This is a genomic window from Flavobacterium sp. B183, assembly GCF_023539155.1.
GTDB lineage: Bacteria > Bacteroidota > Bacteroidia > Flavobacteriales > Flavobacteriaceae > Flavobacterium > Flavobacterium tructae.
Genome location: NZ_CP097434.1, coordinates 692,058 through 922,743, shown reverse-complemented (window position 1 = coordinate 922,743; position 230,686 = coordinate 692,058). Strand labels below are relative to the sequence as shown.

Here is a 230,686-nt window from a genome sequence, read left to right as displayed (position 1 = left end):
GTCGCAACTGCTTGTTCAACATTCAGCGCATTGGCACCTGTAAAACTCGTATTGATTTTAACAACAGGCGGGTTAATGTCGGGATATTGCGAAATAGGTGTTTTTTGTAATGCCAGTAATCCGAGTATCACAATAATAATACTCATTACAATAGCAACGATTGGTCTTCGAACGAAAAATTCTCCCATGATACGTGGTGTATAAGTTATTTAGTTGCCGCAGCTTGTGTCTGACCCAATTGCCATTGAACTACTTTTGGTGTAATAACACTTCCATTTTTTAATAATGAAGTACCTCCCATAGCTATTTTGTCTCCGGGTTTTAAGCCATCTTCTATTACGTAACCATCTTTTACAGCCGGACCGGGTTTTACGATTTGCATGCTGACTTTATTGTCTTTGCCTAATACGTAAACCTGATAAATACCCTGTACTTCAATAACAGCACGTTGCGGAATCACGATAGCATCTTTACGAATGTCTGTAAGCAATCCGATTTTTACATATTGTCCCGGTCGTAATAATTTATCAGGATTTGAAAATGCCGCTTCAAATGTTATCGCGCCCGTAGAAGGATCAATCTGTCTGTCGGCGAAACTGACTTTACCCGTTTCAGGATAAGTCGAACCGTCGGATAATTTCAGAGAAACCACAGCGCCGGAACCTTTTAAAGAAGAATTAGGTTTGTTGAATTCTCTAAACAAACGAAGAAATTCCTGTTCGCTCATCGTAAATCGAACCCTGACATCACCTAAATCGGAGATTGTGTTTAGAACTGATGCCGCACCAGGTCTCACATAATCGCCTACTCTTACTTTTGATATTCCGATTAAACCTGAAATTGGTGCGATAATACGGCAATAGCCCAGTTCGATTTTTGAATTTTCCAGAGAAGCCTGAGACGCTTTAATTTTAGCCTGAGACGCACTGTAAGCTGACTTAGCCGAAATTAACTCTCTTTGACTAACCGCATTTATCTTCGCTAATGGCGCTATCATGTCTAAATCGGCTTTGGTTTTTGCCAAACCGGCTTGCGATTCTGCCAGTGTCCCCGCGGCTTCGTCCATTTTGGTTTTATAAGGAAGTGGGTCAATAGTGTACAACACTTGTCCTTTGGTAACAAAACCACCTTCTTTAAAATTCTGACTCAAAATAATACCGTCAACACGAGGATTTATCTGAATGTCTGACTGACCATAAGTCTGTCCGGTGTATTCCGATTCTACATTTACATCCTGATTTAAAACAGTAAGAACTGAAATTTCAAGTGGTTTGGGTGGTGGCGGAGTTTCTTTTTTACAGGCTGAAAGAAAGAAAAGGAGTAGGATTGCAGAAGGATAAAATTTGTTCATTTTTAATTTATATTAAGATGTATTAATATTCAACTAACTAGAAACCAAATATGTGCATTGCTAAGTTAACATTTTTTTAGCAAAAAGTAAAAAAAGAATCTCCGTAGCTGTTCTGTTTAGTTACAACGGTATTTGAATTTACCTTTTACAGAAACAGGACAGACTTTTGAATGATAAAATAACAAGCATCTATAAATTTGGGACTTTTTTCTGAGATGAAAAAATGAGATGAAATGTTAATAGAATTTTTAATCTGAAAATAAATGGTACTTTTGCACCAGATTTTAAAAAATCAAACTTATTCTTAACTTAAAACTGTTTATAGCATGCAACTGTATAACACTTTGAGCGCAGAAGAAAGAGCCATCATGATCGATGATGCCGGTAAACAACGACTAACGTTGTCTTTCTATGCGTATGCCAAAATTGAAGATCCCAAAAAATTTCGCGACGATTTATTTATTGCCTGGAACAAGCTTGATGCTTTAGGCCGAATTTATGTGGCTAACGAAGGTATTAATGCTCAAATGAGTATTCCTGCCGAAAATTTGGAGGCTTTTAGAGCAACTCTGGAAGTATACGATTTCATGAAAGGCATTCGTTTGAATGAAGCCGTAGAACATGATGATCATTCCTTTTTAAAACTAACGATCAAAGTTCGACACAAGATTGTTGCTGATGGTTTGAATGACGAAACTTTTGATGTAACCAATATTGGTGTTCACCTGAAAGCCAAAGAGTTTAATGCCATTCTTGACGATCCTGATACAATTGTGGTTGATTTTAGAAATCACTACGAAAGTGAAGTAGGGCACTTTAAAAATGCAATTACTCCCGATGTTGAAACTTTTAGAGAAAGTTTACCAATCATCAACGAACAGCTTCAAAATCATAAAGAAGATAAAAACCTTGTGATGTATTGCACCGGAGGAATTCGTTGCGAAAAAGCAAGTGCCTATTTTAAGCACCAGGGTTTTAAAAATGTCTATCAATTAGAAGGCGGTATCATCAATTACGCCAAACAAATTGAGGAAGAAGGTCTGGAAAGCAAATTCATCGGAAAAAACTTTGTGTTTGATAATCGTTTAGGGGAAAGAATTACAGAAGATATTATTTCGCAATGTCACCAATGTGGAAAACCTTGTGACAATCATACCAATTGTGAAAACGATGGCTGCCATTTATTATTTATTCAGTGTGATGAATGTAAATCGGCAATGGAAAACTGTTGTTCAACAGAATGTTTGGAAATTATCCACATGCCTTTAGTAGATCAGGTTCGATTGAGAACCGGAAAACAAGTTGGAAACAAAGTTTTCAGAAAAGGGAAATCGGAAAATTTGAAATTCAAACATTCAGGTGATTTACCCAATACAGCTTTGGCTGCAGCAGAAAAACCTGTTGATATTCGTCAGAAAGTAAAAGTAAAAAAAGTACTTCTTGGAAAAGCAGAGCATTATTATGTGAAAGCACAGGTGGCACAGTTTACAATTGAAAATCAAGAATTAAACAACGGTGATAAAATCTTAATTTCAGGACCAACAACCGGTAATCAGGAATTGGTTTTAGAAAGACTGATTGTGAACGGAGCCGAAACTTCAACGGCTAAAATTGGCGATAAAGTTACTTTTGAAGTTCCTTTCAGAATCAGATTGTCTGATAAATTATATAAGATTATAAACTAACAGTAAATAAATATCTGTAAAATTAAAGCAGATTTAAATTATCGTTTTTTAAAATAACAAAACCCTATTTTGTGTAATAAACGAAATAGGGTTTTAAATTATAATTTAGTAGGTGTTTGCCATTAAACATCGTTTTCTTCTCCTTGGTATTTATCGGTAAAGAGTAAAATGACCATGAAGTCTTTTATTGTCTTTTGGGGCATTTAGAATTATTTCGTACCAATAATCACCGGAAGGCAGTTCAGCACCATTGTATCTTCCGTCCCATTTCTGATCGTAATTGTTGGTTGTAATGGTGCGCCCGTATCGGTCAAAAATAATATAAGTTAGGTTTTTGTTGTTGCCTAAGCAGCCCGGAGCCCATTCGTCGTTTATGCCGTCACCGTTTGGGGTGAAATAATTGAGGATGCAAATATCATTTTTAATAGTGTATTCAAAATATTTCGAAGTGGAGGCAGTACATCCATTTTCATCGGTAACGGTAACGGTATAGAGGCCGGATTCGGTAATGATAAATCTGTTGGATTGACCACCCGGGCTTCCATCTAGGGAATATTCATATTTTGAAGTTCCTCCACTTGCTATAGCTACAATTTCATTTTGTTCGCCTTCTGTTAAGGTTAAAGTTAGTGGATTTGCCAGATTGTCTATTTTGACAGTAACATTTACAAAATTGCTTTCACAATTAGAAATAGTATCTTTTTCTTTCAGCTTATAATTTGTATCAGTTGTCAGGACAGGAGTCGTAAATACGGACCCTTCAAAAAGCAGATTTGTTCCTGTAGCATCATACCAGTAGAAAATGGCATTAGGAATTCCAGTTGCTGTAAGTGTGGTAGCTGTTCCGTTACATATTGTTTGGTCAGTTGCAGAGGGAGGAGCAATAGAGGCGGTAAAATTTACAGCATCCAGAAAATTACCAATGGTTGGGTCTCCGGTTGAAGTTGATATCGCTTCGAAAATAAAGCGGATTTTGGTGAGACCTTTCGGAATCTGATAAGTGCCGGTATATAATTTCCATGCCGTACCTGTTGAGGCTGTCATAATAGTAGTATAAGGACCTCCGGGAGGTCCTGCTTTTAGTGCCATTTTATCAACACCACGTCTGCCCATGTGAGCAAACGAGTAATTAAAATAAGTTGTGGTTGAGGTATCATAGTCTTGATACAGCCCTGAAAACTGATAGGCGTTAAGTTCTACAAATTGCCTTCCACTGTAGGCGTATTTCCCTTCATTGCCATTAGCCCAAAACTCTATGATGTCATCAGTAGCCGTCGTTCTCCAACCAAGCAAAGAAGTAGGAAGTTGGTTTTGGTTGATAAATTCAAGACCTTGAGCGAAAGAAGGGTATTCAAAATCTGCGTTTATGGTTTGAACCGTACATTGACCATTTGCTAAATAAGACAGCATAATTAGAGCAAAAACTACAATCGTTTCTACAAAATTAACCTTCTTTGTTGAATCCGTTTTTCGTTTTAGTAAATGGAATCCGTTGATAGAGGTATAAAAAGACATTTTTACCATAGAGTGAATTAGAAGGGAGTAAAATGTTCTTTTTTGCTTATTCCTAAAAGCTTTATAATTAGGCAAAAAGATTTACAAATTCCTGAATACAAACGGTTACGTTTTACTATCCTTGCATTTTTATGATTGAACAACTAGTGAAAATCTATTCAAAATTATTAAGATTCAATCGTAGATTTGATGTACAATCAATACTTGGTAAACTTAAAGTAATAGTTGGAAGAGTTCTATTACATTTTGGACAATACGAATATGATAGTAGTCAATTTTAGAAATGACTACGGGAGTGAAGTAGGATATTTTAAAAATGTAAATACTCTCAGGTAGAATATTTTAGGGAAAGTTTTTCAGCAGGAAGGGGAGAGAGAGCTGTGATGATATCAAACAAGCCTCTGAGGTTCTTCTTTGTATTCGTTTGTCTGATGAAATAAATAAAATTGTAAAAAATTAAAGAGGCTTAAAGCCAACATTAAAAAAGTTCTGTTACTTACACTGGTAATAACAGAACTTTTTAATGCGTTAAAGTGACTAATGGTATATATAATCTGAAACTTCATCGACAATTTGCCATTTGCCCTTTATTTTCTCCATGATTATAGTTTTGTTTTCATGAATGAGACCTTCTATATCACCAGTTGATCCACGCGAAAAGTAAAACAAAACATATTTTTTGTTTTTATAAAAAACAGGGTCAGATATTGAGAATACAAGTCCTGGTTTACTTTCATATTTATCCAGAAATTTTGTGTTCCACATTCCCAATCTATTTTCAAAAATAAAATCAAATCCAGGAAAATCTTTTGGTTTCCAGTATTTTTTAATTGTGTCATTGGAATAAGCTTCAAGCATAATGTCATAACTTTTTTGATCAAATAACGAACTTCTGTAGTTTTTCTGGACTTCAGCAGTTTTGTCCCCACCATAAAATATGCGTAAAGCATTGCGAAGATCTGCTTTTTCTTTTATGATAATTATGCTTTCATTATTTGTAATTTTTGTTTTAAGGAAAGTATTAATTGATTCGTACCTGTTATGGTTAATAGAGGAGCATGAAAGTAGTAATGCCTGAAATACTATTAAAATTAAGATCTTTCTTTTCATAATTGTTTTCTAATTACATGGTTTTCCTTGGGGATTTTGGTTTCCTCTGGATTTGTTTCTGGCTTCTACCGTTTTACGTTGCGCAATTCTGTCCTTATCAGCAGCTGATAGTTTAGCGTTATAAATTGGAGTGCCTTGCAAGCTACTCCATGCTAAGTCTTTGTACATTTGTTGAGCTGCGCCTGAGGCAACAGGTGTTCCGGTGTTAAATTCCTGTAAGGCAGAAGCCATTATGTCAACATAGCGATTTGCAATTTCAGCATGATGTGCATCAGCCATGTCATTTGACGGAGATCCGGGATTAGTGCTTCGTACATAAGCTTCAAATAAAGTTGGAAAATCGGATAACGAAGAATTTCCGGTTGATTTTTGTTGATCGATAATACTTAAAAAATAAGCATGTATTATTTCGTGAATTAGTGTTGTTGCTACCGATAAATCCGTTGGAGGTGAGTTTGGTTCTGAATCTATAACTCCATTTAGATAATCCTGATTAATTGTAATTTGATAATTGTTATCAGACAATTTGATGGTTTGCCCAAAAACAGATGGGCCTCCTAATACTGGTCCTTTTTGCATAGTAACATCATAGGGAGAGATTGGACCTCCAAAACGTTGTAACATCTTGGTAATGTCATTTTGTTTTAAATTTTTTAGTTTTTCAAGAGCCGATTTTCCGCAAGGATCCAGATTGTTGTCTTTAATTTGTTCTACCCTGTTCCAATTTGCCGATCCGCCACTAGAACCACCACCAATTGGTACTATTGGAGGATTTACAGGATTTGTAATAGGATTAGGCCAAGGATTACCGCCGGGACCAGTTACAACTACTTCGTTTAGTTTGATCGCGCCTTCATCTCCATGGCAGTTATTGCAAACCCCCGCTCCACTTGATTTCGAAAAAAGATTATTACCATTGGCTATCCCTTGTTTATAATTATCTTTTCTCGTTTCCATGGTCTCTAAGTTAGTAATTCTTACTTCACCGGTAAACGATTCCAGTATTTTGTGTGTGGCTATTTTTTGCAGATCTTCTATTTCTTGAGAGTCTTTAAAATCAAAGCTCCATAATTTTCCCGTAATATTATAATCATTGATTTCCAGAATAATTTTTTGCAAAAGAAAAGAGTTGGAAGATTTTACTGGAATTATAGCAACAAAAGAAGTTTCGGTGCTTTGCTGATAAAGGGTAGCGGAGTTCCAAAGTACATCTTTTTCATTGATAATGTGTTTTGAGCTTAACCATTCTTTTGAGCGGATAAGTAATGCTGATTCCTGTTTTTCAATACTGGTGTAATCATTTTCAGGAGAACAGCTGAAGATTAGTAAGCATAATAGAACAATCGTTAACAGATTGTAAAGGTGTTTTTTCATGAGGTTATTTTTATTAAAACTGAATAAATTTAGAGCAAAAATATCTAGAAGATTTTTTATAAGAAAAAATATATGATTTGATATTTAAAGAATAAAATTGTACGGAAAAGCCTCTAAAAACGACATGGGATGAGTTAGAAAAGAAGGATTTAAGAGACCAAAAAATGCGTTTTTGATTAAAAATGAGACATTTGTTCATTTAACATCCCTTTAGTTTTAATGGATAAAAAGCTAACTAAAAAAAATACTATCTTTACCGATCAAACGTTTATGAACTTAAGTCGCGTTTTTGCGACACTACATATATAATTATGGCATGTACAAGTTGTTCAACCTCAGATGGTGGCGCACCAAAAGGTTGTAAAAATAATGGGACTTGCGGCACCGATAGCTGCAATAAATTGACGGTTTTTGACTGGCTCGCAAACATGAGTCCGTCCAATGGAGAGGCGATTTTTGATTGTGTTGAGGTTCGTTTTAAAAACGGACGCAAAGAATTCTTTAGAAATTCAGAAAAATTAACCTTAAGTATTGGTGATATTGTAGCAACTGTTGCTTCACCAGGACATGATATTGGAATTGTAACTCTGACAGGCGAATTGGTAAAAATTCAAATGAAGAAAAAAGGAGTAAATCCTGAAAGTAATGAAGTTCCTAAAATTTACAGAAAAGCTTCACAGAAAGATATTGATATCTGGTCTGTAGCACGTGATCGTGAAGAACCAATGAAAGTTCGCGCACGTGAGTTAGCGATTCAGCATAAACTGGAAATGAAAATTTCTGATATTGAATTTCAGGGAGACGGGTCAAAAGCTACATTTTATTACACCGCAAATGACAGAGTCGATTTCAGACTTTTAATTAAAGATTTTGCTAAAGAATTCAGTACCAGAGTCGAAATGAAACAAGTTGGTTTCCGTCAGGAGGCAGCCCGTTTGGGAGGAATTGGTTCTTGCGGACGTGAACTCTGCTGTTCAACCTGGTTAACCGATTTTAGAAGTGTGAATACTTCGGCAGCACGTTACCAACAGCTTTCACTGAATCCTCAAAAGTTGGCAGGACAATGCGGAAAACTAAAATGCTGTCTGAACTATGAGTTAGATACTTACATGGATGCGCTAAAAGACTTTCCGGATTACGATACCAAATTGGTAACCGAAAAAGGAGATGCTATTTGCCAGAAACAGGATATTTTTAAAGGCCTGATGTGGTTTGCGTATACCAATAATTTTGCCAACTGGCATGTTTTAAAAATCGATCAGGTAAAAGAAATTATTGCCGAAAACAAACAAAAAAACAAAGTTTCTTCACTGGAAGATTTTGCTATTGAAGTAACTTCTGAACCTGAGAAAGACTTTAACAATGCAATGGGGCAGGAGAGTTTAACCCGTTTCGATCAGCCAAAAAGAAAGAAAAAGCCAAGTCGTAAACGCAAACCAAATGCTGAGAATGCAGTTGTGGCCGCTCCGAACAAACCGCAGCAAACCAATAATAATAATACAAACAAGCCGGCTGGTGGCAATCCGAATAAATCGAATAAACCACAAAACAAACAAAATCAATCGAACAAGCCCAAAAATTCGAACGATAAAAAGCCAGCCGAGCCAAGAAAACCTATAATTATTACTAAAAATGAGAATAAAAAGTAGTGGAATTCTTCTTTTGTCAGCAATACTCCTTTTTTCCTGCGATAAAAAAAGAGTATTTGACGAATACAAATCTGTTGGAAGTGCCTGGAACAAAGACAGTATTGTAACCTTTGATCTGCCGGTTTTAGATTCTACCAAAAGATACAACCTGTTTGTAAATTTGAGAGACAACAACAATTATCCGTTCAATAATTTGTTTTTGATTGTAGCTATCGAAACACCAAGCGGTTTTACAAAAGTGGATACTTTAGAATATCAAATGGCAAATCCCGACGGTAGCCTGATGGGGAATGGCTTTACAGACATTAAAGAAAGTAAACTGTTTTACAAAGAAAACGTAAAGTTTAGAGGAAAATACAAAGTACATATCAAACAAGCAGTCAGAGAATCAGGAAAAATTCCGGGAGTTCAGACTTTAGAAGGTATTACAGATGTTGGTTTTAGAATAGAACAAAAAGATTAGAAAAAGAGTTATGGCTGCTAAGAAAAACAATCAATCCAATAGCGTTAAAGATATTAATTACTACAAAAAGAAGTTCTGGAGAATTTTTGCCTATAGTTTATTAGGAGTTCTTGCCTTCTTTTTATTTGCCTCATGGGGGTTATTCGGTTCAATGCCTTCTTTTGAAGATTTGGAGAATCCGGATTCTAATTTGGCCACTGAAATCATTTCGTCTGATGGAGTGGTAATCGGTAAATATTTCAAAACCAACAGGTCACAGCTTAAATATTCTGACTTGCCAAAAAATCTGGTAGATGCTTTGGTGGCAACTGAAGATGCTCGTTTTTATGAGCATTCCGGAATTGATGGACGTGGGACTTTACGTGCTGCTTTCTCTTTGGGGACAAATGGAGGAGCCAGTACCATAACACAGCAATTGGCCAAACAGTTATTTCATCGTGGTGGATCTAGCTTTTTGCCCTTTAGGATAGTACAAAAAATAAAAGAATGGATTATTGCCATTCGTCTGGAAAGACAATATACCAAAAATGAGATTTTAGCGATGTACTGCAACGTTTATGATTTCGGAAATTATGCTGTTGGGGTAAGTTCGGCGGCTCAGACGTATTTTTCCAAAGATCCTAAAGACTTAACTATTGACGAATCGGCAATTTTAGTTGGAATGTTTAACAATTCATCTCTTTATAATCCTTTGCGTAACCCTGTTGGGGTAAAAAACCGTCGTGATGTTGTACTGGGACAAATGGTAAAAGCCAAGATGATAACCAAATCTGAAAAAGAGAAATATCAGGCATTGCCAATCGCTTTAAAATTCAAATTGGAAAGTCACCGTGAAGGAACCGCTACTTATTTCAGAGAATACCTGCGTGATTATATGAAAAAATGGGTGGCAGAAAATAAAAAACCGGACGGTTCAGATTATGATATCTACAAAGATGGTTTGAAAATTTACACCACTATCGATTCAAGAATGCAATTGCATGCAGAAGAAGCGGTTTCGGAACACATGAAAAACTTGCAACAGCAATTTTTTATTGAAATGAAAACCAATAAAAATGCGCCGTTTGTAAACATTACACAAGCAGAAACAGACCGTATCATCATGCAGGCGATGAAGAATTCGACGCGTTGGGCTCTGATGAAAGAGATGGATAAAAGTGATGAAGACATCATTGCGTCATTTAAAGTGAAGACCAAAATGCGTGTATTTACCTGGAAAGGAGAACGTGATACCGTGATGACACCACTTGATTCTATTCGTTATTTCAAGCACTTCCTGCAATCTGGTTTAATGGCGATGGAACCTCAAACCGGAAATATTAAAGCATGGGTAGGTGGAATTAATTATAAATATTTCCAATACGACCACGTAGGACAGGGAGCAAGACAGGTAGGATCTACGTTCAAACCGTTTGTGTATGCAACCGCTATCGAGCAATTAAACATGTCTCCTTGCGATTCTATCTTGGACGGACCTTTTATGATTCACAAAGGACGTCATAATGTTACCGCTGACTGGGAACCAAGAAACTCTGATAACAGATACCGCGGAATGGTAACTTTAAAACAAGGTCTTGCCAATTCGATTAATACCGTATCGGCTAAGTTAATCGACAGAACAGGTCCTGAAGCTGTAGTAGAGTTAACACACAAATTAGGTGTAAAAACCGAAATCCCTGCCCAGCCTTCTATTGCACTTGGTGCTGTAGATATTACGGTTGAAGATATGGTGGCTGCCTACAGTACATTTGCCAATCAGGGTGTATATGTAAAACCGCAGTTTTTAAGCCGTATAGAGAACAAAAGCGGTGAGGTGATCTATGAGCCAATTCCGGAATCTCATGACGTTTTAAACAAAGATATTGCCTTTGCAGTAATTAAATTATTAGAAGGAGTTACCGAAACAGGTTCAGGTGCACGTTTGCGTACAGAGGGCGGAGGAAGCGGTGACAATCGTTGGACTGGATACCCGTACATGTTCAGAAACCCGATTGCAGGTAAAACCGGAACCACTCAAAATCAATCAGACGGTTGGTTTATGGGAATGGTACCAAATCTCGTAACCGGAGTCTGGGTAGGTTGTGAAGACCGTTCAGCACGTTTTAAAAGTTTGACTTACGGACAAGGAGCTACAGCGGCCTTACCAATTTGGGGGTATTTCATGAAATTATGTTATGCCGACCCGGGATTACAGGTCTCAAAATCCGAGTTCGAGCGTCCGGCAAACCTTTCTATAAAGGTAGATTGCTACAGCAGACCGGCAGTGGTAAAAGATACGACACAGACTGACCAAAATACAGACGAATTCGAACTGTAGGTTTGATTCTCATAGAATAATAAATCCTTTTGTGATCTTCTACAGGAAGAATACAAAAGGATTTCTTTTATAATGATGTAGTCTGTCACTCAACAGGAATGCGAGCAATTCGTTTTCAAAGAATAAAATCAGTCATTTTATTTTTTACGAAATCGTTATAATTTAATCTAAAAATCTTATTTTTATCAAAAATATACAGTAATAAAGACAGTTTGTTATGATTACAAAAAAAGTAAATAACGTTCAGGAAGCTATCGAAGGAATTGAAAGTGGAATGACTATAATGTTCGGAGGTTTCGGTTTATGCGGAATTCCTGAAAATACAATTGCAGCACTGGTAAATACTTCCATTTCAGATTTAACCTGTATTTCGAATAATGCGGGAGTGGATGATTTTGGTTTGGGATTGCTGTTGCAAAAGAAGCAAATTAAAAAAATGATTTCCTCTTATGTGGGGGAGAATGCCGAGTTTGAACGTCAGATGCTTTCAGGAGAACTGGAAGTCGAATTGACTCCGCAAGGTACTTTAGCCGAACGCTGTCGTGCGGCTCAAGCCGGAATCCCCGCGTTCTTTACACCTGCAGGTTACGGAACTGAAGTTGCCGAAGGCAAAGAAGTACGTGAGTTCAATGGAAAGATGCACATCATGGAACAAGCTTTCAAAGCGGAGTTCGCAATTGTTAAAGCCTGGAAAGGTGACGAAGCAGGAAACCTGATTTTTAAAGGAACAGCCAGAAATTTCAACGCCTGTATGGCAGGTGCGGGTAAAATTACCATCGCCGAAGTGGAAGAATTAGTTCCCGTGGGAACATTAGATCCAAATCAAATACATATTCCGGGAATTATGGTGCAACGCATCTTTCAGGGAGAAAAGTTTGAGAAAAGAATCGAGCAGAGAACGGTAAGACAACGAGCATAATTAGAGAATTAGAAAATGTGATAATTAGATAATTATTTGGATTGTGTAAATTTTTTACATTATCTAATTATCTAATTTCCAAATTGACACATTAGAACTATGTTGACAAAAGAAGATATTGCAAGACGTATTGCAAAAGAAGTAAAAGACCGCTATTTTGTGAACCTTGGAATTGGTATTCCAACTTTGGTAGCAAATTATGTGAGAGAAGATATTGCTGTGGAGTTTCAAAGTGAGAACGGTGTTCTCGGCATGGGACCTTTCCCTTTCGCCGGAGAAGAAGATGCAGATATTATCAATGCCGGAAAGCAAACTATCACAACACTTCCGGGAGCCAGTTTCTTTGATTCGGCTTTTAGTTTTGGAATGATCCGAAGCCAGAAGGTAGATTTGACCATTTTAGGAGCTATGGAGGTTTCTGAAAATGGTGATATTGCCAATTGGAAAATTCCGGGTAAGATGGTAAAAGGAATGGGCGGTGCAATGGATTTGGTAGCTTCTGCCGAAAACATTATTGTTGCCATGATGCACGTTAATAAAGCAGGTGAATCGAAAATACTGAAAAAATGCTCTTTACCCTTAACTGGCGTAGGCTGCGTTAAAAAAGTAGTCACCGAGCTTGCGGTTCTGGAAGTGACTGATAAAGGGTTTAAGCTACTAGAAAGAGCACCGGGTGTTTCTGTTGAGCACATCATCGCATCAACCGAAGCCGATTTGATCATTGAAGGTGAAATTCCGGAAATGGATATAAGATAATTCTGTATTTAAGATAAATTCACATGAAGGCTAGCTTTTAAAAGGGCTGGCCTTTTTTGTAGGAAAAAATTAAAGAAAAGTCACCGGGTTTGTTTTTTTCTAAAAGCCTTGTATTTACTGACTTTTTTGGGTTAATGTATTAATTATCAATAGAATAATTAATTTTTGGGCCTGTTTTTTGTGAATTCATCACAGTTTGTTAAATAAAAGTAAATTTAAAGTAAAAAAGATTGTATTTAATCGATTAACGGCAAATTTCATCGATTATATAACATAAATAAAATACTTTTATGTTAAAATAGAGTATTTACTTACGTTTAATATTTTATTTGTAATCCATTTAACCAAACTAAATACCACATTATTATGGACAGAAAATTACCAAAAATCATGGCATCAGCCGTTGTTATTCTTACATTTTCAGTATCAGGATTTGCTCAAAACACAGACAAACGGGTAAGTCAGAAAAATGTATCCGAAAATGGGCAACCAAGCTTAATCACTTTTAGTGATAAATCTACTTACAGAGGAACAGATTACAACACTGTTTTTAAAGAACAATTAGGTTTAAAAGACAATCAGTCTTTTTCTAAAATTAAGATCGAATCTGACAGAGAAGGTTTTACACATGAAAAATTTCAATTGTACGAGCAAGGTATTAAAGTAGAATTTGCCAATTATACACTACATTCCAAAGAAGGAAAATTAGTTTCCATGAACGGAGAGTTTTATGCCCTTCAAAATGTAAAAACAACCCCAAAATTATCCAGTAAAGCGGCTTTCGACAGAGCGGTTGCTTATACAGGAGCAAAACAATACCTGTGGGAAAACCCGCAAGATGCTGCAGCAATGAACTATGAGAAGCCAAAAGGCGAATTGGTTTTATTGCCGGCAATGGAAGAACAGGGTGAAACCAGAAAGTCAGATAAGGTGAGACTGGCTTATAAATTTGACATTTATGCCACCAACCCGGTAAGCCGCGGTGATCTTTATATCGATGCAGAAACCGGAAAAGTCCTGTTTTATAACGCTACCATAAAACACCTTGGTGAATACAGCCACGGAAATAAAGTAAAAACCGCCAAAGCAATAAATCAAAAAGAGGACGCAAATACTAAAAAAGCTTTTGTTGCAGCCAATGCCGCGACACGTTACAGCGGAACGCAGGTAATACAAACTACCTTAAGCGGAGCGTCCTATATACTTGCTGATGCGACAAGAGGTTTGGGAATCAACACCTACAATATGAAAAAGGGAACCAGTTATACAGCAGCCGTAAATTTTACGGATGCCGATAATAACTGGACCGCTGCTGAGTATAACAATGCGAACAAAGACAATGGAGCTTTGGATGCACATTGGGGAGCTGAAAAAACATATGATTACTGGTCAACAGTGCATGGCAGAAACAGCTTTGATAACGCAGGAGCAATTATAAAAAGCTACGTACATTACAGCAATGCCTACGATAACGCTTACTGGAACGGTAGTGTAATGACTTACGGTGACGGAAGCGGAACTTATTTCGATATCCTGACTGCTATTGATGTTGCAGGACACGAAATTGGACATGCTGTTTGTACTTATACAGCGAATCTAGCGTATCAAAAAGAATCCGGAGCGATGAACGAGGCGTTCTCTGATATTTGGGGAGCCTGTATTGAATATGCAGCAGCACCAACAAAATCGATCTGGTTAATTGGTGAAGATATCGAAAGAAGATCAGGGCACCTTTCTTTGCGCTCAATGAGTGATCCAAATTCTGAAGGTCAGCCGGACACTTATGGCGGAACCTATTGGATCAATCCAAATTGTACACCAACAAGCAGTAACGATTATTGCGGTGTACATACCAACTCCGGTGTATTAAACCATTGGTTTTACATTTTGTCTGTGGGTAAATCTGGTACAAATGATATTGGAAATGCCTATAACGTAACAGGGATTACAATTGATAAAGCGGCAAAAATTGCGTACCGTCTGGAAAGCGTGTATTTAACAGCAAATTCTACTTTTGCCAATGCAAGAACTTCAGGAATACAATCGGCTATTGATTTGTATGGTGCCGGTTCACCGGAAGTTATTGCTACCACTAATGCATTTTATGCTGTAGGTGTTGGAGCTGCGTATGTGGATTCAAATGATACAACTGCGCCAACAGCGCCAACAAATCTTGCTGCTTCCGGAACAACGGGGTCAACAACTAATTTAACATGGACTGCTTCAACAGATAATGTAGGGGTTACGGGGTATGATATTTACCAGGGAACAACTCTAAAAGGTTCGTCTACTACAACCAATTATACTGTAACAGGTTTAACAGCATTGACAGCGTATAGCTTTAGTGTAAAAGCCAAAGACGGAGCAGGAAATGTTTCAACAGCAAGTAATGTTGTAAATGTTACCACTACAGCTGCATCTTTAAACTACTGTAACTCTCAGGGGAACAGTACTGTAGATGAGAGAATTGGAAAAGTGGTATTCGGTACCATCAACAACACTTCAACAGGAACAACTGGTTATGAAAACTATACCGCTATCTCTACAAATGCTGCCAGAGGAACAGCCTATACGATAACAATCACTCCGGTTTGGACTTCTACTGTTTACAGCGAAGGATATGCAGTTTTTATCGATTACAACCAAGATGGGGATTTTGCAGATGCAGGTGAAACCGTTTGGACGAAAGCAACCTCTACAGCGGCTACAGCTACAGGAACTATTACAATTCCGGCTACAGCAACACTTGGTACAACAAGACTTAGAGTTTCTATGAAATATAACGGAATACCAACTTCTTGTGAGTCATTTTCTTATGGACAAGTAGAAGATTATTCGATCAATATCACAGCTTCAGGAGCTATTGTAAATCAGGAAATTGCAGCAGGATTAGTTGAAACTAATGAAACGGCAAGATTTGCATTGTATCCAAATCCGGTTGTTGATGAATTAAATGTTTCATTAGCAGATAATACAGGATATACTTTCAGAATTACAAATACATTGGGTCAGCAAGTGAGCTCAGGAGAGCTTTCAGGAAATCCTATTGATGTGAGAACTTTAAAAACAGGACTTTATGTTATCGAGTTGAATAATGGGGCTAAAAGAATCGTTAAGAAATTCGCCAAAAAATAAAATTGTTAGTTTAAAAAACGAAAAGCCTCGCAATTTGCGGGGCTTTTTTATGGAGTTCCCGAATGTAATTTTTGTATGTCATAGTAAGACCGCTTTTTGTAAGTTTGTTTAGTAATCCTAAAAAAGATCATGATGAAATTGTACTTATTGCTTTTTTTGTATGCCCTTAGTTTTAGTAGTTTTTCTCAGAATAACGTGCTGGTTTTTCAATCTGATTTTGGGTTGAAAGATGGGGCGGTATCAGCAATGAAAGGAGTGGCAATGGGAGTTTCAACAGATTTGAAGATATTTGATCTGACGCATGAAATTCCGGCATTTAATATTTGGGAGGCTGCTTATCGCCTGTCACAAACCGCACAGTACTATCCTGCAGGAACTGTATTTGTATCCGTTTGTGATCCGGGAGTGGGAACCGCAAGACATTCTGTAGTTTTACGCACCAAATCAGGACATTATTTTGTGACTCCCGATAATGGAACCTTGACTTTAATTGCAGAACAATTAGGAATTCAGGAAATTCGCGAAATTGATGAAGTAAAAAACCGTCGACAAAACTCAAATGAATCGTATACTTTTCATGGACGCGATGTATATGCTTTTACCGGAGCACGATTAGCCTCAAAAACGATTGCATTTGAAGAAGTAGGGCCTAAGCTGCCTAATGAAGTGGTGAAAATTGATTATCAGAAACCGGTTTTAGAAAATGGAGTTATTAAAGGAGGTATTCCGGTTTTGGATATTCAGTATGGCAATGTCTGGACAAATATCGATAAAAAGACCGCTGAAAAATTAGGCTTGAAAGCGGGAGATGTCGTGAGAGTTCAGGTTTTTGATGGTACTAAAAAAGTATACGAAGGAAAACTAAAGTTAGTAAATACATTTGGTGAAGCAGCAATTGGTACAGCTGTTTGTTACTTCAACAGTCTTTTAAATTTCTCGCTCGCAGTCAATCAGGGGAATTTTTCAGAAAAGTATAAAGTGTTTAGCGGAGCCCATTGGAGTATTTTGCTAAGCAGATAAAATAAAAAACCGCCCAGCTAGGCGGTTTTTTTTGACTTTATAAATTTTGCTGTCGGACAATTTCAGAGGAAATACGGTTTTAAATAAAACTTATATTTTCTTATCCGTTGCGCTTATTGTAAATTGAATGAGGCTCCTAAACTAAAAGTTGCCTGATTGTTTAAATGATCAAATACATCGTTGTTGTTTCCGTATTTTGCAATTGGAAATCCAATCTCTGTGAAAACACCAAATCCATCCGTAAAGAAATAACGTCCGCCAACATGACCTCCAAAGTTACGCAACCCTAAACTTAAACCAGGATAAACATCCAATTGTTTAACCCCAATAACACTGCTTAGATTAGCATTAATTCTGGCTTTAGCATCAAAACGATCACTAAACTTCGGTTTTAAATCAGTGTATGGCGTTGGGTTGTTATGATAGAAACCATTAAAATTGTCTACTCCTAATAAATAATTGGCTACAAAGCCAAAAGAGAAATTTTCTCCAAGACCAAAATCTACCGAACCCTGAATTCCGGAACCACCATTTTGTATGTTAGCACCAACATTCACTCTAATGTCTCCTTTTCCTTTAAAAGCCTCTTGTGCTTGTGTGAATCCAAATGATACTAAAAACAAAAGTGTAATTACCTTTTTCATAAATATAAATTTTAATTATTTTTTTAAGTGCAAAAATAGCCATTTTAGGAGTTAATTCCTGCCTTTTTCAGAAGAATACAGTTCATTTAGCGGTTCGCTCTGCCAGAATTCCTTAGTGTCGACGTTTAAAATAGTCAACGGGCCTTTAAAAGCGGCACCAGTATCAACGTTCCATATATTTGCTTTTTGTACAGGTGTTGTTTCGCCAATTCGGGTGACAGGAGTGTGTCCGATATAGATTTCTTTATACAACGTAAAACGCTTAGGATAAAGTGCATCACCGATTTTTAAATTAGGATCTAGCGAAAGAGCTGTCTCCCAAAGCGTTCTGTCCCAGTAGAATAATTTTGGAAAATATTCATATTTGACGCCATTCAGATTGGTAAAACCTGCATGAACAAATAATCGGTTTTGATCGTCAAGGTAATAATCCTCCAATGATTCGAGGAAAGCGATATGTGCCTGTTTTTCTTCCACACTCAGTTTTTCGTAAGCCAGAACAGTCGCTTCACCGCCATGTTTGAACCATAAAGTTTCGTCAACATCTTCTGTTTTGCTTTTAAACCAGGACAAAAGCAGTTCATCATGATTTCCTCTGATGCAAATGCAATTTTGCTTACTTTTTAAGTCCATTAAATATTCAATTACTTGGGGAGATTGGCTCCATCCGTCAACATAATCGCCTAAAAAAATAAGAGTATCTTGTGTAGTAACTTTGGCTTTTTTCATCACTTGTTCCAGCGCGAGTAATCCGCCGTGTATGTCGCCTATAACAAATGTTCGCATTTTAATTCTTTAATGTAGAAATACAAAAATAACGAAAAGGATTCGTTTGAGACTAGTAACTTGAGAATCTTTACAAATGGTGTGATTTGAATTGTTATATGTAAAATGTGAAATTTGAGATTTGGAATGAATTTTAAGGGGTGATTGGAGAGATTATTTTTATGATTATTTTCGATACTTTTTGTGCCTTTCCTCTTTAAATTTGTAGTATGTCCGAAACCCCAACATATCGAAAAATCATTCATATTGATATGGATGCTTTTTATGCTTCGGTAGAGCAGATGGATAATCCCGCTTTGCGTGGAAAACCTGTTGCTGTTGGCGGATCAGAGAATAGAGGCGTAGTCTCGGCTGCAAGTTACGAAGCGCGAAAATTTGGTGTACGAAGTGCCATAAGTGGTGTTCTGGCCAAAAAATATTGTCCGGAAATTATTTTCGTTCGTCCGCGATTTGATCGTTACAAAGAGATCTCGAATAAAATTCATAAAATATTTCATGACTATACAGATCAGGTTGAGCCTCTTTCGCTGGACGAAGCTTATCTTGATGTGACACAAAATAAAAAAGGCAACCCAAGCGCAAGTTTGCTTGCACAGGAAATCAGACTCCGAATTCTCAATGAGGTTGGGCTCACGGCTTCTGCGGGAATTTCGATTAATAAGTTTGTAGCGAAAATTGCATCGGATGTTAACAAACCAAATGGACAGAAAACGGTTAATCCGGACGAGGTTTTAAACTTTTTGGAAGAATTGCCCATTCGGAAGTTTTACGGTGTTGGAAAAGTGACCACCGAAAAAATGTACCAATTGGGAATTTTCACAGGAGCAGATCTTAAGAGCAAAGACGTAGCGTTTTTGGAGAAACATTTCGGAAAATCGGGGGCCTTTTATTACAATGTGGTTCGCGGAATTCATAATAGTGAAGTAAAAGCGTCTCGTGTAACGAAATCAGTTGCGGCCGAGCACACCTTCGATGTCAACTTATCCTCTGAAATTTTTATGCTCGAACAGCTTGAAAAGATTGCGGTATCTTTAGAAAAAAGATTAAAAAAATATAACATCTCGGGCAAGACCGTGACACTTAAAATCAAATACAGCGATTTTACGCAACAAACACGCAGTAAAACGCTGCCATACTTTATTTCTGATAAAAGTTTGATTCTAGAGACCGTAGAGGAGCTTCTGTATCAGGAACGAATGAAAGATTCTGTTCGATTGCTTGGCATTTCGTTGAACAACCTAAATACAGAAGAAAAAAAGGCAGTAGTAGTCCAACTTAAATTTTCCTTCTAATTGCATTAAGGAATAATTAAATCATGTAATTTGTTCTTTTATGATGAATTTTCTTTCTACCTTTGAGAGTAACAGTACATTAACATTGAATCATTCGCAATGAAAACGAATAAATTTGAAGAAGTTTCTCATCGTAATTCAGTCCCTATTATGGCTTGGGATTTTCATTGTGAACATTTAAAAGAATTAAAAGCGATTCTTACTGATGTAAAGAAAGTGAATAAAATTTCGAGTCAGTTTATCTGGGACGCCAAAAATCTGGAAATTGAAGAAAGAATAAAAAATGAAGTAGTTCTGGTTACCGATTTGGATTTGAAGATCATTTTTGCTTCAAATGGAATCAGAAAAATGACAGGTTATAAAGAAGAAGAGGTTTTGGGTAAAACTCCGAAAATGTTTCAGGGACCGGCTACTTCAAAAGTTGTGCTTAAAGAAATAAAAGAAGCCATTCAGCAGCGAATTCCTTTTGAAAAAACAATTGAAAACTACAGAAAAGACGGCAGAACCTATAAATGTAAAATCAATGCACATCCTGTTTTTAATTTAAAAGGACAGTTGTCTCATTTCATTGCTTTCGAAAGTGAAGAATTAGAGGGATAATAGGTTCATAGGTGCAGAGAGGCAAAGGTTCAAAGGATATACATAGTAAAAAAGAAAACCGCCATAAGGGCGGTTTTCTTTTTTATGTAGAATCAATCTCTGAACCTTTGCAACTTTGTGCCTTTGCACCTAAAAAAAGCTACAGATTTTCAAAAAAATCATTTCCTTTATCATCTGTAATAATAAAAGCTGGGAAATCTTTAACGGTAATTTTACGAACCGCTTCCATTCCTAATTCTTCGAAATCTACGACTTCAACCTTTAGGATATTGTCTTGTGCTAAAATAGCAGCGGGACCTCCAATAGAACCCAGATAGAATCCGCCATATTTTTTACAGGCATCTGTTACCTGTTTGGTACGGTTTCCTTTGGCCAGCATGATCATACTGCCTCCATGTTTTTGAAACTCATCTACATAAACGTCCATACGTCCCGCAGTTGTCGGTCCAAAACTTCCTGAAGCCATTCCTTCCGGTGTTTTTGCAGGCCCGGCGTAATAAACGGGATGATTTTTAAAGTATTCCGGCATCGGTTTACCTGCTTCCAATAATTCCATGATTTTGGCATGTGCAATATCACGGGCTACAATTACAGTTCCGTTAAGTTTTAAACGGGTTTTAATTGGATATTGTGATAATTTGGCCAGAATATCGGCCATCGGCTGATCTAAATCAATTTCAACAGGCGCTTCTAAGTGCGGAGCTGTTTCCGGTAAAAATTGCTTTGGATTTACTTCCAATTGCTCCACGAAGATTCCGTCTTTGGTAATTTTTCCTTTAATATTTCTGTCGGCTGAACAAGAAACTCCTAATCCAACCGGACAAGAAGCCGCGTGACGAGGCAAACGAATTACACGAACGTCATGTGTGAAATATTTTCCACCAAACTGAGCACCAATCTCACTCTCCTGACAGATTTTCTGAACACGCTCTTCCCATTCTAAATCACGAAACGCCTGACCGGCCATATTTCCTGAAGTTGGAAGGTGGTCATAATAACCCGCAGATGCTTTTTTTACAGCACTTAGATTCGCTTCCGCAGAAGTTCCTCCAATTACTAAAGCCAGGTGATACGGAGGACAAGCCGATGTTCCTAAATCTTTAATTTTCGTACGGATGAAAGCATCCATCGATTTATCATTTAATAAAGATTTTGTTTGTTGGTACAAGTAGGTTTTATTAGCAGATCCACCCCCTTTTGCCATGAATAAAAACTCGTAAGAAGTTCCTTTTTTGGCGTAGATATCAATTTGTGCCGGAAGATTTGAGCCTGAATTTTTTTCTTCAAACATCGAAATCGGAACAATTTGAGAATAACGAAGGTTGCGCTTTTGATACGTATTGAAAATTCCTTTGCTTAACCATTCAGCATCATCAACACCTGTAAAAATGCTTTCTCCTTTTTTTGCCATTACAATAGCTGTTCCCGTATCCTGACAGCTAGGTAACTGACCTTCGGCAGCAACAGATGCATTTTGTAATAAGTTGTAAGCAACAAAACGATCGTTATCTGTAGCTTCCGGATCGTCAAGAATGTTTCTTAGTTTTTGTAAATGGGTCGTTCGTAACATGAACGAAACATCGGTAAGGGCTTCTTCCGCCAATAATTCTAATCCTTTTGGGTCAACGGTCAAAACTTCACGTTGTCCAAATTGCTCTACTTTTACAAAATCAGAGGTGATTTTGCGGTATTGCGTATCATCCTTCAAAATAGGATAAGGGTCCTGGTATATAAAATCAATCATTGTTTTGTTTTTTACAAAGTTAGAAATTATTTACCTAAGAAAGAATTTGAATAAGGTGCGTTTTCTATCCTTTATTTTTGACTGTGGAAGTCATCAAAACTCATTTTTTTCTCAAAATAGGTTTGGTCTTCCTTGGTAAGCAGCTGCTTTTTCCACTGATTTCCAATCAAGCGAAAAACCATTGAATCGGAGTATTTAACTGTTCCCATATTTTCGTCATTGTCATCGGGTTCAAAGAAAACAGTTTTGCAGTAAAAGGAATCCGGATTGACTTTTGCAGAAGGATTTACAAATTCAACCCATCCGCCCCAGCCACTATCGGACATGCTTGACCATTCATGAACCAATTGTACGGTTTTATTTTTCAGATAGTATAAATAGTTGTTCTGATTATAACCGCAAGCAGGATATCCAAAACTAATATGAATGAACGGAGAGTTTTTAGTCGTGGATGAAGTCAATCCAAGAGAAGCTCCCCATTCTGAACCTTTTTCGATTCCTTTAATAGAGATTCTTGAAGAAACAGTTTTGGTTTTATTTTGGTAAAAATCAAGGTGGTAATTTCCGGTTACGATACTGTCTTTATCTGCCTTTTGGCTGATAAGATGTGCAAGAATATACTTGTTTGCTGGGGTTTCGCCCTCATCGTTAAGAGTTATTGTATCCGTTTTCAAGAATTTTTCTTTAGCGGGAATTGTGTTTTCAACTTTGTTTTCAGGATTGATACTTATTATCTGCGATTCGGATTTTGGTTTTTGACAGGCGATTACAAACGATAGAAGTAAAAGGTATTGTGGTTTCATGGTTTGTTATTTTTTAGGCTTTGATTAAAATCTTTTTTTGGGATTAAAAAAACCAGCTTGCCACAAAAATCGCAGCGATTACACAAATAAAATCAACCAGTAACATAGTGGTAAGCGCGTATCGGGTGTTTTTGATATTTACCGATCCAAAGTAAACCGCAATTACATAAAAAGTAGTTTCGGCACTACATTGGAAAATACTGCTCAAACGTCCGGTAAGGGAATCTGCTCCGAAAGTACTCATCGAATCCAGTAAGAATCCTCTGGAACCTCCTGAGCTAAAAGGTCTAAGTAATGCAACCGGTAACGCATTTATGATTTCGGAACTTACGCCGATACTGCTAAAGAGAAATCCAATTCCATTGCTTATAATTTCAAACAATCCGCTATTTCTAAAAAGAGAGATGGCAACCAACATTCCTAAAACATAAGGAAATATTTTAACTCCGGTTTTTAAACCATTGTTAGCACCTTCTACAAAAGTATCGAACATTGTAGTGTCTTGTGCTACAAATTTCTTCTCATGAATGAAGGAGAAAATGAGTGTAATTCCAATGATTCCAACCAACATCAATCCTGAAAGATTAGAAGTAAAATAGTTTTTTCCAATTAAATCTAAATGATTGACATAGAACAATAATCCTATGATCGCAGCAATAATAGCCATTAAAGCAAGTACCAATGAAGCACTTTTGAAATTTATTTTTTGCCTGATTCCCACAATCAGGAATGCTGCGACAGTTCCAATTAGCGAAGTAATGATACACGGAAGCATAACATCAGCCGGATTGGCCGCATTTGCTGCGGCGCGATATCCAATAATTGAAGTTGGAATCAGGGTCAGACCTGATGCATGCAGACACATAAACATGATTTGAGCATCACTTGCCTTGTCTTTTTCTACATTCAGTTCCTGTAAGCTCTCCATTGCTTTTAGTCCAAATGGCGTGGCAGCAGAATCTAAACCAAGGAAGTTTGCTGCAAAATTTAAGGTCATATAGGATATCGAAGGATGATTTTTAGGAACCGTAGGGAACACTTTGGTAAACATCGGACTTAGGAATCTTGCCAATTTTTCGGAAGCTCCGGAAACGATTAAAAGTTCCATTAATCCGCAGAAAAAGGCTAAGTAGGCAATTAATGGAATGATAATGTCGATCAAAGTACTTTTACAGGTTGGTAGTAAACCGTCTGATTTTTGTACACCACTGTAAATTTTTACCGTTTTGTTTTTGTAAACATAAGTAGTATCAGGATTTGTTAAATCCCTGTTTACAATCATGGTTTTATCTTCTTTTAAATCGATGCTGTCTCTCACAAAAGCAGGAATTTGCTCCAGATATTTTTCAGAAACCAGAATTGGGTCATCTTTTTGTCCGTTCAAAATAAAATCAAGCGTATAACTGTTGCCAGTAAACAAACTCACTACGACAAATAAAATTGAAGACACAAAAATAGCTAACCAAAATCTGCTCAATACCATAATTATATTTTTTTGTAAATGTAATTATTTAACCCTAAAACGCGCAAGGATTTTAAAGAGGAAACAGGAAGTATTTCATTGAAAGCAATTCGGTTTTGTGAAAATTCAAATTATTCGATTTGAATTTTGGTTCCTAAATAGTTTTCAAAAGGCTTAATGCCTTCAAAAAGAATTGCCTTTTTATGATTTTCTGTCTCGTTAAAAAATTGAGTTTCTATTTTGGCATGATCTTTTTTGATGGTGCGTTTCCAGGTTCCGATGACTTTGCTGTTTTCCAGAATTATAGGTTTGAAAATACCGTTGTTGGTAAAAGCCTTTGGTTGATGTTCTGGTAAAATGGATGCTTCTCGGGATTTATACGAGATTAAGATTTCATCAAAAGCCGGAAGAAAATGAATGCTTTCGTGGAAGTCATCTTCGGTAGAAATATCATTTTTGAACCAATACTTCTGATCCTCAATGGTAATAGAGTTTAATTGCAATTCGATTGCATTAATGATATTTTTACAGCTGGTAGGGGAGAAACCTGACCACCAGGAAAAGTCAAGAAGAGTAGCAGGGCCATGGCTTTCAAAGTAGCGAAGGGCTAGTTTTGCCAAGCCTTCCTCTTGGGTTAGTCTGCCTTGTGTTTTCGGAACTCTTTCTTCAAGTAAAGCATACGTCATTTGTTTTCCCTTCATTTTTCCGTTACAAACCAAACCATCGAGCTCGGCATACATCATAATAGGACCGCTTAAATGATCAGGACCAGGAGTTTTAGTAATGCTAAGTTCCTGCATGATTTCTTCACGGGTGAGATGATTGTTTCCTGCGAGTATTTTTTGGATAGCGGCATTAGTCTGATCTAGTTTCTTTGCATCATAACCGTATTTTTTTACATAAGAAGTTACAATGCGTTTGACTTGTGGGCCTGAAAGATCCAACATCCAGTAAATATCATCGGCAGAAACAAAATGCCAGGTAGGTCGTAAAATATGAGTTCGGATAATTTGTGCCGAATTGATAGCTTCTTCAATCGCTTTTTCTGAAGCATCGCAGCGGGAGCCGACTGCCCATTTTGCCATTGCATAGTCCTGAGCCTGCATTGCACCTAAATGCTGCACAATTTCTTGTGGTGTACTGTCAGTCGTTTTATGAAGTTTTTGAGAGATGAGCCTGAGCTGTGCTATTTTTGAATCCATTGTTTAAAGCAGTATTAGACATGAATGATTTCATCGTCAATTAATAAATCTTCACGGCGCAGGCGAAGAAAAATCTGAGCTACAGCTATGGTGTCTTTCTCACAATAGGTCACAATTCGGTCAATGTCTTTTTCTACATAAAAGACATGTGCAACCTGACTGCCGTCGATATCGCCTTTTGGAGAGGGAACTCCCAGAATTTTGGTCAATAGTTTTAAAGAGGTAAAGTGCTTGTAATCGCCAAACTTCCATAATTCTAAAGTGTCTAAGTGAGCTATTTCCCAGGGTTTTTTGCCAAATAAATTAAGCTTTTCCGGAATAGCGATCTGATTGATGATCATGCGTCGGGCAATAAACGGAATGTCAAATTCTTTGGCATTGTGTCCGCACAGCAGGTGCTGTGGTTTATTGAAATGATTGTTGAGGAGATTGTTGAAGTCGCGCAGGATTTTCTTTTCATCTCCAAAAAAAGAGGTTACCCTAAAATTTCTAACATCACCTTTGATGGTAAAATAGCCAACCGAAATACACACAATCTTACCAAATTCTGCCCAGATTCCGGCACGTTCATAAAATTCTTCGGGAGTAAAATCGTCTTTACGCTGGTATTGTGTCTTCTGATCCCAAAGAGACTGCATTTCTTCGTCAAGCGAATTGAAATTTTCCTCTTCCGGTACCGTTTCAATATCAAGGAAAAGAATGTTGTTAAGGTTAATTTTTTCAATCATTATGGAGACGTCTTATATTTTTAGGCATTTAGATTTATAAAAGTACGCAAATGATTTTAAAAATAAGAAATAGCTTATATTTTTAAGACTTCGATACTTTTTTACCTTCAGCTTTCGTAAAGGTATGTCTTGTTCAGAAACTAAAATAAACGCTGTTGCGTACTGGGATTCTCATGTTCCAGGAGCCATTTTTTGCGGGAAAGACCACCTGCATAACCTGTTAAAGAACCATTTGTACCAATAACACGATGGCAGGGAACCACAATCCACAGTGGATTTTTACCATTTGCTGATGCAACAGCGCGAATAGCCTTTACATCTCCCAGTTTCTTGGTCTGATCCATATAGCTGATGGTTTTTCCGTATGGAATTTCCAATAGTGATTTCCATACTTTTTGCTGGAAGTCCGTTCCTTTTGGGTTTAGTTTTAAATCGAAGTCGGTTCTTTTACCATCAAAATACTCCTGAAGCTGTGAAACGGCCTCTTCCAGAACTTTAGGAATGGTTTGCGAAATGTCATTGTCGCCAACATCAGAAACAGAGACAATAGCAATGCCGTCTTCATCTCCAACGATCTTAGTGATTCCTAATGGTGAATTGACATAAACTGTTTCCATAGTTTTAAACGTAAAGTTTTTACCGCAAAAGAGTAAAGGTTTATCGCAAAGTTCGCAAAGTTTTTTTTAAATGATATAAGTTAGGGAGGTAATTTAAGTTTTTTATGTTCGGGCAAACGATTGTTGTCCTGAGTGAAGTGGCAGGCTTATAAGTAGGTTTCGACTTCGCTCAACCGGATACGAGGCTTTTAGTAATGGTCCCGTCTAAATTGATAATTTAAAACCGATTCCATTTTTTTACTTGAAATGACCTTTTGAATGTTTGACTTTTCAGCTCTGAATTTCGGTGGATTCAGATTGTGTTCTTTTGCTTTTTGAGTATAGTATTCTTCTCTCGTTGGATGAAAAGGTGCTACAGCATTGAAAACTTCGTTCCATTGAGACTGATTTAGGATTGCCTCGATGATGGCAATACAATCGTTTTGATGAATCAGATTTACCGGAGTATCAGGGTTTTCAAGGTTTTCTTTTCCGGCCAGAAATTTTACCGGATGACGATCTTCTCCAATTAGACCGCCAAAACGCAATATGGTGGTTGCAAAGTTTTGATTTTCTTGAAGCAAAGTCTCCGCTAAAAGCAATTGTTTACCACTTTCGGTTTCCGGATTTGGGGGCGTATCTTCTGTGATCGTTGTGTTGTCGTTTCCGTAAACTGCGGTTGAACTTACAAAAAGTACTTTTTTTACTGTTGATTTTTCTATAAACGGAATTAGATTCTCCATTTTTCGAACAAATACCATTTCAGTAGAAGTGGCAACATTGGTTTTACTTTCTCTTAATTTGGGTGGAATATCGATAATTAAGATTTCACTTTCGGTTAAAAAATCAGTTATGGTATTGGAAATACTTTCGCTTTCAAGTGTAACCAGAAAAGGATTTATGCCTAATTCTTTTAAAATAGTAAGTTTACTTTCAGAAGTTGTCGATCCGTTGACCAGATGTCCTTTTGCGGTTAGTTTTTTAGCCAGAGGTAACCCCAGCCAGCCACAGCCTAGAATACTTATTTGTGTCATTTTGTGTTTAAAGCTGTAAAGCTATAAGAATTAAAATTTACCGATTTTTTGTGTCGATAAATGATCGTCTTTACGATTCGATTAAAGCTTTTAAAGCTTGTAAAATTGGGTTTTCTTCACCCTGAGGTTTTTCCTGAACTGCTCCGGGGCGATTGTCTTCCTGAACAATTTCGAGTTTTGTTTTCTGATTTTCTTCTGTTAAGACATAACTCATTACGAAGTAATTCTCGGGTTTGTCCTCTAATTCCGGTCTGGGGAAGAATAAAGAATATTTGATTTTCTGATTGGGGATAATCTCCAAAACAGTTCCCCATTGCTCAAAAACCTGACCCTCCCATTCGTTTCTAAATCTGATTTCATTACCAATTTTCCAGTCCGTGATTAAGTCACTGCCGTATTGCCATTGTTTGACCAACTCAGGTTGAGTGAGTGTATTCCAGACTTTTTCAGATGGAGCATTTAAAAGAACTGTAGAGATATTTGTTGCCATAATAAGTGTTTTTATTGTGGTTTTACAATTGGCTTTGCAATAGGTTTTAAGCTGTCTTTTTTTAGGACTGTACTGTCTTTCACTATTGCTGTAGGTGCAGGAACAGTTGCGGGTGTTGTGTAGCGTTTTATTTTTTGCTGAATGAGTACTGCATCATTGAGTACAAAAGGTGTTGGCATCATCCAATTACTTCTTGGTTTTACTTTAAGTAGCGGATTGGTCATCAAATCGAAAGAACTTTCAATTAAGTCCATATCCAGAGCCGTTAATTTGTTGGTGTAAAATTCCATGACAAGAGGTTCATTACCTACCACATAGTAACATAAGATTTTCATGCCGTCGCGTTCCAGACGATTTCCTTTCTGCCCAGAAGCTAAAACTCCATTAGCTTTGAAATTGAAAAAAGTCATTTTTGGATTGGCATAAATGTCATAACGATTTACCTTTCTGTTTGGGGTGATTTTTATTTTTAAATACCTGTTATTGCCAACCACACTGTCTTTTAAAAATGCAATTGTTGGTTTCGGTATGTCGACTACAGGAGCAATCGCACTGTAGGTAAAGCCTGAATTGTATTTACTGGCTATTGGTAATGTATTTAAGCCAACAGCGCTCTGGTTTTTTTGTCCTAAATAAGTTTTGGTCCAATCGTCAAGGTTAACATCATAAGTGGCCCAAAGAGCAGAGTTGGTATTGGCATTGTAAACGTACAGTAAACTGTTTGATTTTGCTTTTCCTGGTTCGTAATCGGAGTGGTATCCCGCATAGACAAAAAAGCCAATTGAAACAGCAAAGAAAAAGATCGTCCAGATCCCTTTTTTAGCAAACGTGCCAAATATCGGTAATACCAATGTAAAAAGTAATACAGTTAGAATAGCGCTTACAAAGAGTATTTTTAATCCTAAACCAACCGGAAACATCACAATAAAGGGAGCGATGATAACAAATGCCGGAATACTAAACAGTAGATTGAGTCCGAGACTATAATGTTGAGTAAGAACAAAAATTCCGAACAGGAGTATGCCGAAGTATACCGGTATGATCAGAAAACCTGCACCGGTCAGACTATTAGCTACAAATGCATTAATGATGATCCAGAGCAGCAACGGTGCTACAAAATGATTCATGGTAATTTTAGCTTCTGAAAAATGATGGTAGAAGGCAAATGAAATAGCGATACTTAGTGTTACAAATGCACCAATATAAGCATGACCGTTGTAGGTGAATCCATTCAATAAATCAGAATATTGCGGATAAATCTGTAAAACAATTTTCCATCCTAAAAAGGTTACCACACCAGCTATGATAAGAGATCCCAATAAAGGAACAAATCCTTTGAATATTTCTCTGAAAGTGATAACACGTTTTGCTTTTCCTATAAAGATGAAAATAATCAACAATCCCAAAGCAATAATTGTCATTGGCCATACCCATGAAAAAGGATAATTAATGAAGGAGAACGGAGCGGTAAAGTACACATCATCCTCTGTTGAAGTTGTAGTATTTAAATCTACATTGGAAAAATATTTTAATAAAGGCATTAAATAAGTTCCTTGATGAGCCAGAGTCGTTTTGTTCAGGTGCTGAACATCATCTTGTTGTGTATGATAATTGTAGTGACCGTCTATAAAAGCAAAGTTGAATCCCTGTATGTTTCCTTGTTCTCTGAAAACCGTTAAATCGGTATCATTTGGAAGCATTTTGTAGATGCTGTACATAAGTGAATTGGAAACCGGGTAAGTAGTTTTTGCATTAGAAAATTCTTTTACCAATGCTTTGTTTCCTTTATTGGTTTCCATTAACATATAACTTGGACCTGAGGATCCTCTGGCCTCAAAATTAAGAACCAAACCTACATCTTTTGCCCACGGATGGCTGTTTACAAAAAGAGCCGCACCATTTAATCCCAGTTCTTCAGCATCCGAAAAAAGAATGATAATGTCATTTTTATGCGGTTGTTTTGCATATAAAAAAGCACGAATTCCTTCGAGAATAGTGGCAACACCTGAAGCGTCGTCACTTGCCCCTTTTGAAAAAGAATGTGGAGCACTGTCGTAATGGGAAAGAAGTAAAAGCGCCTTGGTATTGTTGGTACCCTTTATGCGGGCAAGAATGTTTTTTGATTTTACAAGAAGTCCTCTATCATTTAAAGTAAAGCCTTCCTGAACACTGGTTTCCAAACCAATTTGGTTCAGTTCAAGTTTAAGATAATTGGCTACCAGTTCATGATTGAGAGAACCCACATAGTGCGGTTTCTGCGCAATAATTTTAACTTGATTTAAAGCTCTGTCCGTAGAAAACTCAGCAAGAGCCTCATCTCCTTTAGAGATTACCTGTGGCATCATTGTGGCGTATATAATGCCAAGAATAGCAAGAATGCAAACTATGGCTAGAATTGAGGTCTGGTTTTTTTTCATGGTAGATAGGTACTATATTTCTTTTTTAACAAGCATAAAATAATCATTATCCAAAGAGCGATATCCTTGGTCATACAGAAAATAGTAGGTGTTTCCTGTTTTGGTCTGCAAGATATTGGTAAAGAAATCGAAATCAAAACCTTTGTTTGTCATTTTATCCCTTGTTGCTTTAGATTTCCCGTTAGGGTTTAGTTCGCTCAAAATTCGGTAATTTTTTCGTAATTTATTGTTTACATTACGCATGAAATTTGTACTGTCTTTATTTATTTTATTATTGTAAGCATTTCGACAGCTGTCTGAGCAGAATTTCTTGTCTTCCCTGCCTACAATTTTTTCAGAGCATTCGAGGCATGTTTTCATGAATCTATCTTTTTAACTTCGTACAAATCGGTTCTTCGATCTTTTAACGTGCGTACACTTCCATGTTCGTGTAGCTGTTTCAGCAGGTTCAGATCAACATCAACTATAAGAGTCATTTCTGTATTTGGCGTTGCTTCGGCTTTTATTCCATTACTCGGAAAAGCAAAATCTGAAGGCGTAAAAACAGAGGCCTGAGCATATTGAATATCCATATTGTTTACTTTCGGGAGATTGCCTACGCAGCCGGCAATAGCGACATAACATTCATTTTCGATGGCACGTGCCTGCGAACAGTGTTTCACTCTGGTGTAGGCGTTTTGAGTATCGGTTAAAAATGGCACGAACAAAATGTTCATTCCCTCGTTGGCCATAATTCTCGAAAGCTCCGGAAATTCAACATCGTAGCAAATCAGAATACCGATTTTTCCACAATCAGTATCAAAGGTTTTAAACTGAGAGCCGCCTTTCATTCCCCAATGCTGTACTTCATTTGGAGTTACATGAATTTTAGTATAGATTTCCGAAGTTCCGTCTCTTTTACAAAGAAAACCAACATTGTAAAGGTTTCCATTGTCCAGATAAGGCATGCTTCCGGTAATGATATTGATATTGTACGAAATGGCAAATTCCTGAAAACGCTTTCGGATAGGATCTGAATATCGGGCCAGTTCACGAATGGCTTCGGCTTCCGATAAATGATTGTAATCGGCCATCAAGGGAGCTATAAAAAGCTCAGGGAATAAGGCAAAATCACTTCCATAACCCGAAACGACATCGATAAAAAATTCGGCCTGCTCAAAAAATTCTTCAATATTGTTAAGCGGACGCATTTGCCATTGAATCAGTCCCAAACGGATGACACTTTTCTCGAGGTTAATTAATTTTGGACTTTCGTCGTAATAGACATTGTTCCATTCTAAAAGTACCGCAAACTCTTTCGACTCTTCATCGCCTTCAAGGTAATTTTTAATGATTCGCAATACATGAAAGTCATTACTTAACTGAAACGAAAGTACCGGATCGTGTAATTCTTTATGTTTTACCTTGTCGATATAATTTTTTGGAGTAAGCTTTTTAGAATGCTGGGCATAGTTTGGAATTCTGCCGGCAAAAACGATTGCTTTTAGATTTAACTGTTCGCAAAGTTCTTTTCGGGCATCGTATAAACGTCGGCCTAAACGTAAACCGCGATAATTAGGGTGAATAAAAACATCGATTCCGTAGAGGATCTCTGCATTTTTATTATGGGTCGAAAAAGTATGGTTTCCTGTTGCTTGTTTGTAATTATGTCTTTTGTCGATTAGCTTTTCATCGACAATTAAGGATAAAGCCGATCCTACGACTTTTCCATCTGCCAGTATAACAAGCTGTCCTTCTGGAAAAATAGAAAGTAGTCTTTTAATATCGTCCTCTTTCCAGTACGAATCTGCCATTTCGGGATACGATTCTACCATAGAATCTTTTAGCTGCTTATAGTCATCGAATTCCAAATTTCGCAATTCGACTTTATTGATTTTGGTCTGCATATCGTAAGGTTTCTCTCAAATATACAAAATAAATTCCATTTACAAACGGTTACAAATAGTTACAACCGAAAGTAAATAGTTGTCTACCGGATAATTGCTTGCGTTCGTCAGATCTTTGTCCTGTTGAATTTGATGAACGAATTCATTTTATACTAACATTTAAATATTATACGCCATGAATGCAATGAAAAACAGAGTACAGTTAATTGGGAACGTAGGAAACGATCCGGAAATTAAAACATTAGAAAACGGTAGAAAATTAGCACATTTGAGTATCGCTACCAATGAAAAGTATACCAATGACAAAGGAGAGAAAGTCGAACAAACCGAGTGGCACCGCGTTACAGCCTGGGGCAAAACAGCCGAAATAATCGAAAAGTTTGTCGTAAAAGGGAAAGAAATTGCTGTTGAAGGCAAACTGACCCACAGAAGCTACGACGACAAAAACGGAGAGAAAAAGTTTATTACTGAGGTAGTCGTAAATGAAATTTTACTATTGAAGTAAATAGTATTGACGGTCGATAATCTAAACCGGACAGGTTTCAAAAACCTGTCCGGTTTGTATTTTATAAAATGGAAGCACCATTAATATCTGTCGTTAATATTTCACTCATATAATCAAAAAAGGGTCTCATGTTTTTAAAAGTCGTGAGAGCCTGTTCCTGAAAAAGAGGACTCAGTACTTCCTCATCAGTAAAACGTCTGATAAGCAGAAACGATTTGTAACGGAGTAAATCTATAGCTTCGTGGTTTATGTCGTAGCCTTTGGGAGCCGTTTTAAGTTGCTCTCCCTGCAAAGTCCCAAAAGTGCTGATAAATGATTCTGACTGTACTATTTTCCGCATGGCTTGAGAATCGTGACCAAATTCGGCTCGGATGCGTTTGAGATCTGCCGCGTTTGGCCCCCAAAAACCACCGGCCAGAAAACTATTTCCTTTCTCGAGATGAAAATAATAACCGCCGCGTCTTTCTTTTGTTGCTCTGGTATAACTGCCTCCCCAAAAGGTTTTAAAAGGAGTTTTGTCTTTAGAAAAGCGAATATCACGATAAATTCTATAAACGCTTTTTTTGCCTGAAGCTGTCTCCAGAACATCTGTTTTAGAGAGTTCCTGAAGCAAAGCACCTGCAAAGATTTCAATATGATTTAGTTCGATTAGATATTCTGGTTTATGTATCTCAAACCAGGGCTTGTTGTTGTTTTCTTTAAGCAGAGATAAAAAATCAAGACTGGATTTGGGTATCGTAATTTGGTTTTCCATAAGTAATGCCACGTCTTTTTGAGGATCTATATTAAAAATAGGGAAATTAGTTTTAACCGTAGTAATAAAAACGGATATCAACAAAGTTACACAAACATTTAAGTATTGCACGAGTCAATTGCAAAAGTTAAGATTTTCTTCCGCATTGTAACACAGATGACGCGGATTCGTTTCACGAAGACGCGGATGGGAACAGATTTTTAAAAAGGATAAAGTAGAGTATGGTCAGATTACGTATTTCATATGATACAAAAGATCGGTTTTCATCCGTGTTTTCGCATAGCGAATCAGTTTAATCCGTGTTCTATTGAACTTTTGTTTGTAAAGAGTCTGTTGTTTTAAATTAAAAAACCCACCGTTTGGTGGGTTTGTATATTTCGTTAAGCAGTTTTTTTGAATAAATCAAACATAGGACAACGTGAGCAACGTTTCTTTTCGCTTTTTTTGTATTTCTCACAACAAGAAGATTTACAGTTTTCCAACTTCTTAATGTTCTCAAGGATAGCAGCTTTATTTTTCTTTTTCTTCTTATCCTTTTTTTTGTCCTTGTCTTTTTCTTTCTTGCTCAATTTTCCTCTGTATTATAAAAACAGAGACAAATATAAAAGAAAAAAGTTATTTTTAAATGTTCTAAATAAATTTTAACTTTTTTTATTTTGGGTTGATAGCGATCGAACTTGTAACCGTTAATTGTTGAATATCACGGTCGAACAAGTATAGTCCACCTTTGTCATCTCCAATTAAGTTAATTTTATCTAAGATTGACTTAGCTGTCGCTTCTTCTTCGATTTGTTCAGAAACATACCATTGTAAGAAATTATGTGTTGCATAATCTTTTTCTTCAAAAGTAATGTGTACCAGTTCATTGATTGATTTTGAAACAAAAAGTTCATGGTTGTAAAGTTCCTCAAACATTTCTTTGAAAGTCGAATAAGATGTTTTAGGCGCTTTTAGATCAGTAATATGAGCGTGACCTCCGCGTTCGTTTACATACTTTATTAACTTTAGCATGTGCGCGCGCTCTTCGTCTGACTGTGTGTACATAAATTGCGCAATTCCTTCCAGTCCGTGTACTTCAGCCCAACAAGCCATAGAAAGGTAGGTTTGCGAAGATTCTGCCTCTATGCGGATTTGCTTGTTTAAAGCTGTTTCGATATTTTTTGATAACATAATATTTCTCTTTTATGTAAAGTTAGAGAAAATAATCCATTCCCTTTTTTTTCAAACCTGAAAACATCAGACATTTGGATTAATTCTCAATAAAATTAAGGCCTTTCAAATGAAAATGGTTTCGAAAAAACAGCCTTATCGATGATCGGGTTTTGTGTTTCATTTTCCGGGAATCCATCGGTAAATTTTCGCATCTGATATTGTTTTAAAGCAGTATCGTAGTATCCTAAAATATAATAATCATCAAATCTAAAAATGTTATCCAGAATCGCTTTTCTATTGTTGTTTAAAAAGTAGTACAAGTTGTCAAGCGCCATTGGTGCCGGATCTTTGGCAACAAATTCTGATTTTTGGTTTAAAGCAGTTTCAAAAAATACGGTTTCGTCATTTACGACTGGCAAATAATCCCAGGTAAAAGTGTCATTCATGACGGTGTAGTAAGCTCCGCCAACACGTGGAGTTCCGCCGAGTGTCATCGAAGTACTAATTCCATTGTTATAAAGAGATAAACCTATTTCTAATGCACCTAGATGTTGTAGAAAACGTTTTGTGTTCCTCAATTCCCGTGGTTTTCTTTCACCGCCTTGCTGAACAAGGAAAGGAGAGGTTTTAAATCGAATCGTATCTTCCTTTGTAACTCTGATATTTTTTATGAGTTCGCCCGAATCATAATTTTTAATGTCAAGAACCAGTTCATCCTCATTGGCATTGATTTGATAAAGCTTCCTTTCATGATAGAACGAGTTGCTTATTTTGCGAGGCGTCTTAATCTCTGATTGGGCAATTTTCTTTTCAATAACATCCTGATTCTCTAGATTGAGATCAAAAAGCTGTGTTTCTTTCGGATTATGATCCAGCGTCAGGATAAGATGATTGTCCTCGAGATAAATTTTACTTTTTTTAGAAGCTTTGTCTAAAGGGGTATAATCTTCCGGATCAATTTTTATAATCGGATTTTCTTTGATGAGCTGTGAAAAGTTTACAGACTGGCCTTTTTTGTTTTGAAAGGTAAAAGCAGAGAAATCAAATATCCGCTCTTCTACAATTCCGTTTTTAAAAACATAGGCTGTTAAAGTATGACTTGTGAGTTCTTTAGATAACAGGTAGAGTAGATTATTGCTTTGGAATTTAGCAACGATGTATTCACTCGAAGAAGGATATTGAAATTTTAAAATCTTATATGTTTTGGTTTCTAAATAATACTTAACAACCAAAATTTCCGAGGAATCTTCGGAAGCCCAATAAAGTGTAGGGTTTCCGTCTTCACTAAAACTATAACCCAATATCGATTTGTTTTCAAGATTGGCACGTGATACTGTAAATTCGTCCTTTAAAAATAAAGCGTTATTGTATTTTAAAATGGTAAGATTCTGAGTATTTGTGGCAAAAACAAATACATCGTGCGTTGCCTTATTTTCGACATTAACGATTGTATTGTTCTGATCGTACCTTTTTAAATCTAAAGGATAAGATGCCAACACTGTCTGACTCAACAGCGTTGACTGATAGGTTACTAACAAGAAAAGGAGTAGTTTTTTCATATGCTTTTATCGACAAAATTATTCCAAATTTAAACCTCTTGTGTGCGAATTACTGATTCATTAATTCCTGAAAATAGTCTACAAATTGTCCCATGTGTAATCCGTCCATTAAGGCGTGATGCACATGAACAGACATTGCGATGGTTCTTTTTCCGGTTGGTGAAACCATCATTTTTCCGAAAGAAACCTTTGGACAGCTGTCCGGAAAGGTAAAACTGCGGGCATGTGAAAGTGACGTAAAATTCAACCACGGAATTGCCGAGAAGTGAATTAAATTATCATTTTCAAAAGACCTTGTAAAAAGTCCCGTGGTATTCTGTATGCGTTCTATTTCCTGTAGAGCCGTTTTTTCGAAGGTTTTAAAATCAGGGTGGTATTCTATAAATGAAAATCCGAAAGTACCGTCTTCACGTCCGATGGTTGCTGAGGCATCGATTTGGTCATTGATGTAAATCTGATCTCCCGAAATTCGGTATCTAAAATTTTCGATTGCATTTACGGCAACCAGTGTTTTGTGCAAATAATAAATAAAAAAGGACGATTCGAGACTTTTGGCCGTTTCGTAGGCCTGCGTACAATCAATCTCGACGGTAGCCCCAAAAAAGGGTTCTTCCATTTGAATGAAGTGTGCAAAATGCTCTTTTCTATTCCAGTTTTCTAAGTCTAAAAGTGTTTTCATTACAATAAGTTCTGAAGGATTTCAGTGATTTTTTCAAACGAACTAAAATGTTCGTGTTCTATTTTGTGACTGATTTTTTCATGCTCCCAAGTGGTGTGAAACGGAATATGTACAGCATAGCCGCCAATGCCTAAAACCGGAAGTACATCTGATTTTAGAGAGTTTCCGATCATTAGGAATTCCTCTGCCTGAATCTCTAAACGTCCTAATAATTTCGTATAATCAATTTCCTGTTTGTCTGACATTACTTCGATATGGTGAAAATAATGACCAAGTCCTGAGCGATGCAATTTGCTGTGCTGGTCTTTCAGATCGCCTTTTGTGGCTACAACCAGTTTGTACTTTCCGTGTAGTGTTTTTAGGGTTTCTTCGACGCCATCAAGCAATTCAATTGGTTTTTCGAGTAATTCTTTTCCGTATTGGATGATTTTTTCGATAACCTCAATCGGAATGGTGTTGTTGGATATTGTCATTGCAGCTTCGAGCATCGACAAAATATAGCCTTTGATTCCGTAACCGTACAGTGACAGGTTCTCAATTTCGATTTTGAATAGTTCCTGCGAAATTCCCTGATGCGAAAGATAATCTTCCATCAAAGCGCAAAATTTATGTTCGGTTTCCTGAAAGTAAGGTTCGTTTACGAATAAAGTATCATCGGCATCAAATGCGATTACTTTTAAATTGGGTATTTTGTTTTTATGTAACATAATGTTTTTGTTTCAGGTTTGAAGTTTTTCTTGTTTCAGGTTTTTTTGCCACGAATTCACGAATTTTAATGCCACAGATTAGAATGTTTTCAAAGATTTAAAAAAAATCCGCTCGATCTGCTAAATCTGCGAGAGTATTTTTTAGCCACGAATTCACGAATTTAATGATTCAGATGAATAAATAATCTGCGAAAATCTGCAAAACCAGCGTTATCCGCGGGCCAATGACTTAGAAAAGCTTTTTTAATGAAATCGTCTTATCATAGAACGTAATTCTAATTCCGAACAGTAAAATGATTCCGCCGAAAACCATTTGTAAAGTTATTTGTTCTTCCAAAAACAACCAAGCTAATATCGAAGTAATTACGGCCTGACTCAATAAACTTAACGAAACTCTTGTGGCGCGCATGTGCTGGGTAGCATAACTGATGGAAAGCCAGGCACACAATTGACAAATTACAGCCTGAAGTGCCAGTACAAACCAACCCGTATTGGAGAAACCTGCAAAAGGCTGATCCAGGGCATAACATAGAATTCCTAAATAAATACTCGATGCCAGTAAGCTGATAGTCATAAAAGATAAAACATCGATTTCAGAGAGTGCTTTTTTGCTTACCAATAGATAAATCGAATAAAGAATACCCGATAAAACCGCAAACAAAAAGGCTTGATCAAAATTCAAATCCATGAAAAACTCAAATCCCACCAACGTGACCATTCCGAATAAGGAAACGACAGTTCCGATCCAGAAATTGGTGGCAGGTCTGATTTTTAGAAAGAAAAAAGAACCAATTCCAACCCAAAGCGGTGATAAATTAGTTAGCAAAGATGCCTGAGTCGCACTTGAATCCTGAATAGCAATATTCCAAACCGCAACGTCCGATGAGAACAGAATTCCGCAAAGTACTGCTAATAGTATGAATTTGGTTTTCGGAAGTTTAAAGCTTTTAGTAACCAGTACATAAGGTAAAAGCAAGAGTACCGCAAAAAACATTCTGTAAAAAGCCGAGATTAATCCCGGAGCCAGTTTTAGTTTGACTAATATTGGAAAAATTGAAATACAAAGTATTCCACCAATTAGGGCCAATCTTGGTTTTGTGAGTTTCATTTAATCTAAATATTGAATCGGAAAGTGGGTTTTTGCTAAGATCTCACTTTTTTCTTGAATAAGAATCAAATTATTGATTTTTGTAAAGTTTTTAAAAGTGAAACGCGTGAATCGATTATCAATTTCACGCGTTTAAGAGAGTCTTTAAGCTGTACCAATTTCACTGCAGGCCTGTGCTATTTGTTGATCCGAGAAAGGATCAAGTGTCTGTGTCAGCATTTTAATGGTTTTCATACAGCTTATCATTTTAGTGCGCAGATCCTGGTTGTCACCAATTTCTGTTTCCAGAATTGCCTCGAAAATCTCTGACAAATATTCCGGTTGTTCTCTAAATTCTCCTTCCATCCAAAGAAAGGAAAGAAATTTTGCCACCGCTGGCAGTACATCTTGTTGTGTTGGTTTTTGATTTTCTCTTTGCATATCGAAAATATTAAACGCACGAAACCCCCGCTTTAGATGTGCAAAAATACCCCAGAAGGATAGATTTCCCGAGTTTCCATAGGGCCATCATGGCGAGGGTTCGCTTATTGTTAACTTTTAATAAAGTTCAGAATTACTTCTGAAGTATTTTTGCAAGACAAACTTACAAATAAAAAGTAATCGAAAACATTAAAACGTGTTAAAATTCGTACAATTAAATATTGGAAGAATTTTAGTTTACCGTTTTTTATAGCAAACCCGACAGGTTTTAAAAACCTGTCGGGTTTATAAATTTCTAAATTTAGAAAATTAGCACATTATCAAATTGCCACATTTTCTAATTAAAATAATTAGTTTACCGTTTCCCCATTTGGAGCATCGGCATCCGGATTGATGAAAACCAGTTTTCCTTCGGCATTGGTTGTCATCAGGATCATTCCCTGACTTTCTACACCACGTAAGGTTCTTGGCGCTAAGTTGGCTAAAACCGAAACACGTTTTCCGATAATTTCTTCCGGTGAAAAGCTTTCGGCAATTCCTGAGACGATTGTACGAACGTCAATTCCGGTATCCACTTTAAGTACTAAAAGTTTATTGGCTTTAGGCATTTTTTCGGCTTCCAGAATAGTTCCAACACGAATGTCCATTTTGGCGAAATCTTCAAACTGAATAAGATCTTTTTGTGGTTCAGGTTGTTTGCTTTCGGCAAGATTTGCGGTTTTTGTCGCTTCCAATTTGTCTATTTGTTTTTGTATTTCTTCGTCTTCTATTTTTGCAAAAAGTAATTCGGCTTCACCAATTTGATGTCCGTCAGGAATTAATTCTGGATTTTCAGTAACATCATTCCATTGCAATTTGCCTTCATTTTTCAGGATTCGGGATAATTTAGCGGCAGTAAAAGGTAAAAACGGTTCCGCCAAAATGCTTAATGCAGCAGCAATTTGAAGTGCTACATACATTTGAGTTTTTACGCGCTCCGGATTGTCTTTCATTACTTTCCAAGGCTCTTCGTCGGCTAAGTATTTATTTCCTAAACGAGCCACGTTCATCAACTCACCCAAAGCTTCACGGAATCTGTATCGCTCTACCGAACTTGAAATTACAGCCGGATATGCTTTTAGTTCAGCCAAAGTAGCTTCGTCAACTTCAGATAATTCGTTTGGTTTCGGAATAAATCCGTTGTAATATTTATTGGTTAAAACCACCACACGGTTGATGAAGTTTCCGAAAATAGCAACTAATTCGTTGTTGTTTCTTGCCTGGAAATCTTTCCATGTAAAATCGTTGTCTTTGGTTTCCGGTGCATTCGAAGTTAAAGCATAACGTAAAACGTCTTGTTTCTCCGGAAATTCTTCTAAATATTCGTGCAGCCAAACCGCCCAGTTTTTAGAAGTCGAAAGTTTGTTTCCTTCCAGATTCAAAAACTCATTTGCAGGAACGTTGTCCGGTAAAATATAGCTTCCTTCGGCTTTAAGCATCGCCGGGAAAATGATACAGTGAAAAACAATATTGTCTTTACCAATAAAATGAACCAGTTTAGTGTCTTCGTCTTTCCAGTAAGGTTGCCAGTCTTTTCCTTCGCGGGCTGCCCATTCTTTAGTAGACGAAATATAACCGATAGGAGCATCAAACCAAACGTATAATTTTTTTCCTTCGGCACCTTCAACCGGAACGTCAATTCCCCAGTCAAGGTCACGCGTTACGGCACGAGGCTCAAGCCCGCCGTCAACCCATGATTTTACTTGTCCGTAAACATTCGGTTTCCAGTCGTTTTTATGTCCAACCAAAATCCATTCGGTTAAAAACTCAGTATATCGATCTAAAGGTAAAAACCAGTGTTTTGTTTCTTTTAAAATTGGCGTTTCTCCGGTAATTGTCGATTTTGGATTAATCAAATCGGTAGCATTCAATGTCGATCCGCATTTTTCACACTGATCTCCATAGGCTTCCGGATTGTCACATTTAGGGCAGGTTCCTACCACAAAACGATCCGCCAGAAACTGATTGGCTTTGGCATCGTACAATTGTTCGGTTACTTCTTCAATAAAATCGCCTTTATCGTACAAGGTTCTAAAGAATTCCGAAGCCGTATCATGATGAACTTTAGCCGAAGTTCTGGAATAATTGTCAAACGAAATTCCAAAATCAGCAAATGATTTTCTAATAATTCCGTCGTATTTATCGATAACTTCTTGTGGTGTAACTCCTTCTTTTTTGGCTTTCATCGAAATTGCAACACCATGTTCATCGCTTCCACAAATAAATGCAACGTCTTTTCCTTGTAAACGTAAATATCTCGAATAAATATCTGCAGGCACGTAAACCCCCGCCAAATGCCCAATATGTATAGGTCCGTTGGTGTAAGGTAAGGCTGCCGTGATAGTATATCTCTTTGGATTCTGTATCATAACTCAATTTTATTGAGTGCAAAAATAAGCAATAGAATTGAGATTTTGTTATTGCGCGGAGTTTCACAGAGAAAAAGCACAGAGATTCACTGAGTTTTTTCTCATTTCGATCGAAGGGAGACCCGAGTGATGAGGTGTTTTATTGTCCGGCTGAGCGAAGTCGAAGCCAGACAATACAATTGAACTTAGCGAATCTCTGCGAAAACTTTCGAGTAACTCTGTGTAACACTCCATAAAATAGAACCAGTTTAAACTAGCATACCTGCTAAAATCTTCACGATTTATTTCGCAACCTTTGTGCTCAAAAAAAGAACAAAAAAGCAATTTTATGAGCAAGACAAAACTTATCATCAATAAAAACGGATCGATTAAAATAGAAGGTGACTTCGAAATCATGGATTCTGAAGGAGCTGTTTACGGACTACAAGGAAGATCGGCATTGGGTCTTTGCCGTTGCGGATTATCGGCAAACAAGCCTTTTTGCGATGGCGGACACCGTAATAATTTCGAACACGAGTCTAAAGCATTCGATTTACCACCAATGAAAACAAACTAAGAACTTCGGTTTTGGTTATTTTTTATAAGGAAGCTGCATCTTGACTGATGTGGCTTTTTTTTGTTTTCATTTTTAGATGATTTACTAAATATGATCAGTTATTTCCTTAAAAAAGTGTGTTATATTTACCTAAATTTTTAAAACTATAAAGAATGAAAAAATTGGTGACCCCATTGTTGCTTTTATGTTTTGTTTTGGCAAGTGCCCAGACGCAAAAGACGGTTTCGAGTGATTGGACCTCTTTCAATCAAACGATAGAAATTCAGTCTCCTGTTAAAAAGAAGTTTAAAGTAATCGCATCGGTAAAAGTAGAAAGTACCGAACCTCAGGCCTGGGCAGGAGTTTGGGCAAGAGTTGATACGAAGAATGAAGAGGAAGGTTTTTTTGATAACATGAGAGACAGACCAATTAAATCAAACGAATGGAAATCTTATACCGTAGAAGGAACTATCGATAAGAACAGTAAATCACTTAGTTTTGGAGGTTTGTGTTTGTATAACGGTAAATTCTATTTTGATAAATTCGAATTGCTGATCGAGAATGACAAAGGTGTTTTTGAACCGTTGGCGGTTTTAAATTCAAGTTTCGAAACCCCTCTGAAAAATGGTGAAATTCCGAAATGGGGTTTAGGCATTTCAAAAGAGGCAAGTGTAAAAGTAAAAGAGTACAAAATTACGCAGGACAAATCCAGTGCTGACGGAAAAAACAGTTTGCTACTGGAAGGAAGCGGGATTAAACCGCGAGCAGAAGCGAAGATTGGAAATGTGGAAGGAGCATCACCAAAAATTGGAGATATGATCTCAATGCTTGAAGATCTAAAGTCCCGTGTAGAAAGAACTGTGAAGAACATGAATCAGTACGAAATTGATTATTTGCATGACGCAGAAGCCAACCGAATTGGAGCACTGGTGATGCATTTGGCCGCTGCCGAAAAATACTATCAGGTTTTTACCTTCGAAAACAGAGATTTTAATGAAGAGGAAAAGAAACAGTGGAATGCCGCTTTAAACCTCGATCAGGGTGGACGAGATGAATTTAAAGGACATGATATTCAATATTATTTAGACATCTACAATGAAGTAAGAGCCAAAACAATTTCGGAGCTAAAAAAGAGAGACGATGCCTGGTTTGCCGAAGTTCAAACAAAGTATGACATGAGTAATCAATATTGCTGGTTTCATGTTATGGAACATCAGTCGAGTCATCTAGGGCAGATTTTGTTTTTGAAGAAACGTATTCCGCCTCAGCAAAAACCAACTTTACCAAAAGAAATCAAAAAGTAATAGTTTCGATTTATAAAAAAAGCTGCATCATGTGCAGCTTTTTTTATAAGTAAAGTTCTCCGCGCATCGTTATGGTAGAAGAACCTCCAACCAGAATATCTTCTTCGCGATTCATTACTTCAATCATTGAGGGCTGTTTTAATCGTACACCCTGAAGAATTTTGTATTCTTTGTCGGATTTAGTGAATTTCTTTTGCGTTAAAAAGCCAATTAAAGGACCTGCTGCCGTTCCTGTAGCAGGATCTTCATTTATTCCGATAATGGGGTTGAAAAATCTCGTTTCGACGATATGCTCCTCATTTTCATCAGCGATGGTGAAACAATAAAAACCTTCGAATTTATATTCTTTCGAAATTTCGATTAAAAGCTGGTTGTCCGGAACAAAACTATTGAGTATGTGGCTGCTTTTTATGGGAACCATGGCATGGGCAACTTCTGTATTGACTATGGTAGGAACAAAAGCATTTACATCTAAGTCTTCAATTTTTAAACCAAGTGCAACTGCAATTTTATAAGTTGGAATTTCTTGCTTGATGACCGCCGATTTTTGGTGCATTTGAACAAGGGGATAAAAAGTAACCGGATCTAAAGTAACGGTTAACGGAATGGCGGAATGTTTCATGATTACAAAAAGCTCACTTTCGTTTTGCTCATCAAAAATAGGCATTCCTTTTAAGAGAGCACCGCAAACAGCACCCAGTAAATTATGTCCCGCTCCGTCTATTTCAATTCCTGTTGGGGTAAACGAACGAACCATCAGTGCTTTTTCTCTTGTGGAATAATAAACAAAAGAGGTTTCGGAGTAACCAAATTCTTTAGAAATATCCTGATACGTTTCCAGTTTTAAATTACCATCGGTAAAAACAACAGAAAGCGGATTTCCTTTATAACTTTCGTTTGAGAATACATCTAAAACGTAATATTCTAGTGTTTTTCTTCCCTCCATTCTTTATTTCTTTTTAGCTGAGACTTTTTTAGACGGATTAAAGTTAATATTTATCGTTTAGCAAAGCAATAGTTGTTACAACATTCGCTTTTGTTCGGCACTTATCTGTATTGCTTTTTCTAATCTCGAAAGTCTGGTTTTTTCCTGTTTGGCACTCATGATCCAATGAATCATTACTTTTCTGTACGAGGGTGCCTGATGGCTAAAATATTCCCAGGCTGTTTTGTTCGCTTTAAATTGTTTTTCAAATTCAGGGTCAAATAGGTAAGCTTCTCTTTCATGCGAGTAGATTTTAGATCTTTCTTCAGATCTTAATTCGAAAGCCTTTATGCCTTCGGGTAGCATGAGTCCGGCCTTAGTGAGTTCTTCTACTTTTTTGATATTGATGGCACTCCAGATACTGGATTTTTTTCTGGGCGTAAACCGTATCGTATAACTTTCTTCATCTACAGCTCTTCGAACGCCATCGATCCAGCCAAAACAAAGCGCCTGATCAACAGATTCTGACCAGGTCATGCATGGCTTCTTGGTATTCACTTTATAAAAACCAACTAAAAGCTCGGTTTCTTTTTGATAATGTTTTTCTAACCATGCTCTGAATTTTTCTGGTGTTGAGAAGAAGGTTGGTGTCATTATTCAGTTTTAGTTTTTAATGGAGGTGGGGGTGGCGGGGGAAGAATTGTACTTAAATCGCCAAAGTCAATGACCTGTTTTGTTGGAATAAATTTTAAATGATCTCTAAACTTGGATAAAGAGTCAATAAAATTAAAAAGCTCTTTAGGAGCAGTATGTCCGTATACAAATATCGATTTGTTTTTATTATTATTTGAAATGTTAAGCAGATAGGCGCTTCCATCACACAAATTATTCTGTGAATATTCACTTTTAAATTTATTGACGTTTAAACTTTGAAGATGCTTGTATAGTTTTTCTTTTATATTACCATTAATTATGGCATAGAAATTTTCTTTTGGTTCGGGATATCTTCTTTGAAGAAAAATAGTATCGCTATTATTGAACTTAATTGAATTATCATGATGTAAACCAGCATATGAAAAAACGAAGCTATCAAACGAGAAATTCTTAACATCTGTTTTTTTAGAACAAGATATTAGTAATAAAATTAATAGAAGAGATGTAGATATTATCTTCATAGTGAACTGTTTGTTTTTTTGATTCAGAAAAGAAAACGGACGGATCAAAAGTAGTAAATAATTGTCTTTGCAATAAGTTCTTTATCTTTGTAAACGCAATTTAATAAAATGAAAACATGGCAAAAGGTCCCGAAAAAAACGGCAAAAACAAGGCTTTGCATACCAAATTGCTAAAACGCAAAAAAGCTAAAGTTCAGGAAGAGAAAAGGGCACATGCCTTGCGACTGAAAGCTCTGGTGGCAAAAATGAATGAAAAGAAGAGTGATGATGGATCTAATGCTATTTAAAGCAAAATGTATTTCTTTTTAGTTTTAATTTCATCGAAATTTGCAGAACAATCTCAAAACAAAAAACAAAATGGAAGAATTTGGCAGAATAATAGTTTCTGAAACAGCAATGAACAGTGAGAATCCGCAGGATGTGATTCACTCGAATATTTCGGTAATCAATTTAATGCGTGAAGAAGGGGTCGATGATGAATTCATCCACGAAGATGCTTTGATGAGTTATTATTTAGACTTCTATTGGTCACAATATACAGAAGGAAATTTTGCTCAGTTTGTCTATAAATCAGGATGGAACAAAGAATTAAACGAACTTATTGAAGAAGGTCTGACTTTAATTGGTGCCGAAAAACACTTGGAATTGTTTCAGCAGCAAAGCAAAAAAGTGAGATTGATGAGCAGTGTAAAACTCAATAAATTTTTAAGCGGAAAATTGGAAGGCGTAAACCCAATACGTGATTTACTGAACAACGATATGTTTTATGAATTAGAAGAAAACCTGGTGACATTAAATGCCGATTTCTTAAAAAATCATCCCGATTTCGAAGTGCTTTCTGTCGATGATATGTTCGCGACTTTGGAGGAATTTGTGGGACATGAAATTAAGAGGGTTTAGATTTTAGAGGTTCAAAGAGGCAAAGATTCAGAGGTTTTAGCTGGATTTTTGTCACAGAGATTCGCGGAGTTTTTACAAAGCTTCACAAAGTTAACCGAAAAGAGCCTTTGGCTCGAGACATATTGTAGGGATGGATTTTAATCCATCCTGAAAGAAAAGAAATAATTTTACCTGAAATTGCATTTTCCGTCTAATCAATAAAATCTTGAGAGAACAAATTTCCATTTGTAAAAAGGCGGTTTTTGCCTTGCTGTTTTTGCCGGTAGTTTTATCCGGTCAGGTGAATAATACAGGCACAACTGATAATGTTACCCGGTATTATTACGACGATCAGATAGTTTCGGTGCAAATTTGGTACGGAACAGATAAAAATCCGGACAGTACCAAAACGTATTATCCGAATGGAAAATTGAACGAAGTTTTTTATTACGACGAAAAAGGGCTAAAAGATTCCGATTGCTTTCAGTACAATCAGGAAGGCGAAAAGTTAGTCACCTGGAATTTTTCGCATGGGAAATTGATTAGCAGAACCGACCATAAACTACCTTTCAGTAAAGACAAGGAAGAATCGGTAAAAAAAGCCCTCAAACTGCTTACTGAAATCAATGTCAAAACAAATTACAATCCGACTAAAGTTAATGATTTGTACAATCGTGGTGTGTTAAGCGTTAGTTTGGGCAATATTACACTGGCACTCGAAGATTTAAAAAAAGTCGAATACTCAATTGATAAAGATCCAAAAAATAAAAGTGTCGTTCTGGCCGATTCGTTAGAACAAAAGAAAGATTTGTTTCGAAGCAAGCTTTACGACAGATTAGCCTTTGTCTATGCATCACTCGAAATGGATAGTTTTGCGATCCAGTATTACCATAAAGCCATAAAAAGTGCTCCGGACGATTTACGCATCCTCTATAATTTTGCTTCATTGCTCCAGCGAAGAAAGATATACGATTTAGCGTGTTTTTATCTGGAGAAAATTGCAGCTGTAAAACCGGATCACGCATATGCAAGATGGAGCCTCGCGAAATTGTACAGCGATACAGGCAATTATGAGAAAGCAATGGAAAATGTTGCGAAAGCTTTTGCAACTGAAAAAACAATTGCAGGCAGAAATTCGGCTTACGGAGGCAGGGATTTAAGAACCATTCGGGGTTTAATCTATCACAAATTAGGAGAATCAAATAAAGGAATCGCCGATTTAAAAGCAGCATTAGAAACGGATAAAAACAATTCGTACGCGATGAAGAATCTGGGGATTATTTATTTAGAGCAGCATAAATACAAAAAAGCCTGTGAGTTGTTTCAAAAAGCAAAAGAACTCAATTATGCTCTGATTTATGATGAAACAGATTTATCAGCATGGTTAGAAAGTGCTTGTAATAATACTCCGCATGAAAATACAAATACGAAAAAACCATATGCTTTCCCGAATCCCGCAACAACTGTGATTTCTATAAAAGATCTTAATGCCGAAAACTTTGATTATGAGTTTTTTAATTTCGAATCGGTTTCTGTTTTAAAAGGAAAAAGTACAGATGGAAAGATAGACGTCTCAACCCTGTCTTCTGGTTTTTATGTGCTTAAAGTAACTACGGCAGATTCAACAGCAAGTTTTAGGGTGATTAAAGAGTAAAGAGTAAAGATTAAAGAGTAAAGATTAAAGAGTAAAGAATAAAGAGTGAAGAATAATCTCTGCGTATCTCTGTGTTTTCTTTGCGTATCTCCGTGGTACAGCCCCGAAATAACTTTAGAACCAACTTTGTCATGATCTTAGGAAACATTTCCTTAAATTTGCTTCCATTATAAAAAAAATACAATAGTTATAAAAAACAAGCTATGTTACAAATCGCATTTATTAGAGAGAATCAGGAGAAAGTAATCAAGGCTTTAGCAAAACGAAATATCGATGCTAAAAGCGTTGTGGAAGAAGTGGTGCAATTAGACGAAAACCGTCGCGCAACACAAGTAGAATTAGACAACACTTTATCCGAATCTAATAAATTGTCCAAAGATATAGGGGAATTGATGAAAGCTGGCGAGAAATCGAAAGCTGCAATCTTGAAAGAAAAAACAGTTTCCTTAAAAGAAAAAAGCAAAGAATTGGGCGAAAAAGCAGAAGCTTTAGCCGCCGAATTAACCAATAAATTATACACTTTACCTAATCTTCCTGCTGATATTGTTCCTGAAGGAAAAACACCGGATGACAATCTGAACGTTTTTCAGGAAGGAGATATCCCGGTTCTGCACGAAGGAGCACAACCACACTGGGAGTTGGTGAAAAAGTATGATATCATCGATTTTGAATTGGGTGTAAAAATTACCGGAGCAGGATTTCCGGTTTATAAAGGAAAAGGAGCCCGTTTACAGCGCGCTTTGATCAATTACTTTTTAGACAAAAATACGGCTGCCGGATACAATGAAGTTCAGGTACCGCATTTGGTAAACGAAGCTTCAGGTTATGGAACAGGACAATTACCGGACAAAGAAGGGCAAATGTATCATTCAACTGTTGATGATTTGTATTTGATTCCAACCGCTGAGGTTCCGGTTACGAATTTGTTCCGTGATGTGATTTTAAACCAGAGCGATCTGCCGGTTTTGCATACCGCTTATACGCCATGTTTCCGTCGTGAGGCAGGTTCTTACGGAGCTCACGTACGTGGATTGAATCGTTTGCACCAGTTCGACAAAGTAGAAATTGTACGTGTGGAGCATCCGGATAAGTCTTATGAAGCATTAGACGGAATGGTTGAACACATAAAAGACATTTTGAAAGAATTAAAATTACCATATCGTGTTTTACGTTTGTGTGGTGGTGATATGGGCTTCACATCTTCTTTGACTTATGATTTTGAAGTGTTTTCAACGGCACAGGATCGTTGGTTAGAGATCAGCTCAGTTTCTAACTTCGAGACTTTTCAGGCCAATCGTTTGAAATTGCGTTTCAAAGACAAAGACGGAAAAAATCAATTGGCACATACTCTAAACGGAAGTTCATTGGCATTGCCAAGAGTTTTGGCCGGAATTTTAGAAAATTACCAAACTCCGGAAGGAATCGTAGTACCGGAAGTATTACGTCCATACTGTGGATTTGATATTATAAATTAAGATTGAGGTAAAGTTTACAGTCGCGGTCTCAGTTTCCAGTGAATTGCACTGAATATTGAGACTGCGACTGAATACTGTAAACCGAGACTGAATACTAAAAAAAGAGGAAGATGGGAGGGATTTTAAATTGGGACGCAGATCCCGTTATTTTTTGGATTACAGATAGTTTTCCATTAAAATATTATGGTGCTTTTTTTGCCTGCGGATTACTGTTGGGCTATGCCATAGTACGTAATATTTACAAAAAAGAAAATCTTTCGCTGGATAATCTTGATAGTTTATTGGTGTATGTAATCGTTGGGACCATTTTGGGAGCGAGATTGGGACATTGTTTTTTTTACGAACCGTCCTATTTTTTGCAGCATCCGATAGAGATTCTTTTACCCATACAAAAAGTAGCAGGAGTTTATAAGTTTGTTGGATACCAAGGGCTTGCAAGCCACGGAGGTTCAATCGGAGTTTTAACCGCTATGGTTTTATATTGCCGAAAGTATAAAGTGAAATTCCTGTGGCTTTTAGATAAAATGGCAATTGGAGTTCCGGTTACGGGAGCTTTTATCAGGTTTGGAAATTTTATGAATTCTGAGATTTACGGGAAACCTACTGATGGAAACTGGGGTGTGGTTTTTCAAAGAGACGATTTAATTCCAAGACACCCGACACAGCTGTATGAAGCTTTTGCCTACCTGTTGATTTTTGTAATTTTACTGACGATGTACAAATCAGAGAAGATACGAAAAGCAGATGGTTTGATCTTTGGCTATTTCCTGATGTTACTGTTTCTGGCGCGATTTATAATTGAGTTTTTCAAAGAAAATCAGGAAGCTTTCGAAAATAGTATGCTCATTAACATGGGACAAATATTGAGTATTCCTTTTATTTTGATAGGTCTGGGACTGATTGTCTGGAAGTCTAAGAAGAATGTTTATATTTAGTTTTCAAATCGCGGTTCTCAGTCTCAGTCTACGTTGAATAATGCAAACTGAAACTGTGATTATAAACTGTCACTGAATACTGAAAAAAAAGCTATAATATGAAAAACAGCATCATCTATATCGTTTTGTTCTGGTCTGCTTTTGCATTTTCACAGAATGAACAGCTTGCGCAGTACTATTACGATAAAGGTGATTTTGAAAAAGCTAAAATCAGTTACGAAGAACTTTTAAACAGTTCGCCGTCCAATACACAATATTTTTTAAGAACAATTGACTGTTATCAGCAGTTGCAGCAGTTTGAGACTGCACAGAAAGTAATTCAGGATCGTTACAACAAATACAAACAAGGTGTTTTTTTAGTAGAGTTAGGGTATAATTTCCAACTGCAAAAAAACGATGCTAAAGCCAAAAGTTACTACGAACAGGCGATCGAAAAGATTAAAACCAATCCCAATGATGTTTACGGAGTTGGTAATTCTTTTGAGAAAAAAGTACTGCTTGAGTATGCATTACGAGCCTATCAGACAGCCATGTCAATTCAGCCGAATTATAACTTCAATTTTCAAATTGGAATGCTGTACGGACAGTTAGGGCAGACGGATCAGATGATTGATCTTTTGCTGACAGAATCGTACAAAAATCCACAGAACGCAAATTTAATACAGACACAGCTGTCTCGTTTCATGAACGGCGAAACGGATAATACCGCTTTTAAAGATGCGATGCGAAAAGCTTTGATTCTGAGAACACAAAAAGATCAGGATGTGTTTTGGAATCATTACCTGAGTTGGTTTTATGTACAGCAGAAAGAATTCGGTAAAGCCTTTATTCAGGAAAAGGCAATTTACAAACGCGACCCGGAATCACTCTCAAGTATTGTTAATCTGGGACAATTTGCGTTAAATGAAGAGGATACTGACACGGCAGAGGAAATTTTCAATTTTATTCTTCAGACGACTAAAGATCGTGATTTACTCATTCAGACAAATTCGTCTTTGATGCAGATAAAAATCGATAAAGCGCAGGAAAAAGAGTATCCATTAATCAATTCCGAACTACAACAATTGCTCATAACCTATGAAATAACTCCTTTTACCTTATCTTTGCAAATAATTCAGGCACATTTCCTGGCTTTTAATCTTAAAAAGACAGAAGAAGGCAAGGATATTATTAAAAAAGCGCTGGAATTAAATCTGAATGCCTATCAGCAGGCAGATGCGAAAATGGAGCTGGCTGACATTCTGCTTTTAGAAGAGAAATTCAATCAGGCACTTATTTATTATTCTCAAATTCAGTTGGATTTGAAGAATGATGTAATGGCGCATGAAGCGAGTTTGAAAGCCGCCAAAACAAGTTATTACAAAGGTGATTTCGAGTGGGCTTTGAAACAGTTTAAAGAATTGAAGGCGGCCAATACGCAATTAATTGCCAATGATGCACTCGAGTATTTTTTACTGATCAACGACAATACAGTTGCCGATTCAACACAAACTGCTTTGAAGCAGTTTGCCAAAGGTGATTTTTTAATGTATCAGAATAAAAAGCAGGAAGCAATTGCTCAGTTTCAGGGGATATTGAAAACGTTTAAAGGGCAGGAAATTGAAGCTGTTACAATGTTGCGTTTAGGTAAAATTTACGAAAGCCTGAAGGATTACACCTCAGCTTTGGCGCAGTATCAGCAGATTATTGACCATCATGGCGATGGAATTTATATCGACGAAGCATTGTTTTTCTCTGCAGAAATTTACAACGATGAATTGCATAATGCAGAAAAGGCGAAGCCTTTATATGAGAAGGTAATTTTTAATCATCAGGACAGTATTTACTTTGTTGATGCCAGAAAAAAATACCGGGAGTTAAGAGGAGACAAGAATTTATAATACAGATTATTGGATTTTTAGATTGCTGGATTATTCGAAAAGTCTAACAATCTAAGGAGTCTAAGAAGTCTAACAATCTAGGAAGAAGAATGATTATTTACAACGTTACTACCAATATACACGAGAGCGTTCAGGAGCAATGGTTAAAGTGGATGCAAGAGAAACACATACCGGAAATTCTGGCCACACAAAAGTTTTCTTCGGCAAGAATTGTCAGGGTGATGATTGAGGAAGAAATGGGTGGAATTACTTATTCCGTTCAATATGTTACAGACAGCAAAGAAACGTTAGAGCGTTATTATGTCGAAGACGAACCGGCATTTCATAGAGAAGCTTTGGAATTATTCGCTGATAAAATGCTTTCTTTCAGGACAGAGCTGGAAGTGATTTCGGAACATTAAAAGGAGGATAGTTAGATTGTTGGATTATTCGAAACATCTAATAATCCAACAATCTAAACAGTCTAACAATCTAATAAAAGATGGAGATTCGGTTTCAAACAAAAGAAGAAAGCAACAAACAGCAACAGGAAGATTTTCTGAAGTTGTCTAAAACCGAAAGAGTTTACGCTTTTTTTCGTTTGATGGAACAGGTAAGCAGGTTTCCGATTAAGAATAAAGAGGATAAGAATAAAGATAATTTTCTCATTGTGATTAAACCAAAATTGGATGTCAAAATTGTGGAATCAAAACATTGATGAATTTATCACTGGAAGACCTGATTACAAGTAAGATTAAAGCGAACAGAGCTAAAGATTTACTCGATATTCAGCAGCTTCGTGAAATAAATAAGAAGTAGATGATTTGATTGTTAGATTATTCGATAATCTAACGATCTAAGTAGTCTGACAATCTAAGAATCTAGAAAAGAGAATGGAAAAAGTAAAAGCTAAAAAACATTTAGGACAACACTTTTTAAAAGATGAAAGTATCGCCAAAGCAATTGCAGATACCTTAAGTCTGAACGGATATGATGAGGTTTTAGAAATAGGGCCGGGGATGGGTGTGTTGACTAAGTATTTGCTTGACAAACCAATTAATACACACGTGATCGAGATCGACACAGAATCGGTGGCGTATTTAGGTGAAAATTATCCAAAATTAAAAGATAACATTATTTCTCAGGATTTCCTGAAGTACAATATTAATGAGGTTTACGAGAACAAGCAATTCGCTATTATCGGAAACTTCCCTTACAATATTTCAACACAGATTGTTTTTAGAACTTTAGAATTTAAACATCAGATTCCGGAATTTTCGGGGATGTTTCAAAAAGAAGTGGCAGAACGAATCTGCGAGAAAAAAGGATCAAAGGCTTACGGAATCTTATCCGTTCTAGCTCAGGCTTTCTATACTACAGAGTACCTGTTTACAGTAGATGAAAATGTCTTTATTCCTCCGCCCAAGGTGAAGTCGGGTGTGATGAGAATGACCCGAAAGGAAGATTATAGTCTTCCATGCGGAGAAAAATTGTTTTTCACAGTGGTGAAAACGGCTTTTCAGCAAAGACGAAAAACATTACGTAACAGTTTGAAAACATTAAATTTAACTGATAAGTTGCGAGAAGACACTATCTTTGATAAACGTCCTGAACAGCTTAGCGTAGAAGAATTTATTGAACTGACTCAAAAAATAGAAGCCGATGGAGTTCAAAGTTAGCAAAGACTTAATCCAACAATTAGAAGAGCACATTGTTAAGAAAAATGACAAGGAACTTGAAATTTTACTTAATGATTTGCACCATGCTGATATAGCCGAAATTCTGGACGAGCTGGATTTCGATGATGCAACCTATATTTTTAAGGTTTTAGATAGTGATAAAACGGCCGAGATTCTTCTGGAATTAGAAGATGATCTTCGTGAAAACATCTTAAGCCGCCTGTCGCCTAAAGAGATTGCAGAAGAGCTTGATGAGCTTGAAACCAATGATGCGGCGGATATTATCGCCGAACTTTCGCAGGACATTAAAGCAGAGGTAATCTCTGAGTTAAATGACGTTGAACACGCAAAAGACATTGTCGAATTATTGCGTTACGACGAGAATACTGCCGGAGGTTTGATGGGGAAAGAGCTGGTGAAAGTTAATGAAAACTGGAATGTTCTTACCTGTGTCAAAGAAATGCGTATTCAGGCCGAGAATGTTTCCAGAGTACATTCAATTTATGTCGTTGACGATGAGAATCGTTTGAAAGGCAGACTGTCTCTTAAAGATTTATTGACCACTTCAACCAAAACACAGATCGGAGATATTTACATCAGAAAGTTAAATTTTGTAAATGTTGATACCGAAGATGTTGAAGTGGCCCGTATCATGCAGAAATACGATTTAGAGGCAATTCCGGTGGTTGACGAGTTAGGCCGTTTGGTAGGAAGAATTACGATTGATGATATCGTAGACGTAATTAAGGATGAAGCCGATAAAGATTATCAGTTGGCAGCGGGTATTACACAAGACGTTGAATCAAACGATAGTGTTTTGGAGCTAACCAAGGCACGTTTGCCATGGCTTTTAATTGGGATGGTAATCGAAATTGTTGCATCATTTGTACTAAAGGGTAACGAAGCCACTTTTCAGAAATATTCAACTCTGATTATTTTTGTACCGTTGCTTTCTGCGACAGCAGGTAACATTGGAGTTCAGGCTTCGGCAATCGTTGTGCAGGGTTTGGCAAACGGAACACTAAAAGAATTCAGCAGAGGATACTTTAGCAAGGAGATAACCGTTTCGATGATTTCGGGAACTATTATTTCGTTGCTTTTACTGGGATATCATTCCATTATGTACCAACAGTACCTGGTAGGAATGGCCATTTCAATTTCGATGATTGTAGTAATTTTGTTTGCAGCGACTCTGGGAACTTTAGTGCCGTTGTTTTTACATAAAAATAAAATCGATCCTGCTATTGCAACGGGGCCCTTTATCACCACAACCAATGACGTATTTGGTATTATGCTCTACTTCGGAGTAGCCAAACTTATTCTTGGATTTTAAGTTTTTGCAACAAATTAGTAGATAAGAGTGATTATTGATCTCTAAAATCGGCGTAATTTGTAACCGAATAATTCGCTATTAACCAGCCAAATAAAAGCAATGAAAGTACACATTATAGGGGGCGGAAACCTCGGGGTTTCTATTGCCTTGGGAATTGCTAAATTCTCTAAAAATAACCAGGTTACCGTTACAAGAAGAAACACGAGCAGTATTCAGTATTTATCAGAGTACGGAATTACAGTTTCATCAGATAATAAACATACTATTCAGGAAGCTGATGTGGTTATTTTAACCATAAAACCCTATCAGGTAGACGTTGTTTTAGCAGAGATTTTACCTGTTATTAAAGGAAAAACAATTGCCTCGGCCGTAAGCGGATTGTCTCTGGACATGCTTCAGTCTAAAACCAATAATGAATTTGCAGTAGTTAGAATTATGCCCAATATTGCTGCACAGTTTGGTGAATCGGCAACCTGTATTTCTTTTCCTGAACAAGACAGAGAAAAAGCATTACCAATTGTTGATTTATTTCAGGATTTGGGGACTGCTCCGGTAATTGACGAAAAATTAATGGATGCAGCAACCGTTCTTGGTGCATGCGGAACAGCTTATGCTTTAAGATATATTCGTGCTTCTATGCAGGCCGGAATCGAAATTGGATTTGATTCTAATACCGCTTTGGCCATCGCTGCTCAAACGGTCAAAGGAGCTGCAAAAATGTTATTGGAGGAACAAGTACATCCGGAACAATTAATCGATCGCGTAACGACGCCTCAGGGCTGTACAATTGTAGGTTTGAATGAAATGGAGCACAATGGTTTCAGTTCGTCTTTAATAAAAGGAATCAAGACCTCTTTGAAGCAAATTAAGGGTTAGGATAAGGAAATTCCAATATTGAAAATTCCAAATTCCAATTTAGTAAAAGTTGGAATTTGGGATTTTTTATTTTGTAACGATTTCCTTGATTGATTTCCTTTTAAAAGACTAAGCCTTTTTTTTCTTTGATAAAGTATATTTCAAATAAACTAATCCAAAAAGTCCCGAAAGCACTGAGGCAATTAGAATAGCGATCTTGGAGAAAACAATAATTTCAGGATCTTTAAAAGCCAGAATAGTGATGAAGATAGACATGGTAAAACCAATTCCGCCTAGCATTCCGGCACCTAGTATATGAGCCCATTTTAAGTTTTTAGGCAAGCTGCACAATCCAAGACTTACACCAATAGCCGAGAAAAGTAAAATTCCCAAAGGTTTGCCTACTACAAGCCCAAGTACAATTCCAAATGTATTAGGGTGATTCAATCCTTCATGCCAATCGGACTGAATAGCGATACAGGTATTAGCAACAGCAAACAAAGGCAGAATGAAAAAGGCAACCGGTTTGTGTAGAAAATGCTGCAATTTATAAGAGACAGAATTTTCATCGCCATTTCCAAACGGAATTACAAAAGCCAGAATTACTCCTGTGATGGTAGCATGAACACCTGAGTTTAACATGAAATACCACATTACAACACCTCCGATAAGATAGGGGATAAGGTTGTGAACTTTCAAACGATTTAAAACAAACAAGAAAACCCAGATTCCCAACGCAATTGCAAGATTTACAAATGCGATTGAGGTTGTATAGAATATGGCAATAACGATTATGGCTCCCAAGTCATCTATAACAGCTAATGCAGTTAAAAAAACTTTTAGCGACGAAGGAACTTTTTTTCCTAAAAGAGATAAGATTCCGATGGCAAAAGCGATGTCGGTTGCCATTGGGATTCCTGCTCCGTTTTGAGTTGCTGTTCCAAAATTTAAAATCAGAAAAATACCGGCAGGAACTAACATTCCGCCCAAGGCTGCCATGATAGGTAAAGAGGCATTTTTAATATTGGACAATTCACCGTGATAAATCTCCCTTTCTAATTCTAAGCCAATTAACAAAAAGAAAATAGCCATTAAACCATCATTAATCCAGTGAGTGATCGAATGCCCGTTGAGATCTTTTTCCCAGAAAGCAATATATTCCGTTTGATAAGATGAATTGGCAAGATAAAGCGATATGATGGTGACAAAAAGCAGGAGTAGTCCCCCTGATTTTTCATTGTTGAAGAAGGCTTTAAAAGTTTTTGTTAATTTCATTTTTATAAAAGTTCAGTGAATTTAGAAGGGATTTTTAGGAGGCATATATTTTCAAAGTTAAAAAAAAATGAACGAATAAAAAATTCAGGTGTATCGCGTTACGGGATGCGGTTGCGGTATTAAATAAAAAAACCGCTAATAATTAGCGGTTCGGAGTGTTTTTTAGAATGTAGCAGCTGCTTCTAAAATTAAGGCTGTCACTTCTTTGGGGTGTGATGCGAGCGAGGCATGTCCTGCGTCGAGGCGAATGATTTTTTTGGGGTTTATTCGCTCTGCCATTTCTTTTTCTGTTTCCGGTGGAATCATATTGTCGAAGTTAGAAATCTGGTACCAGCTTGGTTTGTTTTTCCATGCCGGTTCACCTGCGATGTCTCCAAAACATTGTCCGTGTATCGGTTTTTGAGCCAGTGATAAGACCAGTGTTTCTTTATGGTCTAAATCCTGAGCAAATGCATCATGAAACTCATCGTACTTAATCCATAAAAAACCTTTTGGGTCAGGATAAATACTGGCTCCGCCCGATCCTGGCCTGCGGCCTAAAAGAGCTCCCAGACTATCTCCTGCATCAGGAGCAAATGCTGCAATGTAAACTAAGCCCACCACTTTATCATGATGTCCGGCACCCGAAATTACTGCTCCTCCATAAGAATGTCCTACCAGAAGTACTTTTCCTTCCTGAGCATCAATTAAATCCTGAGTTTTATTTATATCATCTTGTAAAGAAGTCAAAGGGTTTTGAACGCTTCGTACTTTATACCCTTCTTTTACTAGTCCTGGAATTACATGTTGCCAATGTGAACCATCTCCCCAAGCACCGTGAACTAAAATAATGGTTAAATCTTTTGTTGCCATAATTACTGTTGTTTAATTGATTAAAATAGAATCGTTAATTTAAAATTCAATATGTCATGTAGCAAAATGGGGCGAGTTGTCCTCTGAAGTAAAAATCTATGTATAAATGTATGAAATTAAACAACTCGTTAATGTTAAGATATAGAGAACTTTGTTTTGTAACTGTTTTGAATTCAGAGGTTAAGGTCCTTTCCGGGAAACCGGAAATCTACACAGTTAAATTTTTTAAGGCTATTTTTCTTTACACCTCGCTGAACTTCGAAGGCTAATAGTCGAAACAGAAAATTTAAATAAAGAATAAGCTGTATTTTTGTTTTATAAAAATAGCATACAATGAGTATAAAAATTCTTCATATTGATAGCAATCATCCGGTTTTATGGCAACAATTGGAAGATGCAGGTTTTGAAAACCACGCAGATTTTAAATCTTCTAAAGAAGAAATTGAAGCGAAAATTGCCAACTACAACGGAATTGTGATCCGAAGCCGTTTTAAAATTGACAAGACCTTTTTAGATCAGGCGACTAACTTAAAATTTATTGCTCGTGTAGGGGCTGGCCTGGAAAGTATTGACTGTGAGTATGCCGAAACAAAAGGGATTCATTTAATTGCCGCGCCGGAAGGAAATCGCAATGCCGTTGCAGAACATTCGCTGGGAGTGATTTTGTCCTTGTTTAATAATCTCAATCAGGCAGATGCCGAAGTGAAATCAGGACATTGGAATCGGGAAAGCAACCGCGGTCATGAATTGGATGGTAAAACAGTGGGGATCATTGGTTATGGAAATATGGGAAAAGCATTTGCGAAAAAACTTCGCGGCTTCGAGACAGAAGTGTTGTGTTACGATATTCTGGATAATTTAGGAGATCAAAATGCGAGACAGGTGTCATTAGCTGAGCTACAGCAAAAAAGTGATGTTCTGAGTCTTCATCTTCCGTGGACTCCTGAAACGGATAAAATGGTGGATCAAAGTTTTATAAATGCTTTTTCAAAACCCTTTTGGATTATAAATACCTCACGCGGTAAAAACATTGTCACAGCAGATTTAGTAGAGGCGATGAAAACTAAAAAGGTTTTAGGCGCGGGCCTTGATGTTTTGGAGTATGAGAAATTATCTTTCGAAACCTTGTTTCAGGAAGAAAGTACACCGGAAGCCTTGCGATATTTAATGGAGTCTAAAAATGTTTTACTGACACCCCATATTGCCGGTTGGACATTTGAAAGTCATGAACGACTGGCTCAGGTGATAGCTGACAAGATTAAAGCGGTCTTTCATACCTAGTTTTATAGAGTGAGATTCAAATTTAACTTCCTTTTTACAATTAAATAACGAGTTTTTTCTGTAGAGTTTTTGGGTTATAATTAGTTTTTAAAGTTATTTTTTAATAATATTGTTTCTAAATAAGGAGTAACCGAAAATCCCAAGAGTAGGACATAACCAATTAATTTTAACTAGTAAAAAATGGAAAACGATTTTAAAGAAACGTCAAATAATTTTAATGACCAAATTCCGGTATTCAAAGTAGATCCAATAATGGTGTTGCTTTTTAGTTTTTTAACTTGCGGATTGTACTTGATTTATTGGAATATTAAAGTATCTGAGGTTTTTAATGCCGTAGCAGGAAAAGAGGTAATCTCTCAGCCAGTTGCAATCTTCGCAGGATGCTGTATGCCGGTAAATATTTATTTTTATTATTTAGCTGGAAAAGAAGCGTTGCCAAAAGTTTATCAAAGAACTGGAGAGCTTCAAAAAGACCAGTCAACTTTATTAATTGTTTTAGGGTTCTTTTTTCCTATGGCAGCAGCAATGATTGTACAAGGTGATATCAACAGATTATACAAATAATAGTAGAATAAAACGTAAAATTTACGGAATTATCGGTGCAGCAATTACACTGATAATTCCGTTTTTTTTAATGCTCGACAACCATAACGACCATCTGGAGACAGATCAGTCGTTTTGTCCTTTTAAAATGGTAACCGGTTTCCCTTGTCCGGGTTGCGGAATTACTAAATCATTAGTTTATTTTTACGAAGGCGACATCTACAAATCGCTTAGTTACCATATTCTGGGCCCGTTTGTAATTGTATTTTGTTGGCTCACTATAATTATACTGACTACTGAAATTATTACTAAAAAAGAATATTTTTCAGGGCTACTGTACAATAGGAAATTAGCTTACAACATGGCTTATTTTTTAGGCTTTTATCATTTGATACGATTGGTTCTATTTATCAGAGAAAGCTCTTTTGATGATATTTTGCATCAGTCTATCTGGTTTTAAGTCTAAGAATTCCATCTACATAACGTTGAATTTAGAATAACTAAAAATCACTATAAAAATGGAAAACAGTAAAACAGAACATTGGAACAATCCTCCGGTTCATCGGGAGGAGAATAAAAAAGTAGTTGCGGGAATCCTGGCAATTTTATTAGGTGCGCTGGGTATTCATAAGTTTTATTTAGGATACAATAAAGAAGGCGTTATTCAGCTTATTCTCGGATTTATTTTCGGAATAGGTGGTATAATAGGAGTGATCGAAGGAATAATCTATCTCACGAGATCAGACGAAGAATTTTATCAAACCTATCAGGTTGGACAGAAAGGCTGGTTTTAAGTCGTTTTAAAGCATAAAAAAATCCCATTTTAAGATGGGATTTTTTGTTTGTATGATGATGCAATTAATCTTCTTTCTCTGATAATTTGCGTTCTAATTCTATCTGAAATTCTTCAATAACAGGTTTCATGGTACTTTCGGGAATATCTGCTATTCTAATGTACATTAAACCGTCTACAGCATTATTGAACAAGGGATCAACATTAAAGGCGACTACACGGGCATTTTGCTTGATGTATTTTTTGATCAAAACAGGCAAACGTAAATTTCCTGGTTCCAGTTCATCAATAATCTTATCGAACTTGTTCAAGTCAGACTCGGCTTCGTCAAAGATAAAATCTTTATCAGCATCTTTAAGTTTTACTTTATAAGCCTTCTTAGGGTGAATATACTGTGCGATATACGGGTCGTAATAGTTAGACTTCATAAACTCAATCATTAACGATTTAGAGAAGTCAGAAAATTGATTGCTGATACTTACACCACCAAGCAAATATTTATGTTCCGGATAACGTAAGGTGGTATGAATAATTCCTTTCCACAACAAGAACAAAGGCATTGGTTTTTGTTGATATTCTTTGATGATAAAAGCACGTCCCATTTCGATTGATTTATGCATCATATCATGCAATTCCGGTTCAAACCTGAAAAGATCAGTCAGATAAAAACCTTCAATACCATGTTTTGGATAGATTTCAGAACCTAATCCCATGCGATAAGCACCAGCTATTTTTTTGGTGTCATCATCCCACAAAAACATATGGTGATAATACTGGTCGTATTCGTCTAAGTCAATAGATTCGTTGGTTCCTTCGCCCACTTCACGGAAAGTAATTTCACGTAAACGACCAATTTCGTGTAAGATATTCGGAATTGATTTTGCACGCGCAAAAAATACTTCGTAGTTTTTACTCTGCAACAACCTGCAGTCACTGTTTCTTAACGCACAAACCTCGTCAATCATTTTTGACTCATTTGCCGGAGTTGCAATTTTTTTAGGTGCTTTCGGAATCTTTAAGCTTGCGGTGTCTAATAATTTGCTGTCTTTCTCAAAAGGATTAGCCAGCATATAGGTTTTCTTTCTTAAAAATTCTGAATATTCTTCAAATGATTCGATTTCATTTTGTTCGTTCACCGAGATTGGTTTTCCGATACGAACTTTAATCACACGGTCTTTTTGCGTAAGCAGCTCCGAAGGTAATTTTGCTGTACGCAAAGTATCGTCAATCTTAGATAGCCAATAAAACAACTTACTGTTTTTGGCATGGAAATAAATAGGGATTACCGGGACTTTGGCTTTTCGGATTAACTTCAAAGCACCTTCTTCCCAAGGTTTATCCACAACTAATTTTCCATCCTTGTAAGTCGAAACTTCCCCGGCAGGGAAAATTCCCAACGGTTTCCCGTCACTTAAATGGCGTAAGGTTTCTTTAATCCCCACCACACTTGATTTGGCATCCTTATGATTTTCAAAAGGATTAACAGGCATGATGTATTTTTTAAGCGGAACAATTCTATGTAATAAAAAGTTGGCAATGATTTTAAAATTAGGCTCTCTTTCAAGCATTAATTTTAAAAGTAAAATACCATCAATTCCCCCCAGAGGGTGATTTGAAATGGTAATATAAGCACCATCTTTCGGTAAACGTTTTAAATCTTCTTCGGGAATTTCAAATTTGATTTCCATCTCATCCAAAATCCCGTTTAGAAATGCAACATCCTCTAAATGTTTATTGTGATCGTAAATTTTATTTAGAGTAGATATTTTAAGGACTTTCATAAGAAGCCAGCCCGAAAAAGTACCCAAAACTCCGTACTTATCAACATTTATCGCTTTTGCAACTTCTTTCGCGGTAACTAAACCCATGTACTATTTTTAATTTATTAAGAGCAGCGAACAAAGATAACAAAAAACTCTACTTTTCGCTGTTTCAAATGCAAACTTTCCACTTTTTTATTACATTTGAAATCCTAAAAAAAACACTGATGAAAATTATTTCTTATAATGTAAACGGAATACGTGCCGCAATAACCAAAGGTTTTATTGAATGGCTGCAACAAGCTAATCCAGATGTGATTTGTCTTCAGGAAATAAAAGCTACAGAAGAGCAAATTCCGGTTGAGGATATCACCGCTGCCGGTTATCCCTATCAATATTATTATCCAGCAACTAAAAAAGGATATAGTGGCGTTGCTATCCTGTCTAAAACAAAACCTAATAATGTGGTTTATGGAACCGGAATTCAGCATATGGATTTTGAAGGGCGTAACCTTCGTGCCGATTTTGATGATTGTTCTGTAATGAGTTTGTACCTGCCTTCAGGAACTAGTATTGAAAGACTGGATCATAAATTTATGTTTATGGACGATTTTCAAACTTATATTAACGAATTGAAATTAATGATTCCGAATCTGATTATTTGTGGTGATTACAACATTTGTCATGAAGCGATTGATATTCACGATCCGGTTCGAAATAAAACGGTTTCAGGATTTTTACCTGCAGAACGTGCCTGGCTTGACGCATTCATGAAGTCAGGTTTTATTGATAGTTTCCGTCATTTTAATAAAGAACCGCATCATTATTCCTGGTGGAGTTACCGTGCAGGAGCCCGAGGAAACAACAAAGGCTGGCGTATCGATTACAATCTGGTGAGTAATGTTATGGAGCATAGGTTAAAAAGAGCAGTAATTCTTCCGGATGCCGTTCATTCAGACCATTGTCCTGTTTTAGTCGAAATAGAGTAAAAGTGGTATTGTTATTGTTGAATGAATTACCGTTTAAATTTAAACATTGACATTGTCATTGGTATAGAGTTTTTACATTATACGATTATTAATACCCTCCAAATAAAACAAAAAATGATTAAAAAGGCCTCTGTCGGATTACTGGTTGTAGCAATGTCTATGACCTCATGTGTATCCAAGAAAATTTACAACGATCTTGAAACCAAATATTCGGATCTGAAAAAAGAAAATCGATCTATTACGGATGAAAACGAGAGTTTGCAGAAATCAAAAAATCAGTTAGAACTGGATCGTGACGCTTTAACAAAAGATCTAAATGCAACTAAAACGGATCTTGAAAAACAAAAAGCAGATCTGGCTGCTCAACAGAAAAAATACAAAGTACTTCAGGATTCTTATAATGCCTTGGAGAAAAACAGCAACGATGCTTTAGAAAGTAATATGGCTAAAAATCGTGAACTTTTGGCACAACTGGAAGCGAAATCTAAAAAATTGGCCGATGAACAGGCTCGTTTGGATAAAACAGCAAATCGTCTGAACGAACTAGAAGCAATGATCGCAGCAAAAGAAGAAGCAATGCGTAAATTGAAAGAGACGCTGTCGAAAGCATTAAACGGTTTTGAAGGCAAAGGGCTGACGGTAGAACAGAAAAACGGAAAAGTATATGTTTCGATGGAAAACAAACTGCTCTTTAATTCAGGTAGCTGGGCCGTTGGTACCGAAGGTAGAAAAGCTGTAGTGGAACTTGGAAAAGTGTTAGGGGATAATCCCGATCTTTCGGTTTTAATTGAAGGACATACTGATGATGATCCTTACGCAGGTTCAGGACCGATTGCCAACAACTGGGATTTGTCTACCAAAAGAGCCACTGCCATTGTGAACATTCTAAGTGAAAATACTAAAATCAATAAGCAAAAATTAACGGCAGCAGGCCGTAGCGAATTTTCTCCTCTGGCAAGCAATGCTACTCCGGAAGGAAAAGCAAAAAACCGTCGTATCGAGATCATTTTAACACCAAGATTGGACGAGATTGCGGAGATGCTTAATAGTATAAATTAAGACGCTAAGGTTCTAAGGGGCTAAGTCTCTAAGATTAAAAAAAAAGGTTCAAAGTTTTACTTTGAACCTTTTTTAATTGTTTACAATTTAGTTTTAATGTTTACGGTATAATCTTCGACCTGTCCATACTGAAAAGTTCCACAACCGGTTCCAAAAGGCGGGTCGGTAACAGGTGTACCGGGCAGAGATAATATACTTCTCATCTCAATCCTCATTCTGGTAGAACCTAGCGATGCTGTGGAGGGGATGGTAATTGTTCCGTTTACCGGATCGGTACCTTGTTTACTTTTCCAGACTGTTTCTCCCGGATCAGTGAAGTCGCCATCTTGATTGTAATCGATGTAGACAAAAAATTGTACGCCAAAGCCATCTTTTCCATATTGACTGTAAAGACCAGGTGTAAGTGAAATAGTATTGCTTGAACCTAATGCGAAATTGCCAGATATGTTAGTGAAATCTTCATAACCTCCTTTGCCTGTTGAAGCATTGTTGATACTGCCAAAAACGACTTTATCTAATCGCTCTTCACTAGTTATAATCCCTGCCGATTCACAATACTTAGGTGGTACTGATACTACCGGATCTTGTTTTATTTCTTCTTTTATTTCTTCTTTTACTTGTTCTGGAGGTGTTTTAGTGTTTTCTTCAGTTGAACAGGCAAAAACCGAGAAGGTCAGAATTCCCAGAATAATTTTTTTCATTTTGTTTGGGGTTTAGGGGTTAAAAATTTATAGGACAATTGTTGTTCAGAGCAATTGTATGTTGCTGCGAGCAAGTAAATTTATAGAGACTATTCTTATACATTCTTTTAAAAGGAATGTCTGGTTTATGACTTGTAACAATTGGGGTGTTGCAGGTGGCAAAAGGTAAAATCTAACCTTATCTTTTTTTTAACTTTTGAGAGATTTTCATTTGAAGAATCGCTTCGTATCTTTGAGTTTTAATAGTTGGATGCTGAAAGCTTAAAATCTTAGCAACTCAGCTCCTTAGTAACTTAGAGCCTTAAGAAGAAATGAAATACACCATTTTACCCCATACCGACATAAAAGTTAGTAAAATCAATCTCGGAACGATGACTTTCGGGCAACAGAATACAGAAGCCGAAGGGCATCAGCAAATGGATTACGCATTGGAGAGAGGCGTTAATTTTTTTGACACAGCCGAAATGTATTCCGTTCCCGCACGTGAAGAAACTTACGGAAGTACAGAGAAAATTATAGGAACCTGGTTTAAGAAATCGGGAAATCGTGACAAAGTGGTATTGGCTACCAAAATTGCTGGTCCGAATCCTGCGTTCACGTACATGCGTGAAAAAGGTGATTTCTCACCAGCGAGCATCAAATATGCTTTAGAGAACAGTTTAAGACGTCTGCAAACCGATTATATCGATTTGTATCAGATGCATTGGCCGGAGCGAAAAACCAATTGTTTTGGACAACGTGCTTTTAACGGTCACGACGATGTTTGGGAAGACAACTTCAGAGAAGTACTAGAAACATTTGACGGCTTAATTAAAGAAGGTAAAATAAAACATATTGGAGTTTCGAATGAAAATGCCTGGGGAATGATGCGCTTTTTAGAAGAAAGCAAATACCAAAACCTTCCAAGAATTAAAACAGTTCAAAATCCGTACAGTTTGCTGAATCGTCTTTTTGAAGTAGGTTCTGCCGAAGTTTCAAAGTATGAAAATGTGGGATTGTTGGCTTATTCTCCTTTAGCCTTTGGAGTTTTGACGGGTAAATTTTTAACCGGAGAAGCGCATCCAAATGCCAGAATTAATCTTTTTCCGCAATATACACGTTACAACAGTGCACAAAGTACACAGGCCACAAAGTTATATCAGGAAATCGCGATTAAACATGGTTTAACCTTAACTCAATTAGCGATGGGATTTGTGTTACAGCAGCCATTTTTAACAAGCGCTATTATTGGTGCCACAACTATGGAGCAGCTAAAAGAAAATATTGATACGATCGATGTAGTGTTGTCAGAAGAAATTATAGCCGAAATTAATGCTGTTCAGGCCATAATTCCTGATCCGGCTCCTTAATTAGTACTACTAAATTAAACACAAATTCCACAAATTAACACGGATTGAACTCGTGTTAGTTTGTGGAATTTTTATGTAGAGGATAAGCGATTTCAAGCCTAAAATTAGTGCCAATCCGTGAAATCCGTGTTTTACAGGTCAAATTCGTCTTCAATCGCTAAAGAATCATTCTTTACCGCTGTAGAATCTGGAGCTTTAATTCTTATCAGCGAACGCGCATTTCCCGAAATGTAAACGGGTAATTGTCCAAGCGTATCTTCAGGAACCAACAAACCTCTTCGGAACATTAAATTCTTCAGGAATTTTTGATTTTTCAATGCGTAATCCCTTAAATTGCCTTGATCATTAAATTGATACATGAATTTTCGGGGTTTCGGAATAATTGTCGCTAAGTACAGACATTCATCAACATTCAAATTAGCGGGGCTTTTCTGGAAGTAAAAATGACTTGCTTCCCCAATCCCGTACACATTAGGTCCCCATTCGATAATGTTGAAATAAACTTCCAGCATTCTTTCTTTGCTTACAACGCGATTGTTCTCTAAAATGTAAACCAGTAAAATTTCTTCAAGTTTGCGTGAAAGCGTTTTTTCTCTGGTCAGGAAAACATTTTTAATCAGCTGCATGCTAATGGTACTTGCGCCGCGTGAGAATTTTTTGGTTCTGATGTTTTTTAAGATGGATTGTTTAAAAGCTTCATTGATAAAACCACGATGCGAAAAGAACGACGGATCCTCAGTCGTCAGAACACATTTTCGTAAATAAGGTGAAATTTGATCTAAAGGCGTATAGTTAGGGTTTGCATTCCCCACCAAAACCGGGCGTTGCAGCACATTCTGAATAATAGCGCGATAAACAAACTCTCCATTCAGCTTGTTAAGATCTGCTTCGCCGTATTTCGTGATTTTCAAACCTTCTTTATTGAGTTTACTATCAAAAACCAAAGCATTCGGTTTGTTTTTATTGAATTTAAAATCGAGCTTGTAGTCAAAACTTCCGGCAGCTTCCATACCTTCAAAATGGGTAAACAAACCTTCGGGCAGAGAAACAATAAAATCTTGTGCCTGCATTTTCGGAATGTTTACTTTTAAAGTATAAACGGTATCCTTCTCAGTGTCATAAGAAACATAAGGATGCAGTTTGATTTTATTCAACTGCATGGTCGAAGTGCTGTCGATCGAAATAAAACTATCTCCCAGTAAGAAACGATAATCAAAACGGGCATTTTTGATCACAACATCTTTGCTGGCAATTTTCGGATGATTGATTTTTAAATTAGTGATAGACGTATAACCGTCAAGATGTAATTCGCTGCCATCTTTTTCAATATTCTGAACATTCAGGCGAATCGAATCAAAGCTCGCTTTTAAGTTGTAGCGTTCGTCTAAGTACGGAACACGAATGGCTCCGGTATCCAGGTTAAAAAAACGAATGTCAGCTTTTTTATTTCTCGGATCGGCAAAACCTTTGATGTTCCAGCGCTGATCAAAATCTTTGCTTTGAACATGAAGGTTGGTTTCGAGCTGTTTGTTGTCTAAAATCAGTTTGTTAATCGCTACAGACGTTTTTTTGCCATTGTCGTCAATTCTGAAATTCAAATTCTCAAGCTTCATATCGGTCGGAACCAGATTTAATAGTTTCGAAATGATGCGATAAGCAAAGGAAGCGTATTTGCGTTTTTCGTTTTTGTCTGAATCTGATTTGTCTTTTTTTAAGAAAGCATCAAAATTGCGAATACTTCCTTTTTTAACCAGTTGAATGTAGCCGTTGTTGACTTTTAAAGTTCCAATTTGAACATCACCAATCAATAAATTGGCAAGACTGATACTGGTTTCTATTTTTTGAATATGGCAAAGAGTATCGGCATTTTTAGGAACCAGAATCACGTTGGTCAGTTTTATACCGGACAAACCGTCAAATGAGGCTGATTTTACAGAAAATGTACTGTTGTATTCCGTATTCATTTTGTGGGTTACTTTAGCGATAGCTTGCTTCAGAAGTGAATCGCGAAAAAAGTAAAATCCTAAAAAAAGTACTATCAATACTGATGCAAGTATTAGGAGTCCTTTGTATATTTTTTGTTTTGGGAATTTCATAAAGTTAATTTCATAAAAATTGCGCTTATTCGCAAAATGAAAAGTTTTTTTGCCGCTGATTTCTCGAATTAGATTAACACGAACAAATTTGAATTTGCTATAAATTTAAATAAAAGTTCGTGTTTAATTAGTGTAGTTCGTGGCGAAAAAACGAATTATCCAAAAAGAATACTGGCCACATCTTCGATTTTAGCCACCAATTCAATTTTGATTCCTATATTTTTTAACGCAATTTTATTGTATTTGGATACAAAGATAGTGGTGAATCCAAGTTTTTCAGCTTCCTGAATACGCTGGTCAACACGATTTACCGGACGGATTTCACCTGAAAGTCCAACCTCTCCGGCAAAACAGAATCCTTTGGTTACCGGAATGTCTTCATTGGAAGATAAAATTGCAGCAACAACAGCTAAATCAATCGCAGGATCATCAACAGAAATTCCACCTGTAACATTTAAAAAGACATCTTTGGCCCCTAAACGAAATCCGGCTCTTTTTTCGAGAACCGCCAGAATCATGTTCAGTCTTTTGGCATTGTAACCCGTTGTGCTTCGTTGCGGAGTTCCGTAAACTGCGGTACTAACTAAGGATTGTATTTCGATCATCAAAGGACGCATGCCTTCAAGTGTGGTCGCAATTGCTGTTCCTGATAATTCTTCGTCTTTATGGGAGATTAAAATTTCGGAAGGATTGGATACTTCGCGTAAACCACTGCCCAGCATTTCGTAAATTCCAAGTTCGGCAGTGGAGCCAAAACGGTTTTTTAACGAACGTAAAATTCGGTACACATGATTGCGATCGCCTTCAAACTGTAAAACCGTATCGACCATATGTTCGAGGATCTTAGGTCCGGCAATATTTCCGTCTTTGGTGATATGTCCGATCAGGATAACCGGAATATTAGTTTCTTTTGCAAATTTGATGAGTTCCGCAGTGGTTTCTCGGATTTGAGAAATACTTCCTGCAGTAGATTCAATATAATCGGTATGTAAAGTCTGAATCGAATCGATAATTACAATTTCAGGCTGTATGGCTTCAATTTGTTTGAAGATATTCTGTGTTTTAGTTTCCGTTAAAATGTAGCAATTGTCACTGTTAGGAGTGATTCTCTCCGCGCGCATTTTGATTTGCTTCTGACTTTCCTCGCCGGAAACGTATAAGGTTTTGTACGGTAATTTAAGTGAAATTTGGAGCAAAAGCGTACTTTTTCCAATCCCCGGCTCACCTCCTAAAAGCGTTAAGGATCCCGGGACAATTCCGCCTCCCAAAACACGGTTTAATTCACCATCAGTAGTATTCATTCGAATTTCCTGTGCCGAATCAATTTCGTTAATTTTTAAAGGACGCGGCGCTTTACCGTTTGAAGTAGGTTCGCTTTTCCAGGCTACCTTTTCCTGCTTCTGGATAATTTCTTCAGCAATAGTATTCCATTCTTTACAGGCATTACATTGCCCTTGCCATTTGGCATATTGAGTTCCGCAGTTTTGGCAAAAAAAGGAAGTTTTAACTTTTGACATTATTTGGTGGTTTTTGCTAATGCATTCATCTGATCCATTTTCTCGTACATCAAATCTTTATTCAAATCACCTATTGGTTCCATTTGAGAAGCATTTTGGTATTTTTTAGAAGCTCTTTTAGGATCTCCCATTTTTTCATACATCAATCCTAATTCATATTCTCCCAGCATGGCTTTTGGATAGTTTACGTTTCCAATTTCGGCCATTTTGCCTAATTCATCATAAGCGTTCTTTTTTAAAATAAGATTTTCAATTACTTTGAAATCACTTATTCTCACTGGAATCTGAACTCCCAGAACTTTAGACATCGTATTGTATTTGTTTTCTAAATAATCAGCATATCCCGTTTCCAAAACAGCAATTTTATTGTTGTATTCGAAGGAATTAATAGGCTTGTAAACATCAAAAATTTGATATAAGGCACTAGGGATTGCATGTAAAACCTGAGTATAGTGAGTGGTGCCTTTGAATAAATCGTATTTGTAACTTACAAGCGGATTATTGGCAATTTTTATATTGCTGTCTAATTTTTCGATAGGTTCTTTGAGTTTTTTATTGTCACCATCGGCTGCAGAAAGGTAATAAAATACAGGTTCTGTAACTTTGGCAAGTTTCTCAGGTACTCTAATTTCCATTTTATTTGCCAGTTCAGGACTAAAAGCAATGTAAGCATTAAAAAGAGGCTGCTCTTTGTAAAGGTAAAAATTAATGAAACTGGCGGTTACATCATGACCGGCAATAATCCTGAAAGGCGAGGTGCGGTATTTTTTCTCAATATAAGGAACTAATTCAGCTCCCACAAATTCAAAAAAGTTGGCTCCTTTTTCAAATGGCAGTCCGGTATTTTGATCAATAGTAGTATCGTCCTCGCGTTCGTCGTTTTTGTTTTGATGGACACCAATAATGATTATCTCAGGTAAGTCTCCCCAATACGTACCATAACTTATAGCGCCGGAAAAAGGATCGAATAGATAATCGCCATCCAGTAGGTATAAAACAGGATATTTTTTATCGGGATTGGCTTCGTAAGATTCCGGAAGTCCAATGGTTATTCTTCTTTCTTCTCCGAGCTTTTCGGATTTAATGTTGTCGAATTTTTTCTGCGAAAAGACAGAAAATGAAATTAAAGCAATAAGTAGGTAAACTTTTTTCATGAGTTGTGAATTTTGTTGTATTAAAAGTTTGGGGCTTTTAATGGTTAACAAATATATGCATTTTAAGATATTATGTGTTTTAAAAAAATGGAGACTTTCTTAGGTGAAATCTATAAGGATATTATTGCAGTTTGTTTTTTTAGTTGAATTTAATTTAATATGACTTTCAATATATACAAAACAAAATTATAGGAGAAGTGTATGGTATTGTTTTGAAATAGGTTCGCGCCAAAGTGTAAAAATAGGTAACCTTATTTGAGGACTAGATAAAGGAAAACTTTATGAAATTTTTACAGAAGTACACTTATTACGTCAATCGACCATATATAACTAATTATATAGCAGTTATTGACCCTTGTATTTTTGCTAAGAAAAACAGTGTTAAATTTGTGTGAAATAGAAACATTTTACTGCTATCATAAGTAACATAATTTTTTTCTACATGATTTTGCTTTTTATAAGTGTTTTTCGTTGAGTAGATTATGTTGTATTGCATTTTTTGTTTAATCAGTTACAGAAATACAACGTCAAGACCCGGTGATTTAGTTGATATGCTTACTTATTTTTGAATAATTTTTTTTTTTAATTAACTGAATTACAGTCTTTAAGGTGGTTTGGGCCAGATAGCTAACTCAATAAATTTATATTTGACAGATCTACTAAATAATATTAAAAATGAACTTATTTAATTTGACTCAATGACTTATTTATTAATGACAAAAAGCAAGTATTTATGAAAACAACCGTGAAAAATTTAATTGAAAAAGCGAACAAATCGTTATTGGTTTTAGTACTATTATTATTGACTTTTAATTTGAGTCATGCTCAGGGAAATGTAATCTCTTATCAAAATCTTATATACGACACCAATGACAACTATACCAACGATGCCAACTGGATGTTTACGGTTGATGATAATAACAATGAGTCTAATAGATCAAGAACATTTAGTTGGTTTGTAAGAGGTGGAAATAGCAACGATGATTTAATGATGTATCTTACTAATATTCCCAATTCGGGAAATGAACTTCGTCTTTTTGGTAAGTCTGTTTTACAAAGTGCTAGTTGGGCTGCAGATTGGGACAATCTTACTACATGGGTAGACGGATTTTCCTCTTTTATACAAAGCAATGGCGATGAAAATGGTTTGAAAATTTCATCCAATACCGGTAACAAAATATATATCGGTGACAATAATGATAACGTTTTTTTTCCTGGTAATAACGTAGGATTTGGCATTGACTCTCCTCAATTCAAAGTTCATGCAAATGGGGCAATAGTCTCTGAGAATAATGGAGTTCAAGTTAAATTATCCAGCAATACTAATAATACAGATGGATGGATTGGTACTAGTTCAAACCATGGTCTATATGTTGGGACAAATAAAAGGGCAACAAACATGTATTTGGATACTAGTGACAATGTATATATTGGGGGTGTAATGCCTGGCGATATTAAAGCTTCGATGAGAGGTTCCTATGATTTATTTGTTCATAATGGCATATTGACTGAAGATTATGGAATTGGCCCTAAAGCAACATGGGCAGATTATGTTTTTAACGATACTTATAAATTAAAAACACTAAAAGAAATTGATGAATTTATTTCTGTAAATAAACATTTGCCTAACATACCTTCTCAAAAATCAATAGCGGAAAACGGTTACAATTTGCATGAGATGAATGTAAAGCTTTTAGAGAAAATAGAAGAACTTATGCTTTATACCATAAACCAACAAAAGGAATTGGATAAAATTAAAGAGGACTATAAAGGATTGAAAAATTCTATCCGAAATCTGGAAATCAAGCATCAGTAAAAAAGCTAAAACAATGAATAATATAAATCTTTACTTCAAAAAATTCAGCATAAAAATATTGTTTTTTTTGAGTCAATTATTGTTTCTTTTCTCTATTACTACGGTATTAGGACAGGAAAAAGTAGCTTTAAATACGACTGCTGAGATAAGTTTATTAAATATTTTTGAACCGAATGCGGATTTAACCGGAGGAATAATTGGGGAGGTATCTGGTAACGGTAACATTCAACTAGAAATTTGGACGTATGATGAAAGCAGGCCTTTTAAACGAGGTACTTTAATTTATAAACTGTCTACTACTGCTACCACAAATAATTTTGCAGGGACTTCATTTACTCAAGCAAAGAATTCAATGACTTCCAGTGATGCCGCCTGGCTGTCTAATTATCCTGATACTTGGGAGACTGGCGATATCAAAAGGGCTTTATGGGCTATCGATAAATCTCGATATGATAGATCTCAAAAAACATCCGTTTATAAATTTTTATCGACTACTATTAAAGTAAATATTTTTGTATTTACCACAAATGCGACCTTTTCCAGAATCAAAATACCAGGAATAGGCATTATTGGTTCAGCAGGTGGAAATCTACAATTTGATTCAAATCATTTTTGCTATAATTTAGATAATTCCGGTGATCCAATTTGCACTACTTGGAGCAAAATTAAATCTCCCGATTTAGAGCATGGATCTAATTTAGTATTTGCCGCACACAGAGGGTATTGGGGATATGACTTAGGTAATGGTCCTCCTGAAAATACTTCTGAAGCTATAAAAGCCGCCCTTAAATACACAACAGTTATAGAATCAGACGTTATGAGAACTAAAGATAATCTAATAGTTGTTAGTCACGACTATAACTTACACCGGCTTACAAACTACTCCGGGCCGGATACGGATTATATTTTTGACAAAAATCTGAATGAATTAAAAACATTAAAGTTAAAGAAACGAAATGAGTCTGTCAGTGACAAGAATTTTATAACTTTTTCTGATCTGTTAGATGAAATGATTGCGAACAAAACGGTATTAACCGTTGATATTAAAGGTGCCAAAGCCCGATATGACATGTATACCAAAGAATGCGTAGCAAGATGTGATTATGACCCCAAATTGAATCCGACAAGCGCAAACCAAAAACAAAAAGAGGATTATATGTTAATATTGAGGAAATGTATTGAAGTAGCCAACACTAAAAATGCCTTAAAATATGTAGCATTCAAAGTAACCTATACCTATGAAGATATTGTAAATGGTATGCCACCTGATTTCGATATTAATCTGCTTTCTAAAGTCCTCTATTTTCCTGTTCTCCAACCAGGCGGTAATATTCAGTCTAAAGCTCAATTTATTGACACCTGGTATAGTTCTGCCGGTAATAAAATTATGGCTTTTGAAACCAACTTTAAAAGTGAGAGCGAAGGTACCAATACCTCTTTTACAAGGACAGGTAAATTGTATGCAAACTTATTTGAATATACTTATAAAGTAACCGGATTAAGACCTGGGATTTATCCTGAAGAGGCCATGGGGCCTAAAGGTATCGTAGACAGATGGGCGCAATGGTTAATTAAAGATGTTAGTACAGACGTTAGAGGAGATCATTATTATTTAATGAGTGTCCCTTATTTTAATATATCTGTCTTAACAACTGACAGACCTGATGTCTGGTCCCAAATACAATCTAATTTTTGATTACATATAAATTTATGCAGTTATGAAAAAATTATTTTTTACTCCTTTTTCGATTACGCAATTAAAATCTTTGTCAGTACTATTGCTGTTAAATTTTAATATGTCGTTTTCTCAATCAGGGCCATATTCCTACTTTGCGCCTTATGGGGATAATGTATTTACAAGCACATCAGAAGCGGATCATAATTCGCAGATTCTTACAGCAAGTCAATTACATGATTTATCGCAAAATACGGATGGACTAGTGATAATTGGTGATTTTGAAGCCCCTAAGAATGGAGATCGATTATTGAGTTTTGAAAGTAGCAAAGGGCAATTTTTAGAAATCTTCTATCAAGATCAAACTATGATGCTCAGAAGATATCACGAGAATGGTACTCACTTCGATTATCTTTTATTTGATCCATTGTTTACCTTAAAAGAACAGACTCCTGTTGATGCAGTCTGGACAGTCCGATACTTTTTTACAGCCCGTTTTATGTGGATTGAAGTGCAAATAAAGCAAACTACACTTCCAATTAGCACTCAGTTTTTGTCATTAACTTACTTTGGTTTGGATTATAAGTTCAACGATGCTAATTCTCCAATGAAGGAATTTTTAAACAGGGCTACTACCGCTAAAATTCGTATGGGTTCTCTTAATAATAATGGAAAATTTAAAATACCGGGGATACTTAAAATACATGAATTTAAGTATTCTGAATTTACAGATCATGTGCAAACTCATTTTTCTTATCCAAAAAAAGAAAATACTGCACGAGAAAAAAGGGAAGTTGCGTCTGCATCTGAAATTTCTGAAGATAAAAATTCCGACTTTGAGAAAGCAAAAACAGAGGGTTTAGAAACAAATAATGATTTTGAATTTAAAGTTTACCCAAATCCCTCAAGAGACTACTTTACTATCGATATCAATTCAAATAGCAATCGTGAAATTAAAATTCAAATTTTTAATATGGAGGGTAAGAAACTGTATGCTGAAACCAAAAATCTAAATTTAGGCTATAACAAAATTACAATAAACCATAATGATATTAGATCGGGCAGCAGTGTGATGATTTTAAAAATAATTACGAAGGATAATACTTATTCTTATAAACTACTCCACAACTAATTAGTAAAAAAACTTTCATATCGCTTAAAAGTCATTTGCTTTACTCTAATAGAAATTTATGGCAGCACTTTTAAAGAATAATTTAGGTGTTTTAGAATCAATTGTTTAACAACTAATCGTAGAAAAAACTTTTCATTAAGTGAAATCTGGCGGTAGTAGTAAAACAAATTAAGAATGAGATATGAGAAATGATGTAATTTGAATTAACAACACGTAAAATTATATTTAAAAGTAGAAAGTATGGAAAAAAAGTAATAGTATTTTAAAAAGTTCAAAATAAATCGAAAAGTAGCCACATTTTCCGATTAGATAATTTTGAATTATCTAACCAAGAAGTTCTGAAACAGAGTATAAAGATAAAAATTGTCTCTTCTTCAGGAATTAGTTCTCCAAAAAATAATAAAAAACCAATTTTATGAATGATAAAATAAAGGTCACTTTGATGACCATGGCATTGTATTTTCTAAATCTAACGGGATACTCTCAGGTTATGTCTTTGAATTACAACGATGTAAGTGTTGAGAAGGCAATAGAAATCCTGAAGGGGAAAAGTGGATACTCTTTTGTTTTCGAATCAGGTGATTTTGATACAAAGAAAATAATTTCGATCAATGCGAGAGATCAATCTATTGATCAGATTGTAAAACAAATTATTGCAGGACAGGAGGTGCAGTATGAAATTAAGGGTAAAATTATTAGACTAAAAAAGCGAGATAAATCTATCCTTACAGGAGCAAAAACTGAAAGAATCACAGGAACAATTACAGATAGTAAAGGGCTTTTTATTGCCGGAGCAACAATTAAAAATAGGGAAACCAATAAAGCTACTATTTCTGATTCAGAAGGTAAATTTGATATAGAAGCTTCATTAGGAGATAAACTGGAGATTTCCTGTATAAGTTACATTGCTGAATCAATTACGGTATCTGATAAAAGTAGCATTAGTATTATACTGCAGGAAGACTCTAAAGTTCTGGATGAAGTAATAGTTATTGGCTATGGGAAACAGTCAAAGACTAAGGTAATGGGGTCTTCTGTTCAGATTAAAGCAGATGAACTTAATAAGGTTGCCGGAGCCAATTTTGTACAACAATTGAGTGGAAAAATGGCGGGAGTTCAAGTTAATGAAACATCAGGACAACCGGGATCCTCTTCAAAGATAATTATTCGCGGTACAGGTACATTAACCGCAGGTTCTAATCCTCTTATTGTTGTAGATGGTGTTCCTCTTTCTGAGGGAGCAACATTAAATGCTATAAATTCCTATGATATCGAATCTATAAATGTTTTAAAGGATGCTGCTTCTGCCGCTATTTATGGCTCAAGAGGAGCTAATGGAGTGATTCTGGTTTCTACAAAAAAAGGAAAAAAAGGAGCTCCAACGATATCATTTGATTATTATACCGGTATCCAAAGACAGGCTTCCAGAGTAGAAATAGTAAATGCAGATCAAGCGGCTCAGTTTTTTAATGAAGCCAGAGATTGGGGGTATGTGTCTAAAAAACCTGATAGTCGAAGTGAAAATGATGATGAAGCTACTAGAATAGCAAAAGGTGCAGGTAAGCGTGAGCTTAGACTTAATTATTTGAAAAGCCCCGGATTAGAAGGATTAGCCAATACCAGTTGGATGGATGAAGTTTTTAGAGATGCGCCCATAATGAATTATTCACTTGGAGTTTCGGGAGGTAATGAAAAATCAAATTATTACATTTCCGGAAATTACTTCGCACAACAAGGAATTGTTATCGAAACCGATTATAAACGTTATACTTCTTCAATTCGGTTTAATACGGAATTATCAGATAAGTTTAAATTTGGTATTAGCCTGAACCCTTCTTATTCGGTTCAGAAAAAGTACAATCAAGACGATGGATTTAGCACTAATCCTGTTCTCACGCTTTTTATTTCCTATCCATTTTTTAGTCCTTATAGTAAAGATGGTTCTTTAGCTATTGGCAATCAACTTGCCGCAAACGCTCCTCAAGATGGGGCTTTGGCAGAAAATCCGGTGGCAATTATGAAACTAAACTCAAATGTCGACAGGTATTTCAGGCTGTTTGGAAATGCATTTGTTACGTATGATATTAGTGATGGGCTGCAGTTTAAAACATTACTTGGTGGAGATTACAGAAATCCTTTAAGTCAATTTTATAGTCCATCTTCAGTAGGTTATTACAGAATGCCTGCTCCCAAGGCAGCTATAGCTTCTGAAACGGTTTCCATTGCAAAAAATATTATTACTGAGAATACATTAAACTATACTAAAAATTTTGGGAAGCATCAAATTGAGCTGTTGGCAGGATATACGTATCAAAGAGAAGAAGGAAATTCATCAGATATTGTAGGTACAGGAATCGCTGATGATAATCTTCCAAATATTGCGGGAGCCAGCGCCTTTAAGGTAACCAGTACAAAAGATGCATGGGTGTTAATCTCTTATCTTGGCCGTGCTCAGTATTTTTATAAAGAAAAGTATCAACTCACAGGAACTTTGAGGCGTGATGGTTCCTCTCGTTTTGGTTCTAATTCAAAATGGGGGCTTTTCCCTTCTGTAGCTGCTGGCTGGATCGTAAGTAAAGAAGCCTTTTTCCCTGAGACGACGATTTTTACTTTTGCTAAAATACGTGCCAGTTGGGGAAAAACAGGAAATAATCAAATAGGTTCTTATGGCTCTATTGCGCTAGTAAATCCTCAAAATTATGTATACGGGAATGAATTAAATCCCGGATTTGCAACCACCAGCTCCCCTAACCCGAATTTATCATGGGAAACCAGAACGTCAACTAATTTGGGACTGGATTTAACTATTTATAGAAAATTTAATTTCACGGCCGATTTTTATTCGTCCATTACAAGTGATTTACTTCTAAATGTGCCCGTGCCGCAACAATCAGGATTTACAACTTCTACTCAAAATACCGGAGAATTAAAAAATTCGGGTATTGAATTTTCATTTGAAGGAAATGGAATTAATCTGGGACAGGTAAAATGGAATTTCGGAGGAAATATTTCAACCAATAAAAGTGAAGTATTAAAACTGGGTAATAATCAGGATGAAATAATAACGGGTTATCAAGGATCTTACAGAACAAAGGTTGGAGGCCCTATTGCAGAACTTTATGGGTATAATATTTTAGGAATTTATAAAACAAATGAGCAAATTGCGGCAACACCCCATATGCCTGGTACTCTAACGGGAGACTATATTATGGAAGATATCAACAAGGATGGAATTATTAATGAAAAAGATAAAAAAGGCTTTGGAAGTTATGCTCCTAAGATTACCTATGGTTTTAATTCTTCTTTTACTTATAAAGATTTTGAATTAAGCTTCTCCATAAACGGAATTGAAGGCAGAAAAAAATTAGCTAAAGAATTGGCCGTGTTTATGGAAACCGGTGAAGGTTTTTCTATGCCAAACACCTATTATTTTAAGAACAGATATCATCCTGTTAATAATCCGAATGGTTTTTTGGGACAACCCAATACGGGAAATTTTTCATCAAACAGACAAGCCGCCAGAGGATCAAGCATTACTTTTACTAATGCGGACTATATAAGACTTCGTGATATACAAATAGCTTACAATCTACCTAAAACAGCCCTAAAAAAGATTGGTTTAACTAGAGCAAGAATTTACCTTTCGGGTAATAATCTGGTAAATATTACAAAATACAGAGGTTTCAATTCTGAAGCAGAAACGGGTAATATACTTGAAATGGGGTTTAATGATAATCGCATTTATCCTAATACAAAATCTGTAATTTTTGGAACCAACTTAACTTTTTAACGATGGGTATTATGAAAAGAATAAAAGTAATTAGTTTTTTCTGCCTGATGGCGCAGTTTTCCTGTACAGATGATTTATATCAAGATCCTATCACGTCAAAAGTGGCTGCTAAATTTTATAGTACAGAAATCGAAATTGAAGAAGCGGTTAATGGAGCTTATGATGGTTTGCAATCAAATGGTCTTTATGGGCTAAATATGGTGGCTTTGGGCGAAATTCCTTCAGATGCGACTTATGATGAAGTTCCATTAAATGATGACGGTACATTTGGCAAGTTAGATAATTTTAGTGTCACAAGTATTGTAGGTTCGATAAGCGAAACCTGGAGAGATTCTTACAAAACAATTCAGCGCGCTAATGTGGTGTTAAACAGAATTGAAAAGATCCCCTTTAAGGTTGCTGTTGTCAGAGATAATCGCATAGGAGAAATGAAATTTATTCGTGCGCTTTTGTATTTCAATTTGGTAAGATTATATGGAGATGTCCCATTAGTTACTCAGGAAACGATAGATCCTAATAGTTATTTAGGACAGGGAAGAACTTCTGCCAAGATTGTATATGAGCAAATTATAAAAGACCTTACAGAAGCCGAAACCCTTTTGCCTGTAAAAGCCGATAAACCGGGCAAGGTTATTAAAACTGCTGCACAAGCTTTATTAGGGAAGGTTTATTTGACCTTGCAAGATCTGCAAAATGCTAAAATATGGTTACTAAAAGTTAAAGATTCTAATATTCATGATTTAGTGTCTATTGCAGATGTTTTTGATATTAATAAGGAAACAAATAAAGAGATACTATTTTCAGTTCAATTTGCTTCCGGCATAAATGGGAATAGTGAAGGAAGTAGTATGCAGCAAATATTTAGTCCTTCAGGAACAATATCAGGAGCAAAGGGACATAACCTTCCGACCAAAAATCTGTATAGTATGTATACAGCCACAGATAGCCGTAAAGGCAAATATGTTGCTATAACAGCATCGGGAGTTCCTTTTTCTTTAAAACTTACAAAAAGCAATACAGTTCCTGCAGATGGAGGAAGTAATGTAGTTGTTATTCGTTATGCAGATATTATCTTAATGTTGGCAGAAATAGAAAATGAACAAGGTAATATTGCCTTGGCAAAGACTTACTTAAATTTAATAAGAACCCGGGCGGGCCTTGCGAATATTTCTGCTGTTAACCAGGTAGATATGAGAAGTGCTATTGACTTGGAACGAAAACTTGAATTGGTTGGAGAAGGAGATAGGTGGTTTGACTTGCTTCGAAAAGGAACGGCAATAACGGTAATGAATCAGTGGTTTAAAAGTGAAGGAATATTGATAACTATCGATAGTCATAATCTCTTAATGCCAATTCCTCTAACAGAGATAAATACAGATCCGGCTATCAAACAAAATCCAGGTTATTAGGTTTTGTTAAAAATTAGAAAAGAAGTATGACAATTGAAAAAAGTACCCCAATCATGCTTTTCTTCTGATCAATGAAATCTGTTTAAATCCAAATATAAAAAAGTAAAATGAAAAAAATACTCGTAACGATAGTATTGTTAATACTGTTATTTGAAAATATTCAAGCTCAGACTCATACAGATAAGCTCATTAATGTTTTACAAGATCCCAAGAGTAAATATGTTTTTGTAGCTGCGCATCGTGGAGACTGGAGAAATGCTCCTGAAAATTCTATAAGAGCGCTAAAAAAATGTATTGAGATGGGAGTTGACATCATGGAAACAGATGTAAGGCTTACAAAAGACAGTGTTTTAGTGTTAATGCACGATACCAGCATTGATCGTACCACGACGGGAAAAGGAAAATTGTCTGATTATACTTATGCTGAATTGCAGAAATTTTATCTTACCGGTGGTTTAAACAGAAAGACTTATGAAAGAATTCCAACTTTTGAAGAATTTATGCTTATAGCAAAAGGAAAGATATTAATAAACGTTGATAAGAGTTGGAAATATATGGATAAGGTTGTTGAAGTATTAAAGAAAACAGGAACACTTCGTCAGGCATTAATCAAAGGGGAAGATTCTTATGCTGAGGTGTATACTAAATATGGTTTACTAATAAATGATGTTTTTTATATTCCCATTGTCAGAGAAGAACAGACGAGCCTAAATACTTTTGTTGATGGCTATCTCAATAAGACTCATCCTATTGCCTTTGAGGTATTGTATTCTTTTGAAAAATCACCCATGTTTGAACAAATAAAAAAGATGAAACAAAGAGGAACAAGAATTTGGGTAAATACCTTATGGGGCGAAATGTGTGCTGGTCATGAAGATGAACGAGCTATAGACTTGCCTGATGCAAATTGGGGATGGGTTATAGAGCACGGAGCAACAATGATACAAACCGACAGACCAACAGAATTATTAGAATATTTAAAAAGAAAAAGACTCCATACATTAAATTAGCAAAATTCGTCACAAAACAGGCGCATTTAGATGCTAAGTTAATTTTCGAGTAAAACAGTAAAAATGACCGATATTGAAAATCAAAATCGGTCGTTTTTATTTTTTATGGCTTTTTGAAGAACCTTCTTAGGTTAAAGAATAGATTCTTTTAAATTTTGAGAGAAAACCCTACGTTAACGAATTATCATTTTCATTTGGGAAAATGATCCATGGTTTGAACGTTTTAGCTTCTTCAAACTCCAGGGTAGCATAAGAGATGATAATGATAATGTCGTCTTTTTGAACCTTTCTCGCAGCAGGTCCGTTCAGGGTAATTTCTCCTGAGTTTTTCTCTCCCTTGATTGCGTAAGTTTCAAAACGTTCGCCATTATTGATGTTTACAATTGCTACTTTTTCGCCTTCAATGATGTTTGAAGCTTCCAGTAAAGTTTCATCAATAGTAATGCTGCCAATATAATTTAAATCAGCTCCGGTTACTTTAACTCGATGAATTTTAGATTTTATAACTTGAATTTGCATGGTGCAAAGGTAAATTAATTTAATGAAATGGTGTCAATCAACCTGATAGAATTAACAAATACCGCTATAAAGGCACGGTAGTTTTTGTCTTTATCTTTGTGTTCTATAGGTAATAATGTAGATTCATCAGCAATGACAAAATATTCGAGTTCAAATCTTTCGTTGTCTTTGAAAGAATTTTCGACAAACTGAATCGTTTCTTCAGGAGTGTCTTTCTGAAATATTTCTTTTGCTTCAGTAAGTATCTTAAATATTATAGCGGCTTCTTTGCGTTCCTCAGCAGTTAAGCGTTCGTTTCGGGAACTCATGGCAAGTTGATTGTCTTCTCTAAAAATAGGACAGCCCACAACATTTACGGGTAAATGATTTTTTTCGACCATTTTTTTAACAATCTGCAGCTGCTGAAAATCTTTTTCTCCAAAGTAAGCATTGGTAGGAGTCACGATTTCGAATAAACGTTTTACGATCGTTCCGACTCCGTTAAAATGACCAGGTCTGAATTTTCCTTCCATCTGATTTTCTAAACCGTCAAAATCAAAAGCTTCCGAAACGGTGTGTCCTTCATAAATATCTTCTACGCTAGGAGCATATAGAATCATTTTGTCGCTTAAACCTCTCATTTTCTTCACATCTTCTTCTAAAGTACGTGGGTATTTTTCGAGATCTTCGGGGTTGTTGAACTGAGTTGGGTTCACAAAAATACTCACAACGGTATCGTCATTTTCTTTCAGTGATCTTTGCATTAAAGCCAGATGCCCTTGGTGTAAAGCTCCCATTGTGGGTACAAATCCAATAGTGGAATTTGCGGTTTTGATAGTTTTCAAATAGGCTATCAAAGCTACTTTACCGTAGAAAATATGCATGGCAGTATTATTAAAATTTACTGCAAACATAATATATTAGTTAATAACTGCATAAAATTTTGTAATTTTGCAACGTTTTTATTACCAAAAATTAAGTAAAATACTATTATGAAAGATAAGAGGATATTATATGTATCATCTGAAGTCGTGCCTTATCTGGCTGAAAATGAGGTTTCTTTAATGTCTTATGACGTTCCGAAAATGATTAACGATCAAGGAGGCCAGATTAGAATTTTCATGCCAAGATATGGAAATATTAATGAGAGAAGACACCAGTTACACGAAGTAATTAGACTTTCAGGAATGAACTTGGTAGTGAATGACTTAGATATGCCATTGATTATTAAGGTTGCTTCCATTCCGAAAGAAAGAATTCAGGTTTACTTTATTGATAATGATGAATATTTTAAACGTAAAGCAACTTTTGCCGATGAAGACGGAGTTTTGTATCCTGATAATGACGAACGAGCTATCTTTTTTGCAAAAGGAGTTGTTGAAACTGTAAAAAAACTAAACTGGGTTCCGGATATTATCCATGTTCACGGTTGGTTGGCTTCGATGTTGCCTATTTACATGAAGCACTATTATAAAAATGAAGCTTTATTTTCTGAAACTAAGATCGTAACCTCGGTTTACGGACAATCTTTTGATGAAAATCTGGATTTGGAAATGATTAATAAAGTAAAATTTGACGGGGTTCCGCATGAATCAGTTGCTGATTTGGAAACTCCTAACTACGAAAATATCCTAAAAGCCAGTATATTGCATTCTGATGCTGTAATTATAGCTTCTGAGCATGTATCGCCAAGTTTAACAAAATTTATAGAATCTTCAGGAAAACCTTTTTTACCTTTCGCCACGAAAGATGCATTCGCTGAAGCGTATACAAATTTCTATAAAACAATGGGTCTCTAAATTTAAACTTTATTATTACACATGTACAATACTTCTTTTGTTAAGAAAATACTATTAGTTGCAACAGTTGTCCTTTTATATTCTTGCGATAAAGATTTTAATGCGATTGGTGATGGTTTGATCGGAGACGATCATTTTGGTCTGGAATCTGAAAAATATGAAGTTTTAGCTTATAATCAGGAAGTAACCCCAATTCAGTCAAACGGATCGGTAAATTATGGTTTAGGTATTTATGATAATGCAGTTTTTGGTAGTTCCGCTGCCAGTTTTGTGACTCAGGTTAGTTTGGATACGTATGCACCAACTATTGGTGATGCACCGGAGATAGTAAGTGTGGTGCTTAGTGTACCTTACTTTAATCATGTAAAAACGGCAAACAGTGACGGAAGCAGAACTTTTGTACTGGATTCTATTTATGGAGCGTCTAATGGTAAAATTAAATTAGGGGTTTATGAGTCAGGGGTTCAAATGCGTAGTTCTTATTTTGACGGAGGAGCTCAATTTGCACAGTTGTATAATACAGATATGGATACAGATACAGGTGTAGCGGATTATATCAATTTTGATAAATCTAAAAAACCTTATGTTGCTACCGGGAAGCCTTTAAATGATGATCCCAACATAGCGCAAAATGATGAATTTTTCTTCAATGCGAGTGAAATCACCGATGTAAGTACAGATCCTACAACAGGTAAAGAAACGAGTACTAAAGTTGCCCCTGAAATGCGCTTGAATTTGAATAAAGCTTTCTTTTTAGATAAAATTCTTAAAGCTCCGGCTGCAAAATTGGCCTCTGCCGATGTTTTTCAGGAGTATTTTAGAGGATTATATTTTAAAGTAGAGCGTTCAGGTAGTAGCCCGGCTAATATGGCTTTGCTGAATTTTGCAACAAATGGTAAAATTACGATCAAGTACAAGGCTAAGACGGCTATAACAACAGACCCTGATGCTACAACAGAGGATAAGACCTTAATTATTAAACTTACAGGTGCTTCGGCAAGTTTGCTTAAAGAAGCAAAAGATCCTGCTTATGCCAGTGCAATAGCAAATCCAAATAATAAGACCGGAGATGACAGACTTTATTTAAAAGGAGGTCAGGGATCTTTAGCGGTATTAGAATTGAATGGTTTTGGAGCAAAATTAGATGAAATCAGAACCAATAAGTGGTTGGTAAATGAGGCTAATTTAGTTTTTTCTATTGATTCAGATAAAATGACAGGGACTTATGAGCCTAAACGAATTTATTTGTATAATCTGGATGATAATGTGCCTATTGTAGATTACGTTTCTGATGGAACTTCTTCATCGAATCCGTTATTGAATAAGGCAATATATAGTGGGATTATTAATGTGGATCCTACAACCAAAAGAGGGACTACCTATAAAATTAGATTAACCAATCATATTCGTAATATGATTAAGAATGCAACTGTGAAAAACGTAAAGTTAGGTTTGGTGGTGACAGGTGATGCAAGCACAATAGCTTCTAACAAATTAAAACTAAAAAACAACGTTATCTCAGAGGCACCTAGAGCCTCCGTTATTAGTCCATTAGGGACGGTATTATTTGGAGGCACTTCAAGTGCAACTATTCCAACAGGGAAGAAATTACAGCTTGAAGTTTACTACACGAAACCAAATTAATAATTAATATATGTGTGGAATTGTTGGATATATCGGTCATCGAGAGGCTTATCCTATTGTAGTCAAAGGATTAAAGCGACTCGAGTACAGAGGATATGACAGTGCCGGTGTTATGTTGTATGACACTGAATCAGGGATAAAACTTTGTAAAACAAAAGGGAAGGTTTCGGATCTTGAGGCTAAAGCCAAAGAGAACTTAGACGCAACCGGAAGCATAGGAATTGGACATACACGTTGGGCAACTCACGGAGTTCCAAATGATGTAAACTCACACCCGCATCTTTCTAATTCGGGAGAGTTGGTTATAATTCATAATGGAATTATTGAGAATTATGCACCGCTAAAAGAAGAATTAAAAAAGAGAGGTTATACTTTTAAATCAGATACAGATACCGAAGTTTTAGTGAACTTAATTGAAGAAGTTCAGAAAAATGAAGGTTTGAAATTGGGTAAAGCAGTTCAGATTGCTTTAAATCAGGTAGTAGGAGCTTATGCAATTGCTGTTTTTGATAAAAAGAACCCAAATGAAATTGTAGCTGCCAGATTGGGTAGCCCATTGGCAATTGGTGTTGGAGAAGGAGAGTATTTTATTGCTTCTGATGCTTCGCCTTTTATTGAGTACACTTCAAATGCGATCTATCTTGAAGATGGTGAAATGGCAAACATTAGATTGCATAAACCTCTTAAAGTTAGAAAAATTAAAGATGATTCATTAGTAGATCCTTACATTCAGCAGCTTCAAATGAATTTGGAGCAAATTGAAAAAGGGGGTTATGATCATTTCATGCTAAAAGAAATCTACGAGCAGCCAAGTGTTATAAAAGACACGTACAGAGGAAGACTTCATGCCAATGAAGGAATTGTTCAAATGGCGGGTGTTGAAGATAATTTAGAGAAATTCTTAAATGCTAAACGAATTTTAATCGTTGCTTGTGGTACTTCATGGCATGCTGGTTTAGTTGCTGAATACATTTTTGAAGAATTTACCCGTATTCCTGTTGAAGTAGAATATGCATCAGAGTTCAGATACCGTAACCCAATTATAAACAAAGACGATGTAGTAATTGCAATTTCTCAATCAGGAGAAACCGCAGATACTATGGCGGCTATTAAGTTGGCGAAAGAAAACGGAGCGTTTGTTTTTGGAGTTTGTAATGTCGTAGGTTCTTCTATTTCAAGAGAAAGTCATGCAGGTGCTTATACACATGCAGGACCAGAAATTGGAGTAGCATCTACTAAAGCCTTTACAACTCAAATTACAGTTTTAACTATGATCGCATTGCGATTAGGTAAAGCAAAAGGAACGTTATCAAATACTGATTTCCATACCTATTTACAAGAGTTAGAGATCATCCCTGAAAAAGTAGCAGAAGCATTAGAAACGAACGACCGAGCAAAAGAAATTGCAGCAGCATTTAAAGATGCGCCAAATTGTTTGTATTTAGGACGTGGTTATAATTTCCCAGTGGCGCTTGAAGGAGCTTTGAAGCTTAAAGAGATTTCCTATATTCATGCTGAAGGTTACCCAGCTGCCGAAATGAAGCACGGGCCAATCGCTTTGATTGACGAGCACATGCCGGTTATCGTTATTGCGCCTAAGCAAGGGCATTACGATAAAATTGTAAGTAATATTCAGGAAATCAAATCCAGAAGCGGTAAAATCATTGCTGTAGTTACTAAAGGTGATACACAGGTTCGCGAATTAGCGGATTATGTAATCGAAATCCCTGAGACTTCGGATGCATTATCTCCACTGATCACAACCATACCTTTGCAATTACTTTCGTATTATATCGCAGTAATGAGAGGTTGTAATGTTGATCAGCCTCGTAATTTGGCAAAATCGGTTACAGTAGAATAGAAAAATTTATTTAAAACATATAAATATTTAGAAATGCGAGGCTTAGGTTTCGCATTTTTTTTGTTGTTTTTTGTCGGAAATTTTAGATGTTGAGATTTTAATAATAAGTTTGCGTGATATATTTTAAATCATTTTTGAAAGTAATAATAATTGTTGTTTTGCCTTTAATTTTTATGCTTTTCGATGTTTTCTAGGAAGAGAATTTTAGTATCATAAAGAGAATTAATTAAAATAAAAAGAATTTGTATGAATAATTTATTTAAGATTGTTTGCATTTGTTTATTTGTCAGTACGAGGATAAATGCACAGGGGTCTATAAGTATCAATAGCGGTTTGTATAATGTTTTACCAAGACCTGTAATTTCGGCAGGAACTATGGAATATGGGGAAATTAGAGGTTATAGTTTACACGGTAATCTTATGGATGACGGTTTTCTAAGACTGTCTGCAGGTGCTGGAACGACTCCATGGACTAAATCCTACATTGACATGTCAGGATATTCTACTGTTCCTGATATGGATCGTAATATTGTTTTTGGGACTTCTGGTACAGAACGTATGCGGATTAATCAGTATGGAAATGTTGGTATTGGAACTTTAACGCCTGGAACTAAGCTAAGTGTATTAGGGGTAATATCTAAATTGACAGAAACGGGAATTGACGGTACTTTTGATAACCTAATAAAGTATGGGCATAAATCAGATTTGGAAAGTGCTACAAGTTATGCTAATCGTTGGCATGGTATTGATGCTACAATTACTGCAGGTACAGCAGAGCAGAATAAATTAAAGTTTAAGCTATATAGTGGTGGGACTGGGAATTTAACACCGGTTGATGTGATGACTCTAGTTGGTAATGGAAATGTCGGTATTGGAACTTCTACCCCTTCTAACGTGCAAGGCTGGGGCAGAGTATTTGATGTTGCTGGAGTTGATAATTCTAAAATTCTGGCAACTTCGAGAAATGGATTGTCTAGGGTGGGTATTTTTTCGCATAATGATTGGTATGGTGGTGGTGGATTTGTTGGTACAGAAAGTAATCATTCTTTACATTTAATAACAAACTACAATGTAAAAATGTCAATTCTTACAAATGGGAATGTTGGGGTAGGGACAGTCAACCCAGATTCAAAACTTACCGTTGCCGGAAATATTCATGCTCAAGAAGTAAAAGTGACGGCTAGGGCGGGCGAAGTTCCCGATTATGTTTTTGCGAATGATTACAAATTAAAATCATTAGAAGAAGTGGAGAGGTATATCAAACAAAATAGCCATTTACCGGAAATACCATCAGCTAAAGAAATAGAGAAGAATGGTCTGATGCTGGCAGAAATGAATTTGAGTTTGTTGAAGAAGATGGAAGAAATGACGCTTTATATGATAGAGCAAAATAAGAGAATTAAAGATTTAGAGAAACAAATCGAAGAAATAAAAAGAAAGTAGGAATAATTGTAAAATTACATTACTGTTAAAAAGCGAGATTTTAGGTCTCGCTTTTTTGTATTGCCAAATTTTTTTTCTGCATATGGTATTTTTAGTAAATCCTCAAAATTTCCATATAAAATAATATGTATGCATAGTAATTGAATTGTTGAAGGTTTAATATTTGATTTTAATTTAATAAAACAGATTGATGAATAGTTAAAATATTATGTAAAAATATGGTAAATACTGATTTTTTTTAACATTTTTTTATACATATTAAAATTATTTGTATTTTGGTAGTATAAACTAAACAAAAACTAACCAAATGAGAGTCTATTTATTAATTATGTTGTTTTTCGGCGGAATATCTTTTGCGCAGAATTCAATTACCGGTTCTGTTACAGACGGCACTAAACAAGCTATTCCCGGAGCCAATGTTGTCGTAGTTGGAAGTTCAAACGGTACTTCTACGGATTTTGATGGTACATTTAAGTTAAGCACTTCGGCTAAGTTGCCTTTTTCGATTAAGGTTTCAGCTGTAGGTTTCGAGTCTAAGACGATTAATGTTACTGCTTTAAATCAAAAAATTAATGTAATTTTAAAAGATGAGGAAACCAAATTGAATGAAATTGTAGTTTCCGCTTCCAGAACTCCTGAGAGAGTCCTTGAGTCTCCGGTAACTATTGAAAGAATGGGAATCGTTGATATTAAGAAAACCGCCTCTCCTTCTTTTTACGATGGTCTGGAAAATTTAAAAGAGGTACAGATGAATACTAGTAGTATGTCTTTTAAGTCAATCAATACCAGAGGTTTTGCAACGGTAGCCAATACACGTTTTATGCAGTTGGTTGATGGTATGGACAACTCCTCTCCGCTTTTAAACTTTGTATTGGGGAATTTGATTGGTGTTTCAGAAATAGATGTTCAGAGTGTGGAGTTGTTACCAGGTGCATCTTCTGCATTATACGGAGCAAATGCTTTTAACGGAATTATGTTTATGAACAGTAAGAGTCCGTTTACGTATCAGGGAGCATCAGCTTATTTTAAATACGGAATGACTTCGCAGGAAGCTGCCGGTACTAATAATTACTACGATTTTGGAATGCGATTTGCGCATGCTTTTAATAAATATTTTGCAGCGAAAGCAAACTTTACTTATATGGAGGCTACCGATTGGTATGCTACAAATTACAATGACAAAACAATTCCCGGAATTGATAGAAGTAATATCAATTATGATGGAATTAACGTGTATGGTGATGAAGTTTCAACTAATTTAAAAGGTGTTGGACAGTCATTGGCTGCTTTAGGAATTATTCCTGCTTCGACAGTAAATTTATTGCCTAGTAAAAATGTCAGCAGAACAGGTTATAATGAAGTAGATCTTACGAACAACAAAGCTGGAAATACCAAAATTGATTTTTCATTACACGGAAGACCTTTTGGGGATGACAGATTGGAAATTATCTGGCAAAGTAAATTTGGTACCGGTAACGCGGTTTATCAAGGAGCTAATAGATACTACTTGAATGATTTTTTTATGCAACAACATAAAATTGAATTTAAAGGGAGGAATTTTTTCGTAAGAGGGTATACTACATCGGAAGATGGAGGGCATTCTTATGATATGGGCTTTACCGGAATTAACATAAATAGAAAATGGAAAGATGATAAAACCTGGTTTGGTCAGTATGCAGGGGCATACGTTCAGGCTACTTTAGGAGGAGCTACTCCTGAACAGGCCCATGCAGCAGGAAGAACTACAGCAGATACAGGTCGTTTGTTACCGGGTACAGTAGCGTTTAAAAATGCATTCAATCAGGTAATTGATGACGAAAGTGTGCTTACAGGTTCAAAACTGGTAGATAATTCGAAGATTTACCATTCAGATGCAAATTACAACTTTAAAGATTTGATAAAGTTTGCTGAGATTCAGGTGGGTGGATCATTCAGATTGTACGAATTAAATTCTCACGGAAGAATTTATACCGACGGTAACGGTGGGATTAATTATACAGAGTATGGTGCTTACACACAAGTAATGAAAAAGTTTTTGGATGAGAGATTGAAATTTACAGGCTCTATTCGTTACGATAAATCAAAAAATTTCGATGGTAACTTTTCACCTAGAGTCTCTTTCGTATATTCCGGAGGGGAGAAAAAGAATCATAATTTCAGAGCTTCGTTTCAAACGGGTTTTAGAAATCCGTCTACACAGGATCAGTACATTGGGTTTAATATTGGTAATGCAGTGTTGATTGGTTCTGCTCCGGATAACTTATTGCGTTATACAGAGACATTGCCTGTTTCTACAACGGCAGGTCAGGCTTTTGCCGGAGGTCCGACTGTTGTAATGACGGGAGTGAATGCTTATAATAATTCTTATACAGCAAGTTCTGTAGGTGCTTTTAGTGCTTTGGCAGGAACTAATCCTGTAGCTGCAGCTGCTCTTTTAAGAAAAACAAATATAAATTATGTAAGACCGGAAGAAGTTAAGGCATTTGAGTTGGGATATCGTTCTTTTATTAATGATGTTTCGGTAGATCTTAATGCTTATTACAATATTTACAATCATTTTATTGGAAATTTAAATGTTGTGGCTCCTTTTTATGGTACAGCACAAGATGCTCCAAACCCTTTATTAGGACCTACAGATCCTGGATTCCAGACGCTTCATGCGCTTCAGAATGGAAACATCAGAGCGTACCAGTTGTATACCAATACAGATGTTGAAATTAAATCGTTCGGATTTGGAGTTGGTCTTTCTAAAAAGTGATTGCTAATTTTGAATTGGGAGTAAATTATAACTATGCTCAGTTTGATTTTGATCAGGCTAAAGATCCAAGCTTTGAAGCAGGTTTTAATACACCAAAACACAGAGTTAAAGTATCGTTTGGAAATGATAGATTGTTTGAGAACTTCGGATTCAATGTAAGCGGAAGATGGAATAATGAATACAAATGGGAATCGACTTTTGCAGATGGTGTAATTAAGGCGGCAACTGTAATTGATGCACAGATTAATTACGGACTTCCGAAATTAAAATCACTTTTCAAATTAGGAGCTTCCAATATTGGAGGAAAAGAATATGCTCAGGTACTTGGCGCAGGATATATCGGTCAGCAATATTTTGTTTCCTGGACGATCAACCCGTAATTTGGGATAATAGACGAAACAAACCTTTTATTCGCTTTTCTGGATACAACTTTCAGAAAAGGATAATTATAAAATATAGTAGATCATGGTAAAAAATTTAAAATGGCTGTTTTTGGTTTCAGTAACCTTTATGGCTTGTAATAGTGATGATGCGGTAACGGTGACAGATTCGTCTGATGGGCAGCCGTTAACTTCGGGGCAGGCGAATTTTTCAAAATATGTTGCGTTGGGAGATTCTTTTGCGGCAGGTTTTTCAGACAATGCTTTGTTTAAGGCGGGTCAGGCAAATGCATACCCTAATATTTTAGCACAGCAATTTGCATTGGTAGGTGGCGGTACTTTTACGACTCCTTTTATGACCGATAATATTGGAGGGTTTTCCTCCGGTGGTGTTCAGGTACCTAGTTTAGGAGTTAGATTGTATTTAGATGTGTCAACAAGTACTCCAGTTCCTGTTAGTGGTGTTTCGGGTACTGATATTAGTGCACGTTTAACGGGAGCTTTCAGTAATTTAGGGATTCCGGGAGCAAAAGCAACACATTTGGCGCTGGCTGGTTATGCGAGTGCTAATCCTTACTTTGGCAGGATTGCTTCTTCACCTTCGGCAACAGTTTTAGGAGATGCTTTGGCGCAGAATCCCACTTTTTTCTCTTTGTGGATTGGGGGTAACGACGTTTTAGGTTACGCTACATCGGGAGGAGACGGATCAAACCCGATTACAGATCCGGCTACTTTTGATGCTGTTTATAAAAACCTGGCAACAGAATTGTCTAAGAATGGAAGAAAAGGAGTTGTGGCCAATTTGCCGGACATCAGTACCTTGCCACACTTTACAACAGTTCCTTACAATCCGTTAACAGTTTCGCTTTTAGGTAATGGAAGTACAGCTGTTGGAACAGCAACGATTAATGCACTTAATGCACAATTATACGGTCCGTTGAAAAGCGCCTTAAATTATCTTGGAGTTACGGACAGAATTGATTTACTATCGCTAACAGCAGCAAATCCTTTGTTGATAAAAGACGAAACGCTTACCAACTTATCTACTCAGCTTACTGCAGTGCTTACGCCATCGGTAGGAGCACAGACTGCGGCGTTTTATGGTACTGTTTTTGGTCAGGCGCGTCAGGCTAAAGCTGCCGATTTGGTGCTTTTGAGCACAAGAGCAGCTATTGGAACGGCACCTACAGCTGCAAACTCAGGAATCGGAATGGCACCTCCTGCACCGTTGGATAAATTCGGGATTACGTATCCGTTACAAGATAAATATGTATTAATTCCGTCAGAGATAACAGAGATTAAAAATGCTACTGCGGCCTATAATTTAACCATTAAAGCGGCTCAGGAAGCAAACGGTCTGGCATTAGTAGATGCAGACGGATTGATGAAACAGTTGTCTACTGCAAACGGGATCTCTGTCAATGGCTATACCTTGACAAGTGCATTTGTTTTCGGAGGAGTATTTTCTCTGGATGGTGTTCATCCTTCAGCCAGAGGTTATGCATTTATTGCCAATAAATTTATGGAGTCAATTAATGCGAAATACGGTTCAAATCTAAAAGGAGTAGATGTGGGGAATTACCAGACACTTTATCCTAAAGTTATAAATTAAGATTTATTTTTTTTATAAAACAGCCACTTGCTTTCAGAACGCAGTGGCTTTTTTTATGCCCTTAAAAAATGTTATTTTCGGTATTTGAGGGCTGACTTTTAAGAATCAAACAAAATCGTAGTATTTTTTATAAAAAAAATATTGATTTTATATTTTAAAAATTTATCTTTGCGCTCTGAAAAAAGAGGTATTTTCGATAAACCTAAATAGCTATTTAATAAATACATAAGTAATGTCAAAAGTAATAGGAAAAGTTGCTCAAATCATTGGACCAGTAGTTGACGTAGTTTTCAACGGTAAGGATGTTGAACTTCCAAAAATTTATGATTCACTAGAAGTCACAAAAAAAGACGGAACATTATTAGTTCTGGAAGTACAATCTCACATTGGTGAAAATACGGTTCGTACCATTTCTATGGACTCTACAGACGGTTTGAGTAGAGGATATGAAGTAGTTGGAACTGGAAATCCAATCCAAATGCCAATCGGTCCGGATGTATACGGAAGATTATTTAATGTTGTTGGAGATGCGATTGATGGTTTAGGTGAATTGCCTAAAACAGGTGAAAACGGTTTGCCGATTCACAGACAAGCACCAAAATTTGAAGATTTGTCAACTTCATCAGAAGTTTTATTCACAGGTATCAAAGTAATCGATTTGATTGAGCCTTATGCAAAAGGAGGTAAAATTGGATTGTTCGGTGGAGCAGGTGTTGGTAAAACAGTATTGATCCAGGAGTTGATTAACAATATCGCAAAAGGTCACGGTGGACTTTCAGTATTCGCAGGAGTAGGAGAAAGAACACGTGAAGGAAATGACTTACTTCGTGAGATGTTAGAGTCAGGAATTATTAAATACGGTGATGATTTCATGCACTCTATGGAAAATGGAGGATGGGATTTATCTAAAGTAGATATGCCAGGAATGAGAGAGTCTAAAGCTACTTTCGTTTTCGGACAAATGAATGAGCCACCTGGAGCTCGTGCACGTGTAGCACTTTCAGGATTATCTATCGCTGAGTATTTCCGTGATGGAGCTGGAACTGATCAAGGAAAAGACGTATTGTTCTTCGTTGATAACATCTTCCGTTTTACACAAGCAGGTTCTGAGGTATCAGCACTTTTAGGACGTATGCCTTCTGCAGTAGGATACCAACCAACTTTGGCAACAGAGATGGGAGCTATGCAAGAGCGTATTACTTCTACAAACAAAGGATCTATTACATCTGTACAGGCAGTTTACGTTCCTGCGGATGACTTAACTGACCCGGCACCGGCAACAACGTTTGCTCACTTAGATGCTACAACAGTATTGTCTCGTAAAATTGCTGAGTTAGGTATTTATCCTGCGGTTGACCCGTTAGATTCTACTTCAAGAATTTTGACTCCTCAAATCTTAGGAAATGAGCATTATGACTGTGCACAAAGAGTAAAAGAAATTCTTCAAAAATACAAACAATTGCAAGATATCATCGCGATCTTAGGTATGGAAGAATTATCTGAAGAAGATAAATTATCAGTATCTAGAGCACGTCGTGTTCAACGTTTCTTATCTCAGCCATTCCACGTAGCGGAGCAATTTACAGGTATTCCTGGAGTATTGGTTGATATTAAAGATACTATCAAAGGATTCAACATGATTATCGACGGTGAGTTAGATCATCTTCCAGAAGCAGCTTTCAACTTGAAAGGTTCTATTCAGGATGCTATCGAAGCTGGAGAAAAAATGTTAGCTGAAGCATAATCAAGCATAGCTTGATAAACATCAAAAAATAAAAATTCCAAATTCCAAGATTGGGATTTGGAATTTTATAATTTGGAATTTAAAAAAAAGTTATGATTTTAGATATAGTATCACCAGAAGCAAAATTATTTTCAGGAGAAGTAACATCAGTAACATTGCCTGGAGTTGACGGAAGCTTCCAAATATTGAATAATCACGCTCCTATTGTCTCTATTTTAGAAAAAGGAACTGTTAAAATTGCTTCTGCAAAGTTTAATTTTTCTAAAGATGTAGCGAGTAAATTCACGAAAGTAAACGAGCAAACTTATACATTAGAGATTGCATCAGGTACTGTTGAAATGAAAGATAATAAAGTAATTGTTTTAGTTGACTAAAGCAGTTTCGGAATAAATACAAAAAGACTTCAAGTAATTGGAGTCTTTTTTTTATGCTCTAATTTTTGCTTTTTGATTGCTGGAAGATATTGTATTCAAAGAGTATCATTTAAATGATTGTCTTTAATTTGAGGTTAGGAGAGCAAAGCAATAGCTTATTTTACAATCAATTTTATAACTTTGCTTTTATGAAATTACCGGAGAACCTGAATCAGAAATTAGAGATACGAAAGCAGAATAATTCGCTTAGAAAATTACCGGTTTTTAGTAACCGAATAGATTTTTCGTCAAATGATTATATCGGTTTTTCAAAATCAGAATCTATTTTTAAGCTTACTCATGCTTATTTGCTGGAAAATGAAATTTTTCAAAATGGCGCAACCGGATCACGATTGATCTCAGGAAATCACTCTTTATATCAAATTACAGAAACGTTTATTGCGGAATTTCATGATGCTGAATCAGCATTAATCTTTAATTCGGGTTACGATGCCAATGTTGGTTTTTTTAGCGCTGTACCGCAACGAAATGATGTTATATTGTATGATGAATTAAGTCATGCTTCTATTCGGGACGGAATTACAATGTCTAATGCAAAATCGTATAAATTCAATCACAATGATTTTGAAGATCTGGAACGTCTCATTCAGAAGTTTCCGGATACTACGGTTTATATTGTTACCGAAACGGTTTTTTCTATGGATGGGGATAGTCCGAATTTAGAAGAATTAGTAGTCTTGTCCGAGAAGTACAATTGTTATCTGGTAGTTGATGAAGCGCATACTTTAGGCGTATTTGGAGAAAAAGGAGAAGGTTTGATACAATATTTAAAATTACACCATAGGATTTTTGCCCGAATTATGACTTTCGGAAAAGGTTTGGGATGTCATGGTGCTGTAGTTTTAGGAAGTCTGTCTCTTAAAGAATATTTGGTCAATTTTGCCAGAAGCTTCATTTATACGACAGGTTTATCACCTCATTCTGTTGCAACAATTCTTATAGCGTACAAACAATTGGAAGCAGAGAAAGCAACGATCGAAAAACTGCGTCAAAACATCGTATTCTTCAATCAGCACAAAAACTTATTAGGTCTAAAGCCAATGTTTGTTCGGAGTAAGTCGGCAATACAGTCGGCTATTGTTCCGGGAAACGAAAATGTAAAACGCCTCGCAGAACAGCTTCAGGGCAAAGGGTTCGATGTAAAACCGATACTTTCTCCAACCGTTCCGGAAGGGCAGGAACGTTTGCGTTTTTGTATTCATAGTTACAATTCAGAAAAAGAGATTAACGAAGTTTTAGAATTACTGGGGAACTTCGTGTTTTAGGATACTATGTTTCACAGAGATTCATCAAGTTGTCACAGAGCTTCGCAAAGTTATTTTGTGAGGCTCTTTTTTCTTTGTGAATCTCTGCGTGAAAAAAAATATTTCCGTCAGCCCTTTGTTTATGGGCTTCTATAAAAAAGTTTAAAAATTTTTGTAACGTTTTGAATGTTTGATTACTTACGAGTCGTAATCAAATAAACCAAAACAATTATGAAAACAAATTCAACATCAGTAACCGAAAAAGTATTCCATTTCGTATTTGTCTTTGTTGCTTCAGCAGGACTTGGATATGCTTTAGTAAATCAATTTATTTTAGACAAACCCAATATGGGATTGCTCTCAGTTATGATTTGTCTCTTTGTAGCTTCAATGGCTTCCTGGCAAAGAAAAAAATATACTAAATCATAGTACTCATTCAATCATCAATCAAAACAATCAATCAAATCATCATCAATCATTAAATCAATCAACAAAATGAAAAAATTAGTTACATCAGCAATTGCAGTAATTGCATTAGTTTTTTGTGGAACAACACAGGCACAGAAAAAATCTCCAAAACTTGAAAATTCGCTTTTATGGGAAGTTACAGGAAACGGATTATCGAAACCGTCTTATTTGTACGGTACAATTCATGCAATTTGTTCAGGAGATTATTTTCTGTCTGATAAGACAAAAAAAGCATTTGAAGCCTCAAGCGAATTAGTGTTGGAAATTGATTTAGCAGATCCAAAAGAAATGGCAGATATGCAGCAATTGGTATTGGGGAAAGAGCCGTTAAGTAAGAGACTGAGTCCGGAACAATTGTCAAAATTGGATTTGATTCTGCAAAAAACAATCGGAATGACGGTTAAACAGGTAGATGCTTATAGCCTGACCGCAGTAATGAGCATGGTTTCGATTAAAAGTTTTGGCTGTAAAGATCTTAAGTTTTATGAAATGGAATTTATTGAGAACGCAAAGAAAAGAAATATTGAAATTGGTGGTCTGGAAACGGTAAAATCTCAAGAAAAGATGTTGGAAAAGGCTTATAGCAATGATGAAATGCTAATGATGCTGGAGGAGCTAAATGACTCCGTAATGTCTCAATCTGTATCCTTTTATAAAAATGAAAATATCAATGGATTGTATGATGTTATAACAGATGAAAAAATGGGGAGTGAAAAGACAAATAAAGTTATCTTAGACCAGCGAAATAGGAATTGGGTAAAAACGATGCCGGAAATGATGAAAAAGCAGAGCGTGTTTTTTGCTGTAGGATCGGGACATTTGGGTGGAGAGTATGGAGTGATTAGTTTATTAAAGAAAGCAGGTTATAAGGTCAAACCAGTAATGCAATAAAGTATTTTGAAAGAGAAAGAACAGGAATTTTTAAATCGGATCGAAAGTCACAAAGGAATACTGTACAAAGTTTCTAAAATGTACATGGATAATTCTGACGATCAACAGGATTTGTTTCAGGAAATCGTTTGTCAGCTTTGGAAATCGTATGATTCTTTTAGAAATGAAAGTCAGTTTTCGACCTGGATGTATCGTGTAGCCGTGAATACAGCCATTGTTTTTCTGAAAAAGGAAAAACGAAAGGTGGATAAATACGAAATCGCTTCCGAAAATATTAAGGATGATGAAGGAGATTCACACATCAAAGAAAGTCAGATCGATCATTTTTATAAAGCTGTTCAAAAACTCGAAAAAATAGATAAAGCGATCATTTTTTATCAGCTGGAAGGGTTTTCTCATAAGGAAATTGGAGAAAACTTAGGAATTTCAGAAGGAAATGCCAGGGTGAAATTAAACAGAGCAAAAGAAAAATTAAAAGAAATAATTAAAAATCAGGGATATGGATTTTAACGATATACAAAACGCATGGAACAATGATAAATCGGATAACATTGTTCTTCCAGATAATCTGGAAAAAATACAATCGGCCAATACGCCATTAGACAGAATCAGAAAGAATTTAAAAAGTGAGCTGATTGGACAGGTAATCTCAGTGCTTTTAATAGGCCTCACACCTTATATTTTTCATTTTGAACAGAAATATATATTGCCCTTTTTCTTGCTTTTCAGCATGTTCACTGCCGTTTGCATTTATTATTTGGCTAAGCTTTATTTTTTCTACAAACGACTAAACAATACAGCTTTAAAAACAAAGGACAATTTGTATGAAACTTATTTTGATATCCGTCTGAATATGGAATTGTATAAGACTTTCGGATTTGCTCTGACACCTTTTCTGGTAGTATTTCTAATCGTTTTTATCTACGATCAGACTTCTAAAGTGGCTGATTTTACAATGCTTGAATTTAGTAACACAGAAATATTCAGTATTTTTTCGGTAATCCTCTTTTCAATTCTTTTGATGGGATTGGCTTTAGAATGGTGGGTTCAGTTTTTTTACGGAAAATATGCTAAAGAAATAAAGAAAGTGATAGACGAATTAAAAGAAGAGTAAGTTAAATAGAACCCATCATACGTGATGGGTTTGTTTTTATTGGTATTTTTGCATCGATTATTAAGCAGGTATTCACCCATAAAAGATTATTCGATACTAGAAAGCATAATTGTTTTTTTGAGAATGTTTGCGAAACAAAAGAAGCATGAAAATATTTATAACCGGAATTTCAACAGATGTTGGTAAAACCGTTACTTCGGCAATTGTTGTTGAAGCTTTAGAGGCCGATTACTGGAAACCCGTTCAGGCCGGAGATTTGGATTTTAGTGATACGCACAAGGTAAAATCTCAAATTTCAAATTCGAAATCTCAATTTTTCCCGAATTCATACGAGTTAAATACACCGGCAAGTCCACATCTGGCAGCAGAAATTGATGGACTTACGATCGATTTGAAGAAGATTGTGGAACCTCGAACCGATAATCATTTGGTTGTAGAAGGGGCAGGAGGAATTTTTGTTCCGTTGAATGAAACGGATTCTATTATCGATCTAATTCAAGCCGATTATAAAGTAATCGTGGTTTCAAGACATTATTTGGGGAGTATCAATCACACCTTGTTAACTGTAGAAGCGATTCAGAATCGTGGTTTTAAAGTTGCAGGAATTATTTTCAGCGGAAGCGAAAACCCATCGACTGAAAGTTTAATTCTGAATAAAACCGGAATAAAATGTATCGGAAGAATTGATGAAGAACCTTATTTTGATCAAAATGTAATCCGGGAATACGCCGATTTGTTTAGAGAGAACTTACTTAATTTATAGAGAAAAGAAGACAGAATAAAGAAAATAGACTTTCTTATCTTTGTCAAAATTGTAGAGTTTAGTCTATTTTCTATACTCTAATATCCATATTCTAAACAAGATGACATTAACAGAAAAAGACAGCCAATATCTTTGGCATCCTTATACACAGCATAAAACAGCACAGGCCCCAATTGCAATTTCCAAAGGTGAAGGAGCGCTGCTTTGGGACGAGAACGGCAAGGAATATATTGACGCTATTGCCTCATGGTGGGTAAATCCGTTTGGACATAGTAACCGATTTATAGCCGATGCGATTTACAAACAATTAACCACTTTAGAGCATGTATTGTTTGGTGGGTTTACACACGAACCGGCAGTTAAAGTGGCGGAGAAACTAATTGAGATTCTGCCTAAAAATCAACAGAAGATTTTCTTTTCTGATAATGGTTCAACAGCGGTTGAAGTAGCTATAAAAGTGGCTTTGCAGTTTTTTTTCAATAAGGGTGAAAAACGTACTACAATAATTGCTTTTGAAAATGCTTTTCACGGAGACACTTTTGCGGCGATGGCAGCAAGTGGTATCTCTTTTTATACACAGGCTTTTCAGGGAATGTTTATTGATGTAGTCAGAATTCCGGTTCCGGTAAAAGGACAGGAGCAGGAGAGTTTTGATGCTTTGAGAAATGTGATTCAAAATCATAGTTGTGCCGGTTTTATTTTTGAACCTTTGGTACAGGGTGCAGCCGGAATGGTAATGTATGAACCGGAGGCTTTGGCTAAACTGATTCAAATCTGCAAAGAGAACAATGTTCTTACCATTGCCGATGAAGTAATGACAGGTTTCGGTAAGACTGGAAAAACCTTTGCAATGGATTATGTGACAGAAGTTCCGGATATGATGTGTTTGTCTAAAGCATTAACCGGAGGAACAATACCAATGGCAATCACCACTTTTACACAAGAGGTTTTTGATGCTTTTTATGATGACGATATCAACAAGGCTTTGTTTCATGGACATACGTTTACTGCAAATCCGACGGGTTGTGCTGCGGCTTTGGCTAGTATTGATTTGCTGCATACAGATGAAATGCAGGCTAATATTGAAAGAATTCATAAGAGTCATTTGGATTTTCAGAAGAAAATGGAAAAGCATTCAAAAGTAATTACTGCCAGAACATTGGGGGTTATTTTTGCAGTTGAAATCAAATCAGATTCAGAAGAGAGTTATTACGGTTCAATGCGAACTAAACTCTATAATTTCTTTATTGATAAAGGTGTTGTTTTGCGCCCTGTCGGAAATATCGTTTATATTTTACCTCCGTATATCATGAGCGCTGAGCAGCTTCAAAAAGTATATCAAACCATTGAAGAAGCCATTGAAATGGTGTAATTTTGCGATTAAATAAAATATTTTGAATACACAAAAAATCTCTATAACAGCTTTTTCTTCTATTTCACCTTTAGGAAATACTACGGAATCAGTGTGGGAAAAGTACCTTGACCGTCAACATTGTTTTTCGAAACAGTTTTTAGACCAACAGGAAACTTCTGTCGCTGCTCTGGATGCTGAATCTAAACAAATTGTTTCGGAAATAAGAGAGTCCGATCCTAAGTACAAATTTCTGGATGATTCGGTTTTGTTTGCTTTGGCGGCTTCTCGACAAGCGGTTAAGCAGGCAGGATGGAGTTCGGATGATATCTTCGGAATTAATATTGGTTCGTCCCGGGGAGCAACCGATTTATTCGAAAAGCATTATAAAGAATACATCGATACAGGAAAAGCCCAAACTTTAGCTTCTCCAACAACAACTTTAGGAAATATATCTTCCTGGATTGCTCACGATCTGCAGAGTGTTGGACCGGAAATATCGCATTCTATAACGTGTTCAACTGCACTTCATGCCCTGTTGAATGGTGTGGCGTGGTTGAAATCAGGTATGGCCGATAAATTTTTGGTAGGAGGAAGTGAAGCTCCATTGACGGATTTCACGATTGCTCAAATGAGAGCGCTTAAAATATATTCGAGAATCGATCAGGAAACGGAATCATGGCCCAATTTGGCTTTCGATTTTGAGAAAACCCAAAATACTATGATTCTAGGGGAAGGTGCGGCAGTTTGCTGTGTGGAAACCGGCGAGAAAGAGAATGCAATTGCATATATAACAGGTGTTGGTTATGCAACCGAGATTTTAGAACACAATATTTCTATTTCTGCAGAAGCAACCTGTTTTCAGAAATCAATGAAAATGGCTTTAAAGAATATAGCTCCTGAATCGGTCGATGCAATTGTTATGCATGCTCCCGGAACGATCAAAGGCGACTTAACCGAGTTGAGGGCTATTGAAAAAGTTTTTGGATCTCAGCTGCCTTTGCTGACTACCAATAAATGGAAGATCGGACATACTTTTGGAGCGTCCGGGATATTGAGTTTAGAGTTGGCACTTTTGATGTTTCAGCACGATACTTTTATTGGAGTGCCTTTCGGAGAAGAACAAAAACAGACAAAATCGATTAAAAGAATATTGATTAATGCCGTAGGTTTCGGAGGAAATGCGGTTAGCATTTTGATCGAAAAGCCCTAGTTTAATTTTTCGAATACCAAGTTGAGATATAAAAAAATCCATTCTGTTTCTCAGAATGGATTTTTTTATAGAGCGAATTAACGATTACTGAAACAATACTTTTCGGGTAACAGTAAAATCATTTGCTAAAGTTACCTTCACCAGTAAAACCTGATTGGCAGACGGTAAATTTTCAATTTGAAAGGCTGCACTGTTTAATTTGTTTTTACTGTATAATTGTTTACCAGTAATATCAAAAACAACAACTTGTTTAATGTTTTCTTTTGATGAAGACACTTGAATGGTTTTGTTTCTAGTCGAAATAAGAATGCCGTTTTCGATGTTTTCAAAATCGCCTGTACCTAAAGTTTTGCCTGGTTTATAGCGAAGAGTCAAACGTTCGGTAAAGGTACCGGCTTCGGTTTTAAAAGTATAATTGCTTTGTGTTAAATCATGAACAGTTCCTGTAGTTTTGTCTTCAATGTAAATGGCCTGATGGCTCATGTTTCCGTCTACTTCGTCAATTGCAACAGTAAAATCACCTGCAACTGTTGTGCGGTATCCTAATGGAACAAGATCAGCATCTGTAAATGGCAGAGCACGTCCCTGAATTACATATTTGTTTTTTTGATCCGTAGTGTAAAAATCCAAATATTGATTGCCATCAAAAGTTAGCCCATCGTAATTACTTTCAAAGTCATTGGTTGCCCCTTCAATGTAGCTTACTAGCAATTGTTTAAAAGCTCCCGTTGCATTGGTCATGTTTAACCAAACGCGGTGTTTTTCTATAGCTGCTACTTTTGAGGTGTTTCCGGGTCTGAAAAACTGACCGTTATTCGATCCGCCCAATCGCATTGAATTATTAAACTTAACTTTTCCTGCAGCATTCGTTGTTACAAAGAAGGCTTGTCCGGCTGCTATGTTGCCCGTCGGTTTAGTGCCTTTGTCTTTTGCAGGATCATTATTATGCTGTTTATCTGATTTTGCAGAAACTCCTCCACTAAGGTTGTATGAAGCATAATCATCAGCACTGTACTGATTACTTGCTACAGGTTTTGCCGGAGTGTTGTGCGTCCAGAAATAGAGCGTTCCGTTTAACATTGGATTCTCTTTTAAAAGCAGATCGGCACTTAAGGCAGACGGATACGGATTTCCTATCAGGTGAGCTTTCGTAGCGGTTAATGATTCTCCTTCCAGATCTCCATTGTTTGGAATTCCTTTGAAAGTTGCGGTAAATTCTTGTTTATTGGTATTGGTGTAATTCGATGGTCCTCGAATAATGTAGCCTTTTCCAACAATCATATTGCTTTCTCTATTGGTTCGTACCCATTGTGTGCCATCATTGCCATAATAAAAATTGGCAGGCGTAGAAGGCGAAACATCTACTAATTTTTGTGGAGTTACCGGAGTAGACCAATACAAGTAATCTTTTTGGAATATAGGTGGACTTGTACGGATGTAGGAAATACTTCCCGTATTCTTAGCATTGCTTTTTTGTATCAAATTGGAACTGTTTTCAAAAACTAAAGATCCGGAGTTTACGTCTATACTATTGGCAATAGTTAAGGTGACTCCTGATTTTATAGTTACCGTTGCTCCATTATCGATTGTACAGGAACATCCGTTAAGATCGGTTTCTGCAGTATAATTTCCTGTAAATTGAATTGGATCGTTTAGTGATGGTGTGCCGCCTGACCATTTAGTGCCATTCCAGACATTTCCGGGTAGGATTACAATGTCTGACGAATATACTCTTGTGCAATTATCATCGATAGCAAATTTATAAGTTCCGGGAGCTAATCCTGAAATTTCGTATGTGGTTCCGGAAGTTGTATAATTGTATACAGTTCCTCGTGACTCCAGTAATCTTCCTGATGCAGGTACATTTTCTAAAACAACACTTCCGCTTGGTGTAGTACAGGTAGGTTGTTTGATAGTCCCTACTGTTGGGGCAATATTTGCCTGTTTGGTGATCATAGCTTCTGAAATTGCAGTGGTTGCTGTTCCGCAGCTTGATGTTACTACCGCATAGTAATATAAGGTTCCTGATGTTGTGGATTGTGGAGTGTAACTACTGGTTCTGGCTCCATTTGAAGCTCCTAATGCTGTTCCGTTTGTGGTACTTGCAGCAGTATTGCTGAACCATTGATAGGTTACAGTTCCTGATGCTGTAGCGGTCACCGTTAAAGGTGTAAAGGCATCGTTGAGGCATTTGGTTTGAGTAGCGGTCGACTGTGAGGTGATTTTTAATGATGGGTTAACCGTTAGTTTAGCAGTATTTGAGTTTGTGTTAGTATTGGCAGGACATGTGGTGGAGCTTCTTGCGACACAACGAACATAGTAGTCACTATAGGACAAAGGAAGGTTGGTCAAATTTAAGGTTGCCGTGTTATGACCTGATACACCCTGGACCCCATTGGTATTAGTCCAGTTCGTTGACCCATTGGCAGAATATTGCCATTGGTAGGTTGCATTCGAGGCTGATGCGGTTACGCTAAAGGTTCCGGACTGACCTTCGCAGGCAACTAAATCCTGTGGTTGATTGCTGAACGTTAATCCTGCTTGTACATTTACGGCTATACTGTTTGAGGCATTGCTTGGGCAATTATATCCATCTTTTGTTGTTGTTACCGTGTAGGTACCAGAAGTGGTTACGTTTATGCTTTGACCTGTTTCGCCATTAGACCACAGATACTTATCTTGCTTAGTTGAAGTAAGTGTAACACTGCCTCCCTGACAAAAAGTTGTTGTCCCGCTAGCTGTAATAGTGGGTCTGGGTGTTTTTTGATCGGTAATGTTGACATATTTGTATGCTGCATTATTGGTTTTACAATCATTAGATACGACAACTGTTATATTATCAGCACCGCTGCCTACAGTTACAGTAATGGAATTTGTGTTAGCACCTGATGTAATCGTCCATCCGGATGGTACATTCCAAACGTATTTAATTGCATTTGCTACTGGTGGAATGGAATAAACTTGTCCAGTGTTTCCGGTACATTGAGGGTTAGCACCTGAAATCAATCCAGTAGCGCCTAAAGCTTCATAAACAGTAACTTGTTTTTGAGCAGTTTTGATGGTACTGCAATTTGATTGTGTTACAGTATTGATTACGCTGGCAGTTCCGGGAGCTTTCGCAGTGACTATTGCACGGCCGTCACTATCAGTTGAAACTTCTAAGATTGCGGAATTTGATGAGGACCAGGTTCCTTTCCATCCCGTAGACCAGAAAGTAGCTGAAACACCTACGCATAATTTATCTGTATTACTTTCAATAGGTCCAGCAGTTGCGCCGGAGTTACATTGCGCATTTAAATTATTAATGCTGATCAGGAAAATGAAAGTAAAAAATGCTTTAAAGTAAAGTTTTGAAGATCCGAAGACGTTTTTTATTTCTAATAGAAAATTAAAGGGAAAAAATAGGATTTTGGAAAGTAGAGTTCTCTTCATATTGAAATGTTTCTATACAATTTAGTGGTGCTGGTACAGGATGAATTTTGCCCGAGCAAAGATAGATACACATACGTGATTGGAAATATGAAGGTTTTTGGAACGGTCATTTAATCGACAAAATGTCAAAATAGTCGACAAAATGCATCTTTAGAAATGAGATTTTATGTTATTTCTTATAAATAACATTTTCAAAGTATAAGAAAAATCGCAAAATAACGCTCAAAACGATCCGATTTTTAGAACTATAAGTACAAAAAACGTCTTTTAAGTGAAAAATTTGCAAGAAAATTGAATGTGCGAGTGTGGTGATTTTGACGAAAAAAATCAAAAAGTAGTGAGGTTAAACCCGTGTTTTTTTTGGACTAGAATTCTTTTTCAAGTAAAGTAACTTTATCGTAAACAAGAAAACTCTCGTAGCCACGACGAAGCATATAATCGCAGAATTTTTTTCGCTTTTTTAGGGTGTTTTTTTCGTGGATGCTGTTCCAGCATCGTTCAGAAAGCTGCTCAAAAGTGGTCTCATATTCTTCTGCCGTAATTTCTTTTAAAGCCAGCGTAATATTGGCTGAGGAAATTTGTTTTGTCTTCAGTTCATTGCTAATTCGAATTCTGCCCCAGTGTTTCATGCGATGTTTTCCTCTGGCGAAGCTACAGGCAAATCGGGTTTCGTTTAAGAAATTGGTTTCAATCAATTGAACCACAATACTATCGATTTCATCGGCAGTCATTTTTAGGCTGTACAGTTTGGATACCACTTCGGCGTGACAGCGCTCCTGATAAGCACAGTAGTGTTCTAACTTCAGTAAAGCCTCTTTTGGAGTGCAGATTGAATTCATGGCTTTTTTCTTTCTTTTTAACGATTACGGCTAAAAATAGTCATTTAAATGTTAAAAACACAACTATTTTTTTTGTTTTTCTCAGAAAAGTCTTTTGTTAAAATGTTGTATATGTGGGGAATTATAATATTTTTGTACACAAAATTAACAGTTTGTTATAGTTCTGTCAAACAGGATTTTAACTTTAGCTTTTAATTTTATTGCCCAAAACAAATTTAAATAAATACCACATAGCCCCATGAATAGAAAACTACTCTTAAGTTTTGTATTGTTTTTTACGTATCTTATAAATTATGGACAGTGTAATTTTGGAGGGACACAATTCGGAAGTACAACATCTATTTGCTACAACAGAGAAGTATCTACACCAAATGTTGGAGGGGTTACCTTTTCGGCAGTGCCTGTGGGGCGATATGTATCTGTAAATGTTATACAGGGTTTAACTTATACAATTTCTGCTACAACAAATTCAACAGGTTTTATAAAAAGAATAACTTTGTTTAATGGCAGTAATACATCTTCTTATATTGGTTCGGCAGTTGCAGGGGGTAATAATAGTGCAGCAACACTAACCAATTGGCAGGCAACATTCACAGGAATACTTCATGTGCGATATACTAATGATTCCAACTGTTCAACTACTTCAGGTACGGCTTCTGATGTTTCTGTTATATTTACAGGAGGAAGTAATAGTGTAGATTCTCAAACCGCTCAAGGAACAAATTCGTGGATTGGCCACGTTTATGACTTTTCTAATGGGTCGGAAGTACCTGTACCGCCTTCTAATGCTGATGCTTTTGCTAATTATTTGGGTTCTTTTACTCAAGCAAATACTATTACAGGCAGTACAACTGCTTTCTCTCAGGGGTTTGGAGGAAATGATGTATGCTTTGCCTTTACTGCAGGAGGGACTTCGCAGAGTGTAAGAACCGATACATTTGCGATACGTTACCGAATGCGTTCGACATTAGCAGCAGGTTGTTATTTTGTTGGAATTACGGGTGATGACGGAGTAAGGCTTTATATAGATGGAGTACTGGTTTTAAACGAATGGAGCCAACAAAGTTCAGCGGCTTTCCAAAATGTATTGGTACGTTTGACCGGAAACAGTGATTTAGTATTAGAGTATTATGAAAAAAATGGTGGTAACGTATCTAATTTTACCATTACTCCTGCTGATGGTAGTGCAAATACAGTAACTCCTGCCACTTCAGCAGTTTGTGGAGGATCGACTACAACTCTTGATGGTTCGAATTATGCATATAATGGAGGAACAACCAATCCATCTATTAGATTTCAATGGCAATTTTCATCATCTGCTTCAGGACCATGGACAGATGCAACTACAGGAACTGGTTTTAATGCAGAAGATTATACTCCAGCTGCTATAACACCTTCTGTAGCAACAACGGTATACTATAGACGTAAAGTATCCGCAGCTTCAAATGCAGCGTGTAGTTACGACAGTAGTCCTGTTTCTATTACAACAAATCCTAGAGCAACCATTACAAATATGTCAGCTAATGCTTGTTCAGGATCCCCTTTTAGTGTTATTCCGGTTGATGGAACAAACGGGCTTGTACCGGCAGGAACTACATATACGTGGTCAGCCCCAACAGGACCAGCTACTGTAAGTGGTCGTGCAGCCAGTTCAGGTAATCCAACAAGTATAACCGGTACATTGACTACTACAGCAGCAACAACACAAAATGTGATCTACAATATTACGGCAACAACAGGAAGCTGTACAAGCACATTCCAATTAACAGTGACGGTATATCCTACTATAGGAGGTACAGTTACAGGTGATAGTACCGTGTGTGCAGGAACTAACAGTACAATCTTTAACTTAACCGGAAATACCGGAAGCGTTGTGAGATGGGAGTCATCAACGGATAATTTTACTTCTGTTATTACCCCAATAGCAAATACAACAACAAGTTTAACAGCAACAAATGTTAATGTTACAACATCTTATAGAGCTGTAGTACAAAACATGAGCTGTCCGTTGGTAGCTTCTTCAGCAGGAACGGTGACAATTAAAAATCCTGTAGCGACCGGAGTTACCATTTGTCAGGGAGGCACTGGCTCTCTAATGTCTTCAGCGACTTGTGCAGCTGTTGCTCAAACACCTATGACTGCCAGCAATGGAGGAGGAACATCAAATACTACTTCTTACACAGGTAGCGGAAATGTTGGTTTTACTATAAATTTTCCTGCTTTACCGGCCGGAGCAGTAGTCACAGCAACAAACCTTTCAATAAATTTTACCGCAAATAGTCCTTCTTATAGAAATGAGTTGTTGGTTAGAGTAACGCCACCTGTGGCTGTTGGAGCAGCACAAACGGATCTTCAGCCTTCTACTGCTGGTACTGCGGGTTCTGTTACTAATGCTTCATTAGGCACATGGGGAACAGGAAATCCGTCAGGTAACTGGACTTTTGCCTTTAAAGAATCTCTTGATGACAATAGCATTAATCCCGATGCAAATATTACAAACATTACTATTACGGTTAATTATACCTTACCGGCAACAATAGATTGGTATACAGTTGCTTCCGGTGGTACAAAAATTGGCTCTGGAGCTTCGTTCAATCCGGTTGGTATCGATTCTCGTCTCATGAACACCAATACAGTAGGTACAACCCCTTATTATGTGGCTTGTTCAGGTGATCCCGCTTGTAGAACGATGGTTAATTTTGTTATAAATGAGATTCCGGCAGCACCGGTAACAGTTACCGTTACACAGCCAACATGTACTGTTCCTTCTGGTAGTATTGCTTTAAGTGGATTACCTTCAGGTGGAACTTTAACAAGATCACCAGGAGCGGTCGTAGTTCCGTATTCCGGTACAACCGCAACAGATACGAATCTTGCAGAAGGAAATTATACTTATACAGTAGCAAATGCGACCTGTACATCAACGGCAACGACGGGTACTACAATTAATATGCCTCCCGTAGTAGCTACCTACAGCTCAGGAGGCTGGAGCAGCCCGCCAGCCATAGATAAAATACTTGTTTTTGCAAGTGACTATACTTCGGGAGGAGATATAAATGGATGTTCCTGTACAGTAAATTCAGGTGTTAATGTGGTGATATCATCTGGTAATACTTTAAAGGTTACCAATTCTGTAACAACTAATGGTCAGTTGACTTTCAAGAATACAGCGGCTTTAGTACAAACCAATAATGTAACCAATACAGGCGATATTACTTATGAGCGAACCACTCCTCCTATATTGTTAAAAGATTATGTGTATTGGTCAACTCCGGTAAGCCCACAAAGATTGGTCGATCTTTCGTCTTTAACGCCTAGCACTATGTATTATGGTTTCGATGGTACACAATGGGTTCGAACGCCTAGGACTGATAATATGGTGGTAGGTAAAGGGTATATTATTCGTGCTCCGTCCAATTATTCGAATAGCTCTAAGACAGCCTATCCGGCAAGTTTTAAAGGAGTTCCGAACAATGGAAATATAGAAACAGAAATGTTGGCTTCAGGAAAAAGTTATTTGATAGGAAATCCTTATCCATCTGCTTTAAGCGGAGAGAGGTTTGTTTCAGAGGGCATAGAAGGATTTATAAAAACAAATGAAAATGTAATAAATGGTACCCTTTATTTCTGGACGCACAACACACCTGCAAAACCTGTAGCAAGTAATCAGTACAGTGCAGATGATTATGCTTCATTCAATTTGACAGGAGGAACAGCAGCGAGATCGGATGTAGATTATGGCTCTGGAGGCGGTGTTAAACCAACTGGAGAAATTGCGGCTGGACAGTCATTTTTTCTAACAACTAAGGCTGCAGGAAAAATATTGTTCACCAACGCAATGCGTTTAGGGGCGGTTGATAACGGTCAGTTTTTCAGACCTGCAAATACTTCAAGAAAAACTACTATCGAAAAGAATCGTATTTGGTTAAACATGACCAGTACAACCGGGGCGTTCAAACAATTATTGTTAGGGTATATTGAAGGTGCAACCAACAATTATGAAACCCTGTATGACGGGTTAACTCTTGATGGTAACCAGTATTTGGATTTTTACAGTGTAAGTGATGCAAATAAATTTGTAATTCAGGCACGTGCCTTACCTTTTACAGATGCTGATATTGTTCCGTTAGGTTACCGAACTGCTGTTGCAGGCGATTTTACAATTGCAATAGACGAGGTTGATGGTAAAATGACTAATCAGAAGATTTATGTTGAAGATAAAGCAACTGGAGTTATTCACGATTTAACACAAAGCAATTATACTTTTAAAACTGAGATTGGTAACTTTACTGAACGTTTGGTATTGCGTTACACCGATAAAACTTTAGGTGTCGGAGATTTTGAAAACCTTAAAGACGGGATCTTAGTTTCTATAAAAGACAAAGTAATTGCGGTACAATCTTCGCAGGAAAATATTAAGGAAGTTACAGTATATGATGTGTCAGGTAAAATGCTTTACAATAAAAAGAAAGTAGGTAATACAGAATTGCAGATTCAAAACCTACCATCTTCAAATCAGGTTTTATTGGTTAAGGTTACTTTGGCAAATGATTTTACAACGACAAGAAAAGTTATTTTTCAGTAAATCATAAATAAGAGTTCATTTCAAAAAATCCATTCCGTTTTTCGGAGTGGATTTTTTTTGTATTGGAACTAAGGTTTCCCAAATATCACTAAAAGTAGGTATTGCAGATTTCATACAGAGTGCTTATTTTTGAGTTAATTCTTACAAATAAATAAACACCTGGATTTCTTATTTTGATAAAAAATGTAATTCTTTCCCTGTTTTTGGTGGTCTATCTCTATGGTCCGGCACTTTGCGCTCAACAAGGCAAGGTGGATATTTCTTTTAATACAGGTGATGATGGAAAAAAGGGAGATGGTTTTGACAATGTAGTACGAACGGTATCTTTACAGTCCGATCAAAAACTTTTGGTCGGAGGTGATTATTTAAACTTCAATGGAGCTCAGTGTCAATATTTAACCCGTTTAAATCTAGATGGTAGTATCGATGAAACCTGGGACACAGGGACAGGTTTCAATGGGAAAATTTATACAACCTGTATTCAACTAGATGGAAAAATAATTGTAGGCGGTAGTTTCACTTCTTTTAATGGAATCAGTTGTGGAAGACTGATCAGATTGAATATTGACGGTTCTTATGATGCAACATTCGATACTACGACCGCTGTTAATACGGGTATTATTTATAACATTTGTTTGTATAATTACGGAAGAATAATTATAACCGGAAGTTTCACTAAATATAATAATATTGTCGTAAACAGAGTTGCCTGTATCTTACCCGATGGCAGTTTAGATTCTTCTTTTAATACAGGTTTGGGGTCTTCAGCAAATATTACAAATGCAAATATTATGTCCGATGGTAGAGTTTTACTAACGGGTAATTTTTCAGTTTTTAATACGATCGCGGCCAATAGAATTGTTTGTTTAATGACAAATGGTAAAGTTGATACTGGTTTTAATACAGGTTCCGGTTTTAATGAAGATGTGAATGCAGTTGTTGTCCAACCTGATGGGAAAATTATTGTGGGAGGGAAATTTACAAGTTATAACGGTTTGCTTGCAAATAGAATAGTAAGATTGAATCAGGATGGTACTATAGATAATGGCTTTGTAACCGGAACCGGTTTTAGTGGGGATGCAGTCCAAATTATTAAAAACGATTTGTCAGGTAATATTATGGTCGGAGGTTCATTTACGGGCCTTTATAATGGAGCGGCAGTTAACCGAATTTGTTTGTTGAATTCAAGTGGAAGTCTTCAAACAAATTTTGATGTTGATTCAGGTCCGGGATCGGGATCAATTTTGACATTAGCGAATGATAGTGAAAATTTCTGGTATGTTGGTGGCTCATTTTCAGTTTTTGATAATCAAAATCAGGGAAGATTAGTTAAAATTAGCAATAACGGAGAACGCGAAGAAGCATATTTATCAACAGGAGTCGGTTTTGATAATTCCGTTTTAAAAGTACTGCCCTTGTCAGATAAAAGTACGGTCGTAATGGGAAATTTCCAAAAGTTTAATGGAAACTTTAGTTCAAGAATAGCTCGGGTTTTAGCAGATGGATCCTATGATACAACTTTTAATTCCGGACAATTAGGGGCTAATAATATAATAAAATCCGGTGTCTTACAATTGGATGGAAGGATTATTCTTGGTGGAAATTTTACAAAGTATAATGGAACTGCTTTCAATAGAATCATTCGAGTCTTGCCGGATGGAGCAATAGATAATACATTTAATGTAGGCTCGGGATTTAATGGTCAGGTTTACAGTATTGCAATTCAACCCGATGAGAAAATAATTGTTGCAGGAAATTTTACAAGTTATAACGGGACACCCGTTGGAAGAATAATTAGGTTGTTACAAAGCGGTTTACGAGATCTTAGTTTTGATACTTACGTTGGTGCTGATGGAATTATCGAAGTAATAATAGTTCAATCTGATAGAAAAATCTTGGTAGGAGGGCGATTTGATAGTTTTAATGGAAATTCATCCCATAGATTAATTCGTCTTAATTCTACAGGAAGTATTGATTCTGATTTTAGTGCAGGGACAGGTTTTGATAAAAATGTTTATGCAATTGGACTCCAGTCTGATCAGAAGATAATAGTGGGAGGCTCATTTTTAAGTTATGATGGAATTCCGCAAAAAAGGATTGCTCGTTTGAACGCAGATGGGAGTCTGGATTCTTTTTTGATAGTGGAGCAGGCTTTGATAAAGGAGAAGTTCGCAATATTTTAATTCAGCCGGACGATTGTATTTTGGTGGGAGGAACTTTTTCCGGGACTTATAAATCCAATACTGCTTTACGGTTAATACGTTTGCAAAAATCGGGAGAATATGATATTTCATTTAAAAGTGAGCTTAACAACAGTCTTTTTACAATGGGTTTTACTGTAGATCATAAGTTGATTATTGGAGGAAGCTTCAACTCCATATCGGGGATTTCAAAACACAGGATTGCCAGAATCAAACTTTGTTTAGACGGGACAGTTTGGGATGGTAAAAGTTGGTCAAGTGGTTTTCCGTCAGTGGCAAAAGCAGTAGAGTTTAGAGGAAATTATGAGAATCTAACTTCTTTAAATATATGTAGTTGTTTTATTGATGAAGGAAAACAGGTTACACTTTTGAGCGGAAACACTTTGGGAGTAGAATTTTCGTATACGGGTAAAGGGATATTAGTACTGGAAGATTCGGCTAGTTTCTATCAGTCTGATGATGATGTAGTGAATACGGGTATCGTTTATTTAAAAAGAAATTCAACGCCTATACGAAAATCGGATTATACGTATTGGTCTTCGCCGGTAAACCTGCAAAAATTAATAGATGTATCTCCTAAATCACATTTGGAAAAATTCTATTCATACAATTATGATGACAGAAATTGGAGAAAAGAAAACCCTGTAAATTATATGTCTGCCGGAAAAGGATATATCATTCAGGGGCCACAAGATTATTCGGAAACCGAGCCTTTAAAATTCGAAGCAACTTTTAAAGGAATTCCTAACAATGGTAAAATTGAGATTAAGTCTGGTGTAGCTGATACTTTTAATTTAATAGGTAATCCGTATCCCTCTGCTCTTGATGGAGATGCTTTTTTATTGGCAAACAAATCAAAAATCAAAGGCACACTTTATTTTTGGACGCATAATACACCAATTACTAAGTATAAATATACTTCGGATGATTATGCCGTTTATAATTTACTCGGCGGTGTAGGAACAAGAAAATCCGAAACATCCGGAATTAATGAAACAGTTCCTGACGGGACGATCGCCACGGGACAGGCATTCTTTACCAATAGTAAAGGTTCAGAGACAGTAGAGTTTATAAATAGTATGCGGGTTGTAGGTAGAAACGAAAGATTCTTCAAACAACCAGATATAAATACAATGACAGTATTTAAGAACACAATTGAAAGATATCGTATTTGGCTAAATTTTGATAATAGTGAAGGAAGTTTTAAACAAATCCTGATTGGTTATATTGATGGAGCTACAAATCAATACGATACAGATTATGATGCAGAATCACTGAATGGTAACCCGTTTGTTAATTTTTATAGTAGGATTGAAAGTAAAAAATTGGTAATTCAGGGAAGAGCATTGCCTTTTATTAAAAACGATTCGATAACACTTGGTTATGAAACTGCTATTGCAGGAAAATTTAATCTTAGTATCGATCATGAGGATGAGTATTTTAAAAAAGAGAATGTTTTTTAGTAGATAAAAAAATAAAAAAGATACACAATTTGAAGCAGGGTGCTTATTTGTTTTCGAGTGATGCAGGAACTTTTAATGAGCGGTTTGTACTGCTTTTTACAAATGAAACTTTAACGATCAAAGATTTCTCGGAGAATAATCCGGAGATATTCATTTCTGTTCAGGATAGAGTTGTTAAGTTAATTTCGACTCAGGAACTGATTAATGAAATAACCGTTTTTGATATTTTGGGCAAACAATTGTATCGAAAAGAAAATATTGAAAATCTGGAGTTTCAACTGCCAAAATTCAATTCTTATCATCAGGTTTTAATTGTAAAAATTAAATTTGGAGACAAAAAAATAGTGACAAGGAAAATTTTACTTTAAATGTCTGTTTTAAAGGAGTAATCGTTTTGGATCATTTTAATGTAATATTCAGAGCGTAAACCGCCATGTTTACTGGTAAAATGCTGTTTTTGATTGTGTTAAAAAAGTTATAAGTGTTAAATTCTCACAATTAAATCGAAAATATTTAGTTTGAATGTAAATAAAATCGTACCTTGTTGCTGCTTTACGATTCAAATACTTAAAAGCCTGTTAAGTTAATTTTTATCATTTCTTATTGAAGCTTATAAAATAGAGTGTCTATACTCTTTACCTGCCTAAAATACTGATTGCTAATTTAAATGCCCCTATTAAATGAAACAAAAAGTACTCTTCACTTCAACATTTCACTTGTACTATCAGGATTAGTTTATCCTGTTTCGGCGTTTTATTTTTTGAGGTATTTAGAAATTACTTCAATCCGATTTTTGTCTGATTGAGAAGTTATGTTTTTAAATATTAAAAAATACCACGATGAGAAAATATTTACTTACACTTCAGTTATTTGCATTGCCTTTATTTTTTTATGCACAGACTAAAACAGTCTCTTTTTCAAGTGTTGGAACAAGTAGTTTTTATGTTCCTGCAGGTGTATCATCAGTAACTATGAGTGCCTGGGGAGGTGGTGGAGCCGGAGGTGGCTCGACGGTTCCAGGTCTAAGTTTACAAAGAGCTGCCAGCGGAGGTGGAGGTGGTGCTTTTGCAGGCGGTACTTATTCTATGAACATCGCTATTCAAACTACTTTATCGATTACTGTTGGTAAAGGTGGTGCAGGAGCTTTGTCAGGTAATGGAGGTGCTGGTGATAATTCATCGATTACAGGTTATTTAATTGCATTGGCAGGAAATGGAGGGATTGTCAATAATGGTACAGTCACCAATCCGGCAGGAGGTGCCGGAGGATTGGCTTCCGGATCTACAGGAGCCACTAAAGTCGACGGAGTAAGTGGTGGGGCTGGTGAGACACTTTTACCTGCTGTAACCGGAGCTGGTGGAGCCGGAGGTACTAGCGGAGCTGATGTTGGAGGTGCCGGAGGTGCGAGTATTACAGGCTTACTAGCCAATAGTAATGGTAATCCCGGAACTCAGCCCGGAGGTGGCGGGAGTGGTGGAAAATCGGCACTTTTAGGTTCGGCTTCAGCAGGGGGAGCCGGAGGAACCGGAAAAGTTGTGATTGTTTATACCTGTCCAACTTATAGCCTGACAAGTGTATCAGCCTCGACCGTAAATATTTGTACCGGAACATCGTCAACGATAACCCTAAATGGTAGTTTACCAGTAGGAGCATATAGCGTTGCTTATCAGGTAGACGGAGTAACGCAAACACCGGTAAGTATGACTGTAACAACAAGTGGAACCGGTACTTTCACAGCTCCCGGATTTTCAGCTTTAGGAAGTAAAAGTTTAACAGTTACATCTTTAACTTCCGGAACAAGTGGCAATGCTGCCGATAATTGTGCTTCAACGATCAGTGCAAATAATACTACTTCAGTAAATGTAACATCATCCGGGACAGCTCCTGTTGCCTTAGCAGGAACCGGAGCAACCTGTACCCAGATTACAGCAAATTGGCAATCTGTTTCGGGATCAACTTATTACACATTGGATCTTTCGACAGATATTAATTTCGGAAGTTTTGTTGGAACCTATAACGGTTTGAATGTTGGAAATGTTTTAACGGTAAATATTACAGGTTTAAGCAATGCGACTACTTACTATTACAGAGTGAGAGCATTTAGCGGTACCTGTTTGAGTGCTTATTCCAATACCATAACTTACAAACCTGCTGTTTCTCCTGGTAATGTTGTATTGCAGGCAGCCACTAATACTTTGTGTACTTCATTTACGGCAAATTGGAGTGCGGAAGTCAATGCGGTGAGTTATTTACTAGATGTTTCACTTGTTAATAATTTTGCCAGTTTTGTATCAGGGTATAATGCTCTTGATATAGGAAATGTAACGACCTATTCAGTGACCGGACTGACTACAGGCACAACCTATTATTACAGACTCAGATCAAAGAATGGTTGTGGAACCAGTGCTATTGGTACCGCAACAGTACAAAATATAACGACGACGACTCAGCCAGGCACACCACTTAATGATCCGGTGGTTCAGCCCACCTGTGATGTTCTGACCGGAACGGTGGTTTTAAAGAATTTGCCAAACAGAAACGATTATACGATTACTCAAACCGGTACGTTCTCCAATACTTATTCGGGAGGAATAGGTGCCGATTGGACTAAATATACCATTACAGGTCTGGCTCCCGGTACTTATAATTTTACGGTACAATATCCGGGCACCTGTGCTTCTTTGTCATTGTCGGGTATTGTTGTAAATGCTTTAGCAACGAATACCTATACCATTGCAGGAGGATGGTCGCTTGGAACGCCAACAACAAGCCAGAATGTTGTTTTTGCAGATGATTTTTCTTCGTCCGGAGATGTGAATAGCTGTGGCTGTACGATAAATGCCGGAAAAAAAGTAACCATAAATAGTTCAAATACGTTAACAGTTAGGAATGCGCTAATTGTGGATTCGGCAGCGGGAACGGCTTTGACTTTTAAAACCAGTTCAAGTCTGGTTCAGGTGAATAGCGCAGTTAATTCTGGAAATATTTCGTACGAGAGAACAAGTCCGGGAATTCTAAAAAAGGATTATTTATATTGGTCCACTCCGGTAAATCCACAAAGATTAATCGATCTTTCGTCCGGAACAGCAGTGACAAAGTATTTTGGTTTTGATGGGACACAATGGGTCGTTACCGATAGAACAACTAATATGGTAGTGGGCAAAGGTTATATTATTCGTGGCCCGGAGTCCTATTCCAATACGGTAAAAGTAGCTTTTACCGGAATTTTTTCAGGGGTTCCAAACAATGGAAATCTGGAAGGAGAATCGTTGAGTTCAGGAAAAAGTTATTTAGTAGGTAATCCTTATCCATCTGCTTTAAATGCCGATGCCCTTTTAAGTGCTAATAGTCTACTGGGTGGAACAATCTATTTTTGGACGCATAATACGCCTGTACAACTAACCTATACAAATCAGTACACCACTGATGATTATGCTTCTTATAATTTAAGTGGAGGGGTTTCAGCAAAATCCGATCCGTTGCACAGTGGCATTCCGGCAAATGATAATGGAATTAAGCCAACAGGTAAAATAGCAGCCGGACAATCCTTTTTTGTGACTACTGTAGCAGCAGGAAAAGTACAGTTTAACAATTCAATGCGATTAGGTGGTACCAATAACAATCAGTTTTTTAAAGCTGAAAGCACATCAAAGGAAACTACTTTGGTAAAAAAACGTATCTGGTTAAACATGACCAATACGTCAGGAGCTTTTAAACAATTGCTGGTAGGATATATAGAGGGGGCGACTAATGAGTATGATAGTAATTATGACGGAATTAGTTTTAATGCGAATCCTTATCTTGATTTTTACAGTGTAGCAAACGGAAACAATTATGTCATTCAGGGTAGAGCTTTACCTTTTGCAGATACTGACATTGTTCCCTTAGGATATCGTACGACAATCGCAGGTGATTTTACTATTTCAATTGATGAGGTAGATGATAGTATGAGTGAACAGGCTATTTATATCGAAGATAAAACAACTGGAGAAGTTCATAATTTAAAACAGAGCAATTATACTTTTACAACCGCAGTCGGAACCTTCTCAGACCGATTAGTGTTGCGTTATACCGGAAAAACATTAGGGACCGACGATTTTGAAAACACAAATAACGCTGTTGTTGTTTCTGTTAAAAATAGAATAATAAATGTGTCATCAAAAGAACAGCTTAAAGATATTTTTGTTTATGATGTGTCGGGGAAACTGCTTTTCAGCAAAAGTAAAATTGGGAATAAAGAGTTTCAAATACAAAATTTAGTATCAGATAATCAGATGGTACTGGTAAAAGTGATTTTGGAAAATGATGCTACAGGAACTAAAAAAGTAGTGTTTTAGGAATAAAAAGAATGTTATTAAGAGCTTTTTTGCAGATTTTCATTGGTATTCCGGATTGCTTTTTCATTCTTATAATCGATCCATTTTTGGCCTTTGAATTTACGCATCATGATATCAAAATAGCGCATAATAAAAACATTGTAAAAGGCTTTTGACAGGTTTGTAATGTTTTTAGGAAAAGCTCTCAGGCTCATCGAGAACCCTGGGGTTAAATATTTCATGTAATGCCAGTATCCTTCGGGCATGTACAGCATTTCGCCATGTTTTAAATTGGTGATAAATCCCTGTGTATTTTTTAGTGCAGGAAATTTTTCATAGTCAGGGTTGTCAAAATCAATGTCTTCTCTTGAAATTAAGGCATGTGGTACCTTGTACATGTATTTGGATTGATCGGGAGCAAAAAGCATGCACTGTTTTTCTCCATGAAAATGAAAATGTAAAATATTGGAGTAGTCAATGTCGTAATGCATGAACACCCCCGCATTTTCTCCGCCAAAAAATAGCATTGGCATTTGTTTTACCAAATTCAAACCAATATCCGGCCATAAAAAGTCCTCTTTTAATAGCGGAACTTCTTTCATCAGATTATAAAGAAAAATGCGGTAGTTCGTTGGTTTTGATTCCAGAAGATGAATGTAATCGCTCATTTTCATAGTCGTATGAGCTTCGTTAAAACCATCTTCATGATTTACAGGTCTGTCATCGTATAGAGGAACGATAATGTTTCCGGCAATTTCGTTGATATAGGATAATTTCCATTTGTGATAAGCTGGCCAGTCTTCGGTCAATTCTTCAACAACTACAGGAATTTGATTTTTCACATACTGGGAAATAAAATCAGCCTTTGAGATTTTTTTTACCCTTTCGATTTGTTTTAACTTCATCTCTATTAAATAAAAAAATTGCTTATAACACATGTTATAAGCAATTTAAAAATATTTATCGAGATTTATGAACTCTTTTTCTTAAATTTTTGATTTGGCCGTAGCTTCAAGATTTCTTTCAATAGTGTGTCCCGGTCTTGACCATTTTGGTTTTTCTCCCAGAGGAACAAACTGAGAATCAGCTGCCTCAACTGTTTTAGGTTGTGAAACTTTTGTAAATGGTTTTTGCGGATTCAATCCTAACATTTCAAACATCTTCATGTCTTCATGAACATCAGGGTTTGGTGTCGTAAGCAGTTTATCACCTGCAAAAATAGAATTGGCACCTGCAAAAAAGCACATTGCCTGACCTTCGCGGCTCATGTTAGTTCTTCCTGCTGATAAACGAACCTGTGTATCGGGCATTACAATTCTTGTTGTAGCAACCATACGGATCATTTCCCAGATTTCAACCGGCTTTTCTTCTTCCATCGGGGTTCCTTCAACAGCTACCAGCGCATTAATTGGCACAGATTCCGGTTGAGGGTTTAAAGTAGAAAGCGCTACAAGCATTCCGGCTCTGTCTTCGATACTTTCTCCCATTCCAATGATTCCTCCACTGCAAACCGTAACATTCGTTTTACGAACATTTTCGATAGTTTGTAAACGGTCTTCGAAACCACGGGTTGAAATAACATCTTTATAATATTCTTCAGAAGTATCTAAATTGTGGTTGTAAGCATATAAACCTGCTTCAGCCAAACGCTGCGCCTGATTTTCGGTAATCATACCTAGGGTACAGCAAACCTCCATGTCAAGTTTGTTAATGGTACGAACCATCTCTAAAACCTGGTCGAATTCTTCACCATCTTTTACATTTCTCCAGGCAGCTCCCATACATACACGTGATGATCCACTGGATTTTGCGCGTAAAGCCTGTGCTTTAACCTGGCTAACACTCATTAAGTCGTTTCCTTCAACACCCGTGTTATAACGTGCAGCTTGTGGGCAATATCCGCAGTCTTCTGGACAGCCTCCGGTTTTGATCGAAAGTAAAGTAGATACCTGAACCACGTTAGGATCATGTTTTTGCCTGTGAATTGTTGCTGCTTCATACAGCAAGTCCATCATAGGTTTATTATATATGGCAATTATTTCGTCTTTTGTCCAATTGTGTTTTGTAATGCTCATTGATGCAGTTTTTTGATGCTCCAAAAGTAGTTAAATAGTTCCAATCAACCAATGCCCAATCCTGTAAATGAATATTTGACAGCTATTTTCAAAAAAGAAACACTCTAAAATCATATAATTTTAAATTTTTATGATTTTAGAGTGCTATTTAGTTTGATTTATTTTGAAAAATTAATCGGCTGCATATTTGTTATTCCAGTACAGCATCATCATCAAGGTGACGATTACTGACGAGGCAATTCCTTCAAAGAGTAAGCAGATGCAATAAGTTGGTACCGAGGGATTTCCGCCAAACATAAAAGTTTCCGAAAGCGTTTTTACGTAAGCATCTCCGCCTCGCGCATAACTGTAAACTAACAGTCCAAATACACTTAGCGCCACGCCTACCACAGAGGTAGCCATTGCCGAGACTGCATTGGATACAAAATTAGTTTCACCTTCATGAAGATTCATTCGCATGGTTTTATTCACGCCGTAAAATATAAAAAAGACATTTAGGGTTCGCAGATAGAATAAATGAGCCAAACCTAATACGTTCATCAATAAAAAGTAAATTCCAATTCCAAGGAAAATCAGAAAACCGTTGGTAATTTCTTTAGGTAATTTCATAATGGTTATTTTTAAAGAAGTTAATAGCAAATATTTGATAAACAGAGTTCTATATCAAATTTACTAAAAAAATAACTACGATGATTTAAAAAGGGTAAAAAGTATGTCCGATCATACCATCGCAAAATGAAGCGATGAATTTTTATGGCAACACACAGAAAAACAGGTATTAATACTCAGAAATGGAAGGATGAGAAGAAAAGACTTTCTTTTACATTTTTTATTAGGTGTTTTTTAACCAGTGAAACACCTTTTTAAGTTTATAAAAGGCTGTTTTCTATGTCTTAGAATGATTTCAACTCACAGGTTGAGGTAATGCTATCCTAAATTTTGTTTAAAAATGCGAGAGCATTTTTTCTGTCCAGATGCAATTGTTCTTTTAACAAATCGACAGAGCCGAATTTTTGTTCGTCCCTCAGGTATTGTAATAACGAAACCTTAATTTTTTTACCGTAAATATCTGCATTAAAGTCAAAAAGATTCACTTCGATGGTTTGTTTTTGCCCGTTAACAGTCGGATTAAAACCAATGTTCATCATTCCCGAAACTTCCTTTTGGTCGATCAAAACTTTTACGACATATACGCCGGCTTTAGGAATCAGTTTATATTCATCATTAATTTCGATGTTAGCCGTTGGAAAACCAATAGTTCTTCCCAGCTGTTTTCCCTGAACAACTTCACCGGATAAAAAGTAGTTATAACCCAGATAATCATTTGCCAAAGACATATTTCCTTCGCTGAGTGCTTTTCTGATTTTGGTTGAGCTTACAGAAACGTCCTGAATTTCCTGAGCGGAGATTTGCTCAACTTCAAAACCGTATTCATGACCGAAAGCGATTAAATCATCAATATTAGCCGTTCTGTTTCTGCCAAAGCGATGATCATGACCAATAATTATTTTCTGAATATGAAACTGATCTACCAGAATAGAATGTACAAACTCTTCTGCGGTTAGTCTGGAGAAACTTTCGTTAAAAGGATGAATGACCAGATTTTCGATTCCGGTTGCTTCCAGGAGCTTTGACTTTTCAGTGATGGTATTTAAAAGTTTTATTTCTGTTTTTTCCTGCAGTACCATTCTTGGATGAGGAAAAAAGGTAAGCACTAAACTTTCATACTTTCCGTTTTCAGTGTTTTGGGTAATGCGTTCCAGAATTTTTTTATGGCCAATATGTACACCGTCAAAAGTTCCAAGAGTTAAAATTGTTTTCTTGGTTGACTGAAAATCGTTTATAGAATGAAAGAGCTTCAAAACAAATAATTTAAGATGGTGCAAATTTATACTATTCTATTTTAAATTTAATGCTTAGCGTAATTGATTTTTTACCCTCAAACCGTTAGTTTTTGTGAAAATGGAGTAGTCTATAAATTTAAAACTGTATAATTGTCTCTAATAAGTGTAAGATTTTGATTTAATTCGCGTAATTTTGATATACTTTTATATTTAGAATATGAAAAAAAACCTACTTTTTTTATTTTTTATTTTTTGTAGCGCAAGTATGTATGCCCAAAACGATGGCTTGTGGCAAAAAGTCGATGCTGTTTCATTAAGCAAAAGAGGAGTTGCGTCTCAACCTGGACGATTGTATTATAAGCTGAATTCGGATTTTCTGAAAGCAAAACTAACTGCTACTACCGCTAAAACAGCGAAAAATACTTCGACAGAAATTACATTCCCCAATTCGGGAGGTGTACTGGAACGTTTTTCTGTTTGGGAATCTTCCAATTTTGAGCCTGAGTTACAGGCAAAATATCCGGAAATCAGAGCCTATGAAGGACGCGGTTTAGACGACAAGACGGCGAAGATTTATTTTAGTGTAGCACCAATTGGGGTTCAGACTATGGTACTTCGTACAGATAAGCCATCAGAATACATCGAGCAAAATCAGGAAGATAAATCGTCCTATGTTTTGTTTACCAAAAATGATGTAGCTTCAAAATCGCGTTTGACTTGTAAGACAACAGATGTACCAGAAAATAAAAGTACTTCTTCTACGGCAAAATCGGCAGCAAACAATAAAGTTTTCAAAACCTTTAGACTGGCATTGTCTTGTACAGGTGAGTACACCGCTTATTTTGGAGGTACAAAAGCAGGTGCATTGGCAGGGATGAATGCTACTTTAGCACGAGTAAATGCTGTTTTTAATAAAGACCTTGCTGTAAGAGTGGTTTTAATTGCCAATAATGATGCTGTAATTTATACAAATGGATTAACAGATCCTTATTCTAACCCAGACAGAGGAACTTCTAAAGATCCTTCAGATGGTAATGATTATTGGAGTAAAGAAGTTCAAAGCACTTTAACAAGTGTAATTGGAGAAGCTAATTATGATATAGGACATTTGTTTGGGGCGTCCGGAGGAGGGGGAAATGCGGGCTGTATTGGCTGCGTTTGCGATAGTCCGACACCGTCTGATGCAATGGGGAAGGGAAGTGCCTATACATCACCGGCAGACCAGAAACCGGAGGGAGACAACTTTGATATTGATTTTGTTGCTCATGAAATGGGACATCAGTTTGGAGGATATCATACTTTTTCCTTTGATGCATCAGAAAGAACAGGCCTAAATGTTGAACCGGGAAGCGGATCAACTATAATGGGCTATGCAGGAGTGTCTAAGGGGTATGATGTTCAAAATCATTCAGACGATTATTTTGCTTACGCCAGTATTCTTCAAATCCAGAATAGGTTGTCCGGAAAGAATTGTCCTGTTAGTGCATCCATAGCAAATAATCCTCCAGTAGTTGATGCTGGTGCGGATTACACAATTCCTGTTAGTACACCGTTTGTATTAACTGGTATTGGTTCAGCCGTTGCTGGTGTGACCTATACCTGGGAGCAATTTGATAGTGCGTCAGATTCATCAACTGCAAACAGTAATAGTACCGCTTATCCTGAAAAACCCAATGGGCCGCTATTTAGGTCTGTGCGTCCGGGGAGTTCACTTGTTCGTTATATGCCCGAGTTGAATACAGTACTTTTGAACAAGTTAACCACAACTTGGGAGTCGGTTTCTTCTGTTGCAAGAACATTGCATTTTACCCTGACTGCAAGAGACAATGGAGCATCGGCAGTTGCACAGACGAACACTGATACAATGATTGCAACGGTCGTAACTAATGCCGGACCATTTACTGTTACTTCGCAAAATACAGATGACGTTAGCTGGCCAATAGGTTCAAACCAAACTGTAACATGGGCAGTGAATAATACCAATACATTACAGGGATCTTCGGCAGTAAATATCAAGCTATCAACAGATGGAGGTCTGACGTTTCCAGTGATTTTAGCCTCAAACACACCGAATGACGGTTCGCAAACCGTTCAGATTCCGACCAGTGTAACTGCTTCAACAAATTGCAGACTTAAGATTGAGCCAACAGCAAATATTTATTATGCTTTAAATAGTAAGCCGTTTGCAGTGGGGTATACTTCAACGACAACTTGTGACTCTTATAGTTTCGGGAATGCTTTTGCTATTCCTCCGGGAAATTCTTTCACTTCTAAAACGGTAAATGTTCCGGCATCAACCGGAACGATTTCCGATGTAAATGTTTTGGTTAATGTAACACATGATAAACTTTCAGATTTCGAATTGCAAATAGTAAATCCGCAGGGTACAGTGGTTAATTTATATGATCGTAACAGTTGTGGCGGAATAAATTCTACTTTGGCTCTTCAGTTTGACGATGCCGGAGTTGCTTTAGATTGTTCTAAAACTACAAGTCAGATTGTTGTTCCGATTGATTTATTGAGTGTGTTTAACGGTCAGGATCCTAAAGGAACCTGGAGTTTTAGAGTTCGCGATGCAGTTACGGGTAATTTTGGAACTATAAACTCAGCTTCATTGAATATTTGCAATAAAACGTTTGTTTTAGGAGAGATTGATATTGAAAATGTAGCGTTTACTTTATACCCGAATCCGAACAGAGGAAATTTTACCATTCAGTTTAGTAGTGATTCCATCAATAGAGTTCAGGTTTATGTGCATGATATTCTTGGCAGGCAGGTATATTTTAACTCTTTTGATAAAACGCCTTATTTTAATCAAAATATTCAATTAGCAGGAGCTACAGCAGGGATGTATCTGGTGACTGTAATAGAGGGGGAGCGCAGAACGGTTAAGAAAATAATTCTATACTAGAGAAAAGATAAATTTTAAAATAAAATCCAAATTTCAATAACTGCTGTTGTTGGAGTTTGGATTTTTTTTTGATTGGAATTTTATCTTATGAATTTGCCATTGCCATACAGACAATGCTGATTTTGGCACCTGGAATTTTTTGTAAAGCTCTGGAGCAAGCCTCAAGTGTAGCGCCCGTAGTCAATACATCGTCAACGATTAAAAAATGTTTGTTGTGATTTTCATTCGAAAATTTGGCGTCAAAGATGTTTTCGATGTTTTCAGATCTTCCTAAAAGATTTTTTTTAGATTGGGTTTTTGAATATTTTTTTCGGTACAATAAGCCCGGATCAAAAGGAATTGCCAGGTTTTTAGATAAAGTGGTGCCAAAAGTAGTAACCTGATTGTAGCCTCGTTTTTTTAGTTTTTTAGGATGCAATGGTACCGGAATGATTACATCAAAAGGAATTTTTAAACTTAATTTTTTTAAATCTTCAGCATACCAAATACCCAGAAAAGTCCCGATTTCTTCATGACCTTTGTATTTAAGATTATGGATGAGTTCCTGAACAATTCCTTTTTTGTTGAAATGTAAAAATGCCGATGCATGCTGGATGTCGATTCTTCCATAAAATTTCTTCACAGCCTCGTTTTTTGGGTTCAAATGATATTGAGTAAGAGGTAATTCGTGGCGACAACGAGTGCACAAAATAGTTTCACCACTAAGTAAAAGGGTGTGACATCCGACACAAACTTTAGGGAAAAAGAGGTTGATGAGATAATTAAACACAAATAGAAAGAATTTAGTTACAAAAATAACCAAATCATTGTTTCAAACTTTATTATTTTTCTTTTTTTTAAAAGTACTTTTTATATTTTTGCATCACTATGGCAAAACAAGAAGATTTATTTAAGAATGTGGTTTCGCACGCAAAAGAGTACGGATTTATTTTTCCGTCAAGCGAAGTATACGATGGATTAAGTGCAGTGTATGATTATGCACAAAATGGCGTCGAGTTAAAAAAGAATATTCGTGAATATTGGTGGAAATCAATGGTTCAGATGAATGAGAATATTGTCGGCTTAGATGCTGCAATATTAATGCACCCGACAACCTGGAAAGCTTCAGGCCACGTTGATGCATTTAATGACCCATTAATTGACAATAAAGATTCAAAGAAAAGATACAGAGCCGATGTTTTGGTAGAAGATTATGCAGAAAAACTTAATCTGAAAGCTAAAAAAGAAATTGAAAAAGCGAGTGCTCGTTTTGGAGATGCTTTTAATGAGCAGGAATTTGTTACGACAAATGCCCGTGTAATTGAATATCTGGCTAAAGAAAAAGAAATTAGAGAGCGTTTAGGACGTTCTTTAGGAAATGGAGATTTAGAAGACGTAAAAGCACTAATCGAAGAATTAGAAATTGCTGATCCTGAAACAGGTTCCAGAAATTGGACGGATGTGAAACAGTTCAATTTAATGTTCGGAACGAAGTTAGGAGCTTCTGCAGAGTCTGCAATGGATTTATATTTGCGTCCCGAAACGGCTCAGGGTATTTTTGTAAATTTCCTTAACGTACAAAAATCGGGTCGTATGAAAGTTCCTTTTGGAATTGCTCAAACGGGTAAAGCGTTTAGAAATGAAATTGTAGCAAGACAGTTTATTTTCCGTATGCGTGAATTTGAACAAATGGAAATGCAGTTTTTTGTACGTCCGGGTGAAGAAATGAAATGGTACGAACACTGGAAAACTACTCGTTTAAATTGGCATCTGTCTTTAGGCTTAGGAGAGCAAAACTATCGTTTTCATGATCATGAAAAGTTAGCACACTATGCTAATGCTGCTGCAGATATCGAGTTTAACTTCCCATTCGGATTTAAAGAATTAGAGGGAATTCACTCTCGTACAGATTTTGATTTAAAAGCGCACGAAGAATATTCAGGTAGAAAATTGCAATATTTTGATCCTGAGTTGAATGAAAACTACGTGCCATATGTAGTTGAAACTTCTGTAGGTTTAGATCGTATGTTCCTGGCTGTTTTTGCAACTTCATTGCAAGAAGAAGTTTTAGAAGACGGATCAACAAGAACTGTATTGAAATTGCCGGCTGTTTTAGCTCCAACAAAAGCTGCGGTATTGCCTTTGGTTAAAAAAGACGGATTACCTGAAATTTCGAAAAAAATCATCGAAGATTTAAAATGGGATTTCAACGTAGCGTACGATGAAAAAGATGCAGTAGGTCGTCGATACAGAAGACAGGATGCACTTGGAACACCATTTTGTATTACTGTAGATCATCAAACGATCGAAGACGAAACCGTAACTATTCGTCACAGAGATACAATGAAACAAGATCGCGTTAAAATCTCTGAATTAAAAGACATAATCGAGAACGAGGTTTCAATGAAAAACTGGTTGATGAAAATGTAATATTTATGACATTTATATATAAAAGCCCAAATTCCTTTAAGGAGTTTGGGTTTTTTTAATACCAAAAAGTGTATTTTGGCGATTATTTTTGCATTTCATCCTTTTGTGTTAACATTTGTTTGTAATATATCAACAATGAAATAGCAGAATAATTGAAATTTGTATTTTTAATTGCGAATAAATGGCGAAACAGGAGCCTTTCAAAAGGATCGATGAAATAAAAGTTTGTCGGGGGTTCATGAAAAATCAATAAAAATAAGATTGAAAAAGTATTCGTATATTATTATTGACGATGATGTGGAAAGTATTTTGAAAACCAGAACAATTGCAGAAGGTTTTTCAGAACTTACTTTTGCGGGATCGGCTGCGAATTATCAATCGGGATTGAATTTGGTTTTAGAGCATCGACCAAACCTTGTTTTGTTAGAAATAGATCCGAAAGACGGATCGAGTAATTTGTCACTTGCTTTTATAAATGAACTTCATCGGTTCTTGTCGCTTATTCCTAAGATCATAATCACAACAACAAAAAAAGAGCTTGCTTTTGAGGCGATTCAGCACGGTGTTTTTGATTATATTTTAAAGCCCGTTCTACGGATCGACTTGATGAAGACTATTCTGAAACTCGAAAAAGCATTTCCTACAGCTGATTCTGATGCTGTTGAGGAAGACAGTACACCATTGAGTGAATTGTTTGCTGAACCGGCAAAAAGTGCTGAGCAGCCCCTTGTATTATGTGTGAAATCCTATGGAGATTATCGCTACATCAATTCCAATGATATTAGTTACTTTCAGGCAGATAATAATTCGACCGATATTTATTTGAATTCAGGTGAGATGATAACTGCTTTTAAAACCTTAAAGCATTTTGAAGGCGTACTGTCGCATCCTTTCATTAGGATTCATAACAGTTACATCATCAATCAAAATTATATTGCAAGAATCCATAACGGGAACTCGACTTGTTATATCAGGAATTCCTCTAAAAAGATTCCCTTTTCAAAAACATATAAATCAAATGTTGACTTAATTATTGCTGATTTCGCTATAGGAAATTATTTAGAAGTGTAAAAATTATACAACTACATTGATTTGCCCCTCATTGACTATCAATTGGGTACGATCTACCATAAACCTTTTTTTTCCTGTTATTTTTTTTAAATGTGTTCTTAGTTTTACACCATGATTCGCGCATAGCGATGATTTTTAAAACTAAAAAAAACAAACATTTAATACCCCTCAGATCATGAAAAAGACAGCTTTAAAAATCGTATTATTTTCTACAGTAATGATAGCAACTTCGTTTGCAACTCCACAAAGAATTTCTCCATCAGATTCAATCGCTAAATTCTCTACGAATACTATTGATGACCAGTTTACAGGTCGTGGAAAAAGAAAACAGGATAACGTAAATACACTACATAATTTAAACCAATCTGAAGGATTTCGTCAGGACAGACAATCTGTAAGTGTTGTTAAGAAAATAGATTAAGTTAGTGCTTAATAAAATTGAAAGGCTGTCAAATTCTGACAGCCTTTTTTTATGTCTTTAGTTTTAGTATTTTTGGTAAAATTCAAAAAAGACATTGAAAAAAACTTTCTCTATATTACTTTTTTTATCTCTTATTCTATTGGGATGCACCGGCAAAACTCATTTAGATGAAGAAGAATCTACTCGAATTGATAGTCTCCCTACGTTTTTATCTCTGGCGAATGATGTTGATTTAGCGTATGATCTGAAACAAAAGTATAATAAGAAAGCATTTGCAATAATCATAAAGCAAAAAGACGATTCTGTCAATAAAGTCAATTTGTTTAAAATAGCCAATCGTTATTATAATATGAGCGATTGGAAATCCTACCTTCAAACGACCGAACTAATTCTGAAGAGATCAAAAGAGACTAAAGATTCTGCCAATATTGCCAAAGCTTATACTTACTTAGGCGACTATTATGTTTCAAAATCGGTTTCTGACAGTGCCTTTATGAATTTTTATCATGCCGAAAAATTATATTTAGCGATTAATGATCACTATAATCTGGCTAAAACTTATTTAAGTAAAGCTAGTCTGCAATACAACGAAGGAGATTTTTTTGAAAGCGAAATTGCCGTTTTTAAAGCATTACGCAGTTTAAAAGGTCAGAAGAATGCTAACGATCAGTTTTATGAATGTTATAACTTATTAGGGATTTTATACAATGATAAAGAAGAATATGGTAAGGCATTAAGTTTTCATAATAAGGCATTGCTAAATCTTAATGATAAATCTATTCCCCTGGAGCTTCAGTTAAAAGCTGCATCATTAAATAATATTGGTTTTGTTTACATCAATATGCGTAATTATGAGGATGCCAAAAGATTTTTTGAAAAAGGTCTGAAAGAGGAAAATTTATTTAAAGAAAATACCATTTTATACGCAATGCTACTGGATAATCTGGCATACTCTAAATTTAAATTAGAAGAGTTAGACGGTCTTTCGGATGATTTCTTCAGATCACTGAAAATAAGGGATAGTCTAGGATTAAAATCAGCGATTGTGTCCAGCAAGATTCATTTGTCTGAATATTATGCCTTTAAAAAGGATACTTTTAAAGCAATTCAGTTCTCCAGGCAGGCTTTGCTTTTATCCCGATCTACCAATAAACTCAATAATACGCTCCAGGTATTGAAACAAATTGCAATTGTTGACCCGAAAAATGCCTCAGCTTACTCTAAGGAATATATTAAGTTGAATGATAAAATGTTGAGAGCTGAACGTAATATGGGGGAAAAATTCTCCAGAATCGAATATGAAACCAATGAAATAAAAGATCAGAACTCCAGTTTGCAGGAGAAAAACAAAACCTTAATATACATCTTTAGTATTTGTACACTGATAGGCTTGTTTTTCTATGTGTATAAAACACAACAGGCAAGAAACAGAGAGCTGCTTTTTAAACAACAGCAGCAGGTTGCTAATGAAGATATCTATAATTTGATGATATCGCAGCAAAATGATATTGAGCAGACTCGTATTAAAGAAAAGAAAAAAGTTGCGCAGGATTTGCATGACGGGGTGTTGGGCAGAATGTTTGGTGTGAGGATCAGTCTTGATAGTTTAGATAAAGTAGATGAGGCTGAAGCAGCTCCCAAAAGAAAAAAATACCTGACAGAACTTAAGCATATTGAAGAAGATATTCGTGAGATTTCACATGATTTAAACCGCGAGAAATCAGAATTAATTAATAATTTTATTGCGATTTTAAACAAATTGTTTGAGGATCAGAGAAACACCTATGATTCCGCGTTAATCACTTCTTTTGATTCTAATATTAAATGGGAACTGGTTACAAATGCAGTAAAAATTAATTTATACAGAATTGTTCAGGAAGCCCTTCAGAATTGTAATAAGTATGCGAAGGCAAATATAATTTCGATAGATTTTAAAAGTGAAATAAACCATTTGATTTTGTCAATTTCTGATGACGGAATCGGGTTTAATACCAAAACAACAAGAAAAGGTATCGGTTTGCATAATATTCAATACAGAGCGACAGAATGTAAAGGTTTTGTTTTCTTAAAATCGGCCAAAGGAGAAGGAACTCTTCTGATAGTCAAAATCCCAATAGATCAAAAAATAAACCTACAGCATACATGACAATTGACCCCAACCCCCAAGCTTCTCAATTAATTAGAAAAAACATTTTAATTGTTGACGATCATCCCTTTATTATTGAAGGATATAAGAATGCGATAACACGTTATAATCCTAATAAGTATGAGTTTTTTATTTTGCAGGCCCACGACTGTAAATCAGGGTATGATTTAATCGAAGATGCTCAGACTCCTGAATTTGATGTTGCTTTTTTAGATATCAGCATGCCTCCATACGAAGAAAAGAATATTTTTTCGGGTGAAGATCTGGCGAAATTACTTCTGAAGAAAATGCCAAAATGCAAAATAATTCTGTTAACAATGTATACTGAATTACTGAAAATTAAAACAATCATCAGAACCATTAGCCCCAATGGTTTAATTATCAAAAATGATCTCACTTTTGATGAATTGCTTTTTGCATTTGATAAAGTAATGAAAAGTGATAAATATTACAGCCAGTCCGTTCAAAAGATACTCAATCAATCTGCTCATAATTCTATTGAAATTGATGAGTTTGACAAGCAAATTTTATTTCATTTGTCTAAAGGAACTTCTTTAGCCGACATGCCCCAATACATTCCAATTTCTGTTAATGAAATCGAAAAACGCAAAGCGGGTCTTAAAGAACTGCTTAAAGTGAGAAGCGGTTTTGATGAGGACCTGGTTAAAGAAGCGAAATGTAAAGGGCTTTTTTGAGTTTTCAGTCGCAGTTTTCAGTTCTTAGTCAGTATTTTACTGAAAACTGCGACTGAAAAAACTACTCCGTCAGAGCATCCCAGCCACGGGCCTTTAAAGCAATTTTTGTATTGGCACGTGTTACCAGATGAACTCCTTCGCTTTCATCAGCCATGTGGCCAATAATCGAGAAGTTAGGGTTGCCTTTTATCTTATCAAAATCATTAATGTCGATGGTAAACAGCAATTCATAATCTTCACCACCATTTATAGCCACTGTTGTACTATCGATATTGAATTCTTCACAGGTCGAGATAAACTGAGGGTCCAGAGGAAGCTTGTCCTCATATAAATTACAACCCACCTTCGATTGTTTGCAGAGGTGCATGATTTCAGAAGATAATCCGTCTGAAATATCAATCATCGCTGTTGGTTTAATTTCAAGTGCATGCAATAAGGTACGAACATCTTTTCGGGCCTCTGGTTTTAACTGGCGCTCGATCAAATAACTGTACATATCTAGATCCGGCTGGCTGTTAGGATTCACCTGAAAAACCTGTTTTTCACGCTCCAATACCTGCAATCCCATATAAGCAGCTCCAATATCTCCGGTAACAACAAGTAAGTCGGTTTTTTGAGCACCATTTCGATAAACAATTTCTTCTTCGTTAGCTTCACCAATTGCGGTGATGCTAATAATTAGTCCTTTTTGCGATGAGGTAGTATCGCCGCCAATAACATCTACTTTGTACTCTTTTGCAGCATGCGTAATACCTTCAAATAATTCTTCTAGGGCTTCTAGTGGGAAACGGTTAGAAACTGCCACAGAAACCGTTATTTGTGTTGGTTTTGCATTCATCGCACAAATGTCGGACAGGTTAACAACAACCGATTTGTAACCTAAATGTTTTAAAGGCATATACGCCAGATCAAAATGCACTCCCTCAATTAATAAATCGGTAGAGACCACTACTTTTTTGTCCTTAAAATCAAGAACAGCAGCATCATCGCCTATACTTTTCAGGGTAGATTCCTGAGTGACATCAAAATTTTTGGTTAAATGGTCAATTAGGCCAAACTCGCCTAATTGTGCTATACTGGTACGTTGCGGATTTTTATCTTCGATCATTTTCTTTTAAGTTCCAAAGTTTGTAAGGGGCAAAGGTACAAAGGTTTTGTTTAATTTTTTGGATTGTCGTCTGCATTACTTTTTCATTATGAAGAGCTTTACCGGAAAAATCGATTCCGTATATTTTCGATAGGATTCTTTCCTTCTTAAAATTAGATAAATTCAAAAGGGAAGAAACTACTTCATCTGTGTTTTTACTGAGTAAATTGGTTTGTTTATTTTTTAGTATTTGTTTATCAGTGTTTTACGGTGTGAAATTTGGACAAAATGTAATAAATTTGTGTGTTTTGCTATTGGAAAAGAAAATATTTTTAAAATTTTATTTTCCTGCTGACAAACTGTTGTCACCGACCCTCAATACTTTTGAAGTAAGAAATAATTAAAACTTTAAAACTATGAAAACATTAGCAGCCCAAGTAATTACTCCTGAAGATTTATTGATTCACTGGCAAGGACACCGTAAGCTTACACGTAATCTTATTGAAAAATTTCCGGAGAAAGATTTTTTTGAATTTTCAATTGGAGGAATGCGAACTTTCGCTCAGTTGACTGACGAACTTTTGGCTATCGCGGCTCCTGCATTAAAAGGAATCGTTAATAAAGAGATCAAACCTTATACCGAAGCATCTGAAAAATTGATCTTTAAAGCGCAGTATCTGGAAAAATGGGATGAAGCAACAGCCGAAATTAATGAATATTGGAAACAATTGTCGATCGAAGATTTTAGTGAGACCTTTAATCTGTTTGGGCAATACGAATTTCCTATAATTCAGAATGTATTGTATTTTATTGATAACGAAGTGCATCACCGCGGACAAGGTTATGTGTATTTAAGAGCTTTAAATATCGAGCCTCCTTTTTTCTGGGAAAGATAATTGTAACCGGAAGTATTTAATAAATTTTATTCTAATATAAATCTAACAGTATGAGTTTTAAAAAAATTATGACCAATTATGCCGCTTATAATTTATGGGTAAATCAACAATTTGTGAATTGGCTTTCGGCAAAAACCGATGAATTGCTGCATAAAGAAGTTCTTTCAAGCTATCCAAGCATTATTAAAACGCTAAATCATATTTGGGAAACCGAAGAATATTGGTTTTCAATAATAGCCGAAATTCCACAGCCGGAAAGAAGGGAAGCTGTTGATTTAAATAAGGATGAAATATTTGAAGGTTTATTGGATACCTCCACAAAATTAGCGGCATTTATCACATCATTATCAGACGAACAGTTATTGAAAACAATCAAAATTGAAAATCCATGGTTTCAGTGCGAACAGCCTGTAAGCGACTACTTGCTGCAGGTGGTGAATCACGGAACATACCACCGAGGACAGATTGTAACCATTGGAAGAAATGTTGGTATTACTGATGCTTCTAACACCGATTATAATTTTTACAATGTGGTAAAAGAGAAACACTAGATTTGAAAAACTCCTAAGGATGATATTTCACCTTTAGGAGTTTTTTTATAGCAGTCTTTTACGGTTGACTTCCAGTAATTCCAGTGTTTTGGCCTTGAGTATTTCAGGTTCCAGAATCGTAGCGTAATCTCCATACATCAGAAACCATCGCGGAAATGAGTTTTCGATATCGCGTGACATAAAAGTCATTTCTATTTTTCCGTCTACTTCTTTTTCTGAAATGAATCCGTGGTACTTTTTTTCGGTACCCAGATAACGGGCGATTTTCTTGTCAATTAAAATTCGGACTTTTGTTGTTGGACAAGTTTCTGTTTTCTTGATATAAGTTTCTAAAGCATCGTGTTCGATCGTAAAATCAGCATCTGTTTTTCGAATACCCTGAATTCTGTCTGCTCTAAACTGACGATAATCTTGTCGTAAATGGCAGTATCCTAAAAAATACCAATTGTTATTATCGTGAAAAACCCCCACAGGTTCTATATTTCTTTGCGTAGCCGTATCGGTTTCGTAGGTTTTGTACGAAAGTAAAAGCTGTTTTTTCTCTGCAATACCTTCAAACAGAAGTGCCAAAGTATTTGGTGAATTATCATTAAACATCGGTTCGGCAGTGTTCATTATAACCCGCGATTCGATATTGGAGAGCCAGTCTTTATCGGTGCTTTTTAAAACAGATTTTAGTTTATACATGGCCGATGCATAATGTGCTCCGAGAGAGGGATCGGTAAATTTTTGCATGAGTTTTTCGGCAGCTATAAAACTGCTTACTTCTTCACGGGTAAACATAACGGGAGGCAATCTGTAGCCATCCATCAAAGCATAACCAACTCCGGCTTCACTGTAAATAGGGACTCCTGAAGCTTCCAGCGTTCGAATGTCTCGATAGATTGTTCGTAAACTACAATCAAAACGATCAGCCAATTCCTGCGCTTTCACAATTTTTTTGGATTGTAATTGAATGAGGATGGCAATAATTCGGTCAAATCGTTTTGGAGTTTCGTCCATTTTTTCTAGGTTCAAAGGTTCAGAGGTTCAAAGTTACAAAGGTTTGATGTTTAAAGAAATAAAAAGCTGTTCCAAATTGAGACAGATTGCTTTTGTTTTGGCGTCTGCAATATAATGTTCTCATAAGGTTATTGTTGAAATATAAAATAATAGTTTGGTGGTCTTAAAAAGGTATTTCGTTCCGTTGGAGCAAAATATTTTGCCGCTTCTTCTAAAGTATACTATCTATTTTTAAAGAGTAATTCAAAAACTAGTGATTTTTTAAAATATCATATCGATCTGAAAGTCTTTCTGAGTTAGCTTTATTTTTAATGAGTATGTTAGGTTGAGTTAGGGTTAAAATTCTAGTTTAATCAGGTTCCAGCTATGGGGCTGAGCGAAGTCGAAGCCATTCTCGGTTCCATAAGCCTTCGACTCCGCTCAGGGTGACATCACCGTTGTCCGAAGTTTTGTTGACTTTGTTTTGTTTCGAATACGCCGATAAATATATTAAAACAAAAACCCAACAACTTTCGTCATTGGGTTAGTCTATATTCTTTGTTCTTTATTCTATTTTCTAAAATAAAAATCTAGTCGTTCAATTTCAAAACAGCCATAAACGCCTCTTGTGGAATCTCAACGTTTCCTACCTGACGCATACGTTTCTTACCTTTTTTCTGTTTTTCAAGAAGTTTACGCTTACGAGAGATATCTCCACCATAACATTTTGCGGTAACGTCTTTACGAAGTGCTTTAATCGTTTCACGAGCGATAATTTTAGCACCAATCGCTGCCTGAATCGGAATGTCGAATTGTTGTCTTGGGATCAGTTCACGCAATTTCTCGGTCATTTTTTTACCGATGTTGTAAGCGTTGTCTTCGTGAATCAAAGCAGAAAGTGCGTCAACCGTTTGAGCGTTCAAAAGAACATCCAGTTTTACCAGTTTTGAAGTTCTCATTCCAATAGGAGAGTAGTCAAAAGAAGCATACCCTTTCGAAACTGTTTTTAAACGATCGTAAAAATCGAATACAATTTCGGCCAATGGCATGTCAAAATTCAGCTCAACACGTTCTGTTGTCAAATACGTTTGATTGGTAATTTGACCACGTTTTTCGATACACAAACTCATTACGTTTCCAACGAAATCGGCTTTTGTAATGATGGTTGCTTTTATAAAAGGTTCTTCAACTCTGTCTAGTTTTGAAGGTTCAGGTAAATCTGATGGATTGTTTACAACTAATGGTGTTTCAGGATGTTTTTTGGTATACGCCAAATACGAAACGTTAGGTACAGTAGTGATAACCGTCATGTCGAATTCACGCTCTAAACGTTCCTGTATAATTTCCATGTGAAGCATTCCTAAGAATCCGCAACGGAAACCAAAGCCTAAAGCAGCAGAACTTTCGGGAGCAAAAACTAATGAAGCATCGTTCAATTGTAACTTCTCCATAGAAGAACGTAAATCTTCATAATCTTCTGTGTCTACAGGGTAAATTCCGGCGAAAACCATTGGTTTTACATCCTCGAAACCTGTAATCATATTCGTAGTTGGCACTTTTGCGTCGGTAATGGTGTCACCCACTTTTACTTCGCGTGCTTCTTTAATTCCTGAAATCAAATATCCAACATCTCCTGCAGAAACCACAGTTTTAGGAACCTGATTTAATTTTAAAGTTCCAATTTCATCAGCAAAATATTCATTGTCCGTAGCCATGAATTTAATTTTTTGCCCTTTTTTGATTTCTCCGTTTACTACTCTAAAGATAACTTCAATTCCACGGAACGGGTTGTAAACCGAGTCAAAAATCAATGCCTGTAATGGTTCGTCAGGATTTCCTTTTGGAGCTGGAATTTTTTCGATAATGGCTGCTAAAATATTCTCAACACCAAAACCGGTTTTTCCCGAAGCATGAATAATATCTTCTAATTTACATCCTAATAAATCAATAATATCGTCGCTAACCTCTTCAGGATTGGCACTAGGTAAATCTACCTTGTTCAAAACCGGAATAATCTCAAGATCATTCTCTAAAGCCAAATATAAGTTAGAAATAGTTTGTGCCTGGATACTTTGAGCTGCATCAACAATCAAAAGAGCACCTTCGCAGGCTGCAATAGATCGTGAAACTTCGTATGAAAAGTCGACGTGACCGGGAGTGTCAATTAAGTTTAAGATATATTCTTCTCCTTTGTAAGTGTATTCCATTTGAATGGCATGACTCTTAATGGTAATTCCACGCTCACGTTCCAGGTCCATGTTGTCAAGCAATTGTGCTTTTTCTTCACGAGCTGTAACGGTTTGTGTAGCGCCCAATAAGCGGTCTGCCAGTGTACTTTTACCGTGGTCAATGTGTGCAATAATGCAAAAGTTACGTATCTTCTTCATTTTAATATGTCAATTCTCTAAACGAGTTTAAGTAATTTCCGGGTCTAAATCTGCACTGTAGCAATTGCCTTAGAGCATGTTAATAAACCGCAAAGATAGCGCAAAGTTTTGGATTCTGGAATGTTGATCTTCGATAGTTGAATACGGAATTTTAAAATAGTTTTTAAAATGTTAAAATACGCTGTGATTTTCTTTAAAAAGAGAGGAGAAATAAAACCCGACAGGTTTCAAAAAACTGTCGGGTTTGGTGTAGCAAAACAATTAACTAAATCATTCTAACTTTAAATTATAACCCAGTTGAAAGTATAGTGGAATCAGTGGTTCTGTTTTAAAATCTTGCGTAATTACTTTTCCCAGTCGTAAAGTAAGGTCACTTCGGCGAAAGGAATATCCGGCTTGTATGCCATAGTTGAAATTGCCTCCGGTTGACGGTTCATACCAACCATTTTTTACATCGGAGTAGATTTCTTTATAAATTGCCGAATTTTTAAAATGAGTAGCAATCGCTTTGTCAAAACCAAATTCTCCAGCGGCAAACCATTTTGGTTTGTAATAGCCAATAATCGCAGTTGCATCGGCGCCAAAGTTTTGTAAGGTGACTAACGGATTTTCGTATCGGCGATAAATTCCGTGAATGGCGGCATTAAAACGGAAATGATTTATTTGGTGAAGATTAATTTGTCCGCCAATTTTACTTTTAAAATCATCCAATACTGTTTCGCCTGATGGTAAGGAAAAAGATGCTTCGACTACAATTGGCAGTTTCGTTTTGAGATGGTAACCGTAAGCAAGTCCGTAGACAAAACTATGTTCCCAGCCGGCATTTATATTTAGAATGTGTTTTTGATTCTCTTTAAGATTTTCCCAGTTTAAGGTTTGAGAGTAGGTTTTGCCTATGAAAATAGAGAAGATAAAGATGCTGATTAATAATATTGTTTTCATCATGGGATTATTTTAGATCGTTTAAATAGTTCAGTACAAAAGGATGCACATTTTCCCATTTGAAGTAGATCATCTCGTGTCCGGTACCTTTTACTTCGGCTATGGCGGTACTAGGAAAAAAGGCAGCTTCTTTTTGGGCGAAGGATAAACCATAGGACTGATTTAATTCACCATATAAAAACAGGACTTTCGTTTTGTACTGACTTAGATTTGTAGTAAAATCAAAACCTTCATTTTCGGCAATGTCGGCTAAACTTTCTAAAACGGTTGTTCCGATTCGCCAAAATGGGGATGGTCCTGAAATACCTTCCTTGTTGCCTTTCGCATAAGAGAAACCCGAAGAAACTCCCAGTTTATAGTCCAGAATTTCGTGCTGGTTTTCTTTTCCTGTTAAAAATTGATCGATATACAATAAATTGCTGGTGGCCTCAGAGAATAATTTTATTTTACGGCTCATTTCTCCGTAATCGTCTAATAGTTTTTTGTTTAGCCCGCCCGGTTCCGCCAGAATAACCCCATTGATGGCCGTTGGGTATTGGTTGACATAAGCCGCGGCGAGCATAGCGCCCCAGGAATGTCCGAAAAGAAATATCTTTTGTGTGGGTGTTTTACGGTAATATTTTATGATTTCAGAGAGATCGTCGATCATCAATTGAATGGAGTACGTATTTTTGTCATGTCTTTTGGATAATCCGGAGCCTCTTTGGTCGTAAAAAATCACATAATAACCTTCGTCGGCGAGTTGTTTTACATTCAGACCATTTCTGTAATCGGATCCGGGACCACCATGCAGGAAAACGAGCATTGGGTTGTTGGGATTTCCGAAAGCCTCGGAGTGCAGCTGCGTTCCGTTTACAAAAATAGAAGCGATAGAGGCATCCTGATCGACAGTTTTGGGAACTAAATTTCCAAGCCCCTGAATGTCATTTTCATTTTCGCATCCAATAAAAAAGAAAATTGAAACAGCGATTACGGCTGAGTAAAGTACTTTGGTTTTCATTGCATAAATTGGTTTAAATTTCTGCAAAGATGCGCTGTGGTGCTATGCTGGTCGCCCCAACTTGTAAGGTGGTTCCAGTTTATAATTCAAAAACCCGACAGGTTTTTAAAATCTGTCGGGTTTAAGATGAAAGTTATTTTAAATATTCAGAAGGAGAAACGCCGGTTGCTTTTTTGAAGTTTCGGTTGAAAGCTGTTTTCGAATTAAAACCACATTCTAATGCGACAGACAGGAAGGTGAATTTTTGATTTTCGGGCAAACGGATTGTTTTTTTAAATTCCTCAACACGTTGAGAGTTGATGTAATCGTAAAAGTTTTTCTGTTCTGCCGAGTTGATGACCTGCGAAAGTGTATTGGGATGAACGCTTATCCTCTGGGCCAGCTCAGTTAAAGTTAAGTCGGCATTTTTGTAGATTTTTTCATCATTCATGAGTTGCGTCAGTCTTTCATGGATAACCATAAGTTCTGAAGAAGTAAGTCCTGATTTCTCGTATTTAATTTTTTCAGATGTATTTTCGGTGTCAACGCTTTCAAGTGTTGAAGTCTCTGAATGATTGTTTTCGGAAAGCGGCTGGTTGGTGAAAATTCCAACTTGTTTGACGCCAAAATATCCAATAAAGATCAAATAGAAAACCACAACCGAAAAAATATACTGATCATCAAAGAAGAGAACTGCGAGCCAGATGATGCAGGATCCAAGGATTAAATAACGCAGCCAGGTCAGGTTGATTCTTTCGGTATGTGAAAATTGATTGTTGATGTTCTTGCGATGTTTTACAAGTTTTTGCAGTGAAAGTAAAGGATAAATAATTCCCGAAAATACAATTGCAGTATACAAAATAGATATTAGGGTTTCGTAGCCTTTGCCTTTGTTTTTAAAAACGGCTGCTTTTTCTTCGAAAGACAAATTATAAAACGGAATCAGTACCAGAATGGCAGCTAGAAAAGGAATAAAATGTAAAAGATTAAACTTTTTATAGCGATTTTGGTTCGTTAAAGCTGAAGTGTATAAAAATAAAAAGGGTCCCTGAACTAAAGGCATTGGGAGTTCTAAACCCAGTAAAAAGGGGAAGTCGCTATAGTCATTTTTGTAATGAAGATAGAACAGGAATAAATGAAAGCCGGTAAAAAACAGCCAGAGTGCCAGAATCTTGTCGGCCTCGGTTTTGTTCCTTTTGCTTGCCAGTACAACAACCAGAAAGAAGGTGATTATAATGCCGGTTAAATACAACATACAGGTCTGGGGTATAAATTAAATCGGTTGTTAAAATATCGACCAAGATAATTTATTTTACTCAATTGTCTGCCGTTGAGGTGTTTTGCAAAGATTAATTTTTTTATAATCTGTTAGGCTTAGTAGTGAGGTTGTTATTCCTCTTTAGAAGTTTCGGTATGATGGTCTTTAAATTCCCCGTACCATTTTTCGACAGAAGGATAAACAAAAGCGGCTACCTTTTTAATCGGATTGTAAAAAATGGAATGATCTAAGGTTTCTTTTTTAGCAAAAGTATTATTGAAATTGATTTTCTCAAAAAGAGCGATAAAAATACTGATGATCAAAATGGTTTTTAAGATTCTGAAAAAGCCTCCGCCCAGTTTATTGGGTAATCCCAAAAAGGCAAAATCGGCAATTCCGGTAAGGATTTTAGCTAAGAAGTAAATACCAATTACCACTAAAATAAAAGTGAGAATAAAAGCAGTGATTTGTATTGTATTAGGATTCCAGGAAACATGCTTCATGATCAATTCTTTCATAAAAGAAGAGAATTTAATCGCAATATAAATTCCCAACAATAAAGAAATGAAAGAAGCAACTTCTACAAAAAGTCCGTTTTTAATTCCTTTATATAAACTAAAAGCTAAAAGAGCGGCCACAATTATATCAAAAAAACTCATATTTTGGTGTGTTTAAAAAAGCGCAAAGATATACTTTTTTAGGTTCGGAGGTTCAGAGTGGCAAAGCTTCAGCCGTTTTTTGGAGCTCTCTTTTTCTGTGTGTTTAATTTTTTTAGGTGCAATGTATTGAACTGTGTATCTTTGCAACTCAAAATTTAGTGTTAAGATTGTAATTCTGTCCCCTTCAGAATTGAATTTTTCAACAATCTAAGATCTAAAATCAACAATCTAAAATCATACAATGTCCAGAGATACACAACTAAAAGAGCGATGGGAAAAACTCGTCGATATACTGTCTAATCAATTTTCGCAAGGCGAAGACTTAGATTTAGATGCCATAATTTATTTAATCGGAGTTCAGGAACTCGGGAAAGTACATCGTGAATTCAAAAAAGATGAAAAATTAAACCTGATGCATATCGCCATTTGTCGATTATTGGAACCTTACGGGTTTTATGAATTTGACTTTTTTGATGCCGACGGATGGCCACATTATAAAGTAAAAGAAGAATTACCGCCACTGAAAGCGGGCGAACAATCGGTTTTGATGAAAGAAGCCATTGTGAATTATTTTTTAGAAAGAGAACTTATTAAATAGGTTTTAGTTTTCAGTCGCAGTTTTCAGTTTTAATTAAACTGCGATTTAGTCTCTAAACTGCGAAAGAAATGTGTAGATATGCAATGACAACCTATAAACCTCATTATGCCTGCTTTAATTGTCGAAAGACATTTAAAAGAAGATTGATGAGCGATATAAAAGAAGGAGAAAAATCCGATTTTGAAGCCAAATGTCCGCAATGCGGCGAGCTGATGGCAGACATGGGACTGGATTTTGAATCGCCCAAAAAGGATGATTTAAAGAAATGGGAACATATTAAGAGTTTGTATTCTGTTGGCATTACCTTTCATTCCTGTGGTTGCGGCGGGCCTGGTTATATTCCTAATTCAAAAGAAAAATTAATAGAGTATTTTGAAAAGATGAAAAAAACGTATCTGAAAGAGATGGACTTTTGGCGCAGCAAAATTGGACCTGAAGGCCAAAAGGAAATTGCTATCAATCAGGAACGGTTAGATTATTGGCATGAAAGTGTTAAAGAAGTAGATGAAAAACTAAACCAGATAAAATAATTTAAAACTCCTTCGAAACAGACAATTTTACAGATTTAACGAGTTGTGTTATTGCTTTAAGATTCCGTTTTGTAGTTGTAAAGGAAACTTTGGATATTAAACTTTAAACTTAAAACAAAATACTTAAATTTGTATTCTCAAGAACTGAATGAAAATGATAGACAAGATAAAAGAACATATAGAGGAAGCAAAAGCCTTTAATGATAAAAATAAAGAATCTTTAGAGCAATTCCGTATTAAGTATTTAGGAAGCAAAGGTTTGTTGAAAGAGCTTTTTACAGAGTTCAAAAACATTCCAAACGACCAGAAAAAAGATTTTGGACAGGTAATAAATACTTTAAAATCGGTTGCCGAAGAAAAAGTAAGAGTTATTCAGGAAGAGCTGGAAAGCAAACAAGAAGTAAAAGGAGTTTTTGGCGATTTAACTCGTGCGGCCGAACCGGTAATTATTGGTTCACGTCACCCGATTTCAATTGTTAAAAATCAGATTATTGATATTTTTGCGAACATTGGTTTCAATGTTTCTGAAGGTCCGGAAATCGAAGATGACTGGCATAATTTCACCGCTTTGAACTTACCGGAATACCATCCGGCGCGTGATATGCAGGATACTTTTTTCATTCAGACTAATCCTGATGTGTTGTTGCGTACGCATACATCATCTGTTCAGGTGCGTTATATGGAAAATCATAAACCGCCAATTCGTACTATTTCTCCGGGACGAGTGTTTCGTAACGAAGCGATTTCGTCTCGTTCACACTGTATTTTCCATCAGGTAGAAGGTTTGTATATTGACAAAGAGGTATCGTTTGCCGACTTAAAACAGACTTTACTTTATTTCACTAAAGAAATGTTCGGAAAATCGAAGATTCGTTTGCGTCCGTCGTATTTCCCATTTACAGAACCAAGTGCCGAAATTGATATTTATTGGGGTTTAAAAACCGAAACTGATTATCGTATTACCAAAGGTACTGGGTGGCTGGAAATAGGTGGTTGCGGAATGGTAGATCCAAATGTTTTGAAAAATTGTGACATCAATCCTGATGAATACAACGGTTTTGCTTTCGGAATGGGAGTAGAGCGTATTGCTATGTTACTGTATCAAATTGGTGATATTCGTATGTTTTACGAAAATGATGTTCGTTTCTTAGAACAGTTCAAGGCCAATATTTAAAAATAAAGTTATTAGTAAATAGTGATTAGTGAGAAGCCTTCTTTCTAATCACTATTTACATTTTATGAATTACTAAGATTATGAAAAAAGATATAACAATTCCCGAAGTAGAAAACGTATTTGTTGCAGCAGTACAGGAATGGAGCGACGACTTTATGGAAAAAGTATGGTACGCTTACCTGGTAAACGACAGTGATTTTAACCTGGACAGCGTGATGGTAGTTTCAAAAGCATTTGGAACGATCGATGGCGAGATGAAAAAAACGTCTGTTTTACGTCATGCCTTTGTAGAAGTTCCTGCGGTTTCGGTTGTGAAAATCGAAATGGTTGAAAAGAGCTTACTGGTACTGAACAACGAGTTTATGGTAACGTTCTTCATTGGAAATACATTGTACGACAAGAAATTTACTTTTAAAGCAAACCTGATCAACGAAAACGATACGGAGGAAGTGCCTATTTTATTTGTTGAAGGAGTTATGGTGAAGTAGGGTAGAGCGGAGTGCAGATTGGTAGAAGAAAGAAGCTAGAGCAAAGAGGCAAGAAGCTAGAGTCAAGATTATAGAGAATAGAAAATAGAGTAAAGACTATAGAAGCTAGAGTTTAGATTTCTTTGTATTAAAAATAAAAAAAGAGTCAAGATGAATTTTAATTCTGTCCTGACTCTTTTTTATCTGTCAAAAACAAGCTCACAATCTTATAATCTTGCTTCTTTGCTCTTGTCTCTATATTCTATTCTCTATAATCTCACTTCTCTAGAAAAAAAACTAATCCAAAGACTCCGTTAATTTTTTGAAAACCGATTTTGCATCTTTTCCTTCGTATAAAACAGCGTAAACGGCATCGATAATTGGCGTTTTTGCACCATAGCCCTGATTTAGCTTATAAGCGCTTTTAGTGGCATAATAACCTTCGGCCACCATACTCATCTCCATCATCGCACTTTTTACCGTATAGCCTTTACCAATCATGTTTCCGAACATTCTGTTTCTCGAGAACACAGAGTAACCGGTAACCAATAAATCGCCTAAATAAGCGGAGTCATTGATGTTGCGTTTCATCTTATGAACTTTTCGGATGAATTTCTTCATCTCGCGAATTCCGTTACTCATCATAACCGATTGAAAGTTATCTCCATAACCTAATCCGTGAGCAATTCCGGCTGCAATAGCATAGATGTTTTTAAGCATTGCTGCATATTCAGTACCAATAATATCATCTGAGATTTTGGCTTTGATATAATTTCCGGACAAATGTTTTGCTACGATTGAAGCTTTTTCCGGATCTCCGCAGGCAATTGTTAAATAGGAAAGTCTTTCTAATGCTACTTCTTCAGCATGACAAGGACCAGTAATTACACCGATATTGTAGTAGGGAATGTCGTATTGAATGTGAAAATGTTCTCCAACAATCAAACTTGTTTCAGGAACGATTCCTTTAATAGCAGAAAAGATTATTTTATCAGACAATGAAACCGTTAAGTTTTTCAATTCACCATCTAAAAAAGCAGAAGGAATTGCAAAAATCACATAATCTGCATAGGCAACTGCTTCATTAATATTATTAGTCAGTTTAAGTTTTGCCGTATCAAATTCAACCGAACTTAAGTAATTCGGATTGTGTTTGTATTTCTGAATGTGTTCGATAGCAGCGTCATTACGCATGTACCAGGCAATTTCTGAAAGATTTACACATAACATCTTTGCAATTGCCGTTGCCCAGCTTCCTCCTCCAATTACTGCAAATTTTAAATTTTCACTCATTATTTTAATAATTTAAAGCAAAAGTACTTAATAATGTAGTAATAATACAAAATCTCATTTAAGAAATTTGGAAAGCCTCTTTAAATACAATGGTTTCCAGAGGATTTAAATTGAAACAGAAAATATTTTAACGATTATACAATAAAAAGGCAATCCGTACGTTGTAACTATTTATAAATTAGAATTTAATGAGTTTAGCAAGAATTGAGTTAGTTAATTTTGTTTTAGTATTGTAAAAAGGCGTTCCCATAAAATGAGAACGCTTTTTTTGTAAAATTCCAAATGAGCTTAATACTGGAATTTGTTTTTTTATTTGGAATTTAGCTATTAGTAGCTCATTTCAACAATCGATTTTACTTTGTCTAAAGTAATTAGTTGTTTTTCACCTAAACCTTTCCAGCCTCTTTCATTAAATCGGTTTACAATAAAATCAGCCGTTTTGCTATAATCGTCTGTGTATTGCGAAAGTTTAGTATCCATTCCCATAGTATGGAAAAATGCTACAGTTTGATTGATTGCTTCTTTTGCCACTTCATCGTCAGAACCTGTTAAGTTGAAAATTCTTCTGCCGTATTGGGCAAGTTTTTCTTTTTTGGTCTCAAACATTATCTGGTATAAACTAGGTCCTATAATGGCTAAAGTTCTGGCATGATCAATTCCATATAAAGCCGTTAGTTCGTGACCGATCATGTGAGTTGCCCAGTCCGAAGGAACTCCTTTTTGAATCAATCCGTTTAAAGCCATGGTACAGCTCCACATAAAATTAGAAGCCAAAGCATAATCGGTAGGATTTTCAACCACTTTAGGGCCAACTTCAATTAACGTCTGTAAAATTCCTTCGGCAATACGGTCTTGTAAATAACCTTCGTGCGGATAAGTCAGGTATTGTTCCATTACGTGTGTATAAGCATCTACGACTCCATTTTGTAATTGTCTTTTTGGTAAAGATGCAATTACGGTTGGATCGCAAATTGAAAATCTAGGGAAAAGAGCACTTCCGCCGAAAGCCAGTTTTTCTTGTGTTGCCTCGATGGTAACAACAGCTCCCGAATTCATTTCGCTTCCCGTTGCAGGTAAAGTCAAAACAGTTCCAAAAGGCATAGCGTTTTCTTTAATGAGTAATCGTTTTTGTAAAATGTCAATCGGATTTCCGTCGAAATTTACGGCCGCTGAAATGAATTTCACACCATCAATTACAGAACCACCGCCAACAGCTAAGATAAAGTCAATTTTTTCAGTCTTAATAACAGCAACCGCTTTCATCAACGTTTCGTAATGCGGATTGGGCTCGATTCCGCCAAATTCTACAATATCGAAACCTTTTAAGTTTTGAATCACCTGTTCGTGAATTCCGTTTTTAAAAATACTTCCACCACCATAAGCCAGTAAGATTTTGGCATCTTTAGGAATTAAAGTCGAAAGTTTTTCAATTTGTCCTTTTCCGAAAATTAAATTCGTCGGATTGTATAATTCAAAGTTTAGCATTTTTTTAGAGTTTCTAAGTTGCTGAGGTGCTAAGGTTCTAAGTTTTTTTTCAGATTCTTAAAATCTCAATGTCTCAGCATCTTTTATTAGGGTAATTGTTTTATTTTAATGTTTCTAAGTCCTGTTATTTAGAATCTCAGAATCTTAGTGTCTTAGCACCTCAGTACCTTTATTTCTTCAATTGCTGTAATAATTTTCCAGCCACTAATTTAGACGAAGCAGGGTTTTGTCCGGTGATTAAAAAGCCATCTTCTACAGCATACGGTTGCCAGTTGGCTGCTTTTGAAAAGGTAGCGCCATTTTTTGTCAGAGCATCTTCTAATAAGAACGGTACTACTTTGCTTAAGCCCACCGCTTCTTCTTCGGCATTTGTGAAACCGGTTACTTTTTTGCCTTTTACTAAAAATTCGCCTTTAACTTTTACGTTTTTTAAAACTGCCGGAGCATGACAAACAAAAGCTACAGGTTTTTTATGAGTATAGAAGGATTCAATTAAAGCAATGGAACTTTTATCTTCTACCAAATCCCAAAGCGGACCATGACCTCCAGGGTAAAACACAGCATCGTAATCTTTTTGATTGATAGTCGAAAGTTTATGGGTATGTTTTAACTTCTCTTGCAAAGTTTTATCAGCGTCAAAACGTTTCGTGTCTTCAGTGGCTGATGCCGGATCGGCACTTTTAGGATCAATTGGAGGCTGGCCTCCCAGTGGAGAAGCAATTGTAATCTCGACGCCCTGATCTAATAGCTCATAATAAGGTGCAGCAAATTCTTCTGACCAAAATCCGGTTTTCTCTCCGGTATTTCCCAGTTTGTCGTTACTGGTCACAACAAATAGTACTTTTTTGGTACTTTTTTTTGTTGCTTTTTGCGCTATAGCTGAAGTACTAAAAGCACTAAAGGCTATAATCGTAAGTAAGGTTATCTTTTTCATAAGTTTAAATTTTGATCAAATTTACGGCTAAAGTGATATCAGTAAAAATAAAATAAACTATGTTTGTTATAAATATATTTATGTCATGGTGAATCTGGAGTGGTACAGAACCTTTAAGGCTGTATATAAAAACGGGAATTTTTCTATCGCTGCAAAAGAGTTATTTATGAGTCAGCCTGCGGTGAGCCAGCAAATCTCTATGCTGGAAGCACATGTTGGAAATAAATTGTTCAATCGAAAGTCAAAAGGCGTAGAACCAACGGAATACGCTAAGTTACTGAATAATTTAATTATAGATGCGCTGGATCGGCTTGAAAATGTAGAAAGCAGCTTTCGGGCAAAAGCAGAGGATGCTAATCGGCTAATTTCTGTTGGGATCTCCAAAAATCTTTTTAATTGTATTGGAAACCTGTTGATTGCTAAGTTCGATTTAATCGATTTTACTTTTGCAGAAAACGATGTTCTTTTCGAGTTGATAGATGCTAAAAAGCTTGACTTCGCAATTACGACAAAAAGATTTGACACCTTTGATACGGTCTACGAAATTGTGGGGAAAATTAAGCTCATCATGGTGGCACCAGTACGTTTGGATGGTACAGAATTTCGGCAGAAATTAAAATCAGATAATTATACGGAAGTAGAGCAATGGCTCAATGAACAAAAATGGTACAGTCACGATGCCAGAATTCCACATATAAAACTATTTTGGCTACACGCTTTTAATAAAAAAAGGCCATCAATGGTTCCGAACTATATTATTCCGTCTGAATCTGAAATGTTAAGAATGTTAGCGGACAATGAAGGAGTAGCGATAACCTGGAACTGCAATGCACGAAAATATATTAAAGAGAATAAATTGCAATTGTTATGGAATAGTTTTCACGTACCGGAAGAGTATGTGTATCTATTAACAGCTAAAAACAATAATTTGAGTTCGTTTTTTGAAATTATCTCCAAAGAGTTAAAATTGTTTTTTGGTAACCGATTATGACAGAAATCATTGTTTTCTGTATTTTTTAAGAATAATTTTGAGAGATAAATTCTTTATATTTTTAAAAATGAAAAAGATCGTATCAATTTTAATGCTTGCCCTGGTATTTTATACGGCTAATTCTTGTAGCAAACATGACGACGAGGTGATTATAGATTGTCTGGGAGAAGCAATTTTTGTAAAACTACATAATTCTACCGATGCTACTAATCCGAAATTAATGAACTATTCTGTTGGATATAGCGGAACCGGAACTTTGGTGGGTGTAAAGTGGACATTTGGAGACGGTACAACCGGAACCGGGACTAGTACTACGCATATTTACCCGGCAGCAGGAACTTATGAAGTTAGTGCAGAGGTTACTGTTGCAAAAAATGGTGCAGATTGTACTTCTATTCCAAAAAGAACCGTAACGATAAACTAGGCAGGCCGAAAGAAATAGAATATTGATGAGAGTCAATTTTATAATTTATTGCTGATGTGATAGATTATAAAATTGACTCTCATTCGTTATATTTGTGAGATAGGAGTTTTAAAATATGGAAAATTTTCAAAATATTCGAATTGCGGTTGATGCCATTGTGTTTGGATATAAGAACAACAGTTTGTATGTGCTTTTAATAGAGCAAAAGTTTGGGTCTGCCGATAAGTATTGGGCTTTGCCGGGTGGTTTAGTAAAAGAAGACGAATCTTTGAGTGATGCCGTTATCAGAGAACTGCACGAAGAGACCAATGTTCAGCTTACTTTTATGGAGCAGCTGTATACTTTTGGAGATGATATTAATAGGGATTCCAGAAATCGTGTGATTTCCGTTGCCTATTATGCTTTAGTAGACGCTTCAAGTCTGGAAATTAAAGCGGATACTGATGCTGAACGTGTACAATGGTTCAAAATAGATGAGATTCCCGATCTGGCATTCGATCATAATTTAATCCTAAAAACTGCATTGACAAGATTAAAAGCAAAATTGACCTATGAACCAGTAGGTTTCGATTTACTTCCTCAGGAATTTTTGTTTTCTGACCTGGAAAATCTTTACTGTACTATTTTGGAAAAGGAAATAGACCGTCGAAATTTTAGAAAGAAGATACTGAGCTATGGTTTTCTGGATCAAACCGATCATTTTTCACCAGTAAAAAGCGGTCGTCCTGCAAAACTTTTTAGATTTAATGATTTGAAATATAAAGAGTTAATAGAAAAAGGATTTCACTTCGAAATAAAGTTTGCGTAAATTTTACACAAAATAAATTGTTTAATAAATATATTGACTTATATTTGCGTATAATTAACGCAAACTAAAAAAACTATGATACTTAATTTAGACCCAAAATTCACTCCAATTCTTAATAAGGAAGAAATCAAATTTCAAAGTTTCACATTTTCAGGAGGAGAACCTCATATTAAAATCAGTCCTGATTTTGACAATACCCAAAAAGTAACGATCACACACCGTTTAAATTCATTCAACGATTTAGGTCTGTTGTGCATCACGGTTGATGCTTTACGCAGAATGGACGTGAAAGTAATCGACTTGTTTATTCCGTATTTCCCGGCTGCCAGACAGGATCGTGTCATGATTAAAGGCGAATCGTTATCTGTAAAAGTATATGCTGATATCATCAATGCACTTCAGTTGAATAAAGTGTTTGTTTTTGATGCGCATTCTGAAGTGACTCCGGCCTTAGTAAACAATTGTGAAGTGATCCCGAATCATACTTTTATTGCAGCGGTTTTGAAAGTAATTGGCGAAAACGTAAAATTAATTTCTCCGGATGGCGGTGCATTAAAGAAAATCTACAAAGTTTCTGAATTTCTTGGCGGTATTGATGTGGTAGAATGCAGCAAAAGCCGTGATGTAAAAACCGGAAGATTATCTGGTTTTAAAGTTTATGAAGACGATCTAAACGGAATGGACTGTTTAATTGTAGATGATATTTGCGACGGAGGAGGAACTTTCGTCGGATTAGCTGAAGAATTAAAAAAGAAAAATGCCGGAAAATTATACTTAGCAGTAAGCCACGGAATTTTCAATAAAGGTTTCGAAGTTTTAAATTGCTTCGACGCTATTTTTACCACCAATTCAGTAAAAGATTTCGAGGGCGAAAGCGTTCAGGTGATTGGATTGGATCAATTAGTTTAAAAAGTTTCAAGTTTCAGGTTTCAAGTTATATAGGGAACCTGAAACTTGAAACAAAATAACAGAGAACCCCCTTCTTTGTTTCAATAACAAAAAACATGAAATACAATATAGATACCATAGCTCCAGAAAATAAGTTTTTATTTTTCTGGGGACATCAGCCCAGTAAAGACGGAACGATTACTAAAACCTGCTTTAGTCAGTGGTGGTTAAGTTCTTTTAAAGTAAATGGCGTGACTTATAAAACTGCCGAACACTGGATGATGGCAAAAAAAGCCGAATTGTTTAACGATAATGAAGTTTTAGATAAAATCATTAAAGCTAATTCTCCTGCCGAAGCTAAAAAGTTGGGACGTCAAGTTAAAAATTATGACGATGCAATTTGGTTAGAAAACCGATTTGAGATTGTAAAAGAAGGAAACTACCATAAGTTCAGTCAAAACCCCGATTTGAAAGCTTTTTTGCTAAACACAGATGAAAGAGTAATAGTCGAAGCGAGTCCCGTTGATCCAATCTGGGGAATTGGAATGGCAGGTGACCATAAAGATGTTCTGAATCCTGCTAAATGGAAAGGGCTTAACTTATTAGGTTTTGCTTTGATGGAAGTTAGAGATGAATTGAAATAGTTGAGTTATGAATGAAAAAACAGCAAAAAGCGTCAGCAAATTTCTGAGTCTGGTGCTTAGGCATTCACCCGAAACCATCGGTTTAAAGTTAGACGAAAACGGCTGGGCAGATGTTGAAGAATTGATCGCAAAATGCTCTAAAAACGAAAACTCACTTAATGCAGAACTTCTGGATTATGTGGTAGAAAACAACGATAAAAAACGTTTTGCTTTTAATGAAGACAAAACAAAGATCAGAGCAAGTCAGGGACATTCAATTTCAGTTGAGCTCAACCTGAAGGAGGCCGAACCTTCAGAGTTTTTATACCATGGAACCGTTGGAAAGTTTATGGAGAGTATAAAACTTGAAGGCTTACAAAAAATGAGCCGTCAGCACGTACACCTTTCCAAAGACAAAGAAACGGCAATAAAAGTAGGAAGCAGGCGAGGAGCTCCCCAGATTCTGACAGTAAGAAGTGGTGCCATGTACAGAGATGGTTTTAAATTTTATCTGTCTGAGAATAATGTTTGGCTAACCGCTGAGGTTCCGGCAACCTACATAGAGTTTAAATCATAAGGAGTAGTAGGCATCATTTTAAAATTATAAAACACAACAAATTATGATACTAGAAGCGGCAATAGGTGATGCATATGGTGCAGGTTTTGAATTTCGGGATTTAGATTTCATTTCTCAGAACAACCATTTAACCCAGTATCACAAACACGGACTTTATACTGAAATTTACAAACGCTATACAGACGATACGCAAATGGCAATTGCCATCTCAGAATTGTTATTAGAAGAGGATAATTGGAACGAAATCAAAGTAGCAGATAAGTTTGTTGAAGTATTTCACCGAGATAAAAGAAGAGGTTATTCCGACAGAGTTTACAATGCCTTGGATGCAAGTAGAAATGGATCTGATTTCATTAAAATAATCAACAACGGAAGTAACGGAAACGGTTCTGCTATGCGAGCCTATAGTATTGGTTATGTAAAAGATATAGATCAGTTGATGAGTTTCTGCGAAATTCAGGCAAGAACTTCTCATTATACTGTTGAAGGGATCAGTTGTGCGAAGCGTATTGCATTGGCCGTTCACTATTTTAAATACAATTTGGGTGACGGATCGAATTTAGTGTCATTTTTAAATGAAACGCTGAAGGAGAATGAAACCTATAAAATTACTTCGCCAATCGATATGCATGGATACCCAACTACACAAGCGGTTATTAAAATCGTTTCCGAAGCGACTTCCATGAAAGATTGCTTAAAAACAAGTATCGATTATGGTGGAGATACCGATACGGTTGCTGCCTTGTGTATGGCGATTTTAAGTAACAAAGAAAACTGCGATAAAACCCTGCCTGCATTTTTGTATGAAGGTTTGGAGAACGATACATTTGGAAAAGACTTTCTAAGCAAGCTGGACTTAGAGCTAAACAATAAATTTAATAATTAAGATTTTTATGAACCCATTATTATTAACCGACGGTTACAAAGTTGACCACAGAAGACAATACCCAGACGGAACAACATTAGTATATTCCAACTGGACGCCAAGAAAATCAAGAATTGAAGGACTAGAGGAGGTGGTGTTCTTCGGATTGCAATATTTCATCAAAAAATATATCATTCATGATTTTGAGGCCGATTTCTTTAAAAAGCCAAAAGAAGAAGTCGTTAAAAAATACGCTCGCAGAATCAATAATTATTTAGGTGAAAATCAGGTTGGAACCAAACATATTGAAGATTTACATGATTTAGGATATATTCCGATGGTTTTTAAAGCGTTGCCTGAAGGTGTTAGCGTGCCATTAAGAGTACCCATGTTTACGATGTACAATACGCTTCCGGAGTTTTTCTGGCTAACTAATTATTTCGAAACCTTATTGTCTGCAGTAGTCTGGTTGCCTTGTAATTCTGCTACTATTGCAAAAGAATATCGAAAAGTATTGGATAAATTTGCTGACGAAACATCATCAGTTCCTGAATTTGTAGATTGGCAGGCGCATGATTTCTCCATGAGAGGAATGGGTGGAATCGAGGCAGCAATTACTTCTGCGGCTGGACATTTATTGAGTTTTACGGGTTCTGATACCATTCCGGTAATTGACTTTTTTGAAGAATATTACAAGGCTGATTCTGATGCCGAATTAATTGCAGGTTCAGTTGCGGCAACGGAGCACTCCGTAATGTGTATGGGAACAACCGAAGGAGAGTGTGAAACGTTTAAAAGACTGGTTACAGAAGTGTATCCAAAAGGAATCGTGTCTATCGTTTCGGATACCTGGGATTTATGGAAAGTTCTTACCGACTATTTACCACGATTGAAAGAAGAAATAATTGCCAGAGAAGGTAAAGTTGTCATCCGACCTGATAGTGGTGATCCGGTAGATATTATTTGTGGTAATCCAAACGGAAAAACAGAAGAAGAGAAAAAAGGGGTAATTGAGCTGCTTTGGGATGTTTTTGGAGGCACGGTTAATACAAAAGGATATAAGGAGCTTATTCCACAGATTGGTGCCATTTACGGTGATAGTATTACGGTAGCAAGGGCGACCCAAATTTGCGAAAGATTAAAAGAAAAAGGATTTGCTTCTACAAACGTTGTTTTGGGAATCGGTTCGTTTACCTATCAATACAATACCAGAGATACTTTTGGTTTTGCAATGAAAGCAACTTATGGAGAAGTTAAGGGAGAAGGCAGAGCTATCTTTAAAGATCCAATAACAGATGATGGAACTAAAAAATCAGCCAAAGGATTAATGAAAATTGATTTAATTGATGGTGTATATCATCTAACGGATAATGTTTCCTGGGAAGAAGAAAAACAAGGCGAATTGAAAGAAGTTTTCAGAGACGGGAAACTTTTAACAGAACAGTCGCTAAGTGAGATTCGAACAAGAGTGAAAAGCGCGGTAAACGTTGAAGCATAAAAACAAGAAAGCCTGAATTTGATTTCAGGCTTTTTTATTTCTTGTCGTCATGTTTTTTAGCAACAATATTTTGCTCTTAATTCTTTTGCTTCATTATCAGTATCATATCCAATTAATAACAATCCTTCTGTGCATTCCACTCTCTTTTCTTTAATCAATTTCGCAACGAATAACTCAAATTTTGTGTAGGAGCGGTGTTCCTTATTTATAAAATTTAAATATTTTCTTTGATATGGAATCTTTTCATTGGTAATAATGTCCAATAAAGCTAATTGCAGTTCATCAATATGTCTTTCAGAATCTAATTTAAAATTTAGGGAGATTTTTCCCCCTTCATAATTAAAAGAAATCAGGTTGTTTATTCCGTTACTGTATACCGGACCAGATCTTGTGTTTTCGTTTCTTTGACCCGAATAAGAGTTTCCGTATAGAATTAAATTTTCTATTTTATTATAGTGATATTGTTTGGCATCAATAGCCAAAAAATCATCTTCAAAGGAAATTGTTCCTATAAAAGATCCATTTAGGTTCTCATATTCGGTGAGCCTGATGGCTCCAGCAATGAAATAAGTTATAACGGGAATGATAAGCAAATAATAGGCATATTTTGAAATCTTAAATCCAAAAGAAGTTTCTATAAATACAAGCAATAATACATACGAAACACTAGCAATTAAAGTATAATAAGTTAGTTTTTCAGATAAAGTAAAATCAAATTGTTTGGGTTTCTTTGGATAAAAAATCGAAGCAGAGAAAGACATTTACTTTTTATAAAAATTATTGTGATCAATATATTCCCAAACTTTTGGTGGTAAAAGTGGCTGTATGTTTTTGCCTTCTTTGATACTGTTTCGGATAAAAGTAGAAGAGATTTCTACAATTGGAGCATCAATAATATGCACTTTTGGATGTGATTTTAATTCGATGTTTTCCTCTTCTTCAGATATTCGAGGATAAACATAAATATCGTAATCTGCTAAAAGCACTTCGTAGTTTTTCCATTTGTGAAGTGTTTTCAGGTTGTCTTCGCCCATGATTAAAGAGAAGTCATGAGTTGGATACTTTTCATGCAAATGAACCAGTGTATTGACCGTATAACTAGGCTGTGGTAATTTGAATTCGATGTCTGAAGGTCTTATTTTCGGATAATCTTCAGTGGCCAAATACACCATTTGCAAACGTTGGTGATCGTCTAACAAGGTAGATTTCTTTTTAAGCGGATTGTGTGGTGTAACGACCATCCATATCTGATCTAAATCGGCAAACTCAGCCATGTGGTTGGCAATGATTAAATGACCAACATGAATGGGATTATACGTTCCGAAATAAAGGCCTATTTTCATAAATGTTTTGTTTCACAAAGATTCGCAGAGTTCTCGCAGAGATTCACGAAGTAATTTATAAAATTTTAGTGAATCTCTGAGTTCTTCTTTGCGAATCTTAGTGTAATAGCTATTTGTTCACAAAATCTTTTACCAACTGATATGCTTCTTCTTTAGCGGTATCTAAATCGTAATTTTTGATAATCGTATCAAATTGTGGTGCAGTTGCCAGTTCAACCGAAGCCTTTGCAATTCGCATGTTTATTTTGTCATCACTTTCTGTAGAACGTTGTTTTAGTCGACGTTTTAGTTCATCAACACTTGGAGGTTTCACAAACACAGCCAAAGTTTGTTCCGGAAATTTATGCTTGATACGCAGTCCGCCTGCAACATCAATATCAAAAATCACATTTTTTCCTAAAGCCCAGATTCTTTCAATCTCCGATTTTAAAGTGCCGTAAAAGTTGTCACGATACACTTCTTCCCATTCCAGGAATTCCTCAGCCTTGATGTGTTTCTTGAATTGCTCCAGCGAAATAAAATAATAATCCTTTCCGTGTTCTTCCTCTCCGCGTGGGTCGCGGGAAGCTGCTGAGATTGAAAATTCTAAATTTAAATCTTCTTTCCCTAATAAATGCTTTACTATAGTTGTTTTTCCTGATCCTGATGGTGCTGAAAAAACAATTAATTTTCCTTTATTCATTAATTTATGCTTTAGGCTTTAGGCGGTACGCTTTAAGCTCACTTACTCTATGTTTTTTTGCTTATAGCCTAATGCTTAAAGCGTACAGTTTTTAAAGTACATTTAAAACCTGTTCTTTGATCTTTTCCAATTCATCCTTCATCATCACAACCAGTTTCTGCATTTGCGCGTGATTTGATTTTGAACCCATGGTATTGATTTCACGACCCATTTCCTGAGTGATAAATCCAAGTTTTCTACCGTTAGCTTCAGAACCTTTTATAGTTTCAAGGAAATAATCCAAATGATTGGTTAGACGAACTTTTTCCTCCGTAATATCAAGTTTCTCAAGATAGTAAATCAATTCCTGTTCGAAACGATTTTCATCCACATTCACTTTCAGTTCTGAAATCGCAGTTTGTAAACGGTCTTTGATGGCTTTAATACGTTCCGGATCAAGTGCCAGAGCGTCGTTCATGTATTGACGGATATTCGATATTCTGAGATTGAATTCTTTTTCAAGAGATTCTCCTTCGTCTTTTCTGAAAGTCAGAATGTTTTCCAAAGCTTCTTCGATGATCAACTGAATTTGTTCCCAGTCATTTTCATCAATTTCTTCGCGCTCGGTTTTTAGGGTATCCGGCATTCGAACAGCCATTTTCATCAGTTCCGTTTCATCCGCATCCGGGTAAACTTCTTTTAGTTGAGCGATGTAGTTTTTTACAACAGGAACATTTACCTTAGTTGAGGTTTGTTCAGAAGTACTTTCAACGTAAATTCCGAAATCAATTTTTCCTCTTTCCAGTTTAGTAGAGATTTGAGTTCTTAAACCTAGTTCCATTTCGCGGTATACCGATGGCATTCTAACATTTAAATCTAAACCTTTACTGTTTAAGGATTTTACTTCAACGGTAATTTTTTTTGTAGGCAATTGCAAAGAAGCTTTGCCAAACCCTGTCATAGATTGTATCATATAATTGAGTATAAAGGCGCAAAGATACTAAAAAACTTTAGAGTGAGGTTTTCTAGTTTCTATTGCCTTATTTTTAAAAGGTTTTGGGCGTTCCCTTCGGTCGGGCTATCCGTTTCAATCTTTTTTTGAGCAGAAAAAACTCAAAAAAAGGATTTCCACTTCTATCCCTAACGCAAACCGGGAATCTTTACGGCTTTTAGGTAAATTATTGTCCTAAGGCTTTCATTACCTGTAAAACATTCTGCTGACTATTACCGATGTAGATTTTTCCGTCAATAATAAAAACAGGACGGCTTAAAAAAGTGTAGTGTTCTAAGATGTATTTTTTAAAATCGGCTTCCGTTAAAGATTTGTTCTTTAAATCCATCGATTTATACAGTTGTGCTTTTTTGCTGAACAAAGCTTCGTAACTTCCCGAAAGTTGATACATTTCTTCTAATTCCGTTGCTGTAATCGGGTTCTGTTTAATGTCGTGAAAAACCAGGTTGTTGCCTTCCGGTAATGCTTTAATGATTTTTCGGCAAGTATCGCAGGACGCTAAGTAATATATTTTGTTCATAAGTTTAAATTTAAGAGACTACAAAGAAAATCCATTTGAAACTTAAAATTGCCTAATTTTAGAAAAAAATAAAAATATGAACCCAGTTTTTGAAGTACAAAAGACCATTAGAGAGATTCTTTTGAAAGTTTTAGACAGTCATTCATTAGAACAATTAAACAAAATTCCGCAAGGATTCAATAACAATATCATTTGGAATATCGCACATTGTGTTGCTTCACAGCAGGCTTTGGTTTATAAGTTATCGGGTTTACCGGTTACCATTTCTGAAGATTTTATTGCTAAATACCGAAAAGATACTAAGCCGGAAGGAGACGTTTCGCAAGCAGAAGTTGATGAAATACGTGAACTGCTTTCGACTACTTTAAAGCAGGTTGAAAATGATTTTGCGGCAGGTATTTTTGTGAATTATAATGAATATACCACTAGTTTAGGGTATACTCTGAAGAATATAAACGGAGCTTTGGATTTTAATAATTACCATGAAGGCGTTCATACCGGAGTAGTGATGAGTATTCGAAAGTTTGTTTAGATCTTTTTTAGGACAACTCAATTTACGAAAAAACCCGACAGTTTCTAAAAAGCTGTCGGGTTTTGTATTTTAAAAGGATGTTATTCTACTATAGTTTCGATCGTAACTTTCATAGCACCGCTTCCTTTACTTTTCGTGATTTCCATAAAGGCTCTTTTGGATAAATCAAGATCTCTTGTTCGAACAAATGGACCGCGATCGGTAACTTTTACAATTACGAATTTTCCGTTTGCTTCATTGGTGACTTTTATTCTCGTTCCGAAAGGAAGTTTTTTGTGTGCGGCAGTGTAAGCGCTGTTGCTGAATCGGCTTCCGTTGGCTGTTTTTTTACCATTAAAACGGTCAGCATAATAAGAGGCATGTGCATTTTTTTTATAAGGTTTTAATTTCAAGCCCTTATCCGTAAAAACAGAATCAGTTGGTATTGCAATTAAATTAGGTCTGGCAGTTTTGACAGTATCCTGAGTAATTTTAGGTTCAGTTGCAGGCTTTGTTTGGCTTATAACATAGGTAAAACAACTTAAAAAAGTTATAGTAAGTGCAGTGAGTAAAATATGTTTTTTATTTCTCATGTTTTATTTTTTTTCAGACTTGGGGAGTTTGTACAAATAATATGCCGAGATAAAAAAAGCCCTATTTTTAGGGCTTTAATTGGTTTTTTCTTAGAACCACAGGTTCCATGGGATTCTGCTTAAAATAAGCAATAATCCTAATCCGTAAAATATAGCAAAAGTTTTAAACTTCGCTTCGCTATTAACTAATTTTTTATGTTTCGACCATCCGATGGTGATCAAAATGATAGCAATAATGTTGATTAGAGGGTGTTCTAATGAAGTAAGTCTAAGTGCTGCATTAGACATTTGGCCAAAAGCAGCTTTCCCTAAAGGTGATACAAAATAAAGGATTAAACCAACTAATAATTGTGTATGAGTTCCAATCAAGGCAAATAATGCAATCTTGCGGTCTTTGCCTGTAAAGTCTTTTTTAGAAGTAAGACCAATGATGGCATTTACAACTGCAATTAATAAAATTAAAAGTGCTAAGTAAGCCCAGCCCTTATGGAATTCTCTTAAAAAATGGTACATAAATTAGATTTTTTGATAAAACAAATATAGCAAAAAAGGGTATAAAAAAAGCGGCATCAGACTAAAAGTCAATGCCGCTTTAGGTATTTATTTAGATTCTAAATATTAGAAATCGTAACGTAGAGAGAAGTTCCATGTTCTTCCGAAACCGAAGAAAACCTGGTTAACGTTTGCTACTCCATTGTAAAGCATTCCGTTAGATGCGTAAGTTCCTTTTGAACCAGCTGGTTGACCAGTAGCTACAGGAAGGTTGTCATCAGCGAAAGTATTTGTTCTTGATTCAGCGATATAAGTTTTATCAAGTACGTTGTTTACGTTTAATCTGAAGTTAACTGATTTGTCTTTGTTTTTTCCAGTTAACATTTTGTATGAGAAACCAGCATCTAGTAAACCATAAGAAGGCAATTGTAATGCTCCTTTGTTGTTTGGATCTGCAAAGTTGATTGGGCTTAATCCAGCGTACAATTTATCGTTGAAATTGTAGTTAGCATCAAGAGTTACTCTTGTTAAAACTTCATAAGCAGCACCTAAAGAAGCTGTCATTTGAGCAGCATCACCTACTTTTACTTTGTCCATGTAAACTGGTGTAGCAACGTATCCTACAACAGGACTATTGTCTGCTTGATTGTAAGCGTTTACAGTAGCATTTCCTTTGTATTCCCAGATTCCGTAAGATACCATTCCAGTTACTTTTAATCTGTCAGTAATGTTAGAACTTGCTTCTACTTCAACTCCTGAGTGTACCTCGTTTAGACCTAAGTATTCAGTGTAAGTATTTGGGTCAGTTGGTAATGCATTACCTTTTAAGTATCTGTCGTTCCAAGTTGTGTTGTAAACGTTTACTGTAGCGTTGAAAAATCTAGAACGGAAACCATATCCAGCCTCAAATCCAATGATTTTCTCATTAGTAAGGTTAGGGTTTACTGTTGATCTGTTGTTTGGATAAACAGAGTTAAAGAATGGTTGTCTTGAATAGTAACCAGCGTTTACGTAAACATTACTTTTTTCGCTTAAGTTGTAGTTAGCACCACCTTTTACGTTTCCTCCTAGGATGTTTTTGTAAGGAGTAGAAGTTAATGGGTCAGTTGGAAGGTAAACAAAGTCATCTTCTCTTTTGAATCCTTGTTGAGAAACTGCTCCCTGAACGAAAGCTGTTAAATTGTCTTTAGAGTACTCTAATTGTGTAAATACTCCATACCATTTTACTTTTCCAGTACTGTTGAATGAGATCTTGTCATAATTTCTTTTGTCAAAAACATTCCATTGTACATTTGTAGAATATGTCTCTGTAAGACGTCTTCCAGTTGGTTTTAGACTTGCAATATTGTTGTCAAAAAATTCTCCTCCGCCTAATCTGTCGTTAACAACAGTAAAGTGGTAACCAGTGTAAGTTCTTGCGTCAAGACCGAAATCTAAAGTAAGTGTATTTGATAATTTTTTGTTCAAATTAACAACAGCACCAAACCAGTCATGAGAGTTGATAGATGACGTTTGTGAAATACCTGATGTAGTATTGTAAACATATGGAGATGCAGTAGTTCCTGCTCCAGTTCTACCAGTTGAAGAACTGTTTTGGTAAACACCACCAATTTGAGTTCTGGTTCTGTTTGCTCCGTTAAAGAAAACTTGTCCTGTACCATTGTTCCAAGCTTGGATTTTGTTGTAATCAACTAAACCATCAGCTGTTAAGAATACTGCACTGTTGTAAGTGTTTCCACCAACACCACCTGTTGCTCCTGCACCAGCTCCACGTCCCATAGACGCGTAAAGTACAGTTGAAAGTTTTGTAGTTTCGTTGATTTTGTAATCCCAGTTAAAAGATGCTACCGGTTTGTGGTAGTAGTTTTTTCTGATGTTATATTCTTCACCATTCAAATATCCTGTATCAGCATTGTATCTGATGTTTGGATCTCCATTGATACCATATTTTTGGTAAGTAGCAATTGTTGGTACAGTAGATCTTTGGTTGTGCCATTGTGGAGCTCCTGTTACTGTAACTTGAAAGTCATGTTTTCCACTTTTGCTACCGTATCCTAAAGCAACATAGTAGTTAGAACCTTCAAATTGAGTTCCGTTCACATATCCGTCTCCCATTGTTTGAGACAATAAAATAGAAGCAGAAAGACCATTATCTAGTTTTCCAGTGCTGTATGAACCTTGAATTTTAAAGTTTCTTCCATTACCAAATCCAGAAGAAAAAGATCCTCCTTCTTTTCTGTCAGAAGCTTTAGTTACAATGTTGATTGTTCCTCCAACAGAAGGAGTTACCAATTTTGAAGCTCCTAAACCTCTTTGAACCTGAATAGCTGAAGCTACCTCAGATAAACCAGACCAGTTACTCCAGTAAACAGAACCATTTTCCATGTCGTTAACCGGCATACCATTGATCATTACAGCGATGTTGTTTTGGTTAAAACCACGAATGTTGATTCTTGAATCTCCAAAACCACCACCAGCTTTAGTAGCATATACAGAAGGCGTGTTTCTTAAGATCTCTGGAAATTCCTGAGTTCCAAGTTTTTCCTGGATTTCAGCAGCTTTAATTGTTGAAACCGCTACAGGAGTTTTTCTGTCTTTTGCGATGTCAACGATTGTGCTTTTTACAACAATTTCGCTTAATTCATTAGAATTAGAAGTCAAAACGATTGTTCCTAAATTAGTAGTTTCACCATTTCTAACTGAAAATCTAAGAGTTAAATTCTCGTAACCTAAAAAAGAAATAACGATTTCTCCTGTACTTGTTGTTGCATTAAGAGTAAATTTACCGTCAAAATCTGTAGAAGTAGCAACTGTAGATCCTTTGATCACAACGTTTGCTCCCGGAAGTGAACCCACTCCGTCGGTAATCATACCGGAAATTTTTCCTTGAGAAAATGCGGTTGAAACTATCATGAACAATAGTCCAGTAAGTAACCAATTTTTCATTGTCTTCATTTGTTAATTAGTTTATTGTTTTTGGCAAAATTATAACAATAAAATCAGATAATGTTATCAAACTGTTAAGAAAAGAAAGATTTGTATAATGTGTTGCGCATTAAAATGATTTTTCTTTTTTTTGTTAGATAAAATGAGGTTTTTTTGAATTTTTTAGTGTGAATTTTGTTAAAATCGTAATTATTTTAATTGTCTTGTAGCGCTAAACTTGCAGGAGATCGCTTTTTTAGCTGCTTATGTGATGCTTGTGTACGAAAAAACGCCTTAATTTTCATTAAATCAAGGCGTTTCAGTATGTTGTGTATGGATCTTTTTTGAGTTTTACTTATTTTTCAAAAAGTGATTTAATAAGAAAGAAGTCGAGCTATCATGATTTTTTACCGTCTTGGTGTTAATTTCATCCAAAATAGAATTCGCTAATTGCTTTCCTAATTCTACTCCCCATTGATCATAACTGAAAATATTCCAGATAATACCCTGAACAAAAATTTTGTGTTCGTACAATGCAATCAGTGACCCCAGGCTTTTTGGAGTTAGTTTTTGAATTAAGATCGTGTTTGTTGGTTTGTTTCCGGTGAAAACTTTAAAAGGTAACAAGTAGGATGATTTCTCTGCCGATAATCCTTGTTTGTCAAATTCAGTCTGAACTTGTGCAGCGGTTTTTCCGTTCATTAAGGCTTCAGTCTGAGCAAAAAAGTTGGACATTAGTTTGTCGTGATGATCTTCGTTACCGTATAGAGGTTGAATGAATCCAATAAAATCTGTCGGGATCAATTTTGTTCCCTGGTGAATCAATTGGAAAAAGGCATGTTGAGAATTGGTTCCCGGTTCTCCCCAGATGATTGTTCCGGTTTGGTAGTTAACCGGTTTTCCGTCACGACCAACACTTTTTCCGTTACTTTCCATAGTAGCCTGTTGCAGGTAGGGAGCTAATTTCTGAAGATATTGAGTGTATGGAATCAATGCTTCGCTTTCAGCGCCAAAGAAATTATTATACCAAATACTTAACAATGCCAGAATTACGGGAATGTTTTCGTCGAATGTGGTTGTCTTGAAATGTTCGTCCATTTCATTAGCTCCTTTTAACAGTTCGTTGTAATTGTCAAAACCAATCGCTAACGAAATGCTTAAACCAACAGCACTCCAAAGTGAAAATCTTCCTCCAACCCAATCCCACATTGGAAAAACATTGTCAGGATTAATTCCAAATTCAGTCACTTTTTGAATATTGGTTGAAACCGCGACAAAATGTTTGGCAATATCTTCCTGGGAAGCCGATTTCAAAAACCATTCTTTTATAGTTTCAGAATTAGATAAGGTTTCCTGAGTGGTAAAAGTTTTGGATACAATAAGGAATAAAGTTGTTTCCGGATTCAATTTTTTAATGACTTCGTTTACATGGTCGCCATCTACATTAGAAACAAAGTGTAAGTTTAAGTGATTTTTGTAATACTGTAAAGCTTCAACAGCCATAACCGGCCCAAGATCAGAACCTCCAATACCTATATTTACTACGTCAGTGAAAGCTTTTCCGGTGAAACCTTTTCTTTCTCCCGAAATTACTTCGTGACTAAATTGTTTGATTTTGTTTTTTACCTCATAAATTTCCGGAATTACATTTTCGCCTTCTACTTTAATAACTGCAGATTCCGGTGCGCGCAATGCAGTATGCAAAACCGCTCTGTTTTCAGTCTGGTTAATGATTGCTCCTTCAAAATATTGAGAGATGGCTTCTTTTAATCCAATTGAATTGGCTAATTCCAGTAAAAGAGAAACAGTTTCCTGACTAATGTTGTTTTTAGAATAGTCAATTAAAAAGTCATTCCATTGTAAATTGAATTTTTCAACACGGGCATTGTCCTGTTGAAAAAGTTCTTGTATAGTAGTTTTATGAGTTGCGTTATAGTGGTTTTGCAGATTTTTCCACGCTTCAGTCCCGGTTGGGTTTGTAGTGTTTAAAGCCATTTTTTGTTTAATTGAGAATGTGGTTATAAAAAAACAAAAATACTGAAATTAGTTCTAATAGCTTTAAGCTTCACAATTATATAACAAATAGTTACGAAAACGATATATCTGTTTATTTGTTTCGAATTCTTGCTGTAATTATGATAGCACCATCGTTTTCTTTTTCGTTGTAAATGATGCGGCTGCTGTTTTCATTTAAAAAGTCTACACTAATAATGTTAGTTTTTTCAAGGGGCAAAATTATAGTGTCTTGCTTTTTATCATATCGAAACGGAACTCCGTTTATCACAATTAAAGGCGATTTTTTAATGATATCTTTTTCGAATGCCTGTTGGATAGATTCCGATACAAAATATTGGTTTTGTTTCTTATCGTTTAAAAGAAAAGTGTGTGGATTCGAACATCCCGCAACTATGGTACAAGAAAGCAGTAATAAGAATCGTTTCATGCGTCGATGTAGGATTTGATAGATACTTGTTTTTAAGTGGAAGTTTTACCAAATTTTCCACCAGGGCTTTTTGTTGATTTCGATTCGCTTTTTGATTGTATTGATTTCTATTCTTTGAACTTCCTCTTTTTTGATAGTTGAATCGTCAAAGTGTAATTCACCGGAAAGACTGATGCCAATAGGAGCTTTTGTTTTTTCTCTCCAGATTTCGGTTTGTAATTCCGGAATTAGGGGAGAGTTGATTTTAGCGGTGAATTTTTGTCTTGCTTTTTCTATAATTTCTTCTTCGAGGTTTGAAGTCGAATTTTTAAAAAGCGAAAGTGAGTTTCCGGGAATGTTGAGGAGGAAAATCTGGGTTTTATCGTCGATTTTACAAATGTCCAATACTTTAAAGAAGGAGTTATCATCCAGAAGAGCATGTCCGTTTTTTGCCGAATCCGGATTGAATTTGGATAAATCTCTTGCTCCGGCACTTGCAATTAAAAATCTACAGTTTCCGGAAAGACCGCCACCAATAAAGGACATGTCTGTGAAATCTTTTTCTTTTAATATTTGTCCCATTTGATAAGCAGTAAGTAAACTGTCATCTAAGGTGGTGTCTCTGTAGAATAATTTTAAATCTGAAAAAGTTTCATCAAGAAGGTCTTTAATGCGTTTGTTTTTCATGTTTGTTTCTATGTTTAAGGATAAAAACAGATTTTTATAAATTCCCAATGCTGTCCAGTTCTCTCTTCAAAGGTTCTATTTGCTGGAAGAAACGGGTTTTGTAATTTCCGGTTAGAGATTCTCCGGTTGGTAAATTAAGTCTCAAAGCATCTACCTGTACGCCATTTTTCCAAAAACGGTAACAAACATGAGGTCCTGTTGCAAGACCGGTGCTGCCTACTAATCCAATGGTTTGTCCCTGTGTCACACGCTGACCGCGTCGAACTAAAATTCGGGACATGTGTAAATATTGAGTAGAGTAGGTTCCGTTGTGTTTTACTTTTACAAAGTTTCCGTTTCCTGCCGTGTATCCTGTTGCTTCTACAATTCCCGAGGCAGTTGATGAAATTGGTGTTCCGGTTGGAGCGGCATAATCCGTTCCTTTGTGGGCTTTCCAGGTGTGTTGTACCGGATGAAAGCGGTTTGCGGTAAATCGCGAAGTGATACGGCTGAATTTAATCGGAGTTTTTAAGAAAAAGTTTTTCAGCGTTTTTCCCTGATCGTCATAATATTCTATTTTTCCTGAAGTAGTGTCTTTTTCAAATGGGAAAGCATAAATAATTTTGCCTTTATATTCAAAGAAGGCGGCTTCAAGATCTTCAACACCGTCGTAAGTTTTGCCGTTAATAAAACGTTCTGTAAAAATTAATCCATAACGATCTCCTTTTTTTAGTTTAAAGAAGTCAATCGACCATGAAAAAACTTTGGTAATTCTGCTGGCAAGAGCGGCTTCTACGCTTTCATTGCCTAAAGTTTCAGAAAGAGAACTTTTTAAAACTCCTCCGATAATTTTACGTTTTAAAGTGACCGGTTTTATTTTTTTGCTGGCCTTTGCAATGCTGTCTCTTAAATCTATAACATAATACGTCAGCGGATCCGGCTGATAAATAAAAACCTGTAACTTGTTTGTTTTATTTTTTGAACGAAGTATAGTATAAGGTTTGTTGTAGCGAATGGTTCTTACATTAAAAGAATCCTTTATTTGTTCTACAACATCATAGACTTTTTTGTCTCCAATATTCTGACTTTGAAGAATAGATCCAAATGAATCTCCTTTCTTAATAGTATCGTGAATAACATTGAAATCGGCGTAATTAAAACCAAATTCTACTTTTTTAGTTTTTGGTTTAGTGATTTTAGTTTCAACTTTTTCGGCAGTTTTATTGCATGAAAATATTGAGAATAAAACGATTATAATTACGAATGCTTTTTTCAAACTTTTAAATTTTTTTAGGAAATTAATTAGCTGTTTCATTTCCCCAATTGGACAATTCTTCTTCGGTCCACAATTTAGGAAAAAAGATGCGTCTTTGGTATTTTGGGTGCATATATTTTTGCCAATCACTTCCTCCGGTGGCTTCTCCGTTTCCTTTTCCGCTTTCCAGTATATATTTTCTTGCAGTATTTAAATGCTGCATTACCCAGGTGATGTTTACCGTTTTGTCGTAATGACGCATCGCATCAATTAACTCCTGATTTTGTTGGTCCTCTAAAGGTAGCTGAGTAAATTTCTGCCAGATGTTTTTTGATTTAAAAGTTGACATTTGTCTTAGGAACTGATCCTTATACTTGTTTTCAAATTCCTGAAGTAAATATGATTTTTCTCCGGTTTGATAATCTTTTCCGGCAGCCTGCCAGTATAAATGTTCGAAACTGGTTTCTAGCGGAGTATTTTCGTCAAAGTTTGATTTGTATCGGCGATCGGTTAAATTGATCACATCTGTCGATGCAAATTCGATTAATCGGTATTGTGCACTTTGAAAGCCGCTCGCAGGAGTCAGTGTATTTCGGAATTTCATGTATTGATCCACTTCCATTCCGTTTTCCATGATGCTAAACGAATTCGTCAGCATGTCAAAGTATCTCGTTATTCTGGATAATCTTTCACTGAAAAAGACAACCTGAATATCTTGCGTGTTGGCAATTTGGTCAATTTCCCACAATATCATTTTAAAGATCAATTCGTTTACCTGATGGTACATGATGAAAACCATCTCGTCAGGAAGCGTAGTGCGTTGGGTTTGTAAACTTAACAGGGCATCCGTTTGTATGTAGTCCCAGTAGGTGATAGGTTTTGACCAAAGCAATCCTTCTAATTGTACATCGGTTTTTTGATTTATAGCTTGGAATTTAAGGTCAATTTCTTTTAAAATTGATTCTGAATGATCAGTAGGGTTCATTATTTTTTTGCTTTAAATGGATTTTTTAATCCTTTATATTCGTCAAGGTCGGCTTTAAGTGATCCAACAGCCAAATCTGCTTTTATGCGTATCGGAACTTTGTTCTCGTCGTCTGTAATCCAAAGGGTTACGCTTTCTTTTTCTTTGAAAACTCTCCCAGTTTGTACCAGTGGTTTGAAAACCATTGAAGAAACGGTACCAAATTTAGTTGTAATATCCTGTCGGCCTACATATTTTAACTTAAATTTTGTGATTTCATCATCAAAAAACATATCAATGGTGATGGCCTCGCCTGATTTGAGTTTGTCTATGTTTGGATGGTTTCTCAAATAATAAAACGAGGAGATGATATCCTGAACATTGTCGGTAATTACAATTGTTTTTTCGGTTTTGCGCTTGTAATCTTTTACTAAAACTTTTTTCTCAGACTGATCAAAAAAACCTTCCTGATTTTTGGTGTAGCCTCCTTCGTTTATTTTTCTAACGTAGCGATAAGGATCTCCGTTTTGTTTGTCGAAATAACTTTCATAAAGGTCTTCCACCTTAAAGAAAAATTTTGACATTCCGGTTGTGTATCCTTTACCTACGGCATGAAAAACTTTTTTATTGTTGATCGTCGCGTCTTTAATTTCGAGAGTGGCGTAGCCGGCGTTTATGATTCCGTAATGAATTCTGAATTTGAAGTATTCTCCGGTGTCAAAAGCATCTTCTTTTTGAGTGTCGAAACCTAGGGTCGTAAGAACTAATATGAGCAGGACTATTTTTTTCATAGTACATTTTTTACATTTCACTATTAAAGATATATAAATGCAAATTTTATTCCAAATGTATCAAAACAAAAAAACTCCGTCAAGGAATGACGGAGTTTTTATGCTATTAACTAACCAAAAAACTATAAATTATGAAATTTATATCAATTCGGAAGGAAACCACCCCTTCCTGATTTGCGAGTGCAAAGATAGATACAAAGTTCAAAAAATAAATGTTAAAAAGTGAGTTTAACATAACATTTGCATAAAAACCATCATTTTACAGAGAATTTTTTTGCATAATGTAAAAAAAATGCATTTTTACAGCGTTCCTCTCAATTCCTGCTCTCTCTCGATTGACTCGAAAAGGGCTTTAAAGTTTCCTGCGCCGAATCCTTTTGCACCCATTCTTTGTATGATTTCAAAGAATAGTGTTGGTCGGTCCTGAACTGGCTTCGTAAATATTTGTAACAAGTAACCGTCCTCGTCAGCATCGACCATGATGGCCAGCTTTTCAATTTCGTTAATGTCTTCTTTCATCATATCCATATGCACGCCTAATCTTTCAGGAATTGCCTGATAGTATGTGTGAGGAGGAGCAGATAAAAATTCAACACCTCTTGCTCTCAATTGTGATACTGTTTTGATGATGTCATCTGTAGCAATGGCAATGTGCTGAATTCCGGGACCACCATAGAAATCTAAATATTCTTCGATTTGAGATTTTTTCTTTCCTTCTGCTGGTTCGTTAATAGGAAATTTGATTCTTCCGTTTCCGTTAGACATTACTTTACTCATCAATGCGGAGTATTCTGTGGTAATTTGTTTGTCATCAAAGGATAAGAAATTTACAAATCCCATAACATCTTCATAGAATTTTACCCAGGTATTCATTTCGTTCCAGCCTACATTTCCAACCATATGGTCGATGTATTTTAAACCGGTTGGCTCCGGATTGTAATCCGACTTCCATTCCTGATACCCCGGAAGGAAAATACCGTTGTAGTTTTTTCTTTCTACGAAAATGTGAACGGTTTCTCCGTAAGTGTAGATTCCGGAACGGATTACTTCTCCAAATTCGTCCGATTCAACCGTTGGTTCCATAAAAGAACGAGCACCACGTTTCATTGTTTCTTCGTAGGCACTTCTGGCATCTTCAACCCAAAGAGCGGCTACTTTTACACCATCACCATGTTTTTTAAGGTGTTCGTGAATAGGTGAATCCTGAGTTAAAGGTGTTGTTAGAACAATTCTGATTTTGTCCTGTTTTAAAACATAAGAAGCTTTGTCTTTTACTCCGGTTTCCAGTCCGGCATAGGCTAATGACTGATATCCGAAAGCTGTCTTATAATAATGTGCCGATTGTTTTGCATTCCCGACGTAGAATTCTACATAATCGGTTCCTAATAACGGAAGGAAATCCTGTGCTCCTTCAAAGATTTTTTCTAATCCGTATTCTACTGATTTTACTTCTTTTGACATAATGTTTATTTGTTTGATCGGTTAATCGTTTAATTGATTGAACCGTAGTGTTGTTTTTAAGATTTGTTTTTTACCGCAAAGCACGCGAAGTTATTTCGCAAAGTTCGCGAAGTTATTATAGCGATCTTCGCGTAAAATCCTTGCGAACTTTGCGGTTAGATCGAAAGAGGAATTACTCCGTCCAGGATTTGTAGTACTGACCATCGTCAAGACCCATGGCTTCTTCTGTAACCATAAGTGGACGGAAAGTATCAACCATAACGGCTAATTCCTGTGTTTCTGTGTGACCAATGCTACGCTCCATTGCACCTGGCGCAGGACCGTGTGGAATTCCTTTTGGGTGTAAAGTGATATGACCCTGCTCAATGTTGTTACGGCTCATGAAGTCACCATCTACATAATATAGAACTTCATCAGAATCTATATTGCTGTGATTGTAAGGCGCTGGAATTGCTTTCGGATGATAATCGTAAAGTCTTGGGCAGAAAGAACAAACGACAAAAGTAGCCGTTTCGAATGTTTGGTGTACCGGAGGCGGTTGATGAACACGTCCCGTTATAGGCTCAAAATTATGAATCGAGAATCCGTATGGGAAATTGTAACCGTCCCAACCCACAACATCAAATGGATGTGTAGCATAAACCACTTCGTGAATCATGCCTTCTTTTTTGATTTTAATTAAAAAATCGCCTTTTTCGTCATGTGTTTCCAGTTCATTTGGCAAAATAAAGTCGCGTTCGCAAAAAGGGGAATGCTCTAAATGCTGTCCTGATTGGTTTTTATAACGTTTTGGGGTATAAAAAGGAGAGTAGGATTCGACATAAAAAAGTCGGTTTTCTTCCGTCTCGAATTCTATTTGGTAAATAATGCCTCGAGGAATAATCAGATAGTCACCATATTCAAACGGAATGTTACCTAACATGGTTCTTAATTTTCCTTTTCCTTTGTGGATGAAAAGCATTTCATCGGCATCGGCATTTTTGTAGAAATAATTTCTAAGTGATTCTTTAGGAGCTGCCAGCCCAATGATACAGTCTTTATTAACCATCATGGCTTTACGGCTGTCCAAAAAGTCATTTTCAGGTTTTAATTCAAAACCTTTAAAAAGTAACGATTTTATATTTTTTCCGATGGCAATTTTTGGCTCAACGGAATAGGAATTTAAAATTTCTTTTACCTGAGTGGGTCTGTGAACATGATAAGATAATGACGAGTGTCCGTGAAAACCTTCAGTTCCGAATAACTGCTCGTAGTAAAAACCTCCGTTAGGTTTTTCGAATTGTGTGTGTCTCTTTTGAGGGAAGTCTCCAAGTTTGTGATATAATGGCATGGCTTTTCTATTAGATAATTTTAAAATTAGATAATTTGAAAATTTGAATTGTGTGAACAGATAACCAGCTCAATTTCTTAAAATTGACCAATTATCTCAATTCGATAGCTTCACTCAGGATTTCTCTTGATGAGGAATTGAAGATACTCTAATAAACCTGTCCATTTTGTTTTCATTATAACAAATGTCGTAATTTTTGCTGAGTAAAATTATAAATTATATCATTTATAAACATGATTTATTTTAATTTTTTTTGATATAATTTTTAAAGGGCAAAAAAATAGTACAATTTTGTTGAACTATTCTTTGCTTTACTGCTAAAATAAAAACCCGATACTAAACCAGGTGTAGCTTTTAGACATTTCGGGAGACCAGGATTGTTTAATCTCGATTGGGCCAATGATAGTTTCCAGTCCATAACCAACAGCATATCCGGTATATTTTGGCATTGAAATCCAGTCTACCTTCGTAAAAATATCATCTCCCAAGTTGGCAAAGTTCGCAGAAAGATTTACGTGATTCTTTTTGAAAATTTCATAATCGAGTGTAATTCCCGTTTTTATAAAGCTGTTTCCGGCTATACTTAGAAAATCGTATCCATAGAAATAATTGAAGTTGTTGATTTTGCTATAGCCATATCCTCCGAGTATAAAGTCAAAAAACGGAACGCTGTCGCTGCCAATGTTAAACCCTGCGTCGGCATCAATTTTGAAAGTAGCCTTTCTGAAGAACGTTTTTACAAAAGCAATTTCGGCCTTTGCAATCGAGAATGGTTTAAATTGTCGTGTATAGTCAGACGATGCTAAGTAGGTTTGTAAATCGGTAGAGAAGTACCAACCGGAGCGAGGGAAGCTTTTGCTGTCGAATGAATCGTATTTTAAATAACCAAAAAGACTAAGATAGCTGCTCTTTTCAATAGTGTTTACTGTATTGTTAAGTGTTGGAGAATCTATTTTTAAGTATTTGTATTCAAAGCCCCCACCCATTAAAAATTTTTGTACAAAGATGGTTTGAAAATAGGCCTGATTGGTAATGTCTAAGAAGTCAACGTTAATCAGATTCACATTTGGATTCTGTGCCGTTAAGGTATTTATACTTGTGGTGACATTCCGATTAAATTGATTCAAACGTGACTGGAATCCAAAACTGATATTAAAACCGTTTTCTATATAATAGTTGAAGTCGTACCTGAAGTTATCTCCCAGGATAACATCAAGTGAGGTAACATCATTTTTTAAAAAGGTCTTTTTGTGGGTAAGATTTAGCAGAATTCCACTTTTGTATAGCCCGTCATAATGCAGACCAAGTTTTAAAAAAGTCTGAGTGGGATTTTCTTTTAAGACTATATCAAGGTCGTCCTGTTGCTCATCCGGCTGCAGACAGTAGGAAATGGTACTGAAGTTCTGGGTAGCATTCAGGTTATTGATTCCGGTTTTAAGATCGCTGTAGGTTATAGTGCTTCCGGGTTTAAAACGCAGCTTTCCACGAATGTATTCTTTTGTGTAATTCTCAAGGTTTTCACTGTTTATCTCTTTGATTTGCAGTGTGTCACTGGCGATTTTTAGTTTGGGTTTTTTATAAAAATGAGCTTCATCGGTTAAAGATTTGATTCTTTCATAGACCGCAAAAGCTGCTTCTTCTCCTTTTCGGATAATTTCTTCTCCTTTGTCAAATGAAATTACACCATAATCGCGAATGTCCGGTTTGATATAAACATCGGTATCCTTGATTTTATTTTTCATCTTATCGATAGACTGCAAATTGGTAATCTGTACGAGTATCTTGGTCGCGTTTTTCAGATTTTTACGATTCATAAGATCGTCCTGAACATCGACACCAATAATAATATCAGCACCCAGATTACGAACTTCTTTTATGGGATAGTTGTTGACTACGCCTCCATCTACTAATAAATTTCCATCAATTTCAACAGGGGTGAACAGGGAAGGGAATGCTGAACTCGCCATCATAGCCTGAACGAGGTTTCCTTTGTTTAGTAAAACTTCTTCTCCGGTTTCAATATTAGTTCCGATACATAAAAAAGGAGTGGGAAGTTGATTGAAATCACGTACATGACGCACATTTCGGGTAAGACCGCTTAATAAATTGTAATTGTACATCCCTTTTGAAAGGGCTTCCGGAATCCCGATTCTGAAGTTGCTAAAAGGCAATGCAATGGCATATAACTCATCATTTTTTTTGCCATAGAAGTTTTTGGACGATCGCGGTATGTAATCGTTGATGAGTTCGTCAAAGTTGGTTTTCTTGAAAATGGAATCAATTTGAGAGGCATTGTAACCGGAAGCATAAAGTCCGCCGATTATAGATCCCATACTGGTACCACCGATATAGTCGATTTTAATTCCGGCTTCTTCCAGAACTTTTAAAACTCCAATATGTGCAAAACCTTTCGCGCCTCCACCACTTAAAACCAATCCGATTTTAGGTCTTTTCAGGGTGTCTTTTTTCTGCTCCTGTGAAAATGTTTTTTGCGGATTTAGAAGCAACACCATAAAAAGTAATAGTGTTGTGCTCCAGACCGAAACAGACAACTGCGAACTACAAAGAAACTTTCCTTTTAGAAAGAAGTGAACGACTTTAGAAACATCTTTTTTCGGTGGAGAAAAAAAAGGTTTCGATGTGGTATTTTTGTGGGGCAGTTGATCTGTACGCATGAAGATAACTAGTTGGTTTTGTAAAAGTCGACAATTTTTTTGGCTTTTGAAACCCCTATTACATCAGATATTTCTTTTTCGGTAGCCAGCTTCAATCTTTTAACACTTTTGAAATGTTGTATTAACGTAAGCATTGTTTTTTCGCCAATGCCGGGTATGCTTTCTACTGAGGAGTTAAGTGCGGCTTTGCTTCGTTTGTCTCTGTGAAAAGTGATTCCAAATCGGTGCGCCTCATTTCGCAATTGCTGAATCACTTTTAAGGTTTCGGATTTTTTATCGAGATACAACGGAATCGAATCTCCGGGGTAAAATAATTCCTCGAGACGTTTCGCAATCCCGATGATCGCAATTTTTCCACGCAGTTCGAGGGCGTCGATACTTTTTAATGCCGCAGAAAGCTGCCCTTTTCCTCCGTCAATGATGATTAATTGTGGCAATGGTTCGTTTTCATCCAGTAATCTTTTGTAACGTCGGTAGACAATTTCGGTCATCGAGGCAAAATCGTCAGGACCTTCAACGGTTTTCACGTTAAAATGACGATAGTCTTTTTTGCTAGGCTTCCCGTCTTTAAAAACCACACAGGCGGCTACGGGATTTGTTCCCTGAATATTCGAGTTGTCAAAACACTCAATGTGACGGGGTTCAACAGGCAATCGCAGGTCCTTTTGCATTTGTGCCATGATCCGGTTGGTGTGTCGGTCAGGGTCTACAATCTGTAATTGTTTGAGCTGTTCGATTCGGTAAAATTTCGCGTTCCGAATAGACAGTTCTAATATTTGTTTTTTATCTCCTAATTGAGGAACAGTAGTTTTGATGTTTTCACCCAAATCAATTTCAAACGGAACGATGATTTCTTTAGACAATAATTGAAAGCGTTCGCGTAATTCTATAATCGCAAGTTCTAATAATTCCTCATCCGTCTCTTCCAGCTTTTTCTTCATTTCTAAAGTATGCGAACGGATAATGGATCCGTGTGAGATTTGAAGGAAGTTAACATAAGCTGCCGTTTCATCAGAAACAATCGAGAAAACATCAATGTTTGTAATCTTCGGATTGACAATGGTGGATCGCGACTGGTAATTCTCGAGAATTTCGATTTTTTCTTTTATTTTCTGAGCTTCTTCAAAACGCAAATCTTTCGCATATTGGGTCATCAGTCGTTTGAAGTCTTTCATGCTTTCTTTGAAATTCCCTTTTAGAATTTCTCGGATCGCATCCACCTGTCTTTGGTAGTCTTCCAGAGATTCAAGTCCTTCACAAGGTCCTTTACAGTTACCGATGTGATATTCCAGACAGACTTTAAATTTTCCGGAATCAATATTGGATGGACTCAAATCAAAGTTACAAGTTCTCAAAGGGTATAATTCTTTGATTAGATCTAAAATAGTATGTACTGTTTTGAAACTGGTGTAAGGACCAAAATATTCAGAACCGTCTTTGACCATTCTTCGGGTAGAAAATATTCTGGGAAAGGGTTCTTTTTAATACAGAGCCACGGATAGCTTTTGTCGTCGCGCAGCAAAACATTATAACGCGGTTGCAGTGTTTTAATTAAATTGTTCTCTAATAAAAGCGCATCGGTTTCTGTGGGAACTACGATGTGTTTTATGGTGACAATTTTCTTCACCAAAACATTGGTTTTGGCAGTATCGTGTATTTTATTGAAGTAAGAGGAGACTCTTTTTTTTAGGTTCTTAGCTTTTCCCACATATAAAATCTTCCCGTCTTTGTCATAATACTGATACACACCCGGATTGTCAGGCAAGGTTAGGATTTGAAGATCTAAGGATGATGGTTTGTGCATTCTGTTTTGTTTCTGAAGATAGCTGTTGTACTTTTAAAAAACCTTTTGAGGTATTAAAAACCTTAACATTGATTTAGTTTCAAATTTACGAAATCAAAAGAATAATTTCTATATTTAGATTTTATAATTCTACATGAAAAACAGTAAACCCCTGATTATTTTTGGAGAAGCAATTCTGCCGGGAGAGAGTAAAACAATAAACGTTGAAATTGCACGTCTGCATACTACTACAAAATTGAATATTCCGGTTATAGTACGCCGTTCAAAAATGGAAGGCCCGGTCGTTTTATTTTCGGCAGGAATCCACGGTGACGAGATCAATGGAGTTGAAATAGTCCGACAGCTTATCAGCAAAAAAATCAACCGTCCCGTTAAAGGAACCATTATTTGCATTCCTATTATCAATATTTACGGTTTTGTAAATAAATCCAGAGAATTTCCGGACGGGCGTGACTTAAACCGCGTTTTCCCGGGGAGTAAAAAAGGATCTTTGGCAAGCCGTTTCGCTTATCATATCGTAGCAGAAATTTTGCCGATTATTGATTATGCAGTTGATTTTCATGCCGGGGGAGCGAGCCGGTTTAATGTTCCGCAAATCAGGATTACGGAGAACAACCCGGAACTGAAAGAACTTGCCGATGTCTTCAATGCGCCTTTTACCTTGTATTCTAAAAATATTAGCGGTTCATTTCGCACTACCTGTGAAAAGGCTAATATAAAAATGCTGCTTTTTGAGGGTGGAAAATCTCTGGATATTAATGATACAGTGGCGAATGAAGGGGTAATGGGGGTGAAGCGTTTACTGAATTATCTGAATATGCTGGATCCTAAACATCTTGTCGAAACCGCAGAAGATCCTTCCATCTACATTAAAAATTCGGTTTGGCTGCGTGCGAAATGCTCGGGTCTGCTGCATGATTATAACAGGATTGGACGTTTTGTAACGAAAGGGACTATCTTAGCCATTATTACCGATCCGTTTGGTAAATTTGAACAAAAAGTAAAAGCGCCGCATGACGGATTTGTGATCAATGCCAATCACTCGCCGATCGTGTACGAAGGAGATGCGATTTACCACATGTCTAAAAACAGAGACGAGTATGCCGACGAATAAAAAAGAATTACGATTACACTATAAAAATCTTCGCAAAGAACTTTCAGAAAATGATATCGAAGAGAAAAGTCTGGCTATTGCCAATAATTTAATCCAATTGTCTATTTGGGATAAAACCTATTATCATGTTTTTCTTCCGATTGAAGAACAGCGAGAAGTAAATACAGAATACGTATTGCATTTGCTTTCCGGAAAAGATAAAGAAATAGTAGTTTCAAAAAGTGATTTTGAGACTCGCGGTATGACGCATTTTTTGTTGACCGATAATACCAAAATCAGAAAGAACGAATACAATATTCCTGAACCGGTAAATGGTTTGCAAGTTCCTTCTGAAACTATAGAGGTCGTTTTTGTACCGCTTTTAGTTTTTGATGTTTTTGGAAATCGGGTAGGATACGGAAAAGGGTTTTATGATAAATTCTTATCAGAATGCAAACCCGAAACGATTAAGATTGGCCTTTCTTTCTTTGAAGCTGAAAATCAGATCGAGGATGTTTTTGAATCAGATGTGAAGCTGGATTACTGTGTGACGCCCTTAAAAACCTATACTTTTTGATTGTAAATTAAGAATTTGCCATAAGTAAATTTAATGGCTTGGCAGTCTTAGATTTAAGTTTGCTTATAGCATCGATACGATTTCGAAGTGATTGATACCCATACAAAAAATCCCAAACACCATTTTAAAACTGGTATTTGGGATTTTTTTACTTGATTTTTTGAAGATTTATTTTACTTCCCGAATGGTCGAGGCATCAATCCAGCCTTCCGTTCCATCAGTTAATTCTATTTTTTTCCAGCCTCCAACAGTTTCCAAAACATATACTTTGGCTCCTTCGTGCAGTAAAATAATTGCAGAACCTGCTTTTTGAGGTTCGCTGCGAACTTCACTTAATTCGGCAAAAACAATTGCAGGACGGTCGTTGCTAAAATGATTTTTTTCAGACATTCCCGCTGAAACACTTAAAAGTAAAGCGATCAAAAGAACAAACATTCCAATGAAATAAATTCTTTTCGACAGAGTAAGCTGTGAGAAATAATATCCGATAAAAGTTAGCAAGAAAGCAAATGCGATTGCGATAGAAATTATTGCCCAGGTGTTGTAATCGAAGATTCCGGTAAAATTCTGAATCAGTTTTGCAAAACCTACTTTTGGGACTTCTTTAATTTCATCGATGGTTAGCTTTTTGGCAAATTTTAAGTTGTTTAAGGTCTCCGAATCATGTGGTTTTAAAACCAGTGCCTTTTCATAATTATATATCGAAGGAGCTACTTTGTTTAATTTGTAGTAACTGTTCCCTAAATTAAAATACAATTCTGCCGATTGCTGTTTGTCTTCTTTGATAATACTTTCATAAACATCAACTGCTTGCTGATATTGCCCTTTTTGATACAGCGCATTTCCTTTTTCAAAGCTGCTTTGAGCAAAGAAAACCTGAGTGATTAGTAAAAAAGATATACTATGTTTTTCATTTTACTGTAGTTAAACCCGAGAGGTTTTTAAAACCTGTCGAGTTTGATTTTTTAAGTTTAAACGATTTGTTTCTCTAAGTCCGAAATGATCAGAACAGCTTTATCAAAATCCTGTTGGATTGATGTGCTTGATGCCGGAGCATATCTCGCAAATTCACAGTTTTCAGTCAGATTGATAAAACTTTGAACCGATTCCGGATTGGCATTTCTGGACAGCAGCAAGTCGCTAATATTATCTTTACTCATTTCTGAGGTCTCGATATGCAGTTTCGCTTTTAGGAAATTGTGCATTGCTTTTTCCAGCGCAATATAAAACAGTTCTTTGTTATTAAGTTGTTTTTTAGCTTCCGATAGATATTTTTTCGCCAGCTTATTGTTCATTTTAATACGGTTTCCGGTAACGTCGCCGTCAATTGCTTCTTTTCGTTTCTTAGCCAGAATAATGATTGGCAGAATTACGAAAGGCAGGAACAATAACGCGTAATATAAATTAGAACCGTAAAAATCATTTTTAGCGATCGAAACTAAAGTTGTTTTAGGTTTGATGTACTTAAACTGTTCTGCTTTTGCAATTGTATTTGTAGCTGCATGTGCAGGGGTATTCGCTGCAGATGGCATTGGACCGTCTAAAACGTCAATCATGATTTCCTGTGAAGTGATCGTTTTGTATGAACCTGTGCTCAAATCAAAATAAGAAAACTGCATGGGCTTGATTGCATATTTTCCTTTGTATTGCGGAATAATGGTGTATTTGTCGCTTATTTTTCCGGACATTCCTGAAAGTGACGTGGTTACTTTCTCATCGTGAACCGGATCATACATTTCTAAAGCATTAGGAACGACAGGTTTTGGCAAAGTAAACAATTTCATGTTTCCGTTTCCGGCTGCACTCACAAACAAATCAAGACTTTCTCCGCTTTTCAAGGTTGTTTTAGAAGGGGTAACCGTAAAATTAAATTTACCTACAGCGCCGCCAAAACCTTCAGGTTTGGTAGCTTCCGGTAAAGGTCGTACGTTGATTGTTTTGGCTCCGGCCGAAACCACTTTATTGTCGTCGCTTACAATCATCTGACCAAACATATCACGGCGGTTGGTAGGCAATTGTACGCCTATATCCAGTGAAAGTGGTTCAATAGTAAGTCTGCCTGATTTTTGTGGGTATAGAATGGTCTTTTTCAAGACTACATAATAACATCTTTGCCCTTGATAACTTCCCTGTTCAACAGCAAGTTGTTTGATGTCGATATTCTGATTCCAGAAGTCGTTGTATTTAGGTTTAGCCAACTCTTTGAACCCGGTTACATTGATATAGTTGAAATACAGTTTGTAAACAACAGTTATCGGTTCATTCAAATACGGATTTGTTTTTGAAATTTCGGCCACGAGGTGTAGCATTTCATCACCTGTACTTGATCCTTGAGGTCTGTCATTTGGGTCTCTTTCCTGTGCAACGGCATTAGTTACCACAATTTTTAAAGGTGCGGTTTTGTAGATCTGACCATTGTATTCAATAGCGGCTTGTTTGATTGTTACAGTCCCTTTGTGATCCGGCTGTAAGATATAGGAATAGATTTTTTGAAAAGAACTTCTTCCATTAATCCAGGATTGACTTATTTGCTGGCTTGGTCCGGCTACAATTTTAAAACCATCAAAAGAAGGCTGGTCAAAGTTGTCCCCATCAACATTCATGATGAAGTCAATACGAAGCCTTTCATTTACTCCAAGCGTATTCTTGCTTACTTTGGCTTCAAATTGAACTTGAGCCATAAGCCCCTGAAAAGTGAATAGTAATAGAATTAAATATCTTTTCATTACTTGTTTAATCTTTTTTATGTTGAATCGTTTAATTGGTAATTTGTTTAATCGTTTTTCTACAGTTTTGCTGTTTGTCCGAATTAACAGTTAAACGAATAAACGGTTAACCTAAGAATCCTACCAGTCTTTTTCTGTTTTTTTCGGGTTACCTTTTACTTTTTGGGCGTTGACTTTGTCCTGAATTTTCTTTTCTTCGTTGTTCACGGCATCCAGCAAATTCTGAACTCTTTCTTTAGATATACCTCCAGGCATTGGTTTTGGCTCCCCTTTGTTGTCTGATTTGTCATCTTTCTTAGGGTCGTTTTTACCGTCTTTTTTATCCTTGTCTTTATCGCCTTTGTCGTCTTTTTTCTGATCGTCTTTTCCGTCCTTTTTGTCTTTGTTGTCGCCGTCTTTTTTCTGATCGTCTTTTTTGTCGTTCTTTTTATCTTTATCCTTGTCTTTGTTTTTGTCGTTTTTCGGAGGATTTTCTTTTAGTTTCTGTTTGGCCAAAGCATAATTGTAACGAGTCTCATCATCGGTAGGGTCGTTACGCAAAGCTTCTTTGTAAGCTTCAACGGCCTGTGTATAATTTTTCTCTTTCATAAAAACATTCCCTAAATTGTGAAATGCCTTGTGTTTATCAGGTCTTGCTTTAGCATTTTTTATCGCTTTAGCATAAGCAAACTTAGCCTCAGAAACCTGATTCTGTTTGTATATAGTGTTTCCCAGATTATAAGGAGCAGCAGTACGTTTTGGGAATTTTGATTCTGAAATTCTGTAATTGGCTTCTGCGTCCGTAAATTTATTCTGCTTATATTCTTCATTAGCCTCGGGCAATGTCTTGTCTTTCTCCTGAGCAGAAACTGCTAAAGAAAATGTGAGTAAAATATAAAGAAGTAAATTTTTCATTCTAATTTTTTTATGTTTTGTTTCCGGTTTTATGGGAAACAATTATTTCTTTTCGTTAAATAAATTCAACTCTTTAATCCAGTTTGTTTTTCTTTCCAAAAGGAAAATGTCTAAAAACAACAACAGAAAAGCAAATCCGATGAACCACTGAAATTGCGATTGAAAATCGGCCATTTGAGTTGCTTCGAATTCTGTTTTCTGAATGTTATTTAAGGCATTCTTGATGTATTCCAGCACTTCTTTGGTATTTCCGCCGTAAACATAACCACCTTTGGTCGCTTTTGCAATATTTTTTAAATCTTCCTGATTTAATTTTGTGGTAACGGTTTGCCCGTTTTGGTCTTTTTGATAACCTCTGACTACGCCATTTTCTTTTAATGGAATGGTGCCTCCTTTTTCAGTTCCAACACCAATGGTAATAATTTTCATTCCCATTTTATTGGCTTCTTCTGCAGCAGCGGTAGCACCTTCAGAGTGGTCTTCTCCGTCAGAAATCAGAATCAGTAATTTACTGGTTTTGCTTTTTTCGTCAAAATAAGTAGAAGAAAGTCTGATGGCCTCATCCAAAGAAGTTCCTTGTGAAGAAACCATATCAGGAGTCATGCTTTGCAGGAACATTTTGGCAACACTATAATCGGAAGTAATCGGTAAAACCGGAAAGGCGCTTCCGGCATAGGCTACGATCCCGATACGGTCACTTCCTAAATTGTTGATGATTTGAGAAACCAGCTGTTTACTTTTCTCTAAACGGCTTGGTGCCACATCTTCGGCAAGCATACTTTTTGAAACGTCAACGGCAAAAACAATATCGATTCCTTCCCGTTTTACGGTTTCCATTTTAGTCCCAATCTTCGGATTTACCAATCCGATAATTAAACAGGCAAGTGCCAAAAGCAATACCGATAATTTTAGGACAGGTTTAAAAACAGAGCGTTCCGGGCTAAGTCTTTTTACCATTTCAAGATCACCAAATTCACGCTGTTTTTTCTTTTTCCAATACATATTGAAAAGAAAAATACACGCCACAATCGGGAGTAAGAATAAAAGGTATAAATATTTTTTTTCGTCTAATTCCATATAATTTCTAAAATTCCAAGAATCTAAATTCCAAATTCCAATTTTTGTTGTTGCGCTAAAAGCTATTCTTTTTTAAATTCCAATTTTAAAAATTCCTAAATTCCAATTTGTTATTTGGAATTTTATTATTGGAATTTTATAATTTTTTCAAAATTAAATGAAGCTTCTGTAAACTGTATTTCTTAATCCTACTTCCAATACTAACAAAAAGGCGGCAAGTAAAACAAATACTCGGTACTTTTCGTCGTAATCGTAGAATTTTAGTTCCTGTATTTCGGTAGTTTCGAGTTTATTGATGGCACTGTATATTTCGGCTAATCGATCGTTACTGGTAGCTCTGAAGTAAGTTCCGTCTGTTTTACGGGCGATACTTTTCATCAATTGCTCGTCGATTTCTACTTTTTGCATTTTAAACAGGAAACCTCCGTTTGGTGCATATGCGTATGGGGACGGAGCCATTCCGTTGGTCCCAATTCCAATAGTGTACACCTTTATTCCGTATTGTTTCGCAATGTCAGAAGCAGTTTCAGGCTCAATAAAACCGGCATTGTTCACTCCATCAGTCATCAAAATAATCACACGGCTTTTTGCTTTACTGTCTTTTAAACGATTTACAGCGGTTGCCAATCCCATTCCAATTCCCGTTCCGTCTTGCAGAACTGTATCGTATTTGATTCCTTTTATAGCTTCTAAGATAATGGCTTTATCACTTGTAACGGGAGTTTTGGTATAAGCTTCTGAGGCATATAAAACCAATCCGATTCTGTCGTTAGGTCTTTCTCCAACAAAATCTGCCGCCACTCTTTTTAAAGCTTCCATACGATTTGGCTTTAAATCTTTGGCAAGCATACTTCCCGAAACGTCAATTGCCATTACGATATCAATTCCTTTCGTGGTTTTGGTCTGATTGCTGATGTCTACTGTTCTTGGTCTCGCTAAGGCAATAATTAAAGAGCTTAAAGCGATAATCCTGAAAACATACAAACAAGGTTTTAATTTGGTCAATAGCGATTCGCTGTTTTTGAAACCCTGAGTTGAACTCATTTTTAAAGTCGCCGATTGCTGGTTGCGTTTCCAGAAAAACCAAGCGATCGCAATTGGGATTAACAGAAACAACCAAAAAAATTCCGGATTTAAAAAAGTTATCTTATCCATTAGTTACTCGCTTTTCTAAGTTCTACAGAATTTAATATTCTGGTTGTAATATCATTGGCATAGGTATCTCCTTCTTCGTGTAAAATCAAGATCTGTTGTAATCCCTGATCTTGTTTAAAAAGTAAAAGTTCATAATATGCTTTTGTACTTGTTTTGTCAATAGGATTGAAAACGGTCATGGTTCCGTATCCTTTTAGTCCCTGAACGCCTTCATTGGTTTGAAAATCTTCTTGTTTCACAATAATATTTTGTCCGCCCTGAGCTTCAATAACTTTCAAAGAACCTTCTAATGCTTTGGCTAAGTCAAGCTCTACAGGATTCTTAAACTTGCTGGTAGAAACGGTTACGTAGAAGTTTCCAACCATGCTTCCGTAGGCGAAAAGCTGCATTTCTTTGATTAGGGCCATGGTTTCTTTCGGAAGGACTTTTTGAGTATCCATACGTTTTAAAACTTTTGGGGTTTCAATCAGGATGCCCGGATTTCCGTACTCACTTTTTACCCATTCACCTTCTAATAATTCTTTTGAAGGATGTCCGATTACATTATCTTTTACATAGTTAAAACCTTTTGTAACGATAAAGAAGGCGGTAGTGGCAATCAGTAAAAATAAAACAGATCCTACTGAGATCGCAATACGTTTGTTGCGTTTCTTTAACAACTGAAGTTTTATCTGTTTTTGTTTTTGTGCTTCGTTCAGCAATTGATCCTCTTCTTCTGCCGGAACTTCGGTTGGAATAGCATTATCAAGTGTCAGGATTACTTTCTGAATTTTATTTCGGTCTTCTGTGATTTCAAACTCTAAGGGTTTGGATTTTGCAAATTTCACTAAATCCGCCTGGCGTAAAACACGTTCTAAGTTTTCAACGGTTTCCGGTGTTAAAGTCATCTTCTTTTTGGTAGAAGCAGTTCTGATGGCTTGAATCAATTCAGAAGTGGTGCTTTCCATTGCCGGAATATGAATTGCCTCCTCGATGTAGTTTCGGGCAATATCCGTCAATTCACTATAGTATTCTTTAATTTCTCCTTTTTGTACCAGTTCTTTCTGCTCCAGATTGTTCAATAAACTTGTCGCTTTTTCGATAGGAGTTTTGTAAACTTCCTCTTCTATCTTTTTCTTTTGATGTTTCTTAACATACCAATAAACAAACGCTCCGATGGCAAGAATTAGAATCAGAATCAAAACATAAATCCACCAGTCACCAATCGAATTGTCAGCAGCTGTAATGTCCTTGATGTCGTACATTTTTTGCTGTAACGTATCGACTTTTACATTGGCTACTTCAACGCGAATAGAATCTGTTGCGTATGGTTTCTTGTCAATTAAAATTTTAATAGACGGAATGGTATATTTTCCGGAATCAAATTGGGTTAATCCGTATTTTTTAATCAGTTCGTAAGTGTCATTTTTCTTGACAGTGTCAATAGGATAGGATTGAATAACCTCTAAAGGACCAATGTTTTTTAGTTTGGGAAAAACAACCTTAGATTTTGAACTTACAACTGTTTTAAGAGTTAGTTTAAATTCGGCACCAATTTTATTTTTTGTAGTATCAATACTTGTCTCAACTTGTTTTTGTTGCGCAAAAACAGCTGAGGAAAGTAAAAATAAAAATATGTAAAATTTTAATTTCATTTGGTTTTTGATTTCAGATTTTGGTCTAAAATGAATGCTTAAAAATGGAACACGGATGACACAGATTTAAACGGATTTTTTATCTAAAGATTCTATAATTCGTATAGTCTAACAGTCTGACAATCTAAGAAGTCTAATATTCTAAGAAGTCTGACAATCTAAATTATCTTGATTTGAAATAACCTAATAATTTGGTCACGTAATTTTCGTCGACTCTTGTATTTACGACACCAGCTCCGGATTTACTAAAAATATCCTTGAAATAATTTACTCTGTCCTGATAGTGTTTTTCGTAATTCAGTCGTACTGTTTTTGAGCCGGTATTTACCAATTGAATTTTCCCTGTTTCAGCATCCAGCATACTTACCATTCCTAAATTCGGAATTTTTTCCTCACGGATATCGTACACACGAACACCGGTGATATCATGTTTTTTAGAAGCAATTTTTAAAGTCTGCTCATAATTTTCGGCCATGAAATCGGAAATCATAAAAACGATTGCTTTCTTTTTTTGTGTTCCGGACAGGAATTTCAAAGCTTGCGAAATATCGGTTTTGTGACTCTTTGGTTCAAATTCAATTAACTCACGAATGATTCGGAGTACATGAGAACGTCCTTTTTTTGGGGGAATATACAACTCTACATTGTCAGAGAATAATATTAAACCAATTTTATCATTATTTTGTGTAGCCGAAAAAGCCATCGTTGCCGCAATTTCGGTGACGATGTCTTTTTTAAACTGACTTTTTGAGCCAAAACCTTCAGAGCCCGAGATGTCTACCATTAAAACCATGGTTAGCTCACGCTCTTCTTCAAAAACTTTTACGTGAGCTTCGTTGTAGCGCGCCGTTACATTCCAATCGATGTTACGAATATCATCGCCATATTGGTATTGGCGTACTTCACTAAAAGTCATTCCTCGTCCTTTAAAGGAAGAGTGGTATTCTCCCGAAAAGATATGATTACTCAGTCTTTTGGTTTTGATTTCTATTTTCCGTACTTTTTTTAAAAGCTCTTTTGTATCCATTTTATTTGTTTAAAGTTTAAAGTTTAAAAGTTTCAAGTTAGTCTTGCAACAACCTGAAACCTGAAACTTGAAACAAATTTTTAAGGTACCTCAATCTCGTTTACGATTTTGTTGATAATGTCTACAGAAGTAATGTTTTCGGCTTCAGCCTCATAAGTGATACCAACTCTGTGACGCAGAACATCGTGTACAACTGCACGAACATCTTCAGGAATTACATAACCACGACGTTTGATGAAAGCATAACATTTTGCTGCGTTAGCTAAATTGATACTTCCACGTGGTGATGCTCCAAAGCTGATAAGAGGTTTTAAGTCGGCAAGCTTGTATTTTTCCGGATAACGGGTAGCAAAGATGATATCTAAGATGTATTTTTCTATTTTTTCGTCCATGTAAACTTCACGAACAGCTTCTTGCGCACGCAAGATTTGCTCTACAGAAACTACAGGATTTACTTTTTCGTAACTTCCTTTTAAGTTTTGACGAATTACGAAACGCTCTTCGTCAATTTTTGGATAATCAATTACAGTTTTAAGCATAAAACGATCGACCTGCGCTTCAGGAAGCTGGTAAGTTCCTTCCTGCTCCACCGGGTTTTGGGTAGCAAGTACTAAAAACGGACGATCTAATTTGAAAGTGGTGTCGCCAATGGTAACCTGCTTTTCCTGCATGGCCTCTAAAAGTGCCGATTGTACTTTCGCCGGAGCACGGTTAATCTCATCGGCAAGAACGAAATTAGCGAAGATTGGCCCTTTTTTAATGGAGAATTCGTTGGCTTTGATGTTGTAAATCATTGTTCCAATAACATCGGCAGGTAATAAGTCAGGAGTAAACTGGATACGGCTGAACGATCCCTGAACTGCTTGCGACAAAGTATTAATCGCTAAAGTTTTGGCTAATCCCGGAACACCTTCAAGCAAAATGTGCCCTTGTCCTAAAAGTCCGATTAGTAAACGCTCGACCATATGTTTTTGGCCCACAATAACTTTGTTCATTTCCATTGTAAGAAGGTCTATAAAAGCACTTTCTCTTTCAATTTTCTCATTTATCGCTCTAATGTCTAAAGTCGTTGTATTTTCTTCCATATAAATATTTTTAAAACCTTGATTTTTATGCCTAACTTTTGAGAGTGCAAATTGAATATTTTTTGAGAAGTAAGATGTTAAAAAATGGTTAAAACTTCGACCAAAGACCTAATTTTAAGGACGAATTGGGAATCTATTTTTATATTTTTAAGAACTTTGGTGATTATGCTTCAGAAAAGCATATTTATTACCAAAAATAACGCAATAAAACCATGAGTAAAACAACATTATCGCCTATTATTTCGGGCACTATGAATTGGGGTGTATGGGATAAAAACCTAACGCTTAAAGAAATGGAAAACATGATACAGATCTGTATCGAAAACAAAATTACTACTTTTGATCACGCTGATATTTACGGAGCTTATACTACTGAAGCTGATTTTGGAAAAGCATTTCAGGCCAGTAAAATTTCACGTGAAAAATTACAATTAATCACCAAATGCGGTATTCAGATGATTGCCGAAAGCCGCAAAAATACAATCAAACATTACGACTACTCTAAAGAATATATTGTGTGGTCTGTTGAAGAGTCACTAAAGAAACTAAAAACAGATTATGTGGACGTTTTTTTACTGCACAGACCTAGTCCGTTGATGCAGGCCGATGAAATTGCGGAAGCTGTTGAAAAGTTAAAATCAGAAGGGAAAATTATTGATTTCGGACTTTCGAATTTTACGAGCTCTCAAACCGAATTGATTCGTCAGAAAACCGAAGTGAGCTATAACCAGGTGCAATTTTCGGCAACGAATTTCGAACCGATGGTTGACGGAAGTTTCGATTATATGCAAACTCATGGGATTCGTCCGTTGTCATGGAATCCGCTTGGAACGGTTTTTAGAGAAGACACTAAAAAAACACGTCGTTTGAAAAAGCTGTTTTCGGATTTAGTGAAGAAATACGGATTTGGTTCGGATACCCTTTTACTGGCCTGGATTTTAAAACATCCTGCTAAGGTAATTCCGATTGCGGGAACTGTTAATATTGCCAGAATTCAGTCGTTGATGAAAGCAGTAGAATTGGAAATGGATAAAGAAGACTGGTTTGCGATCTGGACAGAAAGCATGGGCGACGATGTTGCTTAAGTTTTTAAGTGTTCCGTATTCAGATTTGAGTATTCAGGGAAAATGCTAAAAATATTTTGCCACAGATTAACGGATTAGAGATGATTGATTAATCTGTGGCAAAAAAATAAAAATATACAATGAAAAAGACAGTTTTAATTACTGGAGCCACAAGCGGAATTGGAAAAGCAACCGCACAAATACTGGCCAAAAACAATTTTAAAGTGATCCTTTGCGGAAGACGTATCGACCGTCTAAGCGAACTTGAAAAAGAACTTTCTGAGTTTACAACAGTACATTCTTTAGCATTTGATGTTCGGGATAAAAAGGATGTTCTTGAAAAAATTGCTTCTCTTCCTGCATCCTTTTCAGATATTGATGTTTTGATTAATAATGCCGGAAATGCTCATGGTTTAGACCCGATTCAAACCGGTGATTTAGACGATTGGGATGCTATGATTGACATCAATGTAAAAGGACTTTTGTATGTTTCAAAAGCGGTGATTCCGAAAATGACAGCCAAAAAATCAGGTCATATTATAAACATTGGTTCAACAGCTGCAAAAGAAGTATATCCGAACGGAAATGTGTATTGCGGAAGTAAACATGCCGTTGATGCCATCACTGCCGGAATGCGAATCGACTTAAATCCTTTCGGAATTAGAGTTGGAGGAATTCATCCCGGTATGGTCGCAACCGAATTTAGTGAAGTACGTTTTAAAGGAGATACTGAGAGAGCTTCAAATGTATACAAAGGTTTCGATCCGCTACAAGCAGAAGATATTGCAGATATTATTCATTTTGTAGTTTCAAGACCGTATCACGTTAATATTGCTGATTTAGTGGTCATGAGTACGGCACAAGCCTCGTCGACAATTGTTAAGAGAGATTCTTAGATTGTTGGATTCTTAGATCTTTAGATTAACGTAGACTTCTCAGGTTTTTTAAACACTTAGTCAGTAATCTTAAAATAGAGTTGACGAACTTCTTAAATTTTTAGATTAATTTAGTGGTCTGAGAAGTTTAGCAATTTCGGCTTCTAAGATTGTTGGATTTTTAGATCTTTAGACTAAGCAATTATCCAACAATCTAAAAATCGGATAATCTAATAATCTAAAAAAAAATGATCAACAAACGCCTTTTGATAAAAAACCTGCTCGCTCATAACGACGAGAGCAGTTTTTATGATAAGAAAAGGCAACTGAATCTGCATTCGCGGGAAGGAAAAGGGAAATTCCTGAAACATATCTGTGCCTTATCCAATTCAAACCCGACCAATAATTCTTATATCGTGGTGGGGGTGGAAGATCACGACAACGAGATTGTTGGAGATGATTTTTTTGATGATAGTCGAATTCAGAATCTCGTGAATGCCTTTTTAGAAAATCCGCCTAAAATTCAATACGAGAATGTACCATTTCCCAATCTTCCAAAAGATAAAGTAATAGGATTGGTGACCATTAAACCCAAAAGTAAAATCTCATATTTTAAAAAAGGAATTCATACCATTCTTGCCAATAGTGTTTTTATGCGGCGCGGAAGTAATTCTGTTCCTGTTGAAGGCGAGGTAGAAAAGAACTATCAAAATACAGAAACGGTCATCGGGATCGAAAACAGCTCAAGAAACAGTATTCAGTACACACTTGACGGGGTAATTGATTTTATGAATTTCAGACACAAAGACATGTCGCCTAAGTACCATGTTTTTAAAGAATTATTTGTGATCTGCTGGGCGGGAGTTCCTAAAAAATCAAGAGATAAAACCTTCTTATCCCGCGTTGATATTGAGTTGATAAACGAACAGATTAAGCTTTTTTATTCTGCTCAGGATGTGGTTACGATTGTTTATGATGAAGATAGTTTTACCATAACAGAATATGTTCCGTTGGGGTTAAATGACAAGACCAGTTATTATCCGTTGGAGAAGCAAACCATTCATTTTTTTGACAACGGTTATTATAAAATTGAAAATGAAATGCTTTTTCAGCCCCCGGAATTCAATCGGAAAATGTTGTACCATATTTACAATTCAAATATCGCACTACTCCAAAAACTTCAGAAAGGCATCGCTTTGTCAGAGCGTGAATTAAAAGATCTGGAAAATCTTCCTTCTACTTTTATGATCTGTCATCTGAATGGTTTTGAAGATGCCAAACAAAAATTGATTGATGCCAAACTGCTTTTAAAGCCTTTTGGGAATATTTACCTGTCCTTTAAAGAGGCGCTTCGAGTTTTGCGTAAGATGAAATACGATGTTCAGGAAGGGGCTAAATAGAGGTTCTGAGTTGCTAAGGTTCTGAGATTCTAAGGTTTTTTAGGTTATGCGGCTTTGGCTTAAAATTATTGGTACTTTAAATACTTGCGGACTTCATCATACGGAAACAATAGCTCTTTAGGCCCGTCGGCATAAGAAGCGGCTTCGTAGGAGTTGTAATATAAGAGCAATCCGTCTTTCGTATAAAAAATGTTCTGTGGCAGATGGAATTTGTCATTTTCAAACATTAGACCAGTTGCATTGATATTTGATTTTTCAGGGATTTTATATTTTTTGCGGAATTCTTTTTCGGCATAAGCCATAAATTCTTTTTCGTTTTTAAAGATCTGATCGATGAAAATTGTTTTTCCGGTTTTGGAATGAAACAGTAAGGAGCGATATCCCTGATAACCGTGTGCACCTCCGGTAAAAGTATAATGATCAATTTTAATATTGATAATCTCATCAGATTCAAATTCGACATTCCCTTTTACGGTCGCTTCCCATCCGAAAGTTTCTGTTGGGAATTTTTTGTGCATTTCTTCATAAGAAGCTATAAAAGAGGCTGCCAAAGATTTGTATTCGTTCGCTTTTTTGGGATCTTCTTCAAAATAGACGATCTCTTTTATCACAGAGAAAACTTTTTTATTAATACTGTCGGCAACAACAGGAATATTTTTTGCAATAGGAACGTCGATCGTTATTTTGGGGCAGTCCTTTTCGCAGGGGATTGTAGATTCTTTTTCAAATGACTCATTTTCAAATGAAAGTTCTTTGCTGCAGCTTACAAACGTTAAAAGCAAAAAGAGTATAAAAGGATAATGTTTCATGTCAAAAAGTGTTAATTATATACAAAGGTAAGAAGTTGTGTCAGGATTAAAATAAATTAAACGGTAAATTTGTAGCAGAATTAAGGATTTAAAATTTATAAACATATGAAATTCAATACTAAAGTAATACATGGGGGTCAGCATCATGATCCGGCTACAGGAGCAGTTATGCCTCCGGTGTATCAAACTTCAACTTTTATACAAACCAGTCCGGGTAAGCCTTTAGCGGATTATGAGTATAGTCGTGCTTCAAACCCAACGCGTACAGCTTTAGAAAATGCTTTGGCCAGTATTGAAAATGGTACTCGTGGATTGGCTTTTTCATCAGGCTTGGCAGCAACTGATTGTATTTTGAGATCGTTTAAAGCCGGTGATGAGATTATCGCAATGGATGACTTGTATGGAGGAACGTACAGAATGTTCTCCAGAATATATAAAGATTCAGGAATTAAGTTTCACTTTGTGGATATGACAGATATCGAAAAACTGAAATCATTAATCAATGAAAATACGAAACTGATCTGGGTGGAGACGCCAACTAATCCGTTGATGAAATTAGCAGACATTCAGGAAGTAGCCAAAATTACGAAAGCCAATAATATTTTATTTGCTGTCGATAATACATTTGCTACTCCTTACTTGCAAAAACCTCTTGATTTGGGTGCTGATATCGTAATGCACTCTGCAACAAAATATTTAGGAGGACACTCAGATGTAATTGCGGGTGCTTTAATTGTAAAAGATGAAGCTTTAGGAGATCAGCTGCATTTTCAGCAATTTGCGACCGGAGCGACATTAGGGCCAATGGACAGTTTCCTGGTTTTAAGAGGCATCAAAACACTTTCGTTAAGAGTACAGAGACATTGTGAAAACGGAGAAAAAGTGGTTCAATATTTAAGTAAGCACCCTAAGATCGATACGGTTTATTATCCAGGCTTAGAGAGCCATCCTTTTCATGAAATTGCCAAAAAGCAAATGAAAGCTTTTGGAGGAATGGTATCTTTTACTTTTAAATCAGGGAAAAAAGAAGATTCGATTGCCTTTTTAGAGAAGCTGAAAGTTTTTACTTTGGCGGAGTCTTTAGGTGGAGTTGAATCTTTGGCCAATCATCCGGCTTTGATGACACACGCATCGATCCCGGCAGATAAAAGAGCCGAAGTGGGTATTACCGATGACCTAGTTCGATTGAGCGTTGGTATTGAAGATGCCGAAGACTTAATTGCCGACTTAGAGCAGGCTTTAGCATAAAAAAAGCATAAAAAAATCCCAAATTCCAATTTGTATTATTTTGGAATTTGGGATTTATAAAATTATAAGTATTGAATATATCCTATATTAAACCAAATCTGAGCGTCGTTTGATTTATTTTCTTTGTAAATTTTCTTATTCGGATTTAGACCGTCTACCCAGTCGGAGCTAAAAGCCTGAAAACGACCTTCAAGCATTAAATCGCTCATTTCATTTAATTTATAATGAACACCTATTCCGGCAGTACCCGACAAAACAATGCCATTTTCACTCGAAAAGCCATATTGTCGACCATCTGAAGGAGTCTGGTACTTAGGAAATGTAGCTTCGGGACTTCCCAACTTGCCAAGACTCGAACTAACTTCTGTAGTATAATAACTTACCAAGAAACCTAAACTGACATAAGGACTGAAAGCACCTACGGAATTTTCATAATAATGTATTTTCAGGGGAGAAAACTCCAGTTGGGATCCAAGACTTATTACAGTCGATTTTCCTTGCATGGCTTTAAGTTGTCTAACGCCTAGTGTTTCAGGTTTTTTCTCGATCCATTTTCCAAAATGATTCAGTTTGGTACTATTGAATGAAAGTTCTGTTCTCACTTTGAAATGTTCCGAAAAGAATCGTTCTCTGTTACTGTTGGTGGAAAAATTGATAAAGTGAACCAATCCAACTCCAAATCCTGTATTTCCAAGATTAGTGTCCAGGTCGTTTCTTTCTCCAAAATCAGACTGAAAAGTTACAGGGCCGAATATTAAACCAACTTCGTGAGCCAGTCTTGATTGTGCGGTTGATACTGTTGAGATGCCCAGAAAGGCAAATAACGTGAGTATTATAGGTTTGAGCATAGGTTTGGGCTTTCAAATCCCGGCAAATATATAAAAAGAGGAGGAACTAAGAAGTATAAAGAGCTGTATTGATGAATATTTATTAAAAATATTAAAATATTAGATATATCGGTAGTAATTTACTTTAAAAAGCAAAACCTAAAATATCTTTTTTCTTGATTTAGTGGATAATGAATAAAAGTTTAAGAGAATCGTAAAAAAATATTCAATAAATGTCATTTTCGATTACCTTTGTCGTAAATAACGAAAACGTTTTCTTAAATGTTAATAATCTAATAATCATGTCACAAAGTATTACCGCTTTTATGGATTCGGTTAGTCAAAAAAACCCGAATGAATCAGAGTTTTTACAAGCAGTTTTAGAAGTTGCCGAAACGGTAATTCCTTTTATTGAAGAAAATAAAAAATACCAGAACAAAATGCTTTTAGAGCGTATGGTAGAGCCTGAACGTGTTATCTTGTTTAGAGTGAACTGGTTAAATGACAAAGGAGAAATCCAGGTTAATAAAGGATATCGTATCCAGATGAACTCAGCAATCGGACCTTACAAAGGTGGTTTGCGTTTTCATCCTTCTGTTAACTTAAGTATTTTGAAGTTTTTGGCTTTCGAGCAGACTTTCAAAAATAGTTTAACAACATTGCCAATGGGTGGTGGTAAAGGAGGATCTGATTTTGATCCAAAAGGAAAATCAGATAATGAAATCATGAAATTCTGTCAAAGTTTTATGACGGAACTTTCAAAACATATCGGAGCTGATACTGACGTTCCTGCCGGAGATATCGGAGTAGGTGGTAGAGAAGTAGGATATATGTTTGGTCAATACAAAAGATTAAGAAATGAATTCACCGGAGTTTTAACTGGGAAAGGAATTTCTTTCGGAGGATCATTAATTCGTCCTGAGGCTACAGGTTACGGAGCAGTTTATTTTGCTCAAAGTATGTTGGCAACTAAAGGAGATGACTTTAAAGGGAAAGTTGTTGCTGTTTCAGGTTCTGGAAACGTAGCACAGTACGCAACTGAAAAAGCAACTCAATTAGGAGCAAAAGTAGTTACATTGTCAGATTCTGCAGGATATATTTATGATGCAGACGGAATCGATGCTGAAAAATTAGCTTTCGTAATGGAGCTGAAAAATGAGCTTAGAGGAAGAATTAGTGAGTATGTGGCGAAATATCCAAATGCGAAATATGTAGAAGGAAAACGTCCATGGGAAGTTAAATGTGATGTAGCATTACCATGTGCAACTCAAAACGAATTGAATGGTGATGAAGCTAAGGTTTTAGTTGCTAACGGTTGTATTGCTGTTGCAGAAGGAGCAAATATGCCATCTACACCAGAGGCAGTTACTGTTTTCCTTGATGCTAAAATTTTATTCGCTCCAGGAAAAGCTTCTAATGCTGGTGGTGTTGCAACTTCAGGTCTTGAAATGTCGCAAAACTCATTGCGTTTAAGCTGGTCTTCTGAAGAAGTTGACGAAAGATTAAAAGGAATCATGTTAGCAATTCATGCTTCATGTGTAAAATACGGTTCGGATAAATCAGGTTATGTTGACTACGTAAAAGGAGCTAACATTGCAGGATTTGTTAAAGTTGCCGATGCTATGCTTGCTCAGGGTGTAGTATAATTTTTTAGTTATAGTTTTTTAGTGCCTCCATTTGTCTTTTTTTAAGACAAATCGGAGGCATTTTTTATTTGCAGGAGAACAAAAATCAAATACTTTCGTTTGTAGTATATTTGTCTATCTGAATTTATAAAATAATGAAAAGAAAGTTTTTGTATGTTTTGCTTTTGTTGGTAGTACAATTTTGTTTCTCTCAGAATAAATTGTCCTGGCAGGGGTATTTTTCGTTTAACGAAATAAAAGATATCTCGCAATCTTCAACAACTGTTTTTGTAGCTTCAGAGAATGCTCTTTTCTCTAAAAATACAGCTCTGAACACAGTTAAAATGACTACAACGGTCGATGGACTTTCCGGGCAGACCATTTCTGCTTCATACCATAGTGAAGAATTTAAGAAAACCATAATTGGATACGAAAACGGACTAATGATTGTGGTAAATGAAACCGATGGCAGTATATTAAAGGTTATTGATATTATAAATAAACAATTACCGTCCAACCTGAAAAGAATTAACCATTTTATGGAATATAAGGGAGTGGTTTATGTTTCGTGCGATTTCGGAATTGTACAGTTCAATTTAACTAGTCTGAAATTTGGAGATACTTATTTTATTGGAGATAATGGTGCCGAAGTTAGAGTAAGACAAACGGCTTATTTTAATGGATTCTTTTATGCTGCGACTTCAAACGGAATTAAAAAAGCCAACAGTACAAATGCTAATCTTATTGATTTTAACCAATGGAGTCTGGTAAACGGTGGTGACTGGAGCAGTATTGAATCGTTGGATTCAGAGCTGATTGCGATAAGTTCGGCAGGATTTATACACCGATACAACTCCAATTCATTTGTTGGGTTTTTACAGCTTCCAAAACCTTCAGTCGATATGCGTGCTGTAAATCATAATCTAATAATCACGACGCCGGATGTTGTTTATGTATATAACAATCAAATGGTATTGATGCGTCAGGTTACCAATACACAGGTCTTGGATAATACGCTGAATTTTACCTGTTCTAGTGTTGTTGGAGATCAAATATATATAGGGACAAAAGAAAAGGGATTGTTTTCATCGACACTTTCAGGAACTTCCGCTTTTCAGGAGAATACACCATCAGGACCAGTTCGAAATAATATTTTTTCTTTAGATGTAAGTCCTAATGCGCTTTGGGCAGTGTATGGGGATTATGATACTTTTTACAATCCGTATGAGCTAGATAGCTATGGAGTGAGTAAGTATAGTGCTTCTGGTTGGCTAAACATTCCTTACTCAGGGGTTTTTGGAGCAAAATCAATGACAAGGGTAATTACGAACCCCAGTAATGAAAAACAGGTTTTTGTAAGTTCCTTCTTCTCCGGGTTGTTGAAAATAGAAAACGATATCCCGGTCTTATTGTACAATGAAAAAAATAGCGGATTAGAGTCGATTTCGTTCGCAGGGCCCAACTATATTGATGTTCGTATTAATGGAACTGTGTTTGATAAAACGGGAAATTTGTGGGTCACTAACAGTAGGATTAAGAACGGATTAAAAGTTTTGAAAACCGATGGAAAATGGCAAAGTTATGCGACAAGTGCAATTCTTAAAGATGCTGAAACAACCAATTATGCCGGGATAGTGATCGATAGAAACAATACCAAATGGATCGCAACAAGTAATGACGGAGTAATTGCTTTTAACGAAAGTAACAATACTTTTAAAAAGATTACTTCCGGTGCTGATTTAGGGAATTTACCAATCGAAGATGTGAGAGCTGTGGCGCTTGATACAAAAAATCAACTTTGGATTGGTACCACAAAAGGACTGAGAGTTTTATCCAATGTTGGAGGATTCCAGACCGAAAGCCAGCTAAAAGCGAATCCAATTATAATTATGGAAGACAATTTGGCTCAGGAGCTGCTTTATGAGCAGTTTATCACATCGATTGCAGTAGACGGAGCAAATAATAAATGGATTGGTACAATTGATTCCGGGATTTTCATGGTATCGCCAAACGGTCAGGAAACAAAATATCATTTTACAATAAACAATTCGCCTCTGCCAAGTAATGTCATAAACGATGTCAAAATTAATAGTGTTACCGGTGAAGTCTTGATTGCGACCAACAAAGGGATGATTTCGTTTAAAGGAATTGCAACAGGAGCAAACGAAGATTTGAATAATGTTTACGTTTATCCAAATCCCGTGCGTCCTAATTATGCCGGAACGGTAAAAGTTGCCGGACTTATTGATAAAGCCAATATTAAAATTACAGACATCGAAGGTAATTTAGTTTACGAAACTACTTCATCAGGCGGAACAATCGAATGGGACACGACTGCTTTCGGAAAGTATAAAGTTGCTTCCGGCGTCTATATGGTTTTTATCTCAGCCGAAGACGGAAGTGAAACTAAAGTAAAAAAGGTAATGATAATTAGGTAATTTGCTAATTGAGATAATTGGATTTTTAGATTGTTGGATCATTAGAAAGAATTAACATCTAAGCAGTCCACTAGTCTAAAAATCCAATAATCTAAGAAGTCTAAAAATCTAATAATCTAAAAAAACTAATCTTGCTAGTCAAAACCAAAGCAATAGTAATCTCATCGTTAAAATTTCAGGAGAAAAGTCTGATCGTAAAGTGCTTTACACTTTCACACGGACTAAAATCTTATTTTGTACGTGATGCCTTTTCGAGTCGGAAAGCAAGTCAGAAAATTGCTTATTTTCAGCCCTTGTCCGTTCTTGAGATTGAGGCGATGCATAAGAATAAAGGAACTTTAGAGACTTTTAAAGAGATAAAAATAGCAGTACCTTTTCAAAGCATTCATACCGATCTTGTAAAAAGTACAATGGTTATGTTTTTGTCTGAAATGCTGCATTATTCCATTCAGGAAGAAGAAAAAAATGAAGCCTTTTTTGTGTTTTTAGAGACAGCATTGAGTTGGCTGGATCACCATGATGAAATTTCGAATTTTCATTTGATTCTGCTTTTGGAAGCTACAAAGTATTTTGGTTTTTATCCTGATGTTTCAGAAGTCGAATTTTCTTATTTTGAAATGATTGACGGCGTTTTTACTTTGTTTCATGGGGCGAATACTTTGACGGAACATGAAACACATCTTTTTAAGAAATTAATTGATCTTAAATTCGAAAACGATCAGAAGGTTTTTCATGTAGCTGAAAGGCAAATTTTACTAAAAATCCTCATTGATTACTACAGTTTTCATTTGGAAGGGTTCAAAAAGCCAAAATCTTTAGAGGTTTTAAAGGAGATTTTTTCTTAATTTTTTAAAATCGGTAATCTTTTTTACGAGATCTGTTAGAAATTTTCTATCCGGGCGCTTTTTTTAAACATCTTTTATCTATATTCCTCAAAATTCCTTACTTTCGCACCTCGTTTAAGAAAAGTATAAAATGAGCACAAAATTTACTGAATACAAAGGACTTGACTTGCCAACAGTAGCGTCAGAAGTACTTGATTTTTGGAAGAAAGAAAATATATTTGAAAAGAGTGTAAGTACCCGTGAAGGTGCTGAGCCTTATGTGTTTTTTGAAGGTCCGCCTTCAGCAAACGGATTGCCGGGAATTCACCACGTGATGGCTCGCGCAATTAAAGATATTTTCTGTCGTTACAAAACTCAAAAAGGTTTTCAGGTAAAAAGAAAAGCCGGTTGGGATACTCACGGATTGCCTGTAGAATTAGGTACCGAAAAAGAACTTGGAATTACAAAAGAAGATATTGGGAAAACCATTTCTATTGAAGAATATAACGAAGCGTGTAAAAAAACCGTAATGCGTTATACCGATGTATGGAATGATTTGACCGAAAAAATGGGATATTGGGTAGATATGGAAGATCCGTATGTGACCTATAAACCAAAATATATGGAATCGGTTTGGTGGCTTTTGAAGCAAATCTACGACAAAGGTTTGTTGTATAAAGGATACACCATTCAGCCTTACTCACCTAAAGCCGGAACAGGATTGTCTTCTCACGAAGTAAATCAGCCCGGAGCGTATCGTGATGTTACGGATACTACAATCGTAGCACAATTTAAAACGTTACCGGAAACATTACCTGCATTTTTGAAAGGTTTTGGAGATATTCACATTCTGGCCTGGACGACTACGCCATGGACATTACCATCGAATACCGCTTTGACAGTTGGACCAAAAATCGATTATGTTTTAGTAAAAACGTTCAATCAGTATACTTTTGAGCCAATCAATGTGATTTTAGCAAAAAACCTGATAGGAAAACAATTCGGAAAAGGATTTTTTGTCAGCGAAGACGATGCTGATTTTGATAAAGTGAAAAACGGCGACAAGCAGCTTCCGTATAAAATTGTAGCGGAAGCAAAAGGAGCCGATTTAGCAGAAATTCGTTATGAGCAATTATTGCCATACGTGTTGCCTTATCAGAATCCTGAAAATGCGTTCAGAGTAATCACAGGAGATTTTGTGACCACAGAAGATGGAACAGGAGTAGTGCATACGGCACCTACTTTTGGAGCTGATGATGCTAAAGTAGCAAAAGAAGCAAAACCGGAAGTGCCGCCAATGTTGGTTTTAGACGAAAATGGTACAGCAGTTCCTTTAGTAGATTTACAAGGGAAATTCACTTCTCATGTAGGTGATTTGGCAGGAAAGTATGTGAAAAACGAATATTATGATGCAGGTCAGGCGCCGGAGCGTTCTGTAGATGTTGAAATTGCTATTCGATTAAAAGAAGAAAATAAAGCCTTTAAGGTTGAAAAATACGTACATAGTTATCCACACAGTTGGAGAACTGATGAGCCGTTATTATATTATCCGCTAGACTCATGGTTTATTAAAGTAACCGATGTTAAAGATAGAATGTTCGACCTGAACGAAACTATCAATTGGAAACCTAAGTCTACTGGTGAAGGACGTTTTGGAAACTGGCTGAAAAATGCTAACGACTGGAACTTATCTCGTTCTAGATATTGGGGAATTCCGTTGCCAATTTGGAGAACAGAAGACAAAAAAGAAGAAGTTCTTATTGGTTCTGTTGAAGAATTGTATAATGCGATCGAAAAATCTATCGAAGCAGGTTTTCAAAAAGAAAACCCATTCAAAGGTTTTGAAATCGGAAATATGTCTGAATCAAACTATGATTTAGTTGACCTGCATAAAAATGTAGTCGACGGAATTACTTTGGTTTCAGCTTCAGGCCAGCCAATGAAACGTGAAAGCGATTTGATTGATGTTTGGTTTGATTCGGGAGCGATGCCTTATGCACAATGGCATTACCCTTTTGAGAATAAAGATAAAATCGATGAGAATAAAGATTTCCCTGCGAATTTCATTGCAGAAGGTGTCGATCAGACTCGTGGATGGTTTTATACACTGCATGCAATCGGGACTTTGGTTTTCGATAAAATTGCGTACAAAAATGTCGTTTCGAATGGTTTAGTTCTGGACAAAAACGGACAAAAAATGTCGAAACGTTTAGGAAATGCAACAGATCCTTTTGAAACAATTAAGGAGTACGGTCCTGATGCCACACGTTGGTACATGATCTCTAACGCAAATCCATGGGATAACTTAAAGTTTGATATTGAAGGAATTGCTGAGGTTCGCCGAAAGTTCTTCGGAACCCTGTATAATACGTATTCATTCTTCTCGTTATATGCCAATATTGATGGGTTTAAATATGCAGAAGCTGAAATTCCGTTAAACGAAAGACCGGAAATCGATCAGTGGATCATGTCGGAATTACATACTTTGATAAAATTTGTTGACGAATGTTATGAAGATTATGAGCCTACGAAAGCAGCAAGGGCTATTTCTGACTTCGTTCAGGAAAACTTAAGTAACTGGTACGTTCGTTTGTGTCGTCGTCGTTTCTGGAAAGGAGAATACGCTCATGATAAAATTGCAGCCTATCAAACGCTTTACACTTGTTTATTAACGATAAGTAAGTTAAGTGCTCCGATCGCTCCTTTTTTCATGGATAAATTATACCGCGATTTAACAGGTTCGACGCAAACAGAGCAATTTGCCAGTGTTCACTTGGCAGAGTTCCCGAAATTTGTCGAAAACTTTGTTAATAAAACGTTAGAAAGCAAAATGCAGAAGGCGCAAACTATATCGTCTTTGGTTTTGTCACTGCGTAAAAAGGAAATGATTAAAGTACGTCAACCTTTGCAAAAGGTAATGATTCCGGTACTTGACGAGAATCAGAGGACCGAAATTGAAGCGATTTCTGAACTTGTAAAAGCAGAAGTTAACGTTAAAGAAATTGTGCTTTTAGACGACGATTCAGGTATTTTGGTGAAACAGATTAAACCTAATTTTAAAGCTCTTGGGCCACGTTTTGGTAAGGATATGGGGTTGATTTCCAAAGAGATACATTCTTTTTCGGCAGATCAAATCAATCAATTGGACAAGCAGGGAGCATTGGATATTGTAATTGCAGGAAATACCGTAACTTTATCCTTAGAAGATGTCGAAATAACATCTCAGGATATTGAAGGCTGGCTGGTTGCAAATTCAAATGGAATTACGGTTGCACTTGATATCACAATTTCAGAAGAATTGAAAAACGAAGGAATCGCGAGAGAATTGGTAAACAGAATTCAAAATATTCGTAAAGATTCAGGATTTGAAGTTACCGATAAAATTAAAGTTCAAATAAAAAGAAGTGGCCTTTTAGAAGAGGCAATTCTAAAAAATGAAGACTATATTAAGTCTGAGACATTGACTGATGATTTGGTTTTTGTTGACGCTTTGGAAAACGGCACAGAAATTGAATTTGATGACATTAAAACAATGATATTAATTTCAAAATAATATAAGATGATAGATGAAATTACAAGATACTCTGATGCTGATTTAGCAGAGTTCAAAGAAATAATTCAAAGCAAAATACAAAAAGCACAAGCTGATCTGGATTTGATAAAGAGTGCTTACATGAACGATTTGAATAACGGAACAGATGATACTTCTCCAACTTTTAAAGCATTTGAAGAAGGAAGCGAAACAATGTCTAAAGAAGCAAACTCACAGTTGGCGATCAGACAGGAAAAGTTTATACGCGATCTAAAAAACGCATTGTTCCGTGTTGAAAATAAAACCTATGGTATTTGTAAAGTAACAGGTAAATTAATCAGCAAAGAAAGGCTTAAAATCGTTCCTCATGCTACAATGAGTATCGAAGCTAAAAACTTGCAGAGATAATTTTCAATTTTAATACTCCATAAAATAGACGCTCCTTACAGGGGCGTTTTTTTTTGTTTAATGTTTAAATGGTTTTGTTTAAGGACTAACGGAATAATAAATAAAGAATTCAATTACAAATGGACTAAATGTAGTAAAAAAATAGTGCTTGTTTTTTGTAGGAATTTTTTAAGCGATAGTTTTTGGGATTAAAACAAGTAAAAATAATTAGAACTGCCCGTTTGGAAGGCAGTTCTAATTAAAAAAGAAGGCTTGTAATTAAGCCAGATTTTTTTCCAGTTCTAATTTGTGTTTTCTTAAAACAGCTCTTGTCATTCCTAAATTTGCTTTAGTAGAGTCAGCGGCAAGATAGATCATGAATTTTTTGTTGGGAGAAATGTCGATGATGTGAATTTGATTCGAAAGTGTAATCAAAATGTCTTCGATCTCCTGGTTTAAATTTAAAGCTTTTACTGCGCTTAATTTTGCTTTAACCACTTCCAGGTTGTACGCTGCTGCAAGTTCAGGATCAAATGCCGGGTCTGTTGTCAGGTTTCCAAAGCTTAATCCTGATTCGATTTCTGTTACAGCTACTGCAATAAAGCCGTTTACGTTAGTTTTCATTTCATTCAAAAAAACGTTTAAAAAGTCATTACTCATAGTTTTCGGGGTTTGGTGTTAATAGAAATATGTTATTTTAACAGTGAATTTTTGCTTAACTCGGCAGCAGTTTCCTCGGTCGATCTTAATAATAAACCCAGATTGCTTCCGTCTTTTGAAAATGTAATAATGAAATTTGTGCCGCTTATTTTGTTTCCGATAATAACTCCTTCGGCGGTTTTTAAAAAGAGTTGTTTTAAGGAACCTTTTTCAAGATCTAATAATAATTTGTCGCTCATCGATACTATGGCAGAGCTCATTGCGGCAATACTGTCTGCATAGTCTAAGTGAAGTGATGTGATTAGTTTTCCTTTTCCATTGATAATTAATGCTGCGGAAGATTTGGTATGAAGCAGAAAATCGTTTAGAGTAGTTGTGATTTCATTCATATTTGTAGGATTTAAGAAAGTTGTTAAATTCTTTTCGTTTTAATACCGTATAAAGGGTAAATATGATCTTTTAATCTAAACAAGTGTTAATTTTTATTAACAAATATAAATTAAATTATGTATCATTGTAGTACCAAATCATGAATAATTTTATTTATTTAACATTAAAATCTTGTAAAATGGCTAAAGTGTTGAAATTTAAAGAGGTAAGCTCTGATGTGGAGCACAGAATGAAAGAATTTGAAAAGATTCGTATTCAGTTAAAGACGCAGGTCAAAAAAGCTGAGGCTAAAAATGCAGCAGCAGGAAAAGAAGGGAAAGGGCTCTTTAAGTCGATTTCAGAATTCTTCGCTGATCCTCCTAAAAAGTCAGCGCAGTCAAATGTTAGAAAATAGATTCTCCATATGGGTGATGAATTGATGTAATACCTGCTCGTTTGTCCTCAAAAACAATTAACGCTCCATTGGGAGCGTTTTTTTTGATTAAATTGTTATTTTTGCCGCATCAAAATTTAATAAAATGTCATTACGAAAAGCGTATTTGCTTATATTCTTAGTTTTAATTGTTGATCAGCTTTCAAAAATCTATGTAAAAACAAACTTTGCTCTGGGGGATGAAGTAGAAGTTTTTGACTGGTTTAGAATTCATTTTATTGAAAATGAAGGAATGGCGTGGGGAACTAAAATTCCCGGAGAATATGGTAAATTGATTTTGACCGTTTTCAGAATCTTTGCTGTATTCGGAATAGGATATTGGTTAGCCGATTCGGTTAAGAAGCGTTATTCTAATTATTTAATTGTTGCCATTGCTTTGATTTTTGCCGGAGCAGCCGGAAATATAATCGATTCAGTGTTCTACGGAGTTATTTTTGATGCGAGTCATGGTAATTTGGCGACACTTTTCTCGCCTGAACCTTATGGGACTTGGTTTCATGGTTTGGTTGTAGACATGTTTTATTTTCCGATCTGGAGAGGTACTTTGCCTGCCTGGTTTCCTTTATGGGGAGGTGAAGAGTTTTCTTTTTTTAATGCGATCTTTAATGTTGCCGATGTGGCCATTTCTACAGGAGTAGGTATATTACTGGTTTTTAATAAAAGAGCATTTCCTAAAACAGCATAATTTTTATAGAAAATTTAAAATATTCAAATTCCAAATTCCAATAGCTGTATGTGTTAAATGCATCAGATATTGGAATTTGGAATTTTACATTATTGGGATTTAGAGCCTGTTTAAAATTAATGTGTTATTTTTACCCTACGAAAAACCAAACTTATGCAAAGTCCGTCTTTCTCTATCTATGATGCATCTGCAGGCTCCGGAAAGACCTATACTTTGGTAAAAGAGTATCTTAAAATTATTCTTTCTTCTCCAAGGAACGACGCTTATCGCAACATTCTGGCAATTACATTCACTAATAAAGCGGTTCATGAAATGAAAAGCCGTATTGTTGGGAGTTTGTCTGAGTTTGCAAAAGAAGAGCCTTCTGCAAAAGCAATCGATTTGATGGAGGATTTGTCTCGGGATACTGGACTTTCTATTATTAAAATTAAAACAAAATCTCAAAATATTATCAAGCACTTAATTCATAATTATGCTGCTTTTGATATTTCTACTATCGATAAATTTACACATAAAGTAATTCGTGCTTTTGCACATGATCTTAATCTGCCAATGACTTTTGAAGTCACTTTGGATACCGAGAATTTATTGGTTGAGGCAGTTGATGCTATAATTGCACAAGCCGGTCAGGACGAAACGTTGACTAAGCTGTTGGTTGATTTCACGATGGAAAAAACCGACGACGATAAAAGTTGGGATGTTTCCCGGGAAATCTTAGAAACGGGTAGGCTGGTTCTGAATGAAAACAATCGGAATGAAATCTCTCATTTTCAGGATAAATCTATCGAAGAGTTTATTGAGATCAAGAAAAAAATGCTCGCTTTGTGTAAAGAACTCGAGTCTGAAAATGAAAATTTTGCGATTGAGTCACTTGCTTTAATCGAAAAAAACGGAATCGATTTGAAGTCATTCTCTCGCGGAACTTTTCCAAACCATTTAGAAAGTATTCGCGATGGGAAATTTAATCCCCGAAATAAAACTTTTCACGAATTTGACGATATAGCAATCAATAAAACAGCAAAAGACCGTGCGTTAATTGAAAATATAATACCTGAACTGCTTCGAATTCTGGTAAAAATCTATAAGAATTTCGAAAAAAGAGATTTCTATAAAGCCTTTTTGAAAAATATTACACCGCTTTCGCTTTTGAATACCGTTAGTAATGAATTGGCTAAAATTCAATCAGAGCAAAATGTACTGTCGATTTCTGAATTCAACGCCATTATTCACCGTGAAATTCAGAATCAGCCCGCACCTTTTATTTATGAGCGTTTGGGAGAGAAGTACCGCCATTTTTTTATCGATGAATTTCAGGATACCTCCGAGATGCAGTGGCAGAATTTGATTCCGCTGATTCATAATTCTCTTTCCGGAGAAGATGATTTTGGAAACAAAGGGACGTTGATGATAGTGGGAGATCCGAAACAATCTATTTACCGATGGAGAGGTGGAAAAGCAGAGCAGTTTATAGAATTAGGAAAAGAAGAAAATTCTTTTTTTAACCATAAAAAAGAGGTTAAGCATTTAGATACAAATTATCGCAGTTATAGTGAGGTAATTGAATTCAATAACGATTTTTTTAAATTAATTTCGGCCGAATTTACCAATGAAGATTACAAAGATTTGTATGAAAATCATAGTTTTCAGAACATAAATTCAAAGAAAGGAGGGTATGTCAATATTGCTTTTCTTCCTGTAATCGAGAAGTCAGATTATGCAGACGAAGAAGAAGTGGTCGAGAAATCGGATCTGTATGTTTTAGCGACTTTAAATACCATTCAAAAAGTTCTTAGGGAAGGTTTTGAATACAAGGATATTGTAATTTTAACCCGAAAAAGAGATCAGGGAATTGCGATTGCGAATTATTTAACGGAGCAAAAGATCCCACTTTTATCATCCGAGACCCTGATGATTCAAAATGCAACAGAGGTGCGTTTGATTGTTTATTTGCTGAAGTATTTAAACAACAGTGCTGATTTAGAGTCGAAAGCAAATTTTCTTCATTTTTTGGGATCCAATAAAGAAGTTCAGATGCCGATTCATGATTTTATTGCCTTAGGGATGTCTCAAAAAAAGGAAGATGATTTTGAAAAATGGCTTTTAACTTTTGATGTCTCGCTTTCTTTTGAAGATGTACGTAAAAAATCCTTGTATGAGGCAGTTGAAATTATAATTGCAAAATTTATTCTTCCTGATGAAGGAAATGCATATGTTCAGTTCTTTTTAGATATTGTTTTAGAACGAGACATGAGAAATCAGGCTGGTATAGCTGATTTTTTAAGTTATTGGGATAAAAATGCGGAGAAATTTAGTATTCCGTCTCCTGAAGGGAATAATGCGGTTCGTATCATGACGATTCATAAATCAAAAGGGTTAGAATTTCCGGTTGTGATTATGCCATTTGCAGAAGAAGACTACAATCGAAAACCAAAGGATAAATTATGGCTGGATACTGAAGATGTGAATTTAGATGTTCCAAAAGCTTTGATCGATAATAGTAGTGCGGTTGAAGGTTTCGGTGAGAGTGCTTCGGCAGTTTTTAATTTGAAGAAACAAGAAGAGCTGCTGGATAATATAAATGTTTTGTATGTAGCTTTGACACGTGCTGAAGAGCAATTGTATGTGATATCGCAAGGAATGAAAGAACGGAAAGATGGTGAATTGCCTAATAATATGGCTTCCTTTTTTATTCGCTATTTAATGCATAAAGGGGTTTATGATGCTGAAAGATCAGAGTATGAGTTTGGCAGTAAGATTAGGCTTTCGAGTTCTGTAAAATCAGTTGATTTGGTAAAGACAATTCCTGTTGTTTCGGAAGTTTTAGATCCGAAAAATATCAAGATTGCACAACGGGAGGCTTTAATGTGGGGAACACATCAGCAGGAAGCAATCGCTTATGGTAATATAGTTCACGAAATTCTGGCTTTTGTTAAGGATCGGTCGGATGTGGATTTAGCAATTACAAAAGGAATTGAGAACGGACTTATTACAAATGATCAGGTCGAGATGGTTTCAAAGACACTTCAAGAAATTGTGAATCATCCGGAATTGAGTATTTGTTTCGACGGGAATGCAACTATTTTGAACGAACAGACAATTGTTCAGAAAGAAGGCAGGATTTTAAAACCCGATCGTATTGTTCTTACTTCAGATAAAGAAGCCTATTTGTTGGATTATAAAACAGGAGTGATAAATTCAAAATATACAAGGCAAATTCAGGAGTATGAGGAGGCTATAGAGGATTTAGGGTATAAAGTGTTAAAAAAAGCGCTGGTATACATAGGATCAGAAATCGATGTAGTAAATTTGTGAAAAAATTAATCAGATGTTAAAGGTTTGACTAGGTATTTTTGTCTTAAGTTGTTAATTTTTAACGTTTTAAATAAATAGAAATGTACGGTAAAATAAAAGAACATTTGCAAAATGAGTTGCAAACAATTGAAGAAAACGGAATTTTCAAGAAAGAACGCATTATAACTTCAGCACAAGATGCTGAGATAACGATTTCCACAGGAGAAAAAGTTTTGAATTTTTGCGCCAACAATTATTTAGGACTTTCATCACATCCTGAAGTGGTACAAGCGGCAAAAGACGCAATGGATTCACATGGTTTTGGGATGTCATCAGTACGTTTTATTTGCGGAACACAGGATATTCATAAAACTTTAGAGAAAAAGATTGCAGATTTTTATGGTACAGAGGATACTATTCTTTATGCAGCAGCTTTTGATGCCAATGGTGGTGTTTTCGAACCTTTGTTAGGAGAAAATGATGCTATTATTTCAGATAGTCTGAACCATGCGTCTATTATTGATGGAGTTCGTTTGTGTAAAGCAGCGCGTTACCGTTATGAGAACAGTAATATGGAAGATTTGGAGCAGCAATTAATTAAAGCAAATGAAGCTGGTGCGCGTTTCAAATTAATTGTTACTGATGGAGTTTTTTCAATGGATGGCCTTGTAGCGCCTCTTGATAAAATTTGTGATCTGGCAGATAAGTACGACGCTATGGTGATGGTGGATGAATGTCATGCTGCAGGATTTATCGGAGCGACCGGAAAAGGAACTCTCGAAGCAAAAGGAGTTATGGGAAGAGTTGATATTATTACCGGAACCCTTGGTAAAGCTTTAGGTGGGGCAATGGGAGGTTATACCACTGCCAAAAAAGAGATCATCGAATTGCTGCGTCAGCGTTCAAGACCGTATTTATTCTCAAACTCATTAGCGCCGGCTATTGTTGGGGCTTCAATTAAGGTATTTGAATTGTTAGAAAAGGATACTACCTTAAGAGATAAATTAGAATGGAATACAAATTACTTTAAAGAAGGAATGAAAAAAGCCGGTTTTGATATCATTGATGGAGATTCGGCAATCGTTCCAGTCATGTTATATGATGCAAAATTGTCGCAGACTATGGCAAATGAATTATTGAAACAAGGCATTTATGTAATCGGATTCTTCTTCCCTGTAGTACCTAAAGAAAAAGCGAGGATTAGAGTGCAATTATCGGCTGCGCATACAAAAGAGCACTTAGACAGGGCTATAGACGCTTTTACAGTTGTCGGACAAATGTTAAAAGTTATATAATTCCCACTTTGGTCGAATTTTTGTAGGTTTTTTTTAACATTTCATTTTGTATTTAAAAATTTTGGTGTTACTTTTGCTTGTAATTAACTAAATTGTAATTAAAAAAATTAAGTATGAAACATCTTAACAAACTTTTAGTTGCTGTGATGATGGTGATGGGTTTAAGTTCTCACGCACAAGACAGCAACAATCCATGGGCTATCTCTTTTGGAGTTAATGCCGTTGATACTAGAACAAGTTCTGGATCAGGAAGTGGTTTCTTCGATCAACACTTTTCTCAGCCATTCGCTGTAAAAGACAACTGGAATATTCTTCCTTCTCTATCTTACATTGGTGTAAATAGATATGTAGGTAGCGGTTTCTCTGTTGGTTTACAAGGATCTGTGAACAAGATTGATAAGTATGTTACTTTCAGTCCATCTGCTGCAGGGCATGATGGTAGAGGTAACGTAGTAACTAATCCTGGTGACTTGATGTATTACGGAATTGATGCTACAATTAAATATAGCTTCCAGGAATTAATCAAATCTAAAGTGATCGATCCTTCGTTATCTGTTGGTGGAGGTTATACTTTCTTCGGAGATAGCAGCTACGGAACTGTTAACCCAGGTGCTGGTCTTACTTTCTGGTTTACTGATGCTATTGGTCTTGAGCTTGCTACAAGATACAAATGGTCAGTTAGTGGTGACAGACAAGATAAAGCTGGTGCTCCAGATGCTCCATCTCACTTCCAACACACTGCAGGTCTAGTTTTCAAATTCGGAGGTAAAGATACTGACGGAGACGGAATCTACGATAAAGATGACGCTTGTCCAGATGTTGCTGGTTTAAAACAATTCAACGGATGTCCTGATACTGACGGAGACGGAATCGTTGACGCTTCTGACGCTTGTCCAGATGTATTTGGTTTAGCTGCATTAAACGGATGTCCTGATACTGACGGAGACGGAATTGCTGATAAAGATGACGCTTGTCCAGATGTTGCTGGTTTAGCTGCTTTAAAAGGTTGTCCTGATACTGACGGTGATGGTATCGCTGACAAAGATGACAAATGTCCTACAGTTGCTGGTCCAAGAGAAAATGGTGGTTGTCCTTTCTTAGACGCTGACAAAGACGGTGTAGCTGATAAAGATGACGATTGTCCTACAGTTGCTGGTCCTGCTTCTAACAGAGGTTGTCCTGAAGTAACTACTGAAGCTTTAGAAGATCTTAAAGTTCAAGCTAGAGCGGTTTACTTTAACTCAGGAAAAGCTACTTTCAAAACTGGTGACAAAGAAACTCCAGCTAGATTAGATGCAATTAAAGAAATCCTTAAAAACTATCCAAACGCGAAATTCTCTATCGAAGGACACACAGATAGTACAGGTTCTGCAAAAATCAACGACAAACTTTCTCAAGAAAGAGCTGACGCTGTGAAAAATGCATTAATCGAAAGAGGTGTAAATGCTGAGAACTTAGAGTCTAAAGGATTCGGATCTTCTCAACCAGTTGCAAGTAACAAAACTGCTGCAGGTAAAGCACAAAACAGAAGAACAGAAATTAAACACATTGGTTCTAAATACCAAGGTAAAATCTAATTTACTGTCTAAATAAATACTAAAAGCCATTCTTAATTGAATGGCTTTTTTTATTTTTATCACATGATAAATACTTCTTTTCTCGGGAAAATAGCAACGGTTATAATTCAGGACTATTCAGATAAACTTGCTGAGACAACTATTGTTTTGCCTAATAAAAGAGCAAAAGTTTTTTTAATTGAAGCTCTGAAAAATGAGACTCAGAAAACAATACTTTCACCTGAAATTATTAGTATTGAAGATTTTGTACAAGATGTAGCCTCCATCAGGTCAGTTGATTCAATTGAGCTTTTGTTTGAATTCTATGAAGTGTATCTTTCTGTAACAGAGAAACAACATCAGCAGTCTTTTGAATTATTTGGCAATTGGGCAAAAACGCTCTTGCAGGATTTTAATGAAATCGATCGCTATCTGTTAGATCCTTCGCACGTCTTGTCCTATTTGAGTGATATTGAAGATATCAAAAAATGGGGGATTGAAGTCGAGAACAAAACCAAACTTTTAGAGAATTATATTGATTTCTGGAAACTTCTTCCGCTGTATTATGATTCGCTATACAATCACTTACTGAATAAATCAATTGGATATCAGGGATTGATTTATCGTGAAGCTGTAAACAATCTCAATCACTTTTCAAATATTGTTTCAAATCGCAGTTTCATTTTTGCAGGATTTAATGCTTTGAATGCTGCTGAAGAAAAAATTGTGCAGCATCTTTTAGCTTTAGATCAGGCTAGAATTTATTGGGATGTTGATCAGACTTTCTTAAATGATCCTTATCATGATGCCGGACTCTTTGTGAGACGTTTTAAAGAAAGCTGGAAACATTATAAAGCCAATCCGTTTGAATGGATTGTAGACGATTTTTCACAGTCTAAAAACATTCAGATCATAGGGACGCCTAAAACAATTGGTCAGGCAAAATTGGCGGGTAGTATTATCGAAAATATGATCACAGAAAATCCAACTACTGCTTTAGATAAAGTGGCTATTGTGCTGGGTGAGGAGAATCTACTGATGCCGGTTTTATATTCCCTGCCTTCTTCGGTTGGAAGTCTGAACATTACAATGGGATATTCGGGAAAGAACAACCCATCGCAGATATTAATCGCGAAATTGTTTAGAATGCATACCAATGCGCTTTCGCGTAAAGGAGAAAGTTATGTTTTTTATTATAAAGATATACTTGATGTTCTTACGCATCCGTTGGTTGAACCTTATGCCAATGCCAGTAATTTGGTTCGGGTTATCAAGGAGAATAATTACACTTTTATTACGCATAATCGGGTTTTAGAACTCCATTTGAATCCATCGCCATTGTTTGATCTGCTTTTTCAAAAATGGGAGAATGGATCGATTGCTGTTCTTGAAAATGTTTCGGCACTTTTAGTCATGATAAAAGAAAATTTCAGCAATGACAATGAGGAGGAAAAAATTGCCAAAGCTTTTGTTTATGCCGTTTTTAAAGTAATTAATAAGCTGATCAATTATTACACAAAACACAATCACATTGATAACATTGATACTTTGCATGCGATCTATAAACAGATTATTGATGTTGCTGAAGTTTCGTTTGAAGGAGAGCCTTTACGCGGACTGCAAATTATGGGGGTTCTGGAAAGTCGTGTACTTGATTTTGATACCGTAATTGTAACATCTATGAATGAAGGAAAGTTCCCGGCTGGAAAATCTCAGAATTCATTTATTCCCTATGATGTTAAAAACGAATTGGGATTGCCTACTTTTAAAGAGAAAGATGCCATTTATACCTATCACTTTTACCATTTACTGCAAAGAGCCCAAAATATCTATTTGATTTATAATACGGAAAATGACGGATTGGATGCCGGTGAACGTAGTCGTTTCATCACACAATTGGAGGTAGAAAAACAAAAGAAACACAACTTAACGTTTGATATCTATAATCCCGTTTTACCAACAACAGCTTATCAGCCTATGGTGGTTCCGAAATCCGATGCTGTGATGGATCGTTTAAAAGAAATCGCACTTGCCGGTTTTTCTCCTTCTGCTTTGACGAGTTACATCCGAAATCCGATAGACTTTTATTTTCAAAAAATACTTCGAATTAGGGAAGTGGAAGAGGTTGAGGAGAATATCGCGCTGAATACGCTCGGAACTATTATTCACGAAACGTTAAAAACACTTTACGAGCCCTTTATAGGTAAGTTCATATCGGAAACAGATCTCGAAAATTGTTTCAAATTATTGGATGCCGAAGTTCTAAATCAGTTTAAATTGGTTTATAAAGAAGGGGAGATAAAAAAAGGACGTAATCTTCTAGCCTTTGAAGTAGCGAAACGAAATGTCTCTAATTTTTTGAAAATGGAATTAGAATCTCTTAAAAATGAAGATGCGGTTCAGATCATAGCTTTGGAGGAAACGTTTGAGCGCGAATTAAATCATCCGGATTTGCCGTTTCCTGTTTTAATTAAAGGAAATGTGGATCGTATTGAATTACGCAACGGGAAAATCCGTATTATCGATTATAAGACAGGAAAAGTTGAAAAGACAAATGTCATCCTGAAATCATGGAATGGATTGACTCAGGAGCTTAAAAATGATAAAATTATCCAGGTTTTGGCTTATGCCTTTATGTTTGAAACCAAAGCGAAAGAAATTCCCATAGAAGCAGGTATAATTTCTTTTAAAAATCTTAAATCAGGTTTTTTACCTTTCACATTCAAAGAAGATAAAGAGATTACTACCACAGTTTCCAGAGAAATTTTGAGTAATTATTTAGAGGAAATTGTATTACTGTTAAAAGAGATTTTTGACCCGACAATTCCTTTTGAAGAGAAAATAGATTAATCGTCTTTATTCAGAATATCAATTTTTATGGTTTCATGATGAAAAAAGCGATCTCATTTCTGGAATTACATCAAAAATACACTTTTTTTAAATGAGTTTTATGAAGTAAAATGTTATAATTTTTATGGAGTATCTCTCTTTTTGATGAATTTATCTACAAATTTCACTCTTTAAACAATCAAAGTATAAACTATAAACAAAAGTGATTCAAGGGCTTAGGATTAGTGCATAAAAGGAATAACTTTGCCGAAATTTTTAAAAAGAAATTTTTTAAAAAGTATAAATTTTTGCCCCCAACAAAAAGAAGAAAAGGCTGTTTCGATAATTTTTCGGAACGGTCTTTTTTTATGCTGAAGGCCGTGATCTAAGAGAAAAATTGTGATAAAACGGTTTTTAATTCCTCTTTGTTTTCAATATGACTCATATGTCCGTCTTCGAAAGAAATGAGTTCTGCTGTAGTATCATCTATCTGAGTGCGGGAGTCTTCGTAATCCAGAACAGGATCTTTTTTTCCTAAAATTAATAAAACGGGAAAAAGGTTTTGTTGTAAAAGTGCTTCCCTGTCTTTTCTGACTTTCATTCCTTCAAGTGAAGCTATAATTCCCTGTAAAGGTGTTTGGAGTGCCTGCGTTTTTACTTTTTCAATTTCCTCTGTTAATCGGATTCGGTTGTTCTCACTAAACAAATTGCCAATTGCCAGGCTCACAAAGGTTACGTAATTTTGTTTGACTGCTTTGATAGCCCGTGTTCGGTTAAGTTTTCTCTCCGGACTATCCTCCTTTGAAGTAGAGTTGAGTAAAACCAGTTTCTGAATGTTTTTTGGAAACAATTCGGCGAAAGCCAAACCAACATAACCACCCATCGAATGTCCGACAACAGTAGCTTTTTCAATTTTTAAATGATTCAGCACTTCCTGAACGGCATTGGCATTGTCTTCCATCGTATGCACGTATCCCAAAGAATCCGATTCGCCGTGTCCTAATAAGTCGATTGTAATGACACGATATTTTTCGGAGAAAAAATCAACATAGTCTTTCCACATTTTTTTGTTTTCCAGAAAGCCGTGAAGGAATACAATGGGGTTTCCAGTTCCCGAATCTGAGTATGATATTTTGGTATTTTTGTATAAAAGCGTTTTCAAAATGAACTTTTTTTGTTGTCAGGCACAAAGTTAAGAAAGCTGAAGTAAAATATTGAGATGTCTTGATTTAATTGGGAAATCTTTAAAACGGGAATAAATTTATTTATAGCAAAATACGGTTTGTGAACAAATTAAAAATGGCTTCCATTTCTGAAAGCCATTACAAATTAGAATCGGTTATCACCATCTAAAAGATTTCCTAATCCGCCAAGAAGACTGCCTTCGTCGCGGCTGTTTCCGCCAGATTTTGGTGCAGATGCAATAATGCGGTCAGCCAGTCTCGAGAAAGGCAACGATTGTATGTAAACCGTTCCGGGACCTTTTAATGTGGCATAAAATAATCCTTCGCCGCCAAAAATAGAATTCTTAATTCCGCCAATAAATTCAATATCATAATCAACATCTTTGGTAAAACCAATGATGCATCCGGTATCTACTTTTAGAACTTCGCCTGGCCCCAATACTTTTTTAGCCATTGTTCCGCCCGAATGTACAAATGCCATTCCGTCTCCTTCGATTTTCTGCATAATAAAGCCTTCACCGCCAAATAAACCACGTCCAAGTTTTTGAGAAAATTCTATTCCGACAGAAACACCTTTAGCAGCACATAAAAACGAGCTTTTTTGGCAGATAAATTTGCCTTGAAATTCTGTTAAATCAATCGGAAGAATTTTTCCGGGATATGGCGACGCAAATGAAACTTTGCTTTTGCTATTGCCTTGGTTTAAAAATGCTGTCATAAATAAACTTTCGCCGGTAAGAACTCTTTTACCTGCGTTTAAAAGTTTGCCAAACAAACCTGAACCTTGTTGTTGAGAACCGTCTCCAAATATCGTTTCCATCTGGATATTGTTTTCCATCATCATGAAACTGCCGGCTTCGGCAATTACAATTTCCTGCGGGTCCAGTTCTATTTCAACATATTGCATTTCTTCACCAAAAATCTGATAATCTATTTCGTGTGCTTGCATAATTTCTTAATTTATTTGTTTTTAAAATTAGACTAATAATGCCGTAGAATGTTACACTCTTTAGTGAGTTACCGCTGTTTTTAAGAACATTAAATGATTTTGTTATTTTAAATTAGTCTTAATTATGTTTTTTATTGCGTTGAATTTTATATTTTTGCAACGTTATTATATTTTATCAGAATGGCATTAGTTAGTGATTTGACCACCAAAGTATTATTTGAAACCGAAAAAGGATACAGTTATCAATGTGATTTGACTAATAGTATAATTATCAATTTTGTTGATACAGTGTCAAGTTACAAAATTCATGATTTTTTGATTTTTCAAAGAAAGGTCAATAGCGTTGATATTCTTAATATGCTTTATGACTTATCTGATCGGTCAGACGCACAATTGATTGAAACCACCAAAAGAAATTTTTCCAGAAATCTTACTATCTGTGAAATAGTGCAGTTAAGAGATTTATTAAACGGAACTAAATTTACCCTCACTTTACATTCTATGCTTTGTAACATTGTAAACGTAGAGCTTATTTAGATTCTTACTTAGATCAAATCCAAATTTTCAAGCAGTTGGAGGAGCCTCCTTTAATTTTTGTAATTTTACACATATAAAAATTAGAGGATATGAAAGATTTATTAAGAACACGTACTTCATTAGTTGAAAGTGTAGAAAATATATTAAACTTACAAGCAAAATTAGAAAGTGACGCTTCTAACAAATATTTAGCTATGGCTGCATGGTTAGATAGAAATGGTTATGCCAATACAGCATCTTATTTGTACAAACAAGCTGAAGAAGAAAGAGAGCATTTCCTAAAAGTTTTCAAATATATTACAGATATGGGAGGGATTGCCGTTACGCCGTCTGTTCCGGAAGTACAACAAGAGTTTGCTTCTTTGAGAGAAGTATTTGAAATTGCTTTGCAGAATGAAATTGCAGTTACACAAGCAGTGAATAAAGTAATTGCAAAATGTAGAGCTGAAAATGACTATGCTACAGAAGATTTTATGATGTGGTATGTTGCTGAGCAGAGAGAGGAAGAGAAAAACGCAAGAAGAGCTTTAGAGCTTTTTGATTTGATTGATGAAAGCGAAGCTGCCGGTAAATTCCAGTTGGATGTGCAAATCGCAAAAATCGGAGAGTAACTGATATATAAAATTGAAAAAGCCCTTAATAAATTTATTAAGGGCTTTTTTCTATTTATTCATTCATCAAGCTTTCAATCTCGTCAGCTTCAATCGGAATGTTGCGCATAAGGTTAAAAGGTTCTCCTTTTTCCTGAATTACTACGTTGTCTTCTAAACGAATTCCGAAACCTTCTGCCGGAATGTAAATTCCCGGTTCAACCGTAAAAACCATATTGGCTTTCATGGGTTCGTGAAGCAATCCGTAGTCGTGCGTGTCCAGCCCCATGTGGTGAGACGTTCCGTGCATGAAATATTTTTTGTAAGCCGGCCATTCCGGATTTTCGTTCTGAACATCGGCTTTGTCGATCAAACCTAAACCTAATAATTCAGAGGTCATCACTTTCCCTACTTCTACATGGTATTGTTTCCAAAGTGTTCCCGGAGTCAACATTTTTGTAGCTTCGTTTTTTACTCTTAAAACAGCATTGTAAACTGCTTTTTGTCTTTCGTTATATCTTCCCGAAACCGGAATTGTACGGGATAAATCGCTCGAGTAGTTGGCGTATTCGGCAGCAACATCCAATAAAATTAAATCTCCTTCTTTACATTGCTGGTTGTTTTCGATGTAATGCAAAACATTGGCATTGTTTCCCGAAGCAATAATCGGCGTGTAAGCAAAACCTTTAGAACGGTTACGGATAAATTCATGAATTAATTCGGCTTCAATTTCGTATTCGGTAACATTTGGTTTTACAAACGAAAGTAATCTGCGGAAACCTTTTTCGGTAATGTCACAGGCTTGTTGAATCAAATCAAGCTCTTCGCTTTCTTTTACAGAACGCAGACGTTGTAAAATCGGGTTGCTTTTGGCTACATTGTGTGCCGGATAATGTTCTTTCCACCATTTTACAAAACGAGCTTCACGGGTTTCTGTTTCAACAGTCGCACGGTAATGTTCGTTGGTATTAATGTACATCGTATCGGCGTACGTCATCATTTCGTTCAAAATCTTATGAAAATCCTGTAACCAATACACTGTTCTGATTCCTGAAACCTGAAAAGCACGTTCTTTAGTCAGTTTTTCACCTTCCCAGATTGCTATGTGTTCACTGGTTTCTTTCAGGAAAAGAATTTCTTTTTGGTGCTCGTAAGGCGCATTCGGAAACAAAAGCAAAATACTTTCTTCCTGATCTACACCGCTCAGATAAAAAATATCTCGGTGTTGTGCAAACGGTAAAGTACTGTCGGCACTAACCGGGTAAATGTCATTAGAATTAAAAACGGCAACTGAATTAGGTTTCATTTCTGCCGTGAATTTTTTGCGGTTTTTTACAAAAAGAGCGCTGTTTATTTGGTGATATTTCATAATAATTCGGTTTTTGAACTTCGAATTTCAAAATTACGTTTTTTCAGCAAACAGCATGAAATTGATTTCTTAAAGTTTTATTATTTGTTTTGTGTTCTCCTGAGCGGAGTTGAAGGATAACCGCAAAGGGCGCTAAGGTTTACGCAAAGTGTGCTGTTTTTTTTCTCGCAAAGTCGCAAAGCCGCAAAGTTTTATTTGTTTCTGTCTTCCTGAGTGAAGTCAAATGATCATCGTAAAGGGCGCAAAGGAAGTTGTAACAAATTTTTATTTTATTCTAATTTGTTTCAAAAGCTGTAACATTTTTTTTAAAATTTTAATTTTGTTTCAAAAAGTGTAACAAAATATTTTTAGTTCATTTTTTGTTACGAAAACTTTGAAATGCATAAAGACTCACTAAAACAAAAAGAGAGATCTTCGCAAGTAGCTCGACAAAGATTGATAGGTATAAGGTTTGTCATTCTGAGGAACGAAGAATTACACACGGAACTCGACAAAGATTGGCGGTTTTGTTTCACGCAGATTCTGCAGATTTTGCAGATTTTTTTTCTTTTTACAGTTAGCCTTAACCACAATCTTGTCATCTCGACGAAGGAGAGATCTTCGTAAGTAACTCGACAAAGATTGATAGGCGTAAGGTTTGTCATTCTGAAGAACGAAGAATCACATACGAAACTATACAAGGATTGGCGATTTTGTTTCACGCAGATTTCTCAGATTCTGCAGATTTTTTCTTTTTACAGTTTGCCTTAACCACAATCTTGTCATCTCGACGAAGGAGAGATCTTCGTAAGTAACTCGACAAAGATTGATAGGTATAAGGTTTGTCATTCTGAGGGACGAAGAATCACACTCGAAACTCGACAAAGATTAGCGGTTTTGTCTCACGCAGATTTTGCAGATTTTACAGATTTTTTCTTTTTTACAGTTTGCCTTAACCACAATCTTGTCATTCTGAGGAACGAAGAATCACACACGGAACTCGACAAAGATTGACGGTTTTGTTTCAAATAAATTTTATGGATTAACTTTTTTTGAATTTATCGAAATGTACAAATTGAAATACTATTTTAGCCAAAAAAATTAATAATGTAGGCAGATTCATTCAATTATTAAAATGTAGATTTATAATTGAAGAACTGTTTTGACAAATGAATATTTATATGAAGATTAAAGGCTTATTTACTTTTTTTACGCTGACTTTGTTTCAGTTTCTTAATGCGCAAACTTATGAATTGCATAACTCAATAAACTTTAGTGATGTTAATGACGGACGTAATGTCCCTGATGGGATTACCTGGTTTAAGCCTAGTCCTTTGAGTTATGGAATATACAGGACGACTGGGGTTTTTGAAGGACCAAATTACCAACAACTAAAATTAGCCTTTCTAACAGGTATTATTATTGATGGTGGATCTGAACATTCTAAAAGTGGAACAATTTTACAACCAAATAATGGAAAAGTTGGTATTGGGGTGGATACTCCGACAGCCAAACTTGAAGTACGAGGTAATTCTGCTGTGTATAGTGATTTTGCATCGTATTCCGGGACAACGGTTAATGGTTTCCTTCCTAATGGTAAGGAACCAACATTGGTAATTAGTGAAAAAATTTCTGGTGCATTTATTCCAGCCACTGGAGGACAAGTTACTTATAAAGGAGGACTAAGTTTTGGAAGAGGAGGTTCAGGGATTTATTCTGTAAATCCTAATCCTGCGGGGAGTAGTTTTTATGGAGACATTCGTTTTCATACTACAACATGGAATGGTTCAGATTTAAGTAATTATGATAGAATGGTTATTACGGGGGAAGGACTTGTTGGAATTGGGACAGTATCTCCACTTTACAAATTAGATGTTTGCGGTACAATTAGAGCACAAGAGGTAAAAGTTGATTTATCGGGAGGTTGTGATTTTGTTTTTGAAGATGATTACAAATTAATGGATTTGAATAAGTTGGAAGAGTTTGTAACTCGAAATAAACATCTTCCGGAAATTGCATCTGAAAAAGAGATGATTGCAAACGGACTTGAAATGAAAGAATTTCAAATGAAATTACTACAGAAAATCGAAGAACTTACTTTGTATACCATCGAACAAAATAAAAAACTTGAAATTCAAAATAAGAAAAGTGAAAAACAAGAGAAAGAATTGAAGTTAATGAAACAAAAAATAAAGAGACTGGAATCATCAAGAAAATAAATATTTTGATTTAACCGCAAAGTACGCTAAGGTTTACGCAAAGCACGGTAGTTTTTTCTTGCAAATTCACAAAGAGGCAATTAAGTGCAATCTTGTCATTCTGAGGAACGAAGAATCACACCCGAAACTCGACAAAGATTGGCAATTATTATTTCACGCAGATTTCATAGATTTTGCAGATTTTTCTTCGTTGAATAGAGTAACTTTTTTACACAAAAAAACCGAAGCTAATCCAGCTTCGGTTTTTTCATTTATAAATAAGTTTCTATTTCAACAGTTTCTCTAAAAGAGCCACTTTCTCCCTTTCCGCTTCAACCAATCTTTCGTAAAGTTTTTTATTCTCTTCAAAAGCCTCAAGGAGTTTATCCAACGGATTAAATGTACAACCATGATTAACGGAAATAGAACCATTATCGTAAGTATTTCCAATAATATTAAAAACAGCTTCTTCCGAAAAATTCCTGATTACATCGGCGGGTACGCCTAAAGCTTCGGCGATTGCTTTTAGCTTTTCGTCGTCAACGCTTTCGCTTCCTTCAATAATAGAGATAGATTGTTGGGTTGTACCGATTGCCTGTGCAAGAGCTTCCTGCTTCATATCTCTCAATTCTCTTATTCGGCTTATGTTTCGGCCGATATGTTTTGGTTTTGCTGTGCTCATAATTCAAAGATATTTAAAATTCTTTTACATTTTTGGTTTTGGTCGAAAACAAGTATTCACTTGTGAGATACATTTTGTAAATTGTTTTTCAATGTTATAAATATACAATTTTTCTTACTGTTTTTGATTCTGAAGAAATGCAATCCTTGTCATCTCGACGCAGGAGAGATCACATTAGAAATTCCGCAATCAAGGTCGCCAATCTTTGCCGATCAACGTGTGTGATTTCTCCTTCGTCGAAAGGACAATATTGCGTAATATTGTATAATCGAGTATAAATAATAGCCCAATAAAGTATAAAATGCATCACCCAGGTTTCAAATTAATTACAATCAAAGAAGTCAAATCGCAATATCCATTTTTAATCGATCGAGAAGGTTTCGATTATTTTGAGGAATGGGAAGAGGAGGATTTCTTTTTGATTGCATCCGAAAGTGTAAATTTTGAAGGAAACTTTTATTTCGATCTTTATGAAAATAAAGAGAAAAAATGGCTTGCCGGGGTATTAAATCTTCCCTTAAAAGAAATGGAAGGTCTTAGAATTGAGGGAGTCTTAATAAATGGAAATCTTTCTGTAAACGGAACAATTATAAATGCCGAAGGCGATTACGGACCTTATGTTTTTATTAAAGGAGATGTAAGTTGTCAAAGCATGTTGTTGGGAGGTTCGTATGTCGAAATTGAAGGCAACGTTACAGCCAAAGAGGTAGTAATGACTTCTTATAATCACGGTAATTTTAAATGTTCGGGCTGTATTGAAGCTCCGGTTTTTATAGTCGAAGATCATTATACCACAGTTACGGATCGTAAAAATGACTTGTTTTATTATAATGATAAAACAGACGACATGGATCCTGAAAATGAATGTGAATATGATGAGGACAGTGACGAGGAAGTTATTTCAATTGAATTGCGCAAGCATCTGGAGAACCCGCTTATAACAACTTTTGAAGAGCTGAAAAGAGAGTTGGAGGGAGGTGAGTTAGTTTTAAAAGGAAGTAATCCGTTGCTGAAAAATCAGGAATATTGGCAAAAGAGAGTTTCGTCAAATTACAGAGATTTAAAAATAGTTCCGCTTCAATTTAAGACGGTGGCATTGTGTGAGATGGCATTAAATATGACCCATCATGCGTTACCGTTTGTGGAAGAAGATTTTATTACGTCTGAAATTTGCGAGAAATTAGTGAGTAAGGATGGTTTTGCGCTACAGGTCATTCCTGATCCATTTATAACCGAAGAACTTTGCTGGAAAGCGGCTGAGAGCGGAACATTGGTTTCATTGATTCCGGAGCGTTTTTATTCGGAAGAATTAATTATTACGACTTTTAAAAAAGGTAAACACGAACCCAATATCAATGATGTTCCTGCGGAATTTATCACCGATAGTTTGCTCTCCGCATATGTGAAAATTGGCAAAGGCTTATGGCTAGACAAGATTTGCAAAGAAAACGGAAAGGATAAATTATCCATTTTAAAAAGTGTAATCGATTCAGGAATACAGCATCTTGACGCTATTTTTGGTAATCACTTTAGTAAAGAAGTTGTTGATTATGCAACTTCGGTTTATGATTATGAAATTTATAAAGAGGAATGGAATGCTTATGTTGTGAAATATAAGCAGAAATTTGAGCGAATTGGTTAAAAAAAAATCAAGAAAAATGTTTTACGGTCAGCCCGATATTGATACTAAAATAAGTTTATTTATAGTCGCTTTTCGTTTATTTGCTGTTTCGGCGATGATGTCAGTTGTCATTATCACCGTTTTAAAAAAATGGAAAGAAATAAGTTTTTTCGACATAATAAAGTCGAATCTTATTTTCTATGGAATATTTGTGTTATTGTGCTTAACTAGCTTTTTTCTGAACTTTTATATTTTGAGTTTTAGTCGAAAAAATGATTTCATTGAAAAAATGATTTTCATATTATTATTTTTAATTTTCTTTACTTTTCAAGCATATCTGTTTTTGAAATTCTGGAAAAAAAGGATTGTCGGCACATTCTTAAAAAGATATACTGTTTTGACGATAGGGTTCTATTTTTTCTCTTTAGGGTATATTATTGTAAGTTATTTTCCATCAGATGCATGGGATAAACATTTGTTATTTTCTACAAAGTATTTTTTTCAGCCTAATGTTAAAGAAGTTCTGTTACTTGATAATTCAAAACTACAAATAGACTCTGCAATCACAGTTATTGATTCTTTTAGTAACAGGAGAAGTTATAGAGAAGAAATTTTGTTTACTATTTATTTCAATTCTCATTATAAAGAAGAGGTTCCATTTTCTTTTAAGCTTTTAGATAGTTTGAATTCTACTGGAGGAACATCTAATGAAGTAAAATTTAAAGATCTTTATTTGAAGAAGCTAAATGATTCGATTGGAGTTGTAGTTGAACAAGTTGATTTTGCAAATAAGATAGGTTGGGATAGTCCAAGAAAAACGGATACTATTGAGTTTGTAAAAAAGAATATACAAAAAATTAATAGACAGGATTTGTAAATAGTTTTAGGAATAAGAGTCTGTTATAAGTATTCGTAAAGTAAGTAAATATTTTAAAGTCTAACAGAGTTTGGTGTATGTGAAAGAACTTATTTTTAATAGAAGAGTAGAAAATTATGGGGAATCTAAATATTAAAATCAGAAAAGTAGAAAAACAGGATTTAGATTTTGTTTACCAAGCTATAAACGAGCTTGAAAACGAAGTTTTAGATTTTGAAGTGTTTAGCCAAATATTTGATGAAAACATTTCAAATCCTAAAAATCTCTATCTAATTGCCGAAAGCGAAATAGAAGGTTTAGGATTTATTAGCTTTCACACCCAAAATCTTTTGCATCATTGCGGTTTGGTGGGTGAAATTCAGGAGTTTTTTATTCATCAAAATTATCGCGGGAAAGGCATTGGAAGGCAATTAATAAATGAGATTTTGCAATATGCCGATCGGAATAATTTGAAAAGTATTGAAGTTACGACCAATAAAAGACGGGTTGAAAACGTGTTGATTTACGAAAATCTTGGTTTTGGTTTAACGCACAATAAGTTTACGATTTATAAGTAAGCATTTTGGCGATGAAAAAGACAGAGTATAAAAAAACTGCTATTTTGTTGATAGCAGTTTTACTAAATTGAGGAGTATGTTGTTAAGATAGTCCGTATTCCATGCAAGTACTGTTTGATGCTGTTTTATATAAATACCAGCCACATGAGTTTTGTCCAATAGGAGTAACTTGTTCACCGTTGCATAAAGGATATGCTATACATTTTCCGGTACCGGCATTAATGGATTTTAATTCTTCTTTGGTTAATTTTTGGAAATTTTTCATAAATGGTTTTTTTGTTTTTTTGATTTTCCTACTCTATAAGTTTTTCGGATACCACTTTGATAAAAATATGAATTATTTTTAAATAAATACTTACAAAGGAAAGTTTTCGATTCGGAGTGATTTTTACTTGATGAAAGTTGGGTAAAAGTTTAATATTGTAAATTAATAATTTGCCTAAAGAAAAAATGCAGCAATTAAATACGTCCATAAAACATCATTTGATAGTTGGCGCACTAATTAGTGTTTGGCTGTTTGTTTTTGCTTTCATCATCAGACCATTTGACGACGGTACGATAAATTTTAAATCATGGCTTTTAATTAGTTTAGGTTTTAGTGCTTTGGCATTTTTATGTTATTCAATTGTTGGATTTATTCAAAAGAGTATTTACAAGAAGATATCCAAATGGAGCGTTAGTTTAGAAATCGCAAGTATAGTTTTCTTTTATTTGATTTATCTTTTTGGAACTTACACCTATTATAAAAGTCCAATTTTAAACGGAGGATATAATTTTGCAGCATTTTTCTCGATTATTTTTATCAAAGTCGCCCTGATTTTAACTCCTGTAATTGTTTTGGCAAGACGTTATTTGCTTAAACTGATTCCGATAAAAGAGGATTTTTTGGTTATTAAAGGAGAAAACAAATTAGATGTTTTAAAAATCAAAAAAGCAGATTTGGTTTGTATTTCAAATGCACAAAATTATGTCGAGATCTTTTATTTGGAAAACAATCAGCTTCGTACAAAATTGATTCGTTCTTCACTCAAAAAAGTACAGGAAGATTTTGATTTTTTGCTTCAAATTCATCGTTCGCATTTAATAAATCCATTGCATTTTAAATCCTGGAGGAATTCAAATACAATCATTCTTACTCAAATAGAACTTCCGGTATCTAAAAATTATAAAGCAAGTCTTTTGACTTTGTAGTTTTGTACCTAAAACAGTAAGTTTTGTACCAAAGCCAATAAAAATGGGATTTGAGAGGATTTAAAAAAATAGTTTTGCTTCATCAATTTTAAAAATAAATTATGAAAACAAAACACATTTGCCTGCTAGGATTGCTATTTTTTCTTGTGAGTTATCTTTTCTTTTCTAAAATTTTGCCAGACTTTCAAAAACCAATCGATTTTGCGCATTGGTTTAATTTAGTTGGCGCCTGTTTGTTGTTGTCATTTAATGATGTGTTTCCGAAAAGCAAGCTAAATTCAATTGCATCAGTATTAACCACTTTTGGTGTTATTGCCCACATTGGTCTTTGTACGATTGATTTTATAATGTGGAGTTTCGGGAATAACGATATTGCCAGAGAGGCATTGAGCAAGCAGATTAGTGATACACCATCTATTCTTTATCCTTTTGTGATTGTTGGGCCCTCTTTGCTTTTTGTTGGTTTGGCAGTTCATGCATTTACTTTTATAAAAACGGAAACTGTAAAATCTTTGATGGTAATTGTTGGTTCGGTTGCTGTGGGATTTTCATTTTTTGCTTTGAAAAATGGCGTTTTAATGCTTTTGAGTTGTTTGGTTTTTGTTTTAGGATTAGGGTTGCTGCTTTTTCAGAATGAAAGTAAAGATTTTACTGAGGAAAAATAGTCGTTCAAAACTGAAATTTCTGTGTTAATTTGTATTTTTGAAAGCTAATTCGGAATCCAAATTTAAATCAATTGAAAAAACATCTAAAATATCTCATCGCACTCTTTCTGACTTTTGTCGTGATTGCAGGTGACGGTACTTTATGTGCTCCATCAAAATCGGCCGAGTATTACCAGTCTTCCTTTGTGGTTTCAAGAACAGAATTGGATCTTAAGAATTTTCGTTCCTACCAATTTGGACGAATTACTTCTCGCGTTAAATCGGTTTTTTCGATTGTTTTGGATTTTTTGAGTGTTGAAAATGTTCTTAGTTTTCAAAATAAGATCGTTTTCAAACTGCAGCAAAAGCTTCATCAAAATCTAACTTCATTTATAAAACAGTCCGTTTTTGTAAATGAAATGATGACTTCGGGCAACTTCAGAGGAAGTTTAGACATTATTTAAGGAATTTATTTTCTGAGTTTTTATGCTGATTAAGGCGTTAAACGACTCAAAATGTCTAATCATTTATTATTTACCAAATGTATAAACCTAATAAAACACGTTTAGAGCCATCTAAGCGACTACTTCTTTATGGGGTAAAGAGAAAACTAATTTTAATAATGACCGCTTTCATGCTCGGAATGGCAAACGGAATGCATAGCGAAGATTGTCAACTAAAAGGCAATCAGAATTATACGGAACAGCATAAGAAGGATTGATTGTTGACTTTTTATTTTTAACTTAAAATACCGTGTGTTTTCTTGGAAAAAAATAAAAAAACACACGGTAAATGTTAATTTTTTTAATAGTTTTGGGCAAATTCCTACACAATTTTTAACTCCGTTTATGAATAAAAAGACCAAGTTTTTTAAAAACGTATTATTACTTCAGTTTATCCCCGTTTTTTTATTAGGTGTTTTTATACTCTCTAATCCGAAAAGTCAAAAAGTAATCAGAATTAGAGAAATTCATCCTTATGAGTTTAATTATGGTGAATTGCTGCCTTTAATTTCTTTTGCTGTCTGCTGTATCGTTGCCCTTTTTACTTTGTTTCCAAAAACTCCAAAAACTTCAGAAGATGATGAAGAAATTGTAAAAAGAAAGCGTAAACAGAACTTTTGGAAATTTGCTTTCTATTGCAACGTTTTTTTATTGTTGGTCATTGGTATATTTTCAGTATTGGTTTTTCAAAAGGATGCTTTAATTATAGATCAGCCGGTTCATTTTTATGCAATTATATTTTCTAGATTCCTGCTTGTTATTGTAATTAGTTTGGTTGTTGCCTCTTTTTTATTAGCGGCTGGTATTTATTGGAAAACAAATAAATCATTAGCTACGGCTATTTTGGTATTTAGTTTCTTAATTCTAACCGTTTCGAGTGTTTTTGAATTGGCATTTGTTTCAGTATTTATAGAAAATTCAGAAAGACATTTTATTGCTAAAGGACAAAAACAAACAGGAAATCAAGAAGAAGTTTATGAAGATTATGGCGAGAGCGACGAAGGTGACGACGAAAGCGAAGACACTGCAGTTTTGTTGTATGATTCATGGATTTCTTTAATTGAGAATTGGGGCGGAACAAAAGGAGAGCATAATTTTTTTGGTGTTAGACAATCGATAGATTATAGTATGCAAAATCATATTGCAGAAAATGAAAATTATTATCTCGTACAATTCATTGATAGTTTAAGAAATAAGCCAGATAAGCTTTATTCTGAATTTGAAATGTATAAACGAGTATTTTATAGTGCTGTATCGGATGAAACTTATCAAGAAGCTAATTTTGATAAAATAGTAAACGGATTATTATTAGCCTATGAGGATATTGGAAGTCAAAAAGATAAAT

At 36.0% G+C, this 230,686-nt stretch carries 194 protein-coding genes and 2 pseudogenes (2 of these 196 only partly in view); 105 read left to right on the top strand and 91 right to left on the bottom strand.

All coding sequences use genetic code 11. The features are described 5' to 3' along the window. Together M4I44_RS04160 and M4I44_RS04155 are read right to left on the bottom strand one after the other, a co-directional pair. Window positions 1–188 carry the beginning of an efflux RND transporter permease subunit gene (locus M4I44_RS04160; protein WP_249966599.1) on the bottom strand. Its footprint begins 2,989 nt before the window's first position, so 188 of the gene's 3,177 nt are visible here — the first part of the coding sequence; its start codon is at window positions 186–188; its stop codon lies off the left edge, out of view. Window positions 189–205: 17 nt separating this feature from the next. Beyond that, window positions 206–1,351 carry an efflux RND transporter periplasmic adaptor subunit gene (locus tag M4I44_RS04155; RefSeq protein WP_249966598.1) on the bottom strand — a complete coding sequence of 382 codons (1,146 nt, stop codon included), beginning with the start codon at window positions 1,349–1,351 and terminating at the stop codon, window positions 206–208. 326 nt (window positions 1,352–1,677) lie between these two features. On the opposite strand from M4I44_RS04155, the gene M4I44_RS04150 reads away from it, so the two are divergent. After that, on the top strand, window positions 1,678–3,036 hold the full coding sequence (locus M4I44_RS04150; protein ID WP_017495846.1) for a rhodanese-related sulfurtransferase: 1,359 nt from the start codon (window positions 1,678–1,680) through the stop codon (window positions 3,034–3,036). A gap of 150 nt (window positions 3,037–3,186) precedes the next feature. On the opposite strand, the gene M4I44_RS04145 is transcribed toward M4I44_RS04150, so the two are convergent. The 3 genes from M4I44_RS04145 to M4I44_RS04135 form a co-directional block, all read right to left on the bottom strand. Then, entirely contained in the window at window positions 3,187–4,551 is a 1,365-nt protein-coding gene (locus tag M4I44_RS04145) for a T9SS type B sorting domain-containing protein (RefSeq protein WP_249966597.1), read from the bottom strand. Between the two features lie 537 nt (window positions 4,552–5,088). Next, window positions 5,089–5,661, bottom strand: coding sequence for a hypothetical protein (locus tag M4I44_RS04140; protein ID WP_249966596.1), 573 nt, complete (start codon window positions 5,659–5,661; stop codon window positions 5,089–5,091). A 9-nt stretch (window positions 5,662–5,670) separates the two neighbouring features. Further along, window positions 5,671–7,035, bottom strand: coding sequence for a hypothetical protein (locus tag M4I44_RS04135; RefSeq protein ID WP_249966595.1), 1,365 nt, complete (start codon window positions 7,033–7,035; stop codon window positions 5,671–5,673). A 311-nt stretch (window positions 7,036–7,346) separates the two neighbouring features. Here M4I44_RS04135 and M4I44_RS04130 point away from each other — a divergent pair, with 311 nt between their 5' ends. The 7 genes from M4I44_RS04130 (at window position 7,347) to M4I44_RS04100 (ending at window position 17,294) form a co-directional block, all read left to right on the top strand. Further along, entirely contained in the window at window positions 7,347–8,684 is a 1,338-nt protein-coding gene (locus tag M4I44_RS04130; protein WP_249966594.1) for a regulatory iron-sulfur-containing complex subunit RicT, read from the top strand. Beyond that, complete coding sequence (locus tag M4I44_RS04125) at window positions 8,668–9,147, top strand: gliding motility lipoprotein GldH (RefSeq protein WP_017495853.1); 480 nt, start codon at window positions 8,668–8,670, stop codon at window positions 9,145–9,147. The genes M4I44_RS04130 and M4I44_RS04125 overlap by 17 nt, the downstream gene beginning before the upstream one ends. Window positions 9,148–9,157: 10 nt before the next feature. Continuing rightward, window positions 9,158–11,464: a penicillin-binding protein 1A gene (locus tag M4I44_RS04120; RefSeq protein WP_017495854.1), complete on the top strand. Its 2,307-nt coding sequence runs from the start codon at window positions 9,158–9,160 to the stop codon at window positions 11,462–11,464. Window positions 11,465–11,681: 217 nt separating this feature from the next. After that, a complete protein-coding gene (locus M4I44_RS04115) occupies window positions 11,682–12,383 on the top strand; it encodes a CoA transferase subunit A (protein WP_017495855.1) in 702 nt (233 codons plus the stop codon). Between the two features lie 99 nt (window positions 12,384–12,482). Continuing rightward, window positions 12,483–13,139, top strand: coding sequence for a CoA transferase subunit B (locus M4I44_RS04110; RefSeq protein ID WP_017495856.1), 657 nt, complete (start codon window positions 12,483–12,485; stop codon window positions 13,137–13,139). Between the two features lie 366 nt (window positions 13,140–13,505). Then, window positions 13,506–16,274: a M4 family metallopeptidase gene (locus M4I44_RS04105; RefSeq protein ID WP_249966593.1), complete on the top strand. Its 2,769-nt coding sequence runs from the start codon at window positions 13,506–13,508 to the stop codon at window positions 16,272–16,274. A gap of 129 nt (window positions 16,275–16,403) precedes the next feature. Continuing rightward, on the top strand, window positions 16,404–17,294 hold the full coding sequence (locus tag M4I44_RS04100; protein ID WP_249966592.1) for an S-adenosyl-l-methionine hydroxide adenosyltransferase family protein: 891 nt from the start codon (window positions 16,404–16,406) through the stop codon (window positions 17,292–17,294). 113 nt (window positions 17,295–17,407) lie between these two features. On the opposite strand, the gene M4I44_RS04095 is transcribed toward M4I44_RS04100, so the two are convergent. Both M4I44_RS04095 and M4I44_RS04090 read right to left on the bottom strand, forming a co-directional pair. Then, window positions 17,408–17,938, bottom strand: coding sequence for a DUF6646 family protein (locus M4I44_RS04095; protein WP_017495859.1), 531 nt, complete (start codon window positions 17,936–17,938; stop codon window positions 17,408–17,410). A 51-nt stretch (window positions 17,939–17,989) separates the two neighbouring features. After that, window positions 17,990–18,724 carry a metallophosphoesterase family protein gene (locus M4I44_RS04090; RefSeq protein ID WP_249966591.1) on the bottom strand — a complete coding sequence of 245 codons (735 nt, stop codon included), beginning with the start codon at window positions 18,722–18,724 and terminating at the stop codon, window positions 17,990–17,992. Between the two features lie 209 nt (window positions 18,725–18,933). Between M4I44_RS04090 and dinB the strand changes: the two genes are divergently transcribed. Both dinB and M4I44_RS04080 read left to right on the top strand, forming a co-directional pair. Beyond that, a complete protein-coding gene (gene dinB, locus M4I44_RS04085) occupies window positions 18,934–20,016 on the top strand; it encodes a DNA polymerase IV (RefSeq protein ID WP_249966590.1) in 1,083 nt (360 codons plus the stop codon). Window positions 20,017–20,115: 99 nt separating this feature from the next. Then, window positions 20,116–20,616: a PAS domain-containing protein gene (locus M4I44_RS04080; protein ID WP_017495863.1), complete on the top strand. Its 501-nt coding sequence runs from the start codon at window positions 20,116–20,118 to the stop codon at window positions 20,614–20,616. A 139-nt stretch (window positions 20,617–20,755) separates the two neighbouring features. On the opposite strand, the gene M4I44_RS04075 is transcribed toward M4I44_RS04080, so the two are convergent. The 11 genes from M4I44_RS04075 to M4I44_RS04025 form a co-directional block, all read right to left on the bottom strand. Continuing rightward, window positions 20,756–22,360, bottom strand: coding sequence for a fumarate hydratase (locus tag M4I44_RS04075; RefSeq protein ID WP_249966589.1), 1,605 nt, complete (start codon window positions 22,358–22,360; stop codon window positions 20,756–20,758). A gap of 71 nt (window positions 22,361–22,431) precedes the next feature. After that, the gene (locus M4I44_RS04070) at window positions 22,432–23,163 is read right to left on the bottom strand and encodes a hypothetical protein (RefSeq protein ID WP_249966588.1); all 732 of its coding nucleotides are present in this window, start codon (window positions 23,161–23,163) and stop codon (window positions 22,432–22,434) included. A gap of 43 nt (window positions 23,164–23,206) precedes the next feature. Continuing rightward, window positions 23,207–24,646, bottom strand: a complete 1,440-nt coding sequence (locus tag M4I44_RS04065) for a nucleoside recognition domain-containing protein (RefSeq protein WP_017495870.1) — start codon at window positions 24,644–24,646, stop codon at window positions 23,207–23,209. 110 nt (window positions 24,647–24,756) lie between these two features. Next, a complete protein-coding gene (locus M4I44_RS04060; protein WP_249966587.1) occupies window positions 24,757–25,827 on the bottom strand; it encodes a winged helix DNA-binding domain-containing protein in 1,071 nt (356 codons plus the stop codon). Between the two features lie 14 nt (window positions 25,828–25,841). Next, window positions 25,842–26,555 (bottom strand): 3'-5' exonuclease, encoded by a 714-nt coding sequence (locus M4I44_RS04055; RefSeq protein WP_017495872.1) that lies wholly within the window; start codon window positions 26,553–26,555, stop codon window positions 25,842–25,844. Between the two features lie 140 nt (window positions 26,556–26,695). Beyond that, window positions 26,696–27,172, bottom strand: a complete 477-nt coding sequence (locus M4I44_RS04050) for a methylated-DNA--[protein]-cysteine S-methyltransferase (protein ID WP_249966586.1) — start codon at window positions 27,170–27,172, stop codon at window positions 26,696–26,698. Window positions 27,173–27,360: 188 nt separating this feature from the next. Beyond that, on the bottom strand, window positions 27,361–28,185 hold the full coding sequence (locus tag M4I44_RS04045) for an SDR family oxidoreductase (protein ID WP_249966585.1): 825 nt from the start codon (window positions 28,183–28,185) through the stop codon (window positions 27,361–27,363). A gap of 70 nt (window positions 28,186–28,255) precedes the next feature. Next, window positions 28,256–28,675, bottom strand: coding sequence for an SRPBCC family protein (locus tag M4I44_RS04040; RefSeq protein WP_249966584.1), 420 nt, complete (start codon window positions 28,673–28,675; stop codon window positions 28,256–28,258). Window positions 28,676–28,686: 11 nt separating this feature from the next. Beyond that, complete coding sequence (locus M4I44_RS04035) at window positions 28,687–31,092, bottom strand: M28 family peptidase (RefSeq protein ID WP_249966583.1); 2,406 nt, start codon at window positions 31,090–31,092, stop codon at window positions 28,687–28,689. 12 nt (window positions 31,093–31,104) lie between these two features. Continuing rightward, a complete protein-coding gene (locus tag M4I44_RS04030; protein ID WP_017495877.1) occupies window positions 31,105–31,452 on the bottom strand; it encodes a hypothetical protein in 348 nt (115 codons plus the stop codon). Beyond that, the gene (locus tag M4I44_RS04025; RefSeq protein ID WP_017495878.1) at window positions 31,449–32,978 is read right to left on the bottom strand and encodes a bifunctional GNAT family N-acetyltransferase/carbon-nitrogen hydrolase family protein; all 1,530 of its coding nucleotides are present in this window, start codon (window positions 32,976–32,978) and stop codon (window positions 31,449–31,451) included. Before M4I44_RS04025 ends, M4I44_RS04030 begins: the two co-directional genes overlap by 4 nt. Window positions 32,979–33,153: 175 nt before the next feature. Here M4I44_RS04025 and M4I44_RS04020 point away from each other — a divergent pair, with 175 nt between their 5' ends. Continuing rightward, on the top strand, window positions 33,154–33,483 hold the full coding sequence (locus M4I44_RS04020) for a single-stranded DNA-binding protein (protein ID WP_249966582.1): 330 nt from the start codon (window positions 33,154–33,156) through the stop codon (window positions 33,481–33,483). A gap of 61 nt (window positions 33,484–33,544) precedes the next feature. Here the strand turns inward: M4I44_RS04020 and M4I44_RS04015 are convergent, their stop codons facing one another. The 9 genes from M4I44_RS04015 to metG all read right to left on the bottom strand — a co-directional run bounded on the left by M4I44_RS04015 (window position 33,545) and on the right by metG (window position 42,270). After that, window positions 33,545–34,237: a DUF2461 domain-containing protein gene (locus M4I44_RS04015; RefSeq protein WP_249966581.1), complete on the bottom strand. Its 693-nt coding sequence runs from the start codon at window positions 34,235–34,237 to the stop codon at window positions 33,545–33,547. A gap of 380 nt (window positions 34,238–34,617) precedes the next feature. Beyond that, a complete protein-coding gene (locus tag M4I44_RS04010) occupies window positions 34,618–34,806 on the bottom strand; it encodes a hypothetical protein (RefSeq protein ID WP_017495881.1) in 189 nt (62 codons plus the stop codon). Between the two features lie 82 nt (window positions 34,807–34,888). After that, entirely contained in the window at window positions 34,889–35,407 is a 519-nt protein-coding gene (locus tag M4I44_RS04005) for a ferritin (protein ID WP_017495882.1), read from the bottom strand. Between the two features lie 95 nt (window positions 35,408–35,502). Beyond that, a complete protein-coding gene (locus tag M4I44_RS04000) occupies window positions 35,503–36,948 on the bottom strand; it encodes a hypothetical protein (protein WP_249966580.1) in 1,446 nt (481 codons plus the stop codon). Window positions 36,949–36,997: 49 nt separating this feature from the next. Then, the gene (locus M4I44_RS03995; protein ID WP_070906328.1) at window positions 36,998–37,627 is read right to left on the bottom strand and encodes a chloramphenicol acetyltransferase; all 630 of its coding nucleotides are present in this window, start codon (window positions 37,625–37,627) and stop codon (window positions 36,998–37,000) included. Then, window positions 37,627–38,334: an HAD family hydrolase gene (locus M4I44_RS03990; protein WP_249966579.1), complete on the bottom strand. Its 708-nt coding sequence runs from the start codon at window positions 38,332–38,334 to the stop codon at window positions 37,627–37,629. Before M4I44_RS03990 ends, M4I44_RS03995 begins: the two co-directional genes overlap by 1 nt. 229 nt (window positions 38,335–38,563) lie before the next feature. Next, window positions 38,564–39,442: a DMT family transporter gene (locus tag M4I44_RS03985; protein ID WP_202702640.1), complete on the bottom strand. Its 879-nt coding sequence runs from the start codon at window positions 39,440–39,442 to the stop codon at window positions 38,564–38,566. Between the two features lie 144 nt (window positions 39,443–39,586). Continuing rightward, window positions 39,587–39,862, bottom strand: coding sequence for a hypothetical protein (locus M4I44_RS03980; protein WP_249966578.1), 276 nt, complete (start codon window positions 39,860–39,862; stop codon window positions 39,587–39,589). A 350-nt stretch (window positions 39,863–40,212) separates the two neighbouring features. After that, window positions 40,213–42,270: a methionine--tRNA ligase gene (gene metG / locus M4I44_RS03975; protein WP_249966577.1), complete on the bottom strand. Its 2,058-nt coding sequence runs from the start codon at window positions 42,268–42,270 to the stop codon at window positions 40,213–40,215. A gap of 328 nt (window positions 42,271–42,598) precedes the next feature. Here metG and M4I44_RS03970 point away from each other — a divergent pair, with 328 nt between their 5' ends. Continuing rightward, window positions 42,599–42,826: a CDGSH iron-sulfur domain-containing protein gene (locus M4I44_RS03970; RefSeq protein WP_070906333.1), complete on the top strand. Its 228-nt coding sequence runs from the start codon at window positions 42,599–42,601 to the stop codon at window positions 42,824–42,826. A gap of 152 nt (window positions 42,827–42,978) precedes the next feature. Next, window positions 42,979–44,109, top strand: coding sequence for a DinB family protein (locus tag M4I44_RS03965; protein ID WP_017495892.1), 1,131 nt, complete (start codon window positions 42,979–42,981; stop codon window positions 44,107–44,109). A 43-nt stretch (window positions 44,110–44,152) separates the two neighbouring features. On the opposite strand, the gene M4I44_RS03960 is transcribed toward M4I44_RS03965, so the two are convergent. From M4I44_RS03960 to M4I44_RS03950, 3 genes are all read right to left on the bottom strand, one after another. Then, window positions 44,153–45,055 (bottom strand): PhzF family phenazine biosynthesis protein, encoded by a 903-nt coding sequence (locus M4I44_RS03960; protein ID WP_249966576.1) that lies wholly within the window; start codon window positions 45,053–45,055, stop codon window positions 44,153–44,155. 75 nt (window positions 45,056–45,130) lie between these two features. Beyond that, entirely contained in the window at window positions 45,131–45,688 is a 558-nt protein-coding gene (locus tag M4I44_RS03955; protein ID WP_249966575.1) for a YdeI family protein, read from the bottom strand. Continuing rightward, window positions 45,688–46,209, bottom strand: a complete 522-nt coding sequence (locus M4I44_RS03950; protein ID WP_249966574.1) for a hypothetical protein — start codon at window positions 46,207–46,209, stop codon at window positions 45,688–45,690. Before M4I44_RS03950 ends, M4I44_RS03955 begins: the two co-directional genes overlap by 1 nt. A 116-nt stretch (window positions 46,210–46,325) precedes the next feature. On the opposite strand from M4I44_RS03950, the gene M4I44_RS03945 reads away from it, so the two are divergent. The 10 genes from M4I44_RS03945 to proC all read left to right on the top strand — a co-directional run bounded on the left by M4I44_RS03945 (window position 46,326) and on the right by proC (window position 56,899). Next, on the top strand, window positions 46,326–46,496 hold the full coding sequence (locus tag M4I44_RS03945; protein ID WP_249966573.1) for a hypothetical protein: 171 nt from the start codon (window positions 46,326–46,328) through the stop codon (window positions 46,494–46,496). Between the two features lie 70 nt (window positions 46,497–46,566). Further along, entirely contained in the window at window positions 46,567–47,109 is a 543-nt protein-coding gene (locus M4I44_RS03940) for a hypothetical protein (protein WP_249966572.1), read from the top strand. Between the two features lie 205 nt (window positions 47,110–47,314). Beyond that, a complete protein-coding gene (locus tag M4I44_RS03935; protein WP_249966571.1) occupies window positions 47,315–48,742 on the top strand; it encodes a T9SS type A sorting domain-containing protein in 1,428 nt (475 codons plus the stop codon). Window positions 48,743–48,945: 203 nt separating this feature from the next. Continuing rightward, the gene (serS, locus tag M4I44_RS03930) at window positions 48,946–50,217 is read left to right on the top strand and encodes a serine--tRNA ligase (protein ID WP_249966570.1); all 1,272 of its coding nucleotides are present in this window, start codon (window positions 48,946–48,948) and stop codon (window positions 50,215–50,217) included. Window positions 50,218–50,327: 110 nt separating this feature from the next. Continuing rightward, window positions 50,328–51,152 (top strand): prolipoprotein diacylglyceryl transferase, encoded by an 825-nt coding sequence (lgt, locus tag M4I44_RS03925; protein WP_249966569.1) that lies wholly within the window; start codon window positions 50,328–50,330, stop codon window positions 51,150–51,152. A gap of 98 nt (window positions 51,153–51,250) precedes the next feature. Continuing rightward, a complete protein-coding gene (locus M4I44_RS03920; RefSeq protein ID WP_249966568.1) occupies window positions 51,251–53,032 on the top strand; it encodes a tetratricopeptide repeat protein in 1,782 nt (593 codons plus the stop codon). A gap of 89 nt (window positions 53,033–53,121) precedes the next feature. Beyond that, entirely contained in the window at window positions 53,122–53,433 is a 312-nt protein-coding gene (locus tag M4I44_RS03915) for a DUF4286 family protein (RefSeq protein WP_017495902.1), read from the top strand. Window positions 53,434–53,904: 471 nt separating this feature from the next. Then, on the top strand, window positions 53,905–54,690 hold the full coding sequence (rsmA, locus tag M4I44_RS03910; RefSeq protein ID WP_017495904.1) for a 16S rRNA (adenine(1518)-N(6)/adenine(1519)-N(6))-dimethyltransferase RsmA: 786 nt from the start codon (window positions 53,905–53,907) through the stop codon (window positions 54,688–54,690). Beyond that, entirely contained in the window at window positions 54,674–56,023 is a 1,350-nt protein-coding gene (gene mgtE, locus M4I44_RS03905) for a magnesium transporter (protein ID WP_070906343.1), read from the top strand. Before rsmA ends, mgtE begins: the two co-directional genes overlap by 17 nt. 99 nt (window positions 56,024–56,122) lie before the next feature. After that, on the top strand, window positions 56,123–56,899 hold the full coding sequence (gene proC, locus M4I44_RS03900) for a pyrroline-5-carboxylate reductase (RefSeq protein WP_089076047.1): 777 nt from the start codon (window positions 56,123–56,125) through the stop codon (window positions 56,897–56,899). A gap of 108 nt (window positions 56,900–57,007) precedes the next feature. Here proC and nhaA read toward each other — a convergent pair whose 3' ends face one another. Further along, window positions 57,008–58,153 carry a Na+/H+ antiporter NhaA gene (nhaA, locus tag M4I44_RS03895; protein ID WP_249966567.1) on the bottom strand — a complete coding sequence of 382 codons (1,146 nt, stop codon included), beginning with the start codon at window positions 58,151–58,153 and terminating at the stop codon, window positions 57,008–57,010. Between the two features lie 162 nt (window positions 58,154–58,315). Further along, window positions 58,316–59,005 carry an alpha/beta hydrolase gene (locus M4I44_RS03890; protein WP_017495908.1) on the bottom strand — a complete coding sequence of 230 codons (690 nt, stop codon included), beginning with the start codon at window positions 59,003–59,005 and terminating at the stop codon, window positions 58,316–58,318. Window positions 59,006–59,338: 333 nt separating this feature from the next. Between M4I44_RS03890 and M4I44_RS03885 the strand changes: the two genes are divergently transcribed. The 4 genes from M4I44_RS03885 (at window position 59,339) to M4I44_RS03870 (ending at window position 61,623) form a co-directional block, all read left to right on the top strand. After that, entirely contained in the window at window positions 59,339–60,286 is a 948-nt protein-coding gene (locus tag M4I44_RS03885) for a 2-hydroxyacid dehydrogenase (RefSeq protein ID WP_249966566.1), read from the top strand. 180 nt (window positions 60,287–60,466) lie between these two features. Beyond that, the gene (locus M4I44_RS03880) at window positions 60,467–60,850 is read left to right on the top strand and encodes a DUF4234 domain-containing protein (RefSeq protein ID WP_017495910.1); all 384 of its coding nucleotides are present in this window, start codon (window positions 60,467–60,469) and stop codon (window positions 60,848–60,850) included. Beyond that, on the top strand, window positions 60,825–61,289 hold the full coding sequence (locus M4I44_RS03875) for a DUF2752 domain-containing protein (protein WP_017495911.1): 465 nt from the start codon (window positions 60,825–60,827) through the stop codon (window positions 61,287–61,289). The genes M4I44_RS03880 and M4I44_RS03875 overlap by 26 nt, the downstream gene beginning before the upstream one ends. Window positions 61,290–61,347: 58 nt before the next feature. Beyond that, complete coding sequence (locus M4I44_RS03870; protein WP_017495912.1) at window positions 61,348–61,623, top strand: TM2 domain-containing protein; 276 nt, start codon at window positions 61,348–61,350, stop codon at window positions 61,621–61,623. Between the two features lie 64 nt (window positions 61,624–61,687). On the opposite strand, the gene M4I44_RS03865 is transcribed toward M4I44_RS03870, so the two are convergent. Then, window positions 61,688–63,490, bottom strand: coding sequence for a lysophospholipid acyltransferase family protein (locus M4I44_RS03865; RefSeq protein ID WP_070906348.1), 1,803 nt, complete (start codon window positions 63,488–63,490; stop codon window positions 61,688–61,690). 119 nt (window positions 63,491–63,609) lie between these two features. On the opposite strand from M4I44_RS03865, the gene M4I44_RS03860 reads away from it, so the two are divergent. Together M4I44_RS03860 and M4I44_RS03855 are read left to right on the top strand one after the other, a co-directional pair. Beyond that, window positions 63,610–64,371, top strand: coding sequence for an exodeoxyribonuclease III (locus M4I44_RS03860; RefSeq protein WP_249966565.1), 762 nt, complete (start codon window positions 63,610–63,612; stop codon window positions 64,369–64,371). Between the two features lie 114 nt (window positions 64,372–64,485). After that, on the top strand, window positions 64,486–65,430 hold the full coding sequence (locus tag M4I44_RS03855) for an OmpA family protein (RefSeq protein WP_026109927.1): 945 nt from the start codon (window positions 64,486–64,488) through the stop codon (window positions 65,428–65,430). 80 nt (window positions 65,431–65,510) lie between these two features. Here M4I44_RS03855 and M4I44_RS03850 read toward each other — a convergent pair whose 3' ends face one another. Continuing rightward, entirely contained in the window at window positions 65,511–66,131 is a 621-nt protein-coding gene (locus M4I44_RS03850) for a GEVED domain-containing protein (protein ID WP_249966564.1), read from the bottom strand. Window positions 66,132–66,442: 311 nt separating this feature from the next. On the opposite strand from M4I44_RS03850, the gene M4I44_RS03845 reads away from it, so the two are divergent. Continuing rightward, the gene (locus tag M4I44_RS03845) at window positions 66,443–67,480 is read left to right on the top strand and encodes an NADP(H)-dependent aldo-keto reductase (protein WP_249966563.1); all 1,038 of its coding nucleotides are present in this window, start codon (window positions 66,443–66,445) and stop codon (window positions 67,478–67,480) included. 131 nt (window positions 67,481–67,611) lie between these two features. On the opposite strand, the gene M4I44_RS03840 is transcribed toward M4I44_RS03845, so the two are convergent. The 3 genes from M4I44_RS03840 to M4I44_RS03830 all read right to left on the bottom strand — a co-directional run bounded on the left by M4I44_RS03840 (window position 67,612) and on the right by M4I44_RS03830 (window position 72,247). After that, the gene (locus M4I44_RS03840) at window positions 67,612–69,576 is read right to left on the bottom strand and encodes a transglycosylase domain-containing protein (RefSeq protein WP_017495917.1); all 1,965 of its coding nucleotides are present in this window, start codon (window positions 69,574–69,576) and stop codon (window positions 67,612–67,614) included. 155 nt (window positions 69,577–69,731) lie between these two features. Next, a complete protein-coding gene (radA, locus tag M4I44_RS03835) occupies window positions 69,732–71,093 on the bottom strand; it encodes a DNA repair protein RadA (RefSeq protein ID WP_017495918.1) in 1,362 nt (453 codons plus the stop codon). After that, complete coding sequence (locus M4I44_RS03830) at window positions 71,093–72,247, bottom strand: alpha/beta hydrolase (protein ID WP_249966562.1); 1,155 nt, start codon at window positions 72,245–72,247, stop codon at window positions 71,093–71,095. The genes radA and M4I44_RS03830 overlap by 1 nt, the downstream gene beginning before the upstream one ends. 733 nt (window positions 72,248–72,980) lie before the next feature. On the opposite strand from M4I44_RS03830, the gene M4I44_RS03825 reads away from it, so the two are divergent. The 6 genes from M4I44_RS03825 (at window position 72,981) to M4I44_RS03800 (ending at window position 83,079) form a co-directional block, all read left to right on the top strand. Beyond that, window positions 72,981–74,063 (top strand): hypothetical protein, encoded by a 1,083-nt coding sequence (locus tag M4I44_RS03825; protein WP_249966561.1) that lies wholly within the window; start codon window positions 72,981–72,983, stop codon window positions 74,061–74,063. A 13-nt stretch (window positions 74,064–74,076) separates the two neighbouring features. Continuing rightward, window positions 74,077–75,759 carry a glycerophosphodiester phosphodiesterase family protein gene (locus M4I44_RS03820; RefSeq protein WP_249966560.1) on the top strand — a complete coding sequence of 561 codons (1,683 nt, stop codon included), beginning with the start codon at window positions 74,077–74,079 and terminating at the stop codon, window positions 75,757–75,759. A 22-nt stretch (window positions 75,760–75,781) separates the two neighbouring features. Beyond that, complete coding sequence (locus M4I44_RS03815) at window positions 75,782–76,870, top strand: T9SS type A sorting domain-containing protein (RefSeq protein ID WP_249966559.1); 1,089 nt, start codon at window positions 75,782–75,784, stop codon at window positions 76,868–76,870. Window positions 76,871–77,285: 415 nt separating this feature from the next. Continuing rightward, window positions 77,286–80,660: a TonB-dependent receptor gene (locus M4I44_RS03810; protein WP_249966558.1), complete on the top strand. Its 3,375-nt coding sequence runs from the start codon at window positions 77,286–77,288 to the stop codon at window positions 80,658–80,660. Window positions 80,661–80,671: 11 nt separating this feature from the next. After that, a complete protein-coding gene (locus tag M4I44_RS03805; RefSeq protein WP_249966557.1) occupies window positions 80,672–82,069 on the top strand; it encodes a RagB/SusD family nutrient uptake outer membrane protein in 1,398 nt (465 codons plus the stop codon). Between the two features lie 107 nt (window positions 82,070–82,176). Next, a complete protein-coding gene (locus M4I44_RS03800; RefSeq protein ID WP_249966556.1) occupies window positions 82,177–83,079 on the top strand; it encodes a glycerophosphodiester phosphodiesterase family protein in 903 nt (300 codons plus the stop codon). Window positions 83,080–83,247: 168 nt separating this feature from the next. On the opposite strand, the gene panD is transcribed toward M4I44_RS03800, so the two are convergent. Together panD and panC are read right to left on the bottom strand one after the other, a co-directional pair. Beyond that, window positions 83,248–83,598, bottom strand: coding sequence for an aspartate 1-decarboxylase (panD, locus tag M4I44_RS03795; protein WP_017495920.1), 351 nt, complete (start codon window positions 83,596–83,598; stop codon window positions 83,248–83,250). Between the two features lie 14 nt (window positions 83,599–83,612). Continuing rightward, on the bottom strand, window positions 83,613–84,491 hold the full coding sequence (gene panC / locus M4I44_RS03790) for a pantoate--beta-alanine ligase (RefSeq protein WP_017495921.1): 879 nt from the start codon (window positions 84,489–84,491) through the stop codon (window positions 83,613–83,615). Between the two features lie 78 nt (window positions 84,492–84,569). Here panC and M4I44_RS03785 point away from each other — a divergent pair, with 78 nt between their 5' ends. The 16 genes and pseudogenes from M4I44_RS03785 (at window position 84,570) to M4I44_RS03710 (ending at window position 104,296) form a co-directional block, all read left to right on the top strand. Next, a complete protein-coding gene (locus M4I44_RS03785) occupies window positions 84,570–85,376 on the top strand; it encodes a glycogen/starch synthase (RefSeq protein WP_017495922.1) in 807 nt (268 codons plus the stop codon). 21 nt (window positions 85,377–85,397) lie between these two features. Next, the gene (locus tag M4I44_RS03780; protein WP_249966555.1) at window positions 85,398–87,020 is read left to right on the top strand and encodes a DUF4270 domain-containing protein; all 1,623 of its coding nucleotides are present in this window, start codon (window positions 85,398–85,400) and stop codon (window positions 87,018–87,020) included. Between the two features lie 10 nt (window positions 87,021–87,030). Continuing rightward, entirely contained in the window at window positions 87,031–88,881 is a 1,851-nt protein-coding gene (gene glmS, locus M4I44_RS03775) for a glutamine--fructose-6-phosphate transaminase (isomerizing) (protein WP_017495924.1), read from the top strand. A gap of 246 nt (window positions 88,882–89,127) precedes the next feature. Continuing rightward, window positions 89,128–90,324, top strand: coding sequence for a tail fiber protein (locus tag M4I44_RS03770; protein ID WP_249966554.1), 1,197 nt, complete (start codon window positions 89,128–89,130; stop codon window positions 90,322–90,324). Between the two features lie 307 nt (window positions 90,325–90,631). Then, window positions 90,632–93,462 (top strand): annotated as a pseudogene (locus M4I44_RS03765) (TonB-dependent receptor domain-containing protein). Between the two features lie 85 nt (window positions 93,463–93,547). Then, window positions 93,548–95,074 carry an SGNH/GDSL hydrolase family protein gene (locus M4I44_RS03760; protein ID WP_249966553.1) on the top strand — a complete coding sequence of 509 codons (1,527 nt, stop codon included), beginning with the start codon at window positions 93,548–93,550 and terminating at the stop codon, window positions 95,072–95,074. 232 nt (window positions 95,075–95,306) lie between these two features. Beyond that, on the top strand, window positions 95,307–96,818 hold the full coding sequence (gene atpD / locus M4I44_RS03755; RefSeq protein ID WP_017495935.1) for a F0F1 ATP synthase subunit beta: 1,512 nt from the start codon (window positions 95,307–95,309) through the stop codon (window positions 96,816–96,818). 92 nt (window positions 96,819–96,910) lie between these two features. Further along, window positions 96,911–97,192 (top strand): F0F1 ATP synthase subunit epsilon, encoded by a 282-nt coding sequence (locus M4I44_RS03750; RefSeq protein WP_017495936.1) that lies wholly within the window; start codon window positions 96,911–96,913, stop codon window positions 97,190–97,192. Window positions 97,193–97,380: 188 nt separating this feature from the next. Then, a complete protein-coding gene (locus M4I44_RS03745) occupies window positions 97,381–98,517 on the top strand; it encodes a pyridoxal phosphate-dependent aminotransferase family protein (protein ID WP_249966552.1) in 1,137 nt (378 codons plus the stop codon). Window positions 98,518–98,727: 210 nt separating this feature from the next. Then, entirely contained in the window at window positions 98,728–98,925 is a 198-nt protein-coding gene (locus tag M4I44_RS03740) for a hypothetical protein (protein WP_249966551.1), read from the top strand. A gap of 66 nt (window positions 98,926–98,991) precedes the next feature. Then, the gene (locus M4I44_RS03735; RefSeq protein WP_249966550.1) at window positions 98,992–99,855 is read left to right on the top strand and encodes a TraB/GumN family protein; all 864 of its coding nucleotides are present in this window, start codon (window positions 98,992–98,994) and stop codon (window positions 99,853–99,855) included. Window positions 99,856–99,861: 6 nt separating this feature from the next. Further along, a complete protein-coding gene (locus tag M4I44_RS03730) occupies window positions 99,862–100,365 on the top strand; it encodes an RNA polymerase sigma factor (RefSeq protein ID WP_070906363.1) in 504 nt (167 codons plus the stop codon). Continuing rightward, complete coding sequence (locus M4I44_RS03725; RefSeq protein WP_017495941.1) at window positions 100,355–100,969, top strand: hypothetical protein; 615 nt, start codon at window positions 100,355–100,357, stop codon at window positions 100,967–100,969. Before M4I44_RS03730 ends, M4I44_RS03725 begins: the two co-directional genes overlap by 11 nt. A gap of 145 nt (window positions 100,970–101,114) precedes the next feature. Then, complete coding sequence (gene bioD, locus M4I44_RS03720) at window positions 101,115–101,732, top strand: dethiobiotin synthase (protein WP_249966549.1); 618 nt, start codon at window positions 101,115–101,117, stop codon at window positions 101,730–101,732. Between the two features lie 100 nt (window positions 101,733–101,832). Next, the gene (gene bioA / locus M4I44_RS03715; RefSeq protein ID WP_249966548.1) at window positions 101,833–103,104 is read left to right on the top strand and encodes an adenosylmethionine--8-amino-7-oxononanoate transaminase; all 1,272 of its coding nucleotides are present in this window, start codon (window positions 101,833–101,835) and stop codon (window positions 103,102–103,104) included. A 22-nt stretch (window positions 103,105–103,126) separates the two neighbouring features. Continuing rightward, window positions 103,127–104,296 carry a beta-ketoacyl synthase N-terminal-like domain-containing protein gene (locus M4I44_RS03710; protein ID WP_249966547.1) on the top strand — a complete coding sequence of 390 codons (1,170 nt, stop codon included), beginning with the start codon at window positions 103,127–103,129 and terminating at the stop codon, window positions 104,294–104,296. 84 nt (window positions 104,297–104,380) lie between these two features. On the opposite strand, the gene M4I44_RS03705 is transcribed toward M4I44_RS03710, so the two are convergent. Both M4I44_RS03705 and M4I44_RS03700 read right to left on the bottom strand, forming a co-directional pair. Continuing rightward, window positions 104,381–107,728, bottom strand: a complete 3,348-nt coding sequence (locus M4I44_RS03705) for a T9SS sorting signal type C domain-containing protein (RefSeq protein ID WP_249966546.1) — start codon at window positions 107,726–107,728, stop codon at window positions 104,381–104,383. A 365-nt stretch (window positions 107,729–108,093) separates the two neighbouring features. Further along, complete coding sequence (locus tag M4I44_RS03700) at window positions 108,094–108,567, bottom strand: regulatory protein RecX (RefSeq protein WP_249966545.1); 474 nt, start codon at window positions 108,565–108,567, stop codon at window positions 108,094–108,096. Between the two features lie 238 nt (window positions 108,568–108,805). Here M4I44_RS03700 and M4I44_RS03695 point away from each other — a divergent pair, with 238 nt between their 5' ends. From M4I44_RS03695 to M4I44_RS03670, 5 genes are all read left to right on the top strand, one after another. Beyond that, the gene (locus M4I44_RS03695; protein WP_249966544.1) at window positions 108,806–113,152 is read left to right on the top strand and encodes a T9SS sorting signal type C domain-containing protein; all 4,347 of its coding nucleotides are present in this window, start codon (window positions 108,806–108,808) and stop codon (window positions 113,150–113,152) included. Window positions 113,153–113,325: 173 nt separating this feature from the next. Further along, entirely contained in the window at window positions 113,326–115,335 is a 2,010-nt protein-coding gene (locus tag M4I44_RS03690; RefSeq protein WP_249966543.1) for a delta-60 repeat domain-containing protein, read from the top strand. A gap of 143 nt (window positions 115,336–115,478) precedes the next feature. Then, window positions 115,479–116,816, top strand: coding sequence for a hypothetical protein (locus M4I44_RS03680; protein WP_249967438.1), 1,338 nt, complete (start codon window positions 115,479–115,481; stop codon window positions 116,814–116,816). A gap of 29 nt (window positions 116,817–116,845) precedes the next feature. Then, a complete protein-coding gene (locus tag M4I44_RS03675; protein ID WP_249966542.1) occupies window positions 116,846–117,184 on the top strand; it encodes a T9SS sorting signal type C domain-containing protein in 339 nt (112 codons plus the stop codon). A gap of 471 nt (window positions 117,185–117,655) precedes the next feature. Then, window positions 117,656–121,153: a T9SS sorting signal type C domain-containing protein gene (locus M4I44_RS03670; RefSeq protein ID WP_249966541.1), complete on the top strand. Its 3,498-nt coding sequence runs from the start codon at window positions 117,656–117,658 to the stop codon at window positions 121,151–121,153. Window positions 121,154–121,170: 17 nt separating this feature from the next. Here M4I44_RS03670 and M4I44_RS03665 read toward each other — a convergent pair whose 3' ends face one another. The 4 genes from M4I44_RS03665 to M4I44_RS03650 form a co-directional block, all read right to left on the bottom strand. Next, window positions 121,171–122,037, bottom strand: coding sequence for a cupin-like domain-containing protein (locus M4I44_RS03665; protein WP_249966540.1), 867 nt, complete (start codon window positions 122,035–122,037; stop codon window positions 121,171–121,173). A gap of 81 nt (window positions 122,038–122,118) precedes the next feature. Beyond that, on the bottom strand, window positions 122,119–123,207 hold the full coding sequence (gene bioB, locus M4I44_RS03660; RefSeq protein ID WP_017497387.1) for a biotin synthase BioB: 1,089 nt from the start codon (window positions 123,205–123,207) through the stop codon (window positions 122,119–122,121). A 171-nt stretch (window positions 123,208–123,378) separates the two neighbouring features. Beyond that, window positions 123,379–123,816 carry a hypothetical protein gene (locus tag M4I44_RS03655; protein ID WP_017497388.1) on the bottom strand — a complete coding sequence of 146 codons (438 nt, stop codon included), beginning with the start codon at window positions 123,814–123,816 and terminating at the stop codon, window positions 123,379–123,381. A gap of 323 nt (window positions 123,817–124,139) precedes the next feature. After that, window positions 124,140–125,069 carry a bifunctional riboflavin kinase/FAD synthetase gene (locus M4I44_RS03650; protein WP_249966539.1) on the bottom strand — a complete coding sequence of 310 codons (930 nt, stop codon included), beginning with the start codon at window positions 125,067–125,069 and terminating at the stop codon, window positions 124,140–124,142. Window positions 125,070–125,316: 247 nt separating this feature from the next. Between M4I44_RS03650 and M4I44_RS03645 the strand changes: the two genes are divergently transcribed. Beyond that, window positions 125,317–127,962 carry a reprolysin-like metallopeptidase gene (locus M4I44_RS03645; protein ID WP_249966538.1) on the top strand — a complete coding sequence of 882 codons (2,646 nt, stop codon included), beginning with the start codon at window positions 125,317–125,319 and terminating at the stop codon, window positions 127,960–127,962. A gap of 85 nt (window positions 127,963–128,047) precedes the next feature. Here M4I44_RS03645 and M4I44_RS03640 read toward each other — a convergent pair whose 3' ends face one another. After that, on the bottom strand, window positions 128,048–128,584 hold the full coding sequence (locus tag M4I44_RS03640) for a ComF family protein (protein WP_371922992.1): 537 nt from the start codon (window positions 128,582–128,584) through the stop codon (window positions 128,048–128,050). A 245-nt stretch (window positions 128,585–128,829) separates the two neighbouring features. Here M4I44_RS03640 and M4I44_RS03635 point away from each other — a divergent pair, with 245 nt between their 5' ends. The 5 genes from M4I44_RS03635 (at window position 128,830) to M4I44_RS03615 (ending at window position 134,704) form a co-directional block, all read left to right on the top strand. Beyond that, on the top strand, window positions 128,830–130,371 hold the full coding sequence (locus M4I44_RS03635) for a glycine--tRNA ligase (protein ID WP_070906375.1): 1,542 nt from the start codon (window positions 128,830–128,832) through the stop codon (window positions 130,369–130,371). 261 nt (window positions 130,372–130,632) lie between these two features. Then, window positions 130,633–131,442, top strand: coding sequence for a LytTR family DNA-binding domain-containing protein (locus tag M4I44_RS03630; protein ID WP_017497393.1), 810 nt, complete (start codon window positions 130,633–130,635; stop codon window positions 131,440–131,442). A gap of 175 nt (window positions 131,443–131,617) precedes the next feature. After that, a complete protein-coding gene (locus M4I44_RS03625) occupies window positions 131,618–131,863 on the top strand; it encodes a hypothetical protein (protein ID WP_017497394.1) in 246 nt (81 codons plus the stop codon). A 94-nt stretch (window positions 131,864–131,957) separates the two neighbouring features. After that, window positions 131,958–134,009 (top strand): ATP-binding protein, encoded by a 2,052-nt coding sequence (locus M4I44_RS03620; RefSeq protein ID WP_017497395.1) that lies wholly within the window; start codon window positions 131,958–131,960, stop codon window positions 134,007–134,009. Then, window positions 134,006–134,704 (top strand): response regulator transcription factor, encoded by a 699-nt coding sequence (locus M4I44_RS03615; RefSeq protein ID WP_017497396.1) that lies wholly within the window; start codon window positions 134,006–134,008, stop codon window positions 134,702–134,704. The genes M4I44_RS03620 and M4I44_RS03615 overlap by 4 nt, the downstream gene beginning before the upstream one ends. Before the next feature lie 61 nt (window positions 134,705–134,765). Here M4I44_RS03615 and thiL read toward each other — a convergent pair whose 3' ends face one another. Further along, complete coding sequence (gene thiL / locus M4I44_RS03610; protein ID WP_017497397.1) at window positions 134,766–135,812, bottom strand: thiamine-phosphate kinase; 1,047 nt, start codon at window positions 135,810–135,812, stop codon at window positions 134,766–134,768. A gap of 395 nt (window positions 135,813–136,207) precedes the next feature. Between thiL and M4I44_RS03605 the strand changes: the two genes are divergently transcribed. Both M4I44_RS03605 and M4I44_RS03600 read left to right on the top strand, forming a co-directional pair. Then, window positions 136,208–136,687: a DinB family protein gene (locus M4I44_RS03605; protein ID WP_017497400.1), complete on the top strand. Its 480-nt coding sequence runs from the start codon at window positions 136,208–136,210 to the stop codon at window positions 136,685–136,687. Window positions 136,688–136,737: 50 nt separating this feature from the next. Continuing rightward, entirely contained in the window at window positions 136,738–137,238 is a 501-nt protein-coding gene (locus tag M4I44_RS03600; protein ID WP_017497401.1) for a DinB family protein, read from the top strand. Window positions 137,239–137,283: 45 nt separating this feature from the next. On the opposite strand, the gene M4I44_RS03595 is transcribed toward M4I44_RS03600, so the two are convergent. The 6 genes from M4I44_RS03595 to M4I44_RS03570 form a co-directional block, all read right to left on the bottom strand. Continuing rightward, window positions 137,284–138,240, bottom strand: coding sequence for a YafY family protein (locus M4I44_RS03595; RefSeq protein WP_017497402.1), 957 nt, complete (start codon window positions 138,238–138,240; stop codon window positions 137,284–137,286). A gap of 569 nt (window positions 138,241–138,809) precedes the next feature. Further along, window positions 138,810–140,606, bottom strand: a complete 1,797-nt coding sequence (lepA, locus tag M4I44_RS03590; protein ID WP_017497407.1) for a translation elongation factor 4 — start codon at window positions 140,604–140,606, stop codon at window positions 138,810–138,812. 270 nt (window positions 140,607–140,876) lie between these two features. Continuing rightward, a complete protein-coding gene (locus M4I44_RS03585) occupies window positions 140,877–141,551 on the bottom strand; it encodes a hypothetical protein (RefSeq protein WP_249966536.1) in 675 nt (224 codons plus the stop codon). A 4-nt stretch (window positions 141,552–141,555) separates the two neighbouring features. Next, window positions 141,556–142,548, bottom strand: a complete 993-nt coding sequence (locus M4I44_RS03580) for an alpha/beta fold hydrolase (RefSeq protein ID WP_249966535.1) — start codon at window positions 142,546–142,548, stop codon at window positions 141,556–141,558. Between the two features lie 133 nt (window positions 142,549–142,681). Further along, window positions 142,682–143,782, bottom strand: coding sequence for a helix-turn-helix domain-containing protein (locus tag M4I44_RS03575; RefSeq protein ID WP_249966534.1), 1,101 nt, complete (start codon window positions 143,780–143,782; stop codon window positions 142,682–142,684). 134 nt (window positions 143,783–143,916) lie between these two features. Then, a complete protein-coding gene (locus M4I44_RS03570) occupies window positions 143,917–144,444 on the bottom strand; it encodes a CvpA family protein (protein WP_070906386.1) in 528 nt (175 codons plus the stop codon). A 241-nt stretch (window positions 144,445–144,685) separates the two neighbouring features. Here M4I44_RS03570 and M4I44_RS03565 point away from each other — a divergent pair, with 241 nt between their 5' ends. From M4I44_RS03565 to M4I44_RS03550, 4 genes are all read left to right on the top strand, one after another. Further along, window positions 144,686–145,042, top strand: coding sequence for a hypothetical protein (locus M4I44_RS03565; protein WP_017497412.1), 357 nt, complete (start codon window positions 144,686–144,688; stop codon window positions 145,040–145,042). Between the two features lie 146 nt (window positions 145,043–145,188). Then, window positions 145,189–145,572 (top strand): hypothetical protein, encoded by a 384-nt coding sequence (locus M4I44_RS03560; RefSeq protein WP_249966533.1) that lies wholly within the window; start codon window positions 145,189–145,191, stop codon window positions 145,570–145,572. A gap of 154 nt (window positions 145,573–145,726) precedes the next feature. After that, window positions 145,727–146,746, top strand: coding sequence for a phenylalanine--tRNA ligase subunit alpha (locus tag M4I44_RS03555; protein WP_026110081.1), 1,020 nt, complete (start codon window positions 145,727–145,729; stop codon window positions 146,744–146,746). 80 nt (window positions 146,747–146,826) lie between these two features. Next, the gene (locus M4I44_RS03550; protein ID WP_017497415.1) at window positions 146,827–147,234 is read left to right on the top strand and encodes a hypothetical protein; all 408 of its coding nucleotides are present in this window, start codon (window positions 146,827–146,829) and stop codon (window positions 147,232–147,234) included. A gap of 276 nt (window positions 147,235–147,510) precedes the next feature. Here M4I44_RS03550 and M4I44_RS03545 read toward each other — a convergent pair whose 3' ends face one another. The 3 genes from M4I44_RS03545 to M4I44_RS03535 all read right to left on the bottom strand — a co-directional run bounded on the left by M4I44_RS03545 (window position 147,511) and on the right by M4I44_RS03535 (window position 150,925). Next, window positions 147,511–148,506, bottom strand: coding sequence for an NAD(P)H-dependent glycerol-3-phosphate dehydrogenase (locus tag M4I44_RS03545; protein ID WP_017497416.1), 996 nt, complete (start codon window positions 148,504–148,506; stop codon window positions 147,511–147,513). Window positions 148,507–148,833: 327 nt separating this feature from the next. Further along, window positions 148,834–149,991, bottom strand: coding sequence for an iron-containing alcohol dehydrogenase (locus tag M4I44_RS03540; RefSeq protein ID WP_249966532.1), 1,158 nt, complete (start codon window positions 149,989–149,991; stop codon window positions 148,834–148,836). A gap of 169 nt (window positions 149,992–150,160) precedes the next feature. Beyond that, window positions 150,161–150,925 (bottom strand): type 1 glutamine amidotransferase domain-containing protein, encoded by a 765-nt coding sequence (locus M4I44_RS03535; protein ID WP_249966531.1) that lies wholly within the window; start codon window positions 150,923–150,925, stop codon window positions 150,161–150,163. Window positions 150,926–151,010: 85 nt separating this feature from the next. On the opposite strand from M4I44_RS03535, the gene M4I44_RS03530 reads away from it, so the two are divergent. From M4I44_RS03530 to M4I44_RS03495, 8 genes are all read left to right on the top strand, one after another. Beyond that, complete coding sequence (locus M4I44_RS03530; protein ID WP_249966530.1) at window positions 151,011–151,916, top strand: LysR family transcriptional regulator; 906 nt, start codon at window positions 151,011–151,013, stop codon at window positions 151,914–151,916. 67 nt (window positions 151,917–151,983) lie between these two features. Next, complete coding sequence (locus M4I44_RS03525) at window positions 151,984–152,340, top strand: PKD domain-containing protein (protein ID WP_026110082.1); 357 nt, start codon at window positions 151,984–151,986, stop codon at window positions 152,338–152,340. A gap of 115 nt (window positions 152,341–152,455) precedes the next feature. Then, the gene (locus tag M4I44_RS03520; protein ID WP_249966529.1) at window positions 152,456–153,148 is read left to right on the top strand and encodes an NUDIX domain-containing protein; all 693 of its coding nucleotides are present in this window, start codon (window positions 152,456–152,458) and stop codon (window positions 153,146–153,148) included. A 75-nt stretch (window positions 153,149–153,223) separates the two neighbouring features. Beyond that, window positions 153,224–154,057, top strand: coding sequence for a ribose-phosphate diphosphokinase (prs, locus tag M4I44_RS03515; RefSeq protein ID WP_249966528.1), 834 nt, complete (start codon window positions 153,224–153,226; stop codon window positions 154,055–154,057). Window positions 154,058–154,152: 95 nt separating this feature from the next. Next, window positions 154,153–154,680, top strand: a complete 528-nt coding sequence (locus M4I44_RS03510; RefSeq protein WP_249966527.1) for an NADAR family protein — start codon at window positions 154,153–154,155, stop codon at window positions 154,678–154,680. A gap of 7 nt (window positions 154,681–154,687) precedes the next feature. Beyond that, window positions 154,688–155,236 carry an RNA 2'-phosphotransferase gene (locus tag M4I44_RS03505; protein ID WP_249966526.1) on the top strand — a complete coding sequence of 183 codons (549 nt, stop codon included), beginning with the start codon at window positions 154,688–154,690 and terminating at the stop codon, window positions 155,234–155,236. A gap of 43 nt (window positions 155,237–155,279) precedes the next feature. Continuing rightward, window positions 155,280–156,122, top strand: coding sequence for an ADP-ribosylglycohydrolase family protein (locus M4I44_RS03500; protein WP_249966525.1), 843 nt, complete (start codon window positions 155,280–155,282; stop codon window positions 156,120–156,122). A 7-nt stretch (window positions 156,123–156,129) separates the two neighbouring features. After that, window positions 156,130–157,599 carry a nicotinate phosphoribosyltransferase gene (locus M4I44_RS03495; protein WP_249966524.1) on the top strand — a complete coding sequence of 490 codons (1,470 nt, stop codon included), beginning with the start codon at window positions 156,130–156,132 and terminating at the stop codon, window positions 157,597–157,599. 56 nt (window positions 157,600–157,655) lie between these two features. Here M4I44_RS03495 and M4I44_RS03490 read toward each other — a convergent pair whose 3' ends face one another. The 5 genes from M4I44_RS03490 to M4I44_RS03470 form a co-directional block, all read right to left on the bottom strand. Further along, window positions 157,656–158,360: a hypothetical protein gene (locus tag M4I44_RS03490; RefSeq protein WP_249966523.1), complete on the bottom strand. Its 705-nt coding sequence runs from the start codon at window positions 158,358–158,360 to the stop codon at window positions 157,656–157,658. Next, window positions 158,361–158,942 (bottom strand): nicotinate (nicotinamide) nucleotide adenylyltransferase, encoded by a 582-nt coding sequence (nadD, locus tag M4I44_RS03485; RefSeq protein ID WP_070906398.1) that lies wholly within the window; start codon window positions 158,940–158,942, stop codon window positions 158,361–158,363. A gap of 109 nt (window positions 158,943–159,051) precedes the next feature. Beyond that, a complete protein-coding gene (gmk, locus tag M4I44_RS03480) occupies window positions 159,052–159,624 on the bottom strand; it encodes a guanylate kinase (RefSeq protein ID WP_017497430.1) in 573 nt (190 codons plus the stop codon). Window positions 159,625–159,715: 91 nt separating this feature from the next. Continuing rightward, window positions 159,716–160,576 (bottom strand): YicC/YloC family endoribonuclease, encoded by an 861-nt coding sequence (locus M4I44_RS03475; protein WP_035746767.1) that lies wholly within the window; start codon window positions 160,574–160,576, stop codon window positions 159,716–159,718. Window positions 160,577–160,781: 205 nt separating this feature from the next. Continuing rightward, window positions 160,782–161,135: an arsenate reductase family protein gene (locus M4I44_RS03470; RefSeq protein WP_202700535.1), complete on the bottom strand. Its 354-nt coding sequence runs from the start codon at window positions 161,133–161,135 to the stop codon at window positions 160,782–160,784. 76 nt (window positions 161,136–161,211) lie between these two features. Between M4I44_RS03470 and M4I44_RS03465 the strand changes: the two genes are divergently transcribed. Then, entirely contained in the window at window positions 161,212–161,667 is a 456-nt protein-coding gene (locus M4I44_RS03465) for a DinB family protein (RefSeq protein WP_017497433.1), read from the top strand. Between the two features lie 80 nt (window positions 161,668–161,747). Here M4I44_RS03465 and M4I44_RS03460 read toward each other — a convergent pair whose 3' ends face one another. The 13 genes and pseudogenes from M4I44_RS03460 to uvrC form a co-directional block, all read right to left on the bottom strand. Beyond that, complete coding sequence (locus tag M4I44_RS03460) at window positions 161,748–162,239, bottom strand: septal ring lytic transglycosylase RlpA family protein (protein ID WP_017497434.1); 492 nt, start codon at window positions 162,237–162,239, stop codon at window positions 161,748–161,750. Between the two features lie 90 nt (window positions 162,240–162,329). Next, window positions 162,330–162,752 (bottom strand): hypothetical protein, encoded by a 423-nt coding sequence (locus M4I44_RS03455; protein ID WP_017497435.1) that lies wholly within the window; start codon window positions 162,750–162,752, stop codon window positions 162,330–162,332. 105 nt (window positions 162,753–162,857) lie between these two features. Beyond that, entirely contained in the window at window positions 162,858–165,686 is a 2,829-nt protein-coding gene (locus M4I44_RS03450) for a TonB-dependent receptor domain-containing protein (RefSeq protein WP_026110083.1), read from the bottom strand. A gap of 321 nt (window positions 165,687–166,007) precedes the next feature. After that, complete coding sequence (pgi, locus tag M4I44_RS03445) at window positions 166,008–167,651, bottom strand: glucose-6-phosphate isomerase (RefSeq protein ID WP_249966522.1); 1,644 nt, start codon at window positions 167,649–167,651, stop codon at window positions 166,008–166,010. Window positions 167,652–167,763: 112 nt separating this feature from the next. Then, entirely contained in the window at window positions 167,764–168,099 is a 336-nt protein-coding gene (locus M4I44_RS03440; RefSeq protein WP_249966521.1) for a hypothetical protein, read from the bottom strand. A 45-nt stretch (window positions 168,100–168,144) separates the two neighbouring features. After that, window positions 168,145–168,765 (bottom strand): hypothetical protein, encoded by a 621-nt coding sequence (locus tag M4I44_RS03435; RefSeq protein WP_249966520.1) that lies wholly within the window; start codon window positions 168,763–168,765, stop codon window positions 168,145–168,147. A gap of 34 nt (window positions 168,766–168,799) precedes the next feature. Next, complete coding sequence (locus M4I44_RS03430) at window positions 168,800–170,020, bottom strand: peptidoglycan DD-metalloendopeptidase family protein (protein WP_089077474.1); 1,221 nt, start codon at window positions 170,018–170,020, stop codon at window positions 168,800–168,802. A 22-nt stretch (window positions 170,021–170,042) separates the two neighbouring features. After that, complete coding sequence (locus M4I44_RS03425; RefSeq protein WP_249966519.1) at window positions 170,043–170,984, bottom strand: tryptophan 2,3-dioxygenase family protein; 942 nt, start codon at window positions 170,982–170,984, stop codon at window positions 170,043–170,045. Next, on the bottom strand, window positions 170,984–171,754 hold the full coding sequence (locus M4I44_RS03420) for a DUF3108 domain-containing protein (RefSeq protein ID WP_017497442.1): 771 nt from the start codon (window positions 171,752–171,754) through the stop codon (window positions 170,984–170,986). The genes M4I44_RS03425 and M4I44_RS03420 overlap by 1 nt, the downstream gene beginning before the upstream one ends. A 300-nt stretch (window positions 171,755–172,054) precedes the next feature. Continuing rightward, a complete protein-coding gene (hppD, locus tag M4I44_RS03415; RefSeq protein ID WP_017497444.1) occupies window positions 172,055–173,215 on the bottom strand; it encodes a 4-hydroxyphenylpyruvate dioxygenase in 1,161 nt (386 codons plus the stop codon). Between the two features lie 172 nt (window positions 173,216–173,387). Then, complete coding sequence (locus tag M4I44_RS03410; protein ID WP_089077449.1) at window positions 173,388–174,545, bottom strand: homogentisate 1,2-dioxygenase; 1,158 nt, start codon at window positions 174,543–174,545, stop codon at window positions 173,388–173,390. Window positions 174,546–174,862: 317 nt separating this feature from the next. Beyond that, window positions 174,863–177,220: a patatin-like phospholipase family protein gene (locus M4I44_RS03405; protein ID WP_017497446.1), complete on the bottom strand. Its 2,358-nt coding sequence runs from the start codon at window positions 177,218–177,220 to the stop codon at window positions 174,863–174,865. A gap of 8 nt (window positions 177,221–177,228) precedes the next feature. Continuing rightward, window positions 177,229–179,024: pseudogene (uvrC, locus tag M4I44_RS03400) on the bottom strand (excinuclease ABC subunit UvrC). A 133-nt stretch (window positions 179,025–179,157) separates the two neighbouring features. Here uvrC and M4I44_RS03395 point away from each other — a divergent pair. Continuing rightward, complete coding sequence (locus M4I44_RS03395) at window positions 179,158–180,138, top strand: succinylglutamate desuccinylase/aspartoacylase family protein (protein ID WP_249966518.1); 981 nt, start codon at window positions 179,158–179,160, stop codon at window positions 180,136–180,138. Beyond that, window positions 180,125–180,694, top strand: a complete 570-nt coding sequence (locus M4I44_RS03390) for a 5-formyltetrahydrofolate cyclo-ligase (RefSeq protein WP_249966517.1) — start codon at window positions 180,125–180,127, stop codon at window positions 180,692–180,694. Before M4I44_RS03395 ends, M4I44_RS03390 begins: the two co-directional genes overlap by 14 nt. 168 nt (window positions 180,695–180,862) lie before the next feature. Here M4I44_RS03390 and M4I44_RS03385 read toward each other — a convergent pair whose 3' ends face one another. From M4I44_RS03385 to M4I44_RS03350, 8 genes are all read right to left on the bottom strand, one after another. Beyond that, entirely contained in the window at window positions 180,863–181,531 is a 669-nt protein-coding gene (locus M4I44_RS03385; protein WP_249967407.1) for a tetratricopeptide repeat protein, read from the bottom strand. Between the two features lie 134 nt (window positions 181,532–181,665). Continuing rightward, window positions 181,666–183,420, bottom strand: a complete 1,755-nt coding sequence (locus M4I44_RS03380; RefSeq protein WP_249966516.1) for a BatD family protein — start codon at window positions 183,418–183,420, stop codon at window positions 181,666–181,668. A 120-nt stretch (window positions 183,421–183,540) separates the two neighbouring features. Then, complete coding sequence (locus M4I44_RS03375; protein WP_026110087.1) at window positions 183,541–184,314, bottom strand: tetratricopeptide repeat protein; 774 nt, start codon at window positions 184,312–184,314, stop codon at window positions 183,541–183,543. 42 nt (window positions 184,315–184,356) lie between these two features. Continuing rightward, window positions 184,357–185,391: a VWA domain-containing protein gene (locus M4I44_RS03370; RefSeq protein ID WP_017497453.1), complete on the bottom strand. Its 1,035-nt coding sequence runs from the start codon at window positions 185,389–185,391 to the stop codon at window positions 184,357–184,359. 153 nt (window positions 185,392–185,544) lie between these two features. Beyond that, window positions 185,545–186,546: a VWA domain-containing protein gene (locus tag M4I44_RS03365; RefSeq protein WP_017497454.1), complete on the bottom strand. Its 1,002-nt coding sequence runs from the start codon at window positions 186,544–186,546 to the stop codon at window positions 185,545–185,547. Beyond that, window positions 186,546–188,180 carry a hypothetical protein gene (locus M4I44_RS03360; protein WP_070906411.1) on the bottom strand — a complete coding sequence of 545 codons (1,635 nt, stop codon included), beginning with the start codon at window positions 188,178–188,180 and terminating at the stop codon, window positions 186,546–186,548. Before M4I44_RS03360 ends, M4I44_RS03365 begins: the two co-directional genes overlap by 1 nt. Window positions 188,181–188,343: 163 nt before the next feature. Next, window positions 188,344–189,207: a DUF58 domain-containing protein gene (locus M4I44_RS03355; protein WP_017497456.1), complete on the bottom strand. Its 864-nt coding sequence runs from the start codon at window positions 189,205–189,207 to the stop codon at window positions 188,344–188,346. A gap of 80 nt (window positions 189,208–189,287) precedes the next feature. Next, window positions 189,288–190,292, bottom strand: a complete 1,005-nt coding sequence (locus M4I44_RS03350) for a MoxR family ATPase (RefSeq protein WP_017497457.1) — start codon at window positions 190,290–190,292, stop codon at window positions 189,288–189,290. Between the two features lie 212 nt (window positions 190,293–190,504). On the opposite strand from M4I44_RS03350, the gene M4I44_RS03345 reads away from it, so the two are divergent. From M4I44_RS03345 to M4I44_RS03335, 3 genes are all read left to right on the top strand, one after another. Further along, window positions 190,505–191,377: an aldo/keto reductase family oxidoreductase gene (locus tag M4I44_RS03345; protein ID WP_017497459.1), complete on the top strand. Its 873-nt coding sequence runs from the start codon at window positions 190,505–190,507 to the stop codon at window positions 191,375–191,377. A 119-nt stretch (window positions 191,378–191,496) separates the two neighbouring features. Continuing rightward, window positions 191,497–192,252 (top strand): SDR family NAD(P)-dependent oxidoreductase, encoded by a 756-nt coding sequence (locus M4I44_RS03340; RefSeq protein WP_249966515.1) that lies wholly within the window; start codon window positions 191,497–191,499, stop codon window positions 192,250–192,252. A gap of 227 nt (window positions 192,253–192,479) precedes the next feature. Then, window positions 192,480–193,631: an ATP-binding protein gene (locus M4I44_RS03335; RefSeq protein ID WP_017497461.1), complete on the top strand. Its 1,152-nt coding sequence runs from the start codon at window positions 192,480–192,482 to the stop codon at window positions 193,629–193,631. 65 nt (window positions 193,632–193,696) lie between these two features. On the opposite strand, the gene M4I44_RS03330 is transcribed toward M4I44_RS03335, so the two are convergent. Next, window positions 193,697–194,440 carry a DUF3298 and DUF4163 domain-containing protein gene (locus M4I44_RS03330; RefSeq protein ID WP_249966514.1) on the bottom strand — a complete coding sequence of 248 codons (744 nt, stop codon included), beginning with the start codon at window positions 194,438–194,440 and terminating at the stop codon, window positions 193,697–193,699. 105 nt (window positions 194,441–194,545) lie between these two features. Between M4I44_RS03330 and M4I44_RS03325 the strand changes: the two genes are divergently transcribed. Further along, on the top strand, window positions 194,546–195,688 hold the full coding sequence (locus M4I44_RS03325) for a cystathionine gamma-synthase (RefSeq protein WP_017497463.1): 1,143 nt from the start codon (window positions 194,546–194,548) through the stop codon (window positions 195,686–195,688). Window positions 195,689–195,750: 62 nt separating this feature from the next. On the opposite strand, the gene M4I44_RS03320 is transcribed toward M4I44_RS03325, so the two are convergent. After that, window positions 195,751–196,536 (bottom strand): hypothetical protein, encoded by a 786-nt coding sequence (locus M4I44_RS03320; RefSeq protein ID WP_017497672.1) that lies wholly within the window; start codon window positions 196,534–196,536, stop codon window positions 195,751–195,753. Window positions 196,537–196,817: 281 nt separating this feature from the next. On the opposite strand from M4I44_RS03320, the gene gdhA reads away from it, so the two are divergent. The 5 genes from gdhA (at window position 196,818) to M4I44_RS03295 (ending at window position 205,342) form a co-directional block, all read left to right on the top strand. After that, window positions 196,818–198,161, top strand: a complete 1,344-nt coding sequence (gdhA, locus tag M4I44_RS03315; RefSeq protein ID WP_249967406.1) for an NADP-specific glutamate dehydrogenase — start codon at window positions 196,818–196,820, stop codon at window positions 198,159–198,161. A gap of 134 nt (window positions 198,162–198,295) precedes the next feature. Next, window positions 198,296–200,578 carry a T9SS type A sorting domain-containing protein gene (locus M4I44_RS03310; RefSeq protein ID WP_249966513.1) on the top strand — a complete coding sequence of 761 codons (2,283 nt, stop codon included), beginning with the start codon at window positions 198,296–198,298 and terminating at the stop codon, window positions 200,576–200,578. Window positions 200,579–200,709: 131 nt separating this feature from the next. Then, window positions 200,710–201,423, top strand: a complete 714-nt coding sequence (recO, locus tag M4I44_RS03305; protein ID WP_249966512.1) for a DNA repair protein RecO — start codon at window positions 200,710–200,712, stop codon at window positions 201,421–201,423. Window positions 201,424–201,553: 130 nt separating this feature from the next. Beyond that, window positions 201,554–204,955, top strand: coding sequence for an isoleucine--tRNA ligase (gene ileS, locus M4I44_RS03300; protein WP_249966511.1), 3,402 nt, complete (start codon window positions 201,554–201,556; stop codon window positions 204,953–204,955). Window positions 204,956–204,961: 6 nt separating this feature from the next. Beyond that, window positions 204,962–205,342, top strand: a complete 381-nt coding sequence (locus M4I44_RS03295; protein WP_017497677.1) for a TraR/DksA C4-type zinc finger protein — start codon at window positions 204,962–204,964, stop codon at window positions 205,340–205,342. Window positions 205,343–205,600: 258 nt separating this feature from the next. On the opposite strand, the gene M4I44_RS03290 is transcribed toward M4I44_RS03295, so the two are convergent. Beyond that, window positions 205,601–205,981 (bottom strand): hypothetical protein, encoded by a 381-nt coding sequence (locus M4I44_RS03290; RefSeq protein WP_017497678.1) that lies wholly within the window; start codon window positions 205,979–205,981, stop codon window positions 205,601–205,603. Window positions 205,982–206,013: 32 nt separating this feature from the next. Beyond that, window positions 206,014–206,370 (bottom strand): roadblock/LC7 domain-containing protein, encoded by a 357-nt coding sequence (locus M4I44_RS03285; RefSeq protein WP_017497679.1) that lies wholly within the window; start codon window positions 206,368–206,370, stop codon window positions 206,014–206,016. 179 nt (window positions 206,371–206,549) lie between these two features. Between M4I44_RS03285 and M4I44_RS03280 the strand changes: the two genes are divergently transcribed. From M4I44_RS03280 to M4I44_RS03255, 6 genes are all read left to right on the top strand, one after another. After that, entirely contained in the window at window positions 206,550–206,765 is a 216-nt protein-coding gene (locus M4I44_RS03280) for a hypothetical protein (RefSeq protein ID WP_017497680.1), read from the top strand. A 124-nt stretch (window positions 206,766–206,889) separates the two neighbouring features. Further along, window positions 206,890–207,489, top strand: coding sequence for a lipoprotein signal peptidase (locus M4I44_RS03275; RefSeq protein ID WP_249966510.1), 600 nt, complete (start codon window positions 206,890–206,892; stop codon window positions 207,487–207,489). A 153-nt stretch (window positions 207,490–207,642) separates the two neighbouring features. Beyond that, entirely contained in the window at window positions 207,643–210,801 is a 3,159-nt protein-coding gene (locus M4I44_RS03270) for an exodeoxyribonuclease V subunit beta (protein ID WP_249966509.1), read from the top strand. Between the two features lie 80 nt (window positions 210,802–210,881). Next, complete coding sequence (gene kbl / locus M4I44_RS03265; protein WP_017497683.1) at window positions 210,882–212,075, top strand: glycine C-acetyltransferase; 1,194 nt, start codon at window positions 210,882–210,884, stop codon at window positions 212,073–212,075. Window positions 212,076–212,188: 113 nt separating this feature from the next. After that, a complete protein-coding gene (locus tag M4I44_RS03260) occupies window positions 212,189–213,652 on the top strand; it encodes an OmpA family protein (protein ID WP_249966508.1) in 1,464 nt (487 codons plus the stop codon). Window positions 213,653–213,715: 63 nt separating this feature from the next. Further along, entirely contained in the window at window positions 213,716–216,481 is a 2,766-nt protein-coding gene (locus M4I44_RS03255) for a PD-(D/E)XK nuclease family protein (protein WP_249966507.1), read from the top strand. 364 nt (window positions 216,482–216,845) lie between these two features. Here the strand turns inward: M4I44_RS03255 and M4I44_RS03250 are convergent, their stop codons facing one another. Together M4I44_RS03250 and M4I44_RS03245 are read right to left on the bottom strand one after the other, a co-directional pair. Further along, window positions 216,846–217,622: an alpha/beta fold hydrolase gene (locus M4I44_RS03250; protein WP_249966506.1), complete on the bottom strand. Its 777-nt coding sequence runs from the start codon at window positions 217,620–217,622 to the stop codon at window positions 216,846–216,848. A gap of 167 nt (window positions 217,623–217,789) precedes the next feature. Continuing rightward, entirely contained in the window at window positions 217,790–218,593 is an 804-nt protein-coding gene (locus M4I44_RS03245; protein ID WP_017497688.1) for a TIGR00266 family protein, read from the bottom strand. A gap of 180 nt (window positions 218,594–218,773) precedes the next feature. Between M4I44_RS03245 and M4I44_RS03240 the strand changes: the two genes are divergently transcribed. Both M4I44_RS03240 and M4I44_RS03235 read left to right on the top strand, forming a co-directional pair. Further along, window positions 218,774–219,130, top strand: a complete 357-nt coding sequence (locus M4I44_RS03240) for a hypothetical protein (RefSeq protein ID WP_017497689.1) — start codon at window positions 218,774–218,776, stop codon at window positions 219,128–219,130. A gap of 89 nt (window positions 219,131–219,219) precedes the next feature. Beyond that, window positions 219,220–219,741: a ferritin gene (locus M4I44_RS03235; protein ID WP_017497690.1), complete on the top strand. Its 522-nt coding sequence runs from the start codon at window positions 219,220–219,222 to the stop codon at window positions 219,739–219,741. A gap of 55 nt (window positions 219,742–219,796) precedes the next feature. Here M4I44_RS03235 and M4I44_RS03230 read toward each other — a convergent pair whose 3' ends face one another. Further along, window positions 219,797–221,089: an aminopeptidase P family protein gene (locus tag M4I44_RS03230; protein WP_249966505.1), complete on the bottom strand. Its 1,293-nt coding sequence runs from the start codon at window positions 221,087–221,089 to the stop codon at window positions 219,797–219,799. Between the two features lie 1,160 nt (window positions 221,090–222,249). On the opposite strand from M4I44_RS03230, the gene M4I44_RS03225 reads away from it, so the two are divergent. Continuing rightward, window positions 222,250–223,287, top strand: a complete 1,038-nt coding sequence (locus M4I44_RS03225) for a hypothetical protein (protein WP_249966504.1) — start codon at window positions 222,250–222,252, stop codon at window positions 223,285–223,287. A 265-nt stretch (window positions 223,288–223,552) separates the two neighbouring features. Here the strand turns inward: M4I44_RS03225 and M4I44_RS03220 are convergent, their stop codons facing one another. Continuing rightward, entirely contained in the window at window positions 223,553–223,948 is a 396-nt protein-coding gene (locus tag M4I44_RS03220; RefSeq protein ID WP_249966503.1) for a helix-turn-helix domain-containing protein, read from the bottom strand. Window positions 223,949–224,249: 301 nt separating this feature from the next. Here M4I44_RS03220 and M4I44_RS03215 point away from each other — a divergent pair, with 301 nt between their 5' ends. The 3 genes from M4I44_RS03215 to M4I44_RS03205 all read left to right on the top strand — a co-directional run bounded on the left by M4I44_RS03215 (window position 224,250) and on the right by M4I44_RS03205 (window position 227,003). Beyond that, window positions 224,250–225,590, top strand: coding sequence for a polymer-forming cytoskeletal protein (locus M4I44_RS03215; protein ID WP_249966502.1), 1,341 nt, complete (start codon window positions 224,250–224,252; stop codon window positions 225,588–225,590). Further along, window positions 225,583–226,446, top strand: a complete 864-nt coding sequence (locus M4I44_RS03210; RefSeq protein WP_249966501.1) for a hypothetical protein — start codon at window positions 225,583–225,585, stop codon at window positions 226,444–226,446. Before M4I44_RS03215 ends, M4I44_RS03210 begins: the two co-directional genes overlap by 8 nt. 116 nt (window positions 226,447–226,562) lie before the next feature. Further along, complete coding sequence (locus M4I44_RS03205; RefSeq protein ID WP_249966500.1) at window positions 226,563–227,003, top strand: GNAT family N-acetyltransferase; 441 nt, start codon at window positions 226,563–226,565, stop codon at window positions 227,001–227,003. An 82-nt stretch (window positions 227,004–227,085) separates the two neighbouring features. Here the strand turns inward: M4I44_RS03205 and M4I44_RS03200 are convergent, their stop codons facing one another. After that, entirely contained in the window at window positions 227,086–227,268 is a 183-nt protein-coding gene (locus M4I44_RS03200) for a hypothetical protein (RefSeq protein ID WP_017497699.1), read from the bottom strand. Window positions 227,269–227,453: 185 nt separating this feature from the next. Between M4I44_RS03200 and M4I44_RS03195 the strand changes: the two genes are divergently transcribed. From M4I44_RS03195 to M4I44_RS03180, 4 genes are all read left to right on the top strand, one after another. Continuing rightward, window positions 227,454–228,194 (top strand): LytTR family DNA-binding domain-containing protein, encoded by a 741-nt coding sequence (locus M4I44_RS03195; protein WP_249966499.1) that lies wholly within the window; start codon window positions 227,454–227,456, stop codon window positions 228,192–228,194. A gap of 173 nt (window positions 228,195–228,367) precedes the next feature. Then, window positions 228,368–228,859, top strand: a complete 492-nt coding sequence (locus tag M4I44_RS03190; RefSeq protein WP_249966498.1) for a hypothetical protein — start codon at window positions 228,368–228,370, stop codon at window positions 228,857–228,859. Between the two features lie 71 nt (window positions 228,860–228,930). Continuing rightward, window positions 228,931–229,302, top strand: coding sequence for a hypothetical protein (locus tag M4I44_RS03185; protein WP_249966497.1), 372 nt, complete (start codon window positions 228,931–228,933; stop codon window positions 229,300–229,302). A gap of 534 nt (window positions 229,303–229,836) precedes the next feature. Further along, on the top strand, window positions 229,837–230,686 hold the 5' portion of the coding sequence (locus M4I44_RS03180) for a hypothetical protein (protein WP_249966496.1). The gene runs 269 nt beyond the window's last position; 850 of the gene's 1,119 nt are visible here — the first part of the coding sequence; it begins with the start codon at window positions 229,837–229,839; its stop codon lies beyond the right edge, outside the window.

What these genes read in the sequence shown, in the direction of transcription:
- M4I44_RS03230 (WP_249966505.1), bottom strand. Translation starts at nt 221,089, where the DNA reads ATGAAATATCACCAAATAAACAGCGCTCTTTTTGTAAAAAACCGCAAA.
- M4I44_RS03425 (WP_249966519.1), bottom strand. Translation starts at nt 170,984, where the DNA reads ATGAACCCTACTGATCATTCAGAATCAATTTTAAAAGAAATTGACCTT.
- M4I44_RS03405 (WP_017497446.1), bottom strand. Translation starts at nt 177,220, where the DNA reads ATGCGTACAGATCAACTGCCCCACAAAAATACCACATCGAAACCTTTT.
- M4I44_RS03990 (WP_249966579.1), bottom strand. Translation starts at nt 38,334, where the DNA reads ATGTTACATAAAAACAAAATACCCAATTTAAAAGTAATCGCATTTGAT.
- M4I44_RS03700 (WP_249966545.1), bottom strand. Translation starts at nt 108,567, where the DNA reads ATGAATTCAATCTGCACTCCAAAAGAGGCTTTACTGAAGTTAGAACAC.
- M4I44_RS03355 (WP_017497456.1), bottom strand. Translation starts at nt 189,207, where the DNA reads ATGGATACAAAAGAGCTTTTAAAAAAAGTACGGAAAATAGAAATCAAA.
- M4I44_RS03920 (WP_249966568.1), top strand. Translation starts at nt 51,251, where the DNA reads ATGAAAAACAGCATCATCTATATCGTTTTGTTCTGGTCTGCTTTTGCA.
- M4I44_RS03945 (WP_249966573.1), top strand. Translation starts at nt 46,326, where the DNA reads ATGGCAAAAGGTCCCGAAAAAAACGGCAAAAACAAGGCTTTGCATACC.
- M4I44_RS04075 (WP_249966589.1), bottom strand. Translation starts at nt 22,360, where the DNA reads ATGATTGATTTTATATACCAGGACCCTTATCCTATTTTGAAGGATGAT.
- M4I44_RS03275 (WP_249966510.1), top strand. Translation starts at nt 206,890, where the DNA reads ATGTCATTACGAAAAGCGTATTTGCTTATATTCTTAGTTTTAATTGTT.
- M4I44_RS03760 (WP_249966553.1), top strand. Translation starts at nt 93,548, where the DNA reads ATGGTAAAAAATTTAAAATGGCTGTTTTTGGTTTCAGTAACCTTTATG.
- M4I44_RS03530 (WP_249966530.1), top strand. Translation starts at nt 151,011, where the DNA reads ATGGTGAATCTGGAGTGGTACAGAACCTTTAAGGCTGTATATAAAAAC.
- M4I44_RS03965 (WP_017495892.1), top strand. Translation starts at nt 42,979, where the DNA reads ATGAAAAAATTGGTGACCCCATTGTTGCTTTTATGTTTTGTTTTGGCA.
- M4I44_RS04005 (WP_017495882.1), bottom strand. Translation starts at nt 35,407, where the DNA reads ATGTTATCAAAAAATATCGAAACAGCTTTAAACAAGCAAATCCGCATA.
- bioA (WP_249966548.1), top strand. Translation starts at nt 101,833, where the DNA reads ATGACATTAACAGAAAAAGACAGCCAATATCTTTGGCATCCTTATACA.
- M4I44_RS03365 (WP_017497454.1), bottom strand. Translation starts at nt 186,546, where the DNA reads ATGGATAAGATAACTTTTTTAAATCCGGAATTTTTTTGGTTGTTTCTG.
- atpD (WP_017495935.1), top strand. Translation starts at nt 95,307, where the DNA reads ATGTCAAAAGTAATAGGAAAAGTTGCTCAAATCATTGGACCAGTAGTT.
- M4I44_RS04050 (WP_249966586.1), bottom strand. Translation starts at nt 27,172, where the DNA reads ATGGAAACAGTTTATGTCAATTCACCATTAGGAATCACTAAGATCGTT.
- M4I44_RS03470 (WP_202700535.1), bottom strand. Translation starts at nt 161,135, where the DNA reads ATGAACAAAATATATTACTTAGCGTCCTGCGATACTTGCCGAAAAATC.
- M4I44_RS04025 (WP_017495878.1), bottom strand. Translation starts at nt 32,978, where the DNA reads ATGCAGACCAAAATCAATAAAGTCGAATTGCGAAATTTGGAATTCGAT.
- hppD (WP_017497444.1), bottom strand. Translation starts at nt 173,215, where the DNA reads ATGTCAAAAGAAGTAAAATCAGTAGAATACGGATTAGAAAAAATCTTT.
- M4I44_RS03995 (WP_070906328.1), bottom strand. Translation starts at nt 37,627, where the DNA reads ATGAAAACACTTTTAGACTTAGAAAACTGGAATAGAAAAGAGCATTTT.
- M4I44_RS03215 (WP_249966502.1), top strand. Translation starts at nt 224,250, where the DNA reads ATGCATCACCCAGGTTTCAAATTAATTACAATCAAAGAAGTCAAATCG.
- M4I44_RS04105 (WP_249966593.1), top strand. Translation starts at nt 13,506, where the DNA reads ATGGACAGAAAATTACCAAAAATCATGGCATCAGCCGTTGTTATTCTT.
- M4I44_RS03225 (WP_249966504.1), top strand. Translation starts at nt 222,250, where the DNA reads ATGAAGATTAAAGGCTTATTTACTTTTTTTACGCTGACTTTGTTTCAG.
- prs (WP_249966528.1), top strand. Translation starts at nt 153,224, where the DNA reads ATGATACTTAATTTAGACCCAAAATTCACTCCAATTCTTAATAAGGAA.
- metG (WP_249966577.1), bottom strand. Translation starts at nt 42,270, where the DNA reads ATGATACAGAATCCAAAGAGATATACTATCACGGCAGCCTTACCTTAC.
- bioB (WP_017497387.1), bottom strand. Translation starts at nt 123,207, where the DNA reads ATGAGCATTACAAAACACAATTGGACAAAAGACGAAATAATTGCCATA.
- M4I44_RS03565 (WP_017497412.1), top strand. Translation starts at nt 144,686, where the DNA reads ATGTCCAGAGATACACAACTAAAAGAGCGATGGGAAAAACTCGTCGAT.
- dinB (WP_249966590.1), top strand. Translation starts at nt 18,934, where the DNA reads ATGTCCGAAACCCCAACATATCGAAAAATCATTCATATTGATATGGAT.
- M4I44_RS03680 (WP_249967438.1), top strand. Translation starts at nt 115,479, where the DNA reads ATGGGTTTTACTGTAGATCATAAGTTGATTATTGGAGGAAGCTTCAAC.
- M4I44_RS03825 (WP_249966561.1), top strand. Translation starts at nt 72,981, where the DNA reads ATGAAAACAACCGTGAAAAATTTAATTGAAAAAGCGAACAAATCGTTA.
- M4I44_RS03570 (WP_070906386.1), bottom strand. Translation starts at nt 144,444, where the DNA reads ATGAGTTTTTTTGATATAATTGTGGCCGCTCTTTTAGCTTTTAGTTTA.
- M4I44_RS03810 (WP_249966558.1), top strand. Translation starts at nt 77,286, where the DNA reads ATGAATGATAAAATAAAGGTCACTTTGATGACCATGGCATTGTATTTT.
- M4I44_RS03970 (WP_070906333.1), top strand. Translation starts at nt 42,599, where the DNA reads ATGAGCAAGACAAAACTTATCATCAATAAAAACGGATCGATTAAAATA.
- M4I44_RS03940 (WP_249966572.1), top strand. Translation starts at nt 46,567, where the DNA reads ATGGAAGAATTTGGCAGAATAATAGTTTCTGAAACAGCAATGAACAGT.
- M4I44_RS03595 (WP_017497402.1), bottom strand. Translation starts at nt 138,240, where the DNA reads ATGGACGAAACTCCAAAACGATTTGACCGAATTATTGCCATCCTCATT.
- M4I44_RS03240 (WP_017497689.1), top strand. Translation starts at nt 218,774, where the DNA reads ATGGCATTAGTTAGTGATTTGACCACCAAAGTATTATTTGAAACCGAA.
- M4I44_RS04125 (WP_017495853.1), top strand. Translation starts at nt 8,668, where the DNA reads ATGAGAATAAAAAGTAGTGGAATTCTTCTTTTGTCAGCAATACTCCTT.
- nhaA (WP_249966567.1), bottom strand. Translation starts at nt 58,153, where the DNA reads ATGAAATTAACAAAAACTTTTAAAGCCTTCTTCAACAATGAAAAATCA.
- M4I44_RS03345 (WP_017497459.1), top strand. Translation starts at nt 190,505, where the DNA reads ATGAGTAAAACAACATTATCGCCTATTATTTCGGGCACTATGAATTGG.
- M4I44_RS03260 (WP_249966508.1), top strand. Translation starts at nt 212,189, where the DNA reads ATGAAACATCTTAACAAACTTTTAGTTGCTGTGATGATGGTGATGGGT.
- M4I44_RS03600 (WP_017497401.1), top strand. Translation starts at nt 136,738, where the DNA reads ATGAGTTTTAAAAAAATTATGACCAATTATGCCGCTTATAATTTATGG.
- M4I44_RS03205 (WP_249966500.1), top strand. Translation starts at nt 226,563, where the DNA reads ATGGGGAATCTAAATATTAAAATCAGAAAAGTAGAAAAACAGGATTTA.
- M4I44_RS03410 (WP_089077449.1), bottom strand. Translation starts at nt 174,545, where the DNA reads ATGCCATTATATCACAAACTTGGAGACTTCCCTCAAAAGAGACACACA.
- M4I44_RS03245 (WP_017497688.1), bottom strand. Translation starts at nt 218,593, where the DNA reads ATGCAAGCACACGAAATAGATTATCAGATTTTTGGTGAAGAAATGCAA.
- M4I44_RS03740 (WP_249966551.1), top strand. Translation starts at nt 98,728, where the DNA reads ATGAAAACAAATTCAACATCAGTAACCGAAAAAGTATTCCATTTCGTA.
- M4I44_RS03460 (WP_017497434.1), bottom strand. Translation starts at nt 162,239, where the DNA reads ATGAGAAATAAAAAACATATTTTACTCACTGCACTTACTATAACTTTT.
- M4I44_RS03575 (WP_249966534.1), bottom strand. Translation starts at nt 143,782, where the DNA reads ATGTTGTATTTAACCGGCATTATAATCACCTTCTTTCTGGTTGTTGTA.
- M4I44_RS03535 (WP_249966531.1), bottom strand. Translation starts at nt 150,925, where the DNA reads ATGAAAAAGATAACCTTACTTACGATTATAGCCTTTAGTGCTTTTAGT.
- M4I44_RS04145 (WP_249966597.1), bottom strand. Translation starts at nt 4,551, where the DNA reads ATGTCTTTTTATACCTCTATCAACGGATTCCATTTACTAAAACGAAAA.
- M4I44_RS03860 (WP_249966565.1), top strand. Translation starts at nt 63,610, where the DNA reads ATGAAAATTATTTCTTATAATGTAAACGGAATACGTGCCGCAATAACC.
- M4I44_RS03450 (WP_026110083.1), bottom strand. Translation starts at nt 165,686, where the DNA reads ATGAAGACAATGAAAAATTGGTTACTTACTGGACTATTGTTCATGATA.
- M4I44_RS03360 (WP_070906411.1), bottom strand. Translation starts at nt 188,180, where the DNA reads ATGAAATTAAAATTTTACATATTTTTATTTTTACTTTCCTCAGCTGTT.
- M4I44_RS03280 (WP_017497680.1), top strand. Translation starts at nt 206,550, where the DNA reads ATGGCTAAAGTGTTGAAATTTAAAGAGGTAAGCTCTGATGTGGAGCAC.
- M4I44_RS03880 (WP_017495910.1), top strand. Translation starts at nt 60,467, where the DNA reads ATGGAAAACGATTTTAAAGAAACGTCAAATAATTTTAATGACCAAATT.
- M4I44_RS03815 (WP_249966559.1), top strand. Translation starts at nt 75,782, where the DNA reads ATGAAAAAATTATTTTTTACTCCTTTTTCGATTACGCAATTAAAATCT.
- M4I44_RS03850 (WP_249966564.1), bottom strand. Translation starts at nt 66,131, where the DNA reads ATGAAAAAAATTATTCTGGGAATTCTGACCTTCTCGGTTTTTGCCTGT.
- M4I44_RS03695 (WP_249966544.1), top strand. Translation starts at nt 108,806, where the DNA reads ATGAATAGAAAACTACTCTTAAGTTTTGTATTGTTTTTTACGTATCTT.
- M4I44_RS03500 (WP_249966525.1), top strand. Translation starts at nt 155,280, where the DNA reads ATGATACTAGAAGCGGCAATAGGTGATGCATATGGTGCAGGTTTTGAA.
- M4I44_RS04015 (WP_249966581.1), bottom strand. Translation starts at nt 34,237, where the DNA reads ATGGAAAACCAAATTACGATACCCAAATCCAGTCTTGATTTTTTATCT.
- M4I44_RS03310 (WP_249966513.1), top strand. Translation starts at nt 198,296, where the DNA reads ATGAAAAGAAAGTTTTTGTATGTTTTGCTTTTGTTGGTAGTACAATTT.
- M4I44_RS03220 (WP_249966503.1), bottom strand. Translation starts at nt 223,948, where the DNA reads ATGAGCACAGCAAAACCAAAACATATCGGCCGAAACATAAGCCGAATA.
- gmk (WP_017497430.1), bottom strand. Translation starts at nt 159,624, where the DNA reads ATGAATAAAGGAAAATTAATTGTTTTTTCAGCACCATCAGGATCAGGA.
- M4I44_RS03560 (WP_249966533.1), top strand. Translation starts at nt 145,189, where the DNA reads ATGAGCGATATAAAAGAAGGAGAAAAATCCGATTTTGAAGCCAAATGT.
- M4I44_RS03525 (WP_026110082.1), top strand. Translation starts at nt 151,984, where the DNA reads ATGAAAAAGATCGTATCAATTTTAATGCTTGCCCTGGTATTTTATACG.
- M4I44_RS03235 (WP_017497690.1), top strand. Translation starts at nt 219,220, where the DNA reads ATGAAAGATTTATTAAGAACACGTACTTCATTAGTTGAAAGTGTAGAA.
- panC (WP_017495921.1), bottom strand. Translation starts at nt 84,491, where the DNA reads ATGTTTGCAGTAAATTTTAATAATACTGCCATGCATATTTTCTACGGT.
- M4I44_RS03350 (WP_017497457.1), bottom strand. Translation starts at nt 190,292, where the DNA reads ATGGAAGAAAATACAACGACTTTAGACATTAGAGCGATAAATGAGAAA.
- M4I44_RS03985 (WP_202702640.1), bottom strand. Translation starts at nt 39,442, where the DNA reads ATGAAACTCACAAAACCAAGATTGGCCCTAATTGGTGGAATACTTTGT.
- proC (WP_089076047.1), top strand. Translation starts at nt 56,123, where the DNA reads ATGAAAGTACACATTATAGGGGGCGGAAACCTCGGGGTTTCTATTGCC.
- M4I44_RS03340 (WP_249966515.1), top strand. Translation starts at nt 191,497, where the DNA reads ATGAAAAAGACAGTTTTAATTACTGGAGCCACAAGCGGAATTGGAAAA.
- M4I44_RS04035 (WP_249966583.1), bottom strand. Translation starts at nt 31,092, where the DNA reads ATGAAAAAAAACCAGACCTCAATTCTAGCCATAGTTTGCATTCTTGCT.
- M4I44_RS04120 (WP_017495854.1), top strand. Translation starts at nt 9,158, where the DNA reads ATGGCTGCTAAGAAAAACAATCAATCCAATAGCGTTAAAGATATTAAT.
- M4I44_RS03295 (WP_017497677.1), top strand. Translation starts at nt 204,962, where the DNA reads ATGATAGATGAAATTACAAGATACTCTGATGCTGATTTAGCAGAGTTC.
- M4I44_RS03955 (WP_249966575.1), bottom strand. Translation starts at nt 45,688, where the DNA reads ATGACACCAACCTTCTTCTCAACACCAGAAAAATTCAGAGCATGGTTA.
- M4I44_RS04135 (WP_249966595.1), bottom strand. Translation starts at nt 7,035, where the DNA reads ATGAAAAAACACCTTTACAATCTGTTAACGATTGTTCTATTATGCTTA.
- M4I44_RS03390 (WP_249966517.1), top strand. Translation starts at nt 180,125, where the DNA reads ATGCCGACGAATAAAAAAGAATTACGATTACACTATAAAAATCTTCGC.
- M4I44_RS03490 (WP_249966523.1), bottom strand. Translation starts at nt 158,360, where the DNA reads ATGTCTTTCTCTGCTTCGATTTTTTATCCAAAGAAACCCAAACAATTT.
- M4I44_RS04030 (WP_017495877.1), bottom strand. Translation starts at nt 31,452, where the DNA reads ATGAAAACATGCCTCGAATGCTCTGAAAAAATTGTAGGCAGGGAAGAC.
- M4I44_RS04040 (WP_249966584.1), bottom strand. Translation starts at nt 28,675, where the DNA reads ATGGCAACAAATATCTCTACAGTTCTTTTAAATGCTCCATCTGAAAAA.
- panD (WP_017495920.1), bottom strand. Translation starts at nt 83,598, where the DNA reads ATGCAAATTCAAGTTATAAAATCTAAAATTCATCGAGTTAAAGTAACC.
- M4I44_RS03745 (WP_249966552.1), top strand. Translation starts at nt 97,381, where the DNA reads ATGAAATTACCGGAGAACCTGAATCAGAAATTAGAGATACGAAAGCAG.
- M4I44_RS03885 (WP_249966566.1), top strand. Translation starts at nt 59,339, where the DNA reads ATGAGTATAAAAATTCTTCATATTGATAGCAATCATCCGGTTTTATGG.
- M4I44_RS03840 (WP_017495917.1), bottom strand. Translation starts at nt 69,576, where the DNA reads ATGAAATTCCCAAAACAAAAAATATACAAAGGACTCCTAATACTTGCA.
- M4I44_RS04110 (WP_017495856.1), top strand. Translation starts at nt 12,483, where the DNA reads ATGTTGACAAAAGAAGATATTGCAAGACGTATTGCAAAAGAAGTAAAA.
- M4I44_RS03980 (WP_249966578.1), bottom strand. Translation starts at nt 39,862, where the DNA reads ATGCAAAGAGAAAATCAAAAACCAACACAACAAGATGTACTGCCAGCG.
- M4I44_RS04080 (WP_017495863.1), top strand. Translation starts at nt 20,116, where the DNA reads ATGAAAACGAATAAATTTGAAGAAGTTTCTCATCGTAATTCAGTCCCT.
- M4I44_RS03550 (WP_017497415.1), top strand. Translation starts at nt 146,827, where the DNA reads ATGAAAAAAGATATAACAATTCCCGAAGTAGAAAACGTATTTGTTGCA.
- M4I44_RS03320 (WP_017497672.1), bottom strand. Translation starts at nt 196,536, where the DNA reads ATGCTCAAACCTATAATACTCACGTTATTTGCCTTTCTGGGCATCTCA.
- M4I44_RS03195 (WP_249966499.1), top strand. Translation starts at nt 227,454, where the DNA reads ATGCAGCAATTAAATACGTCCATAAAACATCATTTGATAGTTGGCGCA.
- M4I44_RS04115 (WP_017495855.1), top strand. Translation starts at nt 11,682, where the DNA reads ATGATTACAAAAAAAGTAAATAACGTTCAGGAAGCTATCGAAGGAATT.
- M4I44_RS04060 (WP_249966587.1), bottom strand. Translation starts at nt 25,827, where the DNA reads ATGGATTCAAAAATAGCACAGCTCAGGCTCATCTCTCAAAAACTTCAT.
- M4I44_RS03375 (WP_026110087.1), bottom strand. Translation starts at nt 184,314, where the DNA reads ATGAAAAATTTACTTCTTTATATTTTACTCACATTTTCTTTAGCAGTT.
- M4I44_RS03960 (WP_249966576.1), bottom strand. Translation starts at nt 45,055, where the DNA reads ATGGAGGGAAGAAAAACACTAGAATATTACGTTTTAGATGTATTCTCA.
- M4I44_RS03770 (WP_249966554.1), top strand. Translation starts at nt 89,128, where the DNA reads ATGAATAATTTATTTAAGATTGTTTGCATTTGTTTATTTGTCAGTACG.
- M4I44_RS03200 (WP_017497699.1), bottom strand. Translation starts at nt 227,268, where the DNA reads ATGAAAAATTTCCAAAAATTAACCAAAGAAGAATTAAAATCCATTAAT.
- M4I44_RS03465 (WP_017497433.1), top strand. Translation starts at nt 161,212, where the DNA reads ATGAACCCAGTTTTTGAAGTACAAAAGACCATTAGAGAGATTCTTTTG.
- M4I44_RS03915 (WP_017495902.1), top strand. Translation starts at nt 53,122, where the DNA reads ATGATTATTTACAACGTTACTACCAATATACACGAGAGCGTTCAGGAG.
- ileS (WP_249966511.1), top strand. Translation starts at nt 201,554, where the DNA reads ATGAGCACAAAATTTACTGAATACAAAGGACTTGACTTGCCAACAGTA.
- M4I44_RS03805 (WP_249966557.1), top strand. Translation starts at nt 80,672, where the DNA reads ATGAAAAGAATAAAAGTAATTAGTTTTTTCTGCCTGATGGCGCAGTTT.
- M4I44_RS03505 (WP_249966526.1), top strand. Translation starts at nt 154,688, where the DNA reads ATGAATGAAAAAACAGCAAAAAGCGTCAGCAAATTTCTGAGTCTGGTG.
- M4I44_RS04070 (WP_249966588.1), bottom strand. Translation starts at nt 23,163, where the DNA reads ATGAAACCACAATACCTTTTACTTCTATCGTTTGTAATCGCCTGTCAA.
- pgi (WP_249966522.1), bottom strand. Translation starts at nt 167,651, where the DNA reads ATGGCTTTAAACACTACAAACCCAACCGGGACTGAAGCGTGGAAAAAT.
- thiL (WP_017497397.1), bottom strand. Translation starts at nt 135,812, where the DNA reads ATGATCGAAGATAAAAATCCGCAACGTACCAGTATAGCACAATTAGGC.
- M4I44_RS03585 (WP_249966536.1), bottom strand. Translation starts at nt 141,551, where the DNA reads ATGATGAAAACAATATTATTAATCAGCATCTTTATCTTCTCTATTTTC.
- M4I44_RS03890 (WP_017495908.1), bottom strand. Translation starts at nt 59,005, where the DNA reads ATGGCAACAAAAGATTTAACCATTATTTTAGTTCACGGTGCTTGGGGA.
- mgtE (WP_070906343.1), top strand. Translation starts at nt 54,674, where the DNA reads ATGGAGTTCAAAGTTAGCAAAGACTTAATCCAACAATTAGAAGAGCAC.
- M4I44_RS03455 (WP_017497435.1), bottom strand. Translation starts at nt 162,752, where the DNA reads ATGTACCATTTTTTAAGAGAATTCCATAAGGGCTGGGCTTACTTAGCA.
- M4I44_RS03580 (WP_249966535.1), bottom strand. Translation starts at nt 142,548, where the DNA reads ATGAAAACCAAAGTACTTTACTCAGCCGTAATCGCTGTTTCAATTTTC.
- M4I44_RS03615 (WP_017497396.1), top strand. Translation starts at nt 134,006, where the DNA reads ATGACAATTGACCCCAACCCCCAAGCTTCTCAATTAATTAGAAAAAAC.
- M4I44_RS04155 (WP_249966598.1), bottom strand. Translation starts at nt 1,351, where the DNA reads ATGAACAAATTTTATCCTTCTGCAATCCTACTCCTTTTCTTTCTTTCA.
- M4I44_RS04055 (WP_017495872.1), bottom strand. Translation starts at nt 26,555, where the DNA reads ATGATTGAAAAAATTAACCTTAACAACATTCTTTTCCTTGATATTGAA.
- M4I44_RS03645 (WP_249966538.1), top strand. Translation starts at nt 125,317, where the DNA reads ATGTATGCCCAAAACGATGGCTTGTGGCAAAAAGTCGATGCTGTTTCA.
- M4I44_RS03635 (WP_070906375.1), top strand. Translation starts at nt 128,830, where the DNA reads ATGGCAAAACAAGAAGATTTATTTAAGAATGTGGTTTCGCACGCAAAA.
- M4I44_RS03520 (WP_249966529.1), top strand. Translation starts at nt 152,456, where the DNA reads ATGGAAAATTTTCAAAATATTCGAATTGCGGTTGATGCCATTGTGTTT.
- M4I44_RS03725 (WP_017495941.1), top strand. Translation starts at nt 100,355, where the DNA reads ATGGATTTTAACGATATACAAAACGCATGGAACAATGATAAATCGGAT.
- M4I44_RS03780 (WP_249966555.1), top strand. Translation starts at nt 85,398, where the DNA reads ATGTACAATACTTCTTTTGTTAAGAAAATACTATTAGTTGCAACAGTT.
- M4I44_RS04130 (WP_249966594.1), top strand. Translation starts at nt 7,347, where the DNA reads ATGGCATGTACAAGTTGTTCAACCTCAGATGGTGGCGCACCAAAAGGT.
- M4I44_RS03255 (WP_249966507.1), top strand. Translation starts at nt 213,716, where the DNA reads ATGATAAATACTTCTTTTCTCGGGAAAATAGCAACGGTTATAATTCAG.
- lepA (WP_017497407.1), bottom strand. Translation starts at nt 140,606, where the DNA reads ATGAAGAAGATACGTAACTTTTGCATTATTGCACACATTGACCACGGT.
- kbl (WP_017497683.1), top strand. Translation starts at nt 210,882, where the DNA reads ATGTACGGTAAAATAAAAGAACATTTGCAAAATGAGTTGCAAACAATT.
- M4I44_RS04000 (WP_249966580.1), bottom strand. Translation starts at nt 36,948, where the DNA reads ATGAAAAAACTACTCCTTTTCTTGTTAGTAACCTATCAGTCAACGCTG.
- M4I44_RS03330 (WP_249966514.1), bottom strand. Translation starts at nt 194,440, where the DNA reads ATGAAACATTATCCTTTTATACTCTTTTTGCTTTTAACGTTTGTAAGC.
- M4I44_RS03510 (WP_249966527.1), top strand. Translation starts at nt 154,153, where the DNA reads ATGAAATACAATATAGATACCATAGCTCCAGAAAATAAGTTTTTATTT.
- M4I44_RS03665 (WP_249966540.1), bottom strand. Translation starts at nt 122,037, where the DNA reads ATGAAGTTAAAACAAATCGAAAGGGTAAAAAAAATCTCAAAGGCTGAT.
- M4I44_RS03800 (WP_249966556.1), top strand. Translation starts at nt 82,177, where the DNA reads ATGAAAAAAATACTCGTAACGATAGTATTGTTAATACTGTTATTTGAA.
- M4I44_RS04045 (WP_249966585.1), bottom strand. Translation starts at nt 28,185, where the DNA reads ATGACACAAATAAGTATTCTAGGCTGTGGCTGGCTGGGGTTACCTCTG.
- M4I44_RS03270 (WP_249966509.1), top strand. Translation starts at nt 207,643, where the DNA reads ATGCAAAGTCCGTCTTTCTCTATCTATGATGCATCTGCAGGCTCCGGA.
- M4I44_RS04065 (WP_017495870.1), bottom strand. Translation starts at nt 24,646, where the DNA reads ATGGTATTGAGCAGATTTTGGTTAGCTATTTTTGTGTCTTCAATTTTA.
- M4I44_RS04020 (WP_249966582.1), top strand. Translation starts at nt 33,154, where the DNA reads ATGAATGCAATGAAAAACAGAGTACAGTTAATTGGGAACGTAGGAAAC.
- serS (WP_249966570.1), top strand. Translation starts at nt 48,946, where the DNA reads ATGTTACAAATCGCATTTATTAGAGAGAATCAGGAGAAAGTAATCAAG.
- bioD (WP_249966549.1), top strand. Translation starts at nt 101,115, where the DNA reads ATGAAAATATTTATAACCGGAATTTCAACAGATGTTGGTAAAACCGTT.
- M4I44_RS03290 (WP_017497678.1), bottom strand. Translation starts at nt 205,981, where the DNA reads ATGAGTAATGACTTTTTAAACGTTTTTTTGAATGAAATGAAAACTAAC.
- M4I44_RS03865 (WP_070906348.1), bottom strand. Translation starts at nt 63,490, where the DNA reads ATGGGTTTAGTTACCGCGAAAGAAGTTGCAAAAGCGATAAATGTTGAT.
- M4I44_RS03750 (WP_017495936.1), top strand. Translation starts at nt 96,911, where the DNA reads ATGATTTTAGATATAGTATCACCAGAAGCAAAATTATTTTCAGGAGAA.
- M4I44_RS03845 (WP_249966563.1), top strand. Translation starts at nt 66,443, where the DNA reads ATGAAATACACCATTTTACCCCATACCGACATAAAAGTTAGTAAAATC.
- M4I44_RS03855 (WP_026109927.1), top strand. Translation starts at nt 64,486, where the DNA reads ATGATTAAAAAGGCCTCTGTCGGATTACTGGTTGTAGCAATGTCTATG.
- M4I44_RS03545 (WP_017497416.1), bottom strand. Translation starts at nt 148,506, where the DNA reads ATGAGTGAAAATTTAAAATTTGCAGTAATTGGAGGAGGAAGCTGGGCA.
- lgt (WP_249966569.1), top strand. Translation starts at nt 50,328, where the DNA reads ATGGGAGGGATTTTAAATTGGGACGCAGATCCCGTTATTTTTTGGATT.
- M4I44_RS03705 (WP_249966546.1), bottom strand. Translation starts at nt 107,728, where the DNA reads ATGAAGAGAACTCTACTTTCCAAAATCCTATTTTTTCCCTTTAATTTT.
- M4I44_RS03380 (WP_249966516.1), bottom strand. Translation starts at nt 183,420, where the DNA reads ATGAAAAGATATTTAATTCTATTACTATTCACTTTTCAGGGGCTTATG.
- M4I44_RS04140 (WP_249966596.1), bottom strand. Translation starts at nt 5,661, where the DNA reads ATGAAAAGAAAGATCTTAATTTTAATAGTATTTCAGGCATTACTACTT.
- M4I44_RS03950 (WP_249966574.1), bottom strand. Translation starts at nt 46,209, where the DNA reads ATGAAGATAATATCTACATCTCTTCTATTAATTTTATTACTAATATCT.
- M4I44_RS03395 (WP_249966518.1), top strand. Translation starts at nt 179,158, where the DNA reads ATGAAAAACAGTAAACCCCTGATTATTTTTGGAGAAGCAATTCTGCCG.
- M4I44_RS04090 (WP_249966591.1), bottom strand. Translation starts at nt 18,724, where the DNA reads ATGCGAACATTTGTTATAGGCGACATACACGGCGGATTACTCGCGCTG.
- gdhA (WP_249967406.1), top strand. Translation starts at nt 196,818, where the DNA reads ATGTCACAAAGTATTACCGCTTTTATGGATTCGGTTAGTCAAAAAAAC.
- M4I44_RS03555 (WP_026110081.1), top strand. Translation starts at nt 145,727, where the DNA reads ATGATAGACAAGATAAAAGAACATATAGAGGAAGCAAAAGCCTTTAAT.
- M4I44_RS03335 (WP_017497461.1), top strand. Translation starts at nt 192,480, where the DNA reads ATGATCAACAAACGCCTTTTGATAAAAAACCTGCTCGCTCATAACGAC.
- M4I44_RS04150 (WP_017495846.1), top strand. Translation starts at nt 1,678, where the DNA reads ATGCAACTGTATAACACTTTGAGCGCAGAAGAAAGAGCCATCATGATC.
- M4I44_RS03870 (WP_017495912.1), top strand. Translation starts at nt 61,348, where the DNA reads ATGGAAAACAGTAAAACAGAACATTGGAACAATCCTCCGGTTCATCGG.
- M4I44_RS03785 (WP_017495922.1), top strand. Translation starts at nt 84,570, where the DNA reads ATGAAAGATAAGAGGATATTATATGTATCATCTGAAGTCGTGCCTTAT.
- M4I44_RS03830 (WP_249966562.1), bottom strand. Translation starts at nt 72,247, where the DNA reads ATGAAAAAAGTTTACCTACTTATTGCTTTAATTTCATTTTCTGTCTTT.
- M4I44_RS03495 (WP_249966524.1), top strand. Translation starts at nt 156,130, where the DNA reads ATGAACCCATTATTATTAACCGACGGTTACAAAGTTGACCACAGAAGA.
- M4I44_RS03605 (WP_017497400.1), top strand. Translation starts at nt 136,208, where the DNA reads ATGAAAACATTAGCAGCCCAAGTAATTACTCCTGAAGATTTATTGATT.
- M4I44_RS03435 (WP_249966520.1), bottom strand. Translation starts at nt 168,765, where the DNA reads ATGAAAAACAAACGCATTAAAGACCTTCTTGATGAAACTTTTTCAGAT.
- M4I44_RS04095 (WP_017495859.1), bottom strand. Translation starts at nt 17,938, where the DNA reads ATGAAAAAGGTAATTACACTTTTGTTTTTAGTATCATTTGGATTCACA.
- M4I44_RS03325 (WP_017497463.1), top strand. Translation starts at nt 194,546, where the DNA reads ATGAAATTCAATACTAAAGTAATACATGGGGGTCAGCATCATGATCCG.
- nadD (WP_070906398.1), bottom strand. Translation starts at nt 158,942, where the DNA reads ATGAAAATAGGCCTTTATTTCGGAACGTATAATCCCATTCATGTTGGT.
- M4I44_RS03820 (WP_249966560.1), top strand. Translation starts at nt 74,077, where the DNA reads ATGAATAATATAAATCTTTACTTCAAAAAATTCAGCATAAAAATATTG.
- M4I44_RS03475 (WP_035746767.1), bottom strand. Translation starts at nt 160,576, where the DNA reads ATGATACAATCTATGACAGGGTTTGGCAAAGCTTCTTTGCAATTGCCT.
- M4I44_RS03370 (WP_017497453.1), bottom strand. Translation starts at nt 185,391, where the DNA reads ATGGAATTAGACGAAAAAAAATATTTATACCTTTTATTCTTACTCCCG.
- M4I44_RS03440 (WP_249966521.1), bottom strand. Translation starts at nt 168,099, where the DNA reads ATGAAACGATTCTTATTACTGCTTTCTTGTACCATAGTTGCGGGATGT.
- M4I44_RS03625 (WP_017497394.1), top strand. Translation starts at nt 131,618, where the DNA reads ATGAAAAAGACAGCTTTAAAAATCGTATTATTTTCTACAGTAATGATA.
- M4I44_RS04100 (WP_249966592.1), top strand. Translation starts at nt 16,404, where the DNA reads ATGATGAAATTGTACTTATTGCTTTTTTTGTATGCCCTTAGTTTTAGT.
- M4I44_RS03735 (WP_249966550.1), top strand. Translation starts at nt 98,992, where the DNA reads ATGAAAAAATTAGTTACATCAGCAATTGCAGTAATTGCATTAGTTTTT.
- M4I44_RS03285 (WP_017497679.1), bottom strand. Translation starts at nt 206,370, where the DNA reads ATGAATGAAATCACAACTACTCTAAACGATTTTCTGCTTCATACCAAA.
- M4I44_RS03655 (WP_017497388.1), bottom strand. Translation starts at nt 123,816, where the DNA reads ATGAAATTACCTAAAGAAATTACCAACGGTTTTCTGATTTTCCTTGGA.
- glmS (WP_017495924.1), top strand. Translation starts at nt 87,031, where the DNA reads ATGTGTGGAATTGTTGGATATATCGGTCATCGAGAGGCTTATCCTATT.
- radA (WP_017495918.1), bottom strand. Translation starts at nt 71,093, where the DNA reads ATGTCAAAAGTTAAAACTTCCTTTTTTTGCCAAAACTGCGGAACTCAA.
- rsmA (WP_017495904.1), top strand. Translation starts at nt 53,905, where the DNA reads ATGGAAAAAGTAAAAGCTAAAAAACATTTAGGACAACACTTTTTAAAA.
- M4I44_RS03670 (WP_249966541.1), top strand. Translation starts at nt 117,656, where the DNA reads ATGAGAAAATATTTACTTACACTTCAGTTATTTGCATTGCCTTTATTT.
- M4I44_RS03420 (WP_017497442.1), bottom strand. Translation starts at nt 171,754, where the DNA reads ATGAAAAAAATAGTCCTGCTCATATTAGTTCTTACGACCCTAGGTTTC.
- M4I44_RS03540 (WP_249966532.1), bottom strand. Translation starts at nt 149,991, where the DNA reads ATGCTAAACTTTGAATTATACAATCCGACGAATTTAATTTTCGGAAAA.